At 61.4% G+C, this 230686-nt stretch carries 189 protein-coding genes, 2 tRNA genes and 1 riboswitch (2 of these 192 cut by a window edge); of the genes, 111 read left to right on the top strand and 80 right to left on the bottom strand.

Features of this window, described 5'->3' with window-relative positions; all coding sequences use genetic code 11:
• Positions 1-955, bottom strand: partial view of a methyl-accepting chemotaxis protein gene (locus tag KCG87_RS05355; RefSeq protein ID WP_210556792.1) — the 5' portion only. Its footprint begins 938 nt before the window's first position; the window shows 955 of its 1893 coding nt (coding positions 1-955); the start codon lies at positions 953-955; its stop codon lies off the left edge, out of view.
• 282 nt (positions 956-1237) lie between these two features.
• On the opposite strand from KCG87_RS05355, the gene KCG87_RS05350 reads away from it, so the two are divergent.
• Together KCG87_RS05350 and KCG87_RS05345 are read left to right on the top strand one after the other, a co-directional pair.
• Complete coding sequence (locus KCG87_RS05350) at positions 1238-1492, top strand: hypothetical protein (protein WP_003220802.1); 255 nt, start codon at positions 1238-1240, stop codon at positions 1490-1492.
• A 31-nt stretch (positions 1493-1523) separates the two neighbouring features.
• Positions 1524-2093, top strand: coding sequence for a lipocalin family protein (locus KCG87_RS05345; protein ID WP_096794672.1), 570 nt, complete (start codon positions 1524-1526; stop codon positions 2091-2093).
• A gap of 118 nt (positions 2094-2211) precedes the next feature.
• Here KCG87_RS05345 and KCG87_RS05340 read toward each other — a convergent pair whose 3' ends face one another.
• Positions 2212-3576 (bottom strand): formimidoylglutamate deiminase, encoded by a 1365-nt coding sequence (locus KCG87_RS05340; protein WP_210556790.1) that lies wholly within the window; start codon positions 3574-3576, stop codon positions 2212-2214.
• Positions 3577-3764: 188 nt separating this feature from the next.
• Between KCG87_RS05340 and hutC the strand changes: the two genes are divergently transcribed.
• From hutC to KCG87_RS05250, 18 genes are all read left to right on the top strand, one after another.
• Complete coding sequence (gene hutC, locus KCG87_RS05335) at positions 3765-4433, top strand: histidine utilization repressor (protein WP_230679353.1); 669 nt, start codon at positions 3765-3767, stop codon at positions 4431-4433.
• The gene (locus KCG87_RS05330) at positions 4430-4999 is read left to right on the top strand and encodes a HutD family protein (RefSeq protein ID WP_098966776.1); all 570 of its coding nucleotides are present in this window, start codon (positions 4430-4432) and stop codon (positions 4997-4999) included. Before hutC ends, KCG87_RS05330 begins: the two co-directional genes overlap by 4 nt.
• Before the next feature lie 458 nt (positions 5000-5457).
• Positions 5458-7155: a urocanate hydratase gene (gene hutU / locus KCG87_RS05325; RefSeq protein ID WP_098966777.1), complete on the top strand. Its 1698-nt coding sequence runs from the start codon at positions 5458-5460 to the stop codon at positions 7153-7155.
• A 174-nt stretch (positions 7156-7329) separates the two neighbouring features.
• Positions 7330-8802 carry a cytosine permease gene (locus tag KCG87_RS05320; protein WP_115988392.1) on the top strand — a complete coding sequence of 491 codons (1473 nt, stop codon included), beginning with the start codon at positions 7330-7332 and terminating at the stop codon, positions 8800-8802.
• Positions 8803-8871: 69 nt separating this feature from the next.
• The gene (locus KCG87_RS05315; RefSeq protein WP_134785230.1) at positions 8872-9840 is read left to right on the top strand and encodes an ABC transporter substrate-binding protein; all 969 of its coding nucleotides are present in this window, start codon (positions 8872-8874) and stop codon (positions 9838-9840) included.
• Positions 9841-9924: 84 nt separating this feature from the next.
• On the top strand, positions 9925-10776 hold the full coding sequence (locus KCG87_RS05310; RefSeq protein ID WP_007949591.1) for a proline/glycine betaine ABC transporter permease: 852 nt from the start codon (positions 9925-9927) through the stop codon (positions 10774-10776).
• Complete coding sequence (locus KCG87_RS05305; protein ID WP_047601084.1) at positions 10773-11603, top strand: glycine betaine/L-proline ABC transporter ATP-binding protein; 831 nt, start codon at positions 10773-10775, stop codon at positions 11601-11603. The genes KCG87_RS05310 and KCG87_RS05305 overlap by 4 nt, the downstream gene beginning before the upstream one ends.
• Before the next feature lie 181 nt (positions 11604-11784).
• Positions 11785-13308: a histidine ammonia-lyase gene (hutH, locus tag KCG87_RS05300; protein ID WP_210556788.1), complete on the top strand. Its 1524-nt coding sequence runs from the start codon at positions 11785-11787 to the stop codon at positions 13306-13308.
• 116 nt (positions 13309-13424) lie between these two features.
• Positions 13425-14957: a histidine ammonia-lyase gene (hutH, locus tag KCG87_RS05295; protein WP_210556786.1), complete on the top strand. Its 1533-nt coding sequence runs from the start codon at positions 13425-13427 to the stop codon at positions 14955-14957.
• Positions 14958-15202: 245 nt separating this feature from the next.
• Entirely contained in the window at positions 15203-16408 is a 1206-nt protein-coding gene (hutI, locus tag KCG87_RS05290; protein ID WP_210556785.1) for an imidazolonepropionase, read from the top strand.
• 10 nt (positions 16409-16418) lie between these two features.
• Positions 16419-17222 carry an N-formylglutamate deformylase gene (gene hutG / locus KCG87_RS05285; protein ID WP_210556784.1) on the top strand — a complete coding sequence of 268 codons (804 nt, stop codon included), beginning with the start codon at positions 16419-16421 and terminating at the stop codon, positions 17220-17222.
• A gap of 227 nt (positions 17223-17449) precedes the next feature.
• Positions 17450-18421 carry a prolyl aminopeptidase gene (pip, locus tag KCG87_RS05280; RefSeq protein ID WP_003220824.1) on the top strand — a complete coding sequence of 324 codons (972 nt, stop codon included), beginning with the start codon at positions 17450-17452 and terminating at the stop codon, positions 18419-18421.
• Positions 18418-18855 carry a D-aminoacyl-tRNA deacylase gene (dtd, locus tag KCG87_RS05275; RefSeq protein WP_134785234.1) on the top strand — a complete coding sequence of 146 codons (438 nt, stop codon included), beginning with the start codon at positions 18418-18420 and terminating at the stop codon, positions 18853-18855. The genes pip and dtd overlap by 4 nt, the downstream gene beginning before the upstream one ends.
• 352 nt (positions 18856-19207) lie before the next feature.
• Positions 19208-20992, top strand: a complete 1785-nt coding sequence (locus tag KCG87_RS05270; protein ID WP_167734086.1) for a glucan biosynthesis protein G — start codon at positions 19208-19210, stop codon at positions 20990-20992.
• Complete coding sequence (mdoH, locus tag KCG87_RS05265; protein ID WP_210556783.1) at positions 20985-23555, top strand: glucans biosynthesis glucosyltransferase MdoH; 2571 nt, start codon at positions 20985-20987, stop codon at positions 23553-23555. Before KCG87_RS05270 ends, mdoH begins: the two co-directional genes overlap by 8 nt.
• Before the next feature lie 364 nt (positions 23556-23919).
• Positions 23920-24717 carry a transporter substrate-binding domain-containing protein gene (locus KCG87_RS05260; RefSeq protein WP_003220833.1) on the top strand — a complete coding sequence of 266 codons (798 nt, stop codon included), beginning with the start codon at positions 23920-23922 and terminating at the stop codon, positions 24715-24717.
• Between the two features lie 132 nt (positions 24718-24849).
• Positions 24850-25809 carry an amino acid ABC transporter permease gene (locus KCG87_RS05255; protein WP_027611292.1) on the top strand — a complete coding sequence of 320 codons (960 nt, stop codon included), beginning with the start codon at positions 24850-24852 and terminating at the stop codon, positions 25807-25809.
• Complete coding sequence (locus KCG87_RS05250) at positions 25802-26536, top strand: amino acid ABC transporter ATP-binding protein (RefSeq protein WP_103520646.1); 735 nt, start codon at positions 25802-25804, stop codon at positions 26534-26536. Before KCG87_RS05255 ends, KCG87_RS05250 begins: the two co-directional genes overlap by 8 nt.
• A gap of 146 nt (positions 26537-26682) precedes the next feature.
• On the opposite strand, the gene KCG87_RS05245 is transcribed toward KCG87_RS05250, so the two are convergent.
• The 10 genes from KCG87_RS05245 to ubiE all read right to left on the bottom strand — a co-directional run bounded on the left by KCG87_RS05245 (position 26683) and on the right by ubiE (position 34870).
• Complete coding sequence (locus KCG87_RS05245; protein ID WP_098966795.1) at positions 26683-28599, bottom strand: methyl-accepting chemotaxis protein; 1917 nt, start codon at positions 28597-28599, stop codon at positions 26683-26685.
• A 205-nt stretch (positions 28600-28804) separates the two neighbouring features.
• Positions 28805-29512 carry a 16S rRNA (uracil(1498)-N(3))-methyltransferase gene (locus tag KCG87_RS05240; RefSeq protein WP_098966796.1) on the bottom strand — a complete coding sequence of 236 codons (708 nt, stop codon included), beginning with the start codon at positions 29510-29512 and terminating at the stop codon, positions 28805-28807.
• Positions 29509-30300: a twin-arginine translocase subunit TatC gene (tatC, locus tag KCG87_RS05235; protein WP_027611295.1), complete on the bottom strand. Its 792-nt coding sequence runs from the start codon at positions 30298-30300 to the stop codon at positions 29509-29511. Before tatC ends, KCG87_RS05240 begins: the two co-directional genes overlap by 4 nt.
• The gene (gene tatB / locus KCG87_RS05230) at positions 30297-30752 is read right to left on the bottom strand and encodes a Sec-independent protein translocase protein TatB (RefSeq protein ID WP_098966798.1); all 456 of its coding nucleotides are present in this window, start codon (positions 30750-30752) and stop codon (positions 30297-30299) included. The genes tatC and tatB overlap by 4 nt, the downstream gene beginning before the upstream one ends.
• Before the next feature lie 9 nt (positions 30753-30761).
• Entirely contained in the window at positions 30762-31043 is a 282-nt protein-coding gene (locus tag KCG87_RS05225; RefSeq protein WP_003220847.1) for a twin-arginine translocase TatA/TatE family subunit, read from the bottom strand.
• A gap of 25 nt (positions 31044-31068) precedes the next feature.
• Positions 31069-31401 carry a phosphoribosyl-ATP diphosphatase gene (locus KCG87_RS05220; protein WP_007909355.1) on the bottom strand — a complete coding sequence of 111 codons (333 nt, stop codon included), beginning with the start codon at positions 31399-31401 and terminating at the stop codon, positions 31069-31071.
• On the bottom strand, positions 31394-31795 hold the full coding sequence (gene hisI / locus KCG87_RS05215; RefSeq protein WP_003220851.1) for a phosphoribosyl-AMP cyclohydrolase: 402 nt from the start codon (positions 31793-31795) through the stop codon (positions 31394-31396). The genes KCG87_RS05220 and hisI overlap by 8 nt, the downstream gene beginning before the upstream one ends.
• Positions 31796-31875: 80 nt before the next feature.
• Complete coding sequence (gene ubiB, locus KCG87_RS05210; protein WP_027611297.1) at positions 31876-33480, bottom strand: ubiquinone biosynthesis regulatory protein kinase UbiB; 1605 nt, start codon at positions 33478-33480, stop codon at positions 31876-31878.
• The gene (locus KCG87_RS05205; RefSeq protein WP_085732555.1) at positions 33477-34100 is read right to left on the bottom strand and encodes an SCP2 domain-containing protein; all 624 of its coding nucleotides are present in this window, start codon (positions 34098-34100) and stop codon (positions 33477-33479) included. Before KCG87_RS05205 ends, ubiB begins: the two co-directional genes overlap by 4 nt.
• Positions 34100-34870 carry a bifunctional demethylmenaquinone methyltransferase/2-methoxy-6-polyprenyl-1,4-benzoquinol methylase UbiE gene (ubiE, locus tag KCG87_RS05200; protein WP_003220857.1) on the bottom strand — a complete coding sequence of 257 codons (771 nt, stop codon included), beginning with the start codon at positions 34868-34870 and terminating at the stop codon, positions 34100-34102. The genes KCG87_RS05205 and ubiE overlap by 1 nt, the downstream gene beginning before the upstream one ends.
• A 154-nt stretch (positions 34871-35024) precedes the next feature.
• Here ubiE and KCG87_RS05195 point away from each other — a divergent pair, with 154 nt between their 5' ends.
• From KCG87_RS05195 to KCG87_RS05185, 3 genes are all read left to right on the top strand, one after another.
• Positions 35025-35300 (top strand): polyhydroxyalkanoic acid system family protein, encoded by a 276-nt coding sequence (locus tag KCG87_RS05195; protein WP_003220859.1) that lies wholly within the window; start codon positions 35025-35027, stop codon positions 35298-35300.
• Positions 35301-35544: 244 nt separating this feature from the next.
• Positions 35545-35967, top strand: coding sequence for a phasin family protein (locus KCG87_RS05190; RefSeq protein WP_027611299.1), 423 nt, complete (start codon positions 35545-35547; stop codon positions 35965-35967).
• Positions 35968-35977: 10 nt separating this feature from the next.
• Positions 35978-36889 carry a phasin family protein gene (locus tag KCG87_RS05185; protein WP_096794687.1) on the top strand — a complete coding sequence of 304 codons (912 nt, stop codon included), beginning with the start codon at positions 35978-35980 and terminating at the stop codon, positions 36887-36889.
• A 257-nt stretch (positions 36890-37146) separates the two neighbouring features.
• On the opposite strand, the gene KCG87_RS05180 is transcribed toward KCG87_RS05185, so the two are convergent.
• The 10 genes from KCG87_RS05180 to KCG87_RS05135 form a co-directional block, all read right to left on the bottom strand.
• Positions 37147-37767 carry a TetR/AcrR family transcriptional regulator gene (locus KCG87_RS05180; protein ID WP_027611301.1) on the bottom strand — a complete coding sequence of 207 codons (621 nt, stop codon included), beginning with the start codon at positions 37765-37767 and terminating at the stop codon, positions 37147-37149.
• Between the two features lie 30 nt (positions 37768-37797).
• Positions 37798-39480, bottom strand: coding sequence for a class II poly(R)-hydroxyalkanoic acid synthase (gene phaC, locus KCG87_RS05175; protein ID WP_210556782.1), 1683 nt, complete (start codon positions 39478-39480; stop codon positions 37798-37800).
• A gap of 139 nt (positions 39481-39619) precedes the next feature.
• Positions 39620-40474 (bottom strand): poly(3-hydroxyalkanoate) depolymerase, encoded by an 855-nt coding sequence (gene phaZ / locus KCG87_RS05170; RefSeq protein ID WP_027611303.1) that lies wholly within the window; start codon positions 40472-40474, stop codon positions 39620-39622.
• 224 nt (positions 40475-40698) lie between these two features.
• Entirely contained in the window at positions 40699-42378 is a 1680-nt protein-coding gene (gene phaC, locus KCG87_RS05165; RefSeq protein WP_098966803.1) for a class II poly(R)-hydroxyalkanoic acid synthase, read from the bottom strand.
• Positions 42379-42635: 257 nt separating this feature from the next.
• Entirely contained in the window at positions 42636-43013 is a 378-nt protein-coding gene (locus KCG87_RS05160; RefSeq protein WP_098966804.1) for a DUF971 domain-containing protein, read from the bottom strand.
• Between the two features lie 153 nt (positions 43014-43166).
• A complete protein-coding gene (hslU, locus tag KCG87_RS05155) occupies positions 43167-44504 on the bottom strand; it encodes an ATP-dependent protease ATPase subunit HslU (protein ID WP_007968354.1) in 1338 nt (445 codons plus the stop codon).
• 55 nt (positions 44505-44559) lie between these two features.
• Entirely contained in the window at positions 44560-45090 is a 531-nt protein-coding gene (gene hslV / locus KCG87_RS05150) for an ATP-dependent protease subunit HslV (protein WP_007968352.1), read from the bottom strand.
• A 289-nt stretch (positions 45091-45379) separates the two neighbouring features.
• On the bottom strand, positions 45380-46087 hold the full coding sequence (locus KCG87_RS05145) for an SPOR domain-containing protein (RefSeq protein ID WP_041074932.1): 708 nt from the start codon (positions 46085-46087) through the stop codon (positions 45380-45382).
• Between the two features lies 1 nt (position 46088).
• Positions 46089-47825: an arginine--tRNA ligase gene (argS, locus tag KCG87_RS05140; RefSeq protein WP_098966806.1), complete on the bottom strand. Its 1737-nt coding sequence runs from the start codon at positions 47823-47825 to the stop codon at positions 46089-46091.
• A gap of 239 nt (positions 47826-48064) precedes the next feature.
• Entirely contained in the window at positions 48065-50284 is a 2220-nt protein-coding gene (locus tag KCG87_RS05135; protein ID WP_210556781.1) for a primosomal protein N', read from the bottom strand.
• A gap of 286 nt (positions 50285-50570) precedes the next feature.
• On the opposite strand from KCG87_RS05135, the gene rpmE reads away from it, so the two are divergent.
• The 3 genes from rpmE (at position 50571) to KCG87_RS05120 (ending at position 53062) form a co-directional block, all read left to right on the top strand.
• Positions 50571-50786 (top strand): 50S ribosomal protein L31, encoded by a 216-nt coding sequence (gene rpmE / locus KCG87_RS05130; RefSeq protein ID WP_007968345.1) that lies wholly within the window; start codon positions 50571-50573, stop codon positions 50784-50786.
• A 41-nt stretch (positions 50787-50827) separates the two neighbouring features.
• Positions 50828-51610, top strand: a complete 783-nt coding sequence (locus KCG87_RS05125) for a thermonuclease family protein (RefSeq protein WP_098968472.1) — start codon at positions 50828-50830, stop codon at positions 51608-51610.
• A gap of 183 nt (positions 51611-51793) precedes the next feature.
• Positions 51794-53062 (top strand): malic enzyme-like NAD(P)-binding protein, encoded by a 1269-nt coding sequence (locus KCG87_RS05120; protein WP_003220889.1) that lies wholly within the window; start codon positions 51794-51796, stop codon positions 53060-53062.
• A gap of 319 nt (positions 53063-53381) precedes the next feature.
• Here KCG87_RS05120 and KCG87_RS05115 read toward each other — a convergent pair whose 3' ends face one another.
• Complete coding sequence (locus tag KCG87_RS05115) at positions 53382-55829, bottom strand: penicillin-binding protein 1A (protein WP_210556780.1); 2448 nt, start codon at positions 55827-55829, stop codon at positions 53382-53384.
• A gap of 216 nt (positions 55830-56045) precedes the next feature.
• Here KCG87_RS05115 and KCG87_RS05110 point away from each other — a divergent pair, with 216 nt between their 5' ends.
• From KCG87_RS05110 to KCG87_RS05055, 12 genes are all read left to right on the top strand, one after another.
• Positions 56046-57110 carry a pilus assembly protein PilM gene (locus KCG87_RS05110; protein WP_096794691.1) on the top strand — a complete coding sequence of 355 codons (1065 nt, stop codon included), beginning with the start codon at positions 56046-56048 and terminating at the stop codon, positions 57108-57110.
• Positions 57110-57676: a PilN domain-containing protein gene (locus tag KCG87_RS05105; RefSeq protein ID WP_210556779.1), complete on the top strand. Its 567-nt coding sequence runs from the start codon at positions 57110-57112 to the stop codon at positions 57674-57676. Before KCG87_RS05110 ends, KCG87_RS05105 begins: the two co-directional genes overlap by 1 nt.
• A complete protein-coding gene (gene pilO, locus KCG87_RS05100) occupies positions 57673-58296 on the top strand; it encodes a type 4a pilus biogenesis protein PilO (RefSeq protein ID WP_098966813.1) in 624 nt (207 codons plus the stop codon). The genes KCG87_RS05105 and pilO overlap by 4 nt, the downstream gene beginning before the upstream one ends.
• Complete coding sequence (locus KCG87_RS05095; RefSeq protein ID WP_098966815.1) at positions 58293-58820, top strand: pilus assembly protein PilP; 528 nt, start codon at positions 58293-58295, stop codon at positions 58818-58820. The genes pilO and KCG87_RS05095 overlap by 4 nt, the downstream gene beginning before the upstream one ends.
• 13 nt (positions 58821-58833) lie before the next feature.
• Positions 58834-60912 (top strand): type IV pilus secretin PilQ, encoded by a 2079-nt coding sequence (pilQ, locus tag KCG87_RS05090; RefSeq protein WP_139053557.1) that lies wholly within the window; start codon positions 58834-58836, stop codon positions 60910-60912.
• 4 nt (positions 60913-60916) lie between these two features.
• On the top strand, positions 60917-61435 hold the full coding sequence (gene aroK, locus KCG87_RS05085) for a shikimate kinase AroK (RefSeq protein ID WP_027611316.1): 519 nt from the start codon (positions 60917-60919) through the stop codon (positions 61433-61435).
• A 151-nt stretch (positions 61436-61586) separates the two neighbouring features.
• Entirely contained in the window at positions 61587-62687 is a 1101-nt protein-coding gene (gene aroB, locus KCG87_RS05080) for a 3-dehydroquinate synthase (RefSeq protein ID WP_210556778.1), read from the top strand.
• Between the two features lie 10 nt (positions 62688-62697).
• On the top strand, positions 62698-64287 hold the full coding sequence (locus KCG87_RS05075) for an AAA family ATPase (protein WP_210556777.1): 1590 nt from the start codon (positions 62698-62700) through the stop codon (positions 64285-64287).
• Positions 64288-64637: 350 nt separating this feature from the next.
• Entirely contained in the window at positions 64638-69083 is a 4446-nt protein-coding gene (gltB, locus tag KCG87_RS05070) for a glutamate synthase large subunit (RefSeq protein WP_210556776.1), read from the top strand.
• A gap of 33 nt (positions 69084-69116) precedes the next feature.
• Positions 69117-70535, top strand: coding sequence for an FAD-dependent oxidoreductase (locus KCG87_RS05065; RefSeq protein ID WP_134785249.1), 1419 nt, complete (start codon positions 69117-69119; stop codon positions 70533-70535).
• Positions 70536-70777: 242 nt separating this feature from the next.
• Positions 70778-71845 carry a uroporphyrinogen decarboxylase gene (hemE, locus tag KCG87_RS05060; RefSeq protein WP_047290897.1) on the top strand — a complete coding sequence of 356 codons (1068 nt, stop codon included), beginning with the start codon at positions 70778-70780 and terminating at the stop codon, positions 71843-71845.
• A gap of 187 nt (positions 71846-72032) precedes the next feature.
• Positions 72033-72545, top strand: coding sequence for a cytochrome b/b6 domain-containing protein (locus tag KCG87_RS05055; RefSeq protein ID WP_210556775.1), 513 nt, complete (start codon positions 72033-72035; stop codon positions 72543-72545).
• A gap of 1 nt (position 72546) precedes the next feature.
• Here the strand turns inward: KCG87_RS05055 and KCG87_RS05050 are convergent, their stop codons facing one another.
• Entirely contained in the window at positions 72547-73824 is a 1278-nt protein-coding gene (locus tag KCG87_RS05050; protein WP_134785250.1) for an MFS transporter, read from the bottom strand.
• A 118-nt stretch (positions 73825-73942) separates the two neighbouring features.
• On the opposite strand from KCG87_RS05050, the gene KCG87_RS05045 reads away from it, so the two are divergent.
• Positions 73943-74845, top strand: a complete 903-nt coding sequence (locus tag KCG87_RS05045; protein WP_134785251.1) for a LysR family transcriptional regulator — start codon at positions 73943-73945, stop codon at positions 74843-74845.
• 104 nt (positions 74846-74949) lie between these two features.
• Here the strand turns inward: KCG87_RS05045 and KCG87_RS05040 are convergent, their stop codons facing one another.
• On the bottom strand, positions 74950-75387 hold the full coding sequence (locus KCG87_RS05040) for an excinuclease (RefSeq protein ID WP_210556773.1): 438 nt from the start codon (positions 75385-75387) through the stop codon (positions 74950-74952).
• A 208-nt stretch (positions 75388-75595) separates the two neighbouring features.
• On the opposite strand from KCG87_RS05040, the gene KCG87_RS05035 reads away from it, so the two are divergent.
• A complete protein-coding gene (locus KCG87_RS05035) occupies positions 75596-75979 on the top strand; it encodes a type II toxin-antitoxin system PemK/MazF family toxin (RefSeq protein ID WP_098966829.1) in 384 nt (127 codons plus the stop codon).
• A gap of 213 nt (positions 75980-76192) precedes the next feature.
• Here KCG87_RS05035 and KCG87_RS05030 read toward each other — a convergent pair whose 3' ends face one another.
• From KCG87_RS05030 to KCG87_RS04930, 21 genes are all read right to left on the bottom strand, one after another.
• Positions 76193-76996: a hypothetical protein gene (locus KCG87_RS05030; protein WP_027611326.1), complete on the bottom strand. Its 804-nt coding sequence runs from the start codon at positions 76994-76996 to the stop codon at positions 76193-76195.
• A 25-nt stretch (positions 76997-77021) separates the two neighbouring features.
• Positions 77022-78248: a beta-ketoacyl-ACP synthase gene (locus KCG87_RS05025; RefSeq protein WP_210556772.1), complete on the bottom strand. Its 1227-nt coding sequence runs from the start codon at positions 78246-78248 to the stop codon at positions 77022-77024.
• Complete coding sequence (gene fabG / locus KCG87_RS05020) at positions 78248-78976, bottom strand: 3-oxoacyl-ACP reductase FabG (protein WP_003220919.1); 729 nt, start codon at positions 78974-78976, stop codon at positions 78248-78250. Before fabG ends, KCG87_RS05025 begins: the two co-directional genes overlap by 1 nt.
• Positions 78969-79433, bottom strand: a complete 465-nt coding sequence (locus tag KCG87_RS05015; protein WP_098966833.1) for a hotdog family protein — start codon at positions 79431-79433, stop codon at positions 78969-78971. Before KCG87_RS05015 ends, fabG begins: the two co-directional genes overlap by 8 nt.
• A complete protein-coding gene (locus tag KCG87_RS05010) occupies positions 79430-80626 on the bottom strand; it encodes a beta-ketoacyl-[acyl-carrier-protein] synthase family protein (RefSeq protein ID WP_210556769.1) in 1197 nt (398 codons plus the stop codon). Before KCG87_RS05010 ends, KCG87_RS05015 begins: the two co-directional genes overlap by 4 nt.
• Positions 80623-81213 (bottom strand): hypothetical protein, encoded by a 591-nt coding sequence (locus tag KCG87_RS05005; RefSeq protein ID WP_210556766.1) that lies wholly within the window; start codon positions 81211-81213, stop codon positions 80623-80625. Before KCG87_RS05005 ends, KCG87_RS05010 begins: the two co-directional genes overlap by 4 nt.
• Entirely contained in the window at positions 81213-81938 is a 726-nt protein-coding gene (locus KCG87_RS05000; RefSeq protein ID WP_210556764.1) for a class I SAM-dependent methyltransferase, read from the bottom strand. The genes KCG87_RS05005 and KCG87_RS05000 overlap by 1 nt, the downstream gene beginning before the upstream one ends.
• Entirely contained in the window at positions 81935-83182 is a 1248-nt protein-coding gene (locus KCG87_RS04995; RefSeq protein WP_098966841.1) for an NAD(P)/FAD-dependent oxidoreductase, read from the bottom strand. Before KCG87_RS04995 ends, KCG87_RS05000 begins: the two co-directional genes overlap by 4 nt.
• Positions 83169-84332, bottom strand: a complete 1164-nt coding sequence (locus tag KCG87_RS04990; protein ID WP_210556762.1) for a sodium:proton antiporter — start codon at positions 84330-84332, stop codon at positions 83169-83171. Before KCG87_RS04990 ends, KCG87_RS04995 begins: the two co-directional genes overlap by 14 nt.
• The gene (locus tag KCG87_RS04985) at positions 84329-86668 is read right to left on the bottom strand and encodes an MMPL family transporter (protein WP_210556760.1); all 2340 of its coding nucleotides are present in this window, start codon (positions 86666-86668) and stop codon (positions 84329-84331) included. The genes KCG87_RS04990 and KCG87_RS04985 overlap by 4 nt, the downstream gene beginning before the upstream one ends.
• On the bottom strand, positions 86652-87254 hold the full coding sequence (locus KCG87_RS04980; RefSeq protein WP_096794707.1) for an outer membrane lipoprotein carrier protein LolA: 603 nt from the start codon (positions 87252-87254) through the stop codon (positions 86652-86654). The genes KCG87_RS04985 and KCG87_RS04980 overlap by 17 nt, the downstream gene beginning before the upstream one ends.
• On the bottom strand, positions 87251-87676 hold the full coding sequence (locus KCG87_RS04975) for an acyl-CoA thioesterase (protein ID WP_027611337.1): 426 nt from the start codon (positions 87674-87676) through the stop codon (positions 87251-87253). The genes KCG87_RS04980 and KCG87_RS04975 overlap by 4 nt, the downstream gene beginning before the upstream one ends.
• A complete protein-coding gene (locus KCG87_RS04970; protein ID WP_097087039.1) occupies positions 87669-89213 on the bottom strand; it encodes an aromatic amino acid ammonia-lyase in 1545 nt (514 codons plus the stop codon). Before KCG87_RS04970 ends, KCG87_RS04975 begins: the two co-directional genes overlap by 8 nt.
• Complete coding sequence (locus tag KCG87_RS04965) at positions 89194-90141, bottom strand: glycosyl transferase (protein ID WP_166495971.1); 948 nt, start codon at positions 90139-90141, stop codon at positions 89194-89196. The genes KCG87_RS04970 and KCG87_RS04965 overlap by 20 nt, the downstream gene beginning before the upstream one ends.
• The gene (locus tag KCG87_RS04960) at positions 90138-90872 is read right to left on the bottom strand and encodes a glycosyltransferase family 2 protein (protein WP_134785262.1); all 735 of its coding nucleotides are present in this window, start codon (positions 90870-90872) and stop codon (positions 90138-90140) included. The genes KCG87_RS04965 and KCG87_RS04960 overlap by 4 nt, the downstream gene beginning before the upstream one ends.
• A 128-nt stretch (positions 90873-91000) precedes the next feature.
• Complete coding sequence (locus KCG87_RS04955; RefSeq protein ID WP_135294799.1) at positions 91001-92680, bottom strand: acyl-CoA synthetase family protein; 1680 nt, start codon at positions 92678-92680, stop codon at positions 91001-91003.
• Complete coding sequence (locus KCG87_RS04950; protein WP_135294800.1) at positions 92677-93222, bottom strand: hypothetical protein; 546 nt, start codon at positions 93220-93222, stop codon at positions 92677-92679. Before KCG87_RS04950 ends, KCG87_RS04955 begins: the two co-directional genes overlap by 4 nt.
• Positions 93219-93473, bottom strand: a complete 255-nt coding sequence (locus KCG87_RS04945) for an acyl carrier protein (protein WP_003220947.1) — start codon at positions 93471-93473, stop codon at positions 93219-93221. The genes KCG87_RS04950 and KCG87_RS04945 overlap by 4 nt, the downstream gene beginning before the upstream one ends.
• A gap of 9 nt (positions 93474-93482) precedes the next feature.
• The gene (locus KCG87_RS04940) at positions 93483-93743 is read right to left on the bottom strand and encodes a phosphopantetheine-binding protein (RefSeq protein WP_007967290.1); all 261 of its coding nucleotides are present in this window, start codon (positions 93741-93743) and stop codon (positions 93483-93485) included.
• The gene (locus tag KCG87_RS04935; RefSeq protein ID WP_098966859.1) at positions 93724-94533 is read right to left on the bottom strand and encodes a lysophospholipid acyltransferase family protein; all 810 of its coding nucleotides are present in this window, start codon (positions 94531-94533) and stop codon (positions 93724-93726) included. The genes KCG87_RS04940 and KCG87_RS04935 overlap by 20 nt, the downstream gene beginning before the upstream one ends.
• A complete protein-coding gene (locus KCG87_RS04930; RefSeq protein WP_098966860.1) occupies positions 94509-95228 on the bottom strand; it encodes a beta-ketoacyl synthase chain length factor in 720 nt (239 codons plus the stop codon). Before KCG87_RS04930 ends, KCG87_RS04935 begins: the two co-directional genes overlap by 25 nt.
• Before the next feature lie 361 nt (positions 95229-95589).
• Here KCG87_RS04930 and KCG87_RS04925 point away from each other — a divergent pair, with 361 nt between their 5' ends.
• Entirely contained in the window at positions 95590-96360 is a 771-nt protein-coding gene (locus KCG87_RS04925) for a ParA family protein (protein ID WP_098966861.1), read from the top strand.
• 129 nt (positions 96361-96489) lie between these two features.
• Here KCG87_RS04925 and trxC read toward each other — a convergent pair whose 3' ends face one another.
• The 5 genes from trxC to KCG87_RS04900 all read right to left on the bottom strand — a co-directional run bounded on the left by trxC (position 96490) and on the right by KCG87_RS04900 (position 105595).
• Complete coding sequence (trxC, locus tag KCG87_RS04920; protein ID WP_098966862.1) at positions 96490-96924, bottom strand: thioredoxin TrxC; 435 nt, start codon at positions 96922-96924, stop codon at positions 96490-96492.
• An 80-nt stretch (positions 96925-97004) separates the two neighbouring features.
• The gene (gene selO, locus KCG87_RS04915) at positions 97005-98468 is read right to left on the bottom strand and encodes a protein adenylyltransferase SelO (RefSeq protein ID WP_210556758.1); all 1464 of its coding nucleotides are present in this window, start codon (positions 98466-98468) and stop codon (positions 97005-97007) included.
• A gap of 48 nt (positions 98469-98516) precedes the next feature.
• Positions 98517-101870 (bottom strand): mechanosensitive channel MscK, encoded by a 3354-nt coding sequence (gene mscK, locus KCG87_RS04910; RefSeq protein ID WP_097087044.1) that lies wholly within the window; start codon positions 101868-101870, stop codon positions 98517-98519.
• A gap of 34 nt (positions 101871-101904) precedes the next feature.
• Positions 101905-103647, bottom strand: a complete 1743-nt coding sequence (locus tag KCG87_RS04905) for a potassium/proton antiporter (RefSeq protein WP_096794715.1) — start codon at positions 103645-103647, stop codon at positions 101905-101907.
• Between the two features lie 322 nt (positions 103648-103969).
• Positions 103970-105595, bottom strand: coding sequence for a methyl-accepting chemotaxis protein (locus KCG87_RS04900; RefSeq protein ID WP_210556756.1), 1626 nt, complete (start codon positions 105593-105595; stop codon positions 103970-103972).
• Between the two features lie 278 nt (positions 105596-105873).
• Between KCG87_RS04900 and KCG87_RS04895 the strand changes: the two genes are divergently transcribed.
• The 3 genes from KCG87_RS04895 to KCG87_RS04885 all read left to right on the top strand — a co-directional run bounded on the left by KCG87_RS04895 (position 105874) and on the right by KCG87_RS04885 (position 108440).
• Positions 105874-106104, top strand: coding sequence for a hypothetical protein (locus tag KCG87_RS04895; protein ID WP_003220969.1), 231 nt, complete (start codon positions 105874-105876; stop codon positions 106102-106104).
• Entirely contained in the window at positions 106101-106403 is a 303-nt protein-coding gene (locus KCG87_RS04890; RefSeq protein WP_027611351.1) for a cell division protein ZapA, read from the top strand. The genes KCG87_RS04895 and KCG87_RS04890 overlap by 4 nt, the downstream gene beginning before the upstream one ends.
• Positions 106404-106502: 99 nt before the next feature.
• On the top strand, positions 106503-108440 hold the full coding sequence (locus tag KCG87_RS04885; protein WP_210556754.1) for a methyl-accepting chemotaxis protein: 1938 nt from the start codon (positions 106503-106505) through the stop codon (positions 108438-108440).
• 200 nt (positions 108441-108640) lie between these two features.
• Here the strand turns inward: KCG87_RS04885 and KCG87_RS04880 are convergent, their stop codons facing one another.
• Positions 108641-110443, bottom strand: coding sequence for an acyl-CoA dehydrogenase (locus KCG87_RS04880; RefSeq protein WP_210556753.1), 1803 nt, complete (start codon positions 110441-110443; stop codon positions 108641-108643).
• 260 nt (positions 110444-110703) lie between these two features.
• On the bottom strand, positions 110704-114657 hold the full coding sequence (gene putA, locus KCG87_RS04875; protein ID WP_210556751.1) for a trifunctional transcriptional regulator/proline dehydrogenase/L-glutamate gamma-semialdehyde dehydrogenase: 3954 nt from the start codon (positions 114655-114657) through the stop codon (positions 110704-110706).
• 457 nt (positions 114658-115114) lie between these two features.
• Here putA and putP point away from each other — a divergent pair, with 457 nt between their 5' ends.
• From putP to rlmJ, 5 genes are all read left to right on the top strand, one after another.
• Positions 115115-116599 carry a sodium/proline symporter PutP gene (putP, locus tag KCG87_RS04870; RefSeq protein ID WP_103368701.1) on the top strand — a complete coding sequence of 495 codons (1485 nt, stop codon included), beginning with the start codon at positions 115115-115117 and terminating at the stop codon, positions 116597-116599.
• Positions 116600-116952: 353 nt separating this feature from the next.
• On the top strand, positions 116953-118968 hold the full coding sequence (locus KCG87_RS04865; RefSeq protein ID WP_210556749.1) for a type VI secretion system tip protein VgrG: 2016 nt from the start codon (positions 116953-116955) through the stop codon (positions 118966-118968).
• Positions 118958-119662: a DUF4123 domain-containing protein gene (locus tag KCG87_RS04860; RefSeq protein ID WP_098966876.1), complete on the top strand. Its 705-nt coding sequence runs from the start codon at positions 118958-118960 to the stop codon at positions 119660-119662. Before KCG87_RS04865 ends, KCG87_RS04860 begins: the two co-directional genes overlap by 11 nt.
• Before the next feature lie 326 nt (positions 119663-119988).
• The gene (locus tag KCG87_RS04855; protein ID WP_097087106.1) at positions 119989-120309 is read left to right on the top strand and encodes a hypothetical protein; all 321 of its coding nucleotides are present in this window, start codon (positions 119989-119991) and stop codon (positions 120307-120309) included.
• Between the two features lie 316 nt (positions 120310-120625).
• Positions 120626-121465, top strand: coding sequence for a 23S rRNA (adenine(2030)-N(6))-methyltransferase RlmJ (gene rlmJ / locus KCG87_RS04850; RefSeq protein ID WP_003220988.1), 840 nt, complete (start codon positions 120626-120628; stop codon positions 121463-121465).
• Between the two features lie 124 nt (positions 121466-121589).
• Here the strand turns inward: rlmJ and msrA are convergent, their stop codons facing one another.
• From msrA to aceE, 5 genes are all read right to left on the bottom strand, one after another.
• Positions 121590-122255, bottom strand: coding sequence for a peptide-methionine (S)-S-oxide reductase MsrA (gene msrA / locus KCG87_RS04845; RefSeq protein WP_007967332.1), 666 nt, complete (start codon positions 122253-122255; stop codon positions 121590-121592).
• 205 nt (positions 122256-122460) lie between these two features.
• Positions 122461-125157 (bottom strand): GGDEF and EAL domain-containing protein, encoded by a 2697-nt coding sequence (locus tag KCG87_RS04840; protein WP_210556747.1) that lies wholly within the window; start codon positions 125155-125157, stop codon positions 122461-122463.
• 253 nt (positions 125158-125410) lie between these two features.
• Positions 125411-126808, bottom strand: coding sequence for an alkaline phosphatase D family protein (locus tag KCG87_RS04835; RefSeq protein WP_210556744.1), 1398 nt, complete (start codon positions 126806-126808; stop codon positions 125411-125413).
• A 279-nt stretch (positions 126809-127087) separates the two neighbouring features.
• Positions 127088-129052: a dihydrolipoyllysine-residue acetyltransferase gene (gene aceF, locus KCG87_RS04830; protein ID WP_210556742.1), complete on the bottom strand. Its 1965-nt coding sequence runs from the start codon at positions 129050-129052 to the stop codon at positions 127088-127090.
• 11 nt (positions 129053-129063) lie between these two features.
• The gene (gene aceE / locus KCG87_RS04825) at positions 129064-131709 is read right to left on the bottom strand and encodes a pyruvate dehydrogenase (acetyl-transferring), homodimeric type (protein ID WP_003220999.1); all 2646 of its coding nucleotides are present in this window, start codon (positions 131707-131709) and stop codon (positions 129064-129066) included.
• 262 nt (positions 131710-131971) lie between these two features.
• Here aceE and KCG87_RS27555 point away from each other — a divergent pair, with 262 nt between their 5' ends.
• From KCG87_RS27555 to KCG87_RS04745, 17 genes are all read left to right on the top strand, one after another.
• Positions 131972-132097, top strand: a complete 126-nt coding sequence (locus KCG87_RS27555) for a hypothetical protein (RefSeq protein WP_256198919.1) — start codon at positions 131972-131974, stop codon at positions 132095-132097.
• Positions 132094-135033 (top strand): bifunctional [glutamate--ammonia ligase]-adenylyl-L-tyrosine phosphorylase/[glutamate--ammonia-ligase] adenylyltransferase, encoded by a 2940-nt coding sequence (glnE, locus tag KCG87_RS04820; protein ID WP_210556740.1) that lies wholly within the window; start codon positions 132094-132096, stop codon positions 135031-135033. The genes KCG87_RS27555 and glnE overlap by 4 nt, the downstream gene beginning before the upstream one ends.
• Before the next feature lie 306 nt (positions 135034-135339).
• On the top strand, positions 135340-136374 hold the full coding sequence (waaF, locus tag KCG87_RS04815; protein ID WP_047290935.1) for a lipopolysaccharide heptosyltransferase II: 1035 nt from the start codon (positions 135340-135342) through the stop codon (positions 136372-136374).
• A gap of 1 nt (position 136375) precedes the next feature.
• A complete protein-coding gene (waaC, locus tag KCG87_RS04810; RefSeq protein WP_098966886.1) occupies positions 136376-137437 on the top strand; it encodes a lipopolysaccharide heptosyltransferase I in 1062 nt (353 codons plus the stop codon).
• Positions 137437-138558, top strand: coding sequence for a glycosyltransferase family 4 protein (locus KCG87_RS04805; protein WP_210556738.1), 1122 nt, complete (start codon positions 137437-137439; stop codon positions 138556-138558). Before waaC ends, KCG87_RS04805 begins: the two co-directional genes overlap by 1 nt.
• On the top strand, positions 138559-139365 hold the full coding sequence (gene rfaP / locus KCG87_RS04800) for a lipopolysaccharide core heptose(I) kinase RfaP (protein WP_135294813.1): 807 nt from the start codon (positions 138559-138561) through the stop codon (positions 139363-139365).
• The gene (locus KCG87_RS04795; RefSeq protein ID WP_097087069.1) at positions 139365-140099 is read left to right on the top strand and encodes a lipopolysaccharide kinase InaA family protein; all 735 of its coding nucleotides are present in this window, start codon (positions 139365-139367) and stop codon (positions 140097-140099) included. The genes rfaP and KCG87_RS04795 overlap by 1 nt, the downstream gene beginning before the upstream one ends.
• Complete coding sequence (locus KCG87_RS04790) at positions 140096-140848, top strand: lipopolysaccharide kinase InaA family protein (protein WP_115988352.1); 753 nt, start codon at positions 140096-140098, stop codon at positions 140846-140848. Before KCG87_RS04795 ends, KCG87_RS04790 begins: the two co-directional genes overlap by 4 nt.
• Positions 140848-142299: a lipopolysaccharide kinase InaA family protein gene (locus KCG87_RS04785; RefSeq protein ID WP_210556735.1), complete on the top strand. Its 1452-nt coding sequence runs from the start codon at positions 140848-140850 to the stop codon at positions 142297-142299. The genes KCG87_RS04790 and KCG87_RS04785 overlap by 1 nt, the downstream gene beginning before the upstream one ends.
• A 213-nt stretch (positions 142300-142512) precedes the next feature.
• Positions 142513-142848 (top strand): YceK/YidQ family lipoprotein, encoded by a 336-nt coding sequence (locus KCG87_RS04780; protein ID WP_134785280.1) that lies wholly within the window; start codon positions 142513-142515, stop codon positions 142846-142848.
• A 6-nt stretch (positions 142849-142854) separates the two neighbouring features.
• Entirely contained in the window at positions 142855-143709 is an 855-nt protein-coding gene (locus KCG87_RS04775) for a DUF3800 domain-containing protein (RefSeq protein ID WP_134785281.1), read from the top strand.
• Positions 143710-143934: 225 nt separating this feature from the next.
• Complete coding sequence (locus tag KCG87_RS04770) at positions 143935-145692, top strand: carbamoyltransferase (protein ID WP_007967355.1); 1758 nt, start codon at positions 143935-143937, stop codon at positions 145690-145692.
• Positions 145676-146806, top strand: coding sequence for a glycosyltransferase (locus tag KCG87_RS04765; protein WP_027611372.1), 1131 nt, complete (start codon positions 145676-145678; stop codon positions 146804-146806). Before KCG87_RS04770 ends, KCG87_RS04765 begins: the two co-directional genes overlap by 17 nt.
• The gene (locus KCG87_RS04760; RefSeq protein WP_210556733.1) at positions 146806-147702 is read left to right on the top strand and encodes an antimicrobial resistance protein Mig-14; all 897 of its coding nucleotides are present in this window, start codon (positions 146806-146808) and stop codon (positions 147700-147702) included. The genes KCG87_RS04765 and KCG87_RS04760 overlap by 1 nt, the downstream gene beginning before the upstream one ends.
• Before the next feature lie 8 nt (positions 147703-147710).
• Positions 147711-149147: a PIG-L family deacetylase gene (locus tag KCG87_RS04755; RefSeq protein WP_210556956.1), complete on the top strand. Its 1437-nt coding sequence runs from the start codon at positions 147711-147713 to the stop codon at positions 149145-149147.
• Positions 149144-150298 carry a glycosyltransferase family 4 protein gene (locus KCG87_RS04750; RefSeq protein ID WP_210556731.1) on the top strand — a complete coding sequence of 385 codons (1155 nt, stop codon included), beginning with the start codon at positions 149144-149146 and terminating at the stop codon, positions 150296-150298. The genes KCG87_RS04755 and KCG87_RS04750 overlap by 4 nt, the downstream gene beginning before the upstream one ends.
• A gap of 32 nt (positions 150299-150330) precedes the next feature.
• Entirely contained in the window at positions 150331-151215 is an 885-nt protein-coding gene (locus KCG87_RS04745; RefSeq protein ID WP_027611376.1) for a glycosyltransferase, read from the top strand.
• A gap of 18 nt (positions 151216-151233) precedes the next feature.
• Here KCG87_RS04745 and KCG87_RS04740 read toward each other — a convergent pair whose 3' ends face one another.
• Together KCG87_RS04740 and KCG87_RS04735 are read right to left on the bottom strand one after the other, a co-directional pair.
• Positions 151234-152451 (bottom strand): acyltransferase, encoded by a 1218-nt coding sequence (locus KCG87_RS04740; RefSeq protein ID WP_134785284.1) that lies wholly within the window; start codon positions 152449-152451, stop codon positions 151234-151236.
• The gene (locus KCG87_RS04735; protein WP_210556729.1) at positions 152451-154313 is read right to left on the bottom strand and encodes a bifunctional O-antigen ligase/aminoglycoside phosphotransferase family protein; all 1863 of its coding nucleotides are present in this window, start codon (positions 154311-154313) and stop codon (positions 152451-152453) included. Before KCG87_RS04735 ends, KCG87_RS04740 begins: the two co-directional genes overlap by 1 nt.
• A gap of 153 nt (positions 154314-154466) precedes the next feature.
• Here KCG87_RS04735 and msbA point away from each other — a divergent pair, with 153 nt between their 5' ends.
• From msbA to hldE, 4 genes are all read left to right on the top strand, one after another.
• Positions 154467-156269: a lipid A export permease/ATP-binding protein MsbA gene (gene msbA / locus KCG87_RS04730; RefSeq protein WP_027611379.1), complete on the top strand. Its 1803-nt coding sequence runs from the start codon at positions 154467-154469 to the stop codon at positions 156267-156269.
• A gap of 171 nt (positions 156270-156440) precedes the next feature.
• Complete coding sequence (locus KCG87_RS04725; protein WP_096794740.1) at positions 156441-157145, top strand: sulfotransferase family 2 domain-containing protein; 705 nt, start codon at positions 156441-156443, stop codon at positions 157143-157145.
• Positions 157138-157749: an adenylyl-sulfate kinase gene (gene cysC / locus KCG87_RS04720; protein WP_098966904.1), complete on the top strand. Its 612-nt coding sequence runs from the start codon at positions 157138-157140 to the stop codon at positions 157747-157749. The genes KCG87_RS04725 and cysC overlap by 8 nt, the downstream gene beginning before the upstream one ends.
• Before the next feature lie 102 nt (positions 157750-157851).
• On the top strand, positions 157852-159273 hold the full coding sequence (hldE, locus tag KCG87_RS04715) for a bifunctional D-glycero-beta-D-manno-heptose-7-phosphate kinase/D-glycero-beta-D-manno-heptose 1-phosphate adenylyltransferase HldE (protein ID WP_210556727.1): 1422 nt from the start codon (positions 157852-157854) through the stop codon (positions 159271-159273).
• A 90-nt stretch (positions 159274-159363) separates the two neighbouring features.
• Here hldE and KCG87_RS04710 read toward each other — a convergent pair whose 3' ends face one another.
• From KCG87_RS04710 to KCG87_RS04695, 4 genes are all read right to left on the bottom strand, one after another.
• A complete protein-coding gene (locus tag KCG87_RS04710) occupies positions 159364-160332 on the bottom strand; it encodes a hypothetical protein (RefSeq protein ID WP_027611383.1) in 969 nt (322 codons plus the stop codon).
• Positions 160333-160363: 31 nt separating this feature from the next.
• On the bottom strand, positions 160364-161176 hold the full coding sequence (locus KCG87_RS04705; RefSeq protein WP_134785287.1) for an aldo/keto reductase: 813 nt from the start codon (positions 161174-161176) through the stop codon (positions 160364-160366).
• Positions 161173-162348, bottom strand: a complete 1176-nt coding sequence (locus KCG87_RS04700) for an FAD-dependent oxidoreductase (RefSeq protein ID WP_210556725.1) — start codon at positions 162346-162348, stop codon at positions 161173-161175. The genes KCG87_RS04705 and KCG87_RS04700 overlap by 4 nt, the downstream gene beginning before the upstream one ends.
• Before the next feature lie 205 nt (positions 162349-162553).
• A complete protein-coding gene (locus KCG87_RS04695; RefSeq protein ID WP_003221050.1) occupies positions 162554-162886 on the bottom strand; it encodes a multidrug efflux SMR transporter in 333 nt (110 codons plus the stop codon).
• 102 nt (positions 162887-162988) lie between these two features.
• On the opposite strand from KCG87_RS04695, the gene KCG87_RS04690 reads away from it, so the two are divergent.
• Both KCG87_RS04690 and waaA read left to right on the top strand, forming a co-directional pair.
• A complete protein-coding gene (locus KCG87_RS04690) occupies positions 162989-163891 on the top strand; it encodes a LysR family transcriptional regulator (protein WP_095138092.1) in 903 nt (300 codons plus the stop codon).
• An 11-nt stretch (positions 163892-163902) separates the two neighbouring features.
• Positions 163903-165177, top strand: coding sequence for a lipid IV(A) 3-deoxy-D-manno-octulosonic acid transferase (gene waaA / locus KCG87_RS04685; protein ID WP_210556723.1), 1275 nt, complete (start codon positions 163903-163905; stop codon positions 165175-165177).
• 168 nt (positions 165178-165345) lie between these two features.
• Here the strand turns inward: waaA and KCG87_RS04680 are convergent, their stop codons facing one another.
• On the bottom strand, positions 165346-166779 hold the full coding sequence (locus KCG87_RS04680) for a TolC family outer membrane protein (protein WP_098966910.1): 1434 nt from the start codon (positions 166777-166779) through the stop codon (positions 165346-165348).
• A 205-nt stretch (positions 166780-166984) separates the two neighbouring features.
• A riboswitch (TPP riboswitch) is annotated at positions 166985-167090 on the top strand.
• A gap of 146 nt (positions 167091-167236) precedes the next feature.
• On the opposite strand from KCG87_RS04680, the gene thiC reads away from it, so the two are divergent.
• Positions 167237-169126, top strand: a complete 1890-nt coding sequence (thiC, locus tag KCG87_RS04675) for a phosphomethylpyrimidine synthase ThiC (protein ID WP_095138094.1) — start codon at positions 167237-167239, stop codon at positions 169124-169126.
• Between the two features lie 201 nt (positions 169127-169327).
• On the top strand, positions 169328-170620 hold the full coding sequence (cytX, locus tag KCG87_RS04670) for a putative hydroxymethylpyrimidine transporter CytX (protein ID WP_210556720.1): 1293 nt from the start codon (positions 169328-169330) through the stop codon (positions 170618-170620).
• Here cytX and KCG87_RS04665 read toward each other — a convergent pair.
• Positions 170589-171335, bottom strand: a complete 747-nt coding sequence (locus tag KCG87_RS04665) for an RsiV family protein (RefSeq protein ID WP_027611391.1) — start codon at positions 171333-171335, stop codon at positions 170589-170591. The two genes, cytX and KCG87_RS04665, sit on opposite strands and share 32 nt — an antisense overlap.
• 229 nt (positions 171336-171564) lie before the next feature.
• Between KCG87_RS04665 and KCG87_RS04660 the strand changes: the two genes are divergently transcribed.
• The 9 genes from KCG87_RS04660 to KCG87_RS04620 all read left to right on the top strand — a co-directional run bounded on the left by KCG87_RS04660 (position 171565) and on the right by KCG87_RS04620 (position 181018).
• Positions 171565-172182 carry an NUDIX domain-containing protein gene (locus KCG87_RS04660; protein ID WP_210556718.1) on the top strand — a complete coding sequence of 206 codons (618 nt, stop codon included), beginning with the start codon at positions 171565-171567 and terminating at the stop codon, positions 172180-172182.
• Positions 172173-172625 (top strand): DUF1249 domain-containing protein, encoded by a 453-nt coding sequence (locus tag KCG87_RS04655; RefSeq protein ID WP_007967395.1) that lies wholly within the window; start codon positions 172173-172175, stop codon positions 172623-172625. Before KCG87_RS04660 ends, KCG87_RS04655 begins: the two co-directional genes overlap by 10 nt.
• 99 nt (positions 172626-172724) lie before the next feature.
• The gene (gene cpdA / locus KCG87_RS04650) at positions 172725-173540 is read left to right on the top strand and encodes a 3',5'-cyclic-AMP phosphodiesterase (protein ID WP_098966917.1); all 816 of its coding nucleotides are present in this window, start codon (positions 172725-172727) and stop codon (positions 173538-173540) included.
• A 240-nt stretch (positions 173541-173780) separates the two neighbouring features.
• On the top strand, positions 173781-174389 hold the full coding sequence (locus tag KCG87_RS04645; protein ID WP_134785294.1) for a YqiA/YcfP family alpha/beta fold hydrolase: 609 nt from the start codon (positions 173781-173783) through the stop codon (positions 174387-174389).
• A gap of 42 nt (positions 174390-174431) precedes the next feature.
• Positions 174432-176339, top strand: a complete 1908-nt coding sequence (gene parE / locus KCG87_RS04640; protein WP_095138100.1) for a DNA topoisomerase IV subunit B — start codon at positions 174432-174434, stop codon at positions 176337-176339.
• Positions 176339-177328, top strand: coding sequence for an esterase-like activity of phytase family protein (locus tag KCG87_RS04635; protein ID WP_041065760.1), 990 nt, complete (start codon positions 176339-176341; stop codon positions 177326-177328). The genes parE and KCG87_RS04635 overlap by 1 nt, the downstream gene beginning before the upstream one ends.
• Entirely contained in the window at positions 177325-177849 is a 525-nt protein-coding gene (locus KCG87_RS04630; protein WP_027611396.1) for a TIGR02281 family clan AA aspartic protease, read from the top strand. The genes KCG87_RS04635 and KCG87_RS04630 overlap by 4 nt, the downstream gene beginning before the upstream one ends.
• 7 nt (positions 177850-177856) lie before the next feature.
• Complete coding sequence (gene parC / locus KCG87_RS04625) at positions 177857-180121, top strand: DNA topoisomerase IV subunit A (protein WP_210556710.1); 2265 nt, start codon at positions 177857-177859, stop codon at positions 180119-180121.
• Positions 180122-180307: 186 nt separating this feature from the next.
• On the top strand, positions 180308-181018 hold the full coding sequence (locus KCG87_RS04620) for an ABC-type transport auxiliary lipoprotein family protein (RefSeq protein WP_095138104.1): 711 nt from the start codon (positions 180308-180310) through the stop codon (positions 181016-181018).
• A 300-nt stretch (positions 181019-181318) separates the two neighbouring features.
• Here KCG87_RS04620 and KCG87_RS04615 read toward each other — a convergent pair whose 3' ends face one another.
• Positions 181319-182833, bottom strand: a complete 1515-nt coding sequence (locus KCG87_RS04615) for an AhpA/YtjB family protein (protein ID WP_096794755.1) — start codon at positions 182831-182833, stop codon at positions 181319-181321.
• A 134-nt stretch (positions 182834-182967) separates the two neighbouring features.
• On the opposite strand from KCG87_RS04615, the gene serB reads away from it, so the two are divergent.
• Entirely contained in the window at positions 182968-184182 is a 1215-nt protein-coding gene (gene serB / locus KCG87_RS04610) for a phosphoserine phosphatase SerB (RefSeq protein WP_139053506.1), read from the top strand.
• Positions 184183-184284: 102 nt separating this feature from the next.
• On the opposite strand, the gene KCG87_RS04605 is transcribed toward serB, so the two are convergent.
• Positions 184285-186039 carry a molecular chaperone gene (locus KCG87_RS04605; protein ID WP_134785297.1) on the bottom strand — a complete coding sequence of 585 codons (1755 nt, stop codon included), beginning with the start codon at positions 186037-186039 and terminating at the stop codon, positions 184285-184287.
• Positions 186040-186259: 220 nt separating this feature from the next.
• Between KCG87_RS04605 and KCG87_RS04600 the strand changes: the two genes are divergently transcribed.
• Positions 186260-186661: a hypothetical protein gene (locus KCG87_RS04600; RefSeq protein WP_027611401.1), complete on the top strand. Its 402-nt coding sequence runs from the start codon at positions 186260-186262 to the stop codon at positions 186659-186661.
• A gap of 60 nt (positions 186662-186721) precedes the next feature.
• Here KCG87_RS04600 and asd read toward each other — a convergent pair whose 3' ends face one another.
• Genes asd through KCG87_RS04585 form a run of 3 tightly spaced genes read right to left on the bottom strand, consistent with a single transcriptional unit; the run spans position 186722 to position 189996 of the window.
• Positions 186722-187582 carry an archaetidylserine decarboxylase gene (gene asd, locus KCG87_RS04595; RefSeq protein ID WP_027611402.1) on the bottom strand — a complete coding sequence of 287 codons (861 nt, stop codon included), beginning with the start codon at positions 187580-187582 and terminating at the stop codon, positions 186722-186724.
• Positions 187582-188415: a rhodanese-like domain-containing protein gene (rhdA, locus tag KCG87_RS04590; protein ID WP_210556708.1), complete on the bottom strand. Its 834-nt coding sequence runs from the start codon at positions 188413-188415 to the stop codon at positions 187582-187584. The genes asd and rhdA overlap by 1 nt, the downstream gene beginning before the upstream one ends.
• Positions 188416-188457: 42 nt before the next feature.
• Positions 188458-189996 carry an HDOD domain-containing protein gene (locus KCG87_RS04585; protein ID WP_098966923.1) on the bottom strand — a complete coding sequence of 513 codons (1539 nt, stop codon included), beginning with the start codon at positions 189994-189996 and terminating at the stop codon, positions 188458-188460.
• Between the two features lie 166 nt (positions 189997-190162).
• Here KCG87_RS04585 and motA point away from each other — a divergent pair, with 166 nt between their 5' ends.
• Together motA and motB are read left to right on the top strand one after the other, a co-directional pair.
• Complete coding sequence (motA, locus tag KCG87_RS04580; RefSeq protein WP_007952169.1) at positions 190163-191014, top strand: flagellar motor stator protein MotA; 852 nt, start codon at positions 190163-190165, stop codon at positions 191012-191014.
• Positions 191015-191017: 3 nt separating this feature from the next.
• Positions 191018-192094 (top strand): flagellar motor protein MotB, encoded by a 1077-nt coding sequence (gene motB, locus KCG87_RS04575; protein ID WP_098966924.1) that lies wholly within the window; start codon positions 191018-191020, stop codon positions 192092-192094.
• 52 nt (positions 192095-192146) lie between these two features.
• Here the strand turns inward: motB and KCG87_RS04570 are convergent, their stop codons facing one another.
• The 4 genes from KCG87_RS04570 to rsgA all read right to left on the bottom strand — a co-directional run bounded on the left by KCG87_RS04570 (position 192147) and on the right by rsgA (position 195245).
• Complete coding sequence (locus KCG87_RS04570; protein WP_134785300.1) at positions 192147-192632, bottom strand: toll/interleukin-1 receptor domain-containing protein; 486 nt, start codon at positions 192630-192632, stop codon at positions 192147-192149.
• Positions 192632-193591 (bottom strand): caspase family protein, encoded by a 960-nt coding sequence (locus KCG87_RS04565; RefSeq protein ID WP_098966926.1) that lies wholly within the window; start codon positions 193589-193591, stop codon positions 192632-192634. Before KCG87_RS04565 ends, KCG87_RS04570 begins: the two co-directional genes overlap by 1 nt.
• A gap of 2 nt (positions 193592-193593) precedes the next feature.
• The gene (locus KCG87_RS04560; RefSeq protein WP_027611408.1) at positions 193594-194001 is read right to left on the bottom strand and encodes a TIR domain-containing protein; all 408 of its coding nucleotides are present in this window, start codon (positions 193999-194001) and stop codon (positions 193594-193596) included.
• Between the two features lie 212 nt (positions 194002-194213).
• The gene (gene rsgA / locus KCG87_RS04555) at positions 194214-195245 is read right to left on the bottom strand and encodes a small ribosomal subunit biogenesis GTPase RsgA (protein WP_095138114.1); all 1032 of its coding nucleotides are present in this window, start codon (positions 195243-195245) and stop codon (positions 194214-194216) included.
• 107 nt (positions 195246-195352) lie between these two features.
• Here rsgA and orn point away from each other — a divergent pair, with 107 nt between their 5' ends.
• Positions 195353-195895, top strand: coding sequence for an oligoribonuclease (gene orn, locus KCG87_RS04550; RefSeq protein WP_003221098.1), 543 nt, complete (start codon positions 195353-195355; stop codon positions 195893-195895).
• A gap of 204 nt (positions 195896-196099) precedes the next feature.
• Positions 196100-196711 carry a trimeric intracellular cation channel family protein gene (locus tag KCG87_RS04545; RefSeq protein WP_047290974.1) on the top strand — a complete coding sequence of 204 codons (612 nt, stop codon included), beginning with the start codon at positions 196100-196102 and terminating at the stop codon, positions 196709-196711.
• Between the two features lie 91 nt (positions 196712-196802).
• Here KCG87_RS04545 and queG read toward each other — a convergent pair whose 3' ends face one another.
• The gene (gene queG, locus KCG87_RS04540; protein WP_098966929.1) at positions 196803-197867 is read right to left on the bottom strand and encodes a tRNA epoxyqueuosine(34) reductase QueG; all 1065 of its coding nucleotides are present in this window, start codon (positions 197865-197867) and stop codon (positions 196803-196805) included.
• A 63-nt stretch (positions 197868-197930) separates the two neighbouring features.
• On the opposite strand from queG, the gene KCG87_RS04535 reads away from it, so the two are divergent.
• From KCG87_RS04535 to KCG87_RS04480, 12 genes are all read left to right on the top strand, one after another.
• Positions 197931-199427 (top strand): NAD(P)H-hydrate dehydratase, encoded by a 1497-nt coding sequence (locus KCG87_RS04535; RefSeq protein WP_210556701.1) that lies wholly within the window; start codon positions 197931-197933, stop codon positions 199425-199427.
• Positions 199415-199885, top strand: a complete 471-nt coding sequence (gene tsaE, locus KCG87_RS04530; protein WP_098966932.1) for a tRNA (adenosine(37)-N6)-threonylcarbamoyltransferase complex ATPase subunit type 1 TsaE — start codon at positions 199415-199417, stop codon at positions 199883-199885. The genes KCG87_RS04535 and tsaE overlap by 13 nt, the downstream gene beginning before the upstream one ends.
• A gap of 3 nt (positions 199886-199888) precedes the next feature.
• Positions 199889-201316, top strand: coding sequence for an N-acetylmuramoyl-L-alanine amidase (locus tag KCG87_RS04525; RefSeq protein WP_202370087.1), 1428 nt, complete (start codon positions 199889-199891; stop codon positions 201314-201316).
• 5 nt (positions 201317-201321) lie between these two features.
• The gene (gene mutL / locus KCG87_RS04520) at positions 201322-203220 is read left to right on the top strand and encodes a DNA mismatch repair endonuclease MutL (protein WP_210556954.1); all 1899 of its coding nucleotides are present in this window, start codon (positions 201322-201324) and stop codon (positions 203218-203220) included.
• Positions 203220-204191 carry a tRNA (adenosine(37)-N6)-dimethylallyltransferase MiaA gene (miaA, locus tag KCG87_RS04515; RefSeq protein ID WP_096794765.1) on the top strand — a complete coding sequence of 324 codons (972 nt, stop codon included), beginning with the start codon at positions 203220-203222 and terminating at the stop codon, positions 204189-204191. Before mutL ends, miaA begins: the two co-directional genes overlap by 1 nt.
• 94 nt (positions 204192-204285) lie before the next feature.
• Positions 204286-204546 carry an RNA chaperone Hfq gene (gene hfq, locus KCG87_RS04510; protein ID WP_003221112.1) on the top strand — a complete coding sequence of 87 codons (261 nt, stop codon included), beginning with the start codon at positions 204286-204288 and terminating at the stop codon, positions 204544-204546.
• A gap of 12 nt (positions 204547-204558) precedes the next feature.
• Entirely contained in the window at positions 204559-205860 is a 1302-nt protein-coding gene (gene hflX, locus KCG87_RS04505; RefSeq protein ID WP_003221114.1) for a ribosome rescue GTPase HflX, read from the top strand.
• Positions 205861-205956: 96 nt separating this feature from the next.
• Entirely contained in the window at positions 205957-207132 is a 1176-nt protein-coding gene (hflK, locus tag KCG87_RS04500) for an FtsH protease activity modulator HflK (RefSeq protein ID WP_007967435.1), read from the top strand.
• A complete protein-coding gene (gene hflC, locus KCG87_RS04495; protein WP_027611416.1) occupies positions 207132-208001 on the top strand; it encodes a protease modulator HflC in 870 nt (289 codons plus the stop codon). The genes hflK and hflC overlap by 1 nt, the downstream gene beginning before the upstream one ends.
• A 313-nt stretch (positions 208002-208314) precedes the next feature.
• Positions 208315-209502, top strand: a complete 1188-nt coding sequence (locus KCG87_RS04490; protein ID WP_047600701.1) for an ATP phosphoribosyltransferase regulatory subunit — start codon at positions 208315-208317, stop codon at positions 209500-209502.
• Between the two features lie 54 nt (positions 209503-209556).
• Positions 209557-210846, top strand: a complete 1290-nt coding sequence (locus KCG87_RS04485) for an adenylosuccinate synthase (RefSeq protein WP_003221122.1) — start codon at positions 209557-209559, stop codon at positions 210844-210846.
• Positions 210847-210985: 139 nt separating this feature from the next.
• Entirely contained in the window at positions 210986-212920 is a 1935-nt protein-coding gene (locus tag KCG87_RS04480; RefSeq protein WP_098966935.1) for a methyl-accepting chemotaxis protein, read from the top strand.
• 100 nt (positions 212921-213020) lie between these two features.
• Here the strand turns inward: KCG87_RS04480 and KCG87_RS04475 are convergent, their stop codons facing one another.
• The 4 genes from KCG87_RS04475 to KCG87_RS04460 all read right to left on the bottom strand — a co-directional run bounded on the left by KCG87_RS04475 (position 213021) and on the right by KCG87_RS04460 (position 216165).
• Positions 213021-214586, bottom strand: coding sequence for an iron ABC transporter permease (locus KCG87_RS04475; protein WP_134785305.1), 1566 nt, complete (start codon positions 214584-214586; stop codon positions 213021-213023).
• Entirely contained in the window at positions 214586-215596 is a 1011-nt protein-coding gene (locus KCG87_RS04470; RefSeq protein WP_041065682.1) for an extracellular solute-binding protein, read from the bottom strand. The genes KCG87_RS04475 and KCG87_RS04470 overlap by 1 nt, the downstream gene beginning before the upstream one ends.
• 215 nt (positions 215597-215811) lie before the next feature.
• A tRNA-Leu gene (locus KCG87_RS04465) sits at positions 215812-215898 on the bottom strand.
• A 180-nt stretch (positions 215899-216078) separates the two neighbouring features.
• A tRNA-Leu gene (locus KCG87_RS04460) sits at positions 216079-216165 on the bottom strand.
• 225 nt (positions 216166-216390) lie between these two features.
• Here KCG87_RS04460 and rnr point away from each other — a divergent pair.
• The 10 genes from rnr to KCG87_RS04410 all read left to right on the top strand — a co-directional run.
• Complete coding sequence (rnr, locus tag KCG87_RS04455) at positions 216391-219021, top strand: ribonuclease R (protein WP_027611420.1); 2631 nt, start codon at positions 216391-216393, stop codon at positions 219019-219021.
• Entirely contained in the window at positions 219018-219782 is a 765-nt protein-coding gene (rlmB, locus tag KCG87_RS04450) for a 23S rRNA (guanosine(2251)-2'-O)-methyltransferase RlmB (RefSeq protein ID WP_135294838.1), read from the top strand. Before rnr ends, rlmB begins: the two co-directional genes overlap by 4 nt.
• A 309-nt stretch (positions 219783-220091) precedes the next feature.
• Entirely contained in the window at positions 220092-220514 is a 423-nt protein-coding gene (gene rpsF / locus KCG87_RS04445) for a 30S ribosomal protein S6 (protein ID WP_003221133.1), read from the top strand.
• Between the two features lie 28 nt (positions 220515-220542).
• Positions 220543-220773 (top strand): 30S ribosomal protein S18, encoded by a 231-nt coding sequence (gene rpsR / locus KCG87_RS04440; RefSeq protein ID WP_002551829.1) that lies wholly within the window; start codon positions 220543-220545, stop codon positions 220771-220773.
• A 36-nt stretch (positions 220774-220809) separates the two neighbouring features.
• The gene (locus KCG87_RS04435) at positions 220810-221703 is read left to right on the top strand and encodes a hypothetical protein (RefSeq protein ID WP_210556700.1); all 894 of its coding nucleotides are present in this window, start codon (positions 220810-220812) and stop codon (positions 221701-221703) included.
• Positions 221704-221722: 19 nt separating this feature from the next.
• Entirely contained in the window at positions 221723-222169 is a 447-nt protein-coding gene (gene rplI, locus KCG87_RS04430) for a 50S ribosomal protein L9 (protein WP_003221136.1), read from the top strand.
• Between the two features lie 120 nt (positions 222170-222289).
• Positions 222290-223687, top strand: a complete 1398-nt coding sequence (gene dnaB / locus KCG87_RS04425) for a replicative DNA helicase (RefSeq protein WP_003221138.1) — start codon at positions 222290-222292, stop codon at positions 223685-223687.
• Between the two features lie 192 nt (positions 223688-223879).
• Entirely contained in the window at positions 223880-226183 is a 2304-nt protein-coding gene (locus tag KCG87_RS04420) for a YgiQ family radical SAM protein (protein WP_007967456.1), read from the top strand.
• Positions 226184-226521: 338 nt separating this feature from the next.
• Positions 226522-229797, top strand: coding sequence for a transglutaminase family protein (locus KCG87_RS04415; protein WP_210556699.1), 3276 nt, complete (start codon positions 226522-226524; stop codon positions 229795-229797).
• An 88-nt stretch (positions 229798-229885) separates the two neighbouring features.
• Positions 229886-230686, top strand: partial view of a circularly permuted type 2 ATP-grasp protein gene (locus tag KCG87_RS04410; protein WP_134785308.1) — the 5' end (the start) only. Its footprint extends 1686 nt past the window's final position; the window shows 801 of its 2487 coding nt (coding positions 1-801); the start codon lies at positions 229886-229888; its stop codon lies beyond the right edge, outside the window.

Below are 230686 nucleotides of genomic sequence, written 5' to 3'. Positions count from 1 at the left end.
CACCTTCAGCGATGTCGTGCATGGCGCGGCCCATGGTCAGCAGCGGTTGCATCAGCACGCGGATCAGCATGCCGAGCAGGGCGATGATGATCACCACGGCGATCACCATGGCGATCAGCGCCGAGGTGCGGAATTCGCTGAGCATCGAGAATGCGGTGTCCTTGTCCAGCACCAGCGCCACGTACCAGTCGGCCGATGGCACGCCGTTGACGCGGGTGAAGGAGATCAGTTGTGTCTTACCGTTGAACTCGACTTCTTTCAGGCCCGGGCTGACTTTCGGTGCGCCGTTTGGATAAGCCTCGGCGAGGGTTTTGAGCACCAGTTTGCTGTCCGGGTGAATCAGAATCTTGCCATCGGCGCTGACGATGAACGCATGGCCGTGGCCACCAAAGTTGAGCGAGTTGATGATTGCGCTGACGCTGGTCAGATCGATGTCGGCGCCGGCCACACCGATCATCTGGCCCTGACGCTGCACCGGGGTGGCGACAGTGATCACCAGTTTGCCCGACGACGCGGCGATGTAGGGTTCGGTGACGATGGTCTGTTGGGCGCTGTTGGCTGCCTTGTACCAGCCACGGGCGCGCGGGTCGTAGTCCGGCGCGCGGTTGCCGGCGGGCACCGAGAACATCACGCCGTCAGCGCCGCCGAAGTAGCTGAGCTGGAAATTGCCGGTGTAGGCGGGCAGGTCGATGATGCGCTTGAGGCTGGCCGGGGCGCTGCCGTCGGCGGCGACCTGCTGCGACAGCGATTGCAGCAACTGGATGCGGCTTTCCAGCCAGGTCTGGATGTTGCTGGTAGTCAGGCTGCCCAGTTCCTGCATCGAGGCTTCGGTACTGCTGTTCAGGGCTTCGCGTTGTCGATAGTCGTTGAACAAAATGAAACAGGCGAACGCAACGGCCACCACGAGGGCGGCAGCCAACAAGATCTTGTGGCTGAATTTCATGTTTCTGGTCATCGAATGAACTACCGCGAAGGGGCTGGTCGAGAAAGGGCGGCAATTTGCCACACTCGGGGGCTTTGCGCTGCTCTTATTTCGACCGCCGCGCGCCAAAGATTAGGCGTCTTTGATGAAATGCGACGAAATGCTCAATAGCCGCACAAAGTGTCTGATTTACCGGTAAATGCCAGACGAGCGGAGCGATAAATAGCCATTTCTGAAGGGAACCAGATGAGGGTTTTCTCTTCTAAGCTTCTGGTTGGCACCATGCCATCCCCCTTCCGCTCCAGGAGTTACTTCATGTCGCTGCGATCTATCGCCCTTCTGACTTTTTGCGTGCTGTTGGCCGCGTGCAGCAAGGTCAATCAGGAAAACTATTCCAAGCTTTCGGCCGGCATGGCCAAGGCCGAGGTTGAGACGCTGCTCGGCAAACCCACCGACTGTTCGGGTGCGCTCGGCATGTCCAGTTGCACCTGGGGCGACAAAAACAGCTTTATCAGCGTGCAGTACGCCGGTGACAAAGTGCTGATGTTTTCCGGCCAAGGCCTGAAGTAAACCGGGGCTATGCGCCCACGGGAGAAAAATAATGAAGCGGTTATTGTTCGTCCTTTTTGCCGGCCTGGTACTGGCCGGCTGCGCCACCCACGGTGAAGATCCGCTGGCGCCCAAGACGGCTCACAGTGTCAATCTCAAGCGTTATCAGGGCACCTGGTATGAACTGGCGCGCCTGCCGATGTACTTTCAGCGCAACTGCGCGCAGTCCGAAGCCCACTACTCGCTCAGACCCGACGGCAATGTCGATGTGCTCAATCGCTGCCTGACCTCCGACTGGCAGTGGGAAGAAGCCAAAGGCAAGGCTTATCCACAGGTGCCGGGCAAGACCGACAAGTTGTGGGTCGAGTTCGATACCTGGTTCTCGCGCTTGATTCCGGGTGTGGCGAAAGGCGAATACTGGGTGTTGTATGTCAGCGACGACTATAAGACCGCCATCGTCGGCGACCCGAGTCGCAAGTACATGTGGTTGCTGTCGCGCACGCCGACCGTCAACGGTGTGGTGCGTGAGGAGTTGCTGAGCAAGGCGCGGCAGCAGGGTTACGACACCACGCGACTGATCTGGCGAGCGTCGGATCGGCAGATGGCGAAGACTTCGAACTAAGTCTTCGAAGATCAAATGTGGGAGCGGGCTTGCTCGCGAAGAGGGCGTGTCAGTCGATTGAAATATTGACTGATACACCGCTTTCGCGAGCAAGCCCGCTCCCACATTTTGTTTTGTGTCAGCCTAAAAGTTCGCGCAGAACCTGGGTGAAGGCACGTGCGCTTTCCTCTTCGCCCGCATGCCGGCCATCGCGCACCACCCACTGACCATTGACCAGCACATCGCGCACCTGGCGATCGCCGCCAGCGAACAGCCAGCGATTCAAGATCCCGTCGCCGCTGGCGGTGGCCAGATACGGATCATTGCCATCGAGCACGATCCAGTCGGCACGCTTGCCGACTTGCAGCGCACCAATCGGCTGTCCCAAAGCCTGGGCGCCGCCGTCCAGCGCCGCGTCATACAGCGTGCGCCCAACCATCGGCTGATCCGCGCCATACAACCGGTTACGCCGCTGATCGCGCAGACGCTGGCCGTATTCCAGCCAGCGCAATTCCTCGACCACGCTGAGCGACACATGGCTGTCGGAACCGATGCCCATGCGCCCACCCTGAGCGAGGAAATCCACCGCCGGGAAAATCCCGTCGCCCAGATTCGCTTCAGTGGTCAGGCACAGGCCGGCGATGGCGCGACTTTTGGCTATCAGCGTGACTTCTTCCGGGTTGGCGTGGGTCGCGTGAACCAGGCACCAGCGCTGATCGACCTCCGTATTTTCGTAGAGCCATTGCAGCGGACGGCGACCGCTCCAGCTCAGGCAGTCATCGACTTCCTTCTGCTGTTCGGCGATGTGAGTGTGCACCGGGCACTGCTTGTCGCTGGCGGCCAGCACTTCGCTGATCTGCTGCGGGGTGACCGCGCGCAGCGAGTGGAAGCACAGACCCAGTGATTGCGCTTTTTGCTGAGCCAGTAATGGCTGCAAGCGCGATTGCAGCTTCAGGTAATTTTCGGTGCTGTTGATAAAGCGGCGCTGCCCATCATTGGGCGTCTGGCCGCCGAATCCGGAATGGCTGTAGAGCACCGGCAGCAGGGTCAGACCGATGCCGCTTTCGCTCGCTGCCTGACTGATGCGCAGTGCCAGTTCGGCCGGATCGGCATACGGCTGACCGTTATTGTCGTGGTGCACGTAGTGGAATTCAGCAACCGAGGTGTAACCGGCCTTGAGCATTTCGATGTACAGCTGACGGGCGATAACGCCGAGTTGCTCGGGGCTGATTTTTCCGACGAGGCGATACATCAGGTCACGCCAGGTCCAGAAACTGTCGTTGGGATTGCCGGCTACTTCAGCCAGCCCGGCCATCGCGCGCTGGAAGGCGTGGGAGTGCAGATTGGGCATGCCCGGCAGCAGCGGACCGCTCAGCCGTTCGGCGCCGTCTGCAGTGGAATCGGCCTGAATCTGGGTCAGCACGCCATCGGCGCTGACCTCAAGACGTACATTGTTGGCCCATCCGTTAGGCAGCAGCGCGCGTTCGGCAAAGAAAGCGGACATGGTTCAGCACCCCATCGTGTGTTATTTGTATATACATATACAGACGTTTGCCTGCCCGGTAAACTCCGGCAAGCTAGCAACCTTCATCCAATGAACAGGGATCAACCGTGCCGACTCCGCCTCCAGTCTCTCCGTTGGCCGCGAACCTGGGCGACAGTCCGGCGCCCTTGTACGCCCGCGTCAAACAGATGATCACCCAGCAGATCGACAGCGGTAACTGGCCACCGCACTACCGCGTGCCATCGGAAAGCGAACTGGTCAGCCAGCTCGGTTTCAGCCGCATGACCATCAACCGCGCGCTGCGCGAAATGACCGCCGACGGCCTGCTCGTGCGCATGCAAGGTGTAGGCACGTTTGTCGCTGAACCGAAGAGCCAGTCTGCGTTGTTCGAAGTGCACAACATCGCTGATGAAATTGCCTCCCGTGGCCATCGCCACACCTGTCAGGTGATCACCCTCGAAGAAGAGGCCGCCGGCTCCGAGCGCGCGCTGGCGCTGGACATGCGCGAAGGGCAGAAGGTCTTCCACTCGCTGATCGTGCATTACGAAAACGACATTCCTGTGCAAATCGAAGACCGCTTCGTCAACGCGCTGGTCGCCCCGGAATACCTCAAGCAGGACTTCACCTTGCAGACGCCTTACGCCTATCTCAATCAGGTCGCGCCACTGACCGAAGGCGAGCACGTCGTCGAGGCGATCCTCGCCGAGCCGTCCGAGTGCAAGTTGCTGCAGATCGAAAAAGGCGAGCCTTGCCTGCTGATCCGTCGCCGCACGTGGTCGGGGCGTCAACCGGTGACCGCCGCGCGTTTGATTCACCCAGGTTCCCGTCATCGTCTGGAAGGACGCTTTCATAAATGAATGGTTTGAAGGTTTTACGCGCCGAGGGTTACCCGCGCATGCCGTGGAAAAACGGCGGCGGCAGCACCGAAGAGATTACCCGTGATGCGGGTGCCGGCCTCGATGGTTTCGGCTGGCGTCTGTCGATCGCCGACATTGCCGAGTCCGGTGGATTCTCGACTTTTGCTGGTTACCAGCGAGTGATTACGGTGCTGCAGGGCGATGGCATGACCCTGTGTGTCGACGGCGATGACACTCGCCCATTGTTACCGCTGGATCCGTTTGCGTTCAGCGGCGAAAGCCAGGTGTCCTGCACTTTGCTCGGTGGTGCGATCCGCGACTTCAACCTGATCTACGCGCCGCTGCGTTACAGCGCGCGGTTGCAGTGGCTGGAAGGCGAGCAGCGGTTTTTCAGCTCGGCGACGACGGTGCTGGTGTTCAGTGTCAGTGAGCTGCTGCAAGTGCAGGTTGCTGACAACACTGCGCAACTCGGCCGCCATGATTGCCTGCAACTGGACGGTAACACCGGGCTGGTTGAAGTGGCCGTCAATGCCGGGTGCTGCGTGATTGAGCTGACCGCGCGCTGATCCAACTCTGGTAACACTCCTGTGGTGAGGGGATTTATCCCCGATGGCGGCGCAGCAGACCTTTTGGGACCGCTACGCGCTCCATCGGGGATAAATCCCCTCACCACAATTGCATTTCAATTCCTGTTTCCCTCGGCGCACCAACTTGTTACCGAACGCCCCAGCGTGGCGCAAAACCACGGGTTCGTAACGATCCGCCGAATCCTCAATTCCTCCCCGCAAAAATTTTCATCCACGCCGTAACCCTTGTCTCAGGCGCTCTGCAGCCCTGTCCGCAATTTTTCTTGAGCGCCCCTCCAGCAAGTTGGCCGCTTGATTGCATATGCTTGTATGTACAAGTAAAGACGTATGCGTATAAGTCCGCAGCGTCCACTGATTCGCTTGTCGCGCATTGAGGCGCGCAGGCTGCTTGCCCACTGCCAGGGTTGGTTTGAATTGATCGCTGAGGAGTCTTTTTCGTGACTGACAATAAGCCTACAACTGCCGTTTATACAAAGAGACGTGACGTCGAGATCCGCGCTGCACGCGGCAACAAGCTGACCGCCAAGAGCTGGCTGACCGAAGCGCCGCTGCGCATGCTGATGAACAACCTCGATCCGGAAGTGGCCGAAAACCCGAAAGAGCTGGTGGTCTACGGTGGCATCGGTCGCGCTGCGCGCAACTGGGAGTGCTACGACAAAATCGTCGAGAGCCTGACCAATCTGAACGACGACGAGACCCTGCTGGTGCAATCCGGCAAACCGGTCGGCGTGTTCAAGACTCACAGCAACGCCCCCCGCGTACTGATCGCCAACTCCAACCTGGTGCCGCACTGGGCGAGCTGGGAACACTTCAACGAACTCGACGCCAAAGGCCTGGCCATGTACGGCCAGATGACCGCCGGCAGCTGGATCTACATCGGCAGCCAAGGCATCGTTCAGGGCACCTACGAAACCTTCGTCGAAGCTGGTCGCCAGCACTACAACGACAACCTCAAAGGCAAGTGGGTGCTGACCGCAGGTCTGGGTGGCATGGGCGGTGCTCAGCCACTGGCCGCTACCCTGGCCGGTGCCTGCTCGCTGAACATCGAATGCCAGCAGGTGAGCATCGATTTCCGCCTGAAAAGCCGTTATGTCGACGAGCAGGCCAAAGATCTCGATGACGCCCTGGCGCGCATCGCCAAATACACCGCCGAAGGCAAGGCGATCTCCATCGCCCTGCTGGGCAACGCGGCAGAAATTCTGCCGGAACTGGTCAAGCGTGGCGTGCGCCCGGACATGGTCACCGACCAGACCAGCGCCCACGACCCACTCAACGGCTACCTGCCGGCGGGCTGGACCTGGGACGAATACCGCGCCCGCGCCAAGACCGAGCCGGCCGCTGTGATCAAGGCCGCCAAGCAGTCGATGGCCGTCCACGTCAAAGCGATGCTGGACTTCCAGAAACAAGGCATTCCGACCTTCGACTACGGCAACAACATCCGTCAGATGGCGCAGGAAGAAGGCGTGGAGAACGCGTTCGACTTCCCAGGCTTTGTACCGGCCTACATCCGCCCACTGTTCTGCCGTGGCATCGGTCCGTTCCGCTGGGCGGCGCTGTCGGGTGATCCGCAGGACATCTACAAGACCGACGCCAAAGTCAAAGAGCTGATCCCGGACGACGCGCACCTGCACAACTGGCTGGACATGGCCCGTGAGCGCATCAGCTTCCAGGGTCTGCCGGCACGTATCTGCTGGGTCGGTCTGGGCCTGCGCGCCAAGCTCGGTCTGGCGTTCAACGAAATGGTGCGCAGCGGCGAGCTGTCGGCACCGATCGTGATCGGTCGCGACCACCTCGACTCCGGCTCCGTTGCCAGCCCGAACCGCGAAACCGAATCGATGCAGGACGGTTCCGACGCCGTGTCCGACTGGCCACTGCTCAACGCTCTGCTGAACACCGCGAGCGGCGCGACCTGGGTTTCCCTGCACCACGGCGGTGGCGTGGGCATGGGCTTCTCCCAGCACTCGGGCATGGTAATCGTCTGCGACGGTACCGACGAAGCGGCCGAGCGCATTGCCCGCGTCCTGCACAACGACCCGGCCACCGGTGTCATGCGTCACGCCGATGCCGGTTACCAGATCGCCATCGACTGCGCCAAGGAGCAGGGGCTGAACCTGCCGATGATTACCGGTAAATAAACGCAATTCTGTGGGAAATGCTTTTGGTGGGAGTGGGCTTGCTCACGAATGCGCTGGATCAATCAGCACATGTTTCGAATGTGCCGGCCCCTTCGCGAGCAAGCCCGCTCCCACCAAAAGCACCCCGCGCAAGACGCTCAGTGAACTCGAATAACAATCCACAGAGGTTGAATCATGGCTGTAACCCCCGATCGTGCAGGCAACAAACCGTTGATCGAAAGGCGTTCGATCGACTACATCCCGGAAGCGGAAAGACACGGTCGTCTGTTGAGCCAGTTCACCCTGTGGATGGGTGCGAATCTGCAAATCACTGCGATTGTCACCGGGGCCCTGGCCGTGGTGCTGGGCGGTGATGTGTTCTGGTCGTTGATCGGTCTGTTGATCGGTCAACTGCTGGGCGGTGGCGTGATGGCGCTGCATGCGGCGCAAGGGCCGAAACTGGGCCTGCCGCAGATGATTTCCAGCCGCGTGCAATTCGGCGTCTACGGCGCGGCGATCCCGATCGTGCTGGTGTGCCTGATGTACCTGGGCTTCACCGCCACCGGTACGGTGCTTTCCGGCCAGGCGCTGGGCCAGTTGTTTGGCGTCAGCGACACCGTCGGCATCCTGCTGTTCGCCAGTGTCATCGTAGTGGTCACGGTGCTCGGTTATCGGGTGATCCACTGGATCGGCCGGGTTGCCAGTGTCATCGGCGTGATTGCCTTCGTGTATCTGTTCAGCCGTCTGCTGAGTCAGGTGGACGTGGGCGCACTGTTGCAGATCCGTCACTTCAGCTGGAGCAGCTTCCTGCTGGCGGTGTCGCTCGCGGCCTCCTGGCAGATCGCGTTCGGCCCTTATGTGGCTGACTATTCGCGTTACCTGCCGAGCAAGGTTTCTTCGGTGAAAACCTTCTTTGCCGCTGGCGCAGGTTCGGTCATCGGCGCGCAGGTGGCGATGGTCCTCGGCGTGTTCGCGGCAGCTTCGGCCAACGGCCAGTTTGCCGGTCACGAAGTGGCCTACATCGTCGGTCTGGGCGGCACAGGTGCCACCGCCGCGCTGCTGTACTTCAGCATCGCCTTCGGCAAGGTGACCATTTCGACGCTGAACTCCTACGGCAGCTTCATGTGCATCGCCACCATCATCAGTGGTTTCAAAGGGCACCTGACCGTTACGCGTATGCAGCGTCTGGTGTTCGTGCTGGTGATCGTCGGCGCGGCAACCCTGATCGCCTTGCTCGGTCAGCACTCGTTCCTCGGTGCGTTCAAGTCGTTCATCCTGTTCCTGCTGGCGTTCTTCACGCCATGGAGCGCGATCAACCTGGTCGACTACTACTGCATCACCCGCGAGCGTTACGACGTGCCGGCGCTGGCCGATCCGAACGGTCGCTACGGGCGCTGGAACCTGCTTGGGATCAGCGTCTATGTGTTCGGCGTGCTGGTGCAACTGCCGTTCATCTCCACCAAGTTCTACACCGGCCCGCTGGTGGCTGCCCTCGGTGATGTGGATATCTCCTGGATCATCGGCCTGGTGCTGCCCGCTGCCCTCTATTACGTGTGCGCAAAAAAATGGCACGGCTCAGTGCCTGATCAACTGATTCTGCCGGTCGAGCAGAACAGCGTTGTACCACCTGAAAAAAGTGGGGCCGGGCGCGCTGCGGCGCAGGCCTGATTGGACGTGGACAGGGCTGGATGCCTCTTGACTGCCGTAAGCCAATTCATGATTAGGAGCGTCGCAACAATGAAATCGAACAAGACCCTGCTCACCACACTGTTGTCCATGGGCCTGCTGGCCAGTGCCGGTGCCACTCAGGCAGCTGGCTGGTGCGAATCCGGCAAACCGGTGAAATTCGCTGGCCTGAACTGGGAAAGCGGCATGCTGCTGACCGACGTGCTGCAAGTGGTGCTGGAGAAAGGTTACGACTGCAAGACCGACAGCCTGCCGGGCAACTCCATCACCATGGAGAACGCCCTGAGCAGCAACGACATTCAAGTGTTCGCCGAAGAATGGGTCGGCCGCAGCGAAGTCTGGAACAAGGCCGAGAAGGCCGGCAAGGTCGTCGGTGTCGGCGCCCCGATCGTCGGCGCTATCGAAGGCTGGTACGTGCCGCGCTACGTGATCGAAGGCGACGCCAAACGCAAGATCGAGGCAAAAGCCCCGGACCTGAAAAACATCGCCGACCTGGGCAAGTACGCGGCTGTTTTCAAAGACGCCGAAGAGCCGTCCAAGGGCCGTTTCTATAACTGCCCGGCGGGCTGGACCTGCGAGCTGGACAACAGCGAAATGCTCAAGAGCTATGGTCTGGAAAACAGCTACACCAACTTCCGCCCGGGCACAGGACCTGCGCTGGATGCGGCGGTGCTGTCGAGCTACAAGCGTGGCGAGCCGATCCTGTTCTATTACTGGTCGCCAACCCCGCTGATGGGCCAGATCGACGCGGTCAAACTCGAAGAAAAACCGGGCGTCGACAAGAGCGTGAGCATCAAGGTCGGCCTGTCGAAAACCTTCCACGAGCAGGCGCCGGAACTGGTGGCCGTGCTGGAAAAGGTCAACCTGCCGATAGACCTGCTGAACCAGAACCTGGGCCGCATGGCGAAGGAACGTATCGAGTCGCCAAAACTGGCGAAAATCTTCCTCAAGGAACATCCTGAGGTCTGGCACGCGTGGGTCAGTGACGACGCAGCCAAGAAAATCGACGCGGCGCTGTAGGTCGATACCTCCCGGTCAACCGTGAGGCTGGCCGGGAGATATGCCGTAAATCGCTTGATTGAGATTTCTGATTGAGAGCCGCTTATGTTTCCCGAAAGCTTTACCTTTTCCATCGCCGACTGGGTCAACGGTTGGGTCGATTCGCTGGTCACCAACTACGGTGATGTGTTCCGCCACATCTCGGACACCCTGCTGTGGGCCATCGTCAACCTCGAAGGCCTGCTGCGCGCGGCGCCGTGGTGGTTGATGCTGGCGATCGTCGGCGTCGTCGCCTGGCACGCCACGCGTAAAGTCGTGACCACCGCCGTCATCGTCGGTCTGCTGTTCCTCGTCGGTGCTGTCGGCCTGTGGGACAAGCTCATGCAGACCCTGGCGCTGATGATGGTCGCGACGATCATTTCGGTGCTGATCGGCATTCCGCTGGGGATCCTTTCGGCGCGCAGCAATCGCTTGCGTTCGGTGCTGATGCCGCTGCTCGACATCATGCAGACCATGCCCAGCTTCGTGTACCTGATTCCGGTGCTGATGCTGTTCGGCCTGGGCAAGGTCCCGGCGATTTTCGCCACGGTGATCTACGCCGCGCCGCCGCTAATTCGCCTGACCGATCTGGGCATCCGTCAGGTCGACGGTGAAGTGATGGAAGCGATCAACGCTTTCGGTGCCAACCGCTGGCAGCAACTGTTCGGCGTGCAACTGCCGCTGGCTTTGCCAAGCATCATGGCCGGGATCAACCAGACCACCATGATGGCCCTGTCGATGGTGGTGATCGCCTCGATGATCGGCGCCCGTGGCCTGGGTGAAGATGTGCTGGTGGGGATTCAGACCCTCAACGTCGGACGCGGCCTCGAAGCCGGTCTGGCGATCGTGATTCTCGCGGTGGTCATCGACCGCATTACTCAGGCGTACGGTCGGCCACGGCATGAGGTGAGCAAATGAACAACGCAACCGTGAGCAAGATCGAAGTCAAAAACGTCTTCAAGATTTTCGGCAACCGCGCCAAGGACGCACTGGCGATGGTCGGCCAGGGCAAGACCAAGGATCAGGTGCTGAACGAAACCGGTTGCGTGGTCGGGGTCAACGACCTGTCGCTGAGTATCGGCACCGGCGAGATCTTCGTGATCATGGGCCTGTCCGGTTCCGGCAAATCGACCCTGGTGCGCCACTTCAATCGCCTGATCGACCCCACCAGCGGTGCGATCCTGGTCGATGGCGTGGACATCCTGCAATACGACATGGAAGCGCTGCGCGAATTTCGCCGGCACAAGATCAGCATGGTGTTCCAGAGCTTCGGTCTGCTGCCGCACAAGACCGTGATCGAGAACGTCGCCTACGGCCTGAAAGTGCGCGGTGAAAGCAAGCAACTGTGCGCTGAACGCGCGCTGCACTGGATCAACACCGTGGGCCTCAAAGGTTACGAAAACAAATACCCGCACCAGCTCTCCGGCGGCATGCGTCAGCGCGTGGGCCTGGCCCGTGCATTGGCGGCGGACACTGACATCATTCTGATGGACGAAGCGTTCAGTGCGCTGGATCCGCTGATCCGCGCCGAGATGCAGGACCAGTTGCTGGAGCTGCAAAAGACCCTGCACAAGACCATCGTCTTCATCACTCACGACCTCGACGAGGCCGTGCGCATTGGCAACCGCATCGCGATTCTCAAGGACGGCCGCCTGATCCAGGTCGGCACGCCAAGAGAGATCCTGCATTCGCCGGCAGACGAGTATGTTGACCGGTTCGTGCAGCGGCGGGCGGCAGTAGTCTGAAATGGATTGCCTTTGTGGCGAGGGGATTTATCCCCGATGGGTGGCGAAGCCGCCCCCAAACATTGCATGCGATGCACCTGAAACATCCTGGCTGCAGGTTTTGGGGGCTGCTGCGCAGCCCATCGGGGATAAATCCCCTCACCACAGGTTTTGTATCAACAGAATTGGCATGAGGTTTTAGATGTCCCAGGCTGAAAAAATCATCATCACCGGCAGCCCCCTGCGTTGGCAGGACGTGGTCGCCGTCGCCCGTCACGGCGCGCAACTGGAGTTATCGAGCGAGACCTGGGCGCGCATCGAAAACGCTCAGGGCATCGTCCAGCGCATCGTCGAAAGCGGCGAGCGTGCCTATGGCGTCAACACCGGTCTGGGTGGTCTGTCCAACGTTTCGCTGAAGGACGAACAACTCAGCCAGCTCTCACGCAACACCTTGCTCAGCCACGCCTGCGGCGTCGGCCCGGTGCTGCCTGATGAGCAGACCCGCGCGATCATCTGCGCCGCAATCCACAACTACAGCCACGGCAAATCCGGCATTCACCGGCGGGTGGTCGAAGCGTTGCTGGCGCTGCTCAATCGCGGCATCACCCCGCAGGTTCCATCGCAAGGTTCGGTGGGTTACCTGACGCACATGGCGCACATCGGCATCGCGCTGCTGGGCGTGGGCAATGTCAGCTATCGCGGGCAGATCACTTCGGCGCAACAGGCGCTGGCCGAAGAAGGCCTGCAACCGGTGCAACTCGGCGCGAAGGACGGCTTGTGCCTGGTCAACGGTACGCCGTGCATGACCGGCCTCAGCTGCCTGGCGATTGCCGACGCGACGCGTCTGGTGCAATGGGCCGACGTGATCGGCGCCATGAGCTTCGAAGCGCAGCGTGGGCAGATCGCCGCGTTTGACGCCGAGATCATCGCGCTCAAGCCGCACCCCGGCATGCAGCAGGTCGGTAGCAACCTGCGCGCCTTGCTCGATGGCAGTGAAGTGATCGCGACGAGCAAAGGCGTTCGCACTCAGGATGCGCTGAGCATCCGTTCGATCCCGCAGGTGCACGGCGCGGCGCGTGATCAACTGGAACACGCGATCAAACAAGTCGAAGCCGAACTCAACGGTTGCACCGATAACCCGTTGCTGCTGGGCACGCCGGACAACTTCCGGGTGATGTCGCAGGCCAACCCGCACGGCCAGTCAGTGGCGATGGCAGCGGATCTGCTGGCGATTGCCATGGCTGAAATCGGCTCGATTGCCGAGCGCCGCCTCGATCGTCTGGTCAACCCGCACGTCAGCGGTCTGCCGGCATTTCTGGTGGCCAACCCGGGGGTGAACTCCGGGATGATGATCGTGCAATACGTCGCCGCTTCGCTATGTGCCGAGAACCGCCAGCTGGCGCAACCGGCAGTGCTCGACAACTACGTCACCTCGGGCCTGCAGGAAGACCACCTGAGCATGGGCACCAGCGCTGCACTGAAGCTGCACCGCGCCCTGGAAAACTGCACGCAGATTCTCGCCATCGAGTACCTGCTGGCGGCGCAGGCCTTTGAATTCCTCAAGGAGCAGCGCTTTGGCGCGGGCACTGATCGGGCGTGGCGGCTGCTGCGTGAAACCGTCCCGGCCTACGATCAGGATCGCTGGCTGGCGCCGGATATCGCCGCCGCCGCCAGCGTTCTGAAACACCCGAATGCGCTGCACAACGTATTACCGAATCTGCACTGACAACTACCCATACCAGCGTGCCAAGGCGCGGATCGTCCACAAGACGAGAAACGACGGATAACGGAATGCTCCGGAGCGACTGGTAGTTAATAACAATGTTCAAAAGGAGCATTTTAATGACTGCGCTGAACCTGATTCCCGGCCAACTGAGCCTGGCCCAATTGCGTGACGTCTATCAGCAACCGGTCAAGTTGACCCTCGACAACAGCGCTGCGGCGCAGATCGAGGCCAGCGTCGCTTGCGTCGAGCAGATCCTCGCCGAGAACCGCACTGCCTACGGCATCAACACCGGCTTCGGCCTGCTAGCGTCGACCCGCATCGCCAGCGAAGACCTGGAAAACCTGCAGCGTTCGCTGGTGCTGTCGCACGCCGCCGGTGTCGGCCAGCCGATCAGCGATGAGCTGGTGCGCCTGATCATGGTGCTCAAGGTCAACAGCCTAAGCCGTGGTTTCTCCGGCATCCGTCGCGTGGTGATCGACGCACTGATCGCGCTGATCAACGCCGAGGTTTATCCGCATATTCCGCTCAAGGGTTCGGTGGGTGCATCCGGTGACCTCGCGCCATTGGCGCACATGTCGCTGGTGCTGCTGGGCGAAGGCAAGGCGCGCTACAAGGGCGAGTGGATGGAAGCCACCGAAGCGCTGAAAGTCGCCGGTCTGACCCCGCTGACCCTGGCGGCGAAAGAGGGTCTGGCGCTGCTCAACGGCACTCAGGTGTCCACGGCGTTTGCGCTGCGCGGTCTGTTTGAAGGTGAAGACCTGTTTGCCGGTGCGCTGGCAATCGGCGGTCTGACGGTGGAAGCGGTACTCGGTTCGCGCTCGCCGTTCGATGCACGTATTCACGCCGCTCGCGGTCAGAAAGGTCAGATCGATGCTGCAGCCGCATATCGCGATCTGCTCGGCGGGCGCAGCGAAGTGTCCGATTCGCACCAGAACTGCGAAAAGGTTCAGGACCCGTACTCCTTGCGTTGCCAGCCACAAGTCATGGGCGCCTGCCTTACCCAGTTCCGTCAGGCCGCCGACGTGCTGGTGGTTGAAGCCAACGCTGTCTCCGACAACCCGTTGGTATTCGCCGCTGAAGGCGATGTGATTTCCGGTGGCAACTTCCACGCCGAGCCGGTGGCCATGGCCGCCGACAACATGGCCCTGGCCATCGCTGAAATCGGCTCGCTGAGCGAACGCCGTATCTCGTTGATGATGGACAAGCACATGTCGCAACTGCCGCCGTTCCTGGTGGCCAATGGCGGGGTCAACTCCGGCTTCATGATCGCTCAGGTCACCGCCGCAGCACTGGCCAGCGAGAACAAGGCGCTGTCCCATCCGCATTCGGTCGACAGCCTGCCGACCTCGGCCAACCAGGAAGACCACGTGTCGATGGCGCCGGCCGCTGGCAAGCGCCTGTGGGAAATGGCCGAGAACACCCGCGGCATTCTCGCGGTGGAATGGCTGGCGGCGGTGCAGGGGCTGGACCTGCGTAACGGTCTGAAGACTTCGGCCAAGCTGGAGCAGGCCCGGGCGATTCTGCGCCGCGAAGTACCGTTCTATGAGAAGGACCGCTTCTTTGCGCCGGACATCAATGCGGCGACCGAGTTGTTGGCTTCGCGCTGCTTGAGCGAATTGGTTCCGGCGAAATTGCTGCCTAGTTTGTAAGTGTTTTTCAGGGGGAGTTTTGTTGTTGCTGAAATCGATCCCCCTCACCCCAGCCCTCTCCCCCAAGGGGGAGAAGGGGAAGGGAGCCAATCTTCATTGTTTTCAGAGCCGGAGTTCGGCTCAAGATTCTCAGGTCGATGTATCTCGACAGAACAACCCGGTCAGTCCCCTCTCCCTCCGGGAGAGGGCTAGGGTGAGGGGCTTTTGAAGGCTCCCCACCAAACCAATTCCAACGGAGGCCAACAGTGAAAACCCTCTGGCAACACTGCCACGTCGCAACCATGGCGCAGGGCGTCTACTCGATCATCGAGGATGCGGCCATCGTGACGTCCGGTGCGCACATCGAGTGGATCGGTCCGCGCAATCTGCTGCCGTCCGGCGAATACCCGGCGGTCAACGACCTGCAAGGCGCGTGGGTCACCCCCGGCCTGATCGACTGCCACACCCACACGGTGTTCGGCGGCAACCGCAGCGGTGAATTCGAAAAGCGTCTGCAAGGCGTCAGCTATGCCGAGATCGCGGCGCAGGGCGGCGGCATTGCCAGCACCGTGCGCGCCACCCGTGAAGCAACTGAAGACCAGCTGTTCGCCAGCGCCGCCAAGCGTCTGAAAAGCCTGATGCGCGACGGCGTGACCACGGTCGAGATGAAGTCCGGCTACGGTCTGGACCTGGCCAGCGAACGCAAGATCCTGCGGGTGATTCGCCGGCTCGCCGCTGAACTGCCGATCAGTGTGCGCAGTACCTGTCTGGCCGCCCACGCGCTGCCGCCGGAATACAAGGATCGCGCTGACGACTACATCGAGCACATCTGCGCCGAGATGCTCCCGGCATTGGCCGCCGAAGGGCTGGTCGATGCGGTGGATGCGTTCTGCGAGTATCTGGCGTTCTCGCCGGAGCAGGTCGAGCGGGTGTTCATCACCGCACAGAAACTCGGTCTGCCGGTGAAGCTGCATGCCGAGCAATTGTCGTCGCTGCATGGCTCCAGTCTGGCGGCGCGGTATCACGCGTTGTCTGCCGATCATCTGGAGTTCATGGACGAAGACGACGCCATCGCCATGGCCAAATCCGACACCGTCGCCGTGCTGCTGCCGGGGGCGTTCTACTTCCTGCGCGAAACCCAGCTGCCGCCGATGGACGCCCTGCGCAAGCACAAGGTCAAGATCGCCATCGCCAGTGACCTCAACCCCGGCACCTCGCCGACGCTGTCGCTGCGCCTGATGCTGAACATGGCCTGCACCTGTTTCCGCATGACCCCGGAAGAAGCCCTGGCCGGCGCGACCATCCATGCCGCACAAGCGCTGGGCATGGCTGACACCCACGGTTCGCTGGAAGTCGGCAAGGTCGCGGATTTCGTCGCCTGGCACATCGATCGTCCGGCGGATCTGGCCTATTGGATCGGTGGTGATCTGGACAAACGCGTCGTGCGTAACGGCGTCGAATCAAGTCTGTAGGAGAGCGGTTGTGGATAAGGTTCTGAGTTTCAAACAAGGTCGCGTACCGCTGCTGATCAGCATGCCGCATGCCGGTGTGCGCCTGACGCCTGCGGTCGAAGCCGGGCTGATCGCGGACGCGAAAAGCCTGCCGGACACCGACTGGCACATTCCGCAGCTCTATGACTTTGCCGAGGAACTGGGCGCCAGCACGTTGGCCGCCGAATACTCGCGGTTCGTCATCGACCTTAACCGTCCGTCCGATGACAAACCGTTGTATGCCGGCGCCACCACCGGGCTGTACCCGGCGACGCTGTTCGATGGCATTCCGTTGTTCAAGGAAGGCCTGGAGCCTTCGAAAGAGGAGCGCGCGACTTATCTGGAGCAGATCTGGACGCCATACCACCGCACCTTGCAGGAAGAGCTTGCGCGGTTGAAGGCCGAGTTCGGCTACGCGTTGCTGTTCGACGCGCACTCGATCCGCTCGATCATTCCGCACCTGTTCGACGGCAAACTGCCGGATTTCAACCTTGGCACCTTCAATGGCGCCAGTTGCGATCCACAATTGGCGACGCAACTGGAAGCCATCTGCGCCCGTCACGATCATTACAGCCACGTGCTCAACGGCCGCTTCAAGGGCGGCCACATCACCCGCCATTACGGCAACCCGGCCGAGAACATCCATGCCGTGCAACTGGAGCTGTGCCAGAGCACCTACATGGAAGAGTTCGAACCGTTCCGCTACCGCGCCGATCTGGCGGAGCCGACGCGGGTGGTGCTCAAGGAGTTGCTGCAGGGCTATCTGGCCTGGGCAAAGTCGCATTACACCGCATAACCCACTGTGGGAGCGGGCTTGCTCGCGAAGGCGGCGCATCAGGCAACATATGCGTTGAATGACACAGCGCTTTCGCGAGCAAGCCCGCTCCCACAGGTTTTGTATGCAGCAGAAAAATTGTGACTGCGTACGGGCATGCTCATTGACGTAAATCGGGTTTATGATGCCGGACGGCAGAATAATAGAAGTCCCCCCAGGGATGACCTCGACCCCTTACGGAGCGCGCAATGCAGACATTGTTTCCGCAGATCAAACCCCACGCCCGGCACGATCTGGCTGTCGATGACACCCACACGCTGTACGTCGATGAAAGCGGCTCGCCGGAAGGCTTGCCGGTGGTGTTCATCCACGGCGGCCCGGGTGCCGGTTGCGACGCGCAGAGCCGTCGCTATTTCGATCCGAACCTGTATCGCATTGTCACCTTCGACCAGCGCGGCTGCGGACGCTCCACCCCGCATGCGAGCCTGGAAAACAACACCACCTGGGATCTGGTCGCTGACCTTGAGCGTATCCGCAAGCACTTGGGCATCGATAAATGGGTGCTGTTCGGCGGTTCGTGGGGTTCGACTCTGGCGCTGGCCTACGCGCAAACCCACCCGGAGCGCGTACACGGTCTGATCCTGCGTGGGATCTTTCTCTGCCGTCCGCAGGAAATCGAGTGGTTCTATCAGGCCGGTGCCAGCCGTCTGTTTCCCGATTACTGGCAGGATTACATCGCGCCGATCCCGCTGGACGAGCGCGACGATCTGCTCAGCGCCTTCCACAAGCGCCTGGTCGGTAACGATCAGATCGCTCAGATGCACGCGGCCAAGGCCTGGTCGACGTGGGAAGGACGCACCGCGACCCTGCGGCCGAACCCGCTGGTGGTCGACCGTTTCTCCGAACCGCAGCGCGCCCTGTCGATCGCGCGGATCGAGTGTCACTACTTCACCAATAATGCGTTCCTCGAGCCGAATCAACTGATCCGCGACATGGGCAAGATCGCCCATCTGCCGGGGGTGATCATTCACGGTCGTTACGACGTGATCTGTCCGCTGGACAACGCCTGGGAGCTGCATCAGGCCTGGCCGAACAGCGAACTGCAGGTGATTCGTGACGCCGGTCACGCCGCCTCCGAACCGGGCATCACCGATGCGCTGGTGCGTGCCGCGAGCAACATGGCCCGTCGCTTGCTCGACCTGCCGCCCGAAGAAGCATGAAGGGGCTTTTACAACGCGTGCGCGGTGCGCGGGTAGAGGTTGCGGGAGAGACAGTCGGCGCGGTGGATCAGGGTTTGCTGGTGCTGGTGGCGGTCGAACCCGACGACACGCGTACCAGTGCCGACAAACTTTTGCATAAGCTGCTTAACTATCGGGTATTCAGTGACGCCGAGGGCAAGATGAATCTGTCCCTGGCGGATGTGGGCGGCGGGTTGCTGCTGGTCTCTCAGTTCACCCTCGCTGCCGACACCAGGAGCGGGTTGCGCCCGAGTTTCTCGACCGCAGCCCCTCCGGCATTGGGCGAGGAATTGTTCGACTATCTATTCAGCAAAGCGAAACAGATGCATGGCACTGTGGCATCAGGTAGATTCGGCGCGGATATGCAGGTGCACCTGGTCAACGATGGCCCGGTAACCTTCCTGTTACAGACATGAAAGCCCTTGAAACACCTTTTCAAGGGCTTTTCGACTGAAAACAGGCGTTTTTCGCGATAAATACTTTGTTACCCCTGATGCGTTGTCACGCGGGCTACTAGATAATCGCGCGCTATGGGGATCAGCGTTCGCTGTTCCATTTTTGACTTAGGTAGAGACTTGTCTGGATCCGATTGGGGAATCATTTTGCCCCAGCGGAGTCGGAACAATGCTCGCCAACTTGGCAAGGGTGCGCTGGGAGGTCGGCTTTTCAAAGTCGAAAACCCCACAGGCACTTAATCTGGCCGTTGGTTTTTTGATCTGTTTTCGGCGAGGGTTGCTCGTGATTGTTAGTCCCTGTAATGCAGCAAAAATGTCTGCCAAACGCATGCGAAGTGCCCTGGTAGCCGGCTCGGCGCTCCTGTGCCTGCTCAGCGCCGGCCAGCTTTGGGCGTTCAATCTTGACGATGTATCAGCCAAGGCTAAAGAGCTGGCCGGGCAGAAGTTCGAAGCCCCGCGCAGCAACCTGCCGAACGAATTCCGTGACATGAAGTTCGCGGATTATCAGAAAATCCGCTTCCTCACCGAAAAGGCTGAGTGGGCCGATCAGAAGACACCGTTCAAGCTGTCCTTCTATCACCAGGGCATGCACTTCGATACGCCGGTGAAAATCAACGAAATCACGGCGAACACCGTCGAAGAGATCAAATACGATCCGACCCGCTTCGATTTCGGCGACCTCAAGTTCGATCCGAAAGCCACTGAGCAACTGGGCTACGCCGGTTTCCGTGTGCTGTACCCGATCAACAAGGCCGACAAGCAAGACGAAATCATGACCATGCTCGGCGCGAGCTACTTCCGCGTCGTCGGCAAGGGCCACACCTACGGCCTGTCGGCCCGTGGTCTGGCGATCGACACCGCGCTGCCGTCGGGCGAAGAGTTTCCGCGTTTCCGCGAGTTCTGGATTCAACAGCCGAAGCCGGGTGACAAGCATCTGGTGATCTTCGCCCTGCTGGATTCGCCGCGCGCCACCGGTGCCTATCGCCTGATCCTGCGTCCGGGCAGCGACACCATTGTCGACGTCAAGGCGCAGATGTTCCTGCGTGACAAGGTCGGCAAACTGGGCATCGCACCGTTGACCAGCATGTTCCTGTTCGGCGCCAACCAGCCGTCGAAAGTCCTCAACTACCGTCGTGAACTGCACGACTCCAGCGGTCTGTCGATCCATGCCGGCAACGGCGAGTGGATCTGGCGTCCGCTGAACAACCCGAAACACCTGGCCGTGAGCAACTTCAGCGTCGAGAACCCGCGTGGTTTCGGTCTGCTGCAGCGTGGTCGCGACTTCAGCCACTACGAAGACCTCGACGACCGCTATGACAAGCGCCCAAGCGCCTGGATCGAGCCGAAGGGCGAGTGGGGCAAGGGCACCGTTGATCTGGTAGAGATTCCGACTGCCGACGAAACCAACGACAACATCGTTGCGTTCTGGAGCCCGGAAACCATGCCGGAGCCAGGCAAGCCGCTGGACTTCGCCTACCGTCTGCACTGGACCATGGACGAAGCGGCGATTCACGCCCCTGACAGCGCCTGGGTCAAGCAGACCCTGCGTTCGACCGGTGACGTCAAGCAGTCGAACCTGATCCGTCAACCGGATGGCAGCGTTGCCTACCTGGTCGACTTCGAAGGTCCATCGCTGGCGGCTCTGGCCCCGGATGCCGACGTGCGCAGTCAGGTCAGCGTTGGCGATAACGCCGAACTGGTCGAGAACAGCGTGCGTTACAACCCGGAAACCAAGGGCTGGCGCCTGACCCTGCGGATGAAGATCAAGGACGCGAGCAAGTCCACCGAGATGCGGGCCGCCCTGGTACAGCCAGTGGTCACCGCTGATCTGGCCAAGTCTTCGGTACCGGCGTCGAATTCGTCGGTGGCCAAGGCGGACAAGGTCGCGGCCAAGCAACAAGAGAAAGACGAGAAGGAAGCCAAGGCAGCCGAGGCCAAACAGGCCGACGCCAAGCCAGCCGCAGATGCCAAGGACAAGGCCAACAAAGACGCCAAGCAGCCAGCGGCTGCGAACGCGGCCCCAGCCACACCGGAATCGGCACCGACTGAAGAAGTCCTGACCGAGACCTGGAGCTATCAGTTGCCTGCCGATGAGTAACTCTCAAGTACAGCCAGAGACTCTTTCCGAGTATCTGGCGCATCTGCCGATGACCGACGAGCAGCGCGCGGAACTCGCGGGCTGCCAGTCCTTCAGCGAACTGCACCAGCGCCTGTCGTCGCCGACGTTCGACGCGCCTGCCGAAGCCGCCCAGGCTTCGGTGGCCAAGCGCCTGACCCTGAGCACCGCCGAAGAGCTGGAAGAGGCGGAAATGCTGGTGCTCGACGCCAGCGGTCGGGTCAGCATGAAAGCGACGCCGCCGATCCGTCGGACCAAAGTCGTGCCGGAGCCATGGCGCACCAATATTCTGGTGCGTGGCTGGCGCCGCCTGACCGGGCGCACCAATCCGCCACAGCCGCCGAAGGACGAAAACGTCTTGCCGGCGGCGCGCTGGCGCACGGTAGGTTCGATCCGTCGCTACATTCTGTTGCTGCTGATGCTCGGTCAGACCATCGTTGCCGGCTGGTACATGAAAGGCATCATGCCGTACCAGGGCTGGTCGTTCGTCGATCTGGACGAAGTGCTGCACCAGCCGCTGCTGCAAACCGCCACGCAAGTGCTGCCGTATGCGCTGCAGACCAGCATCCTGATCCTGTTCGGGATTCTGTTCTGCTGGGTCTCGGCCGGTTTCTGGACGGCACTGATGGGCTTCCTCGAGTTGCTCACCGGTCACGATAAATACCGTATCTCCGGCAAAAGCGCCGGCAACGAGCCGATTCCGAAAGACGCCCGTACCGCGCTGGTGATGCCGATCTGCAACGAGGACGTGCCCCGGGTATTCGCCGGTCTGCGCGCCACCTTCGAATCGGTCGCCGCTACCGGTGATCTGGATCGCTTCGACTTCTTCGTCCTCAGCGACAGTAACGACACCGATATCTGCGTCGCCGAGCAACAGGCCTGGCTGGACGTCTGCCGTGAAGCCAAGGGCTTCGGCAAGATCTTCTATCGCCGCCGTCGCCGCCGTGTGAAACGCAAGAGCGGCAACCTCGACGACTTCTGCCGTCGCTGGGGCGGTGACTACAAGTACATGGTCGTGCTCGACGCCGACTCGGTGATGAGCGGCGAGTGCCTGACCAGTCTGGTACGCCTGATGGAAGCCACGCCGGACGCCGGGATCATCCAGACCGCGCCGCGTGCGTCGGGCATGGACACCCTGTATGCACGCATGCAGCAGTTCGCCACCCGCGTTTACGGCCCGCTGTTCACCGCCGGTCTGCACTTCTGGCAGTTGGGTGAATCCCACTACTGGGGTCACAACGCGATCATCCGCATGAAGCCGTTCATCGACCACTGCGCCCTGGCGCCGTTGCCGGGCAAAGGTGCGTTCTCCGGGGCGATCCTGTCTCACGACTTCGTTGAAGCCGCGCTGATGCGCCGTGCCGGTTGGGGCGTGTGGATTGCCTACGACCTGCCGGGCAGTTACGAAGAGTTGCCGCCGAACCTGCTCGACGAGCTCAAGCGTGACCGTCGCTGGTGCCACGGCAACCTGATGAACTTCCGCCTGTTCCTGGTCAAAGGCATGCACCCGGTGCACCGCGCGGTGTTCCTCACCGGCGTGATGTCTTACCTGTCGGCGCCGTTGTGGTTCTTCTTCCTGGTGCTGTCGACCGCGCTGCTGGCGGTGAACACGCTGATGGAGCCGCAGTACTTCCTGGAACCGCGTCAGCTCTATCCGCTGTGGCCACAATGGCACCCGGACAAGGCGATCGCGCTGTTCTCGACCACCATCGTGCTGCTGTTCCTGCCGAAACTGCTGAGCATTATCCTGATCTGGGCCAAGGGCGCGAAAGAGTTCGGCGGCAAGTTCAAGGTGACCCTGTCGATGCTGCTGGAGATGCTTTTCTCCATGCTGCTGGCGCCGGTGCGGATGATTTTCCACACCCGTTTCGTCCTCGCCGCGTTCCTCGGCTGGGCCGCGACCTGGAACTCGCCGCAGCGTGACGACGACTCCACGCCATGGAGCGAGGCGGTCAAGCGCCACGGTCCGCAGACCCTGCTGGGCTTCTGCTGGGCGCTGCTGGTGATCTGGCTGAACCCGAGCTTCCTGTGGTGGCTGGTGCCGATCGTCGGTTCGCTGATGCTGTCGATCCCGGTGTCGGTGATTTCCAGCCGTGTCGGTCTGGGCCTCAAGTCCCGTGACGAGAGCCTGTTCCTCATCCCAGAGGAATACAATCCGCCACAGGCGCTGCTGGCGACCGATCAGTACACCCACGAGAACCGTTGGCATGCACTGAACGACGGCTTCGTCCGCGCCGTGGTCGATCCGCAGCAGAACGCCCTGGCGTGCTCGCTGGCGACGGCCCGTCACGGTCAGGCCGAGCCGATCGAATGGCTGCGTCAGGAACGTGTACGTCACGCCCTGAAGGCTGGCCCGGCGGCACTGAGCAACCACGATCGCCTGCAACTGCTGAGCGATCCGGTGGCCCTGGCGCGTCTGCACGAGCTGGTCTGGTCCGAAGATCACAAGGAATGGCTGGATGCCTGGCGCGCTTCGGTGAAAGCCGATCCGCATGCGCCGCTGTTGCCGTTGCGACCGCTGAGCATGCACGCTCAACCGGCCTGATGAAGAAACCCCGCTAACTAGCGGGGTTTTTTTATGGCGCTGAAAAGCCCCCTCATCGGAACGCCGCCCGCCTAACCCTCTCCCGGAGGGAGAGGGGACTGACCGGATTGGATATTCGAGTTGCATCGACCTGAGAAATCGAGTCGAACTTAGCTTTCGAATATTTCCCCGATTGGCTCCCTCTCCCCTCTGGGGAGAGGGCTGGGGTGAGGGGTGGCCTTTGAATGTTAAACAAATCGTCCATAAAACCTTGTGCAAAAAATCGAGTGCGTTAGCATCCGTCCCCGAATTGGCGCGCCCGGACGATCTTGTCCATTTCAGTCGGTTTTCGCGCCGCAATTGCAATGGTTTTGGGGACTTGAAGATGAAGAAGTATCTGTCGATGCTGCTGGTCGGCGTCACGGCACTGGTTGCAGTCAATGCGGCGCACGCCGGTGCAATCGATGACGCGGTCAAGCGCGGCACGTTGAAAGTCGGTATGGATCCGACCTACATGCCGTTCGAAATGACCAACAAGCGCGGCGAGATCATCGGCTTCGAAGTCGACATCCTCAAAGCCATGTCCAAGGCCATGGGCGTCAAGCTCGAGCTTGTGTCCACCGGTTACGACGGGATCATCCCGGCCCTGATGACCGACAAGTTCGACATGATCGGCAGCGGCATGACCCTGACTCAGGAGCGCAACCTGCGCCTGAACTTCAGCGAACCGTTCATCGTGGTCGGCCAGACCCTACTGATCCGCAAGGAGCTGGAAGGCACCATCAAGTCCTATAAAGACCTGAACACCGCCGACTATCGCATCACCTCCAAGCTCGGCACCACCGGTGAGATGGTCGCCAAGAAGCTGATCGCCAAGGCCAAGTACCACGGCTACGACAACGAGCAGGAAGCCGTGCTCGACGTGGTCAACGGCAAGGCTGACGCGTTCATCTATGACGCGCCGTACAACGTGGTCGCGGTGAACAAGGTCGGCGCCGGCAAACTGGTGTTCCTCGACAAGCCGTTCACCTACGAGCCGCTGGCCTTCGGTCTGAAGAAGGGTGATTACGACAGCATCAACTTCATCAACAACTTCCTGCACCAGATCCACGAAGACGGCACCTACGATCGCATCCATGACAAGTGGTTCAAGAGCACCGAGTGGCTCAAGGACATGGAATAACACTGGGTCAGTCAGACCGAGTCGCCCCATTCGCGAGCAAGCCCGCTCCCACATTTGAAATGCAGTCCAAATGTGGGAGCGGGCTTGCTCGCGAAGAGGGCCTGCCAGGCAACACAAAATCCGGAACCTGCAATGAAACAGAAAAAAGCCCAATGGCCCTGGCACGTCCTGACCGTGCTGGTGCTGGTCGGCCTGGCGGGCGCGTTGTATTACGCCACGTCGCTGATGTCCTACGAATGGCGCTGGAACCGCGTGCCGCAGTACTTCGCCTATCAGGCCGAAGAATCCCAGCGTGCCACCGATATCTCCACCGTCACCGAGCTGGTGCGCAAGGGCGGTAGCGCGCAGGTCACCCTGCGCAACGACGCCGGTGACGAGCAGCACCTGACCGTCGACGAAAACAGCCTGCAATTCGCTCAGGGCGACGATGTGGCTGAAGGTGACGTCGTGGGCGTGACTCGGCATTGGGCGGCAGGGCCGCTGCTGTGGGGCCTTTGGACCACGCTGTGGCTGTCGGTGGTGTCTGGGGTACTCGGTCTGCTGATCGGTCTGGTCACCGGGCTGTGCCGCCTGTCGAGCAACCCGACCCTGCGTGATCTGTCGAGCATTTACGTCGAACTGGTGCGCGGTACGCCGCTGCTGGTGCAGATCTTCATTTTCTACTTCTTCATCGGCACGGTGATGAACCTGTCCCGCGAGTTCGCCGGGATCGCCGCGCTGTCGCTGTTTACCGGCGCCTACGTGGCCGAGATCATCCGTTCCGGGGTGCAGTCGATTGCCCGTGGCCAGAACGAAGCGGCGCGTTCGCTCGGTCTGAGCGCCGGCCAGTCGATGCGCCACGTGGTACTGCCGCAAGCATTCAAACGCGTACTGCCACCGCTGGCCGGGCAGTTCATCAGCCTGGTCAAGGACACCTCGCTGGTGTCGGTGATTGCGATTACCGAGCTGCTGAAAAGTGGCCGTGAAGTCATCACCACCTCGTTCTCGCCGTTCGAGATCCTGTTCTGCGTCGCCGGCCTGTACCTGTTGATCAACCTGCCGCTGTCGAAAATCGCCAGCCGTCTTGAGCGGAGGCTCGCGCAAAGTGATTGAAGTCCGCGATCTGGTAAAAGTCTTCGACACCCGTGGCCAGGTAGTCCGGGCTGTGGATAACGTCAGCACCACGGTGGCCAAGGGCGAAGTGCTGGTGGTGATCGGCCCGTCGGGTTCGGGCAAATCGACCTTCCTGCGCTGTCTCAATGGCCTGGAAGAATTCGACTCGGGTTCTGTGAGCATCGACGGCCTGCAACTGGCCGACCCGAAAACCGACGTCAACGCTTACCGCCGTGAAGTCGGCATGGTCTTTCAGCATTTCAACCTGTTCCCGCACATGACCGTGCTGGAAAACCTCTGTCTGGCGCAGAAAGTCGTGCGCAAGCGTGGGCAGAAGGAAAGTGAGGCCAAGGCCTTGGCGTTGCTGGAAAAGGTTGGTATTGCGCAGAAGGCTCGGGAATATCCATCACGCCTGTCCGGCGGCCAGCAACAGCGTGTGGCGATTGCCCGGGCGCTGGCGATGGACCCGAAAGTGATGCTGTTCGACGAACCGACTTCGGCCCTCGACCCGGAAATGGTCGGTGAAGTGCTGGATGTGATGAAGAACCTGGCCGTGGAAGGCATGACCATGGTCTGCGTCACCCACGAAATGGGTTTCGCCCGGGAAGTGGCGGATCGGGTGCTGTTCTTCGATCACGGCAAACTGCTGGAAGATGCTTCCCCGGCGGAGTTCTTCGATGCACCGAAGGATCCGCGCGCGCAAGCCTTTCTGCGTCAGGTCCTTTAATTTCAGCGTCTGAGCTACCGCTTTCGCGAGCAAGCCCGCTCCCACATTAGACCGCGTCCGCATGGACAACCAGGTCAACTGTGGGAGCGGGCTTGCTCGCGAATGCATCACCTCGGTTCAGAGCGAACCGAGGTTTTCGGATCACCTCAAACCTTGAACCGCCCCACCAGCATCTGCAGATGCGTCCCCAGCCGCGCCAGCTCAACACTCGACGCCGCGGTCTCTTCACTCGCCGCCGACGTCTGATCCGACACATCCCGCACATTCAGCACGCTACGGTTGATCTCCTCGGCCACGGCACTCTGCTGCTCGGCCGCCGCTGCAATCTGCTGGTTCATCGCCTGAATCGCCGAGACGGTGCGGGTGATGCTTTCCAGTGAGCCACCGGCACGGCGGGTCAATTCGACGCTGCTGTCGGTCAGGCTGCGGCTGTTGTCCATGATCGTCGCCACTTGCTGGGTGCCGTTCTGCAGGCCGACGATCAGTTCCTCGATCTCTTCGGTGGACTTCTGCGTGCGCTGGGCGAGGCTGCGCACTTCATCGGCAACCACCGCAAAACCACGCCCGGCCTCACCGGCACGCGCTGCTTCGATCGCGGCGTTGAGCGCCAGCAGGTTGGTTTGCTGGGCCACGGACTTGATCACGTCGAGCACGCTGCCGATCTTGTCGCTCTCGCGCTTGAGTTCGCCCATGGCTTCGGTGGAGTGGCCGACTTCAACTGCCAAGCGCTCGATCTGCGCAATGGCTTCACCGACCACCTTGTCGCCTTCGCGGGCTTGCTGGTCGGCGGCCACGGCGGCTTCGGAAGCCTCCTCGGCGTTGCGCGCGACTTCCTGCACAGTGGCGGTCATTTCGTTCATGGCGGTGGCGACCTGATCGGTCTCGATCTTCTGATTGTTGACCCCGGCGCTGGTCTGCTCGGTCACCGCTGACAATTCCTCGGCAGCGCTGGCGATTTGCGTAACGCCGTCGCTGATGCCACCGATCAACTCGCGCAGGCCTTGGGTCATGCTCTGCATCGAGCGCTGCAACTGGCCGAGTTCGTCGCGACGCTGTGACACCAGGTTGTGGGTCAAGTCGCCGGCAGCCACGCGCTCGGCGACCTTCAGGGTCTGATTCAGTGGAATGATGATCTGCCGGGTGATCGCCCACGCGGCCAGCAAACCGAAGGCCACGGCCAGCAGGGTGGCGATGATCAGCATGTTCTTGGCGTGCGCGGCATCGGTGTCGCGCACCACGGTTTGTGATTCGGTGAGCTTCTTGCTGACGTCGAGCAAGATGTCGCCCTGAGCCGTCATGGTTGCCCCGGCCTTGGCATTGTTCACCTGCGAGTCGCGGAACTGGGCGACCGCCGCGCGATAAGCCTTGATCGAGTCGGTGGCCTGTTGCAGGTTGGCGATGTGCTGTTCGGGCAGTTTCGCCGGCAGGCTGTCGAGGTTTTTCAGTGCATTGTCGATGGCGTCCAGCGCGGGCTGCTCCGCCTCGGCCTTGCCGCTGTAGGTATAGCCGCGCACCTGATAGCGCGCTTGCTGCAACAGTTTGCTCAGTTCGATCACGCTGTTGAATTGCGCGACGCTGTCCCCTTGCAGCATGGATTTCTCGACTTCCGAGACTTTGGCCACGGCATTGTCAGCACTGGCGCCGAGCTTGCTGCGCGCATCCTCACGCTGCACGGTGGCCTGTGTCATGTCGGCGAAGGCACGTTTGTACTCGGCGACAGCGGCCAGTTGCTGATCGACCATCGCCGCATCTGAGGGCTGCTCGATCAGGCCGCGCGCGGTTTGCAAGCCGCTGGCGAGTTTGGCCAGCAACTCGTTGACCGCGCCCGGGCCTTGTTCGCCGCGACGCGCTTCATAGTCCAGACGCGCCAGGCGCAGGTCCTTGGTCAGTTCATTGAGGCTGGAGATGAAGCCGAGCTTGTCGCCACGGCTGATAATGCCGCCCATGCCGGTCCAGCCGGTAAAGGTAATCAGCAGGGTGAGCAACAGCACCAGGCCGAAACCGATGCCCAGTTTGCGTTTGACGCTGACGTTCCCAAGATTCTCGGCTAACCAACGGTACATGCGACGACTCCCCTCGGACCACTAATTGGACTTATGGGGACTGTATCGGCGGGGTGATGGCAATCTGTAACCCGATTTGAATGCCAACCCCGGATTCCTGTAGGAGCTGACGAGTGCAACGAGGCTGCGATCTTTTGATCTTGCTGTTAAAAAACAAAATCAAAAGATCGCAGCCTGCGGCAGCTCCTACAGGGGGAGCGGTGTGTCAGAACAGGCGGGCGAGCAGGGCGGTGACGGCGGTTTCGACGCGCAGGATACGTTCGCCCAGTTGCACCGGTTGCAGGCCGGATTTGCCCAGCAGGTCGATTTCGTAGGGAATCCAGCCACCTTCGGGGCCGATCGCCAGCGTTACCGGTTCGCTCAACGCACGTGGGCACGGCGGGTAATTGCCGGGATGGCCGACCAGGCCGAGGGTGCCTTCGCTGATCGCTGGCAGACGATCTTCGACGAACGGTTTGAAGCGCTTCTCGATGATGACTTCCGGCAGCACGGTATCGCGGGCCTGTTCGAGGCCGAGGATCAGATTCTCGCGAATCGCTTCCGGCTCGAGAAACGGCGTCTGCCAGAAGCTCTTCTCGACGCGGTAGCTGTTGACCAGAATCACCTTCGACACACCCATGGTCGCCACGGTCTGGAACACCCGCCGCAGCATCTTCGGACGCGGCAGGGCCAGTACCAGGGTCAGCGGCAGCTTGGCCGGCGGTGACTGATCGAGGCTGACGCGCAATTCCGCTTCGCCGGCCTCAAGGCGCAGCAGTTCGGCTGAGCCCATCAAGCCATTGATCCGTCCCACGCGCAGGCTGTCACCGACTTCCGAGCGGTGAACTTCCTGCATGTGGGTCAGGCGCCGGTCACGCAGCACGACGCGGTCGGCCGCGATGAAGTCGGCCTCTTCGAGCAACAGCAGGTTCATGCCTGGGTCGCTGGCGGCTGGTCGTTGTGATCGTCGGCCGGTGTTTCGTCCGGGCGTTCGCGCTTGCTGATCAGGCCGCCGAACAGAATGCCGATTTCAAACAGCATCCACATCGGTACCGCCAGCAGGGTCTGCGAGAAGATGTCCGGCGGGGTGAGGATCATGCCGACCACGAAGCAGCCGATGATCACGTACGGGCGGATCTTCTTCAGGTATTTGACGTCGACCACGCCGATCCACACCAGCAGCACCACGGCCACCGGGATTTCGAACGCGACACCAAAGGCAAAGAACAGCGTCATCACGAAGTCGAGGTAACTGGTGATGTCGGTCATCATTTCCACGCCGGCCGGGGTGGCGGCGGCGAAGAACTTGAAGATCAGCGGGAACACGAAGTAATAGGCGAACGCCATACCGGTGTAGAACAGCAGGATGCTGGACACCAGCAGCGGCACGGCGATGCGCTTCTCATGCTTGTACAGGCCCGGCGCGATGAAGCCCCAGATCTGATGCAGGATCACCGGAATCGCGAGGAACAGCGAGACCATCATCGTCAGCTTCAGCGGCGTCAGGAACGGCGACGACACATCCGTGGCGATCATCGTCGCGCCGACCGGCAGGTACTGGCGCAGCGGCGTCGAGACGAAGGTGTAGATCTGCTGGGTGAAGGCGAACAACCCGGCGAAGATGATGAACACCGCCGCCACACAACGCAGCAGGCGGGTGCGCAACTCGGTGAGGTGCGATACCAGCGGCATGTGCTGGTCGTTTTCAGGGAGATCGCTCATGGGGCTCGCGGCGGCAGTGTTGGGTCGTGAGGCGCGGGTGTAATCGGCGCGGCGTTTGGCGCAACGTGTTCAACAGATGGTTCCACGGCGGCTGGCGCCGTTTCTGTCGGAGCTACAACGGCAGCAGGTGCTGGTGGCGCCGTCGCGGCAGCAGGGCTGTGAATCGTCTGCTCACCCACATGCTCAACCGGCGTCGGCTCCTGCTGAACCGGCGTGAAAATCTTCCGCGCCTCCTGCTCCAGCGACAGAATGTGCTCGTTGTGCAGTTGCCGACGGATCTCGTCGGCACCGATTTCACGTTCAACTTCCTGTTTGATCGCGTTGAAGCTGCGCTTCAGCCGGCCGACCCACAGGCCGGCGGTGCGCGCAGCGCCCGGCAGACGCTCGGGGCCCAGCACCAGCAGGGCGACGAGGCCGACGAGCAGCAGTTCAGAGAAGCTGATACCAAACATTTGTCAGTCTCACACGTCTTTGCGGATCGGCTCTTCGACTTTCTGCGCCTGCACGTCGATGGTGTGCGGCGGGTTGGCCTGAGCGGTGGCCTGCGGCTGCACCGGTGGAACGGGCTGCGCAGGCGTTACGGTCGGATCGGCGGCCGGTTTTTCGTCATCGTTCATGGCTTTACGGAAGCCCTTGATCGACTCGCCGACGTCGGTGCCGAGGTTTTTCAGTTTCTTGGTGCCGAACACCAGCACCACGACTACCAGAATGACGATCCAGTGTTTCCAGTCAAAAATGCCCATGTTGCTGTTCCTCTCTAAAAATTGTTCAGGCGGACGGACGCGAGGCTTTCTCGACGTGTCCGGATAGACCGAAGCGACGATCCAGTTCATCCAGTACGGCCTGCGGATGCTGCCCCAGTTGGGCGAGCATGACCATGCTGTGGAACCACAGGTCGGCAGTCTCGTAGATCACATCGCTGCAGTCACCGCTGATGGCGGCGTCCTTGGCGGCAATAATGGTTTCGACCGACTCTTCGCCGACTTTCTCCAGAATCTTGTTCAGGCCCTTGTGATACAGACTAGCTACATATGAGCTGTCGGCCGCTGCGCCTTTGCGCTCTTCAAGCACTTCGGCCAGGCGAGTCAGGGTGTCACTCATGTTTGTGTCCTGCGGAATAGATAGCGTGCGGGTCTTTCAGAACCGGGTCGACTGTCTTCCAGTCGCCGTTTTCGTAGACGCGGTAAAAGCAGCTTTGACGGCCGGTATGGCAAGCGATGTCGCCGATCTGTTCGACCATCAGGATGATCACGTCGGCATCACAGTCCAGGCGCATTTCATGCAGGGTCTGTACGTGGCCGGACTCTTCGCCCTTGCGCCACAGCTTGCCACGGGAACGTGACCAGTAGATTGCACGGTTTTCCGCAGCGGTCAGTTCCAGCGCTTCGCGGTTCATCCAGGCCATCATCAGCACGCGCCCGGTCTTGTGATCCTGGGCAATCGCCGGCACCAGGCCATCTGCGTCCCACTTGATCTCGTCCAGCCAGTTTTTCATCTTCGACTCCGACAGCGAACCCGCACTTCAATTGTCAGGTTCAGGCGTTGAAACAGTGTGCCAGCCGATCAGCGAACTGGCTATCGGCGAACGACCAGATACAAGCCGACTGCCACCATGATGCCCGCCGGCCAATGCCCCAGTTCGTGCAACGGGCCGCCGGCTGCGAGGATCGTCCCGCCCGCCAGATGCGCGCAACCGAGCAGGCGCAGGAACCAGTCGTCCTTGCGTTTGTGCCACGGTGGTGGCGGGTCGTAGGCGTGCGGTTGCGACATGCGCTCGAGCAGGTCACGGGCCATGTTGGCCAGGTGCGGCAGCTGTTCGAACTGGCTCTGCACGTTGCCGAGCAAGGCTTTGGGGCTGACGCGCTCGCGCATCCAGCGCTCGAGGAACGGCTGCGCGGTGTTCCACAGATCCAGATCCGGGTACAGCTGACGGCCAAGGCCCTCGATGTTCAACAGAGTCTTCTGCAGCAGAACCAGTTGCGGCTGCACTTCCATGTTGAAGCGCCGCGCAGTCTGGAACAGGCGCATCAGCACCTGGCCAAATGAAATATCTTTTAACGGTTTTTCGAAGATCGGTTCGCATACGGTGCGGATCGCCGCTTCGAATTCGTTGAGTTTGGTTTCCGCCGGCACCCAGCCCGAATCGATGTGCAACTGCGCCACGCGGCGGTAGTCACGCTTGAAGAAGGCGAACAGGTTGCGCGCCAGATAATCCTGGTCTTCCGGGGTCAGGCTGCCGACGATGCCGCAGTCGATCGCGATGTACTGCGGGCTCCACGGGTTGACGGTGCTGACGAAGATGTTGCCCGGGTGCATGTCGGCGTGGAAGAAACTGTCGCGGAACACCTGGGTGAAAAAGATCTCCACGCCGCGCTCGGCGAGCATTTTCATGTCGGTGCGCTGGTCGGCGAGGGTCGCCAGATCCGTCACCTGAATCCCGTAGATACGCTCCATCACCAGCACTTTCGGCCGGCACCAGTCCCAATAGACTTGCGGCACATAGAGCAGCGGCGAGCCTTCGAAGTTGCGCTTCAACTGGCTGGCGTTGGCCGCCTCGCGCAGCAGGTCGAGCTCGTCGTAGATGGTTTTTTCGTAGTCCTGCACCACGTCCACCGGGTGCAGCAGGCGAGCGTCGGCGGAGACCTTTTCGGCGGCGCGGGCGAGGATGAACAGCCATGCCAGATCCTGGGCGATCACCGGTTTCAGGCCCGGGCGGATCACCTTGACCACCACTTCTTCGCCGGTCTTCAGTTGCGCGGCGTGCACCTGCGCCACCGAGGCCGAGGCCAGCGGCTCGACGTCGAAACGGCTGAACACTTCGCTGATCTTCTTGCCCAGCTGTTCTTCGATCAGCTTGATCGACAGCTGCGAATCGAACGGCGGCACGCGGTCCTGCAGCAGCATCAACTCATCGGCGATGTCTTCCGGCAGCAGGTCGCGGCGGGTCGAAAGAATCTGCCCGAACTTGATGAAAATCGGCCCCAGATCCTGCAGCGCCAGGCGCAGACGCGCACCACGGCTCAGCTCCAGCGGCTTGCGCGGCAACCAGCGCCACGGCAGCACGTAGCGCAGCGCCAGGAGGAACCAGGGCAGCGGCAGCTCGAACAGCAGGTCATCGAGGCGGTAGCGGATCACGACGCGCTGGATGCGCAACAGACGGCGGACGGCAAGCAGCTTCATGCGTTATCGCTTGGGTCGAGGGATCGGGAAAGGCGCTCGAAGCGCGCCTCGAGACGTTCCAGATCAAGTTTGATCCGGTCCAGTTCGCTGAATCGCGCTTCGGCTTCGCGCTGCCCGACGAGGGTGCGCGATTCTTCGGCGAGGTATTCGGCGAGGTTCTGGTTGAGGCTGGCAAATCCTTGTTGATACCAGCGTGCGCGGCTGCGCAGGTGACCGCCAATCAGTTGCGTGGCGACCGGTCCGAGCCAGCGCGAGAGCTCGTACTCCCAGTCCAGCTCGAGGTCCTGCAGCACCCCGGCCAGTTCCAGCAGCACGCCGCTGTCACCGTCGAGCTCGACTTCCGGGGCGTGCAGCACCGCGGTCTTGTCTTTGCTCAGGGCCAGTTTCACCAGGCTCGAGGCCGGGGCGCGCAGCGTGCAGTCGACGCCGGTTTCCCAGTGCGAGGCGAGCATCAGGCCCTCATCGCTGGGCAGGATGAACAGTTGCAGCGCCGGGCTGCGGCAATCGACGGCAATCACTTTGCCGGTCAGATGCGCCAGCCGCGGCAGCGCCGTGCTGTCGAGACGCAGCACCCGGTTGAGGCCGAGTTCGACGCTGGCGAGCAGCCCGGTGAGCAACATCAGGGCTTGATGCCGCGGTGCAGGGCGACGATGCCTGCGGTCATGTTGTGATAGGTCACGCGGTCGAAACCGGCGTCGACCATCATCGACTTCAGGGTTTCCTGATTCGGGTGCATGCGGATCGATTCGGCCAGGTAGCGATAGCTTTCCGAATCGTTGGTGATCAGCTTGCCCATCAGTGGCATGAAGGCGAACGAGTAGGCGTCGTAGGCTTTCGACATCAGCGCGTTGGTCGGCTTGGAGAACTCCAGCACCAGCAGGCGGCCGCCGGGCTTGAGCACGCGAAGCATCGAGCGCAGGGCGTCTTCTTTGTGCGTCACGTTGCGCAGGCCGAAGGCGATGGTCACGCAGTCGAAATGGTTGTCCGGGAACGGCAGTTTTTCCGCGTCCGCCTGAACGAATTCGACGTTGCCCGACACACCCAGATCCAGCAGACGGTCACGGCCGACCTTGAGCATCGATTCGTTGATGTCGGCCAATACCACCTGACCGGTCGGGCCAACCAGGTGCGAGAATTTTTTGGTCAGGTCACCGGTGCCGCCGGCGATGTCGAGCACGCGGTTACCGCTGCGCACACCGGACAGTTCGATCGCGAAACGCTTCCACAGACGGTGCATGCCGCCCGACAGAAGGTCGTTCATCAGGTCGTACTTCGCGGCTACGGAGTGGAACACCTCAGCGACTTTTTCCGCTTTCTGGCTTTCCGGAACGTTTTTGAAACCGAAGTGAGTGGTGGGTTCGGCATCGCTGCCTTTGCGCTGATCAGTCATATCGCTGTCACCAAAAGAGAATGCGCGACATTCTAATCCCCAAGCCATGCTTTGTCTTGGAATGGCTAAAGGTAAGATGGGCGACCTTCGGGACGATTTGCCGCAGACGCGGTCAAGATTTACCGTCACCTATTCATCAAGCAGGAGTCATTCGATGGCCAAAATCAGTGTTGAGCGTGCCCACAGCCTGGGCAAGGAAGCCGCCCGCGAGAAGGCCGACAAGCTGGCGCAGAAACTCTCCGATCAATATGGCCTGGAGCCGCAGTGGTCGGGCGACACCCTGAACCTCAAGCGCTCGGGCGTGAAAGGCGCGGTGCATGTGGCCGACGACTCGATCCGTGTCGACGTGGAACTGGGCATCATGATGTCGGCCATGAGCGGCATGATCAAAGCCGAGATCGAGAAGGCGCTGGACAAAGCGCTGGTCTGATTTCTGCCGGAAATGAAATTCTCCTGTGGGAGCGGGCTTGCTCGCGAATGCGGTGCAACAGTCGACATTTCTCGTGACTGGTACACCGCATTCGCGAGCAAGCCCGCTCCCACATTTGTTTGGTGGTGCTCCCGCTGTTTATGTCAGTTGTTAGGGTGCCGTTTCTAATTTTTCTCCCTACTTTGTGCCTGAGCCCGACACATCTGCGGGCAGTTCCTCAAACCTTCTGCGCGTGAGGTGCACCATGGCCAAAGTCATTCTGAAGAAAAAAATCGACGCTTCGACTTCTGCTCTGAGCGACGTCAAATCCTATGCCCGCAAGATCTGGCTGGCAGGCCTGGGTGCCTACACCAAGGTCGGCCAAGAGGGCAGCGACTACTTTCAAGAGCTGATCAAGGCTGGTCAAACTGTTGAAAAGAAAGGCAAAAGAGTCGTCACCGAAAAACTCGAAGCCGCCAATGCCGAGATCGACGAAGCCAAGGATGAAGTCAGCTCGTTCAAAGGTCGCGTCGAAGTTCAGCTCGACAAGGTCGAGAAGGCGTTCGACTCCCGTGTAGCAAGCGCCTTGAATCGTATCGGCATTCCGTCTAAACATGACGTTGAGACACTCTCTGCTAAGCTCGATGAGCTGACGGCATTGCTCGAACGCGTCGCGCGTAAATCTTAAGGAGAACGGGATGGCTGGTAAAAAGAACACCGATAAAGAAGGCAGCTCGTGGATTGGGAAAGTCGAAGACTACTCCCGCAAAATCTGGCTGGCTGGTTTAGGCGTGTACTCGAAGATCGACACTGACGGCAGCAAGCTCTTCGAGTCACTGGTCAAAGACGGCGAGAAAGCCGAGAAGCTCACCAAGTCGGCAGTCGGCAAGAAAGTCGATGCCGCCAAGGATTCCGCTTCTTCGGCCAAGTCGCGCATCAGCGGCGTGAAAGATCGCGCACTGGGCAAGTGGGACGAGCTGGAAGGGGCTTTCGACAAGCGCCTGAACAGCGCGATTTCGCGCCTGGGTGTGCCTAGCCGCAATGAAGTCAAAGCGCTGCACAGCAAGGTCGAGACCCTGACCAAGCAGATCGAGAAACTCACTGGTCTGAAAACCCAACCGGTCGCGGCGAAAACCGCAGCGGCCAAACCGGCAGCCAAAACCGCCGCCAAGCCATTGGCTAAAGCGGCTGCGAAACCAGCTGCCAAAGCTGCGGCCAAGCCCGCGGCAAAAACCGCTGCCGCCAAGCCTGCTGCTAAAACGGCCGCTGCCAAACCAGCCGCCAAGGCTGCCGCGAAACCGGTTGCTGCCAAAGCGGCTGCGAAACCTGCGGCCAAGTCCGCGGCCAAACCAGCCGCCAAGCCAGCAGCGAAAACCGCTGCCGCGAAACCGGCTGCCAAACCTGCGGCCAAACCGGCTGCGGCGAAAAAACCGGCAGTGAAAAAACCGGCCGCGCCGAAGGCCGCTGCTCCGAAGCCAGCTGCACCCGCAGCAGCCAAGCCAGCCACCCCGGCAACCCCGGCCAGCGCGTCGAACTCCGCCGCTGCACCGACTCCGGTAGCCACCCCGACTGCTGCATCGACCCCGTCGACGCCAACCAGTCAGTCCTGATTTTTCAGGGCAAAACAAAACGCCCGGCCTGTGAAGGTCGGGCGTTTTTGTTTGTGCTTTTTAAAAGCTTACCCTCACCCCAGCCCTCTCCCCGAGGGAGAGGGGGCCGATTCGGGGATGCTTCAGCCTTACACCGACCTGAAAGTGTCGTATTGAATCCATAATCGACTGGATTCTTCAGGTCGCCGTATCGCGTAAGACAATAAGGTCAGTCCCCTCTCCCTCTGGGAGAGGGTTAGGGTGAGGGGCTCTTGATTTCATTCGTGATCTTCGAGGTATTGCAGGGCCATCCGCTCCGTCGCCACTTTCACCGGCGGCAGCAGATGCGGCGCCACCAGCATCATGATCTGGTACACCACCAGTTTGACCTCACCCTCGCGATCGAGAATCCGCTGATAGTCCAGCGAGAACAGCAGGGTCAGGGTGATCTGCTCCACCAGTTGCCCCAATGCCTGGGTATCACTGACCAGTTGCCCCGAAGCCTTCAACCGCGCCAGCAAGGACGCCAGCGTACGCTTGAGCGCGTTGAGCAGGTTGCGGATGCCCTTGGCCAGTTTCGGCAGGCGCCCGGCGAGGTTCGACAGGTCCTGGAACAGAAACCGGTACTGCGCCAGGCGCTCGACGATCAGGTGCAGAAACAGCCAGTAATCCTCTGGCGCCAGCTCGGCATCCGATGGCGGATCGAGCAGCGGCGCCAGTTCGTTCTGGAAGCGTTCGAACAGGCCGAGAATCAACGGCTCCTTGCCGTGAAAGTGGTAGTAGAGATTGCCGGGGCTGATCCCCATTTCGTTGGCAACTTCCATGGTGGAGACGTTGGGCTCACCCTTTTCGTTGAACAGTTGCAGAGCACATTCGAGAATCCGGTCGCGGGTTTTCATCCAGTCTTCTTAGAAAAGTTCGGTTAAGCGTCAGCGCACATGCACGTAGGTGCCGGGTGCTGCCTCCATCGGTGGATAGTTCGGGTTGCCGAGGGTAAACGTGGTTTCGTGCTGCGTGCCGGAGCGCTGCTGAATCCATTCCAGCCACTGCGGCCACCAACTGCCGTCAACGCGTTTGGCGTCGTAGTACCAGGCGCGCGGGTCGCTGCTCAGCTTGCCGTTCTCGACGTAATTGGCTTTCGGGTTGCTCGGCGGGTTGAGGATGCTCTGCACGTGCCCACTGTTGGACAGTACGAAACGTCGCTCGCCACCGAGCAGCAGGGTCGAGCGGTACACCGCGTCCCACGGCGTGATGTGGTCGTTCATGCCGGCCACGCTGAAGCTGTCGACGGTGACTTTCTGCAGGTCGATTGGCGTACCGCAGACTTCCAGCCCGCCCGGGTGGGTCAGCGGGTTGTGCTTGAAGAAGTCCAGCAGGTCGCCGTGGTACGCGGCGGGCAGGCGGGTGTTGTCGTTGTTCCAGTAGAGGATGTCGAAGGCTGGCGGCTCCTTGCCGAGCAGGTAGTTATTGACGAAGTAGCTCCAGATCAAATCGTTGGGCCGCATCCAGGCGAACACCTTGGCCATGTCGCGACCGTCGAGCACGCCTCTCTGGTAAGAGCGGCGTTTGGCCGCTTCGATGGTCTGTTCGTCGGCGAACAGGGTGGTCGGGGTCTCGATCTCACTGTCGAGCAGGCTGACCAGATAGGTCGCACTGGAGATCCGTCGCAGTTGCCGTTTCGCCTGCAGATGACCCTGCAGCGCGGCGATGGTCAGGCCACCGGCGCAGGCACCCATCAGATTCACCTCGCGCGCGCCGGTGATCGCCCGGCAGATGTTCATCGCTTCTTCCACCGCTTCGACGTAGGTCGACAGGCCCCATTCCCGGTGGCGTACGTCCGGGTTGCGCCAACTGATCATGAAGGTCTGCAGGCCGTTTTTCAGCGCGTACTGGACGAAGCTGTTCTGCGGGCTGAGGTCGAAAATGTAGTACTTGTTGATTTGCGGCGGCACCACCAGCAGCGGCTTGGCGTACTGCTTTTCGCTCATCGGCTTGTACTGGATCAGCTCGAGCATCTCGTTGCGAAACACCACGGCGCCGGTGGTGGTGGCGACGGTCTTGCCGACCTCGAACGCCTGCTTGGTAACCTGGCGTGGCAGGCCATCGTTGTGCAGCAGATCATCAAACAGATGGCTCAGGCCGCGCACCAGACTCTGGCCGCCGGAATTGAACAGCTCCTTGACCGCCAGCGGATTGAGCAAGGTATTGGAGGGCGCGACGGCATCGTTGAGCAAGGTGAACGCGAAGTGCGCGCGAGCGCGATCGTCCTCGCTCATGCTGCTTTCATCGATCCAGCTCTTGACCTGTTTCTGCCAGGCCAGATACGCCTGCAGGCTGCGCCGGTAGAACGGATTGAGGCTCCACGCCGGATCGGCGAACCGCGCGTCCTGCGGGTTGGTCGGGTGCAGGGTTTCACCGAGCAGCACGCGACCGAGCTGGCCGCCGAGTTTCAAGGCGTGTTTGGCACTGTGGAGCGGGTTGCGCAGACCGTGGGCGGCGACGCTGCGCAAGGTCGAGAGCAAGTCCCGCCCACGCAGGCCGGTCATTGCACTTTGTGCATTGATGAACACGGCGGGACTGGGCACTACGCCCGTCGCAGGTTTGTCGCGCATGACTCAACACTCCTTCGTCTTCAGGTCAAAAACAAACTCACCGAACCAGAACACCATAGTCGCTGTTACGGGTTGCTGCCTGCGCGGCGTCCTGCCGCGCACTTTGTTCAAAACCCTGCATAAAGCCTGCCGCCGTGATTTATCCGCCCAGTGGGGTCGGATGCGGGTGCATCACGGCGCGCTGCCGTTCCTCCTCAAGGAATTTCATGATGATCGGCGCCACGGCTTCGGCACGGGTGATCAGGAACAGATGACCGTCGTCGATGATGTGCAACTGGGCGTTGGGGATGCGCCAGGCGAGCATGCGCATGTTGATCAGCGGGATCAGCGGATCGTCGTCGCCGGCCAGCACCAGGGTCGGCTGATGGATCTTGTGCAGCCAGTGAATGCTGGTCCAGCCGAGGCCGGCGAACAGCTGCCAGTAGTAACCGAGCTTGCCCGCCGAACGCACTTTCGCCGCATGGCTGGCGGCCAGGGTCGGGTCGCGGCGGAACGAGCCGCCGTAAATCAACGGCGCAATGCGGATCACGTGGGACGGCTGGATGTAGCGCCGGGGGCTGGCCATCATCCACAGCACTTTCGGCTTGCCCGGCACCATGAAGGCGCCGGCCGCAGTCGCTGCCAGCACCAGTTTCTTGCAGCGTTCGGGGTAGTCGTGGGCGAATTGCTGCGCCAGCGCGCCGCCCCACGACACGCCGATCACGTTGACCTGACCGTAGTCGAGGTAGTCGAGCATCCGCGCCGTCAGCTTCGCCAGCCCGGGAAAGCGATAAGGCCGGTTGGGCGTCGACGAGCCGCCGACACCGGGTACGTCGAAGGCGATCACTTCCAGATCCGGGTCCAGCGCCGCGACGAACGGAAACACCAGCTCCAGGTTGGCACCGATGCCGTTGAAAATCAGCAAGGGCGTCAAATGAGGCTTGCCGGGGCGTACCGCGGTGCGGAGGGTCTGCCCATCCAGATCGACGGTACGGAAAATGAACGGTTGCGGCATGCTTCAGGCCCTGTGGGTCAATCTCAATATCACCTCCAATCCCCTGTGGGAGCGGGCATTGTGGCGAGGGGATTTATCCCCGATCGACTGCGAAGCAGTCGCACACCCTCAAACGCGGAGAATCATAGTTGCCGCGATTGCAGGTTTTGGGGCCGCTGCGCGACCCATCGGGGATGAATCCCCTCACCACAAGCCCGCTCCCACAGGGGGATGAGGTGTGTCAGTTACCGCTCATGAACGTAAGTGCCCGGCGATGCTTCACCTGGCGCGTACGCCTTGTTGCCGAGTTTGGTTGGTGCTTTTTTCAGATTACCCGAGCGTTCAGCCTGCCACGCCTGCCAGTACAGCCACCAGGAATCGGTGTGCTTGGTCGAGTTCTCTTGCCATTCGTCGGCATTGGCGGCCATGCCTTCGCTGGTCATATAGCGCGATTTCGGGTTGCCCGGCGGGTTCAGGATGCTCTGGATGTGCCCGCTGCTCGACAGCACGAACTCGACCTTGCCGCCAAACAGCTGCGCCGACTTGTAGCAGGACTTCCACGGGGTGATGTGGTCGTTGGTACCGGCCAGCGAGAAAATGTCGGCGGTGACCTGCTTGAGGTCGATCGGCGTGCCGCACACTTCCAGTGCATTGGGGCGGATCAGTGGGTTGTTTTTGAACATCTCGATCAGGTCGCCGTGGAACGCGGCCGGCAGTCGAGTCGTATCGTTGTTCCAGAACAGGATGTCGAACACCGGTGGCTCGTTGCCCAGCAGGTAGTTGTTGACCCAGTAGTTCCAGATCAGATCGTTCGGGCGCATCCACGCGAAGACCTTGGCCATGTCTTTGCCTTCGAGCACGCCGGCCTGATATGAGTGACGCTTGGCGGTCTCGAGGGTCTGCTCGTCGACGAACAGGGCGACGTCGCTGTCCAGGGTGGTGTCGAGGACGCTGACCAGCAGGGTCAGGGCGTTGACCTTCTTTTCGCCGAGGGCGGCGTAGTGGCCGAGCAGGGCAGTGCAGGTGATGCCGCCGGAGCAGGCGCCGAGCATGTTGATGTCTTTGCTGCCGGTGATTGCGGTGACCACGTCGACTGCTTCCTTGAGCGCATCGATGTAGGTCGACAGGCCCCACTCGCGCTGGGCCTTGGTCGGGTTACGCCAGCTGACGATGAAGGTCTGCACGTTATTGCGCAGGCAGAAGCGCGCCAGACTCTTGTCCGGGCTCAAATCAAAAACGTAGAACTTGTTGATCTGTGGCGGCACCACGAGCAGTGGCCGCTCGTGGACCTGTTCGGTGATCGGCTTGTACTGGATCAGCTCCAGCACGTCGTTGCGAAACACCACCGCGCCTTCGGTCACGCCAAGGCTCTTGCCGACCTCGAACGCGCCCATGTTGACCTGGCTCGGCATGCCGCCGTTGTGCACCAGATCCTTGGCCAGATGCGAGAGGCCATCGAGCAGGCTTTTGCCGCCGGTCTCGAAGAAGCGTTTGACCGCCGCCGGGTTGGCGGCGGTGTTGGTCGGGGCCATGGCTTCGGTCATCAGGTTGATCACGAAGTGGCCGCGCGCGATGTCTTTGGGTGACAGGCTGCTGTCGTCGATCCAGGAATGGAGCTCCTTGCGCCACGCCAGGTAAGTTTGCAGATAACGTTTGTAGAGCGGGTTCTGACTCCACGCCGGATCAGCGAAGCGACGATCATCGCTGGCCGGTTGCAGTTCGGATTTGCCGAACAGCACATTCTTCAGTTCAAGACCGAAATGGGTCACGTGCTTGACGCTATGGATCGGTTGTTTGATGGCCTGGGTCAGCACCATTCGAGCAGAGGCCAGCAGATCCTTTCCGCGCAGCCCAACGACGGGATTAAGCCCCAGGGTGTTTTCCGAGGCTTGGTACTTCAGGTCATCGTTATTCTTGTTACTCATCTACGACGCTCCATTGTCCTGAGACGAGTACCCGGTTTCTGCTGTGCAGTTCCACAGCTAATGCCAGGTACTACTGCTCGGGTGACCGTTAATTCTGCATAGCTGCTTTACAGTCGTAGAGCACTGCAGGGAACTTGCCAGCTCCATTGGTTACCCGAGTTTAATTTTTTTCGCAAGCAGGCCGATCCTCGGCCACACAGCAGAGCATTCAAACAGATGAATTTAGAAAATGCCCTCTAAAGAGCAAGAGTCTCGGACTAGAGCATCAGCTTGACGATTGACTCGTCCGGATCGCGGGTTTTCCCGGCCGCTTTGAGCTCGGCCAGATAATCGGCCCAGAGTGCGTCATGGCGTCGCCCCAGCTCGTAGAGATATTCCCAGGTGAACAAGCCGCTGTCGTGACCGTCGTCGAAGGTCAGTTTCAGTGCGTACTGACCGGCCGGTTCCAGGCCGCTGAGGCCGACATTGAGCTTGCCGAATTGCAGGATCGGTTTGCCGTGGCCCTGGACCTCGGCGGAAGGGGAATGCACGCGCAGGAATTCGGCGGGCAGGGTGTACTCCTCGCCGGACGCGTATTTGAGCGTCAGGGTTTTCGAGGCTTTGTGCAGTTTGATGTCGGTGGGGATTGAGGTCATGGTCTGGCGTCCGTTGTGTGGGCGACCCTGATTCAAATGTGGGAGCGGGCTTGCTCGCGAATGCGGTATGTCAGCCAACATTGCTGTCGACTGGCACGGCCTCTTCGCGAGCAAGCCCGCTCCCACAGGGTCCGCTACCGCTGTAAGTATGGCTTACAGGATATAACGGGACAGGTCTTCGTTCTGCGCCAATTCGCCCAGATGGCTGTTGACGTACGCAGCGTCGATCAGGATCGGCTTGTCGTCATGCGCGCTGGCCAGGTCGCCGGCACTGAACGACACCTCTTCCAGCAGACGCTCAAGCAGCGTGTGCAGACGACGGGCACCGATGTTCTCGGTTTTCTCGTTGACCTGCCAGGCGATCTCCGCCAGACGCTTGATGCCTTCCGGCTGGAACTGGATGTTCAGGCCTTCGGTTTTCAGCAGCGCGCAATATTGCTCGGTGAGCGATGCGTGCGGCTCGCTGAGGATGCGCTCGAAGTCTTCCGGGCTCAGCGCCTTGAGCTCGACACGGATCGGCAGACGGCCCTGCAGCTCCGGCACCAGATCGCTCGGCTTGCTCAGGTGGAACGCACCGGAGGCGATGAACAGGATGTGATCGGTCTTGACCATGCCCAGCTTGGTGTTGACGGTGCAGCCCTCGATCAGCGGCAGCAAATCGCGCTGTACGCCTTCACGGGACACATCGGCGCCGCCGACATTGCCGCGTTTGGCGACCTTGTCGATTTCGTCGATGAACACGATGCCGTGCTGCTCGACCGCTTCCAGCGCCTTGGCCTTCAACTCTTCTTCGTTGACCAGACGCCCGGCCTCTTCGTCGCGCACCAGTTTCAGCGCTTCTTTGACCTTGAGCTTGCGAGCTTTCTTCTTGCCCTTGCCCATGTTGGCGAACAGGTTCTGCAGCTGGCTGGTCATCTCTTCCATGCCAGGCGGCGTGGCGATTTCGATGCCGGCCACTTCGGCGACTTCGATCTCGATTTCCTTGTCGTCCAACTGGCCTTCGCGCAGGCGCTTGCGGAACAGCTGACGGGTGTTGGAATCGCTGCTCGGTGCTTCTTCATTGCTGAAGCCCATGCGCGCCGGTGGCAGCAGCGCGTCGAGGATGCGGTCCTCGGCAGCGTCTTCGGCACGGTGACGCACGCGGGTCATTTCCTGCTCGCGGAGCATCTTGATCGCGGCGTCGGCCAGATCACGGATGATCGATTCGACGTCACGGCCGACGTAGCCGACTTCGGTGAATTTGGTCGCTTCGACCTTGATGAACGGCGCGTTGGCCAGTTTCGCCAGACGACGGGCGATCTCGGTTTTACCGACACCGGTCGGGCCGATCATCAGAATGTTTTTCGGGGTCACTTCAACGCGCAGCTCTTCAGGCAGCTGCATGCGGCGCCAGCGGTTGCGCAGGGCAATCGCGACGGCGCGCTTGGCATCGTCCTGGCCGATGATATGGCGGTTGAGTTCGTGGACGATTTCGCGGGGAGTCATGGACATAGTAATTGACGGTCCTCAAGCAGAAACAAGCCGTGGCACTTTGGCCGCGTCAGGCTTATTCAGCGAGATCCTGCTCCTCAATGGTCTGGGTGTGGTTGGTGAATACACAGATGTCGCCGGCGATACCGAGGGCAGTTTCGACGATCTCCCGGGCCGACAGGTCGGTCTTTTTCAACAGCGCGCTGGCTGCGGCTTGCGCGTAGGCGCCGCCGGAACCCATGGCGATCAGGCCGTCTTCGGGTTCGACCACGTCACCGTTGCCGGTGATGATCAGCGAGGCGTCCTTGTTGGCGACCGCGAGCATGGCTTCGAGGCGGCTCAGGGAGCGGTCGGTGCGCCATTCTTTGGCGAGTTCGACAGCGGCGCGGATCAGGTGGCCCTGATGTTTCTCGAGCTGGCCTTCGAAACGTTCGAACAGGGTGAAGGCGTCGGCGGTGGCACCGGCGAAACCGGCGATGACCTGGCCGTGGTACAGGCGACGAACTTTCTTCGCGTTGCCTTTCATCACGGTGTTGCCGAGAGAAACCTGGCCGTCGCCGCCCATGACGACTTTGCCGTGGCGGCGGACTGAAACGATGGTGGTCAAGGGAAGAGTCTCCACGCAGCGGGGCGAAAATGCCTTATGCCCATTCATATGGGGGTGCTGGAGAGGATTTCAACCGGGGAGGGTAATGGGAGACGAATGGTGTTTGATGACTGTGGCGAGGGGATTTATCCCCGATGGGGCGCGAAGCGGCCCTGAGACCTGCGATTGCAGCCGGTCTGGCACACCGCGCATGCTGGATTTACGACTGCTGCGCAGCCGGTCGGGGATGAATCCCCTCACCACAGGGATTGTGGGCAGCCTCGGAATGAGGCTGCCCACGGGGGGGCAATCAGCGGCTCTGGCGTTGTTGTAACAGCAGATTGCTGAAGCCGCTGCCGGCCAATTGTTTCTGTGCGGTGGTCAGTTGCTCGCGATTGCTGAACGGGCCAACCAATACGCGGTACCAGGTTTCATCCTTCACCGTGCCCGACTCAACCGAAACAGCCTGGCCCAGCAGAATGATCTGCGCCCGCACCTTGTCCGCGTCCGCCTCTTTGCGGAACGAGCCGGCCTGGAGGAAGAACTTGGTCACCGGCGCCGCTTTCGCCACCGGTGGCGCTGGCGGCGGGGTAATACCTGACAGCGCAGCCTGCGCCCGCGCGGTGTCGATCTTCGCCGCTTCCGCCGGGGTGACCGGCGTGGTCGGCACTTGTGGCGTCGGCAGGGTTTTCTCCGGCACGGCATCCGGCGGCACGATCACTTCCGATTCCGGCAGCAAGGTGTAGAAGTCGTACTTCGGCTTCACCGGTTGCGTCGGGCTCGGCGGGGTCTTGTTGGCCTCGGCGATCTTCGACGCTTTCTGCTGTTGCGCCTGCTCGACTTTCTCGCGCTTGACCGTGTCGCTGCCCTTGCCTGGCTCCAGTTTCATCAGGAACACGATGAACGCACCGACCGTCAGGCCGATGGCCATCCACAGCCAGCCCGGGATCGGTTGCTTTGCAGGAGCTTGGTAACGGCTGGCGCCACGCTTGGGTGCAGGTTTTTTCTTGGCAGCCAACTTACATGCGCTCCAGAGTTTCCAGGCCCAACAGTTCCAGGCCTTGCTTGAGAGTACGACCGGTCAGCGCGGCCAGACGCAGACGGCTCTGCATCTGGACCGGCGTCTCGGCGGCGAGGATCGGGCAGTTCTCGTAGAAGCTGGAGAACAGACCGGCGACGTCATACAGATAGGTGCAGAGGATGTGCGGTGTGCCTTTTTCCGCGACGTTGTTCAGCACTTCGCCGAACTGCGCCAGCTTCGCCGCCAGCTCTTGCTCGTGCGCGGCTTCGAGGACGATCTGGCCATCGACTTCGCTGAAGTCCTTGCCCAGTTTGCGGAACACACCGGCCACACGGGTATAGGCGTACAACAGGTACGGCGCGGTGTTGCCTTCGAAATTCAGCATCAGGTCGAAGTTGAAGCTGTAGTCGCTGGTGCGGTGCTTGGACAGGTCGGCGTATTTCACCGCACCGATGCCGACAACCTTGGCGATGTTGCGCAGTTCGTCTTCGGCCAGTGTCGGGTTTTTCTCTTTGACCAGGTTGTAGGCACGTTCCTGCGCTTCGGTCAGCAAATCGATCAGCTTCACGGTGCCGCCATCACGGGTCTTGAACGGACGGCCGTCGGCGCCGTTCATGGTGCCGAAGCCCATGTGCTCCATCTCCATCGGATGGGTCACGAAACCGGCCTTGCGCGCCACGGCGAACACTTGCTGGAAATGCAGGGCCTGACGCTGGTCGACGAAGTACAGCGCGCGGTCGGCTTTCAGCTTGCCACTGCGGTAGCGCACGGCTGCCAGGTCAGTGGTGGCGTACAGGTAACCGCCGTCAGCCTTGACGATGATCACTGGCAGCGGATCGCCGTCGGCGTTCTTGAACTCGTCGAGGAACACGCACTGGGCGCCGTTGCTCTCGACCAGCATGCCGGCGGCTTTGAGGTCGTTGACCACGTTGATCAGGTCGTCGTTGTAGGCGCTTTCGCCCATCACGTCGGCCATGGTCAGTTTGACGTTGAGCAGTTCGTAGATCTTCTGGCAGTGCGACAGCGAGATGTCCTTGAACTTGGTCCACAGCGCCAGGCACTCGGCATCGCCGGCCTGCAGCTTGACCACCAGACCACGGGCGCGGTCGGCGAATTCTTCGGATTCGTCGAAACGCTGCTTGGCGGCGCGGTAGAAGTTTTCCAGATCGGACAGCTCGTCGCTGGTGATCGGGTTTTCCTGCAGATACGCCATCAGCATGCCGAACTGGGTGCCCCAGTCGCCCACGTGGTTCTGGCGGATCACTTCGTCGCCGAGGAACTCGAGAACACGGGCCACGCCGTCGCCGATGATCGTCGAGCGCAAGTGGCCGACGTGCATCTCTTTGGCCAGGTTCGGTGCCGACAGGTCGACCACGGTGCGCTGCGCCGGGCCGGCCTTGCGCACACCAACGTTAGCGTCGGCCAGAGCGGCGTCGAGGCGCGAGGCGAGGGCCTGGGTGTTCTGGAAGAAATTGATGAAGCCCGGACCGGCGATTTCGGCCTTGGTGACGTTCTCGTCGGCCGGCAGCGCAGCGATGATTTTCTCCGCCAGATCGCGCGGCTTCATGCCCGCAGGCTTGGCCAGCATCATGGCGATGTTGCTGGCGAAGTCGCCGTGGGTTTTGTCGCGGGCGTTCTCCACCTGAATCGCCGGCGACAGGCCTTCAGGCAACACACCTTCGTTGACGAGTTGGGTGAGGGCTTGTTGGATCAGCTGGCGAATGGTGTCTTTCATGGTCTTCTCTTTCGACCGCAAGCGCGGCGGCGCATCGATGCGCGGGTGGAAAAACTGGGCATTATCCGTTGCGAAGACGGGCTTGCCAACCTTAGCAGGCAGCTTATGGATATGTGGTGACAATTCGGGCCTATTCGCGAGCAAGCCCGCTCCCACAGGGGATCGGTGTCAGACACATAATCTGTGAACGCCGCAGATCCAATGTGGGAGCGGGCTTGCTCGCGAAGGCGATTTTCAGATCAATACAGATCCACGGGATCGACATCCAGCGACCAGCGCACCGCGCGCCCGCTCGGCATCTGCTCTAATTCCAGCAACCAGCTGGCGAGCAACCGATGCAGCGGCGTCCGCGCTGTCGCCTGCACCAACAACTGTGCACGATAGCGACCGGCTCGGCGCTCCATCGGCGCCGGCACCGGCCCGAGCAATTCGATGCCGCTCAGATTCTGCTCGACCAGCAAGCGTTCGGCCGCGCTGCATGCCTCATCGAGAAAACCTTCGGCCTGCCCCGGTTTGTGCGCTTCGGCACGCAACAGGGCCAAGTGTGAAAACGGTGGCAGTCCGGCAGCCCGGCGCTCGCTCAAGGCCTGCTCGGCGAAAGCGAAGTAACCCTGCTCGGTCAGTTGCACCAATAAAGGATGGTCGGCCAGGTGGGTCTGAATGATCACCTTGCCCGGCTCCTCAGCCCGCCCGGCGCGCCCGGCGACCTGCACGATCAATTGCGCCATGCGCTCGCTGGCACGGAAGTCGCCGGAGAACAGTCCGCCGTCGGCATCCAGAATCGACACCAGCGTAACCCGGGGGAAGTGGTGCCCCTTGGCCAACATCTGGGTGCCGACCAGAATGCATGGCTGACCCTTCTGAATGGTCGCGAACAGCTGATTCATCGCGTCCTTGCGCGAAGTGCTGTCGCGGTCGACGCGCAGCACCGGGTAGTCCGGGAACAGAATCGCCAGGCGTTCTTCGGCGCGTTCGGTGCCGGCGCCCACCGGCCGCAGATCGACTTTGTTGCACTTGGGGCATTGGCGCGGCGTGCGCTCGACGTTGCCACAGTGGTGGCAGCGCAGTTCGCCGTAGCGCTGGTGCACGGTCATTCGCGCATCGCAGCGTGAGCACTCGGACATCCAGCCGCAATCGTGGCACAGCAACGTCGGCGCAAAGCCGCGCCGGTTGAGAAACACCAGCACCTGCTGGCCGGCCGCGAGGGTCTGGCCAATGGCTTGTTGCATCGGCCCGGAAATGCCGCTGTCCAGCGGACGGCTTTTCACGTCCAGCCGCAGGAAACGTGGTTGCTTGGCGCCGCCGGCCCGCTCGTTGAGGCGCAGCAGGCCATAACGACCGGTGTAGGCGTTGTGCAGGCTTTCCAGTGAAGGCGTGGCGGACCCGAGGACGATCGGGATGTTTTCCTGTCGCGCGCGCACCAGTGCCAGATCCCGGGCGTGGTAGCGCAGGCCTTCCTGCTGTTTATAGGAGCCGTCGTGCTCTTCGTCGATGATGATCAGCCCCGGGTTCTTCATCGGGGTGAACAGCGCCGAGCGAGTGCCGATAATAATGTCGGCCTCGCCGTCGCGGGCAGCGAGCCAGGCGTCGAGGCGCTCACGGTCGTTGACCGCCGAATGCAGCAGGGCGATGCGCGCGTTGAAGCGCTGTTCGAAACGCGCCAGGGTCTGCGGGCCGAGGTTGATCTCCGGGATCAGCACCAGCGCCTGCTTGCCTGCTTCGAGGGTTTCGCGGATCAGTTGCAAATAGACTTCGGTCTTGCCGCTGCCCGTGACGCCGGCCAGCAGAAACGCGTGATAACTGTCGAACCCGGCACGGATCGCTTCGTAAGCGGCGCGTTGTTCGGTGTTCAGCGGCAACTCCGGTTGCGCCAACCAGTGTTCATGGCGCACCCCGGGGGCGTGGCGCCGGATCTCCACTTGCACCAGACCCTTGGCCAGCAGCAGGTCGAGGCTGTCCTTGCTCAGCATCAGCTTGCTCAACAACTGATGGGCCACGCCGTGCGGGTGCTGCGCCAGTGTTGCCAGTGCTTCCCGTTGCCGTGGCGCGCGGGCGACGCGCGGATCATCGAGGCTGGCGCCGGGGGCGACTGACCAGAAGCGCTCCTGTCGCGCCTCGGCCAGTTCGCCCTGACGCAGCAGCACCGGCAGCGCCCAGCTCAAGGTGTCGCCGAGGCTGTGCTGGTAATACTGCGACGTCCACAGGCACAGCTTGAACAGTGCGGGCGGCAGCGGCGGCTCTGCATCGAGCAGGGCCAACGCCGGTTTGAGTTTCTCCAGCGGCACGTCGCTGGTATCGGTGATCTCGACCAGAATCCCGATCATCTCCCGCCGCCCGAACGGCACCCGCAGGCGCATGCCCTGCTGCAACTGGGCGCGCAGCACCCCGGCCGGGGCCCGATAGTCGAACAGGCGGCGCAGGGGCGAAGGCAGGGCGAGGCGCAGAATGGCGTCGGGCACGCGGGGGGATCTCGATCAACACAAAAGGAGGCTTGGCGCAGATCAACTGTGGGAGCGAGCTTGCTCGCGAACGCGGTGTGTCAGGCACGAAGTCATCAACTGGCACAACGCATTCGCGAGCAAGCTCGCTCCCACAGGGGAGTGCGTTCAAGCCCGGGAGCCTAGCAGACGGTCGGTCTCAGGGACAGCTTGCGCGATTGACATTGTCTGGTAGAATCCGCGGCCTAATTACGTGCGGTATTCAACAATAGTGTTGGGTGGCGGCACGCTAGCTGAGGAAGACATCATGAAAGCTGATATCCACCCGAATTACCCAGAAGTTGCAGTAACCTGCAGCTGCGGCAACAAGTTCGAAACCCGTTCGACCTTCGGCAAAGCCCTGGCGATCGACGTTTGCAACGAGTGCCACCCGTTCTACACCGGTAAGCAGAAGACTCTGGACACCGGTGGCCGCGTTCAGAAGTTCGCCGACCGTTTCGGTGCCTTCGGCGCCAAGAAGTAAGATTGGTCATTCTGGAAAACTTCGACGGTTTCTCCAGGCTGATGAAAAAGGCGTCCCTTGTGGGCGCCTTTTTTGTGTCCGCGATTTGGCTGTCCGCTGCCCAGGCATTTTGCCCCACGCCTGCCGGCCTCAGCAGCGTCAGCGTCCAGCGCGTGGTCGATGGCGACACGCTACGCCTGAGCGATGGGCGCAGTGTGCGGATGATCGGTCTCAACACGCCGGAGCTGGGCAAGCAGGGCCGCAGTGACGAACCCTTCGCCGTGGCGGCGCGCAAACGCCTTGAAGTACTGGTGGCGGACAGCGGCGGTCGGGTCGGTCTGCTCCCCGGCAAGCAGGCCAAAGACCATTACGGTCGCACCCTCGCGCATGTCTACAGCACCAACGGCACCAATCTTGAAGCGCAAATGCTCGCCGACGGCCTCGGTTTTCAGGTGGCGGTGGCACCGAATGTCGATCTTGTGGCCTGTCAGCAGGCGGCCGAACGCAGCGCCCGGCAGGCCGGTCGGGGCCTGTGGCGCCAGTCACCTGTACTGAAAGCGGAGCAGATCCGCGCTTCGGGTTTCGCCGTGGTCAGTGGGCGTGTGAGCAAGGTTCAACGCAATCGCGGCGGAATCTGGATCGAGTTGCAGGACTCGGTTGTACTGCGCGTTGCACCCAATCTGGTCGGACAATTCGACAACGCCCGGTTGCAGGCGCTGCAGGGCAGACAGATCGAGGCTCGCGGCTGGGTCGTCGACCGTTCGCGGCGTGGCGGGTTGAAACCGGGCCAGCCACGTTGGCTGCTGCCGTTGACCGATCCGTCGATGCTGCAAAGCGCGCGCTGAAGAAAAATTGTAGACATTTTTTCTGTCGATTGTGAACAGTCCAGCCCTTGTGCGCCGTGGCTCTTGGCCCAAAGTCGTAGGACAGGGCGCTTGACAGGGGTGACCGCTCAGTCTTGTGGGGACTTTGCGAGGCGCGTATCCTCGCTGACCAGTCTGTCCAACAGTAAAAAGCGGAATGCCAAAATGTCTGATCTGAAAACTGCCGCTCTCGAATATCATGCCAATCCTCGTCCAGGGAAGCTGAGTGTCGAGCTCACCAAGGCCACTGCTACCGCCCGCGACCTGTCGCTGGCCTACAGCCCCGGCGTAGCTGAACCAGTGCGTGAGATCGCCCGCGATCCTGAACTGGCCTACAAATACACCGGCAAGGGCAACCTGGTTGCAGTCATTTCCGATGGCACCGCGATTCTGGGCCTGGGTAACCTCGGCCCACTGGCCTCCAAGCCAGTGATGGAAGGTAAAGGCGTACTGTTCAAGCGCTTCGCCGGTATCGACGTATTCGACATCGAAGTCGACTCCGAAAGCCCGCAAGCCTTCATCGACACCGTAAAACGCATCTCCATCACCTTCGGTGGCATCAACCTGGAAGACATCAAGGCGCCTGAGTGCTTTGAGATCGAACGTGCTCTGATCGAGCAGTGCGACATTCCGGTATTCCACGATGACCAGCACGGCACCGCGATCGTGACCGCTGCGGGCATGATCAACGCCCTGGAAATCGCCGGCAAAACCCTGCCGGAAGCCAAAATCGTCTGCCTCGGCGCCGGCGCTGCGGCCATCTCCTGCATGAAGTTGCTGGTGAGCATGGGCGCAAAAATCGAAAACATCTTCATGGTTGACCGTACCGGCGTGATCCACTCCGGCCGTGATGACCTGAACCAGTACAAAGCCGTGTTCGCTCACGCCACCGACAAGCGCAGCCTGGCTGATGCTCTGAAAGGCGCTGACGTGTTCGTCGGTCTGTCCGGCCCGAACCTGCTGAGCGCTGAAGGTCTGCTGTCGATGGCGGCCAACCCGATCGTCTTCGCCTGCTCGAACCCGGATCCGGAAATCTCCCCGGAACTGGCGCACGCCACTCGCAGCGACGTGATCATGGCCACCGGTCGTTCCGACTACCCGAACCAGGTCAACAACGTTCTGGGCTTCCCGTTCATCTTCCGTGGTGCCCTGGACGTTCGCGCCAAGCGCATCAACGAAGAAATGAAAGTGGCTGCGGCCAACGCCCTGCGCGAACTGGCCAAACTGCCAGTGCCACAGGACGTGTGCGACGCCTACGGTGGTGCGCCTCTGGAATTCGGTCGTGAGTACATCATTCCGAAGCCAATGGACAAGCGCCTGATCACCCTGATCTCCGACGCTGTGGCCAAGGCTGCGATCGAGACCGGTGTGGCCACCCTGCCGTATCCGAAGAACTACCCGCTGAAAAGCGTGGATGACGTGTTCAACGGCTAAGCCGTTGTAGCGCTTCAACGAAAGCCCCGGCTTGTGAGAGTCGGGGCTTTTTTGTGCCTGAAGATCAAGAGCCCCCTCACCCTAACCCTCTCCCAAAGGCAGAGGGGACTGACCGAGTTGTCTGGGTTCATACGCCGACCTATAAGGGTGGTGTCGATTATGGATTCGGCACAGCACGTTCAGGTCGGCGCAACGCCCGAGCATCCCCCAATCAGTCCCCTCTCCCTCCGGGAGAGGACTAGGGTGAGGGGCTCTTGATTTTCAGGCATAAAAAAGCCCCGCACTTCTTTCGAAGGCGGGGCTTTTTGGGGCGCATTGATCAGAACAGATCGATCGGTGCCTGCTCATCCGCCGGCAGCGGGCTGCCCGGTACGGTGCCGTTGCCCAGTTCGTTCACCGAAGGCGGCGTGTCTTCCGACTTGAACAGTTCGAAGTAGGCGCCCGGCGTGCTCGGCGTCGCCGCGCGACCGCTGACCGGATCCACCCGCAGGCTGAGGATGCCTTCCGGCTCAGGCTGTACGTGCGGCGGCTTGTCCTTGAGCGCGGCAGACATGTAGTTCATCCAGATCGGCAACGCCACGGTGCCGCCGAACTCGCGGCGACCGAGACTTTCCGGCTGGTCGAAACCGGTCCACACGGTGGTCACGTAATCGGCGTTGTAACCGGAGAACCACGCATCCTTCGATTCGTTGGTGGTACCGGTCTTGCCGGCGATGTCGCTGCGGCCCATGGCCAGTGCGCGGCGACCTGTGCCGAGCTTGATCACGTCCTGCAGCATGCTGTTGAGGATGTATGTGGTGCGGCCATCGACGATCCGCTCGGCCACGGCCGGCGCTTGTGGCGCAGTGGCAGCGCCCGGTGCTTCACCCGGAATCGGAGCGGCGTTGACGGTGATCGACTGAGGTGTCGGCGCCGCGATGCCATCGGTCGCCGAGCCACCCTGTGGCACGGTCGGCGGGTTGGCGACGAACAGCGTGTCGCCGTTGCGGCTTTCGATCTTGTCGATGATGTACGGGGTGATCTTGTAGCCGCCGTTGGCAAAGGTGCTCCAGCCGGTAGCGATTTCCATCGGGGTCAGGGTCGCGGTGCCCAGTGCCAGCGACAGGTTCGGCGGCAGGTCCTGCTTGTTGAAGCCGAAACGGGTGATGTAGTCGATGGTCTTGCCCACACCCATCGCCTGCAACAGGCGGATCGACACCAGGTTACGCGACTTGTACAGCGCCTCGCGCAGACGGATCGGGCCGAGGAAGGTGTTGGTGTCGTTCTTCGGCCGCCAGACCTTGTCCAGGTACTCGTCGACGAACACGATCGGCGCGTCGTTGACCAGGGTTGCGGCGGTGTAGCCGCTGTCCAGCGCAGCGCTGTAGACGAACGGCTTGAAGCTCGACCCCGGCTGACGCTTGGCCTGCAGGGCGCGGTTGTAGTTGCTCTGCTCGAAGGCGAAACCGCCGACCAGCGAGCGAATCGCGCCGTTCTGCGGATCCAGCGATACCAGCGCGCCTTGCGCCTGCGGGATCTGGCTGAATTTCAGCGAATTGTTCGGCTGACGCTGCACGCGAATCAGATCGCCGACCTGCGCCACATCCGACGGCTGACGCGGTGCGGCGCCCATGCTGTTGGTGTTGAGGAATGGTCGCGCCCATTTCATGGTGTCCCAAGCGACGTGTTCTTCGCCGGTACGGGTCAGCACCTGCAAGCCATTCTTGTCGACCTGGGTAACGATGGCCGGCTCCAGGCTGCTGATGGTGCGCTGCTTGGTCAGCTCGGTCGCCCAGGCTTCGTGAGTCTTGCCCGGCAGGCGCGACTCGGGTCCGCGGTAGCCATGGCGCTGATCGTAGGTCATCAAGCCTTCGTGCAGCGCGGTGTTGGCCATTTCCTGCAGGTTGCTCGGCACCGTGGTGGTGACGCGGAAACCTTCGGTGTAAGCGTCGCTGCCATAGCGACCGACCATTTCGGCACGGGCCATTTCGGCGATGTACGGTGCGTTCACTTCCGGGGTCGGCACGTGATAGCTGGCGTTCAGCGGCTCGTTGATCGCGGCGGTGTAGTCAGCCTCGGAAATCTTTCCGAGCTTGTACATGCGTCCGAGAATCCAGTCGCGGCGCTCCTTGCTGCGCGCCGGGTTGGCCAGCGGGTTGAAGCGCGACGGGGCTTTCGGCAGGCCGGCGATCATCGCCATCTGCGCCAGGCTGACATCACGGATCGACTTGCCGTAATACACCTGCGCCGCCGCCTCGATGCCGTAGGCGCGGTTACCCAGATAAATCTTGTTCACGTACAGCTCGAGGATCTCGTCCTTGGTCAACTGCCGTTCGATCTGCAGGGCCAGAAGAATCTCGGTGGTTTTGCGCGAGAAGCTGCGTTCGCTGGTCAGGAAGAAGTTCTTCGCCACCTGCATGGTGATGGTGCTGCCGCCGGACTGAATGTGCCCGCTTTTGACCAGTTGGGTCGCGGCGCGCATCAGGCTGCTCGGATCGACGCCATAGTGGTTGGCGAAATTGTCGTCTTCAGCACTTAGTAACGCATTAATGAAATTGGGTGGAATGTCGGCGAAACGGATCGGAGTACGGCGCATTTCGCCAAATTCTGCGATCAACTTGTTGTCGCTGCTGTAGACCCGGAGCGGAATCTGCAACTGAATGCTTCTCAGCGCCTCCACAGACGGCAAACCCGGACTAAGGTAAAGAAACGCGCCGCTGAGACCTAAAAGCAGTCCGCAGAAAACGGCGACGATGGACCAACCGAAAAATTTCAGCAGACGAATCAAGGCTTTTGAACATCCAGGGCAAAGAATGAATTGGGCGGCAGGGTTCCGGTAACACACAGAACAGCCTGGGCCGGCAGTAAAAAGCGGAAAAAAACGCTGGGCATTATAAGCACTTTTCTGCTGGGGGCGTCATTTGCGCTTCTGTCAAGACGGGGTGAAGGAACGCAATGCGTATTACAGAGTCCGTAACTCACGGAAAGTCATAGGGAATTGGTAGTGCTGGGACTCTTCAAGAAAAAGACCAATACGTTACTGGGGATCGACATCAGCTCCACTTCGGTGAAGCTGCTGGAGTTGAGCCGTCAGGGCGATCGCTACCGGGTCGAGGCCTACGCGGTAGAGCCGCTGCCGCCCAACGCCGTGGTCGAAAAGAACATCGCCGAGCTCGAAGGCGTGGGCCATGCCTTGTCCCGGGTGCTGGTCAAGGCACGCACCGGGCTCAAGAGCGTGGCGGTGGCGGTGGCCGGTTCTGCGGTGATCACCAAGATCATCGAGATGGACGCCGGACTGACCGATGATGAGCTGGAAAACCAGCTGAAGATCGAAGCCGACCAATACATTCCCTATCCACTGGACGAAGTCGCCATCGATTTCGAAGTCCAGGGCGTGTCGCCGCGCAACCCGGAGCGCGTCAGCGTGCTGCTGGCCGCCTGTCGCAAGGAAAACGTCGAAGTCCGCGAAGCGGCGCTGGCGCTGGCGGGGCTGACCGCGCGCGTGGTCGATGTCGAGGCCTATGCGCTGGAGCGCTCGTTCGGCCTGCTCGCTACTCAACTGGCAGCCTCGCAGGAACGCCTGACCGTGGCGGTGGTGGACATCGGCGCGACCATGACCACCCTCAGCGTCCTGCACAACGGCCGCATCATCTATACCCGTGAGCAGCTGTTCGGTGGCAGGCAGCTGACTGAGGAGATCCAGCGCCGCTACGGCCTGACCGTCGAGCAGGCCGGGCTGGCGAAAAAGCAGGGCGGTCTGCCGGACGACTATGTCAGCGAGGTATTGCAACCGTTCCGTGATGCTCTGGTGCAGCAGGTCTCGCGCTCGTTGCAGTTCTTCTTTGCCTCCGGGCAGTACAACGCGGTCGATCACATTCTGCTGGCCGGCGGCACCGCCTCGGTGCCGGGGCTGGATCGGCTGATCGAACAGCGTCTGGGCACCCCGACCCAGGTCGCCAACCCGTTTTCCGACATGGCCTTGAGCAGCAAGGTCAACGCCGGAGCCCTGGCCAGTGACGCGCCGGCCCTGATGATTGCTTGCGGGCTCGCGCTCAGGAGTTTCGACTGATGGCGCGGATCAACCTTCTCCCCTGGCGTGAGGAACGTCGCGAAGAGCGGCGCAAACGCTTTCTGCTGATCCTGATCGGGGTGTTCGTCGGTTCGGTGGGCGCAGTGTTCATCGCCGATCAGATCTTCAGTACCGCCATCGAGCGGCAGGCAGCACGCAATGACTACATTGGCAAACAGATCGCCGTGGTCGACGAACGGATCAAGCAGATCAGCGAACTCAAGGCACGGCGCCAGCAACTGGTCGAGCGCATGCGCATCATCCAGGACTTGCAGGGCAACCGGCAGATCAGCGGACGAATCTTCGATCAACTGGCGCGCACGCTGCCGGACGGAGTGTATTTCACCAGCGTGAAACTGGTCGGCAAAACGCTGTCGATCAGCGGCGCGGCGGAATCGAACAATCGCGTCTCGGAGCTGATGCGCAATCTGGACGCTTCCGACTGGTTCGATGCGCCCAGCTTGAACGAGGTGAAAGCGACGACCGCCGGTCAGGTGGATCAGGCCAACGTCTTTCAGCTGACTGTGCGTCAGACCCAGCCAGCCGTGACGGAGGGCGACAAATGAAGCCGTCCGAATGGCTGCAAAGTCTGCGCAATATCGACTTCAACGATCTGGACACCAGCAATATCGGCTCCTGGCCGGCCGCGGTGAAAACTATCGCGGGAGCATTGCTGGCGGTGCTGGTGTTGGCGCTTGGCTATAACTTTTTCATCAGCGACATGGAAAACCAGCTGGAAGCCAAGCGTCAGGAAGAGGACACCTTGAAGGAGCAGTTCGCCAGCAAGGCGCACATGGCTGCCAACCTGGAGCTCTACACCCAGCAGATGAAGGAGATGGAGACCTCCTTCGGCGTGCTCCTGCGGCAGTTGCCCAGCGACACCGAGGTCCCGGGATTGCTCGAGGACATTACCCGTACCGGGCTGGGCAGCGGTCTTGAATTCGAAGAGATCAAGCTGCTGCCGGAGGTGACCCAGCCGTTCTACATCGAGCTGCCGATCCAGATCACTGTCACCGGGGCTTACCACGACCTCGCGACCTTCGTCAGTGGCGTCGCCGGGTTGCCACGGATCGTCACCTTGCACGATTTCGAACTGGCACCGGCCAATCCCGACGGCGGGACGAAGCTGCGCATGAGCATCCTCGCCAAGACCTACCGCTATAACGACAAGGGGTTGGACAAATGACCCCGATCCGTTATTTCGCCCTGTCAGTGCTGGTGCTCGGCCTCAGTGGTTGCGGCAGCAGTGACGAATTCAGCGACCTCGACGCCTACATGAACGAAGTGCGTCTGCGCCCGGCCGGCAAGATCGAGCCGACGCCGACCTTTCATTCCTATCCCACCTTTACCTACAGCGCGGCCAACCTGCGCAGCCCGTTCTCGCGCCAGGTGCGCGTCGATCTGGCCGGGCAGCAGCGTGGCTCGCGCAACGTCAAACCCGACCCCAACCGGGTCAAGCAATACCTCGAAGGTTTCAACATCGAGCAGTTTGAAATGGTCGGCACGATCTCCAATGCCAGCGGCTCCTTTGCCTTGCTGCGCGGGGCGGGTGCAGTGCATCGGTTGAAAGTCGGCGACTACCTGGGGCGCAACGACGGGCGCATTGTCGCCATCAGCGCCACTCAGGTCGATGTGGTCGAGATCGTGCCCGACGGCGAAGGCGCCTGGCTGGAACGTCCGCGCACCATTCCTTTGAAAGAGCACTCATAGTGGAAGTCGAACAATGAACAGGATTTTCTCCACCCTCGGTTTTTCGCTATGGATAGCGCTGCTTTCACCGATGGTTCAGGCGGCCAGCCTCAAGACGCTGGATGTCGCGGCGTTACCGGGTGATCGCATCGAGTTGAAGCTGTCGTTCGACAGCCCGCCACCGCAACCCAAGGGCTACACTACCGAATCGCCGGCGCGAATCGCCCTGGATCTGCCGGGTGTCGCCAGCCAACTGACGAGCAAGACCCGCGATCTGGGCAGCGGTAACGCGCGAACCGCCACAGTGGTGGAAGCCAACGACCGCACGCGCCTGATCATCAGCCTGACGCAACTGACGTCCTACACCTCGCGGGTCGAGGGCAACAATCTGTTCGTAGTGGTCGGGCAGGGCGCCAAGCCTGCTGCGCCACGGCCAGCCGCTGTTGCGCCACGACCGGTCGCGGCTCCAGCGCCGGCGAAGGCTTATACCCCCGTCGCCAAAACCATTCGTGGTGTCGACTTCCAGCGCGGCACTGCGGGGGAGGGCAACGTGGTCATTGACCTTTCGGACCCGACCATCGCCCCGGACATCCAGGAGCATGACGGCAAGATCATCCTGAGCTTTGCTCGCACGCAGTTGCCCGACAGGCTGCGGGTGCGCCTCGACGTCAAGGACTTCGCCACGCCGGTGCAGTTCGTCAACGCTGCCGCCACCGGTGATCGTGCGGTCATCACCGTCGAACCCAGCGGCACGTTCGACTATTCCACCTACCAGACCGACAACAAACTGACCGTCAGCATTCGCCCGATGACGGTCGATGACCTGCAAAAGCGCAACGCTGACCGCAACAGCTACAGCGGCGAAAAGCTTTCGCTGAATTTCCAGGACATCGACGTGCGCTCGGTGCTGCAACTGATCGCCGATTTCACCAACCTCAATCTGGTGGCCAGCGATACCGTGCAGGGCGGGATCACCTTGCGTCTGCAAAACGTGCCGTGGGATCAGGCGCTGGACCTGGTGCTGAAAACCAAGGGGCTGGATAAACGCAAGATCGGCAACGTGTTGCTGGTGGCGCCGGCCGACGAAATCGCCGCCCGCGAACGCCAGGAACTGGAGTCACAGAAACAGATCGCCGAACTGGCGCCGCTGCGCCGCGAGCTGCTGCAAGTGAATTACGCCAAGGCCGCGGACATCGCCAAGCTGTTCCAGTCGGTGACCAGCGCCGAGGCGAAAATCGACGAGCGTGGCTCGATCACTGTCGATGAGCGCACCAACAACATCATTGCCTACCAGACCCAGGATCGCCTCGACGAACTGCGGCGGATCGTGGCGCAACTGGATATTCCGGTGCGTCAGGTGATGATCGAGGCGCGGATCGTCGAGGCCAACGTCGATTACGACAAGAGTCTGGGCGTGCGCTGGGGCGGTTCGATCCAGAACAAGGGCAACTGGAACACCTCGGGGGTCAGCAATGGCTCGTCGACCACCATCGGCACACCGGGCAGTACCAGTACCAACTCGCCGTTCGTCGACATGGGCACGGTGGGTAATACCTCGGGGATCGGCATCGCCTTCATCACCGACAATGTGCTGCTCGATCTTGAGCTGACCGCCATGGAGAAGACCGGCAACGGTGAGATCGTCTCGCAGCCCAAAGTGGTCACCTCCGACAAAGAGACGGCGAAGATCCTCAAGGGCACCGAGATTCCGTATCAGGAAGCCAGCTCCAGCGGCGCGACGTCGGTGTCTTTCAAGGAGGCTTCGCTGTCGCTGGAAGTGACGCCGCAGATCACCCCCGACAACCGCATCATCATGGAGGTCAAGGTCACCAAAGACGAACCGGACTACCTGAACAAAGTGCAGGATGTACCGCCGATCAAGAAGAACGAGGTCAACGCCAAGGTGCTGGTGAACGACGGCGAGACCATCGTGATTGGGGGCGTTTTCTCAAATACTCAAAGCAAGGTCGTAGATAAGGTGCCATTTCTTGGCGATGTGCCGTATCTTGGCCGCCTTTTCCGGCGTGATGTGGTTTCGGAGAAAAAATCCGAGCTGCTGGTATTTCTCACTCCGCGTATCATGAATAACCAGGCGATTGCTGTGAGTCGTTGATTCTGTGCGAAATTTGATTCTTGTAGGACCGATGGGCGCTGGAAAAAGCACCATCGGCCGGTTGCTGGCCAAAGAGCTGCGCCTGCCGTTCAAAGATTCCGACAAGGAAATTGAACTGCGCACGGGCGCCAATATCCCGTGGATCTTCGACAAGGAAGGCGAGCCCGGCTTTCGTGACCGTGAGCAGGCGATGATCGCCGAGCTGTGCGCGTTCGACGGCGTGGTGCTGGCGACCGGTGGCGGCGCGGTGATGCGTGATGCCAACCGCAAGGCCCTGCACGCGGGCGGACGGGTGGTATATCTGCACGCCTCCGTCGAGCAGCAGGTCGGGCGTACGTCGCGCGATCGCAATCGTCCTTTGCTGCGCACCGCCGATCCGGCGAAAACCCTGCGAGACCTGCTCGAGATCCGCGATCCGCTCTATCGAGAGATCGCCGATCTGGTGGTTGAAACCGACGAACGGCCACCGCGCATGGTGGTGCTCGACATTCTCGACCGTCTGGCGCAGCTGCCACCCCGTTAAAGCGCCGCCGGAAATGCGCTATCCTCGGCGTCCTGTCACAGCCGCCGAGGTTGTGGCGGATGGCGTGCGAGCGGCGTCAGATTCGCTATAGGCCGCAGACAACCAATAATTCAGGGCAGGACGCCTGCTTCCATCTTCACTGTGGGGACACATGCAGACACTCAAGGTCGATCTAGGCGAGCGCAGCTACCCGATTCATATTGGCGAAGGTTTGTTGGATCAGCCCGAGTTGCTGGCGCCGCATATCCATGGGCGGCAAGTGGCAATCATCTCCAACGAGACCGTTGCGCCGCTCTATCTCGAACGTCTGACCCGCAGCCTTGCGCAGTTCTCGGTGATCTCGGTGGTGCTGCCGGACGGCGAAGCCTTCAAGAACTGGGAAACCCTGCAACTGATCTTCGACGGCCTGCTGACTGCCCGTCACGACCGCCGCACCACGATCATCGCCCTCGGCGGCGGTGTCATTGGTGACATGGCCGGTTTTGCCGCCGCTTGCTACCAGCGCGGCGTCGACTTCATCCAGATTCCTACCACGCTGCTGTCCCAGGTCGATTCGTCGGTGGGCGGCAAGACCGGCATCAACCACCCGTTGGGCAAGAACATGGTCGGCGCGTTCTATCAGCCGAACGTGGTGCTGATCGATACCGCGTCCCTGAAAACCCTGCCAGAGCGTGAGCTGTCCGCCGGTCTGGCCGAAGTCATCAAGTACGGTCTGATCTGCGACGAGCCGTTCCTGGCCTGGCTCGAAGACAACGTCGACGCTCTGCGCGCGCTGGACCAGAAGGCTCTGACCTACGCCATCGAGCGTTCCTGCGCGGCCAAGGCGGCAGTGGTCGGTGCCGATGAGAAGGAAACCGGCGTGCGCGCCACGCTCAACCTCGGCCACACCTTCGGCCACGCCATCGAGACCCACATGGGCTATGGTGTCTGGTTGCATGGTGAGGCGGTGGCCGCTGGCACCGTGATGGCGCTGGAGATGTCCGCGCGTCTGGGCTGGATCAGCGAGCAGGAACGTGATCGCGGCATTCGTCTGTTCCAGCGTGCCGGTCTGCCGGTGATTCCGCCGGAAGAAATGACCGAAGCCGATTTTCTCGAACATATGGCAATTGATAAAAAAGTGATCGACGGTCGTCTGCGCCTGGTGCTGCTGCGCCGGATGGGCGAAGCGGTGGTGACCGCCGATTATCCGAAAGAGGTTCTACAGGCCACGCTGGGAGCGGATTACCGCGCTCTGGCTCAGCTTAAAGGTTAATAAGATTCCGATGACTAGTTTGCATGCCGACGAGGCGTTCCTCGGCCATTTCCAGTTAAGTCACGACCCTTTCGCGCCGCGGGTGCCGGGCTTCAAATTCTTCCCGGCCCAGCGCAAACCGGTGCTGGGGCAATTGCACCACCTGGCGCGTTATAGCCAGTTGCTGCTGGTGGTCACCGGGCCGCAGGGCAGCGGCAAGACCTTGCTGCGTCAGGCGCTGGTAGCCAGCACCAACAAGCAATCGGTGCAAAGCGTTGTCGTGTCGGCCCGTGGAGCTGGCGATGCCGCCGGCGTGCTGCGTCAGGTGGCTCAGGCACTGAACGTGGCTCAGGCCGAAGTTGGCGCGATTCTGGATCAGGTAGTGCAACTCGCGCTTACCGGCCAGGAGGTCTATCTGCTGGTGGATGACGCCGAGCAGCTCGACGAATCCGCCCTCGAAGCGCTGATGGCGCTGGGTGCCGGGGCACCGGAAGGTCGCCCGCATGTGTTCCTGTTCGGTGAGTCGTCGCTGATCGCGCAACTGGAGGCCTTGCACCTCGAGGAAGAGCGCTTCCACGTCATCGAACTGCAGCCTTATACCGAAGAAGAGACCCGCGAATATCTCGACCAACGGCTCGAAGGTGCGGGCCGGGGTGTCGAACTTTTCACCGCGGATCAGATCTCTGAGATTCACGAAAGCGCCGAGGGTTGGCCTGGCAACATCAACCAGGTCGCTCGCGATGCACTGATCGAAGTCATGATTGCCAGCCGCTCTGCGGTCAAGCGTCCAAGTATGGGGTTCAACATGCCGAAGAAACACGTATTGGCGATATCCGCCGTCGTTGTGGTCGCGGTCGCCGCCGCCTGGCTGATGCCGGGTCGCAACAAGGCGCCAACCACTGGCGCACCCGCCAACGAACAGGCACAACTGCCATTGGGTCAGGGCGCCAAGGGTGGCGCACCGAACGTCGAGTTCGCCGGCAATACTCAGCCGATGCCGCTGCCGCTGGTCGGCAACTCGCAGCCGGTGATGCGCGGCCCGTTGGCTGAAGCCGCAGGCGGCATCACTGAAGGTGACGACGGCGTACCGGTCGAAGGTTCCAGCGCGACGCCGCCGACCGTAACGACCTCCGCACCACCGGCAGGTGTCCCGGCCGGCCCGGCTCCGACGCCAGTACCTGTTCCGGCGGCCAAGCCGACCCCGGCACCGACTCAGGTCGCCACCGCCAAGCCTGCTCCGGCAGCGCCAGCGGCCAAACCGGCTCCGGCTCCGGCCAAGCCTGTTGCGGCTGCCAAACCGGCCGAGAAGCCGGTTACCGTGGCCAAGGCTGCCAGTGGCAGCTGGTACGCCGGTCAACCGACCAGCAACTACGTGGTGCAGATCCTCGGCACCAGCTCCGAAGCGACCGCGCAGAACTTCGTCAAGGAGCAGGGCGGCGAGTACCGTTATTTCAAGAAAGTCCTCAACGGCAAGCCTCTCTACGTGATCACCTACGGCAACTTCGCCAATCGTGAAGCAGCCGTTTCTGCCATCAAGGCCTTGCCAGCGAAGGTTCAGGCTGGTAAACCTTGGCCTCGCACTGTCGCCAGCGTCCAACAGGAACTGGCAACAACTCGCTGAAGATTCGGCGGCCTTACCCAGGCCGCCTCTCCAAGCACCTCAAAATTTCTACGAGTGCGCGCCGTCTCTACAGACCGCGTGCCTTGTGGTGTCTGCGTCACAGTAGTCTTTGAGTCGTTGCAGTCAGAATTAAAAAAGTTTTGACTAGCACAGCAGATCGCTTTAAACCTTTCACAAATGCGACATAGATTTGCGACATTTCGTCGTCAAATTTGTGAGCGTCTGTGTCGCTGTGTACAATGACCACCCTTTTGCTCCCGCAAAGCCGGCGTACGTTCGGCGCGGCAAGCAAGTGGTTGAATTGAAAAGAAATTTGCCTCGTAAAGAGGCAGCCTGGTGAGAAAGTGTCTATGAAAGCAGGTCTGTACCAACCAGATGAATTCAAGGATAACTGCGGTTTCGGCCTGATAGCCCATATGCAGGGCGAGCCCAGTCATACCCTTTTGCAAACGGCCATCGAGGCCCTGACCTGCATGACCCACCGCGGTGGGATTAATGCCGACGGCAAGACCGGTGACGGTTGCGGTCTGCTGATTCAAAAGCCTGACGCGTTCCTGCGGGCGATGGCCCAGGAAAACTTCAGCGTCGAACTGCCCAAGCAATATGCCGTGGGCATGGTTTTCTTCAACCAGGATCCGGCCAAGGCCGAAGCCGCTCGCGAGAACATGAACCGCGAGATCCTCGCTGAAGGCCTGCAACTGATCGGCTGGCGCAAAGTGCCGATCGACACCAGCGTCCTCGGCCGACTGGCCCTCGAGCGCCTGCCGCAGATCGAGCAGGTGTACATCGGCGGTGAAGGCCTGAGCGATCAGGACATGGCGGTCAAGCTGTTCAGCGCCCGTCGTCGCTCGTCGGTGGCCAACGCCGCCGACACCGACCACTACATCTGCAGCTTTTCGCACAAGACCATCATCTATAAAGGCCTGATGATGCCGGCCGACCTGGCCGCGTTCTATCCGGACCTGGGTGACCAGCGCCTGCAAACCGCGATCTGCGTGTTCCACCAGCGCTTCTCCACCAACACCTTGCCGAAATGGCCGCTGGCCCAGCCATTCCGCTTCCTCGCCCACAACGGTGAGATCAACACCATCACTGGTAACCGTAACTGGGCACAGGCCCGTCGGACCAAGTTCACCAACGATCTGATGGATCTGGAGGAGCTCGGCCCGCTGGTCAACCGTGTCGGTTCCGACTCCTCGAGCATGGACAACATGCTCGAACTGATGGTCACCGGTGGCATCGACCTGTTCCGTGGCGTGCGGATGATCATTCCGCCTGCGTGGCAGAACGTTGAAACCATGGACCCGGATCTGCGTGCGTTCTACGAGTACAACTCGATGCACATGGAACCGTGGGACGGCCCAGCCGGCGTGGTAATGACCGATGGTCGTTACGCGGTGTGCCTGCTCGACCGTAACGGTCTGCGCCCGGCGCGCTGGGTCACCACCACCAACGGTTTCATCACCGTTGCGTCAGAAATCGGCGTCTGGAACTACCAGCCGCAAGACGTGATCGCCAAGGGCCGTGTCGGCCCGGGCCAGATCCTCGCCGTGGACACCGAAACCGGGCAGATCCTCGACACCGACGCGATCGACAACCGTCTGAAGTCCCGTCATCCGTACAAGCAATGGTTGCGCAAGAATGCCCTGCGCATCCAGGCGACCATGGAAGACAACGACCACGGTTCGGCGTTCTACGACGTCGATCAGCTCAAGCAGTACATGAAGATGTATCAGGTCACGTTCGAAGAGCGCGACCAAGTGCTGCGTCCGCTTGGCGAACAGGGCTACGAAGCCGTTGGCTCGATGGGCGACGACACGCCGATGGCCGTGCTGTCGCAGCGCGTGCGCACGCCGTACGACTATTTCCGCCAGCAGTTCGCGCAGGTCACCAACCCGCCGATCGACCCGCTGCGTGAAGCGATCGTGATGTCGCTGGAAATCTGCCTCGGGGCCGAGCGCAACATCTTCCAGGAATCGCCGGAGCACGCCTCGCGCGTGATTCTCAGCTCGCCAATGATTTCGCCGGCCAAGTGGCGCTCGCTGATGAACCTCGACCGCCCGGGTTTCGAGCGGCAGATCATCGACCTCAATTACGACGAAAGCGTCGGCCTCGAAGCGGCGATCCGCAACGTTGCCGATCAGGCTGAAGAAGCCGTGCGCGCCGGGCGTACCCAGATCGTCCTGAGCGACCGCCATATCGCCCCGGGCAAACTGCCGATCCACGCTTCGCTGGCGACCGGCGCGGTGCACCACCGCCTGACCGAAAAAGGCCTGCGCTGCGATTCCAACATCCTCGTGGAAACCGCGACCGCACGCGATCCGCATCACTTCGCGGTGCTGATCGGTTTCGGCGCCTCGGCGGTCTATCCATTCCTGGCCTACGAAGTGCTGGGCGACCTGATCCGTACCGGTGAAGTGCTGGGCGACCTCTATGAGGTGTTCAAGAACTACCGTAAGGGCATCACCAAAGGCCTGCTGAAGATTCTGTCGAAGATGGGCATCTCGACCATCGCCTCGTACCGTGGTGCGCAGCTGTTCGAAGCCATCGGCCTGTCCGAAGAAGTGTGCGAGCTGAGCTTCCGTGGCGTGCCGAGCCGCATCAAGGGTGCGCGTTTCGTCGACATCGAAGCCGAGCAGAAAGCCCTCGCTACCGAAGCCTGGAGCCCGCGCAAACCGATCCAGCAGGGCGGTCTGCTGAAGTTCGTCCACGGCGGCGAATATCACGCTTACAACCCGGACGTGGTCAACACCCTGCAAGCCGCCGTGCAGCAGGGCGACTACGCCAAGTTCAAGGAATACACCTCGCTGGTGGACAACCGTCCGGTGTCGATGATTCGCGACCTGTTCAAGGTCAAGACCCTCGACAAGCCGCTGGACATCAGTGAAATCGAGCCGCTGGAATCGGTGCTCAAGCGCTTCGACTCCGCCGGTATCTCGCTGGGCGCACTGTCGCCGGAAGCGCACGAAGCCCTGGCCGAAGCCATGAACCGCCTCGGTGCGCGTTCCAACTCCGGCGAAGGCGGCGAAGACCCGGCGCGCTACGGCACGATCAAGAGCTCGAAAATCAAGCAGGTCGCGACGGGCCGTTTCGGTGTCACCCCGGAATACCTGGTCAACGCCGAAGTGCTGCAGATCAAGGTCGCTCAGGGCGCCAAACCGGGCGAGGGCGGGCAACTGCCGGGCGGCAAGGTCAACGGGCTGATCGCCAAGCTGCGTTACGCAGTGCCGGGCGTGACCCTGATTTCGCCACCGCCGCACCACGACATCTACTCGATCGAAGACTTGTCGCAACTGATCTTCGACCTGAAACAGGTCAACCCGAAGGCACTGGTTTCGGTGAAACTGGTCGCGGAAGCGGGCGTCGGCACCATCGCCGCCGGTGTGGCCAAGGCCTATGCGGACTTGATCACCATCTCCGGCTACGACGGTGGCACCGGTGCTTCGCCGCTGACCTCGATCAAATACGCCGGCGCTCCGTGGGAACTCGGCCTGGCTGAAACCCACCAGACCCTGCGCGGCAACGACCTGCGCGGCAAAGTCCGGGTGCAGACCGACGGCGGCCTGAAAACCGGCCTCGACGTGATCAAGGCCGCGATCCTCGGCGCCGAAAGCTTCGGCTTCGGTACAGCGCCAATGATTGCCCTGGGCTGCAAATACCTGCGCATCTGCCACCTGAACAACTGCGCCACCGGCGTTGCGACGCAGAACGAGAAGCTGCGCAAGGATCACTACATCGGTACCGTCGACATGGTGGTGAACTTCTTCACCTACGTCGCCGAAGAAACCCGTGAGTGGCTGGCCAAGCTTGGCGTGCGTTCCCTCGAAGAGCTGATCGGCCGCACCGATCTGCTGGAAATCCTCGAAGGCCAGACCGCCAAGCAACATCACCTGGATCTGACTCCGCTACTGGGCAGCGATCACATCCCGGCGGACAAACCGCAATTCTGCGGCGTTGAGCGCAACCCGCCGTTCGATCAGGGCCTGCTGGCCGAGAAAATGGTCGACATGGCGACGTCGGCGATCAACGACCTCAGCGGTGCCGAGTTCGAACTGGACATCTGCAACTGCGACCGTTCGATCGGCGCGCGGATCTCCGGCGAAATCGCGCGCAAGCACGGCAATCAGGGCATGTCCAACGCGCCGATCACCTTCCGCTTCAAAGGCACGGCCGGTCAGAGCTTCGGCGTGTGGAACGCTGGTGGTCTGCACATGTACCTGGAAGGCGACGCCAACGACTACGTCGGCAAAGGCATGACCGGCGGCAAGCTGGTCATCGTGCCGCCGAAGGGCAGCGTCTATCAGACTCAGAACAGCGCCATCATCGGCAACACCTGCCTGTACGGCGCCACCGGTGGCAAGCTGTTCGCCGCCGGCACCGCGGGCGAGCGTTTTGCCGTGCGTAACTCCGGTGCCCACACGGTCGTGGAAGGCACTGGCGATCACTGCTGCGAGTACATGACCGGTGGTTTCGTCTGCGTCCTGGGCAAGACCGGTTACAACTTCGGCTCTGGCATGACCGGCGGTTTCGCCTACGTGCTCGATCAGGACAACACCTTCGTTGACCGGGTCAACCACGAACTGGTGGAAATCCAGCGGATCAGCGGCGAGGCGATGGAAGCCTACCGCAGCCACCTGCAGAACGTGCTGAACGAGTACGTCAAGGAAACCGAGAGCGAGTGGGGTCGTGAACTCGCCGAAAACCTTGATGACTACCTGCGCCGTTTCTGGCTGGTCAAGCCTAAGGCTGCCAACCTGAAATCGTTGCTTTCCAGCACTCGTGCCAACCCGCAGTGATATGCGCCTGAAGAGTTTGATGAGGTTTTAACAATGGCTGAACGTCTGAATAACGACTTCCAGTTCATCGATGTCGGGCGCAAGGATCCGAAGAAGAAACTGTTGCGTCAACGCAAGAAAGAGTTCGTCGAGATCTACGAACCGTTCAAACCCCAGCAGTCGGCCGACCAGGCCCACCGCTGCCTGGGTTGCGGCAACCCGTATTGCGAATGGAAGTGCCCGGTGCACAACTTCATTCCCAACTGGCTGAAGCTGGTGGCCGAGGGCAACATCCTCCAGGCCGCCGAGCTGTCGCACCAGACCAACACCCTGCCGGAAGTCTGCGGCCGGGTGTGCCCGCAGGATCGGCTGTGCGAGGGTGCCTGCACCCTCAACGACGGTTTCGGCGCGGTGACCATCGGTTCGGTCGAGAAGTACATCACCGACACCGCATTCGCCATGGGCTGGCGCCCGGACATGTCCAAGGTCAAACCGACCGGCAAACGTGTCGCGATCATCGGTGCCGGCCCGGCGGGTCTGGGCTGTGCCGACGTGCTGGTGCGTGGCGGTGTGACCCCGGTGGTGTTCGACAAGAACCCGGAAATCGGCGGTCTGCTGACCTTCGGCATTCCCGAGTTCAAGCTTGAGAAGACCGTGCTGAGCAATCGTCGCGAAGTCTTCACCGGCATGGGCATTGAGTTCCGCCTCAACACTGAGGTCGGCAAGGACGTGACCATGGAGCAACTGCTCGCCGAATACGATGCGGTATTCATGGGCATGGGCACCTACACCTACATGAAGGGCGGTTTTGCCGGTGAGGACCTGCCGGGCGTCTACGACGCGCTGGACTTCCTGATTGCCAACGTCAACCGCAACCTGGGCTTTGAAAAGTCGCCGGAAGATTTCGTCGACATGAAAGGCAAGAAGGTCGTGGTACTCGGTGGTGGCGACACGGCGATGGACTGCAACCGCACCTCGATCCGTCAGGGCGCCAAGTCGGTGACCTGTGCTTATCGTCGTGACGAAGCGAACATGCCCGGCTCGCGCAAAGAGGTGAAGAACGCCAAGGAAGAAGGCGTGAAATTCCTCTACAACCGCCAGCCGATCGCCATCGTTGGCGAAGACAAGGTTGAAGGCGTAAAAGTGGTCGAGACCCGTCTCGGCGAACCGGACGCCCGTGGCCGCCGCAGCCCCGAGCCGATCCCGGGCTCCGAAGAGATCATCCCGGCCGACGCCGTGGTCATCGCGTTCGGTTTCCGCCCGAGCCCGGCACCGTGGTTCGAACAGTTCGAAATCCAGACCGACAGCCAGGGCCGCGTCGTCGCGCCTGAGCACGGTCAGTACAAGCACCAGACCAGCAACCCGAAAATCTTCGCCGGTGGCGACATGGTGCGCGGTTCCGACCTGGTGGTAACGGCAATCTTCGAAGGCCGCAATGCCGCCGAAGGGATCCTCGATTACTTGGGCGTCTGATTACATTTCAGCCTGAAATGCGATCAGAAATGTGGGAGCGGGCTTGCTCGCGAAGGCTTTGTATCAGTCACCCGATGTATTGACTGACGCACCGCTTTCGCGAGCAAGCCCGCTCCCACACTGGTTTCTGTGCGCTCAATACAGCGCAATAAATTGACCCGATAGACAAAAGGCTGACCTGCATCCGTGCCTTTTGCGTCGCGCTCTGAGAAAATGCCCGCACTTTTTTTCCGGATGCCGACATGACTGCCCTGAAGAACGACCGTTTCCTCCGCGCCCTGCTCAAGCAACCCGTTGACGTCACCCCGGTGTGGATGATGCGCCAGGCCGGCCGCTACCTGCCTGAATACCGCGCCAGCCGTGCCCAGGCCGGTGATTTCATGAGCCTGTGCATGAATCCGGAATTCGCTTGCGAAGTCACAATGCAACCGCTCGACCGCTACCCGCAACTGGACGCGGCGATCCTGTTTTCCGACATCCTCACCATTCCCGATGCCATGGGCCAGGGCCTGTACTTCGAGACCGGTGAAGGCCCGCGCTTCAAGAAAGTCGTCAGCACCCTGGCCGACATCGAAGCGTTGCCGATCCCTGATCCGCACAAAGACCTCGGCTACGTGATGGACGCGGTCAGCACCATCCGCCGCGAGCTGAACGGCCGTGTGCCGCTGATCGGCTTCTCCGGCAGCCCGTGGACCCTCGCCACTTACATGGTTGAAGGCGGCTCGTCGAAAGACTTCCGCAAAACCAAGGCGATGCTCTACGACAACCCGCAAGCCATGCACCTGCTGCTGGACAAGCTGGCGCAGTCGGTGACCTCGTACCTCAACGGCCAGATCCAGGCCGGCGCGCAAGCGGTGCAGATCTTCGATACCTGGGGCGGCAACCTGTCGGCGGCGGCGTACCAGGAGTTCTCCCTGGCGTACATGAAGAAAATCGTCAGCGGCCTGATCCGCGAGCACGACGGTCGCAAAGTGCCGGTGATCCTCTTCACCAAGAACGGCGGCCTGTGGCTGGAAAGCATCGCCGAGGCCGGCGCCGACGCACTGGGCCTGGACTGGACCTGCGACATCGGCAACGCTCGCGCCCGTGTCGGCGACAAGGTCGCGCTGCAAGGCAACATGGACCCGACCGTGCTCTACGCCAAACCTGAAGCGATCCGCACTGAAGTCGGTCGTATTCTGGCCAGCTATGGCAAAGGCAGTGGCCACGTGTTCAACCTGGGTCATGGCATCACTCCGGAAGTCGACCCAGAGCACGCCGGTGCGTTCCTGCGCGCGGTGCATGAACTGTCGGCGCAGTATCACGAGTAAGATTTTGACACGACCGCCCGAATGCAATGTTCGGGCGGTAATTGATTTTTTATGTTTAAGTTGAAAGTGCAATAAACCTTGTTCGTAAAGATTGTTTACTTTGTGCAGTTTCTGTTAATGGTTTTCTCGTTGACGTTGATAATTAAGAGCCTTGTAATGGCGCCACTTGTTTATCAGGATGGTTGCAATGAAAAGGGTTGGATATTCGCGTCTCCAGATTGCTTTGCACTGGATATCTGCGGCAGTAATTTTATGGGCTCTATTGTCTGGCTTCTATGTGTCAGTCATTAAAGTTGCAGCGGAAACAAAATCGATAGTCGGATTTATAAATGTTTCGGTGACGGCTTTATTTATTCCGGTATTTATACTGAGATTGTATATTTCTGTCAGAGGCTCTCATACCTCTCGCGAGGTGGCCAGGCCCTTTATGGAGTGTCTGGCGAGCTGGATGCATAAGTCTATTTATCTGATGACGGCGGTTGTCTTGCTCACAGGAATATTAATGATGGATCGACCGATCAATATATTTGATCTGGTTCTTATTCCGGCGCCGCTGAACGATCTACAGTGGATTGATCGGTTCTTCGTCATCCATGTTTGGGCGTGCGTGATGTTACTGGTTCAAGTAGCGCTACACATCGCAGCCGTTATCAAACACGAAATGTGTGGGCGCCGAATCCTGAAAAAAATGGTGTTCTGACTCAAGCGGGAGCGCTGCCACCGAGGGGCGGCAACTTCGCCAGTTTCAACGCCACCAACAGCGCGATCATCAACAGGGCGCCAATAAACAGGCCGATGCCATTCCACCCGCCGAGATGCCAGAACACCCCGCCAGCCGTGCCGGCAATACTCGACCCGGCGTAATAACTGAATAGGTACAACGACGACGCCTGGCCCTTGGCCTTGGTCGCACGCCGGCCGATCCAGCTGCTCGCCACCGAGTGCGCGCCGAAGAAGCCGAAGGTGAAGATCAGCATGCCGACGATCACCAGCAACAGCGGCGTGAACATAGTCAGTGCAAGGCCGGCGAACATCAGTGCGATGGTTGCCCACAGCACTTTGCGCCGCCCCAGTTTGTCCGCCAGCGAACCGATTTTCGCCGAACTGTAGATGCCCGACAGGTACACCACCGACAGCAAACCGACGAACACCTGATCGAGGTTGTACGGCGCGGCCAGCAGGCGATAACCGATGTAGTTGAACAGGGTGACGAAGGCGCCCATCAGCACGAACGCTTCAAGAAACAGCAGCGGCAGGCCGGCGTCGCGAAAGTGCATGGTGAAGCCATCAAGCAGGCTGCGTGGATGCAGTGAGCGTGAGCGGAAGTTGCGCGATTCGGGAAGGATCTTCCAGAACACCGCCGCTGCGACCAGCGCCAGACCGCCAATCACCAGCATCGCCGTGTGCCAGCTGACGAAGTCGATCAACACTCCGGTGATCAAGCGTCCGCTCATCCCGCCAATCGCGTTACCGCCGATGTACAGGCCCATCGCCAGACCGATGTGCTGCGGGTGGATTTCCTCACTCAGGTAAGTCATCGCCACGGCCGCCAGGCCGCTCAGTGACAGGCCGATCAGCGCACGCATGATCAGCACGCCGTGCCAGCTCGGCATCATCGAGCTGGCGATGGTGCACAACGCGGCGGCGAACAGTGCCGCGACCATCACCGGTTTGCGTCCGACCCGGTCGGAGATCGGCCCGGTGATCAGCAGACCGAAGGCCAGCATGCCGGTCGCCACCGACAGAATCAGGCTGCTCTGCGCGGCGTTGATCGAATATTCGTGGGACAGCAGCGGCATCATCGGCTGCACGCAGTACAGCAGGGCGAAGGTCGCGAAGCCGCCGCTGAACAGCGCCAGCACCGTGCGCATGAACATCGGTGTACCTTTTTCGATGTAGATCTCCTGCAGCTCGGCGATGACATCGTCCGTCGCGGCAGGCGGAACTTCATGGGCAAGAGGGGCGGCGGCGGTTTTCACATCAGACCTCGGAGGGCACGGCCAGGCAGGCAATGAAAAAATCATATAGCTGGCTAATGTTTCTATCCAATATATTGTTCGACCTGTTTGATAGCTATAACGACCTAATGGGGTTTCCATGGAATTGCGTCATCTGCGCTACTTCATCGCCGTCGCCGAAGAACTGCATTTCGGCCGCGCCGCACAGGTGCTGGGGATCTCTCAGCCACCACTGAGTCAGCAGATTCAGGCGTTGGAGCAAGAGGTCGGCGCGCGGTTGTTCGAGCGCACCAATCGTCGGGTCGAGCTGAGCGAGGCCGGCCGATTGTTTCTGCAGGAGGCGCGACTGGTGCTGGCGCAGGTCGACAAAGCGGCGGACGTTGCCCGGCGTGCGCAACTCGGCGAACTGGGCGAATTGAAGATTGGCTTCACCTCGTCGGCGCCGTTCAACTCGACCATTCCCCAGGCGATTTTTGCTTTTCGCCAGCGTTTCCCGGCAGTGCATCTGAACCTGCGGGAGATGAGCAGCACCATGGTCGCGGACGCGCTGGTGGATGAGTCGATCGAAGTCGGCATCATGCGTCCGCTGGGTCTACCGGATTCGCTGAGTGTGGTGGAGCTGATGCGTGAGCCGCTGGTGGCGGTGCTCGGCTCCAAACATCCGTTGGCGCAAGGCAGCGAGGAAGGGCTGTTCCTCTCGGCGCTGGCGCTGGAGCCGTTCGTGTTCTTTCCGCGCAGCTACGGCAGCGGGCTGTATGCGCAACTGCTCAGTCTGGCCCGCGATGCCGGATTCAGTCCGCACTTCGCCCAGGAGGCCGGTGAGGCGATGACCATCATCGGACTGGTCGCAGCGGGGCTGGGGGTTTCGGTGTTGCCGGCGTCGTATCAGCGGATGCGCATTGACGGTGTGGTCTATCGACCACTGCTCGATCCGGAGGCGGTGTCGGCGGTGTGGCTGGTGCAGCGCAAGGATCAGAAATCGCCGATGGCCAAGGCGTTCGTCGAGCTGCTGACGCGCAAGGTTGAGCCTTCAAGTGGGTGATGGCTACCGGCCTCTTCGCGAGCAAGCCCGCTCCCACAACTGGAATGCAGTCCCCTGTGGGAGCGGGCTTGCTCGCGAAGGCGCCCGCCCAAACACCACACCTCTCAGGGCAACCGCACCAGATCCCCCTTCAACGCCACCCGCGTCACAAACACCCCGGCCCGGCACTCATAAGTATTCAAATCCTTGCGCACATGCTGGTCGTAATAACTGACGATATTGACCACCGCATTCGCCCCGACCCGCTTGGCGTCGGCCTGTAACTTGATCAGGTTCGACTGCAGCACCCACTCGCAGGAATCGTGATCGCTCTTGTTGAAACCGTTGGTGCGCAAATCACTGATCACATCCCGGCGCAACAACTGCTGCGTGCCCTGCGGCCCGTTGCCGATCAGATAGAACTTCACACTGCCATCCAGCCGCCCGGCGCGAATCGCATCCGAGAGCACGGTTTCGAACGGCATGTACATCAGGTTGGTGGCGTGGCTGGCGCTAGGCAATAACCCGAGGAGCGTGGCGGCGATCAGGGCTTTCACTTGCATGGTCATCTCCTTGACGGTGAAAGAGAACCGCGAGTGCTCGAACAATGGGCTCGCCGTTCTGGCTGGCGATGGTTGAGACCCGCAGGACGAGTGTAGTTGTCGTTCAGGTGATGAGAGGAGTCAGCCCTTTACATTTCTGGTAACGGAACTGCTTTAGGGAAAGTTGCGGTAAATGCGCAAAATCAGTTCTTTTTAGTGAGTGCCATGGATGCCACTTCTCTATCAGCCCAAGGAGGGCAGTGTTCTGATCTGTGATTTCAGAGGTTTTGAAGTACCGGAGATGGTCAAAATCAGGCCCGTGGTGGTGATACGCAAGCACCGATCCAACAGTTTGTTGGTGACTGTGGTGCCATTGAGTACAACTGCGCCGGATTGTGTGCTGGAGCATCATCTGGAGCTCGCCAGCCATCTTCAAGGTGCCAGTTCAACCTGCTGGGCAAAATGCGACATGGTAGCGACGGTCAGTCTTGCGCGACTGGACAGGATCAGAAGTAAAAACCGTCACGGAAAGCGTGTTTACTTGATTTCACATCTTGCAACAGACGAGTTTTACGCCATCAAGACTGCGGTTAGAAAGGCCTTGGGCGTGTAGTAGCCGTTGAGAGGGTGCATCGAAGCCAATTGCCATCCATTGCTGGTAATGACATTTCAGGCAATACTGCCGGCGTTCCCGAAAGGGGCTTGTGAGACTCTGAGGATCCTGGGCAACCAGCCATCACAGAGCCAGACAGGTGGAAGGGCGATGACAAGCCAACCTGTTTGTGAAAGGGCGCCGCAAGGCGCCCTTTGTCGTTTCTACTGTCAATCAATCGACGTGGGCCAAATCCCCACGCAACGCCACGCTCGACACCACCAGGCCGGCGCGGCACTGGAATTTCTCGGTGTCTTTGTACAGGTCGCGCTGGTCGACGCTGGCGATGTTGATCACGGCGTTAGCGTCGGCTTTTTTCGCGGCGTTCTGCAGGGTGGCGAGGGCCGACTGCAGCGCCCAGAAGCAGGCGTCGGCGTCGGATTTGTTCGAGCCGTTGGTTTTGCGGCTGCTGCTGACGGTGTCGAGTTTGCGCACCTGTTTAGGCAGGGTTTCGCCGGCCAGGTAGAACTTCACACTGCCGTCGAGCAGGCCGGCGTCGGTGGCGCGTTTGACGCCCTCGCGAAAGCTCAGGTAGGTCGGTTCGTCGGCGCCTTGCTTGACGATGCCCAAGTCGTTGACGAACTCGATGTCCGGGTTGATCGACAGTTCCTTGAGCACGTTGTCGCGCAGGCGGTTGACCCAGCGGTTGTAGTTGCCGTGGATCTTGCCGTCCTTGGCGTCGAGGCCGTAGCTGCTGCGGTAGTCGATTTCAAACGAGGTCGGGCTGAACGGGATGTCGACTTCGGCGTGGTGACGGCCGCGTACGGTAATCGCCGCTTTGATCATGCCCGGACGCACCGACTGCACGACCCACTGGCGATCATTGAGCGCGGTGACGATGGCGCGGCTCATCTGTTGCTGGGTGAAGCCGAGGTTGGGCGAGAACTCTTCCTTGGCGTTGTAAACCGGTTTGCTGGTGCAACCGCCGAGCACAAAGGCCAGGGCCAGCAGGGCGGCGATGCGGTGAAACTGAGTCATTCCCTTCACTCCAAACGTGTTGCGGTCAGTGCCAGCGGCGGAAAATCAACGAGGTGTTGACGCCACCAAAAGCGAAATTGTTGTTCATCACGTACTCGTGATGCATCTGGCGGAATTCGCCGCGCAGGTAATCGAGCTTGCCGCAGTGCGGGTCGACCTCGTCGAGGTTGAGCGTGTGCACATACAGGTCGCGATTCATCATCTCGATGCTGAACCATGACTCCAGCGCCCCGCAGGCCCCCAGCGTGTGGCCGAGGAAACTCTTCTGCGAGCTGATCGGCATGTGTTCGCCGAACAGACTGCTGGTCGCCAGTGTTTCGGCAATGTCGCCCTGTTCTGTAGCGGTGCCGTGACCATTGACGTAACCGATGGCATCCGGCGACAGCCCGGCGTCTTCCAGCGCCAGTTCCATGGCGCGGCGCATGGTGATCTGCTCGGGGCGAGTGGTGTGCTGGCCGTCGGCGTTGCTGCCGAAACCGACGATCTCGGCGTGGATCCGCGCCCCGCGCGCCAGCGCATGCTCCAGCTCTTCAAGCACCAGCATGCCGCCACCTTCGCCGATCACCAGACCGTCGCGGCCCTTGTCGTACGGACGTGGGCTGGTCTGTGGCGCGTCGTTTTTCAGGCTGGTGGCGTACAGCGCGTCGAAGACCATGGCTTCGGTCGGGCACAGCTCTTCGGCACCGCCGGCGAGCATCAGTGGCAGCCGTCCGAACTTGATCGCTTCATACGCGTAGCCGATGCCCTGACTGCCGCTGGTGCAGGCGCTGGACGTCGGGATCAGGCGCCCGGTGAGGCCGAAGAAGATGCTGATGTTGGCCGCGGTGGTGTGCGGCATCATCCGCACGTAGGAGTTGGCGTTGAGGCCTTCGGCCACCGAGTTGAGCAGCATGTTGCCGAACGCCTTGATCTCGTCGGTGCTGCCGGTGGATGAGCCGCAGGCCACACCCATGCGTCCGTCCTTGATCGATTCGTCACCGAGCAGGCCGGCGTCAGCCAGCGCCTGTTCCGCCGCACCCACCGCCAGCCGTGACACCCGGCCCATGCTGCGCAGTTGCTTGCGGGTCCAGTGCGGCGGTACGACAAAATCATCGATCGGCCCGGCCAGGCGGGTGTTGAGTTCGCTGAAGCGGTCCCACTCGTCCATGCGGCGGATGCCGCTGCGGTTGGCCGCGAAGTTGCCGGCGATGGTCTGCCAGTCGCTGCCCAGCGAGGTGATGCCGGCCATGCCGGTGACGACAACGCGCTTCATCAGCACAAGCCTCCGTTGACCGCCAAGACCTGGCGGGTGATGTACGAGGCTTCCGCCGACATCAGGAAATTCACCGCAGCAGCGACCTCTTGCGGGGTGCCCATGCGTTGTGCGGGGATCATTTTCATCAGCTCTTCCACCGGCACGTTTTCGTCGAGCATCGCCGTGTCGATCAGGCCCGGCGCGACGCAGTTAACCGTGATTTTGCGCTTGCCCAGTTCAATCGCCAACGCTTTCGCCGCACCGATCACCCCGGCCTTGGAGGCGCTGTAGTTGACCTGGCCACGGTTGCCGATCAAACCCGACACCGAAGTGATGCAGACGATCCGACCGGCGGCGCGGCGGCGGATCATCGGCATCATCACCGGGTGCAGGACGTTGTAGAAACCGTCGAGATTGGTGCGCAGCACCACGTCCCAATCGTCATCGCTCAGCGCCGGAAACGCGCCATCGCGGGTCAGGCCGGCGTTGAGCACCACGCCGTAATAGGCACCGTGGGTTTCGACGTCGGCTTCGAGAATGGTTTTGCAGGTTTCGCGGTCGGCGACGTCGAATTGCAGGATGCGCGCGTTGCGGCCCAGCGCTTCGACTTCGGCCTTCACCGCTTGGGCTTCAGCCACGCCGCTGCGGCAATGCAGGACGATGTCGTGCCCGGCCTGCGCCAGACGCAAGGCAATGGCGCGGCCGATGCCACGGCTGGAGCCGGTGACCAGTACGGATTCAGTCATCGTTCGACTCTCTGTTTTGTTCAAGGTATTGGCTGGGCTGCGGCGGGCGGAACACGTTCAAGCGGGCGCTGGCCTCGATGCCGGGGGCGTTGATGTGGCATTCGAAAACACCCATGCCGTTGTCGTCTTCCAGCGAACGGATGCCGTGGATGGTCAGTTCGCTGCCGGCCGGAAACGCCTCGACGTTGCACTCGAATTTGCGCGTGCCGAGGAGGAAGCCCAGCTCCACCGGGTTGCCCTTCTGCCGTGCATGGCAACCGGCGAACGCGGCGACGCTCTGCGCCATCAACTCGATGCCGACCCACGCCGGCAGGCTGCCGTCGGGCAGGTTGAACAAGCCATCGGGCTTGACCGTGAGGCGGGTGCGGATCTGCTCCTCGTCGAAGCTGAGGATGCGGTCGAGCAGAATCATGTCGCCAGCGTGGGGCAGCAGTTCGGCGAGCGGCCAGTCGTTCATGGGGCGTCTCCGATAATCAGGCTGACGTTGTTGCCGCCGAAGGCAAACGAGTTGCTCATCAGGTAGCGGGGTGCAATGGACGACAGGCGTTCGCTCGCGGTCACCCACTTCAGCGCCGGCAAGTCGGGGTCGGGCTGGGCGTCCCAGACGTGTGGCGGCAGGGCGTGCTGCGGGTTGTCGGCGCTCAGGCTCAGCCAGCAGAACGCCGCTTCGAGGGCGCCGGCAGCGCCGAGGGTGTGGCCGGTCATCGGCTTGGTCGACGAGCAGGCCACGCCGTCGGGGAACAGCGTGGCGACCGCCAGACTTTCCATCGCATCGTTGTGCTGGGTCGCGGTGCCGTGCAGGTTCAGGTAGCTGATTTGCGCCGCTTTCAGCTGTGCGCGGCTCAAGGCTTTCTGCATCGCTTGCAGGGCGCCGCGGCCGCTCGGTTCCGGCGCGGAAATATGGTGCGCGTCGGAGCTGGCGCCGCTGCCGAGCAGGGCAATGGCCGGACCGTCGCTGCGCTGCTTGCTCATAAGGAACAGCACCGCCGCTTCGCCGATGTTGATGCCGTTGCGGTTGGCCGAGAACGGATTGCAGCGCTCGTCGGACACCGCTTCCAGCGCGCTGAAACCGTTGAGCGTGAGTTTGCACAGGCTGTCGACCCCGCCGCACAGCACCGCGTCGCACAGGCCCAGATCGAGCAAGCGCTGCGCGCTCATCAACGCCCGCGCACTGGACGTGCAGGCGGTGGAAATCACGTAGGTCGGGCCGCTGAGTTGCAGCCAGTCGGCGAGAAAATTCGCCGGGGCGCCGAGTTCCTGTTGCCGATAGTCGTACTCGGCCGGGAACTGCCGCTCACGAAGGTAGTGCGCCAACCCGCGACTGGCTTCGTCGATCCCCGAGGTGCTGGTGCCGAGCACCACGCCGATGCGCGCGCGACCATAGGTCTGGATCGCCCGGTCGATGTCCTCGCGAATCTGCAGCGCGGCTTCCAGCAGCAGTTGATTGTTGCGGCTGCTCTGATCGGCCAGTTCGGCCGGAATCGCCGCCAGCTCACCGTGCACCGCCGCCACCGGCAACTCACGCCCGGCCACCCAGCCGGACTCGCGGCGCATGCCCGAGCAGTCACCGGCAAACAGGTTGTGCGCGACCTGGTGCTTGTCGCGGCCCAACGCGCAGATCACGCCGAGGGCATTGAGGTAGGCAGTCATGGCGTCGGTTCACCGAGAGGAGAAACCCGATAGTGCGGGCCTTGGGGCAGATTCAATTGGAAACTCAACGGTTGTGCATAACGGATCGTCCAGCGCGGCGCCAGCGTGCGTTGCTCGCCCTGCTGCTGCGCGGCGGGATAATTGCGCGCCAGTTCGCCGGAGGGGGTCAGGGCGAACAGCAACGCGGCAAACAGCTCCCGGGCCTCCGGATTGGGCGGCAGCAGCCCGTCGGCCAGCCAGCGACCGTCGATCAGTTGCTGACGCGCCTGGGGGATGCCTAGCGGATCCATCATCGACCAGCGGATGCCGGAGCCTTCGCGCTGGATCACCAGCAGCCAGTCCTGACGTTGATTGGCCTGATTACGTTCGATGTGCAATTGCAGCGGTAACGGCAGCGTCGGGTTGCTCGCGGGCAGCGGCGCCTGGTTGGCGCATCCACTTAGCAGGGCCGTTAGCAACAATACCAGCCACACCACAACCCCTGTGGGAGCGGGCTTGCTCGCGAAGGCGTCGGCACATCCGACATCAATGCCAACTGACCCACCGCTTTCGCGAGCAAGCCCGCTCCCACAGGTTAAGTGTTGCATCAGCAAGCCCCTGCCAATGGTTTTCGGGCAACGACATTCACCAACGTTTCCTCACGCTCGCCAAACGGCTTCGGCCGGCGCAACCCGAACCGCTCCAGCAAGCCGAAATCCTTCGAACGACTCCACCACAAATACGGGTACGAGACATTGCGTTCGCCAAACTCGAAACCCTGCTGGCGAATCATCTCCAGGTACTGCGCCGCGCTCTTCTGCACATGCATCGGATGGCGGAACAGCCAGCGAATCACCCAGGTATCAATGTAAGCCTCGGTGGACTCGGCGAACAGCAGATAACCGCCCGGCTTCAGTACGCGGTAGAACTCGGCGAGGGCTTTTTCCTGTTCGACCAGATGATGAAAGGTCTGGTGGCAGAACAGCAGATCGACACTGGCGTCCGCCACGTTGAGCGTCGCGCAGTCACTGCCGATCAGCTCCACGTCGAAGCCCTGACGCGCCGCTTCTTCGGCGCTCAATTCAAGGCTGTGCGGATCGGCATCGACACCGATCAAGCGCTGCGGGGCGAAGGTCTGGCGCAAATGCCGGAACGACTTGCCCTGACCACAACCGGCATCCAGCAACACCGGACTGGCCGGCAGCGACTCGCTGAACAGCCCGCGCAAATCGTTGATCGCCACGCGCAACACGTGGTGCTGCCAGGTGTGACTGCGCAGGAACCAGAAACCGAAGCGGGTTTCCTCGACGTAGCTGTCGCTCAAGTAATTCATGGGGCGTCCTTTGCACAGAGTTCGGAAATCATCTTCAACCGGCGGCGCGCTTCGCTGACGAACGGGTTGCGTTCATCCCAGGCGTAGCCGGCGAGGATCGAGCAGATCATTCGGCGAATGTCCGCCTGACTGTCTTGATAAAAAATCACGTCCTGAAAGGTGCCGGCATACCAGCCTTCGACGTAGCAGCGGAAGGTGTCGACCCCACGTTTGAGCGGTTCGGCGAACTCGCGCTGCCAATCGACGGTTTCGCCCTGCAACTGCCGGTGCAGGACGGCGGCGGCCATGCTCGCCGAACGCATGGCGATGGTCACGCCGGAGGAGAACACCGGGTCGAGAAACTCCGCGGCGTTGCCGAGCAGGGCGAAGCCCGGGCCATGCAGGGTTTTCACATTCGCCGCATAACCACCGAGGGTGCGCGCCGGGGTGTCCCACACCGCGTTGTTCAGCACGCCGGCGAGGCTTGGGGTTTCGGCGATGAAGCCGCGCAGGCAGGCGTCCAGATCGCTGTCGCGACCCTTGAAGTGTTCGGCGGCAGCGACCACGCCCACCGAGCAGCGCCCGTTGCTGAACGGGATCGTCCAGAACCAGATGTCGCGGTGCTCGGGGTGGGTGGTGACGAGGATCTTCTCGCGGTCGAAGGCCGGGTTGTCGATGTGATCTTCAACGTGGGTGAACACCGCCTGGCGCACCGGGAAATTCGATGGCGCTTCCAGCTCGAGCAAACGCGACAGCACGCGCCCGTAGCCGCTGGCGTCGAGCACGAAATCCGCTTCGACGCGGTACTCGCTGCCGTCCTCGCGCAGCACGTCGAGCTGCGGTCTGGCGCGGTCGAAATCAACGCGGACGATGGCGTCACCGTAGCGGATTTCGGCACCCTGCAATTCAGCCTGATCGGCCAGCAGCTTGTCGAAGTCGGCGCGCTGCACCTGGAATGTGGTCGGCTTGCCTGCGCTGAAGGTGTCGCCGAAATCGAAGGCGCTGTAGCGCTCGCCCCAGGCGAACGCAGCACCGGTCTTGCGCTGGAACCCGGCGGCGTTGACGGCGTCGAGCATGCCGGCCTCTTCGACGAAGTCCAGGCAATGGCTGAGCAGGCTTTCACCAATGGAAAACCTCGGGAAGTGCTGGCGCTCGAGCACCAGCACATCGTGGCCCTTGCGCGTGAGCAGCGCGGCGGCGATGGCGCCGGACGGGCCGGCACCGATGATCACTACCTGACGACGTTGCATTTCAACGGTTGGCACGTGAACTCCCGGGCGCAGTGGCGGTGGTTTTCAGGGGCGCGCGGTGCAGGCCGATCAGGGCCGGCAACAGCGTCGCGATCAGGCCCATCAGCATCAGCGCGAAGTACAGCGCCGGGCTGATGAGCTGTTGTTGCAGCAGCAGGTTGAGAAAGACGATTTCACTCAGCCCGCGAATGTTCAGCAGCACGCTTTCACGCCAGCGGCTGGCGCCTTCGAACGACGCACCGGCCCAGCCCAGCCCGAGCCAGTTGCCGAGCAGTTTACTGGCGATCGGCAACAGCAGCAGCGCCGCCCATTGCGCCGCGCCGAGACTGGCGAGGGCGCTGTGCACGTCAATCTGCACGATACCGAAGGTGAGGATCAGCGGGATCGCGATCCATGTCTGCAAGCGGCTCATCCACCGCGCCGGCAATGGCAGCACCAGCGGCACTTTCAGCAAGGCCATGCACAGCAGATAACCGATGCCGAAAATCAGCGCGTTGAGTTTGTAGTGCTCGGCCAGCACCAGCAGCGCAAAGAAACCGAGGCTGTAGGTCAGCGGTCGACGCACGCGCAGCAGACTCAACAGCAGCGGCACGCAGGCCAGTCCCAGCGGCAACAACAGGCTGCTCAAATGCAGACTGCCCTGAGCGACACCGAACAGCGTCCAGCAGGTCAGGTCGATGAGGATGGCGGTCTGCACCAGACGCCGGGTGGCGGCGGGCGGGTAGTCGATGTGACGCAAATACAGATACAGCACCGGAATCGCCGTGATCGCGAACACCAGCCCAATGGCCAGCGAGTTCAGCCACGGTTGCGCTGGCAGCAACCAAGCGGCGGCCGCCAGACCGGAGGCAAATGGCACGGCAAAACTCGGCACGGCGATTTTCACGCTCTGGCGGTCCAGCCGCAGGTCGATCACATCACTGAGAATGTGCCCGAGCAACAGCGCGAAACTCAGGCTGTAGAGGTCTTTCAGCCACACCGGCGCAATCAGTTCGGCACCGCTGAGCTGCCAGCCCGGTTCGATCCAGAAATACATCAGCAGCGGCAACCCGAAGCTGGCCAGCAGCAACTGGCTGACGATCGGGATCAGGCCGAAATGCCGACCGATACGGGTCGCCACAGCGAACAGCGCCAAGGCCATCAGCCAGAAGCTGACGACCATCACGCTGCCGGCTCCACTACTGCGGCGCGGTGGACGTGACGTCCGGCCCACGGCGCCAGAATGAAGCTGAACGCCAGCCCCAGGCTCACCGCCAGGCCGAAATTGCTTACCGCCGGCGTGCTCGACACTGCCAGCAAACCGAACGACAGCCAGGTCGTCAGCGCCGCCAGCAAGGTGCCCAGCAAGCTGACAGCCGCACCGCCGACCTGCTCACGCATGAGGATCGCGTAATCGACGCTGATCGCCGTTACCAGCAGCAGGCCGAACAGGCTGAACAGGGTCAGCGGCTGACCGAGCCAACCGAGGCTGGCAAGGCTGCACAGCGCTGCCAGCAGCGGCAGGGCGACGATGCGCAAGGCGCCACCGAAACCGAACGGCACGATCAGCACCAGCACGATCAATACGCAGGAGGCGAGTTTCAGTTCGGCGGCGCTGATCTGGGTCGCGGCGAATACGTTGTTCAATTCGCCGAGACGATCCACCAGCATCACCCCCGGCAAGTCCAGCGCCTGCACCCGCAGCAGTGACGGATTGTTCAGGCCTTGCAGGCTGGTCATCGCCGCCACGCCGTCAGCGGTCGGGCCGAGCCACAGCGTACGGTAAGGCTCGCCTAACGGCCCGGCCAGTGCCGCGTCGATGTCTTCGGCAGGCAGGTTCTGCAACTGCTGCAACTCGGTTTGCAACGCCGCGAGCGGTACGCCGAGCTCGAGCAGTGGCTGCCAGTATTGCGGCAGTTTGCTCAGCGCTTCGCGAACCTGCTGTTGCTGGCTCGGCGGACTGAGCAGTTGATCGAGGGCCAGATAGCCTTGCAGTTTGTCGAGGTTGACCAGTTGCTGCAGACGCTCGCTCAACGCGGCCTGACGCTCCAGCAGTTGCTGCTGATTGGCGCCGCGCACGAGGAAGAACTGGCTGGTCGGCTGATAGCCGGTGATGCGTGCGATGGTCTGCGCCTCATCGGTCAGGCGTTGTGGCGCACCGACCCACTGGCGGATGTCATTCTTGCTTTGCAGCTGCACCAGACCGCCAGCGCAGAACGCGATCAGCAGCGCCAGCAGCACCGGGGTGCGAACGTGTTCGAGCAGGGTTTCGCGCAGCTGCACCAAGCGCTCGGCCAGACGCAGCGGCCATTGCGCCGGTTGCAGCTCAACGTTTTTCAGCAGGGCCGGCAGCAGGCACACCGCCGACAAATAAGCGCCGAGCAAGCCGGCGGCGGAGAACACCGCGATTTGTGTCAGCGCCGGGAAGGGCGTCCAGGCCAGCGCCAGATAACCGATGGCGCTGGTGATCAGGCTCAGCGTCAGTCCGGAGAGGGTCAGGCGCAGCGCCGGCCAGCTGCGCCACGGCTTGAGGCTCCAGCTTTTCGACAGATAGTGCAGCGGGTAATCCACCGCCACGCCGATCAGGCTGGAACCGAGCACCAGGGTCATCACATGCATGTGGCCGAACAGCGCCACGCAGGCCACCGCACCGAACAGCATGCCCACCAATACCGGCACGAACGCCAGCAGCACCCGCCAGCGGCGAAACGCCAACAGCAGCAACAACAGAATCCCGAGCGTGGCGCCGCCGCCGACCCAGGTCATTTCGCGGGTGGCTTGCTGCTGACCGTTGGCGGCGTACAGCAGACCGCTGGCAGCCAACAGTTGTACGTCGGATTTCGCCGCCTGCTCGCGACTGTGCTGCAGCAGATCGGCGACTTTCAGCGGCAGGTTCATGTCGAAGGCATTGCCGGTGGTGCGCGCGCGCAGCAGCACCCAGCGCTTGCCGTCGGCATCGGCGACCAGTGCGCCGCTGCCGATGTCCAGTTGCACCGCGCCGTGTTTCGGCTGGCTGTTCTGGATGCGTCCGGTCAGGCCCAGCCAGTCGTCCTGGCTCGGTACCAGGGTGAAACCGTTGAACGGGTCGAACAGCGCTTGCACCCGTTGCTGAATGAACGCATCGGGATGCTCGCTCAGCAGTTGCCGGTCATCCGCCGAGAGCATCGCCAGTCGCCCTTGCAGCAGTTGCGTGCGCAGCGCCGGCAGATCCGCCTGCAGGTTCCACTGGACCTTTTCGAACAGACCGCTGGCCTGCCATTGCTCGCCCAGAGTCTGAGCCATGGCCACCGCTTGCTGGCGATCGGCGTGGCCGACCAGCACCAGCATTTCCCGATTGAGCGGCTCCTGCATGCGCTGTTCGGCGCGCAGTTCGAGGGCGTCAGGGTTGGTCCCGGGCACCAGCTCCATGAGGTTGGCCGACAGCGGCGCACCGTCGCGCCACTGCCACCCGGCCAGCGCGACGACCGCCAGCAGCAGGATCAGGAACAGCCACGGCAGCCTGCTTTCACTCGGCAAAGTCATGTTGCTCCGCTTCGCTCAACGGTTGACCGGAGGTACTGTCCTGCATGCGCAACACGGTGCTGTCGCCCTGGGTTTCCAGCAGTTCGATGGTCTGCACCAGCTCACCGCCGTCGATATTGATCTGATTGAACACTTGCTTGAGCAGCACCGAGCGCGGGGTCAGGGTCAGTTTCCACTGCTGTGCGTCGCCGCTCAGGGCCAGTTCGAAATCCCGCTGCAAGCCGCTGCTGTCGCCTTGCAGCACGGCGAGGAACAAACGGTTCTGTTCGGCACCGGCGCTCTTGTTCGGCAGCAACTGCCAAGCGTTGCCGTCACGACGGGCGATGCCGTTGGCGGTGATGCGGTAATCCTGTTGCAGCGGGGTCTTGAGCAGCCAGAGCAGGCCGTGATTTTTCGCCAGGACGAAGTTGCCCTTGCTGATCAGCGGCTGAGGCAGCGCGCGCAGGTGTTTTTCCTGAATGAACTGGCCGTGGATCACTTCCGGTTTCGCCAGTTGTTCGCTGAGCTGTTGCAGGTCGAAGGCGTTGGCCAGCGTCGACACGGCGAGCAGCGCCATCGCGCCAAGGCATTTGCAGAACAGGTTCATCGCAGCATCCTTTCCACCGCATCGGTGAACACTTTGGGTGAGGCCAGTTGCATCTCGCGGCTGCTGATCTCGACCGCCACCTGCACCGAGCTGGCACGGGTCAGGCGCTCACCGGTCTGCAGGTCGGTGATCAGATAATTGATCTTCAAGCGGTTCTCCCACTCCACCAGACTGGCGCGCACGTTCAAGCGCTGGCCGAACACCGCGCCGCGCACATAACGCAGTTGCAGGTCGATGATCGGCCACGCGTAACCGGACTCGGACATCTGCGTGTAGTTGTGGCCGATCTGGTCGAGCAGCGCGCAGCGCGCCACTTCCAGGTATTTGACGTAATGCCCGTGCCAGACCACGTGCATGGTGTCGACGTCGAAAAACGGTACGAGGATTTCCGTGTCGGCGTGCAGCACTCCGGCGCTACGCATGCAGCCTCCAGTGTTGCTCGGCGATACGTTGCAGACACAGGCGCAATTCGCCTTCGAGTGCACGGTCTTCGATGACCGGCGGGAAGTCCTTGGCCAGCTCTTCGTGCATGGCGGCCAGCGAAGGTGGCAGCGCGCGTGCGTCTTCATCGCGACCACGCAGCCAGACGCCCTGATTGGCCGCGAGCAACGTGGCGGCGGCGACTTGTTCGGTCAGCTCCAGCACGCGAATCGCGTCACGGGCGGCGATGGTGCCCATGCTCACCTTGTCCTGGTTGTGACACTCGGTGGAGCGTGAGAACACGCTGGCCGGCATGGTGTTTTTCAGCGCTTCGGCGGTCCAGGCGCTGGTGCCGATCTGCACGGCCTTGAAGCCGTGATTGATCATGGCGCGATCCGCCGGGGCGCCGGACAGGTTGCTCGGCAAACCGTGGTTGTAGCGCTCGTCGACCAGCAGCGCGAGCTGCCGGTCGAGCAGGTCGGCGACGTTGGCCACCAGATTTTTCAGGCTGTCCATGGCGAACGCGATGTGCCCGCCGTAGAAGTGCCCGCCGTGCAGCACGCGTTCGGCTTCGGCGTCGATGATCGGGTTGTCGTTGGCGCTGTTGAGTTCGGTCTCGATGAACGCACGCAACCAGTTCAGGCTGTCGGCCAGCACCCCGAGCACGTGCGGGGCGCAGCGCAGCGAGTAGCGATCCTGCAGGCGATGCAGCGGCGCGGTCGGCGCGTCGATCGCCAGATCCTTGCGCAGCCACGCGGCGACTTGCATCTGCCCCGGATGCGGCTTGGCGGCGAACAGACGCTCGTCGAAGTGTTCCGGATTGCCTTGCAGCGCGACCACGTTGAGCGCGGTGATGCGCGTGGCCAGTTGCAGCAGATAGTCGGCGCGGGCGAAAGCCAGGCACGCAAGACCGGTCATCACCGCCGTGCCGTTCATCAAGGCCAGCGCTTCTTTCGGACGGAGCACCAATGGCGTCCAGCCCAGTTCGCGATGCACGTCGGCCGCTTGCCGGCGTTCGCCACGGAACAGCACTTCGCGCTCGCCGGACAGGGTGGCGGCAACATAGGACAGCGGCGTCAGATCGCCGCTGGCCCCGACCGAACCTTCCTCGGGGATCAGCGGCAGGATGTCGTGTTCGAGGAAGGCGTGCAGGCGCTCCAGCAGTTCGATGCGCACCCCGGATACGCCGTGACACAGCGACTGCAAACGCGCCGCCAGCACGGCGCGGGTGGCTTGCGCGTCGAGCAGTTTGCCGAGTCCGCAACCGTGGAAGGTGTAGAGATGACGCGGCAGTGCCTCGACGTGATGCAGCGGCACCGCGACCACGCAGGAATCGCCGTAACCGGTGGTCACGCCGTAGATCACGCCTTCCTTGTCCAGCAGCGAGTCGAGGAACCGTGCGCCTTTGGCGATGCGCTCGCGGTAAGCGGCGTCGCTCTGCAACTGCACGGGCGCCTGACGGTTGGCCAGGGCCAGCACGTCTTCGATGCGCAAAGGGCGTTCGCCGAAGGTTACCGGCTCATGGGTTGGCGTCGTCATCGGTCTTCCAGAAAGGGTAAAAGTTGAACCATTGGTGCGGGGCTTCGAGGCAATAGTGACTCAGGCGCTGCGCGTAGCGGGTGGCCCACTGATGAATGACCTGCTCGCGCTCGCGGCGCGTCCAGGTCACGCTGTCGGCGAACGGCTCGAGGGTCAGGCGATAATGGCCGTCCGGTTGTTTCAGGCACATCAGCAGATTGACCGGACACTTGAGCAAACCGGCCAGCAGCCACGGACCTTGCGGAAACGCTGCCGGGTGGCCGAGAAAATCCACGCTGACGCTGCGCCCGCCGTGCAACGGCACGCGGTCGCCAGCAATCGCCAGCCACTCGCCGCGCTCCAGGCGTTCGTGCAGTTGCAGCATGATTACCGGGTCCAGTTCGCTGACCTGAATCAGGCGCAGATTGGTCGCCCCGGCCTCGCCCAGCAAGCGATTGAACTGCTCGGCGTGCTTGGTGTGCACCAATACGTTCATGGTGACCTTTTCGCCAATCTCCGCCAGCGCCCGGCACACCTCGAGGTTGCCCAGGTGCGCGCCGACCAGCAGTTGCCCGCGACTGCCGCGCAACTGATTGCGCAGCAATGCCGGGTCGATGATTTCGATCTGCTCGATGCGCAGCTTGCCGTTCCACACGTCGAGCTTGTCGAGCAGTGAATCGGCGAACGCCATGAACTGGCGGAACACCCGCCAGTAACTCGGTCGCAATTCGGCACGCTGGCTCCAGTCGGCCAACCGTTGCTGGTATTGCCAGGCACTGTTGCGCGCGGTACGGCCGAACAGGAAGAAGTACAGGACGATGCCGTACAGCAGCGGACTGAGCAGACGCCGGCCAAGCACCTTGGCGGCGAACGCGGTGAATTTCATCAGCAGGAAGCTGCCGCGTTCTTCGCGGTCGGCCCAGTGCTTCTTGTCGGTCTCGACGCTCATGTGCGCCACCGGCGCCAGAGGATGACGGGCAGGCGCAGCAGCATGCCGAAGAACAACCGGGTATGCATGCTGGAAATCAGCGCGTTGTCATGGAACAGACGGAAGTGCGAGACGCCGTCCAGCGGGTAATGCACGCTGGTCTGCAGCCAGCGCATCGGCTGGTTGCGCCACGCCAGGCGCACGAGGATGTCGGAGTCGAAATCCATACGCTTGCCGACCCGCGCCGAGTCGATCACCGCCAGCGTCGGGGCCAGCGGATAGACGCGAAAGCCGCACATCGAATCGCGGATCTGCAACGACAGCGTGTTGATCCAGACCATCACGTGGGTCAGATAACGCGCATACAAACGGCCATTGGGCACGCTCTCGTCGAACAGCGGATAACCGCAGATCATCGCCTCCGGGTGGGCGCGGGATTCCTCGACGAAACGGGCGACGTCGTGCAGGTCGTGCTGGCCGTCGGCGTCAACTTGCAGGGCATGGGTGAAGCCCAGACGAGCAGCTTCGCGCAGGCCGGTCATCACCGCGCCGCCCTTGCCCTGATTGAGGGTCAGGCGCACCAGATGCACGCTTTCGCGTTCGGCCAGCGCATCCAGCACTCGCGCGCAGGACGGGGTGCTGGCGTCGTCCACCAGAATGCACGGCAGCCCTTGGGCGAGCAGCGCGTCGACCACGGTGCCGATCGCGGTTTCATGGTTGTAGACCGGAATCACGGCGCAAGGGTTATGCATTGACGACATCCCCACTGTGGCGAGGGAGCTTGCTCCCGCTCGAGTGCGCAGCACTCGCTCGCAGTTTTGCGTGAACCGAGTTTGGGGCCGCTTCGCAGCCCAGCGGGAGCAAGCTCCCTCGCCACAGGTTATGCATCGGCGGCTCCTAGCAGGATTCGTCCGCTGGAGCAGGTCGCGGTGTCGTTGCGGTAGGCGAAATACAGTTTGCCGCGCTCGGGATCGAAACGCAGGTGCAGCTGGATTTCATCGCCAGGGCGCACCAGTTGCTGGAATTTCAGCACTTCCATGCCGGCAAATTTGCCGGCCAGGTTCAGCAGTTGTCGGCCAAGGTTCAGCGCCCATTCGACCTGTACCACACCGGGCAGCACCGGGGCCTTGGGGAAGTGGCCGCTGAAGTAGGCCAGGTCCGGCGGAACACTCAATTGCAGGCTCCACTCGCCGTCGGTTTCGACCTGCTCCAGCACTTCCGGAGTTTTCGGCCGTGGCGCCAGCAGCAGGGCTTCGATGTCGGCCTGCGGCAGCTTGCCCTGGCTGTTCAGCGGCAGTTGCCGCACCAGACGCCAGCGCCGGGGCAAGGCCAGCGCCTCGCAATGCTGGCTCAGGTGTTTGCGCAGGGCTTCGGTCAGGCTGCGACGACCGTGTTCGCGCAAGGCAAACAGGCCGGCGTCGCTGAGCACCAGCAAGGCGCCAAGTACCGCGCGGTTTTCCTGAACCACGCCCAGCCGTGCTTCGGCGACCCACTCGTGGGCGACCAGTGCCTGTTCGAGCATCGGCAGGGAGATGCGCTTCTCTTCGAGTTTGACGATACGGTCCAGCCGCCCGAGCAGTTCGAAACGCCCGTCGGCAGCGATACGCGCGGCGTCGGCGGTGTGCTCGACATGCCCGGCCGGCAGGTAGGGCGAGGCGATCAGCAGGGCGCCGTCGCTGTCCTGGCTTAGCTCAACCCCGGCGAAGGGCTGCCACAGACTGGCGCCCTGACGCCAGGCGATACCGCCGGTTTCCGAGCTGCCGAGGATTTCGGTCGGCCACTGTTGCAGGCGTTGCTGCAGGCTCTGTGCCGCGTCTGCGGGTAAAGCGCCGCCGGAGGAAAACACCCGGCGCACGGCGCTCAGGGCCGGCCAGTCGAGGTTGTCGCCCATGCGTTTGAGCAGTGCCGGGCTGCCGACCCAGGCGAAGGCCGGGTGTTCGCGGCTGGCGCGCTGCAGGTCTTCCGGGAACGCCAGTTGCCTGCGCACGAACGGCCGTCCGGCGCACAGCGGCCACAGCACCCGGAACAACAAACCGTAGATGTGCTGGGTGGCGACGCTGCCGATGATCCAGGCTTCTCCCAGATCCGCGCCCCACAGTTGCTCCAGTGCTTCGACCTCGTTGGCCAGTTGGCGCAGAGTCTTGTCGATACGCTTGGGCTCGCCGCTGGAGCCGGAGGTGCACAGGCTCAGGCGGCACTGCTCGAGGTCGAGTTCAGCACCGGGCAGGGCCGGCTGCAGCAGATCGCTCAAGTGAGCATCATCGGGGTGATCGCTCAACCACAGATCGACCTCACTCGACCAGCGCTGGCGGGTCTGCGCTTGCAGGTCGGAGGGCAGCAGGACGGCGACGCCCGCGCGCCAGGCGCCGAGCAGGGCGATGGCGAGGTCGGCGGCATCTTCCAGATGCACCGCCATGCGCTGCACGCCGCGTGCCTGCAGGCCGGCGGCAACGCTCAGCGCCTGCTCGCGCAGTTGCGTGTGGTCGAGCGCCGGGGCGGCGCTGATTGCGCGCTCCGGCAGGGCCTTGAGCAACAGTTGCTCAAGTTTTATCCAGTTCATTTACGGCCTCTTACCCGTTGTCGTATCAGCCATTCAATGGCAAACATCAGGCCGATCAATCCGTAGGAGATCAGGCCGGTGTACAACATCCACCAATCCAGCGGCGCCCACAGGGTCAGGAGCGCGGCGCACAAACCGTTGCAGAAGAAAAACACGCTCCAGGCCACCGTGACCTGGCGGGTGTAACGGATCGCTTCGGGCGGCAATTGCGGCTCGCGCAATCGCGCCAGACGCTCGACCATCGGCGGCCCGTATTTCAGGCTCAGGCTGAACAGCACCAGCATGAAGCCGCTGATCAGCACCGGATACCAGCGCAGCAACAGCGGACTGTCGAACAGCGCCAGCAGCAGGCAGAACCCGATCGCCACGCAGGCCATCCAGCGGCTGCCGGGCTTGCGTTCGCCGGTCAGCGCGCGCGCCAGCCACAGCCCGCCCAGCAGCAGTCCGAACTGCCACGGGGCGAAGTGCTCCATGCCGAAATACACCGCAAAGGGGTACAGCAGCCCCGCCAGCAGCAGGCCGAGGCCGATCAATCGGCTCATGCGGCCGGTTGAACCAGACGGTAGACCGCCTCGACCACGTCACCGACGGTGCGCACCGATTTGAATTCTTCGGCGGCGATTTTCTTGCCGGTCTGGCGTTTGATGTGATCGATCAGGTCGACCGCGTCGATGCTGTCGATCTCCAGATCCTGATACAGGTTGGACTCCAGGCTGATCCGCGCCGGATCCAGTTCGAACAGCTCGACCAAGGCATCGCGCAGGGTGTTGAAAATGTCGTCACGAGTTTGCATGGTCCGGTCTCAAGCTGCCTGTTTTGCCGTGACGAACGCCGCAAGGCTCGCCACATTGGTGAAGTGGTTACGGGTGTCTTTGGCGTCGGCGTCGATCTTGATACCGTACTTTTTCTGGATCGCCAGACCCAGTTCCAGTGCGTCGACCGAATCCAGGCCCAGGCCTTCGCCGAACAGCGTCTGCTCGTCGCCGATGTCGTCGACGCTGATGTCTTCGAGGCCCAGGGCGTCGATGATCAGCAGTTTTATTTCACGGTGCAGATCGCTCATCTTCGGCGAGCTCCTTAATGTAGTAAGAGTGCAAATAATCATTGAGCTTGCGCGAGGCCTGCGGTGCCGGGCCTTGCGTGGCGAAAGTCTGTGGATCTATATCGGCCCCGACACGAAAACTGAAGTGCACGCGGCGGTGGGGGATGCGATACCAGGGTTCGGCCTTGGTCAGGGTGGTCGGATTGACCTTGATGACCACTGGCGTAAGGATTTTCGCACCGCGCAGGGCAATCGCTGCAGCCCCCCGATGAAAGGCTGGCGCCTGACCAGGTTGAGTGCGCGTGCCCTCGGGGAAAATGATCAGGGTCTGGCCGTTTTGCAGGGACTCGGCGGCACCGTCGAGCATGTCCATGCTGCCGTCGTTGCTGATGTATTCGGTACTGCGCAGCGGGCCGCGGGTGAAGGGGTTTTCCCACAGGCTTTTCTTCACCACGCAATTGGCCTGGCGCACCAGGCCGATCAGGAACACCACGTCGATCAGCGACGGGTGGTTGGCGATGATCATCTGCCCTGGACGCCCGAGGCGTTCGGCCCCTTGAATGTCATAAGTCAGCACACCGGTGCGGGCCATGAACCGCACGAAAAACCAGAACAGCCGACTGACGGTTTGCCGTGCGCGTTGACGATGCCTGAGCGCGTCACCCGGCAGACAGCCGAGCAGCGGAAATACCAGCAAGCGCAGGCACAACCCGCCGAGCCCGAACAGGGTGAAACTGGCGGCGGTGGCCAGCAAGCGCCAGTAATAGGCGTCGCGGTTCTTCTCGGTCACGGGTTGCGTTGCCAGGTCCATACACGATTTTTCCAGGCATGTTGGCAATGGGTTTGCTGACCGAGCAGGGCGCGCAACAGATTCAGCGCGTGTGGCCAGTGCGCTTTGGACACTGTTTCCTGGCCGCTGTTCAGGGTCAGCCGCCAGTCGGTACCGGGGGTGAGCAGCAGACCCAGCGCATAAGGGAACGGTACGTCGTCGACCCACTGCAAATAGGCCTCGGGCGGCTGTTCTTCGGTGATGATCAGCAGAACCGCGGGAGCGCCTTCAGCGAGCAGGGCGGAGGCTTCGATGATGCCGTGTTCCAGGCCATCGCCTGCGGCCGCCAGTGCAGTCATTTCGCTGTTTTCACCGCGCATGATCGACCACAGACCAATGATCGCGTTGTGCACCGACAGGCTGAACTGGGTCGGCGACAACGGCTCGTCCTTGGCCAGATCACTGAGGATCTCGAAGGTGCGCGGGGTTTCGCCGTGTCGTGAAACAAACACCAGCGGCAGGTTTTCCCGTCCATCGGCCAGCGGCCAGCCGACACTGAACGCCATCCGCGCCAGACGGCTGAGGCGTCGGCGCTGCATGGCTGGCAGAAACGACACATCGGGCGCGGCATCGCTGCTCGGGAGTACGACCGGTTGTCGGCTCCAGGCCTGCCACGCGTCCACGCTGTCGAGCCCCGGGGCCCACGCGCGCCATTGGGCGATGTTGAAGTTGATCACGGATGTTCATCCCGCCCCTGCGGGCTTTTATGACGCTTTGAGTCGCCAGGGCCGCGGCTGACCTGAGGTGGCGCATGGCGCCGGGTGGCGCGCATTATCCCGGTGCGACGAGTGTGTAGCAAATGTTGGTTACGTTTTACGCAACGAAATGTACCGAGTGGTTCGTGGAAAAAATGTCATTTGGCCATTATCCGGATCGTGCGGGATTTGTCTGTCGGGCATATCAGCGCACTCGGGAGGTTTTTACCCGCCGTGCCCGCTGATTTTTGCGCCTGACTCTGTAGTCCGCTTCGTTGAAGGTAGCGAAGCGCACGCACAGGCAACTACACTCGGTCATTCTTTGATACACGGAGGTTTTGTCATGCGGCGCGTGGTGTTCAATCAGAAAGGTGGCGTGGGCAAATCCAGCATTGCCTGCAATCTGGCAGCGGTGAGTGCCAGCGAGGGCTATCGCACGCTGTTGGTCGACCTCGATGCCCAGGCCAACTCCACTCAGTACCTGACGGGGCTCACCGGCGATGACATACCGATGGGCATTGCCGATTTCTTCAAGCAAACCTTGTCATCTGGGCCGTTCTCGAAGAAAAACCAGGCCGACATCTACGAAACCCCGTTCGACAACCTGCACATCATCACCGCTACCGCTGAGCTGGCCGACCTGCAGCCCAAGCTTGAGGCCAAACACAAGATCAACAAGCTGCGTAAGTTGCTGGACGAGTTGTCGGAAGATTACGACCGGATCTACCTCGACACGCCGCCGGCGCTGAATTTTTATGCAGTGTCGGCATTGATTGCCGCCGATCGTGTGCTGATTCCCTTCGATTGCGACAGCTTCTCGCGGCAGGCGCTGTACGGCCTGCTGGCGGAGATCGGAGAGTTGAAGGAGGACCACAACGAAGGTCTGGAAGTCGAAGGCATCGTGGTCAACCAGTTCCAGGCCCGGGCCAGCCTGCCGCAGCAGATGCTTGATGAGTTGATCGCTGAAGGTTTGCCGGTGCTGCCGGTGTACTTGAGCAGCTCGGTGCGCATGCGCGAGTCGCACCAGGCCAGCACCCCGCTGATCCACCTCGACCCGCGGCACAAGCTGACGCAGCAGTTCGTCGAACTGCACAACCTGCTCGAAGACCATTGATCCCTGAGCTACTCAGATCACCTGTAGGAGTGAGCCTGCTCGCGATGGCGTCCTGTCTGCGAGCATCTGAGTTGCCTGAAAAGACGCCATCGCGAGCAGGCTCACTCCTACAATTGAATTTGTGTTGGGTCAGATGCCCTGGCTACGCAGCCACGCCATCAACTGTGGCAACGGAAACGCCCCGCTCTGGCGCGCCACTTCCCGACCGTTCTTGAACAGAATCAAACTCGGAATCGAGCGAATCCCCAACTGCGCTGACAACTGCTGATTGGCCTCGCTGTCGAGCTTGGCCAAGCGGCACTTGCCCGCCAACTGCGCGGCCGCCTGCTCGAATACCGGCGCAAAGGACTTGCACGGCCCACACCAGTCCGCCCACACATCCACCAACAACGGCAGATCTCCTTTGATCTGGCTGGCGTAGTCGCCTTGCTCGAGTTCGAACGGCTTGCTCAACAGCACCGCGGACTTGCAGCGCCCGCATTTCGGCTGATCGCCCAGGCGTTCGGCGGGGATGCGGTTGAGGCCGTTGCAGGCGGGGCAGGGGATGAGGAGTGGAGTGGTCATGACGGGCTCGGTTTAAGTTGATATCTCGTACGACTGATCTGGAGTCGTACGAGGCGTTTATCAAGGTTGAATCCGGAGCCTCAAGACGAACAACTGATCTCCAGATGCTTGCCCCACTCCGGCGGCCGCTCGGCATAACCTTCCATCCCCGGCTGCTCGTCGAACGGCGTGCTCAGCACCGCATGCAGCCGGCGCACTTCTGAGTAGTCGCCTTGCTCGGCGGCATCGATAGCCTTCTGCGCCAAGTAGTTGCGCAGGATGTACAGCGGATTGACCGCGTGCATCCGCGCCCGGCGTTGCTGCTGATCGCTGTCGCCATCGCGGGCAACCCGGGCCACGTAACGCTCGCCCCAGGCATCGAAGCCTTTGATGTCGACGAAGTCATCGCGCAAGCGGGCGACAGCTTGCTCTGCGGACTCTTCGCCGAGATGGCGGAAGAACAGCGTGTAATCGACGGCGCTGTTCTGCATCAGTTGCAACAGGTCTTCGAGCAGTTTCTGGTCGTCATCCTCGGCGCTGGTGAAACCGAGGCGGCGGCGCATCAGGTCCAGGTAGTGCGCCTGGAACAACGGCAGGTACAAACCGAGGGTTTCGCGCAGGGCTTCGACGCTGATGAACGGCGTCAGGGCCTGGGCTAGAGCGCTGAGGTTCCACTGGCCGATCGGCACCTGGTTGCTGAACGAGTAGCGGCCCTGATCATCCGAGTGGTTGCAGATGAAGTTGGCGTCAAAGTCGTCGAGGAAGGCGAACGGGCCGAAGTCGAAGGTGATGCCGAGGATCGACATGTTGTCGGTGTTCATCACCCCGTGACAGAAGCCGTAGGCCTGCCACTTGGCGATCAGTTCGGCATTGCGCTCGACGATCTCGCGGAACATCGCCAGATACGGTTCCGGTTGCTCCAGGCACTCGGGATAGTGCATCGCCAATACGTGTTCGCCGAGCAACTTCTGCTGCTCGGGACGCTTGGTGTAGTAGAAGTATTCGAAGTGGCCGAAGCGCACATGGCTTGGCGCCAGACGCAGCACCATCGCCGCGCGTTCCTGCTTTTCGCGCCACACCGGAGTGTCGGAGCCAATCACGCAGGCGGCACGTGAAGACGGGATGTTCAGCGCGTGCAGCGCTTCGGAGGCTAGGAATTCGCGGATCGACGAACGCAACACCGCGCGGCCATCGCCTATGCGCGAAAACGGCGTCTGCCCGGCGCCCTTCAGATGCAGGTCCCAGTGTTCACCGGCGTTGTTGTAGACCTCGCCGAGCAACAACCCGCGACCATCGCCCAGTTGCGGCGTGTAGCCACCGAACTGGTGCCCGGAATAGACCATCGCCCGTGGTTCGGCATCGGCCCACAACTTGTGGCCGCCGAACAGTTCAGCGAATTCCTGAGTCTCAGCGGTTGCCGGATCAAGATCGAGCAAGGCCAGGGCCGCCGGGCTGGCGACGACCAGGCGCGGGTTGTCGATCGGCTCGGGCAACACGTGAGCGGAGAACGCATCGCCCAGGCGGGCGAAGCGATTGTCGAAGGTCAGTTCGTCGAGGGCTTTCAAGGGCCGGCTCCAGCAGAATGTCCGAGCATTCTGCTGGGATCAGACCGGTTAGTCGAGTTTGGCCGGCGGCGGCTCTTGCAGCGGCTTTTGCTCGGCGCCGATCGGAACGATGGTTTTGTTCTCGTCCTCGATGGGCACCAACTTGTATTCCTGACCGTGGAGGTTCTTCAGGTACACCTCCATCTGGCGGAACGAGATGTTGATGTGCTGCTTCTTGAACTCGCGGTTGATGAAGCGGTTCACTTCGTCGATCACCGGGTTACGGTCACCGAGGTCACGTACGTGCATGCGCAGTTCGTGGTCGAGGGTGCTTTCGCCGAAGTTGAGGAAGTACACGTGCGGCTCGGGCTCTTTGAGCACGCGCGGGTTTTCCCGGGCAGCCTTGAGCAGCAGTTCCTTGACCAGATCCAGGTCAGAGCCGTAATCCACGCCCAGCTTCAAGGTGACGCGGGTGATGGTATCGGTCAGCGACCAGTTGATCAGTTGCCCGGTGATGAACGTCTTGTTCGGGACAATGATGTCCTTGCGGTCGAAATCGGTGATGGTCGTGGCGCGGATGCGGATCTTGCTCACCGTGCCTGACAGGTTGCCGATGGTGATGGTGTCGCCGATCCGCACCGGACGCTCGAACAGGATCATGATGCCGGAGATGAAGTTGGCGAAGATCTCCTGCATACCGAAACCGAGGCCGACCGACAGCGCCGCCACCAGCCATTGCAACTTGTCCCAGCTGACGCCGAGGGTCGACAGGGTCGAGACAAAACCGACACCGGCGATCACGTAAGACAGCAGCGTCGTGGTCGCATAGGCGCTGCCCTGCGCCAGATTGAGTTTCGACAGCACGAACACTTCGAGCAGACCCGGCAGGTTACGCGCCAGGGCGAAGGTGATGCCGATGATGATCAGCGCGCCGAGCATGTCGCCGATGCTGATCGGCACCATGCTCATGTTGGCGCCAGTGCCGCTGGTGTATTCGTAGAGGGTGATGTTGTCGAGGTACGAGAACACCGAGATCAGGTCAGCCCAGACCCAGTACAGCGCGGCGATGAAGCCGCCGAGCAGTGCCAGACGGATCAGGCGCAGGGATTGTTCGTTGACTTTTTCGATGTCCAGGGTCGGCTCTTCGATCACCGCTTCGCCGTCGCCGGCCTCTTTCGCCGCCTGACGTTTGGCCAGGGCGCGCTGATAGGCCAGACGGCGTGCGGCGACCGCCAGACCGCGCACGAACGTGGCTTCGATCACCAGCCAGAACATCAGCAGGTACAGGGTGTTGATCAACCGGTCGCTGAGTTTCAGCGCGGTGTAGTAGTAGCCGAAGCACACCGCGACGAACAGGGCGATTGGCAGCAGGGTGAACATCACGCCCACGGCCCTGCGGAACAATGAGGTGTTTTCGTGGGCCGGACTGCTGATCAGCAGACGGCTGAGCAGCCACGCCATCAGGGCGTAGCAGGTCAATACCACCGGCATGCCGAGCACGTCGTCAGCCAGCGCTGCCGGTTGCAATTCGGCCACCGCCACCACGGTCACCAGCGCCATCACCACCAGCCCGAGGCGACGGATCCAGCCCTGAAGGAACTCGACCTGCGGTTTGTCCCAGCGGAAGTGCAACTCCGCCACGCCGCCCGGCGAGAGAATCCGGTAAGCGGTGTAGAACACCAGCCACGCCTGACCCATTTGCAGCAACGCCGCGCCCATGTTGGCATTCTGACCGCGGGCGTCGATCTGCAGGGCCAGACCGCACAGACCCAGACCCAGCGCCACCGGCATCGCCAGCAGAATGTTGATCAGAATCGCCTGGGGCGTATGCCACTGGCTGTCACGCTTGAAGTGCCCGATGTCCTGGTGAACCTTGTTCAGTCGCGCATACAGCGCCTTGCGCCGCCACAGCAGAGCGCCGATCAGCAAGGCCAGCGGCAGGAACAACAGCGGGCGCTGGGTCAGGCCGTCGGTCAGCTCGCTCAGGCTTGAGGCCAGCGGCAGGGTGTCGATCTGGCGCTTGAGCCGCTCTGGCACGCCGCGAATCCATTCCGCGTCCAGCGGCTTGTTGCTGGGGATCCAGAACATCTGCTCGTCGAGAGTCGCACGCAGGCTCTGCGCGGTGCTCAGCAGTTGTTTCTGGTTGAGTTGCAGGGTGATCGATTCGTTGAGCACCGCGCTCAGTTCGCGGTTCAGACGCTCCAGCAGGTCGGCGCGGGTGTTGGCCAGTTCCATCAGGCTCTTGCGCAATTGCGGGGTGACTTGTTCCGGCGGCTGGGTGGAAAGCAGGTTGTCGACGTAGGTCGCCGGATTGCTCAGCAGTTCGCGCTGCTGGCTGACTTCGAACTGATACAGGCGAATGTCGGCAATCTGGTCCGCCAGATCGCGGTCGACCTTGAGCCGGGGCAGCGCCTGTTTCTGCTTATAGAGAATCTTCGACAGCAGCAGACTGCCCTTGAGCACGTTGATCTGCTCGTCGAGAGCCGAGTCGCTCTGGGTCAGGCTGTCGAGTTGCTGTTTGGTCTGCAGGTTCTGTTGAGTGACTTCGTTGAGGCGGTCGGTGCTTTTGAGCAGGTAATCGGAGAGCTTGAGGTTGGCCGCACTTTCGGTGGCGAGCAGGCTGCTGCCGCCGGCCTTCTGCGCCTCGATCGACTGCTGGGTCACGGTTTCCTGAGATTGCGCCAGACGCTTCTGGTTGATCAGGGTCTGCAGTTCCTGGATCTCGCGATCGAGACGGTCGGATTTCTCCGAGAGCAGGTCGTGCTGACTGTTGCCCAGATCCTGCAGCTGGCTGTTGCCCGCCAGTTCCTGGCGGCGCAGCGGAATCAGTGAGTTCAACGCGGCGAGCTCGGCGTTCAACTGGTCGCGCTGCTCGGCGCTGACGGTCTTGCCCGCGTCCTTGCCGGACTTGAGGATGTTGTTGATCTGCTGGATGCGCGTCTGGCTGGCAGAGATTTCCGCCTGCGCCCGCTCGGGACGGGTCTGGGCAGTGATGATCAGGCTGTTGGCATCGGCCAGGGCTTTTTGCAGATCGCTCTGCTGGGTCGAGCGATCGGTGAGGATCTGCTCTAACTGCTGGATCGACTCTTTGGTGAAGCGCTGCGCCACCGGCACCACTGGCGTGGCCTTGAGGCGCGTCAGTTCGCGGGTGTTCTCGATGGTCTGCCGCGGGGCGGAGGCCAGTTGCTGCTTGAGGTCGATCAGCTTCTGGTCGTAATCACGCCGGCTGTTGAGTTGATTGAGCGTGGTTTGCAGGACCGTCTGCAGGCTCTTTTTGTCGGCATCCGGCAGTTTGCTGTCGGCCAGTTTGTCGAGGCTGGCCTGCACGGCTTCGCTGGACGGCGGTTCGGCGGCGTAGAGCGGGCCGACGGAAAGACTCAGGCCCAGCAGGGCCGCGAAAAAGAAAGAGCGCAGGGTAGGCATAGAGACCGGTCAAGCAAGTGAGAGTGGACGCAGTTTAGAGGAAGAGACCGGGACCCGGGCGACTTCCTTCGGGGAATCTGACGCCCACTTTGCCGATCTTGTTCCCGTCCATGACCGCGACCGTCCAGTGAGTGTTGTTCCACTCCACCTGGTCGCCAACGATCGGTGCCCCCCCGACCTTGTGGGCAATGAACGCACCCAGGGTCATGTCCGGATCTATGCCTTCGGCCGGTAGGCCATACAGCGCGGCAACCGCTTTAAGCTGGGCGTCTCCTTCGAGCACGAAGTCGCCGAAGAAGCGCAGATCCAGACCGCGTTGCGGCGCCTGGCTGAACAGTTTTCCGAGCGCTGGCAAGTTGTGTTCATGGCCGATAACACACAGCAAATCATCGACTTCCAGCACCGTACTACCCGACGGATGGAGCAGTTGCTGGCCACGAAACAGGGCGGCGATACGTGTGCCTTCGGGCATTTTCAGCTCGCGCAGGGGCGAACCGATGCACCATTTCTCGGCGCCGAGCTTGTAAACGAACAGCTCCCACTCGCTGGTGATGTGCACTTCCAGTGCCGAACGGGAAATCGGCGCCGGCTCCGGCGGGACCGTCACCTTCAACAGTTTGGCCACCCACGGCAGGCTCGTGCCCTGCACCAGCAGCGACACCAGCACAATGAAGAACGCGAGGTTGAAGTACAGCTGCGCATTCGGCAACCCGGCCATCAGCGGGAACACCGCGAGAATGATCGGTACCGCGCCGCGCAACCCGACCCAGGAAATAAACGCTTTCTCGCGGCCGTGGAACGCCTTGAACGGCAGCAGGCCGACCAGCACCGACAGCGGCCGGGCGAACAGAATCATCCATAGCGCCAGACCCAGCGCCGGCAAGGCGATCGGCAGCAGATCATGCGGAGTGACCAGCAGCCCCAGCACCAGGAACATGCCGATCTGTGCCAGCCACGCCATGCCGTCGAGCATGTGCAGAATGCCGTGACGGCTGCGCACCGGGCGGTTGCCGATCACCAGACCGCACAGGTACACCGCGAGGAAGCCGCTGCCGTGCAGGGCGTTGGTCAGGGCGAACACCACCAGGCCGCCGGCGATCACCAGAATCGGGTACAGGCCGGTAGCGAGGTTGATCCGGTTGACCAGTTGCAGCATCAGCCAGCCACCGCCGAGGCCGATCACGCCGCCGATGCCGAATTCGCGAATCAGGTGGGTCAACAGGCTCCAGTGCAGGCCGGTCTGGCCGCTGGCGAGCATGTCGATCAGGGTCACGGTGAGAAACACCGCCATCGGGTCGTTGCTGCCGGATTCGATTTCCAGGCTGGCGGTCACCCGTTCGTTGAGGCCCTTGCCGCCGAGCAGCGAGAACACTGCGGCGGCGTCCGTGGAGCCGACGATGGCGCCGATCAGCAGGCCCTGGATCAGGTTCAGGTCGAACAGCCATGCCGCGGCCATACCGGTCAGCCCGGTGGTGATCAACACCCCGACCGTCGCCAGCGACAGCGCCGGCCACAGGGCCACGCGGAAACTCGAGACCCGCGTGCGCAAGCCGCCGTCGAGGAGGATCACCGCCAGTGCGAGGTTGCCGACCAGATAGGCCGTCGGGTAGTTATCGAAAATGATCCCGCCGCCATCGACCCCGGCGGCCATGCCGACCGCAAGAATAATGACCAGAATCGGGATGCCGAGACGGGAGGAAAGTGAGCTGACAAGAATGCTCGCACCTACCAGCAACGCGCCGATCAAGAACAGGCTGTTGATGGTCGTCGCATTCAAAGGCAGTACTCCAGAAGCGTAAAGACGGGCACAAACTGACCATGCAGTCTGCGTGCCAGCGATTCTAACCTGTTGAAATGTGATGCTGTCAAAAAGCTTTTTACGCTATGGGATTTGAGGTATGGGTTCGGCTGGGGATCGCTACCCTCACCCTAGCCCTCTCCCGGAGGGAGAGGGGACCGACCGCGGGGTTTGTTCAAGTTACACCGACCTGCAATATCGAGCCGAACTCAAAATCTGCAAAGCTCCCAATGTGCTCCCTTTCCCCCTCTCCCTCTGGGAGAGGGCTGGGGTGAGGGGCTTTTGACCTTGATCTGAAAATTTACAGGCTGAACCGCCCGACCATGTTGTTCAGATCCAGCGCCAGGCGCGACAGCTCGTTGCTGGCCGCACTGGTCTGATTCGCGCCGGTAGCCGATTGCACCGACAGGTCGCGGATGTTCACCAGGTTGCGATCCACTTCGCGGGCCACTTGTGCCTGTTCTTCAGCGGCACTGGCGATCACCAGATTGCGCTCGTTGATCTCGACGATCGCGGTATTGATGATGTCCAGCGACATCCCGGCACCCCGCGCGATGTTCAGCGTCGATTCGGCGCGCTCGGTGCTGTTGCGCATCGAATCCACGGCGTGTTCGGTGCCGCTCTGGATGCTGCCGATCATGCGTTCGATTTCGCTGGTCGACTGCTGGGTGCGATGCGCCAGCGCACGCACTTCGTCGGCGACCACGGCAAAACCGCGACCGGCTTCACCGGCACGTGCCGCTTCAATTGCCGCGTTCAGGGCCAGCAGGTTGGTCTGATCCGCCAGACCACGAATCACGTCCAGCACCTTGCCGATGTCTCGGGATTCATTCGCCAGATCGCCGATCAGGGTCGCAGTGCTCTGCACATCGGCGCTCATGCGTTCGATGGCGCTGACGGTTTCCTGTACCAGGTCACGGCCGTCGCCGGCCGAAGTGGTGGCGTTCTTCGAGGCTTCCGAAGTGCTCACCGCATTGCGCGCGACTTCTTCCACGGCGCTGGTCATCTCGTTGACAGCGGTGGCGGCCTGCTCGATTTCGTTGTTCTGCTGGGTCAGGCCGCGGGCGCTTTCGTCGGTGACACTGTTCAGTTCTTCCGCTGCAGATGCAAGCTGGGTGGCCGAGCCGGAGATGCGCTGCAAGGTGTCGCGCAGCTTCGATTGCATCTTGGCCATGGCCGCCAGCAGACGCCCGGCTTCGTCGGTGCCGTCGACGTGGATCGGCTGGGTCAGGTTGCCTTCGGCGATGGTTTCCGCCGCGTCCAGCGCTTTGGAAATCGGCTTGGTGATGCTGATGGTCAGCAGCCAGGCGAACAGGAAGGTCAGGCCGGTCGCCACGACCAGCAGGGTGACCACCAGATTGAACGCCGAGGAATACTGGTCGACCGCCTCTTGATTGGTCTGGCTGATCTGCTCGCCGTTGATCTGCATCAGGCGGTTGAGCACGGTGTTCATCGCTTCGGAGTTGTTCAGCAACTCGGTGTTGAGCAGGTTGCGCAACTCGTCCACCTGATTGTTGCGCGACAGGCTCTTCATCCGGTCTTCGATCTGACGGTACTGGCCGAGCAACTGCACATATTGATCGTAGGCCGCGCGTTCCTGCGGGCCGCTGATCAACGGCTCATAGGCCGATTGGGCAGCGCGGATCTGCTGGTTGCGGGTGTCCAGCAGTTCCATGGTCTTCTGCTGTACGTCCGGCTCGCGATTGACCAGCAAGCGGTAGGACAGCACCCGCAGGCGCAAGGTCAGTTGGGTGAACTCGTCGAGGTTCTTGATGCTCGGCACGCTGCTGTTGGTGATGTCCTCGGCAGCGCCGCGGATTTTGCTCATCTGGTTCAGGGCGAACACGCCTAGAATCAGCATCAGGCCGCCGATCAGGGCGAAGCCGGTGAACGCCCGGGGGGCGATATTCATATTGCGAAGGGACATGGTGCGGATACCAAAAAGGGCCGCATCCATGCGGGCTGAGACTGCTGTATGGATGACTTATCGGTCATACGACTAAAGTCTTGAGGCACTGTGCGTATTTGTCGCATATGGGCCTGAGCGACGAAGTGCAGGAACCAGATCGGCAGATCACAGTCTTTTAAACTCGCGAGAACGGTCGGCCGCCAGGAAAATCAAGGCCTTGCGCCGGTATAACCCTGGCATCCGCAGTGACTTTTCTTTATCGTACGCGCCCTTTGAAAAACGCCTGGAAGATCAAAATGTTGGAAGCATCCCTCAGCCAATTGGAACAGCTCGTCAGCGACCTGGTGCAACAGAACCAGACCCTCACGCAAACCAACCAGACCCTGTCCACGGAACTGGCCCAGGCCAAGGATGAAAACGAAAGCCTGCAACTGAGCCTGATGGAACAGGAAGAGAAGCACGGCGCCACCGCAGCGCGCATCCAGGCTCTGGTTGATCGCGTCAACGCAGGCCCTGTCAGCGCATGAACCACGGCACCGCAGGGGTAAAAGTCATCTCCATTCTCGGGGAGGACTATTCGATCAAGGCACCGGCCGGGGAAGAACAGACCCTGCTGGACGCCGCACTGATGCTCAAGGCCGCCCTGGCCGACACCAAACGCAAATACCCGACGCTGATCGGTGACCGCTTGCTGGTGCTGGCAGCGATGAACCTGTGCTCGCAGCAGATCGAAATGAAGAAGCAGCATCAGGCAGAACTCGACCGTTACCAAGAGCAAGTCAGCGCCACGGTCGACACCATCGCCAAGACCATCAATCAGGGCTGATGGGGTTGCGCACAACCAAAGAATAAATTGTCGATCAGGTTGTATACAATCGGCACGGCTGTTGCATTGTTTCGGCCACTTATTCTTTGGGGGTGCTCCATGCAGTTGTGGCGACGCAGTATTCAATGGCAGCTGATTCTCAGCATGGGCACCGCCCTGCTGGTCAGCATCCTGATCGTGGTTGGCATTTATACCCTGGTGGTCAACCGCCTCGCCCAGAGCTATCTGGTCGAACAAGCGCTGCCGTCGAGCATCGAAGCGACGCGCAACGACATCGAACGCATCCTCGTCCAGCCGCTGACCGCCGCCAAAGACATCGCCAGCAACAGCATGGTGCGCGATTGGCTGGCCTCGGGTGAAGACAGCAGCAAAACGGCGGCCTTCGCGCAGTATCTGGAAGGCATCCGCGCCGAACATAAAGCTTTCACCGCGTTGATCATCGGCACCGACTCCAATCACTACATCACCGAAAAGGGCCTGGATCGCACCCTCAGTCGGACCAAACCGGCCGATGCCTGGTTTTATTCCTTCCTCGACAGCCATCAGCCGCGCACCCTGAACATCGACAACGATGGCGCCACCGGAGAATTGGCACTGTTCATCGACTTGAAGGTCGAGCAGGCCGGCAAAGTTGTCGGCGTCGCGGGACTCGGCCTAAGCATGAAAGAGCTGTCGGAGTTGATCCACAACTTCAGCTTTGGCGAGCGCGGCAAGGTCTATCTCGTGCGTTCCGACGGTTTGATCCAGGTCCATCCCGAAGCGCAGTTCAGTGGCAAGCGCACCCTCACGGAGCAGATCGGGGCGTCGGCGGCGCAAGCGGTCATGGGGCAAAAAGTCGCCACCAACAGTTCCTTCCAGCGCGATGGCGAAGACTTCCTCGCCTTCAGCCTGCCGCTGCGCGATCTGGGCTGGACGCTGGTGGCCGAAGTGCCGCAATCTCAGATCTACGCCGAAGCCCGCAAGGCGATGTGGATGAGTGGCGGCATCGGTCTGGCGGTGGCACTGGTGTGCCTGGCGCTGGTGGTGTGGCTGGCCCAAGGGCTGGTGCGACCGATTCGTCAGGTAACAGCCGCGCTGGTAGCGATCGGTAGCGGCGGTGGAGATTTGACCCATCGGTTAGATTCCAGCCGCGCCGATGAGCTGGGCGATCTCGCGCGCGGCTTCAACCGTTTTCTCGACAGCCAGCGCGGGCTGATCGGCGAAGTGCTGACCACCAGCGAGCGTCTGCGCACAGCAGTCGGCCAAGTGGCGAAAGTGGTGGAAAACACCGCCGAACGCTCCGGGCGCCAGCAGGAAATGACCGACATGGTTGCCACGGCGGTGCATGAGATGGGCCTGACCGTGCAGGAAATTGCGCAGAACGCCGGCAACGCCGCGCTGGCTTCACAAACTGCTCGCGATGAAGCGCTGCAGGCGCGGGAAGTGGTCGGTGGCTCGATCCGTCATATCGAAAGCATGTCCGATGAGATTGGTGTGGCGGCGGGCGCGGTGGGTGAGCTGGCGCATCAGGTGGCGTCGATCGATTCGGTACTGGCGGTGATTCGCGGCGTGTCCGAGCAGACCAACTTGCTGGCGCTCAACGCGGCGATTGAAGCGGCGCGCGCCGGAGATATGGGGCGCGGGTTTGCCGTGGTGGCGGATGAAGTGCGCACCTTGGCGCGCAGGACTCAGGCGTCTACCGACGAAATCCAGCAAATGATCGGCAGCCTCAAACAAGGCGCAGAGAATGCCGTGTCATCGATGCGCACCGGGCAGGCGGCGACCGGCACCGGGGTTGAATCGAGCCAGCGTACTGGCGCGTCGTTGACCGCGATTACCGGGCAGGTCGAGCGCATCAGTGACATGAACCATCAGGTGGCCACGGCCACGGAAGAGCAGTCTGCAGTGACCGAGGAGATCAACCGCAATGTGCAGGGGATTTCCGATCTGGCCCGGGCCACGGCGGGCGAGGTGCGGGCGTGTCGCGAGGATTGTCAGATGTTGCAGCGGTTGGCGGATGATCTGGCAAGGCAGATGGGTGGGTTCAAGTTGAGCTGAGTGCTGAGTCTGAAAGCCCCTCACCCTAGCCCTCTCCCGGAGGGAGAGGGGACTGACCGAGCCGTCTCTCGCTATACATCGACCTGAAAACGCCAGTCGATTATGGATTCGGTAGACCTCTTTCAGGTCGATGGAGTATTCAAGCATACCCTGTTCGGCCCCCTCTCCCTCCGGGAGAGGGCTGGGGTGAGGGTTGGCTCTCAGAACCACCCATCCTGCATCGCCAGGCACGTATCATCCCGCGCCTCCAGCAACGCCAGCTCATGGTGACAGCCCGGCACTTCCCACGTCAGGAAGTAGCGCGCCGCCTGCAGCTTGCCCTTATAGAAGTCAGCATCTGCCGCATTGCCTTTGGCCAGACCTTCCTCGGCGCGGATCGCCTGTTCCAGCCAGCGCCAGCCAATCACCGTGTGCCCGAATACCTTCAAGTACAGCGCCGAATTCGCCAGGCTGCTGTTGACCTTGCCCTGCGCCAGATCGGTCAGCAGGCCGATGGTGACTGTTTGCAGGCGAGCCACCAATTGCTCCAGTGGCTCACGCAGTGCGGTCAACGATTCGTACGCTGTCGCGCGCTCGGCGGTGTTGGCGATCAGACGGATCAGTTGCTTCAATCCGGCGCCGCCGTTCTGCGCCAGTTTGCGCCCGAGCAAGTCCAGCGACTGAATACCGTGGGTGCCTTCGTGGATCGGGTTCAGGCGGTTGTCGCGGTAGTACTGTTCCACCGGGTATTCGCGGGTGTAACCGTGACCGCCGAGAATCTGGATCGCCAGTTCGTTGGCCTTCAGGCAGAACTCCGACGGCCAGGATTTGACGATCGGCGTCAGCAAGTCCAGCAGCTCGTGGGCCTGTTTGCGCTCGCCTTCGGTTTCCAGCGTGGTGGTGTCATCGAACAGCCGCGCCGCGTACAGGCCGAGGTCAAACGCCCCTTCGACGTAGGATTTTTGCGTCAGCAGCATGCGTCTGACGTCCGCGTGCTGAATGATCGCCACTGGCGCAGTGCTCGGATCCTTGCTGTCCGGGACTCGGCCTTGCGGGCGTTCGCGGGCGTATTCCAGCGAGTACAGGTAACCGGCGTAGCCGAGCATCACCGCGCCCATGCCGACGCCAATCCGCGCCTCGTTCATCATCTGGAACATGTAGCTCAAACCATGGTGCGGCTTGCCCACCAGATAGCCGACGCATTCGCCGTTATCGCCGAAGTTCAGCGCGGTGGAAGTGGTGCCGCGCCAGCCCATCTTGTGGAACAGCCCGGCCAGCAGCACATCGTTGCGCTCGCCGAGGCTGCCGTCATCGTTGACCAGAAATTTCGGCACGATGAACAGCGAAATACCCTTCACCCCCGGCGGCGCGTCCGGCAGCTTGGCCAGGACCATGTGCACGATGTTTTCCGACAGCGGATGATCGCCGCCGGAAATGAAGATCTTGTTGCCCTTGAGTCGATAAGTGCCGTCGGACGCCGGCTCGGCGCGGGTACGAATATCCGACAGCGATGAGCCAGCGTGCGGTTCGGTCAGGGCCATGGTGCCGAAGAAGCGCCCGTCGATCATTGGTTGCAGGAAGCGCTGTTTCTGCTCGGCGCTGCCAAAGCTTTCGATCAGGTTGGCCGCGCCCATGGTCAGGAACGGGTAGGAGGTGGTCGCCGCGTTCGCCGCTTGAAAGTGCGCAAAGCAGGCTTGCGACAGCAGCGTCGGCAGTTGCATGCCGCCGGCTTCGAAGCTTCGCGCGGCATTGAGGAAGCCGGCCTCGAGGAACGCGTCCACCGCCGGTTTCACTTCCGGGATCAGAACCGCCTGACTATTTTCGTAGCGCGGCTCGTTCTCGTCGCCCTTGCGGTTGTGCGGCGCGAAGTATTTCTCGGCGATGCTGCGCGCGGTGCCGATGGCCGCGTCGAAGGTCTCGCGGTTGTGTTCGGCGAAGCGCTCACGCCGGGTCAGGCCCTCGGCATCGAGGACTTCGTACAGCTCGAAAGCCAGATTACGGGAACTGAGCAGCGTCTCGGACATGGCGGCCTACCTGAACATTGGGATTGGGCCGAGTCTAGGCTTGCTGATAAAGGCTGAATACGATGATTGATGGCGGTGATGTCAGGGCCGAGCACCGACTTAACAAACACCCCAAAACAACTGTGGGAGCGGGCTTGCTCGCGAATGCGGTGGATCAGTCACTGGAGATGTCGACTGACACAACGCCTTCGCGAGCAAGCCCGCTCCCACATTGGGATTTGATTGTCAGGCAACCATCGCGGTTGCCTGACTTATCGGGTTTAACCGATGGTCATCAAGCTCGCATTACCCCCCGCCGCCGCGGTGTTGACGCTCAACGCCCGCTCGATCACCAGACGCTCCAGCGCGATGTTGGTCTCGCCCTGGGACAAGCCCTGAACGCCAACGATCGCACCGGCACGCTTGGCAATCTGCTGGCAGACACCACGCAACTGGTCGGAATGGCCGTGATGCAGCACGGCATCAAACACCACTTCATCCTTGTGCCAGTCGGCAACCCGTTTGATCCGCGCCTGAACGTCCTTCGGCAGGCGTGCGAACAAGGCCTTGCTGATGTCGGATTCCGGCCATACCGCCGAACCGCCGACCGCCAAGACCGCCGCCAGTTGAGTCAGCAGATCGCCTTCGACGTCGGCCAGGCACAGCACGTGTTCACGCGGCAGGATCGCGTAGCTGTTCTTCTCGCCGGTCGGGCCGGCCAGCACGCGGGTGATGCCGCTTTGCGATTGCGCGGCGTACTGCACGCACAGGGTGCTCAGTTCGGCGTACTGGTTGCTCTCGGCCCAGGCCTTGAAGGCGTTCAGCGGTTTGCTCATGGCATCACGCAGACGCACGTCCGGGGCGACGGCTGCATCACCGCGAGCGAAGGATTGTTCGATCGCGTCAGTAGGACGGGTCGACAGCAGGCGGTACAGGTACAGCGGACCACCGGCTTTCGGGCCAGTACCCGACAGGCCTTCGCCGCCGAATGGCTGCACGCCGACCACGGCACCGACGATGTTGCGGTTGACGTAGACGTTACCGGCGTTGACGTTGTCGATCACCTTGGCGATGGTCTCGTCGATGCGGGTGTGTACGCCGAGGGTCAGGCCATAACCGGAGGCATTGATCTGGCCGATCAACTGGTCGATGTCCTTGCGCTTGTAGCGCACCACGTGCAGCACCGGGCCGAAGATCTCGCGTTGCAGTTCATCGAAGCTTTCCAATTCGATCAGGGTCGGCATGACGAAGGTGCCGCGTTTGACTTCTTCGCTGTCGGCGATAGCCACCTGGTACACGCTGCGACCTTTATCGCGCATGCCCTGGATGTGCTTGTCGATGCCGGCCTTGGCTTCGGCGTCGATCACCGGGCCAATGTCCACGGACAGACGCTCAGGGTTGCCGAGGCGGCTTTCAGCCATCGCGCCTTTGAGCATTTCGATGACACGGTCGGCGGAGTCTTCCTGCAGGCACAGCACGCGCAGGGCCGAGCAACGCTGACCGGCACTGTCGAAGGCCGAGGACACCACGTCGATCACCACTTGTTCGGTCAGCGCCGAGGAGTCAACGATCATCGCGTTCTGCCCGCCGGTTTCGGCGATCAGCGGAATCGGACGGCCCTGGCTGTCGAGACGACCTGCGATGTTGCGTTGCAGCAGGCGCGCCACTTCGGTGGAACCGGTGAACATCACGCCTTTGACGCGCTCATCACCGACCAGACCGGCGCCGACGGTTTCACCGCGACCCGGCAGCAGTTGCAGCACGCCTTCGGGAATCCCGGCTTCCAGCAGCAAGCGCACGGCTTGCGCGGCAACCAACGGAGTCTGCTCAGCCGGTTTGGCCAGTACCGGGTTACCGGCGGCCAGTGCGGCAGCGACCTGGCCACTGAAGATGGCCAGCGGGAAGTTCCACGGGCTGATGCACACCACCGGGCCCAGTGGGCGGTGGGCGTCATTGCTGAAATCGTTGCGCGCCTGCACCGCGTAGTAACGCAGGAAGTCGACCGCTTCGCGCACTTCGGCAATGGCGTTGGCGAAGGTCTTGCCGGCTTCACGGGCCAGCAGGCCCATCAGTGGCTGGATCTCGCCTTCCATCAGGTCGGCGGCACGCTCCAGAATCGCCGCGCGCTCGGCTGGCGGAGTAGCCTGCCAGATTGGCGCAGCATTCAGGGCGCACTGGATCGCGTTGTCGACGTCTTCGACGGTGGCTTCCTGCACGTGACCGACCACATCGCGGTGATCCGCCGGGTTCAGCACTGGCGCCGGGGCTTCGTTGCTGGAAGCGCAACCGAGCATCGGTGCGGCTTTCCAGTTGTTGTGCGCAGTGGCGAGCAGGGCGCAGGACAGCGAGGCCAGACGATGTTCGTTGGCCATGTCGATGCCGGCGGAGTTGGCGCGCTCGGAGCCATACAGGTCACGCGGCAGCGGAATGCGTGGGTGCGGCAGGCCGAAACCACCTTCCACGGTCGCCATCTGCTCGATCTGGGCCACCGGATCGGCCACCAGTTCCTGAATCGAAATCGACTGGTCGGCAATGCGGTTGACGAACGAAGTGTTGGCGCCGTTTTCCAGCAGACGACGCACGAGGTACGCCAGCAGGGTTTCGTGGGTACCGACCGGTGCGTACACGCGGCACGGACGGTTCAGCTTGCCTTCGGACACTTTGCCGACAACCTGCTCGTAAAGCGGTTCGCCCATGCCGTGCAGGCACTGGAATTCGTACTGGCCCGGGTAATAGTTCTGACCGGCAATGTGGTAAATGGCCGACAGGGTGTGGGCGTTGTGCGTGGCGAACTGCGGGTAGATGACTTCCGGCACCGACAGCAGTTTGCGGGCGCAGGCGATGTAGGACACGTCGGTGTACACCTTGCGGGTGTAGACCGGATAGCCTTCCAGGCCTTCGACCTGGGCGCGCTTGATTTCGCTGTCCCAGTACGCGCCTTTCACCAGGCGGATCATCAGGCGATGACGGCTGCGACGGGCCAGATCGATCACGTAGTCGATCACGTATGGGCAACGCTTCTGGTAAGCCTGAATCACGAAGCCGATGCCGTTCCAGCCGGTCAGTTGCGGTTCGAAGCACAGGCGCTCGAGCAGATCCAGCGACAGCTCCAGGCGGTCGGCTTCTTCGGCGTCGATGTTCAGGCCGATGTCGTATTGCTTGGCCAGCAGGGTCAGCGACAGCAGGCGCGGGTACAGCTCGTCCATCACCCGCTCGTACTGCGCACGGCTGTAACGCGGGTGCAGCGCCGAGAGCTTGATGGAAATGCCCGGGCCTTCATAAATCCCACGGCCGTGGGAGGCTTTGCCGATCGAGTGAATGGCTTGTTCGTACGACGCCAGGTACTTCTGCGCGTCGTGTTCGGTGAGTGCCGCTTCACCGAGCATGTCGTAGGAATAGCGGAAGCCCTTGGCTTCGAACTTGCTCGCGTTGGCCAGCGCTTCGGCGATGGTTTCGCCGGTGACGAACTGCTCGCCCATCAGACGCATGGCCATGTCGACGCCCTTGCGGATCATCGGCTCGCCGCTCTTGCCGATGATCCGGCTCAGCGACGAAGTCAGCCCGGCTTCGTTGTGGGTCGACACCAGTTTGCCTGTCAGCAGCAGACCCCAGGTGGCGGCGTTGACGAACAGCGACGGGCTGTTGCCCAGGTGCGGCTGCCAGTTGCCGGTGCTGATCTTGTCGCGGATCAGCGCATCGCGAGTGCCTTTGTCCGGGATACGCAGCAGTGCTTCGGCCAGGCACATCAGGGCCACGCCTTCCTGGGACGACAGGGAAAATTCCTGCAGCAGGCCCTGAACAATGCCTGCACGACCGCCGGCACTTTTCTGGTTACGCAGTTTTTCCGCGATGGTCGCAGCGAGTTTGTTGGTGGCGTCGGCCATCGGTGCCGGCAGGCGTGCCTGCTCGATCAGCATCGGCACCACTTCCGGCTCAGGGCGACGGTAAGCAGCGGTGATCGATGCGCGCAGTACCGATTGCGGCAGGATGCTTTCAGCGAATTCGAGGAAGCACTGGTGGGCGTGATCGGTCTGCACTTCGCCAGCGTCATCGCTGTCCTTGGCGGTCAAACCGTTCAGCTCGGTCAGGGTTGCACCACCCTCGAGTTTTTCCAGGTAATTGAAAATTGCCTGCTTGATCAGCCAGTGCGGTGTGCGATCAATCGAGGTCGCGGCAGCCTTCAGGCGCTCGCGGGTCGGGTCATCGAGTTTGACCCCAAGGGTGGTGGTAGCCATATTTTTATCCTCATGGTTGCCACAGTTGCGTGGCATCAGCTGGCGGCAAGATTAGCCGTGCGCCGGAAGAGGTGCAACCGGGTGCAACCCTTTTTTTGTCGGAAAAATAAACGCTTCGTCAGGAATTATTTTCTGGTACTGAAGTGCCGCTCCTGCTTGGTGCTTTTACTTCTAGCAGAGAGACTCGACTGCGCTAAAAGGGAGCAAAAACGGCGTATTTATCGGTATATCCGACTAGGTGCAACTTAATCGCCAGAAACTGGTTGCACCTTTTTTACTTTGTTGCATAGCATTCGCGCCCAAGGTGCAACCGGGATAACCCGGTGCATCGGCTGGTGGCTTTCCTGGGGAAACATCAGTCCTAAATGCGCGGGATCCCGTTTCGTCTGCCAAACGTGGTCGTTTGTGGACGATCAATCACCGCTGCAACATAAAAACAAAGCCAGGGCGTAACTTAATGAGCGTAAGCAATCCAACACTGATCACGTTCGTGATCTACATCGCAGCAATGGTGCTGATCGGCTTCATGGCCTATCGCTCCACCAATAACCTCTCTGACTACATTCTTGGCGGCCGCAGCCTGGGCAGCGTCGTGACGGCTCTGTCTGCCGGTGCTTCCGACATGAGCGGCTGGTTGTTGATGGGCCTGCCGGGCGCCATCTACATGTCCGGTCTGTCCGAAAGCTGGATCGCCATCGGCTTGATCGTCGGCGCCTACCTGAACTGGCTGTTCGTCGCCGGCCGTCTGCGTGTGCAGACCGAGCATAACGGTGATGCCCTGACCCTGCCGGACTACTTCTCCAGCCGTTTCGAAGACAAAAGCGGCCTGCTGCGCATCATCTCGGCGGTGGTGATTCTGGTGTTCTTCACCATTTACTGCGCTTCCGGCATCGTGGCTGGCGCCCGTCTGTTCGAAAGCACCTTCGGCATGTCCTACGAGACGGCGCTGTGGGCCGGTGCTGCGGCGACGATTGCCTACACCTTCGTCGGCGGTTTCCTCGCGGTGAGCTGGACTGACACCGTACAAGCCACGCTCATGATCTTCGCCCTGCTGCTGACGCCGATCATCGTGCTGCTGGCCACCGGTGGTGTCGATACCACGTTCCTCGCCATCGAAGCTCAGGACCCAAGCAACTTCGACATGCTCAAGGGCACCACCTTCATCGGCATCATCTCGCTGATGGGCTGGGGTCTGGGTTACTTCGGTCAGCCGCACATCCTCGCGCGTTTCATGGCCGCTGACTCGGTGAAGTCGATTGCCAACGCCCGTCGCATCTCCATGACCTGGATGATCCTGTGCCTGGGCGGCACCGTCGCCGTGGGTTTCTTCGGTATCGCCTACTTCTCGGCGCACCCGGAAGTGGCCGGTCCAGTCACCGAGAACCACGAGCGGGTGTTCATCGAGCTGGCAAAAATTCTTTTCAACCCGTGGGTTGCCGGTGTCCTGCTGTCGGCGATTCTCGCCGCTGTGATGAGCACCCTGAGCTGCCAGCTGCTGGTTTGCTCGAGCGCTCTGACCGAGGACTTCTACAAAACCTTCCTGCGCAAATCCGCTTCCCAGGTGGAACTGGTGTGGGTCGGTCGCGCGATGGTGTTGCTGGTGGCGCTGATCGCTATCGCCATGGCCGCCAACCCGGAAAACCGCGTACTGGGCCTGGTGTCCTACGCCTGGGCCGGTTTCGGTGCCGCGTTCGGTCCGGTGGTGCTGATCTCGGTGATCTGGAAGGACATGACCCGCAACGGCGCACTGGCCGGCATCCTGGTCGGCGCGATCACGGTAGTGGTCTGGAAGCATTTCGAACTGCTGGGTCTGTACGAAATCATCCCGGGCTTCATCTTCGCCAGTCTGGCCATCTACATCGTCAGCAAAATGGGTGAGCCAACCAAAGGCATGGTGCAGCGCTTTGAAGCGGCGGAAAAAGATTTCCACCTGAACAAGTGATGCATTGAGCTTCGGCTCACCAGAAAACGGCCCGCTTCCTACAGGAGGCGGGCCGTTTTTTTATGCCTGCAATATCCCTGAGTCAGCATAGATCCCCTGTGGGAGCGGGCTTGCTCGCGAAAGGGTCGTGCCAGTCGACATTGATTTCATTTGACCCACCGCATTCGCGAGCAAGCCCGCTCCCACAGGAGATCGGTGGTGAGTTTGAGAGGGTTGTCTGTAGTCGCATGCGCCGATTTGCGAAGGCTTTTTCGACAGGAAAAGTAGGGCAAATCTGATTTTCCCGTCACCCACCCAACACCCCTTGCCCCTCATGCAGAATCGCCCGCCCTCAATCTGCAGAGAGACATCGGATGTTCGCGCCTGCCAATCAACCGCGTTTCACGTTGACCCTCGAAGGCGCCCAAGTTGATCTCAAAGTCCTTGAGTTCACGGGCAAGGAAGCCATCAGCCAACCCTTTCGTTTCGAGCTGGAACTGGTCAGTGAGCGTCCGGATCTGGACCTCGAAAGCCTGCTGCACCGTCAGGCGTTTCTGAGCTTCGATGCGGAAGGTTCCGGTGTCCATGGTCAGATTTATCAGGTCGGGCAGGGCGATTCCGGGAAACGTCTGACGCGCTACCACCTGAGCCTGGTGTCGCGTCTGACCTACCTCGGTCACCGCATCAATCAGCGGATTTTTCAGCATCAGACGGTTCCGCAGATCGTCGCGCAGATCCTCAAGGATCACGCAATCCTGCGCGATGCCTTCGAGTTCCGCCTCGGCAGCGATTACCCGGTGCGGGAATATTGCGTGCAATACGCCGAGAGCGATCTGGCGTTCATCCAGCGCCTGTGTGCCGAGGTGGGTATTCATTACCACTTTCAGCACAGCCCGGAGGGGCATGTGCTGGTGTTCGGCGACGATCAAACGGTGTTTCCGCGCCTGGCCGAACCGACGCTGTATCTGCCGGGTAGCGGCATGGCGTCGACGGCGCCGGCCATCAAGCGCTTCAACGTCCGGGTGGAGACTCGCACCAGCGTGGTCACCCGGCGCGACTACAACTTCGAAAAGCCGCGACTGCAACTGCACAGCCGCAGCGACAGTGAGCAGCGCCCGGTGCTCGAGGACTATCACTTTCCCGGCCAATTCAACGATCGAGAAACCGGCAGGCAACTGGCGCAACGTACGCTGGAAAGGCATGTCGCCGACTACCGTCAGGCTGAGGGCATCAGCGACGTATCCGCACTGGTTTGCGGACATTTCCTGCAACTGAGCGAGCATCCGCGCCAGGACTGGAATGACCTGTGGCTGCTCACCGCCATCGAGCATCATGGCCGACAGCCGCAAGTGCTGGAGGAATCGGTGACCAGCGATGGGGAAACATTCCAGGGTTACCGTAATACCTTTCTTGCCACGCCGTGGGAGGTGTTCTTTCGTCCGGCGTTGGGGCCGGAAAAACCGCGCATGCCCGGTTATCAACCGGCCGTGGTCACCGGGCCGCAAGACACGGAAATCCATTGCGACGAGTACGGCCGGGTCAAGGTGCAACTGGCCTGGGATCGTGACGGCGAGCTCAACGAGCATTCCAGTTGCTGGCTGCGCGTTGCCACGGGTTGGGCGCATGATCATTACGGCAGCGTGCTGATCCCGCGGGTCGGCATGGAAGTGCTGGTCGGTTTCATCGACGCTGATGCCGACAAACCGTTGGTGATGGGTTGCCTGCCAAACGCCGCAACTCCGCTGCCGCTGGACCTGCCCGCCGACCAGACCCGCAGCATCTTCCGCAGCCAGAGCAGCCCCGGTGGTGGCGGTTACAACGAGCTGCGCATCGAGGACAAAAAGGGCGCCGAAGAAATCTACCTGCGCGCCCAGCGCAACTGGACGCAGCATGTCCTGCACGACCAGCAGGTGCAGGTCGACAACCAGCGCAGCATTGTCGTCACTGGCCTTGCCAGCCATGAACTCAAGGCTGACGAGCAGCGCATCACCCACGGCCAGCGCCAGACCGAAGTGAAACAGGACGATCACCTCACGGTTATTGGTGATCGGCATATTCGGGTGAGTAGTCAGGCAACCAGTGCGAGCGCACAAATTCACGTCAGTGCCGGGCAACAAGTGGTGATCGACGGTGGCGCGAGCGCGACGATTCAGGCCGGCGGGCAATGGATCAACATCGGCCCCGGCGGGATTTTCAGTAGCGTGCCGATTGTCGTGGGTGGGGCGCCAATGGCGGCGATGAGCGCGGCGCCGAGTGTGCCGGGGTTGCCGGTAAAACTCGCAGCAGCACCAGCGGCCATGCTCACTGCTGCGCAAATCATGAGCTTTAAAGGTGATGCACCATTCTGCGAAGAGTGCGAGCGTTGCAAGGACGGTGTCTGTGCAGCTTGAGTGCCTCACACCTGCAGAGTGGTTGGCGCGTGAACCGCTGAAACCTGCGGAGCAACTGTTCGCGATCTTCAGTAGCGCCAGCGACGCCAGGCCTCCGCTGGTTGCACCGAGCCCGATCTGGGCTGAGACGATCTACGCCGAGTGGGATGCGGTGATGCCCTTCGTGGGAATTGTCGCGGCGGACAGTGAGTTTCTCGACTGGGTGGCGAGTACCGAGTCTCGCGACTGGGGGTGGTTGGCGGTGTCCTCGGCGAGCCTGGAGGTGGTAGTTGAGCACTTTCGCAGCCTGACTCAAGTGCTGATGCCGGACGGCGCAGCGGTGTTTTTTCGCTTCTGGGATGGGCGGTTTTTGTTGCCGATCCTGCAGTCCGATGAAGTGCAATCTGCGCAGTTGATGCCGGTGATCTCGCGCGGCTTGATCAATGGACAGGCCGTGGATATCGGGGGCAGGGCGCAGGTTTCAGGGCGGGTGTTTCCCTGGTGGAAAGTGCCTGAGTCAGTGCTGGCTTCAGCAGGGAATTCAGTCCGGATCGGGAATGCGCTGCAGTGGCTGAGCGAGGAGCATCCGGCGCTGTACGAGGCGTTTCCGCAGGCTGTGTTGCGCTGCAAGGTTCAGCAGTTTTTTCAGGTTTCGGCGTCGGAAGAATCGTCGCAATCGGCGTTATTGGCATATTTGCAGGACGAAGCGGAGTGAAATTTCCGGGCGAAGGCTTCGGAAATTTCCCGCGAGTTGCGGCGGATTTCATGAACTGGTGGGCGGTGGGTTGCGGGGATAGTCTTTTCGTTGTCACCGCGAGAGTGGTGACAGGGTGTAGGAACCCGTTACCTATGGTGCATCAGCGCTGTTGATTTAATTGCGACATGTAACTTGTGCCAGCAATATCTTTAGCGGCGGCTGTGTGCGGGGCACGCTTTGGCGTGGCCGAATTCCATGGGTCGGTTCCTACTCCCGTGCACAGCTGCCACCCGATCCCGTAGGAAGGAGCGAGGCAGTTCATTTTCACATCCATGGTAGAAAACATGACGATGCTTAAACCCGACCCACCCTACGAAAAAATCATCCCCCATCCCGATAATCGCTTCATGGCCCTGACCGGCAATTGCAGCGACATGCCCACTCTGTTCATCGACACCCAAGTCCCCCTCGACATCCTCATGGACGCCGCCAACCACCGCATCCGCGCCGTGATTCAAGTGCTGGAAAACATGTGCATGCGCGGCTCGGTCGAATGCGACTCGATCATCCTCAGCGACTTCGCCATGCTCTGCGCCATTCCGCTGCGTGACGGCTGTGATGTGCTGGATGTGATTGGCAAACGCCTCGGCAACCTGTCCCTTTAAGCCTGAGAGCGTTTTTGTGGCGAGGGAGCTTGCTCCCGCTCGGCTGCGTAGCAGCCGCAACCCGGTTGTCGCGGTGTCAGACGAAATGGGGGATTGAGGTCTTGGGGCCGCTGCGCAGCCCATCGGGGATGAATCCCCTCGCCACAAAGGCAAGGGCAAAAGATCGCAGCCTTCGGCAGCTCCTACAGGGGGGAACGCCAATCCCGTGTAGGAGCTGCCGAAGGCTGCGATCTTTGCTGTTGAGGTCCGCTCGGCCGCCAACCCCTGACTTGCCGGCCGGTAAAAGGTAAACTTCACGGCCCTCGCAGGAGCAGCCATGAATTATCGTCACGCCTTCCATGCCGGCAATCACGCCGATGTGTTCAAACACCTGACCTTGACCCGCCTCATCGCCCTGATGTCGCGCAAGGAGCAGCCGTTTGCCTATCTCGACACCCACGCCGGTATCGGTCTGTATGACCTGCAGGGCGATCAGGCCAACCGCACCGGCGAGTATCTGGAAGGCATCGCGCGCTTGTGGGATCAGCCGGATCTGCCGGCGCTGACCGCCGACTACATGAAGGTGCTGCACGAGATGAACCCGGATGGCCAGTTGCGCTACTACCCGGGTTCGCCGGAGCTGGCGCGGCGTCTGACCCGGCCGCAGGATCGGGTGATGCTCAACGAGAAACACCCGGAAGACGGCGTGCAGCTCAAAGAGAACATGGCCGGTGACCGTCGGGTGAAAGTGCATCTGGGCGAGGGCTGGCATGTGGCGCGGGCGATGCTGCCGGTGCAGGAGAAGCGTGCGGTGATGTTGATCGATCCGCCGTTCGAGCAGCTCGACGAGATGCAAAAGTGTGCGGCGTCGCTGAAAGAAGCGATTGGCCGGATGCGCCAAACCGTGGCGGCGATCTGGTACCCGGTAAAGGACCAGCGTGCGCTGCGACGTTTCTATCAGGATCTGGCTGGTACCGGTGCGCCGAAGTTGCTGCGCGTGGAACTGCTGGTGCATCCGCTGGATACGCCGAACAGCCTCAACGGCTCGGGGATGGCGATTGCCAATCCGCCGTGGGGGCTGGAGGAAGAATTGCGTGAGCTGCTGCCGTGGTTGTCGAAGAAGCTTGGGCAGACTCAGGGTGGGTGGCAGATGGATTGGTTGATTGCTGAAAGCTGATCAACTGTTTTAGCGGTGTCTGAACGGACGCCTTCGCGGGCAAGCCCGCTCCCACAAAGTACTGCGCCATTTTGAAGTCGGCGCTAAACCTGTGGGAGCGGGCTTGCCCGCGATGCTTTGGGGTTTAGTTACCCGCCAGGCTCGGTGGCATGCACACGCCGGTGCCGCCAATCCCGCAATAGCCCTCAGGGTTCTTCGCCAGATATTGCTGGTGATACGCCTCGGCGAAGTACACGGTCGGCGCCTGCTCGATCTCGGTGCTGATGTCGCCCAGACCCGCCTTCGACAGTTCAGCCTGATACACCGCTTTGCTCTTCAGCGCAGCGTCCAGTTGCTCTGGCGAGGTGGCGTAGATCACCGAACGGTACTGGGTGCCGATGTCGTTGCCCTGTCGCATGCCCTGCGTCGGGTTGTGCAGCTCCCAGAACATCGCCAGCAGCTCTTCGTAGCTGACCTTGGCTTTGTCATACACCACCAGCACTACTTCGGCGTGGCCGGTCAGGCCCGAGCAGACTTCTTCGTAGGTCGGGTTCGGCGTGTAGCCGCCGGCGTAGCCAACCACGGTGCTGACCACGCCTTCGCGCTGCCAGAAGCGGCGCTCCGCCCCCCAGAAGCAACCCAGACCGAAGATCGCAAAGTCGACGTCCTGGAAAAACGGGCCGAGCAGCGGAGTTTCTTCGAAGACGAAATGCTTTTCAGGCAGGGTCATCGCGGTTTCGCGGCCGGGCAGAGCTTGATCTTTGGTCGGTAGCACGTTTTTGTTCACCAGAATTTCCGAGCGCAGAACCATGATCGTTCCTCTCAGTCAGGATGGGATGTAAAAAGTCAGACCGTCAGTGTGCCGAATGATGCCGGATTTCGCACTATTCAAATGTGGGAGCGGGCTTGCTCGCGAATGCGGTGTGTCAGTCGACATCAACATTGCCTGACAAACCGCATTCGCGAGCAAGCCCGCTCCCACAAGGGGAGTTCATCGACAGGGACATCGGTGGGGGCTAGAGGCAGAGCGGGCCGCGCGGGTAGCGCTTGAGCGCCTGGATCAGCTCGGCGCCGGGGATCGGCCGGTCGAACAGGTAGCCCTGGCCGACGTCGCAGCGGTGGCGACGCAGGAACGCCAGTTGCTCGGCGGTCTCGATGCCTTCGGCCACGACTTTGAGTTTCAGGTTGTGCGCCATGGCGATTACCGCGGAGGTGATTTCCATGTCGTCCTGGTTGTCGGGGATTTCGTGGATGAAGCTGCGATCGATCTTGATGATGTCGATCGGGAATTTCTTCAGGTAGCTGAGCGACGAGTAACCGGTGCCGAAATCGTCCATGGCCAGGGTCAAGCCCAGGCGCTTGAGCTGGTCGAGTTGCAAGTGGGTGTCTTCGGTGGCTTCCAGCAGCAGGCCTTCGGTCAGCTCCAGTTCGAGCAGATTGGCCGGCAGGGCTTCTTCCTTGAGGATATTGGCGATTGAGGCAACCAGATCCGGGTCGGAGAACTGCTTCGGCGAAAGGTTGATCGCCACTTGCAGGTTACCCAGGCCGGCGCCGGTCAGCGCCTTGCTCATGCGGCAGGCCTGACGCGCGATCCACTTGCCGATCGGAATGATCAGGCCGGTCTCTTCGGCAACGCTGATGAACTGGTCCGGGCGGATCATGCCGCGCTCCGGGTGGTTCCAGCGCAACAGCGCTTCCATGCCCAGCAGGCGCCCGCTGCGCAGGCACAGCTTGGGCTGGTAGAACACGTCCAGCTCGTTCTGGGTCAGGGCGCGGCGCAGGTTGTTCTCGACGAACAGCTTGTAACTGGCCTCGGCATTCAACGCTTCGGTGAACACCTGGACCTGATGTTTGCCGTTGGCCTTGGCCTTGTGCAGCGCGAGGCCGGCGTTGCGCATCAGGGTTTGCGGGTCGCGGCCGTGCAGAGGCGCGCAGGCCAGGCCCACGGAGCCGGTGACGCTGATCAGCTGGTTGTCGACGAACATCGGTTTGTCGAGGGTCGCCAGCAACTGGTTGGCGATCTGCTGGCCGGTGGCGAGGTCGGTGTCGTCGAGCAGCACCGCAAATTCGTTACTGGCGAAGCGCGCGAGGCTGCCACTCGGGCTCAGGCTGTTGCGCAGGCGCCGGGCGAGGCTGATCAGCAGTTTGTCACCGGTCTGGTGACCGAGGCTGTCGTTGATCCGCTTGAAGTTGTCGATGTCCACCAGCAGCAGGCTGATCGGTGTGTCGCTATCGCGGGCGAAGCGTTCGTCCAGATTGCGGATAAACGCCGGGCGGTTGCCAAGGTTGGTCAAGTTGTCGGTGTAGGCCAGACGCTCGATGCGCTGCTGCGCCAGTTTGGTCTGGGTGATGTCTTCGTAGATGCCGATGTAGTGCGTCAGCTCACGGTTGTCGCCGTACACCTTGGAGATCGACAACTGGCCCCAGTACGGTTCGAGGTTTTTGCGCCGGCTCTTGAATTCGCCCTGCCAGCTGTTGCTCTTGGCCAGCGCCGAGGGCGCGTCGAACAGCAATTCGCTGAGGTTCTCCAGAGCCGGCAGTTCCGACAGGCGCTGGCCGTGGACTTCCTCGGTGGAGTACTGGGTGATCGCGGTGAAGCTCGGGTTGACGTACTCGACCACGCCGTCGCAATTGACCAGCAGAAAGGCGTTGGCACTTTGCTCGACCGCACGCTGGAACAGGTGCAGGGCGCTGGTGGCGGTGCGGCGGTTGTGGTTGTTGATGACCTGGGCGAACTGGTCGGCCAGCTCACCGGCAAAGGCGATTTCGTCGGACTGCCAAGCGCGGGTGACGCCGGTCTGCTCCAGGCAGAGCACGCCGACCACCTGGCCGTCGACCCGGATGCTGGCGTCGAGCATGGCGTTGACGTCACGCGGGCGCAGGGCTTCGGCCATCTCACGGGTGCGCGGGTCGCGCATCGCATTATGCGCGTCGATGGCGCGGCTGCCGTGCAGCGCTTCCATGTAGTCGGGGAAACCGCTGATGTCGATCACCTCCGGCAGGATGTATTCCTGCGTCGCGCGGTGATACGCCGAAATCGGCACCAGCAGATTGCCTTCGAGGTTCCACAGGCTGGCGCAGTCGATTTCATAGATATCGCAGGCGCAGCGGGTGATCAGTTCGGCGGCTTCCTGCAGCGAGTTGTGGCTGCTGTAGCGCTGGCGGGCGAGCAGCAGAATCAGATCCTGCTGGGCGCGCACCCGATCAAGGTGCTGCAGTTGCTCCTGCTGGGCACGTTGGTTGAGTTCGAGGGCGATCTGCAGGCGCGAGTTCTGGGTTTCGAGGTCAACGGACGGCAGCGTTGGCGCTTCGTCGAACACGTCATCGACTGCCAGCAGGTAGCCACGCAACAGATGCCGGTTGTGCTGTTTATAGGCTTCGCCCAGTTCGAGAATGCTCAGCACGCCCGCAGCGGTGTGCAGGGTGTAGCGCACCAGATAATGCGGGCTGTCGCGCAGTTGCTGCTGGATCGCATCGTGCAACTGATAGCGCGCTTCAGGCTCCATCAGGCTGGCATACGGTGAACCGACCAGTGCACAGAGCTCGACGGCCGGCTGGCCGAACTGGCGTTCGCAATTGGGATCGAGAAACAGCATCGCCCAACTGGCTTCATTCAAGCGCTCGAAACGCAGCATGCCGAGCCGCGAGGGCACAGGCAACTGCGTCACTACCTCGGCCGCCATACGGCTGGCGGCATCGGGTTGGCTCTTCATGAAGGAACTCGCTTGGAAATATGCTGAACGCGCCGGGCTCGCGCCCTCTTTACTGTTGCCTGCGGCAAGGTTGCATCATTGCGGCACCGACTGACAAGAGAGATGAAGGCCAAGTGCTATAAGAATGTGTCGGCCGCTCGGGGCATTTCTCCAGTGGGTGGTTGAAAAGAGCAAAAGATCGCAGCTTGCGGCAACTCCTACAGGAAATACGAAGTCCTGCAGGAGCTGCCGCAGGCTGCGATCTTTTCAGAATTCAACGCAATTTAATGCTGATCGATTGCAGCTTCTTGCCATCCCGATCATGGTAATTGATCAAAATCTGATCAGCCTCGACCACCACATGGGCGAAGTTGTCCTCACTGACCACCGCGCTGGTCAATTCATGCCGATAATCGCCCGCCGCCGTGCGCGCCAGCGGTTGATCGAGGATGAACGTCGACGCCTTGGCATAGGGCAACAGCTTGCTGTTGCACAGCGGCGAGGAAACGATGGTGTGGACTTCGAAATTCGGGTCTTCGCTGTGGGTCAGGCGCGAGGTCAGCGAGCCGTGCACGTCGCCCGAGACGAATACGACATTCCTGATCTGTCGGGTGCGGATGGTTTCCAGCAGGCGCAGGCGCTGCTCCGGGAAGGCTTTCCAGGCATCGTCGCCGTGCAGTTTGCGATCCGGATAGAACATCACGCTGGTGACCACGAATTTGACCCGTGCCTTGCTGTTGCTCAGCCAGGCGACCAGGGCCTGTTCCTGCTCGCTGTCCAGGATGCGTCGATCATCAGCAGCCAGGTTGCGCCGAGTGCGGCTATCAGTGACAAACCATTCAATATCGCCATCGCTGAACTGATACCAGTAATGCGCCAGTTTTGAATGATCAATCTCGCCATCAACTGTTAGTTCATGCGCCGGACTATGACTGGCTTGATACAACTCATACGCCGCCATTGCATTGCGATATAACTCATGATCGGACTTGCTGGCGTTCGCCGGCCAGTTGTCTTCAATTTCGTGATCGTCGAGGATCATGTAAGTCGAAGTGCCGGACATCAGCCGCTGAATATTCGGTTGCGAGAACGCCGCGCGATATTTATCGAGGATGTCCTTGTATTCGCGATCCGGGGCAATCAGGTTGAGGTCGTCGACATAGATCTGGTCTCCGGTCATCAGGGTGGCGCTGATCGGCGGCTCGGCGCCTTCGATCAACTGATTGATCGAGGCGAATATACGGTCGCCAATTTGGGGCAGGGAAGCAATGCCGGCGGTCATGCGCAAGTAGCGACAGGAGCCGATGATATAAGCGCGTGGCTGCGCGGCGTCGCTGGCACGGGTGCTAAAGCGGTAGATCTCGCGCGGCCATTGCAAAGGCAATTCGGCGATGCTTTCGACGGTATGCACCGGGCTCATGGGGCTGAACCAGCCCGTCTGGTATTCGTATTCGCAATGGCTCTCCAGGTCATTCAATGAAAAGACCTGGCAAAAATCGCGCAAAGCACTTAAACGGGAAAAAAGGCTATTTGACCATTGATTGCTGTCGCGCTTTCGATAACGCAGGCCGGCAAATGTGGTGGCGTTGTTTTGCAAGTCGCCGCGCATGAAGATGCGTGCGTGATTAGTTGTTGTATGGCCAATAATCGGGCCGACAGTTGGTTTTAACATGTTCGAATCCGTTCGAATTGATACTTGAATAACGGTCAGTGTTTAGCAAGTTATTCGTTTAACTTGTGCCGCCAAGGTTAGTTGTCGGCGGATAAAAAATATCGGCGCGAAGTGGACTGGACTCGTGGCTTAAGTAGACCGAAGTTGTAGGAATAAAAGCGTTGTGACTTTTCTTCGGGCAAAAAAAGCCCCGTCAAACTGACGGGGTTGAGGTACGAGCGTGTGGCGCTCGAAAACGTGGGACGCAATCGGCCCTCCGTTGCCGGAGGGCCGAACGCTTTACAGCAGGATGGTGCGGATGTCGCCCAGCAGGCTGCCCAGACGCTGGGTGAAGCGTGCAGCGGCGGCGCCGTTGATCACACGGTGATCGTAGGACAGCGACAGTGGCAGCATCAGTTTCGGCTGGAAGGCTTTGCCGTCCCAGACTGGCTGGATGGTTGCCTTGGAAACACCGAGGATCGCCACTTCCGGCGCGTTGACGATCGGCGTGAAGCCGGTGCCGCCAATGTGGCCGAGGCTGGAAATGGTGAAGCAGGCGCCTTGCATCTCGTCCGAAGAGAGCTTCTTGGTGCGGGCTTTTTCAGCCAGCGAAGCAGCTTCTGCAGCCAGTTGCAGCAGGCTCTTCTGGTCGACGTTCTTGATGACCGGTACCAGCAGGCCATCTGGAGTGTCGACCGCGAAACCGATGTTGACGTACTTCTTGCGAATGATCGCCTTGCCGCTTGGCGCCAGCGAACTGTTGAAGTCCGGCAGCTCCTTGAGCAGGTGCGCGCAGGTCTTGAGCAGCAGCGGCAGGATGGTCAGCTTGACGCCGGCCTTCTCGGCGACGGCTTTTTGCGCAACGCGGAAGGCTTCCAGCTCGGTGATATCCGCCGAGTCGAATTGCGTCACGTGCGGCACGTTCAGCCAGCTGCGGTGCAGGTTGGCAGCGCCGACCTGCATCAGGCGGGTCATCGGCACTTCTTCGATTTCACCGAAGCGGCTGAAGTCCACGACCGGGATCGGCGGGATGCCCGCGCCACCGGTTGCGCCGCCAGCAGCGGCCGGTGCTTCCTTGGCCTTCTGCATCATCGCCTTGACGTAAACCTGCACGTCTTCCTTGAGGATGCGACCGTGCGGACCGCTGGCGCCAACGGCGCTCAGCTCGACGCCGAACTCGCGGGCCAGTTGACGCACGGCCGGGCCGGCGTGAACTTTGGCACCAGGCTTGGCCGGAGCAGCAACCGGAGCGGCAGCAGCAGGTGCAGCGGCAGCCGGAGCAGCAGCGGCCGGTGCCGGAGCGCTTGGCGCAGCGGCGGCAGCTGGAGCCGGGGCAGCAGCAGGGGCTGCGCCTTTGACTTTCAGCTTGAGGATCAGGTCGCCGGTGCCGACTTCGTCGTCCAGCTTGATGGAAATGCTTTCCACCACGCCAGCGGCAGGCGATGGGATTTCCATGCTTGCCTTGTCGGATTCGAGGGTGATCAGCGACTGGTCGGCTTCAACGCTGTCACCAGCCTTGACCAGGACTTCGATGATCTTGGCCTTGCCGGCCGAACCAATGTCCGGAACGTGGATGTCCTGAACGCTGTCGGCAACCGGAGCAGCCGGGGCGGCAGCCGGAGCAGGCGCAGCAGCAGCGGCTGGCGCAGCGGCCTGAGCCGGAGCGGCCGCAGCAGGGGCCGCAGCACCCGCCACTTCCAGATCCAGAATCAGGTCGCCCGTGCCGACTTCGTCGTTGAGTTTGACGCTGATGGCCTTGACCACGCCCGCGGCAGGCGACGGGATTTCCATGCTGGCCTTGTCGGATTCCAGGGTGATCAAAGATTGATCAGCCTCGACGGTGTCGCCGACCTTGACCTGGATCTCGATGATCTGGGCCTTGCCCGACGAACCGATGTCCGGCACGTGCACTTGCTGCACTGAAGCGGCAGCAGGGGCAGCGGCTGGCGCGGCTGCAGCAGGAGCGGCAGCCGGTTTGGCTTCAGCTTTTGCAGCCGGTGCAGCAGCAGGTGCAGGGGCCGCTTCAGCGGCGCCCTCGACCTCCAGCTCAAGCAGTTCGTCGCCTTCTTTCAGACGGTCGCCCAGCTTCACTTTCAGGCTTTTGATGACGCCGGCTTTCGGGGCCGGCACTTCCATGCTGGCCTTGTCCGATTCCAGGGTCAGGATGCTCTGGTCGGCTTCGATACGGTCGCCGACCTTCACAAACAGTTCAATTACTTCACCTTCACCGCTGCCGATGTCAGGTACGCGAATGAGTTCGCTCACAAAATGTCTCCTCAGCAGTCCAGTGGGTTGCGTTTTTCCGGGTCGATGCCGAACTTGACGATGGCCTCGGCCACCACTTTAGGTTCGATATCACCACGGTCAGCCAGTGCTTCCAGGGCTGCCAACACCACGAAATGACGGTCGACTTCGAAGAAATGACGCAGTTTCTTGCGGCTGTCGCTGCGGCCGAAACCGTCGGTGCCCAGGACTTTGAATTCCTTGGACGGTACCCACTGACGGATCTGCTCGGCGAACAGCTTCATGTAGTCGGTAGAAGCGATGACCGGACCTTTACGGCCGCTCAGGCACTCTTCAACGTAGCTCTGCTTAGGCTTCTGGCCAGGCTTCAGACGGTTGCTGCGCTCTACGGCCAGGCCGTCGCGACGCAGTTCGTTGAAGCTGGTAACGCTCCATACGTCAGCGCCGATGTTGAACTCTTCACGCAGAATCTTCGCCGCTTCACGTACTTCACGCAGGATGGTGCCGGAGCCCATCAGTTGTACGTGATGCGCCGCATCGCGGGTGTCTTCTTCGAGCAGGTACATGCCTTTCTTGATGCCTTCTTCGGCACCGGCCGGCATGGCTGGCTGCTGGTACGACTCGTTCATCACGGTGATGTAGTAGAAGATGTCCTGTTGTTCTTCGGTCATCTTCTTCATGCCGTCCTGAATGATCACCGCCAGCTCGTAGCCGTAGGTCGGATCGTAGGTGCGGCAGTTCGGGATGGTCGCGGCCAGCAGGTGGCTGTGACCGTCTTCGTGCTGCAGACCTTCACCGTTCAGGGTGGTACGGCCGGCGGTGCCGCCGATCAGGAAGCCACGGGTACGGCTGTCGCCGGCGGCCCAGGCCAGGTCACCGATACGCTGGAAGCCGAACATCGAGTAGAAGATGTAGAACGGCAGCATCGGCTGGTTGTGGCTGGAGTACGAAGTACCGGCAGCGATGAAGGAGCTCATGGCGCCTGCTTCGTTGATGCCTTCTTCAAGGATCTGACCTTTCTGGTCTTCCTTGTAGAACATCACCTGGTCTTTATCGACTGGCTCGTACAGCTGGCCGACGGAGGAGTAGATGCCCAGTTGGCGGAACATGCCTTCCATACCGAAGGTACGGGCTTCGTCCGGGATGATCGGCACGATGCGCGGGCCGATTTCCTTGTCCTTGACCAGTTGCGCGAGGATCCGCACGAAGGCCATGGTGGTGGAGATTTCACGGTCGCCCGAACCATCGAGGATGGCTTTCAGGGTGTCCAGGTCCGGGGTCGGTACGCTGAAGCTCTGCGCGCGGCGCTGCGGTACGAAACCGCCCAGTGCGGCACGGCGCTCGCTCAGGTAGCGGGCTTCGGCGCTGTTTGGCTCTGGCTTGAAGAACGGCAGGTTCTCCAGCTCTTCGTCCTTGACCGGGATGTCGAAGCGATCGCGGAACAACTTCAGGCTGTCGACGTCGACTTTCTTGGTGTTGTGCGCAGTGTTTTTCGCTTCGCCGGCACCGGTGCCATAACCCTTGATGGTCTTGGCGAGGATGACGGTTGGTTGTTCTTTGTGGTTGACCGCTTCGTGGTACGCCGCATAGACCTTGTACGGGTCGTGGCCGCCACGGTTGAGTTTCCAGATCTCGTCGTCGGACAGATCGGCAACCATCGCCTTGAGTTCAGGCGTGTTGAAGAAGTGCTCGCGAACGAACGCGCCGTCTTTGGCTTTGTAGTTCTGGTACTCGCCGTCGATGACTTCGTCCATGCGACGTTGCAGGATGCCGTCGACGTCCTTGGCCAGCAGTGGGTCCCAGAAACGGCCCCAGATGACTTTGGTCACGTTCCACTGAGCACCGCGGAACACGCCTTCGAGTTCCTGGATGATCTTGCCGTTGCCGCGAACCGGGCCGTCGAGGCGCTGCAGGTTGCAGTTGATGACGAAGATCAGGTTGTCCAGCTTCTCGCGGCCGGCCAGGGAGATCGCACCGAGGGATTCCGGCTCGTCGCACTCGCCGTCGCCCAGGAAGCACCAGACTTTCTGTTTGCCCGGCTGGATGAAGCCGCGGTGTTCCAGGTACTTCATGAAGCGTGCCTGGTAGATCGCCTGGATCGGACCCAGACCCATGGATACGGTCGGGAACTGCCAGAAGTCAGGCATCAGCCAAGGGTGCGGGTAGGACGACAGGCCCTGACCGTCGACTTCCTGGCGGAAGTTGTTCATCTGGTCTTCGGTGATGCGACCTTCCATGAACGCACGGGCGTAAACGCCTGGCGAGGTGTGGCCCTGGAAGTAGATCAGGTCGCCGCCGTGTTCGTCGGTCGGGGCCTGGAAGAAATAGTTGAAGCCGATGTCATACAGGGTCGCACTGGAAGCGAAGCTGGAGATGTGACCACCCAGGTCAGAATCTTTCAGGTTCGTACGCATTACCATGGCCATTGCGTTCCAGCGCACCAGCGAGCGAATGCGGCGTTCCATGAACAGGTCGCCAGGCATGCGTGCTTCGTGGGTTACCGGGATGGTGTTGCGGTAAGGCGTGGTGATGGCGTAAGGGAGCTGCGAACCGCTGCGGGTCGCCAGTTCACCCATACGGGTCATCAGATAGTGAGCACGGTCTTCGCCTTCTTTGTCGAGAACCGATTCCAGGGCGTCCAGCCATTCCTGGGTTTCGACGGGATCGAGGTCTTGCATGGCTTGCTCCAGGGCGGAAAGGCTTCCAGAATCGGTTGCCTGAGTTTGCGACTGGCCTTGTGGGCAGACGATTTAAAATTCTTGGATTGCCGACAGGTTGTTCCGGCGGCGTGTAGTTTTACTACAAATCTTTGAGCATTTCAGCCTTTCGCCTGTATAGACGAGTAGTAAAACTACAGAGGAAAGGCTTGTGGCCTCCGACTGCGTTGTGAGAATAATCGTTAAGGTTGGTCGATTACCATCCGAAAAAGGTGAAAGTTTGATGCTGGATGCCAAAGAAGAAGAAATTTCAGCTATTTCTAACTTTTGTTCGACAGTCCTTCGCGTAGCGGGTTTTCATCAAACACTACAAGCGGCCATTTACACGCCGATCAAGGATAGACCATGACCCTGCCCGTGCTCGCTGAACTCCCCGCCATTCTCCTGCCGTTGGTCACTCGATCCGAGCAGTCGTTCCGTACGGCCGTCGCCGCCCTGGAAGACGATCACGGCTTCTCCAACTGGACCCCGGAGCGCTGGGCGCAATTCGCCCGCGTCAGTGCCGCCAGCGATTTCGTTATTGAACAGAGCGTTCGTGACCCTTTGATGTTGTTGTCACTGGTGCAGTCCGGTGAACTCGACCGGCCGTTCGCGCCGGGTGAACTCTGCGCGCAGATTGCCGCAGCGGTGGCTGCCGCGCAAAGCGAAGACGAACTCGGTCGCGTCCTGCGTCGCCAGCGTGCCCGCCATCAAGTGCGGATCATCTGGCGTGACCTGAACCGCCAGGCTGATCTGGTACAGACCTGTCGCGACCTGTCGGACATGGCCGACGCCACCATCGACCAAGCCTACCAATGGCTGTACAGCCGCCATTGCCAGCAGTTCGGTACGCCGACCGGCCGGCGCAGCGGCTTGCCGCAGCAGATGGTCATCCTCGGCATGGGCAAGCTCGGCGCGGTCGAGCTGAACCTGTCGTCGGACATCGACCTGATCTTCGCCTACCCCGAGGGCGGCGAAACCGTCGGCGTGAAACGCGCGCTGGATAATCAGGAATTCTTCATTCGTCTCGGTCAGCGCCTGATCAAGGCCCTCGATCCGATGACCGTCGACGGCTTCGTGTTCCGCGTCGACATGCGCCTGCGTCCGTACGGTTCATCCGGCGCGCTGGTGCTGAGCTTCAATGCGCTGGAACAGTATTACCAGGATCAGGGCCGCGACTGGGAACGCTACGCGATGATCAAGGCGCGGGTGGTGGCTGGCGATCAAGCGGCTGGCGCGCAGTTGCTCGATATGCTGCGGCCGTTCGTCTACCGGCGTTATCTGGATTTCTCGGCGATCGAAGCGCTGCGCACCATGAAGCAGCTGATCCAGCAGGAAGTGCGGCGCAAGGGCATGGCCGACAACATCAAGCTCGGCTCTGGCGGGATCCGCGAGGTCGAGTTCATCGCCCAGGCCTTCCAGTTGATCCACGGCGGGCGCGACCTCAGCCTGCAACAGCGTCCTCTATTAAAGGTGCTGAGCACGCTGGAAGGGCAGGGCTACCTGCCACCGGCGGTGATCAGCGAGCTGCGCGAAGGCTATGAATTCCTGCGCTACACCGAGCACGCGATCCAGGCGATTGCCGACCGCCAGACCCAGATGTTGCCGGACGGCGCTCAGGATCAGGCGCGTATCGCGTTCATGCTCGGTTTTGCCGATTGGGCAGCTTTCCACGAAAAACTGATGTTCTGGCGCGGTCGCGTGGCCTGGCACTTCGCGCAGGTGATCGCCGATCCCGATGAAGAAGAGGGCGCCGACTGCGAAGTGGTGGTCGGCGGTGAGTGGTTGCCGCTGTGGGAAGAGGCGCAGGATGAAGAGGCCGCTTGCCGGCAGCTCGAAGAGGGCGGCTTCGCCGATGCGACCAAGGCCCTGAAAGCGCTGGCGAGCCTGCGTGGCAGTCCGCAATTGCGCGCGATGCAGCGGCTGGGTCGCGAGCGTCTTGATGCGTTTATCCCGCGTCTGCTGGCCCAGGCGGTGGAGCATGACAACCCGGATCTGGTGCTGGAGCGGGTGCTGCCACTGGTCGAAGCCGTGGCGCGACGTTCGGCTTATTTAGTGTTGCTGACGGAAAACCCCGGCGCCCTGCGGCGTTTGCTGACGCTGTGTGCGGCCAGTCCGTGGATCGCCGAGCAGATCACCCGTTTCCCGCTGCTGCTCGATGAATTGCTCAACGAAGGCCGGCTGTTCAAGCCGCCACTGGCGCCGGAACTGGCCGCCGAATTGCGCGAGCGCCTGACGCGGATCCCCGAAGACGACCTCGAACAGCAGATGGAAGCGCTGCGCCACTTCAAACTGGCTCACCGTTTGCGCGTCGCTGCCTCGGAAATCGCCGGCAGCCTGCCGCTGATGAAAGTCAGTGATTACCTGACCTGGCTCGCCGAAGCGATTCTCGAGCAAGTGCTGGCGCTGGCCTGGCGTCAGACGGTGGCCAAATACGGCACGCCGCTGCGCACTGACGGCAGTTTGTGCGATCCCGGCTTCATCATTGTCGGTTATGGCAAAGTCGGCGGGCTGGAACTGGGGCATGGTTCGGACCTGGACTTGGTGTTCATCCATGACGGCGATCCGCAGGCGGAAACCGACGGGCCGAAGCCCATCGATGGCGCGCAGTTCTTCACCCGGCTGGGGCAGCGGATCATTCACTTGCTGACGGCGCAGACCAACTCCGGCCAGCTGTATGAAGTGGACATGCGTTTGCGCCCGTCCGGCGCGTCGGGGCTGTTGGTCAGCTCGCTCGGGGCGTTTGAGCGCTATCAGGAAAATGAAGCCTGGACCTGGGAGCATCAGGCCCTGGTGCGGGCGCGGGTGCTGGTCGGCAGTCAGGATGTCGGCCAGGCCTTCGAGAAAGTCCGCGCGCAGGTTTTGGGCAAGGCGCGGGATCTGGCGAAGCTGCAACAGGAAGTCAGCGAGATGCGCGCCAAGATGCGCGATAACCTCGGCAGCAAGAGCACGGCGGCCGGTACCGCGGCAAATGCCTTCGAGGCCACGGCGCCGTTCGACCTCAAGCAGGACGCCGGAGGTATCGTCGATATTGAATTTATGGTGCAATACGCGGCCCTGGCGTGGTCGCAAAGCCACCCGCCATTGCTGCGCTGGACCGATAACATCCGCATTCTGGAAGAGCTGGAACACGAAGGGCTGATGCCTGCCGAAGATGCCAGCCTGTTGCGCGAGGCCTATAAAGCCTACCGCTCCGCCGCCCACCGACAGGCCTTGCAGAAGGACGCCGGGGTGATTGCAGGCGACCAGTTTGTCGAGGAGCGCCGGCAGGTATTGCGGATCTGGAAAGAGTTGGGGCTAAGCTGAAACCGGATATTTGAAGCACCGATTACCTTGTGGGAGCGAGCTTGCTCGCGAAGACGGAGTGTCAGATGACACCGATGTCGGATGTGATGGCCCCTTCGCGAGCAAGCTCGCTCCCACAGTGGATTTACAGTGTTTGTAGATCCGAAGTAAGGCGAACAAACCATGTGGGAGCGAGCCTGCTCGCGATAGCGGAGTGACAGTCGACAGTCATGTTGAAGGTAATGACCCATCGCAAGCAGCGCCGCTCCCTCAGTGATTCTCGAGGCGGGGAGGCATTGGCCTCCCCGGTTCGTTTATGGAAACCACATGAATATTCTGATCGTTGGGCCCAGTTGGGTCGGTGACATGGTGATGGCGCAGACACTGTTTCAGTGTCTCAAGCAGCGCCACCCGCAATGCGAAATCGACGTGCTGGCCCCCGAGTGGAGCCGGCCGATCCTTGAACGCATGCCCGAAGTGCGCAAGGCCTTGAGCTTCCCGCTCGGCCATGGCGCGCTGGAATTGGCCACTCGCCGGCGAATCGGCAAGTCCCTGGCCGGCCAGTACGATCAGGCGATCCTGCTGCCGAATTCGCTGAAGTCGGCGCTGGTGCCATTCTTCGCCGGCATCAAGCAACGCACCGGCTGGCGTGGCGAATTCCGCTACGGCCTGCTCAATGACGTGCGCACGCTGGATAAAGAACGTTATCCGCTGATGATCGAGCGCTTCATGGCGCTGGCTTACGAGCCGAACGCCGAGCTGCCAAAGCCTTATCCGCGTCCGAGCCTGCAAATCGATCCGGTGACCCGCGAAGCGGCGCTGGCCAAGTTCGGCCTGACTCTGGACCGTCCGGTGTTGGCCCTGTGTCCCGGCGCCGAGTTCGGCGAATCCAAGCGCTGGCCGTCCGAGCACTACGCCAAGGTCGCCGAAGCGCGGATTCGCGAAGGCTGGCAGGTGTGGCTGTTCGGCTCGAAAAACGACCACGCGGTAGGCGAAGACATTCGCGCACGGCTGATTCCCGGCCTGCGTGAGGAATCAGTCAACCTCAGCGGCGGTACCTCGCTGGCCGAGGCCATCGACCTGCTGTCCTGTGCCGACTCGGTGGTGTCCAACGATTCCGGCCTGATGCATGTCGCTGCGGCGCTGAACCGCCCGTTGGTGGCGGTCTACGGCTCGACGTCGCCGGGCTTCACCCCGCCGCTGGCCGAGCACGTCGAAATTGTTCGGTTGGGTCTCGATTGCAGTCCGTGCTTTGACCGTACCTGCCGGTTCGGCCATTACAACTGCCTGCGCCAGCTGATGCCGGACGCGGTCAACGATGCCTTGCAGAAACTGCAGGGCTCCGTGGTCGAGGTTCATTAAGTTGCGGGTATTGCTGATCAAGACTTCATCGCTGGGCGACGTGATTCACGCGTTGCCGGCGCTGACCGACGCGGCCCGGGCCATCCCCGGGATCAAGTTCGACTGGGTGGTGGAAGAAGGCTTCGCCGAGATCCCGACCTGGCACCCGGCCGTCGGCAAGGTGATTCCCGTGGCGATCCGCCGCTGGCGCAAGAACCTCTGGCAGACCATCAAGAGCGGCGATTGGAAGCGCTTCAAGCAAAGCGTGCGCGCCAGCCAATACGATCTGGTGATCGACGCTCAGGGCCTGCTGAAAAGCGCCTGGCTGACGCGCTACGTCAAAGCCCCGGTGGCCGGCCTCGACAAAGGCTCGGCGCGCGAGCCGATCGCTGCACGTTTCTATGACCGCAAACTGGCGGTGGCCCGTGGGCAGCATGCGGTCGAACGGGTGCGTCAGCTGTTCGCCATCGCCCTCGGTTATGACCTGCCCAAAGGGTTGGGCGACTACGGCCTCAACGTCGAGCGTCTGGTGGAATTGCCGCGCAAGAGCGCGTTCGTGGTGTTCCTGCACGGCACCACATGGGACACCAAGCACTGGCCGGAAGCCTACTGGCGCGAGCTGACCGAACGCGTCGGCTATCTGGGCGTCGGGGTCAAACTGCCGTGGGGCAACCCGCTGGAGAAGGCCCGTGCCGAACGGATTGCCGCCGGTTTTAAACACGCCGAAGTGTTGCCGAAGCTGAATCTGGCCGGGGTCGGCAAAGTGCTGGCCGGCGCCCAGGCTTGCGTCGCGGTGGACACCGGTCTCGGTCACCTCGCAGCCGCGCTGGACGTGCCGACGATTTCCCTGTTCGGCCCGACCAACCCGGGCCTGACTGGCGCCTACGGCAAGGTGCAGATTCACATGGCCAGTGATTTCCCCTGCGCCCCTTGCCTGCAAAAGAAATGCACTTACCAACCGACCGTGCAGGATGCCCGTCAGTTTGACCTGAAACGCGAGCAGCCGCTGTGCTTCACGCGTCTGAATCCCGAGCGTGTCGCCAGCCGACTGAGCACGTTGTTAATGGCTGAGGAGCTGCGCTGATGCAATTGGCTTTTGTTCTGTACAAATATTTCCCGTTCGGTGGCTTGCAGCGCGACTTCATGCGCATCGCCCTCGAATGCCAGAAGCGCGGCCATCAGATCCGTGTTTATACGCTGATCTGGGAAGGCGACGTGCCGCCCGGTTTCGAAGTGCTGGTGGCGCCGGTCAAGGCGTTCTTCAATCATCGGCGCAACGAGAAACTCACGGCGTGGATGGAAGCGGATCTGGCCAAGCGTCCGGTGGACCGCTTGATCGGCTTCAACAAGATGCCGGGGCTGGACGTCTACTACGCCGCCGACGGCTGCTTCGAAGACAAGGCGCAGAACCTGCGCCATTCGTTGTACCGCCGCTGGGGCCGCTACCGCCACTTCGCCGAGTACGAGCGCGCGGTGTTCGCCAAAGACGCGAAAACCGAAGTGCTGATGATTTCCGAAGTGCAGCAGCCGCTGTTCATCAAGCACTACGACACGCCGCTGGAGCGCTTCCACCTGCTGCCGCCGGGTATCGCCCAGGACCGTCGCCGGCCGGCGGATGCCGACGAGATTCGCGCCGGTTTCCGCGCCGAATTCAACCTCAAGGACGACGAACTGCTGCTGGTGCAGATCGGTTCCGGGTTCAAGACCAAGGGCGTCGATCGCAGCCTCAAGGCGCTGGCTGCACTGCCCGCCGAGCTGAAGAAGCGCACCCGGCTGTTTGTAATCGGCCAGGATGACCCCAAATTGTTCCAGATGCAGAGTACGACTTTGGGCCTTGGCGACAACGTGACCTTCCTCAAGGGTCGCAGCGATATCCCGCGCTTCCTGCTTGGCGCCGACCTGTTGATCCACCCGGCGTACAACGAAAACACCGGCACCGTATTGCTCGAAGCGCTGGTCGCCGGGTTGCCGGTGCTGGTCAGCGCGGTCTGCGGTTACGCCCATTACATCGCCGAGGCGGACGCCGGGCGAGTGCTGGACGAGCCGTTCGATCAGGCGCAACTGACGCAGTACCTGACTGACATGTTGAATGACGACGCTGCACGCGCGGCCTGGAGCCGCAATGGTCTGGCCTTTGCCGAGACGGCCGACCTCTACAGCATGCCGCAGCACGCGGCCGATGTGATTCTGGCGGAGCACGCTTAAATGAAGTTGATGCTGGCTGAACCGTTCAAGAGCCTTTGGGCCGGGCGCGACCCGTTCGCCGAAGTCGAAGGCTTGCAGGGCGAGGTCTACCGCGAGCTGGAAGCTCGACGGACTCTGCGCACGGAAGTCGACGGCAACGGATTTTTCGTCAAGATCCACCGGGGCATCGGCTGGGGCGAGATTTTCAAGAACCTGCTGACCGCCAAGCTGCCGGTGCTCGGCGCGGGTCAGGAGTGGATGGCGATCCAGCGTCTGCAGGAAGTCGGCGTGCCGACCATGACCGCCGTGGCTTACGGCGAGAAGGGCAGCAACCCGGCGGATCAGCATTCGTTCATCGTCACCGAAGAGCTGGCACCGACCATCAGCCTCGAAGACTTCAGCATCGATTGGGTCAAGAACCCGCCGCAGCCGAAACTCAAGCGCGCGCTGATTGCTGAAGTGGCGCGCATGACCGGCATGATGCACCGCGCCGGGGTCAACCATCGCGACTGCTACATCTGCCACTTTCTGTTGCACACCGACAAACCGATCACTCCCGAAGATTTCAAACTCTCGGTGATCGACCTGCACCGCGCCCAAACCCGCCCAAGAATTACTCAACGCTGGCGCAACAAGGATCTGGCCGCGCTGTATTTCTCGGCACTGGACATCGGCCTGACCCGACGCGACAAGCTGCGTTTCCTCAAAGGCTACTTTCAGCAGCCGCTACGGCAGATCCTCGCCGAAGAAGCGCCGTTGCTGAGCTGGCTCGAAGGCAAGGCCAACAAGCTTTATGCGCGCAAACAGCGTTACGGGGATGCGCTCTGATGGCGGGTTGGACGCTTGAACCGCAATACAGCGAACTGGCCGAAGATTTCGGCAGCCTCGAAGCGGTGTTTGCCCTGCAGGGCGAACGTCTGACCCGTGATCCGCTGTCCGAAGTCATTCGCGTGCAGCGCAACGGCGTGAATTACTACGTCAAACGCTACGTCGGCGCCGGTAAAGGCTTGCGCCGTTACCTGGGTAAGCCCCGGGTGAAGATGGAGTGGCAGAACCTCAAACGCTTCGCCAAATGGGGCATTCCCACCGCCGAAGTGGTGGCCTGGGGTCTGGAGCGACGTGGCGCGGCCTATGCCCGTGGCGCGATGATCACTCGCGAGCTGCCGCGCACCGAAGACCTGTCGGCCCTGGCCGAGCGCAATGATCCGAAACTCAAGGATCGCCTGTGGGTCGATGGCATCAGCCGGCAGTTGGCCGGCTACACCCGAACCATGCACGACCACCGCTTTACCCATAACGATCTGAAGTGGCGCAACCTGCTGATCGACGATCAGGCGCAGCTGTTTCTGATCGACTGCCCGAACGGCGATTTCTGGCGCGGCTTCTGGCTCAAATACCGGATCACCAAGGATCTGGCCTGTCTCGACAAGGTGGCCAAGTATCACCTGTCGAACACCCAGCGCCTGCGCTTCTACCTGCAATACCGCGGACGTGATCGGCTGAATGCCGCCGACAAGAAACGGATTCGCCACGTGGTGAGATTTTTCGAGGGACGCGAATGACTGATTTCCTGGCCGCTGAAGACCGGGCGCTGCTTGAGCGTCATGGCCTCGGCACTTTCGACGCGCTCTGGGCCAAACAGCTCGAAGCTGTGGACGAACCGAACACCGATGGCGGTGGCTGGAGCAGCGTGTTTCGCCTGGAGCTGGAAGGGCAGGCCTACTACCTCAAGCGCCAGAGCAACTACCTGACCCGCACCCTGCATGCGCCGTTCGGCGAGCCGAGTTTCGCCCGCGAGTTTCGCAATATCAGCCGCTATAACAAGCTGGGAATCCCGGCGCTGCAAGCGGCGTTCTTCGGTGAGCGCAAGGTCAAGGGCGATGTGCAGGCGATCCTGCTGACCCGTGCCCTCGACGGCTGGGATGATCTCGACTCGTTGCTGCAACGCTGGTCCGAGCTGAGCACCGCGCAGCAATCGGCCATTCTCAAGGCCTGTGGACAGCTGGCGCGCCGGCTGCACGGCGTGCGTCAGGTGCACGGCTGCTTTTATCCGAAGCACATCTTTTTGCAGGCTGATGGCGACGCGTATAAGGCACAGTTGATCGATCTGGAAAAGACCCGGCCCCTGCTGTTCGGCATGCGCGACCGGGTCAAGGATCTGGAGCCGCTGCTGCGTCGTGCCCCGGAATGGAGCGAGGCGCAATTACGCGAATTGCTCGCGGCCTATCTCGATCAGCCAGTCGACAGTTCGCTGGTCGACAGCTGGGTGACGCGCCTGACTGCGCGGCGCAGTCGCAAGGAGACCCGTTGATGCGCTTGTCCGAACTGAAAAACGCCGGACGTGCGCCGAGTCTGCCGCTGACGATTTCGCTTGCCGATGCGGCAGGCCCAGCGGATCTGCAATTGCTGAGTCTGCTGCGGGTGCTGCCGGGGCAGCGCTATGTCGGTGCCGGGGTCTGGCGCGGGCGGCCGGTGCTGGCCAAATTACTGGTGGGCAGCAAGGCTGCGCGGCATTTTCAGCGCGAACTGGCGGGCGTCAAGTTGCTCGCCGAACAAGGTCTGACCACGCCGCTGTTGTTGGCTGATGGCCTGAAGGATGGCGAGGGCGGCTGGCTGCTGTTCGAGTTCCTCGAAGGTGCTGAAAGCCTCGGTGATGCCTGGCAGAAAGTCGAATCACTGCCGGTGCTGGCGGACGAGCAATCGGCGGTACTCGCCGAGGCGCTGGGCGCGATTGGCCAACTGCATGGCAAAGGACTGTGGCAGGAAGATCTGCACCTCGACAACCTGCTGCGCCAGGGCGGTCAGTTGTACCTGATCGATGGCGCCGGGATCTGCGCCGAGACCGCTGGCCAGCCGTTGTCGCGGCAGAAAGTGCTGGAAAACCTCGGGGTGTTTTTCGCCCAGTTGCCCAAGTCGCTGGAGCCGTTCACCGAAGAATTGCTGGTGTATTACCTGCTGAGCAACAGCGAACACGCGTTGCCGCTGGAAGCCTTGCAGAAGCAGATCGCCAAGGTGCGCGCCTGGCGCCTGAAGGATTACCTGATCAAGGTGGGCCGCGAGTGCACGTTGTTCAGTGTGCAGCGCGGTGCGTTCGGTCTGCGGGCGATCCGTCGCGAGGAAGAAGCGGCGATGCTGCCGGTGCTGGATCAGGCCGATGCATTGCTCGATCAGGGCCATCTGTACAAGACCGGCGGCGCGGCGAGCGTCGGCAAGGTCGAAGTGGCCGGGCGTACGCTGGTGATCAAGCGCTACAACATCAAAGGCTTTGCGCACTGGCTCAAGCGCTTCTGGCGCCCGAGCCGCGCGTGGCATTCGTGGCGTGAAGGCAATCGCCTGGCGTTCCTCGGCATCGCCACGCCGAAACCGCTGGCGGTGCTGGAAAAGCGTTTTTTATGGTTGCGCAGCCGTGCTTATCTGGTGACCGAGTTCCTGCCGGGGCCGGACATCATCGAGCGCTTTGCGCCGTATGTGGAAAGCGGTGCGGCGCCGGAATCCGAGTTGCAGGCGCTGGATCGACTGTTCGCACGGTTGATTGCCGAGCGCATCAGCCATGGCGACTTCAAGGGTCATAACCTGTTCTGGCAGGAAGATCGCTGGGCACTGATCGATCTGGATTCGATGTGTCAGCACAGTTCTGTCGGAAGTTTCGCGCCGGCCTACGCGCGAGATCGGGCACGGTTCATGCGCAACTGGCCCGAGAGCAGCGCGCTGTATCAGGTGATCGATCAGCGATTGCCCAAGGACATCTCCAGCGCGGCCTGAGCCGCCTTCGCCAGCAAGCTCACTCCCACATGGGATAGCATTCCCCTGTAGGAGTGAGCCTGCTCGCAACAGGGCTTTAAAGCCCCAGAAAACTCCCGTTGAGCAATAGCGGACAAACACCACTGACTTGTCCTACAGCTTCTCCAGAAGCCATGAACTGTGCCCGCTCCAGCCCCGATGCTAGCTTGCCCTGACCACTTCGGAGGGCAAGACTTGACCATCAAAAACGCTTTAACACTCAGCACCTGCGCATGGCTTTTATCCGGCTGCGGCACCGCCGCCTCGGTCCTGCAAATGGACGCTGACGTCGCCCGTGACATGCGCAAACAGAAAACCTACTGCCAATCGATTCCACGGATCTACAGCGGGCTGGCGTTCGATTTCTGCGTACTGAATGCCCCGCCTGACCCTACCGGTGTGCTGCTGCCATTTGTGCTGCTGGACCTGCCGTTGTCCGGGGTGCTGGATACGGTGGTGTTGCCGTATACGATTTATCAACAGGTCGTGGATGGCAATATCGGCATCTATTGGCGAACAGATCGCGGGTAACTTTTTTTGCAATTTTCTCTGTTTGAAAACCAGAGCGAGTCGCAAGCAATTGTTGAAGCGGCAGCGCTCTTGTATCCGTCCGGGAGATACAGCGACTACATCGTCTATGTTGATGAAAGCGGTGATCAAGGGATGCAGAAGCTGGATCCCTATTACCCGATATTCGTGCTTGCTTTTTGCGTCTTTCACAAAAGGCATTACTGCGAAAAGGTCATTCCGACTGTCCAGAAATTCAAGTTCAACCATATGGGGCACGATCTGATCGTGCTGCATGAGCTGGAGATTCGAAAAGAAAAAGGAGCGTTCTCCAGCCTGTTCACTTCGAGAGTGCACAAGCATGCCTTTCTCGACGAATTGACCGGCATTATCGAGGCCATCAATTTTGTCCTGATCAGTTGCGTTATCGACAAGGCCTTGCTGCGCGCAAAGCAGGCATCTGCGGACAACCCCTACCACTTGGCTCTCGGCTTCTGTCTGGAAACGCTGCATGAGTTTTTGCAGGAAAAGCTTCAACATAAGGCGTTGACACATGTGATTTTCGAGCGGCGAGGCAAGCGGGAGGATAACGAGCTTGAGCTGGAGTTTCGCAGGGTTTGTGGCGGGTCTAACCGATTGGGGGTTCAACTGCCGTTTGACATCGTCTTCGCCACAAAACAAGTCAATTCCACCGGATTGCAGCTGGCTGATCTTGTTGCAAGGCCCATCGGCATGAGTGTTTTGAGGGTGGGTCAGGAAAATCGCGCGTTTGATGTGCTCAGGCGCAAGTTCTATTGCAGCGGTGGGCGGAATAAAGTTGGGAAAGGTTTCGAGAATTGGGGGTTGAAGGTTTTCCCTCCCCCAGAAAGCGAAAAGCCCCGGTGATCTCACCGAGGCATTAGCGCCGACCGGGATCCCCCAGCCCATTTGCACGGAAGTCTATGTTGAGAGGCTCGGGAGTGTCAACGCAAAGGCCGGCCAGTTCCGCTAGAGGCTTGTCGGCGCTTTTACGCTATAATCCCGCCCTTTAGCTGTCTCTCGCCCGGTGCGAGGGCACATCAATTTTCAAGGCGCATCGCGCCTGAATGCAGACTAAAGAGGCTAGACCCTGTGGCATTGACGATTCTTGGCCTGTCCGGCGCCCTTAGCCATGACCCTTCAGCCGCCTTGTACATCGACGGCAAGCTGGTGGCGGCGGCTGAAGAAGAGCGCTTCGTCCGCGATAAGCATGCAAAGAACCGCATGCCCTACGAATCGGCGAAGTTCTGCCTGGAACAGGCCGGTATCAAGCCGTCCGACGTTGACGTGGTGGCGATTCCGTTCGCCCCGATCAGCCTGTTCGGCAAGGCCCGCTGGCACTATGCCAAGCGTTACTGGTACGCACCGGATCGCGCCCTCGATGCGATCCTGATGGGCAACCGTCGCTACAAGCGCTATCGCAACAAGATCGTCTGGTGCCTGGAGCAGCTGGGTTTTGATCCGAAGAAGATCAAGATCGAGCCGGTCGAGCACCACCTCGCTCACGCCTCCAGCGCCTACCACTGCTCGGGTTTCAAAGAGAAAACCGCGATCCTCGGCATCGACGGCAAGGGCGAGTACGCCACGACCTTCTTCGGTTATGGCGAAAACGGCAAGATCCACAAGATCAAGGAATTCTTCGATCCGGACTCCCTCGGCGGCCTGTACGGCGCGATCACCGAGTTCCTCGGTTTCGAGATGCTCGACGGTGAGTTCAAGGTCATGGGCATGGCGCCGTACGGCGACGCCAGCAAATATGACTTCTCGCGTCTGGCCTCGTTCGAGAACGGCGAACTGGTGATCAACACCGACTACGCCAACGTGATCGGCCTGCGTCGCTACAAAGAGAAGGGTAAAGGCTTCTACTTCTCGCCGAAGCTGATCGAGTGGCTGGGTCCGAAGCGTGAGGGCGACATCGCCGACGAGCCGTACATCCACTACGCCGCGAGCATGCAAGCGCTGTTCGAGAAACTGGCGTTGCAGATGATCGACTACTACCTGGGCGACGTGCTCAAGGAAACCGGCAAGCTGGCCTTCGCCGGTGGCTGTGCGTTGAACGTCAAGCTGAACCAGAAAATCATCGCCCGCGATGACATCAAGGAACTGTTCGTGCAACCGGCGTCCGGCGATGCCGGCACCGCGGTGGGCGCAGCGGCCTATGTGTCTCACGCCCGTGGCGTGCCGGTCGAGAAGATGGAACACGTCTACCTCGGCCCGTCGTACAGCAACGAAGACGTGATCGCCGCGTGCGCCCGTCACGAGAACAAGCCGACCTGGCGCAAGCTCGACAACATGCCGGAGCAGATCGCCAAAATCATGGTCGATGGTAACCCGGTGGCCTGGTTCCAGGGCCGCATGGAATTCGGTCCGCGTGCGCTCGGTGGTCGTTCGATCATCGGTTGCCCGAGCGTGGCCGGTGTGGCTGACCGGATCAACCACCAGATCAAGTTCCGCGAGCGCTGGAGGCCTTTCTGCCCGTCGATGCTCGACACCGTTGCACCGCAGATGATCAAGATCGATCACCCGGCGCCGTTCATGACCTTCACTTTCGAAGTGGCGGAAGAGTGGAAGACCCGCGTGCCGGAAGTCGTCCACGAAGACGGCACTTCCCGTGCCCAGGTCCTCAAGCGCGAATACAACCCGCGCTACTACGACATGATGAAGGCGCTGGAAAACCTCACCGGCAACGGCGTGTCGCTGAACACTTCGCTGAACCGTCGTGGTGAACCGATGATCTGCTCGCCGACCGACGCCCTGAACATGTTCTTCGGCTCCGATCTGCAGTACCTGATCATGGAAGACATTCTGGTGGTCAAAGAGGGCGCAAACGCTTATGACTCGCTCGGCTGAACGCCATGTGCTGCAGTTCTGTCACGGCTATGACGGGCCGTTCCTCGACTGCGCACGGCAGTACGCCAGCCTGTTCGCGGGCACCGGTTATCGGGTGACCACGGTCTTTCTGACCGGGGCCGCCGATAGCGAGGTGGCTGCAGCGTGTGCTTCCGATGAAGTGTTGTTCATGGAATACAGCTCCAAGGCCATTCGTGGCCTGAAGCTGGGCGCCATCGGTGATCTGCGCAAGATCGCCGCTTCACGCAATTTCAGTTTCTGCATCGCCCATCGCTTCAAGCCGATCTACATCGCCTTGCTCGGCACGTCGCTGCCGGTGATTGGCGTGCACCACGCGTTTGACGATTACAAACGTGGCACGCGCAAGCTGTTCGCGCACATTTTCCGCAAGCGTCTGAGTCTGCTCGGCGTCTCCGATGCCGTGCGCGACGACATGCGGCGCTGCCTGCCGAAATGGCCGTCCACTCGCATCCAGACCTTGTACAACCGCATCGATGTGCCGGCCTTGCAGGCCAGTCAGGTGTCAGCCCGCGAAGCGCGCGAGACCCTGGGGCTGGCGGCGGATGCGTTCATTGTCGGCAACGTCGGTCGGCTGCACCCGGACAAGGATCAGGCGACGTTGCTGCACGGTTTTGCCGCGGCATTGCCCGGTCTGCCGGGCAACAGTCAGCTGGTGATTCTCGGCAAGGGCCGTCTGGAACAGGACCTCAAGGAGCTGGCGCGCGAACTGGGCATCGGTGACCGGGTGCTGTTTCTCGGCCAGGTGCCGGACGCGCGCAATTACTTCCGCGCCTTCGATGTGTTTGCCCTGAGCTCCGATCACGAACCGTTCGGCATGGTGCTGCTCGAAGCCATGGCCGCTGGCGTGCCGTTGCTCGCCACGGCCTGTGGCGGGGCCAAGGAAGTGGTCGAAGGCGTGGGGATTCTGTTCCCGCTGGGCGATGCCGAACACCTTGCACAAGGCCTGCAACATTTGGCCGGTATGGATGATCAGCAACGCCGGCAGTGCGCCGAGCTGATGCTTGATCGTTTGCGTGAGCGTTTCTCCGACCGTGCGGTGCGCGACACCTTCTGGCGTCTGCCGCAAGTTACCGATCTGGCACCGAGGGGCTGATGCTCAACCGATTTCAAGGCTGGCGCGAACGTGGCTGGTCGCCCGTTGACGCCTCCACCTATGCCAGCGCCTGGCAACGTTTTGGCGGCAGCGTCGCGACGCATCCTTTGGTAGTCGAACGTCTGGCGGATCTGGCCGGCATCCCGGTGCGTTATCTGGCCTGGGAACAGGACGGCGAAGTCAAAGCGGCGATCCCGACCTGGGGCCGCGATCTGGCATTGTCCAAAGACGTGCTCAAGCGCAATGGCAAGAAAGGCCTGTTCGACCTCGGCAATGCCGAGCTGATCCTGCCGGCCGCCGCCGATGTCCAGGCACCCCTGCGCCATCGCGCACGCTATCTGTCGGCGCTCAACGAAAACCGCTTCAGCGGCCTCAAGTTGCAGACCGAACAATTGGCCATGGCCCGCACCCCTGAAGAGCTGTCGAAGAAGTTTCGTTACAACCAGCGCCGCGAATTGCGTTTACTGGAAGAGGCGGGTGGCGTGGTGCGTCCGGTTGCCGAGTTCTCCAGTGCCGAACTGGCGGCGATCTACTGTGATCTGTTCCAGCGCCGCTGGGGCTTCCCGGCCACCGGCGCGGCGCGCATGGCCGAAGTCATCGAGCTGCTGCGCGAACTGCTGATTGGCTCGGTGATTTTCCTCAACGACGCGCCAATCGCCATTCAACTGGTGTACCGCGTTGAGGCCCCAGAGTGGATCAGCGTCGAGTACATCAACGGCGGCGTCGATCCCGAAACCCGCGAATTCAGCCCCGGCAGCGTGTTGAGCTTCCTCAATACGCAAAGCGCCTGGGAACACGCGCGCGCCCTGAACAAGCCGCTGCGGTTTTCCTTCGGTCGCGCCGACCGTGAATACAAGGATCGCTGGTGCAATCCTGTGCCGGTGTTCACCGTATGAGTCAGCCCATGAGCCGCAAACAGCAACTGCTCAAGCGTCATCGTCGCAATAAACGCATTACCTTGCTGATCGCCCTGAGCGTGTTGATCGCGCTCGGTGTGCTGGTCGCGTGGTGGTTGCCGCTGGTGCTCGCGGTGGTTGGCTGGGTCGCCCATGAAGCGTGGTTTGCCGATCACCTGTTCTATTCGCCGAAAGACGATTACCAGTACAGCTTTCCGCCGTTTACACCGCAGCCGAAGGTGCATTTGAGCGGCGAGCAATTGCGCCTGGACGAGGGTGTGATGCTGGTCGACGAAGCGACGTTGATCCTCGCGGTAAAGGTCAAAAGCACTTGGCTGGGACGTTTTCTCGATCCGCGCGTGGAACTGCTCGGCGGGACGCATCCTGATGCACAAACCTTCGAGCGCGGGGTCAATGGCCTGCGTTACCTGAACCTCAGCGGTCAGGCGCAAGCCTTGGCGCAAGGTCAGTTGCGCTTGCGCGGGCGCTTTTGCCGGGTCTTTGGCGAGCCGGTGCTGTGGGCGCTGGAGCAACCAGACTACCGCCGTCAGCGGGTGATGGTGATCGCCCCGCACGCCGACGATGCCGAACTGGCGGCGTATGGCTTGTACAGTCAGGCCGATGACGCCTGGATCGTCACCCTGACCGCTGGCGAGATCGAACCCGAACACTATCAACAGATGGGCATGAGCAAGGTCGAGGCGGCACGGCTCAAGGGCCGGTTGCGCGCCTGGGACAGCCTCGCCGTGCCGCGTTGGGCCGGTGTGCCGCAGGAACACTGCGTGCAACTCGGTTACTTTTGCCTGCAACTGGCGGCGATGCAGGCCGCGCCGAATCAGGCGGTGGGCTCGCGCGAAGCCGACCTGAACGACACGCGACTGTTTCGCCAGTTGAATCCGTTCACTCTGCCGGGCGATGCCGATGGTGCGCCGAGCTGGAACAACCTGCTGGCCGACCTGCGTGAAGTGCTGCTGCGCGCCCGTCCAGAGGTGATCGTGCTGCCGCACCCGACCCTCGATCCGCACCCTGACCATATCTGCGCCCAGCAAGCGGTTTTGCAGGCGCTCCAAGGCCTCGACTGGCAGCCGACGCTGCTCGGTTACGCCAACCACTTGCACGACAACGACCGCTGGCCGATGGGCAACACCGGGCAGGGCATTGCCTTGCCGCCGGCCTTCGATGCGGCGGTGCCGATGCAGCCGCTGTGCCTGCCGTTGTCCATCGAGCTGCAACGGGACAAGGCCATGGCGCTGGGCATGATGCATGACCTGCAGCCGCCGGCACCGTTCAAGCGTCGCCTGCGCCGGGTTATCCAGCGTGTGCTCGCCGGGCGGGCTGGGTCGGTGTACGGCGAAAACGAATTTTTTCGAAAAGCAGTCAGGCGCCAGGAGTTGTTCTGGCTACTGAAGCACGGTGAGACAGGCGTCCAGCGGGGAGAGTCATGAGTCAACGGTTCAAGGTGTTGCAGCTGCAACCCGACTACAACGTCAAAGCCCATGACTTTGCCGACCTCGCCGAGCAGATCGTCAAGGCATTGCCGAGCGAGCGCTATGAGATCACCGCCGCTTTCCTGCGCGGCAAACCGGGGCCGGGCGAGCCGGTGAGCCGCGCCGACCATTCGGTGTACTTCGAGTTTTCCGACAAGTCGCTCAAGGGCATGCGCCTGCGGGCGATGTGGCAGTTGTACAAGTTCTGCCGCCGGGAAAAGTTCGACGTGGTGATCTGCAACCGCTTCAAACCGGTGAACATGATGCTCGCGCTCAACCGCTGGTTGAAGGTGCCGCTGTGCATTGGCATCTCCCATGGTTTCGGTGAGTACGATCGCTTTTACCGACGACGCCAGACCCAGCGTCTGATCGATCGGCACTGGCGCTTCGTCGGCGTGTCGCCGGCGGTCAAACAGTACCTGCTCGATTGCGATTGCGGCTTTACCGACCAGAACACCTACGCCATTACCAATGCCATCGACATCGAGCAGGCCGAGGGCTTGCAGCACAGCCGCGAAAAAGCTCGCGAGTTGTTGGGCCTCGATCCGAATGTGCGTTTGATCGGTGCGTTGGGGCGGCTGGTGTCGGTCAAGGGCCACACCTATCTGCTGCAAGCCTTTGCCGCATTGAAGGACAAATACCCGAACACCCAGTTGGCGATCATCGGTGCCGGGCGCCTGCAAGCGCCGCTGGCGGCCGAGATCGAGCAACTGGGCCTGAGCGGTCGCGCGCACCTGCTGGGCTTCAAGGAAAACGCTCTGCAATACGTGCGTGCGTTCGACATCTGGACCATGCCGTCGCTGGCCGAAGGCCTGGGCCTGGCCTTGCTCGAAGGCATGAGCGGCCATTTGCCGGTGATCGCTTCGAACGTGCCGGCGATGTTGCCGCTGATCGAAGGTGCCGGTGGTCTGGCGATCACGCCCAAGGACGTGCCGAGTCTGGTCGCCGCGCTGGATCACTATCTGGCGCTGTCGGACGACGAGCTCAAGGCCAAGGGCGAGCAGGCTTACCGCTATCTGCAAGAACAGCACGACATCGAGGTGTTCCGTCAGGAATATCTGGACCTGATCGACTCCGGCCTGGAGCAGGCCCGCAAGGAACAGCCGTGAGCGAAGAGAAAACCGTGAGCGAAGAAAGAGTCATGAGCGAAGCCAACGCCCTCGTCACCGTGATCATCGCCTCGTACAACCACGGCCCGTACATCGAGGAGAGCATCCTCAGTGTCCTCAACCAGAGCTACAAGAACATCGAGTTGCTGGTGGTCGACGACGGTTCGAAGGACGACAGCGTCGAGCGCATCAGCGCGTTGCAGGCGCAGTACGGCTTCGATTTCCGTGTGCAGCAGAATCAGGGCCTGACCAATACCCTCAACGGCGCGATCGCCCGCTCGAAGGGCAGCCTGATTGTGCCGTTCGGCTCCGATGACATCATGTACCCCGAACGTATTGCCACCCAGGTGGCGTACATGGACGGCAAGCCTGAAGTCGGGATCTGTGCCGGCAATATCGAGCTGATGCACGCCGACGGCAGCCTGTATCCAGAGAAGCGTCAGCGCCGCGACGTGCCGTTTCGCCGCCTCGATTTCGACGACATGTTTCTTGAACGCAAGCCGTATCCGCCAGCACCGACGTTGATGATCCGTCGTGAGGCGCTGGAAAAGGTGGGAGGGTTCGATCCGACGATTCGTCTTGAAGACCTGTACATCGAGCTCAAGGTGACCCGTGCTGGCTACTTCATCGACGGTTTGAACGTGGTGATGGCGCGCTACCGCAAGCACGCCACCAACTCGTACAAGAATCATCGCTTCATGATCGAGAACATCCTGCGCACCTATGCGCTGTTCAGCGATCATCCGCTGTACGACGAAGTGCGCTTCAAGGCGCTGAACTCGATGTTCCTCAAGACCGCCAACCGCAATCGCAAACTGGCAAGGGAGCTGCTGGCGCAGATCCCGTTCAAGGCCTGGAACAAGAAGACCTGGCGCGGACTGGGGCGTTTACTCTTTTCCCCGCTGGAAAAGGACTGAGGCAGCGGTCGCTCGCGCTCAGCGGGCGACCTTCTCCGGCAGGCGCTTTTCGCCCTTCTGACGCTGGCGCAGCCAATGCACAACCTTCTTGCCGGCAGCCATGCCCGGCTGCTCGATATAGAGGAACGTCGCGCTGCTGATCAGAATCAGCAAGCAGGTGCAGACGGCCACCAGGGGCAGGTACACCGCCGTTTCCCGCGCATCGATATTCAGCAATAGCGGCAGCCGTTGCACCATCAGCCACAGCACGAACCCGTGCAGCAGATAGGTGCTGTAGCTAATTTCGCCGAGCCAGCGAATGCTGCGTGGTTTCAGCGCGCCGAACAGATTATTGCCGGACGCCACGATCACGAAAAACAACCCCAGCAAAAACAGCGGTGCAGTCTTGAACGCCCGACTGAACGCGGTGAACGCGATCAACAGCGCGAGCACGGCGATGATGCTCGCCAGACGCGACTGGCTCCACGCCACGAGCGCCGGCCGGCGAATCCAGTAGGCGGCGGCGATGCCACCGAGGAAGCTCGCCAGAAAGTGTTTCTTCAGCGAATGTTCCCAGCCGATGACCTGGTACAGCGTGTAGATGCCGATCAGGCACAGCACCACCTGCAACCAGCTGCCGCGGTAGATGAACACCAGCCCGGCCAATGGCAGCGCCATGTAGAAAAACACCTCATAGGCCAGCGTCCAGGTGACGTTGGATATCAGCATGCCGGAGTGGCGGTACTGGTTGATGTCCGGGCGGTCGAACGTCAGCCAGGCGAGGATCTGTTTGAACAGCTCCAGGCCAGGCTCCTTCATTTGCCAGCCCTGCAAGTGGAAGATCGAGACGAACACCAGCAGCATCAGTGGCAGATAAAGCGGATACAGGCGAAATACCCGTGACACGCCGAACGCCAGCCAGTCATGGTTGCGTCCCTGCGCGAGCAGGCGGCTCCAGAACAGAAAACCGGTGATCATGAAGAACAGCGCGACGCTGCCCTGACCGAGCATCGAATAGAAGTTGCTCGGCGGAAAGTCGATCACCCCGGTGCGCAAGAAGATCCAGGTAATGACCGAGTGGTGCACGAACACACCAAACGCCAGATAGCCGCGCAGGCCGTCGATGCTGGCATATCGACTTTCGCCGGAATGCTGCAGGTGCCGAGCGATTTTCGGCACCGCACGCAACAGCAGGGCGGAAGTGACGATGGCCAGCAGATAGGCTGCCAGCGCGATAAGCGGATTGGTTTCGATCATCAATGAACCCGGACCGGGGTGTTGCCGGCCAGCACTTGCCTTTGCAGATTTTCAACCGCGGATTTGGACGCCGTCACGGCGTACCCCTGGAGCAACGCATCGAGGTGATCCTCGAACAGCCAGCGTTTGTCGACAGTGTAACGTTGCATATGACGCAAATTGCGTTGCCGCAGGGAAAGACTGAGCGGAGTAGGGTAGATACGCAGGTCGGCCAGATCGATCAAGCCGAACTCGCCGTCTTCCAGTACCAGTACGTTGCCCAGGTGCAGCGAGCGGAAATAAACGCCTTTCTCGTGCAGTTGCGCCATGAATTTGCCAAAGCGCTCCACCAGCGCCTGGCGCACCGCAGGAGCGGTAATGCTCTGCAGCACCTGACGCAGCGTGTGCCCCGGCAACGGCGCGTAATGCACAGCGCTGCTGCCATCGTCGAGACGGTACAGATTCAATATTTGCGGGGTCGGGATGCCCATCTTACGCAGTTGTTCGCTGTTGACCGCGAAACGTTCGGAGTAGGGATTGAAACTGCCGGAGGTGTACCAGCGGCGACGGCGGAACAGCTTGAGGAAACTGCCGTCGGTCAGGCGCAGGACTTTCGGGCCGAGGCCATCTTCTTCAATGATCTGGGCCGTGCTGCTCATGTGCTCCAGGTCAGCGGTCGCAAGCTTTTGCACCGGCTGGGTCAACAGGCGCCGCGCGCGTTGATTGATGCTCAACGCTGCGATCAGTGCCAGCGGGATCCACAACAGGAACCAGTGCTCCTTGGGCCGCGAGATTATTCCGCCGCCTTCGGTCAGCCCGGCGCCGATACCGAATACCAGCCAGGTCGAGGCAATGATCAGCAGTGGCTGCACACGCTGGCGCCAACTGCTCAGCAGGCCCCACAGCAGGAAGAACAACCAGGGCAGCAAGCCGATGATGCCGACGTAATACAGCACACCCAGGATAAAGCTGTGCGGCTCCTGAAAGCTGATGCCGTTACCGGGGTCTACGGCAAGGCTGGCGCTGTAGCCATGACCGATCCATGGATGATCGGCAATCATGTGCAGTACCTTCTGCCAGATTTCCAGACGATAGGAGTCGCCACGTTCGGTGATCATCTGCGAAAACTGCGTAATGACTGCTACGCCGCTCAGGACCAGCGCGATCAGTAACCCCACCGAGCGCTTGTTCCAGCAGATGAAACACAGCCACAGCGCCGCCATGGTCAGTGCCACCAACGGCGTCCGGGAACCGGTGCCGATCACGGCCATGAACATGATTGCCATCGCCGGCAAGCTGAGCCACATCATCTGGCGACGTTTGCAGGTCATGGTCACGCTCAGCCAGTAGGCACTGAAGAAGCCGAACAGGTGCGAGCTGAGCAACGGGTTATCGAAGGCACCACCGCCGATCAGGCGCATGCCCGGCTCATAAACCCGGGCGAACATGAACAGGAAAATGGTCGTGGCAATCAGCGCGACCAACGCGGCGCCGAACAGCAAGGGTTGCAGGATGTCGCTGCGGTAGCGCACCAGCAGGTAGCAGCCGGCAAACAGCAGCAAGGTATGCAGTGGCGGCTTGAACATTCCGCCGAGCGGCTCCCCGCCCGGCCCCCAGGCGAGGCTGAGCAATGCCCAGGCGGCGAACAGCAGAACCGCGGTGAAAATCGGCTCGCGCAGCAGCTCCTTGAGTTCGCGCGGGCGCAGGCACAGCGCGATCAGTGTCGGAATGCTGAACAGGCCATAGAACAACTTGTGATGCAGACTTCGACCCGGCAAGAAGAACAGCGCGCACAGGAGCAGGAAAAAACCGGTGGGAAGAATCCACAGGCTAATGAAATCGAAAATCCGATTGGACGTACTGCTGAAGCCGCGAAGTTGCATGCTGTGAGATTCATTCCTGAGGTTGATCGACCATTCGAGTGATGGCTATTTGATACAGAAGAGGTGCATAACAATAACAGCCTTTCGCCGATTGCCAGAACCCTGAAGAAGCTGTGCTAAAGTCAGCGTCCTTTTTATCGACTTTCGCGTGATATGACCGATTCCAGTCCCGCCGCAAGCCCATCGAGCTTGAAAATCTACTTCCGCCTGCTCGGCTATGTCCGGCCGTACATCAGTCTGTTCCTGATCAGCATCGTCGGCTTTCTGATTTTCGCCTCGACGCAACCGATGCTTGGCTACATCCTCAAGTACTTTGTCGATGGCCTGTCCAACCCTGAAGCGGTGCTGTTTCCCTCCGTGCCCTATCTGCGTGACCTGCAGCTGCTGCAGGCCGTGCCGCTGTTGATCATCCTGATCGCCGCGTGGCAGGGACTGGGCTCCTATCTGGGCAACTATTTCCTGGCCAAGGTTTCTCTCGGGCTGGTGCATGACTTGCGTGTGCAGTTGTTCAACAACCTGTTGGTGCTGCCTAACCGCTATTTCGACAAGCATAACTCCGGTCATCTGATTTCGCGTATCACCTTCAACGTGACGATGGTCACGGGGGCGGCAACAGATGCGATCAAGGTCGTAATCCGTGAAGGCATGACGGTGATCTTCCTGTTTGCCTCGCTGTTGTTCATGAACTGGAAGCTGACCCTGGTGATGGTGGCGATCCTGCCGCTGATCGCCGTAATGGTGCGCACCGCCAGCAAAAAATTCCGCAAGCAGAGCAAGAAGATCCAGCTGGCGATGGGCGATGTCACGCATGTGGCCTCGGAAACCATCCAGGGTTATCGCGTGGTTCGCAGCTTCGGCGGCGAGGCCTATGAAGAAAAGCGCTTCCTCGATGCCAGCCAGGGCAACACCGACAAGCAACTGCGCATGACTCGCACGGGTGCGATCTATACGCCGATGCTGCAACTGGTGATCTACACCGCCATGGCCGTGCTGATGTTCCTGGTGCTGTACCTGCGCGGTGACGCCTCGGCCGGTGACATGGTCGCCTACATCACGCTGGCGGGCCTGCTGCCCAAGCCGATCCGTCAATTGTCCGAAGTCAGCTCGACCATTCAGAAAGGCGTGGCCGGTGCCGAGAGCATTTTCGAGCAGCTGGATGTCGAGCCGGAAGTCGATACCGGCACCGTCGAGCGCGATGCGGTGAGTGGCCGTCTGGACGTGCGCAACCTCAGCTTCACCTACCCTGGCACCGAACGCCAGGTGCTGGACGACATCAGTTTCTCGGTCCAGCCAGGGCAGATGGTCGCACTGGTCGGGCGTTCGGGCAGCGGCAAGTCGACGCTGGCCAACCTGATTCCGCGTTTCTATCACCACGACAAGGGCGAAATCCTCATCGACGATGTGGAAGTCGAACAGTACAAACTGCTCAACCTGCGTCGTCACATCGCTCAGGTGACTCAGCACGTCACTTTGTTCAGTGACACCGTGGCCAACAACATCGCTTATGGCGATCTGGCCGGTGCGCCGCGTGAAGACATTGAAAAAGCCGCGCGTGATGCCTACGCGATGGACTTCATTTCGCAGTTGCCGCAAGGCCTGGACACTCAGGTCGGCGAGAACGGCGTCTTGCTTTCCGGTGGCCAGCGCCAGCGTCTGGCGATTGCCCGTGCGTTGCTGAAGAATGCACCGCTGCTGATTCTCGACGAGGCCACCTCGGCACTCGACACCGAGTCCGAACGGCACATTCAGGCGGCACTGGATCAGGTGATGAAGGGGCGTACCACGCTGGTGATCGCTCACCGTCTGTCGACCATCGAGAAGGCCGACCTGATTCTGGTCATGGATCAGGGGCGCATCGTCGAGCGCGGCACCCACGACCAGTTGCTGGCGCAAAATGGTTACTACGCGCGCCTCAACGCCATGGGCCTCGATGCCCCGGCCGAAGATATCGCCTGACTCCAGGCCCTGCCCTGTGGGAGCGAGCCTGCTCGCTCCCACAGTCGTTTGTATCCAGACCTTTACCCTTCTTGACCAAACCGGAATAAAACCGGGCACCGCGCTTGTTAAGGTTCCTCAACGAACTCTGACTTCCATCGAGGGGGCCATCCCCGTCGCGCGGGTGCTTTCATGCTGCAACGCTATCTCTGGAAACTGCTGCCCAAGCCACAGCGGGCTTTTCTGCTCGGGCGCCTGTCGGTGGTCGATCGGCAGGTGGTGAACAAGTCGATGTCGGCCAACCTGACGTTTCCTCAGGCCTTCCAGCAGCGCTCCTGCCTGTTTATCCATGTTCCGAAATGCGCCGGCAGCAGCGTTTGCACGGCGCTGTTCGACGGCTGGCGACCCGGGCACTTGCCGCTGTATTGGTATGAAGAGCAGTTTCCCGAGCAGTTCGCCAACGCCTTCAAGTTCGCTTTTGTTCGCGACCCGCTGGAACGTGCCTATTCGGCCTACGCCTTTTTGCGTGGCAACGAGTTGAGCGCGCGTGACCATATGGCGCAACGGCTGGTGCGGCAGTACCGGGATTTCGACGATTTTGTCGCGCGCTGGCTGCATCCGGAAACGATTGCCCGGCAATTGCACTTTGCCGCGCAGACCGACTTTCTGACGGACTCGCTGGGGCATCTGGCGCTGGACTTCATCGGTTATCAGGAACACCTGACGCGGGATTTTCGTCTGGTTTGCGAACAGTTGGGGCTGACTGGCGAGTTGCCTCACGTCAACGGCTCGCGGGAACGGCAATCGATGCCGGCGCGCGAGTTCTGTTCGGTGCGCACCCGGCGTCTGGTACGTCGGGTTTATCAGCGTGATTACGAGTTGCTCGGGTATGAATGAGTCCCTGTCACTGCCGCTACAGAAGCTCGCCATTCGGCCTTACGGTCTGGCGCTCTCGCACCAGGCCCGGGCAGCGCTCAAGGCACAACACCCACGCTGCCTGTGGTTGACCGGATTTTCCGGCGCCGGCAAGTCAACCCTGGCCAATGCCCTCGAACTGCACCTGCATGCGTCGGGTCTGCACACGTTTTTGCTCGATGGCGACAATGTGCGCAATGGCCTGTGCCGCGACCTGGGCATGAGCGATCTCTGCCGCCGGGAAAACATCCGGCGTATGGCCGAGGTGGCGCGGTTGATGGTCGACGCCGGGCTGATTGTGATCGTTGCGGCCATTTCGCCGTTCCGCGCCGAACGCGACGCCGCGCGCAGGCTGTTTGCCCAGGATGAATTCATTGAAGTGCACGTCAGCACTTCGCTGGAAGTCTGCGCCCGGCGCGATCCGAAAGGTCTGTATCAGGCCGTACGGGAAGGCCGGATCACGCACTTTACGGGCGTGGACAGTCCTTACGAAGCGCCATTGGCAGCCGAGTGGCAAATCGACACCGAGGCGCTGGAATTGTCCGAAGCCTGTGGACAACTGGCGGCACTGGTGCTCAAAAAATGAGCAAAGTAACGGACTGTTTCATCCTGTTGCAGGCTGCACGCAAGCCTGCGCCAACCCTGTGTTAATATCGCGCCCCTGTTCATTTTGTATGTGGGTTGCTCCATGAAGTTGTCCATGCCGCGATTCGATCAAGCCCCAGTCTTGGTGGTCGGCGATGTCATGCTCGACCGTTACTGGCATGGTGGAACCTCACGGATTTCCCCTGAGGCACCGGTACCGGTCGTAAAAGTCGAGCAAATCGAAGACCGCCCGGGCGGTGCTGCCAACGTTGCCTTGAACATTGCCGCGCTGGGCGCGCCGGCGTCACTGGTCGGTGTGACCGGCGACGATGAAGCCGCCGACAGCCTGAGCAACAGTCTCAAGGGCGCGGGCGTGCGTGCCCTGTTCCAGCGCATCGCGCACCAGCCGACCATCGTCAAACTGCGGGTCATGAGCCGGCACCAGCAGTTGCTGCGTATCGACTTTGAAGAACCGTTTGCCACCGATGCGCTGGCCCTGGCCTCGCAGGTCGATGATCTGCTCGAAGGCATCAAGGTGCTGGTGCTGTCGGACTACGGCAAAGGCGCGCTGAAGAACCATCAGACCCTGATTCAGGCGGCCCGTGCCAAAGGCATTCCGGTGCTGGCCGATCCCAAGGGCAAGGATTTTTCGATCTACCGTGGCGCCAGTCTGATCACGCCGAACCTCAGCGAATTCGAAGCCATCGTCGGCGGTTGCGCCGATGAGCACGAACTGGTGAGCAAGGGCGCGACCCTGATGCACGATCTCGAGCTCGGCGCGCTGCTGGTCACCCGTGGTGAACACGGCATGACCCTGCTGCGTCCGGAGCATCCGGCGCTGCACTTGCCGGCCCGTGCCCGCGAAGTGTTCGACGTGACCGGTGCCGGCGACACGGTGATTTCCACCCTGGCGGCGGCGATCGCTGCCGGTGAAGAACTGCCGCACGCGGTGGCGCTGGCCAATCTGGCGGCGGGCATCGTGGTCGGCAAACTCGGTACTGCGGCGATCAGCGCCCCGGAACTGCGCCGCGCGATTCAGCGTGAAGAAGGTTCGGAGCGTGGGGTGCTAGGTCTGGAACAGCTGGTGCTGGCAGTGGCCGATGCCCGTGCGCATAACGAGCGCATCGTCTTCACCAACGGCTGCTTCGACATTCTGCATGCCGGGCACGTGACCTACCTCGAGCAGGCGCGCGCGCAGGGCGACCGGCTGATCGTGGCGATCAATGATGACGCCTCCGTCAGCCGTCTGAAGGGGCCGGGACGTCCGATCAACAGTGTCGACCGACGCATGGCGGTACTCGCCGGCCTCGGTGCGGTGGACTGGGTGATCAGCTTCCCCGAAGGCACCCCGGAAAACCTGCTGCGCGAGGTCAAGCCGGATGTGCTGGTCAAGGGCGGTGATTACGGTATCGACCAGGTTGTTGGTGCCGATATCGTCAAGGCTTACGGCGGCACGGTGAAAGTGCTGGGTCTGGTGGAAAACAGCTCGACCACGGCGATCGTGGAAAAAATCCGCGGTAACTGATTCAAGCTAAAAAGATCGCCGCCTGCGACAGCTCCTACATTGGAATGCGTTTCCCTGTAGGAGCTGCCGCAGGCGGCGATCTTTTGCGTTTCAGGAACTGACTTTCTTGCGCGGTACGATCTTCTTCAGCAATTGCCTGGCCTTGCCGCGCAACCGCGCCAGTCCCGTGGGTTTCTCCGGCGGGGTCAGGCCTTGTTGGCGTAACCAGTCCTTCCAGCGAATCCGCTCGTCACGCACCAGCCAGCCATCCTGTCTGGCAAAGCTTTCGGCCAGATACAGACCGCGCGTGCCCGCCGGAGACAGCTGACCTTTCTTCAAGGTATACAGCTCGGCCAGCGGTTCGCCGTCCTGCAACGGCATCAGGTACAAATCCGGGCGCTTGCGGTCCAGTCGCGCCACCAGTTGATCACCTTCCAGGCGTTCATCGACGTGAAACAGACTCAGGGATTTGGCTTCCTTTGGCACGTCCAGGCGCAAGTCGTAGATCAGTTGCAGCGATGCTGTCGGCAGATGCACGTAGGCCCGTGGTCGTTCGAGCAATTGCAGATTGGCGCAGCGCACCGGTCGCGCCGAACCGGACTGCGGCGTCAGGCGAAACGGCAGGGCCTCGCGATAATGCAGGGCGGAGGCGTAGGGCGCCGGTAGCCAGGTGTCGTTGAAGCGCCCGCCGAGCCAGCCTTCCGGGGTTTCCAGCAGGCACTCTTCGGCAATTTCCTGAATCGCCGTGTGCAGCGGGATGTTCAGTTCTTGAGCAGGCACGTAACCGGAAATCAGCTTGAGCACGACGTCGCCGCGATCCTGCCGACGCTGGCGCACCAGCACCCAGTAATCGCGATTCTGCCAGTGCAGGGTCAGGCGCACCGAGACCCCGAGGTTGGCCAGTTCCACCGCAAAGCGCTCGGCATCCGCCACGCTCACCGGTTTGCGCCGCTGCAGGGTCTGGGCGAAATTCAGCGGCATGCCGACGCTCTGATACGTCAGGCCTTCGGGCGTGGCCTCGACGAACAGCGGCAGCGTCTTGAAGTTGCTCGGGTTCTTTCTGATGAGCGTGCGCGGCATGTCGGCTCCTGCTTAAGGCCGCGGGGCGGCGTCAGTGACCACGGAGGACCTGGGCAACGGTCGCAACGTTATGGGCGAGGTGCAGCGGATTGATCGTCCCGACAATAGCACTGGCCACGCCGGGCTGCTGGAACAACAACTCGAAGCTGGCGCGCACCGGATCCACGCCCGGACTCAGGCATACATGGCCGCTGGCCAGGGCTTTTTTCACCAGAATGGCTTTGCCGTGGGCAGCAGCATAGTCAATGACTGCCTTCTCGTTCTGTTCGTTCAGATTGTAGGTGACCATCGCGCAGTCCCCTTGCTCCAGCGCCTTGAGTCCGCCCTCGACCGTTTTGCCGGAGAAGCCGAAACCGCGAATCTTGCCCTCGGCCTTGAGTGCAGCGAGGGTAGCGTAGACCTCTTCGTGTTCGAGGATGGCCATGTCGTTGCCGTCGGAGTGCACCAGCACCAGGTCGATAAAATCGGTTTCAAGACGTTGCAGGCTGCGCTCCACCGACATCCGCGTATGCGCCGCACTGAAGTCATGGCGCGACAGGCCGTCGGCAAACTCTTCACCGACCTTGCTGACGATTACCCAATCCTGCCGCTGGCCGCGCAACAACGGGCCGAGGCGTTCTTCGCTGCGACCGTAGGCCGGGGCGGTGTCGATCAGGTTGATGCCCAACCCTTTGGCCTGCTTGAGCAGCATGCGTGCCGCGTCATCGTCGGGGATCTGGAAACCGTTGGGGTATTTCACGCCTTGGTCGCGGCCAAGTTTGACCGTGCCCAGGCCCAGCGGTGAAACCATCAGGCCGGTGCTGCCCAAGGGGCGATGCAGTTCGTGCAGGGTCGCTACGCTCATGGCAACAGTTGCTCCCAGGCTGGAACGCCCATCGGTGGTTTTGGCAGTGCCGGTAATGGCTCGGCCGGTTGCGGCTGGATGCCGTCGCGGTCCAGCGCAGCGATGACCCGGTCGGCGAAGTCCGGCGCCAGTGCGAGTTTGGTCGGCCAGCCCACCAGCAGGCGACCCTCCTCGGCGAGGAAGGCGTTGTCCGGGCGGGTCAGGCCGGTTTGCAGGGGCTCGGCGCGATCGACGCGCAAGGTCGCCCATTGCACCTGGCTCAGATCGATCCATGGCAGCAACTGGCCGAGCTCTTTCTGCGCGGTGGCGATCTGCTCGGCAGGTTCGCGGGCCACGCCATCGCTTTCGGCAATGTCGCCGCCCAGGTACCAGACCCAGTTGCCGTCAGCGGCCGGGTGGGTGGTGACGGTGATGCGCGGCTTGGTGCCGCCGCCCAGGCAGTGAGCGTACAGCGGCTTCAGGCTTGGGCCTTTGGCGATGATCATGTGCAGCGGTCGGCGTTGCATCTGTGGATGGGTCAGGCCCAGGTCTTCCAGCAATCGGGCAGTGCCGGCGCCGGCACTGAGGACGATGCGCTGGGCGTGGATTTCACGACCGTCGACCTTCAGGCCGACCAGCACACCGGCTTCCAGCAGCGGCTCGATGGTTTGCCCGGCGAGCAGGCCGTCACCGGCCAGATCGGCCAGGCGCTGGATCAGGCTCGGCACGTCAACCACCAGTTCGGCGAGGCGATAGACCTTGCCCTTGAAGCGCTTGTCTTGCAGGGCCGGCGGCAGTTGATCGCCCTTGACCTGATCGACCCGGCCACGCACGGCTTTGCTGGCGAAGAAACTGGTGAGGTTGCCGGCGAGGGTGCCGGGCGACCACAGGTAATGCGCTTCGGACAACAGGCGCACGCCGGACAGGTCCAGCTCGCCGTTGCCGGCCAGCGCTTCACGCCAGCGGCGCGGCATGTCGGCGATGGCTTCCGAGGCGCCGGTCAGCGCACCGTGCAACGCATATTTGGCGCCGCCGTGAATGATGCCCTGGGACTTCACGCTCTGCCCGCCGCCGAGACTGGCGCTCTCCACCAGCACGGTCGAAAAACCCTGACGGCGCAGACGCGCGTTCAGCCAGAGGCCGGCGACACCAGCGCCGACAATCAGAACGTCGGTGGAAATAACGGATGGCATGCAACGACCTCAGTGTTCAAGACGAGGGCGCAGTATACAGACTCGGGAAAGAGCGGGATTTGTCGATGATCAACAGGGCAGATGCAAAACCAAATGTGGGAGCGGGCTTGCTCGCGAATGCGCTGTGTCAGTTAACGGAAATGTTGTCTGATACACCGCCTTCGCGAGCAAGCCCGCTTCCACAGGGGATTTGCGTTACTGCAAATCAGTGCCCGGCAGTCTTGGAGAACAGCTGGATGACCACCACGCCGAGCACGATCAGCGCCATCCCGAGCATCGCCGGCACGTCCAGCTTCTGCCCATAAATGAACAGCGCTGCGACGCTGACCATGACGATGCCCATGCCCGCCCACACGGCGTAGGCGACCCCCACCGGCACAGTGCGCACCACCAGCGTCAGCATCCAGAAAGCAATCCCGTAGCCGACGATCACCAGAATCAACGGCAGCGGGGTGCTCAAGCCTTTGACCGCTTTCATCGAAACGGTGGCGATCACTTCGGCGCAGATGGCGATAGCCAGGAAGGCGTAGGCGTTCATGTGTAGATCCTCATGTAAAACGTTGCTTGCTGAGGCGGCATTCTAGTCGCTCTTCAGATGGGGTAAAGTCATTACCTATCTGTTTTGAAGATGGGTTGCAGCATGAATACCCTGTGGAATCTGGAACAACTGCGCGCCTTCGTCAGCGTCGCCGAACAGCGCTCGTTTTCTGCCGTGGCGCGCCAGCAGCGCAAGGCGCAGTCGGCGATCAGCAGTGCGATTGCCATGCTGGAGGACGATTTGGGCGTCAGCCTGTTCGAGCGTAGCAGTGGTCGCTCACCCAGGCTCACCGAAGCGGGCGAAGCCCTGCTCGAAGAAGCCCGGGAAGTGTTGCGCCAATGTGCGCGGCTGAACGGTCGGGCGATGGCAATGATGCGCGGTCAGGAAGCGCAGCTTCGGGTGGCTCAGGATGAAGCCATGCCGTATCAGGCACTGGTGGAAAGCTTCGATGCGCTGGCCGAGCAATTCCCCAGCCTCGAAGTGCAACTGACCAGCGCCGCTCAAGGTGAAGTCGCACGCAAACTGGTCGAGCGTCGCGCTGATCTGGGCCTGCTGTTCTATCACGACGAAATTCCCGAAGCGCTGGAGCGTCGGGTATTGGGCCGGGTGGAAATGGTCACCGTCTGCGGCATCAATCATCCGCTGGCGACGCAGTCCTATGTCACCTGCCAGCAACTGGCACAGCATCGGCAATTACTGATGTCGACGCAAACCAGCGTCTACCCCGGCAACGAACCGGCCAGCCCGCAAGTCTGGCGCGCTGACAGTTTCTACGTGATGGCCGAATGGTTGGTGCGGGATCTGGGCTGGGCCTGGCTGCCCCGGCATGTGGTGCAGTATTCGGCTTATCAGGGCCTGATGGTTGAACTGGACAGCGAATGGACCCCGCCGGCGTTGGTGGTGGAGCTGGTCTGGCGCCGGGATGAACCCCTCGGCCCGGCTGCGCGCTGGCTGGCTGAACGTTTTGCCGTGCACTTGCGGGCGATTGGCGACAAAAGTCGATAAACTCCGCCGCCATGAATAGAACTCTCTACACCGCGCTGTTTTACCTGGGGCTGCCATTGGTGGCGATTCGGCTGTGGCTGCGCTCGCGCAAGGCCCCGGCGTATGCCAAGCGGATTGGCGAGCGCTTCTCTTACGGGATGCCACCACTGCAACCCGGCGGGATCTGGGTGCACGCGGTGTCGGTGGGCGAAAGCATTGCCGCCGCGCCGATGATTCGCGCCTTGCTGCAGCGTTATCCACAGCTGCCGATCACCGTGACTTGCATGACCCCGACCGGATCAGAACGGATTCAGGCGCTGTTCGCCAACGAACCGCGCATCCAGCATTGTTATCTGCCCTACGACTTGCCGTGCGCAGCGGCGCGTTTTCTTGATCACGCCAAACCGAAACTGGCGGTGATCATGGAAACCGAACTGTGGCCCAACCACATTCACCAGTGCGCCAAGCGCGGGATCCCGGTGGCGCTGGCCAACGGCCGGTTGTCCGAACGATCGGCCCGGGGCTATGGCCGTTTCACTAAGCTGACCGCGCCGATGCTCGCTGAAATGAGTTTTTTTGCGGTGCAGACCGAAGCCGAAGCCCAACGGTTCCGCGATCTCGGCGCGCGTCCGCAGACGGTCGAGGTCACTGGCTCGATCAAGTTCGACCTGACCATCGACCCGCAACTGCTGCAGCGCGCCCATGAGTTGCGCGGCCAATGGCAGGCGCTGGAGCGCCCGGTGTGGATCGCTGCGAGTACCCACGAAGGCGAAGACGAAGTGGTGCTCGACGCCCATCGCCGGCTGTTGGCGAACTACCCGAATGCATTGCTGATCCTGGTGCCGCGCCATCCCGAGCGCTTCAACTCGGTGTTCGAATTGTGCCAGCGTGAAGGCTTTGCCACGGTGCGCCGTTCCACCGGTGCCAACGTCGAAGCGGACACTTCAGTGCTGCTTGGCGACACCATGGGCGAACTGCTGTTTCTCTATGCGCTGGCTGACAGTGCTTTCGTCGGCGGCAGCCTGGTGCCCAACGGCGGGCATAACCTGCTGGAGCCGGCGGCACTGGCAAAACCGGTGCTCAGCGGCCCGCATCTGTTCAACTTCCTCGACATCGCCGCGCAGTTGCGCGAGGCCGGTGCGCTGGCCGAAGTGGATGATGCCGAAGGGCTGGCGGTGGAAGTGCAGCGCTTGTTCGAATTGCCGCGCGATGCGCAACGCATGGCCGAGGCCGGGCTGGCGGTGATGCGGCGTAATCAGGGGGCGCTGCAGCGGTTGCTGGATGGGCTGGGCCGGTTGATCAAATAGTCGCCCGGAACATTTATTGTGGTGAGGGGATTTATCCCCGATCGGCTGCGCAGCAGTCGTTAACCCTGCTTGCCATATCAGACTGAATCACCGCGGTGAATGGTTTTGGGGCTGCTACGCACCCCATCGGGGATAAATCCCCTCGCCACAGGGGATTTTCCAGATTGTTTAGGGGCGCGCCTTGAGCTGTGCTTCCGCTGCCTTGGCCAGATCCGGCGGGAGGAAGTCCTTGTCCGGGTTGTAGTCGGCCTTCAGATAGCGCGCCAGGTCTTGCAAGTCACCCGGATTCAACGTTCCCGCCGCCTGCTTCAAGCGCAGGTTGTCGAGGATGTAGTCGTAGCGGGTGTTGTTGTAGTTGCGCACCGAGGTGTACAGCTGACGCTGGGCGTCGAGCACGTCGACGATGTTGCGCGTACCCACCTGATAACCGATTTCCGTGGCTTCCACCGCGCTCTGGTTGGAGATGATCGACTGGCGGCGCGCCTGCACCTGCTCGACATCGGTGTTCACCGCGCGGTGCAGATTGCGGGTGTTTTCCACCACCTGCCGGCGCAGGGATTCGCGCTGTTGCTCGCTCTGATCCAGTTGCGCATAGGACTGGCGCACTTGCGAACTGGTCAGCCCGCCGCTGTAGATCGGAATGTTCAGTTGCAGGCCCAGGGTGCTTTGCTCGACGTTGCCACTGTACGGCGTACCGAAGGCGTTCGGGTTGGCGAAACCGAGGGCGTCGTTGTCACCCTTTTCGTATTTGGCCACGGCATCGAGGGTCGGCAGGTGACCGGCCTTGCGCTGTTTGAGGGTCTGTTCGGCGGAGCTGACCGCAAAGTTGCTCGCCAGCAGATTGAGGTTCTGTTTGCCCGCCGTGTCGACCCAGGCCTTGGCGTCGTTTGGCGCCGGCGGCAGGATCGGCAGCGTGTGGACGATGCCCTGAATCGAGTTGTACTGACGGTTGGTCAGGGTGATCAGCGCTTCGAACGCATCGTCAACCTGACGCTGCGCAACGATACGGTTGGCGCGCGCGGTGTCGTAACTGGCCTGCGATTGCAGGACATCGGTCTTGTCCGACAGGCCGACATCGAAACGCTCGTTGGACTGGTCGAGCTGACGCTTGAACGCGGCTTCTTCAGCCTTGGTCGAGGCCAGGTTGTCCTGACTGCGCAGCACGTTGAAGTAGCTTTCAGCCGATTGCAGAATCAGGTTCTGTTCGGTGGCCGAGAGTTGCAGGGCGGCTTGTTCGTTGACGTCTTTCGCCGCTTGGTACTGGAACCAGCGATCGGCGCGGAACAAGGGTTGTGCCAGGGTCGCCTGATAGGAATGCGCGCTGCGATTGGCAATGGCTGAAGGCTGGTCGATCGAGGTGCGCACATTCGCCACTTCGGCGCCGCCAGACAAGTTCGGCAGCAAGCCGGCACGGGCCTGTGGCACCACTTCTTTCTGGGCGCCGTACTGGGCGCGGGCGGCGGCCAGATCGGCGTTGTTGTCGACGGCTTCCTGATAGACGCTGACCAGATCGGTCTTGGTCGACAAGGGCGCTTCTGCTGCCCAGGCCATTGCGTTGGACGCACAAGACACGGCAAGAGCCAGTGAAAGTTTGCGCAGCATGAGGCGATCCCTAGCAAAAATATTACGGAAATAATGTGCGCGCCAAGGCTACGGCGCGGCCCCGGCAGCGTCAAGGCGCGCAGGGCAAAGCGAGTGTAGTTGCGCAATCGTGCGGCAACAATCCTGCAAGTCCCGGTAATTGCGCCATTCATCATGGTGTTTGCCGCGGTGTTGGCGTTCTTTGCTGGTTGTGTCTAGACTGGCCGGGTTCTTGTCGGGGTGCCTTGCTATGAGGCTGAGATCGAATAATTTCGGATCCCGTTGAACCTGATCAGGTTAGCGCCTGCGTAGGGAACAAGATTTCTCGTCACCCGGCGAGTCCTCTTGTGCTTCGTCCGGGATATTGTTCGACAATCGAACGCTCGACGACGATGCACAGCACCAGTCCTGGTGCGTCCGTGCCTTTCAGGTTCTGCTCCGACAATCCATTGCCTGGATGCTGTCTGGAGAGCCCGTGATGACTACAAAAGCAAAAAACGCGATCAACCTGAGTGATTCGGCCAAGGTCGATGAGCAGTCGGTTCAGCCGTTCACCCGTTCGCAAAAAGTCTACGTTCAGGGCTCGCGCCCGGACATCCGCGTGCCGATGCGCGAAATCACCCTCGATGTGACGCCGACCGATTTCGGTGGCGAAATCAACGCGCCGGTCACCGTCTACGACACCTCCGGCCCGTACACCGATCCGAACGTGGTGATCGACGTGCGCAAAGGTCTGGGCGACGTGCGTTCGGCGTGGATCGACGACCGTGGCGACACCGAGCGTTTGCCAGGCCTGAGTTCCAACTTCGGTCAGGAGCGCCTCGCCGACCCTGAACTGACCAAACTGCGTTTCGCTCACGTCAACAACCCGCGCCGGGCCAAGGCCGGGGCCAACGTCAGCCAGATGCACTACGCGCGCAAAGGCATCATCACCGCCGAGATGGAATACGTCGCCATCCGCGAAAACATGAAGCTGCAAGAGGCCCGCGCCGCCGGCCTGCTGAACCAGCAACACGCCGGCCACAGCTTCGGCGCGAGCATTCCGAAAGAAATCACCGCTGAATTCGTCCGCGAAGAAATCGCCCGTGGTCGCGCGATCATTCCGGCCAACATCAACCACGTCGAACTGGAACCGATGATCATCGGCCGTAACTTCCTGGTGAAGATCAACGGCAACATCGGCAACAGCGCCCTGGGTTCGTCCATCGAAGAAGAAGTGGCGAAACTGACGTGGGGCATTCGCTGGGGTTCGGACACGGTGATGGACCTGTCCACCGGCAAACACATTCACGAAACCCGCGAGTGGATCATCCGCAACTCGCCGGTGCCGATCGGTACCGTGCCGATCTATCAGGCGCTGGAGAAGGTCAACGGCGTCGCTGAAGACCTGACCTGGGAGCTGTTCCGCGACACGCTGATCGAACAGGCCGAGCAGGGCGTCGACTACTTCACCATCCACGCCGGCGTGCTGTTGCGCTACGTGCCGCTGACCGCCAAACGCGTGACCGGCATCGTTTCCCGTGGCGGTTCGATCATGGCCAAGTGGTGCCTGGCGCACCACAAAGAGAACTTCCTCTACACCCACTTCGACGAAATCTGCGAAATCATGAAGGCCTACGACGTCAGCTTCTCGCTGGGCGATGGCCTGCGTCCGGGCTCGATTGCCGACGCCAACGACGAAGCGCAATTCGGCGAACTGGAAACCCTCGGCGAGCTGACCAAGATTGCCTGGAAACACGACGTGCAGTGCATGATCGAAGGCCCGGGCCACGTGCCGATGCAGTTGATCAAAGAGAACATGGACAAGCAGCTGGAGTGCTGCGACGAGGCGCCGTTCTACACCCTCGGCCCGCTGACCACCGACATCGCTCCGGGTTACGACCACATCACCTCGGGTATCGGTGCGGCGATGATCGGCTGGTTCGGTTGCGCCATGCTCTGCTACGTGACGCCGAAGGAACACCTCGGCTTGCCGAACAAGGATGACGTGAAGACCGGGATCATCACCTACAAGATTGCCGCCCACGCAGCGGACCTGGCCAAAGGGCATCCGGGCGCGCAGATTCGCGACAACGCCTTGAGCAAGGCGCGTTTCGAATTCCGTTGGGAAGACCAGTTCAACCTCGGTCTCGACCCGGACACTGCACGTTCGTATCACGATGAAACCCTGCCGAAGGACTCGGCCAAGGTCGCGCACTTCTGCTCGATGTGCGGGCCGAAATTCTGCTCGATGAAGATCACTCAGGAAGTCCGTGAATACGCGGCCAACCAGCGGATCGACGCGGTCGACGTGGACGTCGCCCAAGGCCTGGCGGAACAGGCTGAGCGGTTCAAGAAGGAAGGCAGTCAGCTCTATAAAAAAGTCTGATCCCTGACTGATCTTTTGTGGTGAGGGGATTTATCCCCGATCGACTGCGCAGCAGTCGCAATTTTGAGAACCGGGTCCTTCAGATGTACCGCATTCTCAGGTTTTGGGGCTGCTTCGCAGCCCATCGGGGATGAATCCCCTCGCCACAAGTGGGCCAGCTTGATCACACACAACAACAAATGTCCCTCTGAGATAACACCCTTGAGCATTCAACCCGGCACTTATTCCCCTGACCTCGCCGTACCCGCCGACAAGCGGGTGTTCGGCGGTCGCGATCTGTTTTCCCTGTGGTTTTCCCTCGGCATCGGCTTGATGGTATTGCAGACCGGCGCCTTGCTCGCGCCGGGTCTGGGCCTCTCCGGTTCGCTGCTGGCGATTTTCCTCGGCACGCTGGTTGGCGTGCTGCTGCTGGCCGCGGTCGGCGTGATCGGCAGCGACACCGGTCTGTCGTCGATGGCCGCACTGAAACTGAGCCTCGGCAGCAAAGGCGCGAGCCTGCCGGCGCTGCTCAACCTGCTGCAACTGATCGGTTGGGGCTCGTTCGAAATCATCGTCATGCGTGACGCCGCCAGCCTGCTCGGCACTCGCGCGTTCAGCGAGGGTTCGCTGTGGGCCAGTCCGATGCTCTGGACCTTGTGCTTCGGTGCACTGGCGACTTTGCTCGCAGTCAGCGGGCCGCTGACGTTCGTGCGCAAGATCCTGCGTAAATGGGGTATCTGGCTGATCCTCGCCGCGTGCATCTGGCTGACCTGGAATCTGTTCGCCAAGGCTGATCTGGCGGCACTCTGGGCGCGTGCCGGGGACGGTTCGATGCCGTTCGCCGTGGGCTTCGATATTGCCATCGCCATGCCGTTGTCGTGGCTGCCGCTGATCGCCGATTACTCGCGTTTCGGCAAGCGTGCGAAGCACGTGTTCGGCGGCACCGCCATCGGTTTCTTCATCGGCAATTTCTGGTTGATGAGCCTCGGCGTGGCCTACACCCTGGCGTTTGCGCCGAGCGGAGAAGTCAATGCGTTGCTGCTGGCACTGGCCGGGGCCGGTCTGGGCATTCCACTGTTGCTGATTCTATTGGATGAGTCGGAAAACGCTTTCGCCGACATTCATTCGGCCGCGGTGTCGAGCGGGATTCTGTTGCGCTTGAAAGTCGAGCATCTGGCCTTGGCCATCGGCGTGATCTGCACCCTGATTGCACTGCTGGCGCCGTTGGCGCAGTACCAGAACTTCCTGTTGCTGATCGGCTCGGTGTTTGCGCCGCTGTTCGGCGTGGTGCTGGTGGATCACTTCATCCTGCGCAAGCGCAGCGCTCAGGTGGCGTCAGCCGCATTGCGCTGGCCGGCGCTGTTGGCGTGGCTGGGCGGGATCAGCACCTACCACTTGCTGGCGAATCTGTATCCGGATGTCGGCGCGACCCTGCCGGCACTGGTGCTGGCAGGGCTGTTGCAACTGGTGCTCGGTCGGGCGTTCAGTTACGGCCGGGAAACAGCTCGGGTTTGAGAATGCCGTTCAGACGCGGGTAAGGGATCTTCAGTTCGACGTGGCCCAGCGCGTAAGGCGCGATGGTGCTCACGTCGTACTTGAGGATCACGCCACCGTAGGTCAGCGCCACGTTCGGGGTTTTGACGAACGGCCAGCTCTTCACGAAATCCGCTTCCTGATCGAGCTTGGTGCTGATCAGCCAGCTGTTATGCGCCACTTGCGCCGCTTTCCAGAACGCCTCTTCCTGACCCGGCAGCAACATGTCCGACAGGTTCAGCACTTTATGCTGCTGACGCGAATAGTTGATGAAACCGCGGCCCGGCGTGCCATGGGCGCCGCCGGTGTCGAGGTAGCTCGACAGTTCGATGATCACCAAGCCGTCATGCTGCTCGCGTACCTTGGCCTGCAAATAGCTGCTGTTGCGCGGGCCGGCGTTGCGCAGGAATTGATCACGATAGGCGGCCAGGGTTGGCGCTACCGCTGCGTTTTGCTCGGTGCGGGTCATTTGCAGCAGGCGTTTTTCGATAATGCCGTCCAGCGCAGGCTCGGCCGCGAAGTGCACGGTATCGATATTCACCAGCGGGCAGTCCGGGTTGGAACAGCCGGGTTTCAGGGTTTCCGACGCATCGCGGGTGGTTTCCAGCGGCGTGCGGTAGTTGGGCTGGAACAGGTTGGCGCAGGCGCCCAGGGTCAGGGCGATGGCGGCCACGGAGGCAATTTTGAAAAGCGACATGGGCGTCCTTTCTGAAACAGGGGAAGGCAAAAAGTTATCCGCTTCGACTCTCGCCGAAGCAGTCAGTTCGCCACTAAGCTAATTAGAGTGGGTTTCGCCTCCACCGTCCATCCCGCTGACGGTAAAGGGGCTGCATCAATCATCGCGGGCGCGTTAGGATGGCGCGAAGTCGAGGCCGCCAGTAACCAAAAGCAGCCTCGTATTGGATTTGCAGCAAGAGAGGATGCTCATGACAGATTTTGCCAACGCCACTCCGGCCACCGTCGATGTTGTAAAGCGCGAGCGCTGCTACGAGGGCTTCTACAAGCTCGACCGTTTGCACCTGCGCCATGAGCTGTTCGCCGGGGGCATGAGCCGCGAGATCAACCGCGAAGTCTTCGTGCGTCACGATGCCGTGTGCCTGCTGCCCTACGATCCGCAGCGCGATGAAGTGGTGCTGCTCGAGCAGTTTCGCGTCGGTGCCATGGGCAAGACCGACAACCCGTGGCTGGTTGAACTGGTCGCCGGTCTGATCGACAAGGCCGAAGTGCCGGAAGAAGTTGCTCACCGCGAGGCGCAGGAGGAAGCTGGGCTGGACATCAAGGCCCTGTGGCCGATGACCCAATATTTCCCGTCGCCGGGTGGCAGCAACGAATACGTGCATTTGTTTCTGGGGCGTTGCAGTACAGAAGGCGTAGGCGGCCTGCATGGGCTGGAGGAAGAAGCAGAAGACATCCGTGTCACGGTCTGGGCCTTTGAAGATGCCTTGCAGGCCGTCCGTGACGGACGCATTGCCAACGCGGCGAGCATCATCGCCTTGCAATGGCTGGCGCTGAACCGCGCCGAAGTGAGGGGGTTATGGTCGTAAACAAGCTGCGCGATCGCTATCGAGTCGACCTCGCCGGGCTGCAAGCCGCCTGCGAGGCCAACTACGCGCGCCTGATGCGACTGGTGCCGGACATGCGCAACGACCCCGAGGCGCGGCGGATCGCCGTGACCCAGGGCGAGCAGATGCTCGGCGTGCTGGCCCTCGAAGTGCTGCAGACTTGCCCCTACACCACCACTTTGCAGGTGCGTCAGGAACACAGTTTGCCGTGGCTGCCGGTGCCGCAACTGGAAGTGCAGGTCTATCACGACGCGCGCATGGCCGAGGTGATCAGCGCCGAACATGCACGACGCTTTCGCGGCATCTATCCTTACCCGAACGCCGCGATGCATCAGCCGGATGAAAAGGCCCAGCTCAATCTGTTCCTCGGGGAATGGCTGAGCCATTGTCTGGCCCTGGGGCACGAGTACGAAGTCGTACGCTAGTTGTGAACTGCGTCCGGTTCGCCGGTTTCCTCTTTGCGTCATCCCCCAGCATAATTGCGGCACTCAACCGATTCCGTGCTTTTGCCCTGGGAGAACGCCTTGCCGAGCGTATCCACATTGACCACCGCCGATCCGGCGTTGCTGGTGCAGTTATCCGACAGTCATCTGTTCGCCGAGGCGGACGGCACACTGCTGGGCATGAACACCCGCGAGAGCCTGCAAAAGGTCATCGAACTGGTGCTCAGGCAGCAACCTCGGATCGACTTGATTCTGGCCACGGGGGACCTTTCCCAAGATGGCACTCTGGAGTCGTATCAACAGTTTCGTGAGATGACGGCGCAGATCGATGCGCCGGCGCGCTGGATTCCCGGCAATCACGATGAGCCGCAAATCATGGCTCAGGCCGCAGTGCAAAGTGCATTGCTGGAGTCAGTGGTCGATGTCGGCAACTGGCGCGTGACCTTGCTCGACTCGGCGGTGCCGGGCTCTGTGCCGGGGTATCTGCAGGATGATCAGTTGCAACTGCTGGCGCGCTCGCTGAGCGAAGCGCCGGAGCGCCATCATCTGGTGTGTTTCCACCATCATCCGGTGCCGGTGGGTTGTGCCTGGGCGGAGCCGATCGGTTTGCGCAATCCCGAAGCATTCTTCGACGTGCTCGATCGTTTTCCTCAGGCTCGCGCGGTGCTGTGGGGGCATGTGCATCAGGAGATCGACCGCGAACGCAACGGCGTACGGCTGATGGCCTCGCCATCGACCTGCATTCAGTTCGAGCCCGGCAGTCACGACTTCAAGGTCGGCGAACAGGCGCCGGGCTATCGCTGGTTGCGGCTGTTGCCGGACGGGCGGCTGGAAACCGGTGTCGAGCGCGTTACCGACTTCCAATTCACCGTCGATTACGGCTCCGAAGGCTACTGATTTCGATCAAGAGCCCCTCACCCCAGCCCTCTCCCGGAGGGAGAGGGAGCTGACCGAGGTGTCTGGCGTTATCCATCGACCTGAAAGAATGTGTCGATTATGGATTCGCTGAAACTCGCTCAAGTCGGTGTAGCTCTTGAATATCCCCCATTCAGTCCCTTTCCCTCCGGGAGAGGGCTAGGGTGAGGGGCTTTCTCCCTGTAAACTCCGCTATCTTTCGCCGACACCCAGGGAGCTCAAATGTCCGGTTCGATCCTCTATATCCACGGTTTCAACAGCGCGCCGGCCTCGAAAAAGGCCTGTCAGCTGGTCGAGGTGATGGAACGGCTGGGTTTGAGCGACCAATTGCGTGTCCCGGCGCTGCATCACCACCCGCGTGAAGCCATCGGTCAGTTGCAGCGGGCGATTGCCGAGCTGGGCCGGCCGTTGCTGGTGGGAAGCTCACTCGGCGGCTACTATGCGACTCACCTGGCTGAGCGCCACGGCTTGAAAGCCCTGCTGGTCAACCCGGCGGTCAGCCCGCACCGGATGTTCGACGGCTACCTGGGCACACAGAAAAACCTGTATACCGATGAGACCTGGGAATTGACCCACGACCATGTGACGGCCCTGGCCGAGCTGGAAGTGCCGGCACCCGTGGATGCACAGCGTTATCAGGTGTGGTTGCAGACCGGCGATGAAACACTGGATTATCGCCTCGCCCAGCAGCATTACCGGGCCTGCGCCTTGCGCATTCAGGCCGGCGGCGACCATGGTTACCAGGGTTTTGCCGAACAATTACCGGCGTTGTTGAGTTTTGCCGGCATTGGCGCCGATTTGTATCAGGCAATCGATTTCACCGCACTGTGAAGTCTTGCCCCTTTTTCATTGAATCACTGACGACGAGACCCTATGGCCACTCCCAGCGCTAGCTCTTATAACGCCGACGCCATCGAAGTCCTCTCGGGCCTCGACCCGGTGCGCAAACGCCCCGGCATGTACACCGACACCAGTCGGCCGAACCACCTCGCCCAGGAAGTCATCGACAACAGTGTCGACGAAGCCCTGGCCGGCCACGCCAAATCGGTGCAGGTCATTCTGCACGCCGATCACTCGCTGGAAGTCAGCGACGACGGTCGCGGCATGCCGGTCGACATTCACCCGGAAGAGGGCGTATCGGGTGTCGAGCTGATCCTCACCAAGCTGCATGCGGGCGGCAAGTTTTCCAACAAGAACTACCAGTTCTCCGGCGGTCTGCACGGGGTGGGTATTTCCGTGGTCAACGCCTTGTCGACCGAAGTCCGGGTGCGCGTGAAGCGTGACGGCAACGAATACCAGATGACCTTCAAGGATGGCTTCAAGGCCACCGAGCTGGAAATCGTCGGCACCGTTGGCAAGCGCAACACCGGCACCAGCGTGTACTTCGCGCCGGATCCGAAATATTTTGATTCACCGAAATTCTCCATCAGCCGCCTCAAGCACGTGCTCAAGGCCAAGGCTGTGCTGTGCCCGGGGCTGCTGGTCAGCTTCGAAGACAAGGGCACCGGCGAGAAAGTCGAATGGCATTACGAAGACGGCCTGCGCTCCTATCTGGTGGACGCGGTCAGCGAATTCGAACGCCTGCCGGACGAGCCATTCTGCGGCAGCCTCGCCGGTAATAAAGAAGCGGTGGACTGGGCGCTGCTGTGGCTGCCGGAAGGTGGCGACGCGGTGCAGGAAAGCTACGTCAACCTGATCCCGACGGCGCAGGGCGGGACCCACGTCAACGGTCTGCGTCAGGGCCTGCTCGACGCGATGCGCGAGTTCTGCGAATTCCGCAGCCTGCTGCCGCGCGGGGTGAAGCTGGCGCCGGAAGACGTCTGGGAGCGCATCGCTTTCGTGCTGTCGATGAAGATGCAGGAGCCGCAATTCTCCGGCCAGACCAAAGAGCGTCTGTCGTCCCGTGAAGCGGCGGCATTCGTTTCCGGCGTCGTGAAAGATGCATTCAGCCTGTGGCTCAATGCCAACCCGGAAACCGGTCTGGCGCTGGCCGAACTGGCGATCAACAACGCCGGTCGCCGCCTCAAGGCAAGCAAAAAGGTCGAGCGCAAGCGCGTCACCCAAGGCCCTGCGTTGCCGGGCAAACTGGCTGACTGCGCCGGACAGGATCCGATGCGTTCCGAGCTGTTCCTGGTCGAAGGTGATTCCGCCGGTGGTTCCGCCAAGCAAGCGCGGGACAAGGAATTCCAGGCGATCCTGCCGTTGCGCGGCAAGATCCTCAACACCTGGGAAGTCGATGGCAGCGAAGTGCTGGCCAGCCAGGAAGTGCACAACATCGCCGTGGCCATCGGGGTCGATCCGGGCGCTGCAGACATGAGCCAGCTGCGCTACGGCAAAATCTGCATCCTCGCCGACGCCGACTCCGACGGTCTGCACATCGCGACGCTGCTGTGCGCGTTGTTCGTCCAGCATTTCCGCCCACTGGTGGACGCCGGTCACGTCTACGTGGCGATGCCGCCGCTGTACCGCATCGATCTCGGCAAAGAGATCTACTACGCCCTCGACGAAGCCGAGCGCGACGGGATTCTCGATCGTCTGGTTGCCGAGAAGAAACGCGGCAAACCGCAGGTCACCCGATTCAAAGGTCTGGGTGAAATGAACCCGCCGCAACTGCGTGAAACCACCATGGACCCGAACACCCGGCGCCTGGTGCAACTGACGCTGGGCGAGGATTTCGCCGAAACCTCGGAAATGATGGACATGCTGCTGGCGAAGAAACGCGCCGGTGACCGCAAGACCTGGCTCGAATCCAAGGGCAACCTGGCCGAGGTGCTGGCCTGATGCGGTTTGGCTGGGCCTTGGCGGGTGCGTTGCTGCTGAGTGCGATGAGCGTGTCGGCGGAGCCGCTGCAGGAATTGCGCGTGCTCTCGGAACATCCGGTCGAAGGCATGCGTGGTGGCAACCTGTCGGGACTGGCCATGTGTGGCAGCGAGTTGTGGACGGTGTCGGACCGCGATGACGATCAGATCTATCGGCTCAATACCGCCGATCAGGTCTGGCAGGCCGAAGCCTTGCACATCGACGTGCCGCTGGTGCCGGAGACCGGTTTGCCGTGGGGATTGCGCTCGCGCAATTGGGCCGCGTCGTTCGTGCGCGGTGGCGACCTCGATTTCGAAGGCATCAGCTGCGACAGCGCCGGCAATCGCTACATTGTCAGCGAGGGCCACGCGGCGGTCTTGCAGGTGCCCGTCAGCGGCCCGGTCAACTGGCTGAAGATTTCGCCGATGATGGTTCGCGAAGCGCGGGCCAGTGGCATGCTCCTGCATTTCAATGCGATCTTCGAAGGTCTGGCGATCAACCCGGCGGGCGATCAGATGTGGCTGGCCGGCGAACGGCAAAACCGCGGCTTGCTGCTGATCAAGCGTCAGCAGACGGTGTGGGATTGCGACGGTCGTTGCGTGCTGCTCAGCGAGGGCGGCAAGGAGATGCAGCCGCCGCAGTTCCCGCACGCCAAAGCGGTCGACCGCGACTTTTCCGACCTTTCGTTGTTCAACGGCAAATTGTTTACCCTTGAACGCAACGCCTTCCAGATTTGTCGGCGCGATGCGCAGACTGCCAAGGTCGAGCGCTGCTGGTCGTACGCCGCTGAACTGTTGCAGGCCAACCGCCGTTACTCGCAAAACTTCGGGTTGGAAGAGGCATTGATCGTTGACGCTGAGGGTGCGTGGGTCGGCGTCGACAATAATTTCGGCCCCCGCGCCGACGGAGAGGTTCGACCGATCGTCTGGCGCTTCGCCGCGCCTGAAGGTGGCTGGAGCGCCAAGCCGTGAGTCAGCAACCGCCGGGCAAACGCGCCGGCCGGGTGTTGATGATTCTGGCCTGGTGCGCGGGGCTGTTTCTGGCCACGCGGTTTTTCGGCCAGTGGGAAGAACGTCAGCAGAATCCGAACGTGGTGGTCACGTCCGAGCAGCACGGTGGCGTGATCGAAGTGAAGCTGGCCGGCAACGCCCAAGGGCATTTTGTCGCCAGCGGCCAGATCAACGGTGAGCCGGTGGAGTTCATGCTCGACACCGGCGCGACCGATGTGGCGATCCCGGCGGATCTGGCCAAACGGTTAAAGCTGGAAGAAGGTTTCGGCGTGACCCTGAGCACGGCCAACGGCCTGAGCCAAGGCTACCGGACAAAGATCGACCGCCTGCAACTGGGCGACATCGTGCTGCGGGACGTCCGCGCGCTGGTGGCGCCAGGTCTGCATGGCGATCAGGTGCTGCTCGGCATGAGCGCCCTGAACAAACTTGAATTTACCCAGCGCGGCGGCACCATGCTGCTGCGCCAGACAACGAACCGATGAGGCCCGCATGAGCGACATCCTTGCAGACAGCTTAGACGGCGTAGAACGCCGATCGCTGGCTGACTTCACCGAAAATGCCTACCTCAACTACTCCATGTACGTGATCATGGACCGTGCTCTGCCGCATATCGGCGACGGCCTGAAACCGGTACAGCGGCGCATCATTTATGCGATGAGCGAGCTGGGGCTGGACGCCGATTCCAAGCACAAGAAATCGGCGCGTACCGTCGGTGACGTGCTCGGCAAGTTCCATCCGCACGGCGATTCGGCGTGTTACGAAGCGATGGTGTTGATGGCCCAGCCGTTCAGCTATCGCTACACGCTGGTCGACGGCCAGGGCAACTGGGGTGCGCCGGACGATCCGAAGTCCTTCGCCGCCATGCGTTACACCGAAGCACGCCTGTCGCGCTATTCCGAAGTGCTGCTCAGCGAACTGGGCCAGGGCACCGCTGACTGGGGCCCGAATTTCGACGGCACCCTGCAGGAACCGCTGGTGTTGCCGGCACGTTTGCCGAACATCCTGCTCAACGGCACCACCGGCATCGCTGTCGGTATGGCCACCGACGTGCCGCCGCACAACCTGCGCGAAGTCGCCACCGCTTGTGTGCGCCTGATCGATGAGCCGAAAGCCACGGTCGAACAGCTCTGCGAACACATTCAAGGCCCGGACTATCCGACCGAAGCGGAAATCATCACGCCGCGCGCCGACCTGCTGAAAATGTACGAAACCGGCAAGGGCTCGGTACGCATGCGCGCCGTGTACCACGTCGAGGACGGCGACATCATCGTCACCGCGCTGCCGCACCAGGTCTCCGGGGCCAAAGTGCTGGAGCAGATCGCCGCGCTGATGCAGGCCAAGCCGTCGAAAGCACCGCAGATCGCTGACCTGCGTGATGAATCCGACCACGAAAACCCGTGCCGCATCGTGATCATTCCGGTCAACAGCCGCGTCGATCACGAAGCGCTGATGCAGCACCTGTTCGCCAGCACCGAGCTGGAATCGACCTACCGGGTCAACGTCAACATCATCGGTCTGGATGGCAAGCCGCAGCTGAAGAACCTGCGTGCATTGCTGGTCGAATGGCTGGAGTTCCGCGTGCTGACCGTGCGGCGCCGCCTGCAATTCCGCCTCGACAAGGTCGAGCGTCGCCTGCACCTGTTGGACGGTTTGCTGATCGCCTACCTCAACCTGGATGAAGTGATCCACATCATCCGCACCGAGGAGCACCCGAAAGCCAAGCTGATCGAGCGATTTGCCCTCAGCGAGATCCAGGCCGACTACATCCTCGACACCCGCCTGCGGCAGTTGGCGCGTCTGGAAGAGATGAAGCTGCGCGACGAGCAAGACGAACTGCTCAAGGAACAGGCCAAGCTGCAAGCCCTGCTGGGCAGCGAAGCCAAGCTGAAGAAGCTGGTGCGCACCGAGCTGCTCAAAGACGCTGAAACCTATGGCGATGACCGTCGTTCGCCGATCGTCGAACGTGCTGAAGCGAAAGCGCTGACCGAACACGATCTGCTGCCGAACGAGAAAGTTACCGTCGTGCTGTCGGAAAAAGGCTGGATCCGTTCGGCCAAAGGCCATGACATCGATGCCACCGGCCTGTCGTACAAGGCGGGTGACGGCTTCAAGACCTCGGCGTCGGGACGTTCCAACCAGTCTGCCGTGGTAATTGACTCCACTGGCCGCAGCTATTCGGTCGCCGCCCACACCTTGCCGTCGGCGCGTGGCCAGGGCGAACCGTTGACCGGCCGTCTGACCCCGCCACCGGGTGCGACCTTCGAGTGCGTGCTGATGCCGGAAGACGATGCGCTGTACGTGATCGCCTCCGACGCCGGTTACGGTTTCGTGGTCAAGGGCGAAGACCTGCAAGCCAAGAACAAGGCCGGTAAAGCCCTGTTGAGCTTGCCGAACAACGCCAAGGTGATCGCGCCGCGTCCGGTGACTGATCGCGAGAATGACTTGCTTGCCGCCGTGACAAGCGAGGGGCGGATGCTGGTCTTCAATATCAGCGATTTGCCGCAGCTGGCGAAGGGCAAGGGCAACAAGATCATCGGTGTACCGGGTGACCGTGTCGCCAGCCGTGAAGAGTTTGTCACGGACATTGCTGTGATTCCCGCGGGTGCAACGTTGATCCTGCAAGCAGGCAAACGTCCGTATAAACTGAAAGCTGAAGACCTCGAACACTACAAAGGTGAGCGTGGACGGCGTGGCAACAAGCTTCCACGTGGCTTCCAGCGGGTCGATGCACTGCTCGTCGAAAACCTCAATTAGGCGAAAACGCCCATCTAGAGGCGTCGATCTACGATTTAACGCGTAGATCGACGCTTTGGCGCTGGAGTCGGAACGCATATTCACGGATGATATGGCCTTTCCAAGCGCCGGCGTGGCCGAGCGTTCTTCATATTTATTGAGTATTTTCACTGTGGTCAGCCTTGTGGCGGCCACCTGGACGGGATGATGACTGCTCTGCGCCCCCTTATTTTCCTGCTCGCCGGCGTTTTGGGCCTGGCGGGTTGCAGCGTTCACCAGCCGGTGTCGCTGTATCAGCTGGACAGCGGAAGTCCGGCTCAGCCTGCGCAAAGCACAGGCATGGCGGTTTTGTTGGGTCCGGTAGTCATTGCTGATTACCTGCAACGTGAAACTTTGCTGCAACGTCAACCGGACGGCAGCCTGCAAGCCTCGACCGACGGTCGCTGGGCGGGCAGCCTTTCGTCGGATATCGATCAATTGCTGATGCGTCAGGTGGCCGGTCATCTGGACAGCCAGCGTGTGGTACTGGCACCGGCCACACTGGGATTTGCCCCGGATGTGCAGGTATTGCTGACCATCACGCGTCTGGACTCCGGTGAGAAGCAACCGGCGATCCTCGATGCACAATGGCGTCTGATCGACCGTCGTGGTCAGGTGCGCGATAACCGCATCGTTCATCTGCAGGAGCTGCATGCCGGTACCACGGCTTCGCAGGTGCAGGCGCAGGGGATTCTGCTGCAGCGTCTGGCCGAGCAGTTGTCGGTGGCGCTCAAGCCATTGGCCAACCAGCCTCCGGTGGCCGAAGCACCGCGTAAGGCAGCGCCTAAACCGGCAGCGCCGGCGGCGGATGCAGAGAAGCAGCCGAAGATTCCGATGGCTTCGCCGATTCGCACGGATATGGAAGTGTTCCGCTTCTAAGTCTGAATCAGCGTCAAACCAGAGCCCGCCTTTTGCGGGCTTTGTTGTATCTCCCTCACCCTAGCCCTCTCCCGGAGGGAGAGGGGACTGACCGAGGTGTTATGCGTCATACGTCCACCTGGAAGATGTTGGCGATTGTGGATTCGGTAGAGCAGGGGCAGGTCGGTGTAACTCTGGAATATCCCCCAATGAGTCCCCTCTCCCTCCGGGAGAGGGCTAGGGTGAGGGGCTTTTCAATCGCCCACAAAAAAGCCCGCAGACAATCACTTGTCTGCGGGCTTCTGTGCATCTGGCTAAGGCTTACGCCCGGCGCTCATGCATCCGCGCCAGTTGTCGCTCGAGCATCGAGGGATAAGGCTCCATCAACCGCTCGACACAGCAGGCCCCCTCAGGGCTGGCGATCGGGCGGATCCGCGCACGCTGACGAATCAGCGCATCGTCACCGATCTTGCGCTCGACCAGCAGCAGGTTGCGACTGTGTTGCGACAGGGCCAGGGCATCCTGAGCCGAATCGGTCAGCAGCAGGTCGATCTGGCTCAGGCCGAACAGCTCGTCGCCCAGGGTCAGGCCCAGTTGCAATTGCAGGGTGATGCCGCTGTCGGCGACTTCGATCTGCAACTGATGGCCCAGCGCCCGCAGCAACTCGCCGCAGCAGATGGCGTTGGTCAGGTAGTCGTCACCGCTGTCTTCGGTGTGGAACAGCATCAGTGTGCTGCCATCGTTCAGGGTTTCGATTTCGCCCTGATACAGCGAAGCGGCCTGATCGAGACAATCGCGGTAGCGCTCCAGCAACTCTTCCAGACGGGCACGCGGCAGGCGCCGCAGTTGCTCTTGCGAACCCAGCTGGATCGCCAGCACCGCGCTGTGCTGCGGCACGCTTGGTGTCGCTTTACGCGGCGCCGGAACAGCTTCGGTCAGCGACTCGTCGCGCAGATCGGCAAACGGGTCTTCGTCGTCATCATCGTCTTCAACGGTGCTGACCACGTGGCGCGGCGCCGGTTTTTGCGCGGCCATCGGGCGGGTTTCGTCAAAGCTCGGATCGCGCAGGTTGCGCACTTCGAACTCTGGTTCATCCTCTTCCTCGAACTCGGGTTCCGGCTCTGGCTCAGGTTCAGGCGCAGGCTCCGGAGCGTAGTTGGCGTGCAGCTGACGCGCCAGATCGCCGATTTCGTCCTGACGATCTATGCCCGGCGTGTGTTCGTCGATGCGCCGCAGCCAGACGCGCAATTGCAGCAACGGCGTCGATAGATAGCGCCCCATGCGCAGGCTCAGGGCCAGCGACAAGGCCAGCAGGATCGCACTGAGAATGCCCATGCTCTGCAGGCTGATGGTCATCGGCTGCTGGAACTGATCCATGTCCAGGCTGATGCGCAGTTGCCCGGCAGTCACGTCCTGGAAGGTGATCTTGCTCTCGTACATGCCCTCGGCTTCGCCCAGCAGGCTGTGCTTGGGGCGCTGACCGGATTCGGCGAGGATGCGGTTGTCCACGCTATAGATAGCCGCGTGGGCCACCAGCTTGTTCTTGGTCAGGTTGTTGAGCAGCACGTTGAGGCTGAGGATGTCGTTGGACACCAACAGTTCAGTGGCAGAGGTGGCGGTCTGCGTGGTCAGGCTTTCGCCCAGCGCATCGGCCTGCTCGTGCATGGCCTGCTTGAACTGCAGGCCCATCACCCCGGCATAGATCACCAGGGCCAGAGCGACCAGGATCACGTTATGGCTGGCAATGCGCAATGCAATCGGCACACGGCGGTGGCGCAGTGCACGGAAGATCAGCAGGAAGAAGTTATCGGTTTTAACTGGCGTGGGCCGGTTCACTGAGCTCGGCTCTTTTGTCCGTGAAGTTGACGCGCAGTATAGCGACAGGCCCTAGACCGGCAAAGCGCTCGCGGTGCCCGATGGTCACTGAAAGTGGGTAGAATGCGGTTTTTTTCCAGTTGCGGGGGTGCGCGTTGCGCGAAATCGTCCTGATTAACATCACGGGAGTCGACCGTCCGGGTCTGACTGCGGCCATTACCGGCGTTCTGGCCCAGGGTGGTGTGAACATTCTCGACATTGGTCAGGCGGTGATCCACGACACCCTGTCGTTCGGCATCCTGGTCGAGATTCCCGACTCCGAGCAAGGCAAAGCCGTGCTCAAGGACATTCTGTTCAAGGGCTACGAGCTCGACCAGCAGGTGCGCTTCACCCCGGTGTCCGAAGAGGATTACCAGCAATGGGTGGGCAATCAGGGCAAGAAACGCCACATCGTCACCCTGTTGACCCGCAAAGTGACGGCCGGCCAATTGCAGGCAGTCAGCGCGATCACCGCCAAATATGGCCTGAACATCGACCATATCGACCGTCTGTCGGGTCGCATGCCGCTGGACACTCCGGCGGACAAGGGCAAGGGCTGCATCGAGTTCTCCGTGCGTGGCGAAGCGGCTGATCCGCAGGCGCTGCGCGCCGAATTCCTCAGCGTCGCGCAAGAGCTGAACGTCGACATCGCCTTCCAGGAAGATTCGCTGTTCCGGCGCAACCGGCGTCTGGCGGTGTTCGACATGGACTCGACCCTGATCGAAGCCGAAGTCATCGATGAACTGGCCAAGGCCGCCGGGGTGGGCGAGCAAGTTTCGGCCATCACCGAGCGCGCGATGGCCGGCGAACTGGACTTCCGCGCCAGCTTCAAGGAGCGCCTGGCGTTGCTCAAAGGTCTGGATGTCAGCGTGCTGGACTCGATCGGCGCTTCGCTGCGCCTGACCGAAGGCGCCGAAACCCTGTTCGCCGAACTCAAGCGCCTGGGCTACAAGACCGCGATCCTGTCCGGCGGCTTCACTTACTTCGCCAAGCAGTTGCAGGCCAAACTCGGCATCGACTACGTGTTCGCCAACGAACTGGAAGTGGTCGACGGCAAGTGCACCGGCGTGGCCATCGAGCCGATCGTCGATGCGCAGCGTAAAGCGGATCTGCTGAAGGAACTGGCGCACAAGGAAGGCTTGCGTCTGGAGCAGACCATCGCTGTGGGCGACGGCGCGAATGACCTGCCAATGCTGGCGATTGCCGGGCTGGGTGTGGCGTTCCGCGCCAAGCCGCTGGTCAAACAGTCGGCGAAGCAGGCGATTTCTACCCTTGGGCTGGATGGCGTGCTGTATCTGCTGGGCTTTCGCGATCGCGACGGGCAGCTCTGATATCTCTGTAGTCTGAGCGGGCCCTTTCGCGAGCAAGCCCGCTCCCACATTGAACTCGGTCTCCTGTGGGAGCGGGCTTGCTCGCGAAGGGCTCAACCCGATCTAAAGCGACTTCCACAACGAATCGAAATCCTCCTCGCCCCCGCCATTCTGCGCGGCCTCCAGCGAGCGATAGGCAAACTGATTGAAACTGTGCGTACTCGCCACCCGTCGATCCAGCCCGGCGCGGTGTTCTTCGCCGTGGGTGTTGATCAGCACTTTATTGCCTTCCTGAAACGGCAGGCGCGGGGCGAGCAAGGTCGCGGGCAAGTCGATGGCGCTGATCTCCGGTAGCAGCAGACCGCGCAAATACTGACTGTGATCATCTCGCGAGCGCACCAGTTGCAAACCGCAAGGTTCGGCGTGTGGCGCCACCAGTTCTATGCCCATTTGCGGCCCGCTGCCGCGCACCTGACGAATCCAGCGCACCACCGCAATGCTCCAGCCCTGATTCGCACTGTCCTGAATTCCGAGCATTTCCCCGGCCTGCAATTCGGCGGGTACTTCGCTCGGCCACGCCAGACAATAGCCGCCGGGACTGTGGTTGATCACCGGCAAACTGTAGGTCGGATAGTGTGGAGGGCTGTCGGTGTTGCTCTCGTCTTCGCCCAGATGGTCGTACTGGATTTCTTCGTACGGCAGCAACTCTTCAGTCTCGCCCTGCGGTGCGGCGTCGAAGGCCTGGCTCCAGCTGTCCTTTTCGCCCTGGACCACGACGCGACTGAAGTTGGCCGCGCGAGCACCGGGATGTTTCAGCAGTTCGCTGAAGCTGCGTTCGCCGCCCAGGTAAAAGTGCAGGGCGCTCATGCCGACGCACACGGTCAGGCTGCCTTGACCGGCGGTGCGCTGAAAACTGCGCTCGGCGGCCTGGCCCCAACTGGCGTGCAAATGTTGCAGGGTATCGAGGCTCAGTCCTGCCGGGACCGGTAGCGGCGTCGACGTCTCCTGCTGCAGTAAATGCGCTTCGATCATGTTCACCAGCGGTTGCGGATCGAAGCCCAGCAATGCGCCCTGTTGTTCTTTGCGAAACATGCTGCGGTAGCGCGGGCCAGCGTCCAGTTCAGCGCTGATGGCGAACAGTCCATCCTGCGGGCTGCCGGGATGCAGCTTGAGCAGGGCACTCCACGGCTCCAGCACTTCGGCCAGCCGGGCGATCTGGTTCTGGCGCAATTGATTGCAACGGGCGCTGCCCAGCAGCAGGGCGGCAATGTAGGTCTGTTCCAGGCTCAGTTCGCTGCTCAGGCTCGCCAGATCGTCATGCACCCGACGCTGTTGCAACTGCAAGGCGCAAGCGCAGCGATACAACTGATGCAGCTCGAACCACAGATGTTCCGGCGGCGGGCTGTACAGCTGCGTCGCCCGCAGCAGTTGCCCCTTGAGCGCATGCGCGGCCCGTTGCAGGGCCTGACTGACCAGCGCCGCACGATCCTTGTGGTACTTGGGGACAATGCGCAGAACGATCTGCTTGTAGCCGATAGCCAGATGACTTTGCAGCGCCTGACACAGGTTGCTGATCTTGCGCGAACGGTCATCGAGCATGATCGCCTGATGCAGGAAATGCCGCTCCAGATGCTGGCAGACGAAGTAAACCTCAGGGCGCAGCAGTTCGAGGAGTTGCAGGCGATTGTCACTGGGGGTGAGCAATTGGTTGAGTTCGCCCAGGCCTTGATACAACTGGCGGGCGGTTTCGCCGATGTTGGCCTTGGGCAGGCCGGCGATCCAGCGCTTGAGGTCGCGCGGGGTGGCTTCGCAGAACGACAGGCGCGTTTGCGTCGGGATCGAGGCGCGCAGGGAGGGTTGGGGGCGTGACTCACTCATGCCGTGACTGGCTCCAGCGGCGAAATTGGCAACACCAAGAACTCTAGCAGCTGTGGTCTGTTTCGCCGGATGGCATCAGGCTTTTTGACCGCTGGTCTGCTGGCCGGATGCCATTCAACAAGCCCTACTAGTCTCTCAGACGTGCGATCGGAAACGCACGGTTGCACGGCCTGCCGTCAACCTCGGGCAGGTCTCCCGAAACTTCAAGGAGATGAGGTTCATGTCTAAATATGCAGTGGCAAATCAATGGGGCGGTAGTTCGGCACCGTGGCATCCGGGTGGAACCTGGGTGCTGGGCGGGCGGGACAACCAGCAAGTCGTCGCCATCGAGATCAAGTCGGGCGATGGCGGCAAAAGCTTCACCGGCACCATGACTTACGCCGGCGAAGGCCCGATTGGCTTCAAGGCGCAGCGCACCGGTCAAAATCAATACAACGTCGAGAACCAGTGGGGTGGCAATGATGCCCCATGGCATCCGGGCGGCAAGTGGGTGATCGGTGGCCGGGACAATCAGAACGTTGTCGCGTTGAGCGTCACTTCCAGCGATGGAGGGAAAAACCTCAGTGGCACCAATACCTACGCCAACGAAGGGCCGATCGGCTTCCGTGGGCAGATAGAGTAACGGCGCCTCCCAGGTCGTGTCCGCCCCTTCACAGACGTGTGAAAGGGCGGATCAGCCGGCTCAGGCCGTCGGCAGGGCCAGGGCCTGGCCCATTTGCACTGGCGAACCCGCCACTAGTTCTTCAGCCCATTTCACTTGATCCGGGCCAAACAGCACGATCGCCGTCGAACCCAGTTTGAAGCGCCCCAGTTCCGCACCTTTTTCCAGATGAATCGGCGCACGGGCGGCTTCGTCGTAGCGGAAGGTTTTCAGTTCGCGCTTCGGTGGGGTGACCAGACCGGCCCACACGGTTTCGATCGAAGCGACGATCATCGCGCCGACCAGCACCACGGCCATCGGCCCGCGTTCGGTGTCGAAAATGCATGCTACACGCTCGTTGCGGGCGAACAGCTCCGGAACGTTTTCCGCAGTGGTCTGGTTGACCGAGAAGATCCGGCCCGGGATGTAGACCATCTCGCGCAGGGTGCCGGCCAGCGGCATGTGCACGCGGTGATAATCCTTCGGCGACAGGTAAATGGTGGCGAAGTCGCCGCCCATGAACGGCGCGGCATTCGCCGTGTCACCGCCCAGCAGTTCCAGCACGCTGAAGCTGTGGCCCTTGGCCTGGAACACCCGACCGTGTTCGATCGGGCCGAGCTGGCTGACCGCACCGTCGGCCGGGCTGAGGATCGCGCCCGGAGTCTGGTCCAGTGGCCGCGCGCCGTCTTTCAGGGCTCGGGTGAAGAAGGCGTTGAAGTGCTCGTAGGCGGTCAGGTCTTCGACCAGTGCTTGCGACATGTCCACCTGATAACGCTTGGCGAACCACTGGGTGAAGGCATTCTTGAACCAGCGCACGCGGCACTCGGCGACGCAGCCGGCCAGGCGCGACAGCAGGTGATGAGGCAGCAGGTACTGGCTGAGGATAAACAGACGCTCTTTCATTAGTTGTCCTTAGAACCTTGAATCTCGACAGGCGTATCAGGGTGGTTGCCCCATTCGCCCCAGGAACCGGCGTAGCCCTTGACCCGCGGATAACCGAGGGACTTGGCCACCAGATAAGTGAAGCCCGACCGGTGATGGGTCTGGCAGTGGGTAATGATTTCTTTGTCCTTGGTGATCCCGAGGTCTTCGAGGATCTGCGGCATGTCCGTGCGAATCCGCAGCTGACGCGCCTTGTCCATGCCGGCGGTCCACTCGAAGTTCACCGCGCCGGGGATGTGTCCACCCTTGGCGGCCAGCACTTTCTCACCGGAATATTCCAGCGGCCCGCGTGCGTCCCAGATCGCCAGATCGGCGGCGCCGAGACGGCTTTGCAGGTATTCGCGGGTTGCCGTCGGCTCGTCATGCAGGGTCAGCGCCACCGGCCCACCCACCGCAGGCGGAACCTGGATCGACATCGGCATGCCCGCTTCCAGCCACGCCGGCAGACCGCCGTCGAGGTAGTGGTATTTGTCGTGACCGATCACGTCGAGCAGCCAGATGAAACGCCCGGCCCAGCCACCGCCCTCGTCGTCATAGGCCACGTAGACCGCGTCTGGACGATGGCCCAACTCACCGAACAACGCTTCCAGATCCGCTTTGGCCGGCAGCAGCCCCGGCGCCGGCGGCTGGCCGAGCTGGGAGCGCTTGGGGTCGACAAAACGTGCGCCGGGCAGATGGCCCTCGGTATAGCGGGCGGCACTGGTCAGGTCCACCAGAATCAGTTCGCTGGCATCCAGCCGAGGGAGCAGGTCGCTCGGTTCGATGACGAGCGGCAAGCCAGAGAAGTCAGACATGTGAGGTCTCCAGAGCACAAAGGGGGGGATTGTAGCGCAGCCTCATCGGCCACGGCTGCTAAAGCTGTGCAGGGCCTTTTCGATGCACTGCGCGGTTTTGCCGAAAGCCTGCACGCTGATGTCGGCGAACGGCCCACCGCCCTGGTCGGCGACGACGATCATGATCACCCGGCCGTTATTGACCAGCGAACGCAGGAACAGATGCTCGCCACGGAACAGCGCACGCAGGCCCGGCGGCAACAATGCGGAAAATTGTGCGTTGTTCTCGGGGTTGATCCGCACCTGTGCCTGTTGTGCGAGCAGGCGCTGCAAGACTTTGCTCTGACTGACGACAAAATTCAGCGCGGCGGCTTCCTTCGGCAAACCGAAGGTCTGGTTCACCCGCAGATTCGATTGCGTGCGGTCGGCCATCAGAATCATCACCCGGCGCATGCCGCTGGCGACCAGCGCATCACGGGCGGCGACGGTCAGGCTCATGGCATTGGTGAAGCGACTTGGCTCGGCCAGCAGTTCGGCGCATTGCCGGCGCCATTGAGTCAGATCCTCGGCATTCGGCGCCGCCGCCGGCAGCATCCCGGCCGGCAAGCGATGGGTGCCCCATGGCCATAATAATGAAACGGCCGGGTGCCACAGATCGGGCATGGCATGCTGGCGCGCACTGTTGGCGGCTTGCTGGTGCAACTGCTGCTGCACTTCGTCCATCGAGATTTGCAGATAAAGGCTGGTCAGGTACTGCCAGCGCTCGCTGTGCGGACTGTCCCAGGCCTGTTGCGCCGACAGCGCCAGGCCGTTGGCCAGCAACACGGTGTTGGCCGGTTGATTGAGCCAGCGGCGCAGGGTCGGATCGTCGTCGAGGCGATTCTGCTGGCGCAGCGGATGCTCGCTGTCGCGGGCGATGCGCAGGACTTTCACCAGTTCGCGCTGTTCGCTGAGCAGCAGTTTATAGCCTTGCTGCACCCAGATCGGCAGGTGCCAGACTTGTACCAGCGCTTCGGCGATCTTCAGCAGGCGCACGCCAAACAGTTGCTTCTCGACCGTGCGCGCCGATTCGCCCTTGTGGATAACCCGCAGCTCCCACTCTTCGAGCAATTCGGGAAACGTCAGCGCCAGCGGCCATAACGGCGAAAGAAACAACAGGCTGCCCCAGTGGATGTCCTGCCACAGGCGCGCCAGGCGACTGGCAAAAAAACCGTTGGCCTGTTGTGTCGCGTGCTGGCTGATCATCTGCAGTTGGCGCAAGGCCTTGGGGATCTGCATCTGCGGTTCGACGGGCAGACGTGCGAGCAATTCTTCGGTACGCGCCAGGCCCAGACGGTTGATCGCCACCTCGAGATTTTCCGCCGGAGCGGCCATGGTGCCGTGGGTGTGACGATTTGCCTCACGGATGATGCTCAAGGCCAGCGCCGGACTGTCCTGCATCAGGTCGGCGATATCGCGCAACGAGCTGCGGTTGTCGCGGATCGCCCGGCAAACCTTGTCGTGCGCCTCTTGCGGCACGGGCAGGCGCACGCCATCGAGCAGTTTGACCCAGCCCTCGAGCGTGGTCGGTTTTGCGTGTGGGACGTTCGTTTCATTAGCCATGTCTGGACGAGATCTTCACTGACTGTAGACGCGCCCGGCATGGGCTAAATTGGCTTTTCGCCTGAACTGGCTATAGTCTGGCGCAGTTTTGCCGATAAGTAGAAGAAGAGATTTTTTAACTTCCGAATATGACCTTGAACCCGACTTAAATAAGTACTTTCTACCTATGGCTAAAATTATCGGCATCATCGTCGTATTCGCGAGCGTGCTCGGCGGATACGTGCTCTCCCACGGCAAAATTGCCGCCCTGATCCAGCCCTTCGAGGTGATGATCATCGGTGGTGCGGCCCTCGGTGCATTCCTCCAGGCCAACCCCGGTTACATGACGATGCACGTGCTCAAGAAATCCCTGAGCATGTTCAGTTCGCGCTTCAGCCACACGTTCTATCTGGAAGTGCTCGGCCTGATTTACGAGATCCTCAACAAGAGCCGCCGCGAAGGCATGATGGCCATCGAAGGCGACATCGAAGACGCTGCCGCGAGCCCGATCTTCGCCAAGTACCCGGCCGTGCTCAAAGACGAACGCATGACCGCGTTCATCTGCGACTACCTGCGCATCATGTCCTCCGGCAACATGGCTCCGCATGAGCTGGAAGGCCTGTTCGACATGGAACTCTACAGCCTCAAGGAAGACCTCGAGCACCCGTCCCATGCGGTGAACGGCATCGCCGACGCCATGCCCGGTTTCGGTATCGTCGCGGCGGTACTGGGTATCGTGGTGACCATGGCGTCGCTGGGTGAAGGCGATCAGAAATCCATCGGTCTGCACGTGGGTGCGGCACTGGTCGGTACCTTCTTCGGTATTCTCGCGGCCTACGGCTTCTTCGGGCCGTTGGCGCATTCCCTGGCGCACGATGCCAAGGAAGAACTGAACGTCTACGAAGCCATCAAGGCCTCGCTGGTGGCGTCGGCTTCCGGCATGCCGCCATCGCTGGCCGTGGAGTTCGGGCGCAAGGTTCTGTACCCGGCGCACCGTCCAAGCTTTGCCGAGCTGGAACAAGCCGTTCGCGGTCGCTAAGCCATGGAAAATAATCAGCCGATAATCATCAAGCGCGTCAAGCGCATAGCCGGTGGGCACCACGGCGGGGCGTGGAAAATCGCCTTCGCCGACTTCGCCACGGCGATGATGGCGTTCTTCCTGGTGTTGTGGCTGCTGTCCACCGCAACGCCTGAGCAAAAGATCGCCATCGCCGGTTACTTCAAGGACCCGGTCGGCTTCTCCGAAAGTGGCACGCCGTACATCATTGATCTGGGCGGCACGCCGACCCTGGCGCCGGAAAACACCCTCAACCCTGAGGTGAAGTCGCAGCCGCAACCGGACAAGGTCACGGTCGACACCGAGCAGGTCGAAGGCATGGCCGAGCAGGTCGAGAAAGAACGCCTGGAGCTGTTGCTGCAAGAACTGCAGAACAAGGTCGACGAGAACCCGCAGCTGCAGAAGTTCAAGGATCAGATCCTGTTCGAGATCACCCCGAACGGCTTGCGCATTCAGATCATGGACGCGGAAAACCGGCCGATGTTCGACTCGGGCTCCGCGCGTCTGAAGCCGTACTTCGAAGACATCCTGCTGGCCATGGCCGACACCATCAAAGCGGTGCCGAACAAGATCAGCATCAGCGGCCACACCGACGCCAAGCCGTACATCGGCACCGGCGATTTCGGCAACTGGGAGCTCTCGGCCAACCGTGCCAACGCTGCACGGCGTGCGCTGGTGGCCGGGAGCTATCCGGATTCGCAGGTGGCGCGGGTTGTCGGTTATGCCTCGTCGGCGCTGTTCGACAAGGAAAACCCGTTCAATCCGGTCAACCGCCGCATCGACATCGTGGTCCTGACCAAAAAGGCCCAGGCCGCCATCGAAGGTTCGCAAGGTGCCGACGCGGCCAAGCCAGCCGCCGAAGGTCAGAACGGCGCCGCTCCGGCGACGCCGGTCGATCCGAACGCGCTGCCGGCGGATCAGCAACCGGTGCCGGCGCACGAGTTGCGCGAACGCTTGAACCTGTTCGACGACGCCGCACCGAAACCGGCAGTGCCGGGGACTGCGGCGCCAGCGCCAACAGCTCCGCCAGCCGCTGCACCGGCCCCTGCGCCGAAGCAGTGAGCGACAAAAAAGCCGACAGTGATGTCGGCTTTTTTGTGGCTGTCGATTGGCCTCAGAAACCGCGCCGAATCCGGTTCTTCAGTTGTTCATGGAAAAGATCGGCGTTGCGCTTATAGGTGCCGCTGAAGGATTCGTTGCTCGAATCCAGCGTCATCGAGCGCTTGCTCGATACTTCTTCACGATAGGCATCGATGAAGAAATTCAGATCACTGGCCGTGCTCAGCTTCGGCCACTTGTCCAGATACTCCGGCAGCTTTGCCGGCCCGGTGCGGAACGAGCAGATCCGGCGGTTGCTGATCGTCGCTTCGCCGATTTCGAACGGCACCCACCACGACAACGCGGTTTTCTCCGAAACCACTGCCAGCAGGTGCGTGCATTCGGTGATGTTGCGGGTGATCACCCCGGTGATGTCGTCGGTGGTCTGCGACTCCGGGTCGAGTACGTCGAGGTAAGTCTTGATGTTGGCCTGCATCAATTGCGCATTGATCGCCATGGCTTGCGGACGATCGATGTGGCGGTAGCTGATGAATACGGGCATCAGAAGTGTCCTTTGAGGGCGAGTTCACGGTAATAGGCGCCGAGCGCCGTGAGGCGGCAGCCAGTGGAGTGAATGGCGGCGTAGTACATGTGTTCGGCGTCGACCGGTTCGATCAGGCTGTGGCGATTGCACATTTGCAGTTGCTTGAAAATGTCGCCGTGCTCGGGGTCGAACAGCGCTTCGGTGGGCTCGTAGCTGGGATCGAGTCTGAAAACGAAGCTCGGCTCCGGGAACCAGTCCTTGAGTTTGCGCAGGGTTTCCTCGGCAATCAGCGGCGCGACCTCGCGCAGCGGTACGAACTGCGAGACATTGGTCTTGAATACCGGACGCTGTTCCCAGGCGCCCAGCGCATTGTCGACAAATGAGTAAACGCTACCGGGGGTGACCTTGCCGAGTACGTTGGCAGCGCCACCGTGCAGCGCTTGCAGCAACAGATCCGTGAATACGCCATGACCGCGACTTTCCAGGGCGTACTGTTCTTTTTTGCAGGCCGTGAGAATGGTCACGCCTTCGCCGATCACACTGCTGCCGCCACGCAGATTGCGCATGGCGCCTGCTGCGCCGGCCTGGCAGCAATCGAGAATGATGATTTTGTTCTTGATGTGCGGGGCCTTGTCCGCCCATTCCAGAATGTCGCTGATGCGGATCCCGTCTCCGCCAGGCTGATAGTCCTGGGGAATCAGGAGTCCTTCGTCGATGCTGGTGTCAAACTGACCATGGCCGGCGAAGTACAGCAGTGCCACGTCACAATCGCCTGAGAACAGGCTCTGGATCTGCTGTTTCATGTGGCTGAGCGTGAGTTTTTCTTCGGCTGAAGTCAGCACTTTGCTGCTGAAGTTCGGTCGCCCGTTGGCATGACGCTCCAGCACCGACGCCATGGCCATGGCGTCGTTGTTACAGCCGCTCAAGGGCGAGACGTGGTCGTAGTGGTTGATGCCGATAAACAGTCCCTTGCGCATGGTTACACCGCCGTGTGCTGACGGATCGCACCAATGATGCTGTTGGTGTTCCACGCGCACTCGGCGTGCGCCGCCTCACGCACGACGCTGGAAATACGCTCGGCGCCGAACGGCTTGATCGCGATGATCACTTTGCCCATGCGCTTGGCGATCTCGATTTCCTTGTTGATCCACTTGCTGTAAGTCGAATACATCCCGGCCATGATCAGCACCGCCGAGCACGGGCGAATCTTGTTCTCGATGGCTTCTTCGAGTTGCTTGTCGGTCTGCGCGCCCATGATCGGGTTGTGCGGCGGCACGGAAAAATTCTTGAAACTGAAATCCGGTCTGGCGCCGAGCAGGCGTACCAGATTGTCGTGAGCGTGGGCGTAGTTCCACGAATGGCTGATGAACAGGTGATAGGTTTGCATGGGGTTCCTCGAAGGTCGCGAAGGTGCGAAGGAGGACCCCAATCTAGGCATCTGACGCGAGCCTACAAGGGCTGGGCGGTGAAAGAGAAATGTCCTGCAAACAGGTGCGAACGAGTCTGTCAGAAGAGTCTGACGTTTAACGGAATCGAGGATTTGTCAGGCGCGGTCCCACATCCGGCAGCCCTCGGACGAGGGGCTGCCGGTGCAGCTGTTTAGTAGCCGTTTTCCGGCAGGCTGGCGATGATCGAGCGGTAGCTGTTCATCCGCTGCTGCTGCACGCGGCCGTCTTCCAGGGCCTTGAGCAGTGCGCAACCCGGTTCGCGATCGTGCTTGCAGTCGCGGAAGCGGCAAGTGCCGAGCAGGTCGTTGAACTCGATGAAACCGGCTTCGACGTCGGCGCGGCTGACGTGGCCCAGACCGAACTCACGGATACCCGGGGAGTCGATCAACTCGCCGCCGCCCGGGAAGTGGAACAGGCGTGCGGTGGTCGTGGTGTGCGTGCCCTGACCGGACAGCTCCGACAACGGGCCGACGCGGGTTTCGACTTCCGGCAGCAGGCTGTTGACCAGCGACGACTTGCCGACGCCGGACTGGCCGACGAACACGCTGATGCGCCCGTCGAGCTGCTTCTGCAACTGTTCCATGCCATTGCCGTGATGCGCCGAGACTTCCAGCACCGGATAACCCAGCGTGCGGTACACCGCCAGCAGGGCGTTGAGTGCCGGGGCGTTCTGCTCGTCGATCAGGTCGAACTTGTTCAGCAACAGCAACGGGCGGATGCCGGCGTGTTCGGCGGCGACCAGGTAGCGGTCGATCAGGTTGGCATGCGGCTCGGGCAGCGGTGCGAAGACGATGACGATCATGTCGACGTTGGCGGCGACCGGCTTGAGCTGGCCACGGCTGTCCGGGCGGCAGAGCTCGGTGTTGCGCGGCAGTTGCGCGACGATCACCCCTATGCCCTGGTTGCCGGCGCGCCAGACCACCCGATCACCGGTTACCAGCGCCGGCAGGTTGGCGCGCAGGTGGCAACGGAAAACCTGGCCGGCCTGTTCACCGTCCACGGCCTCGACCTCGACCTGCACACCGAAGTGGGCGATCACCAGGCCGTGTTGCTCTGGGCCGAGGTCGCCGCCCTCGAGGGCTTCGACCGCCGAGGACTCGCGTTTGGCGGCGCGGGCGGCGCGCTCGCCCTGAATCTTTTCGATGCGCCAGTTTTGACGACGATTGAGTTGGCGTTTGGCCATGGGTGTTCCGTCTGAAGAATGCAGCGATTAGGTAAAACGGCCGCGAGTTTAGCACGCCCGGGCACCGGCCTAGGCTAAACTGCGCAGCATTGCCTAGGAGCCCGAATATGCAAAACCCGCAGAACCTGATCTGGATCGACCTGGAAATGACCGGTCTGGATCCGGAAAACGACGTCATCATCGAAATGGCCACCATCGTCACCGACAGTGACCTGAACACCCTGGCCGAAGGCCCGGTGATCGCCATTCACCACAGTGACGAAGTGCTCGCCCGCATGGACGAGTGGAACACCCGCACCCACGGCAACTCGGGCCTGACCCAGCGCGTGCGTGACAGCCGTATCAGCATGGCCGAGGCCGAGGCCGAAACCATCGCTTTCCTCGAGAAATGGGTACCGAAGGGCAAGTCGCCGATCTGCGGCAACAGCATCTGCCAGGATCGTCGCTTCCTTTATACCCACATGAAGGCACTGGAAAGCTACTTTCACTACCGCAACCTCGACGTGTCGACACTCAAAGAGCTGGCCGCACGCTGGGCACCGGACGTGCGCGACAGCTTCAAGAAGGGCAGCACTCACCTGGCGCTGGACGACATCCGCGAGTCGATCGCCGAGCTGCAGCACTACCGCAAGCATTTCATCAAGTTCTGATTGAGGGGTGTCTGCCCTGACGTCTTCGCGAGCAAGCCCGCTCCCACAATTTGGAATGCGTCCCCCCTGTGGGAGCGGGCTTGCTCGCGAAGAGGGCGTCAGAGTCCCGTAAGATTCAAGTCAGAAATGCATCCCGGAGCGCGCCCCCTTCTGGTGCGGCGCTGAAATGGCTAGACTGCGCGCCTTCCTGCCAGGACCGCCGCCATGTTGCTGATGCTCTATCTGATCGCCATTACCGCTGAAGCCATGACCGGCGCGCTGTCTGCCGGGCGGCGCGGCATGGACTGGTTCGGGGTGGTGTTGATCGCCTGCGTCACGGCATTGGGCGGCGGTTCGGTGCGCGATGTGTTGCTTGGGCATTATCCGCTGACGTGGGTCAAACACCCGGAATACCTGGTGCTGACCTCAGCCGCCGCGATGCTCACCGTGTTCACCGCGCGCTGGATGCGCCACCTGCGTTCGCTGTTTCTGGTGCTCGATGCGGTTGGCCTGGTGGCGTTCACCCTGATCGGCTGCATGACCGCTCTGGAAATGGGCCACGGCATGCTGGTGGCCTCGGTCAGCGGTGTGATCACCGGCGTCTTCGGCGGCATCCTGCGCGACATCTTCTGCAACGACATCCCGCTGATCTTCCGCCGCGAACTGTACGCCAGCGTCTCGTTCGCCGCCGCGTGGTGCTACATGCTCTGCCTGTACCTGAATGTGCCGAGCGAACAGGCGATTCTGATCACCTTGTTCGGCGGCTTTCTGCTGCGGTTGCTGGCCATCCGTTTCCACTGGGAAATGCCCAAGTTCGTCTACAACGACGAGCATTAATACATTTCTCTGTAGGAGCTGCCGCAGGCTGCGATCCTTTGATCTTGTCTTTTAAAAATCAAAGTCAAAAGATCGCAGCCTGCGGCAGCTCCTACAATTGACCGTGCTGTTTCAGCGCCCACTCGACGTGTTCACGTACCAGCTCTGACGGGTAGTCGCGGCGCGCCTTCAAGGCTTCCAGCACCGGAATGCTCGACGGCGCGTTGCCCAAGCCGACCGCCAGATTGCGCAGCCAGCGCTCGTAACCGGCGCGGCGCAGCGGCGAGCCTTCGGTGCTGCTGAGAAATTTATCCTCGTCCCACATGAACAGTTCCGCCAGTTCGGCGTTGTCCAGGTTGTGCCGGGGCTTGAAATCGCTTTCCCCGGATGGCTTGGCGAAGCGGTTCCACGGGCAGACGATCTGGCAGTCGTCGCAGCCGAACACGCGGTTGCCGATCAGCGGGCGCAGGTCTTCGGGGATGGCGTTTTTCAGTTCGATGGTCAGGTAGGAGATGCAGCGCCGGGCGTCCAGCACATAGGGGCCGACGAAGGCGTTGGTCGGGCAGATGTCCAGGCACGCGGTGCAGCGCCCGCAATGTTCGCTGCTGTGCGGTTCGTCCACCGGCAGCGGCAGATCGACAAACAGTTCGCTCAAGAAGAAATAACTGCCGGCCTTTCGGTTCAGTACCAAAGTGTTTTTGCCGATCCAGCCCAGCCCGGCCTGCTCGGCGATGGCTTTTTCCAGCACCGGGGCGCTGTCGACGAAGGCGCGAAAACCGAACGGGCCGATCTCCGACTGAATCCTGTCAGCCAATTGCTGCACACGTTTACGGATCAATTTGTGGTAATCGCGGCCCAAGGCATAACGCGAAACGTAGGCTTTCTCCGGTTGCGCGAGCATTTGCGCCATTTGCGTGTCGCCGGGCAGGTAGTCCATGCGCAGCGAAACCACGCGTAACGTACCCGGAACCAGTTGCTCCGGATGCGAGCGTTTACTGCCGTGGGCGCCCATGTAATCCATTTCGCCGTGGTAGCCGGCGGCGAGCCAGCGCTCCAGGTGCTGCTCATGCTCGGCCAGGTCCAGACCGCTGATGCCGACTTGCTGGAAGCCCAGCTCGCGGCCCCAATCCTTGATCGATTGGGCGAGGGCGGGCAGATCTGTGGTGATGGCGGACATGAGGCGAGAGAAACCGGAGCTGAGGTGCGTATAATTCTGCCAGACATCGGAGCCCGAAGACGCATGCCGCACACGAAAGATGAATTACCCGACGCGCTGTATGGCGCTGCACAGGTGCGAGCACTCGATGCGCGGCTGATCGCTGCGGGCACGCCGGGCTTCGAATTGATGCAGCGCGCCGCGCACGCGACCTGGCGTGCATTGGTGCGGCAATGGCCGTCGGCGAGCGAAATGACTGTGCTTGCCGGGCATGGCAACAACGCCGGTGATGGTTTTCTGATCGCCGCGCTGGCGCACCGGGCCGGGTGGGCGGTGCGGGTGCTGGCCGTCGGTGATCCGCAACGTTTGCAGGGCGATGCAGCACAGGCTTATGCGCAGGCCATCAACGATGGCGTCGCCGTGCAGGGTTGGACCGCGCAAAGCGAGCTGCGCGGGGTGATTGTCGATGCCTTGCTCGGCACTGGGCTGGCCGGCGATGTCCGTGAACCGTATGCCGCTGCAATCAAGGCGATCAATGCCAGTGGCCTGCCGGTGGTGGCGGTGGATATTCCTTCCGGACTGTGTGCCGATACCGGACATGTCCTCGGCATTGCGGTTCACGCTGACCTTACCGTGACTTTCATCGGCTTGAAGCTCGGCCTGTTCACCGGGGATGCGGCGGATCAGGTCGGGGCGTTGGTGTTTAACGATCTGCAAGCCGCCGCCGACATCTACCGTGACATTCCTGTCAGCGCTCTGCGTCTCTCGGCGGCTAATCTTCCACGATTGGCCCCGCGTGCGCCCGCTGCACACAAAGGGCGCTTCGGGCATTTGCTGCTGATCGGTGGCGATCAGGGTTTTGGCGGGGCGATTCTGCTCAGTAGCGAAACGGCCTTGCGCAGCGGCGCGGGCATGGTGTCGCTGGCGACCCGTCCGGAGCATGTCCCGGCAGCGCTGACGCGAATCCCGGAAGTCATGGCCCTCGGCACGTCGTCGGCCAATCAGTTGATGGGGCTGCTGGAAAAGGTTTCGGTGGTGGTTGGTCCGGGACTCGGACAGGCGAGTTGGGGGCGGGCACTGTTGTCCGCTGCCGCCAATGCGCCGCTGCCACAGGTTTGGGACGCCGACGCATTGAATCTGCTGGCGAGCGGATTTGTCAGTCTGCCCAAGGAATGCGTGATCACCCCGCATCCGGGCGAGGCGGCGCGCCTGTTAGGGATCAGCACTGCCGAGGTGCAGGCAGATCGTCCGGCCGCCGCGCGGGCGTTGAGCAAAAAATACTCGGCCGTCGTCGTGCTCAAAGGCGCCGGCAGCCTGATCGCCCACCCCGATGGGCGTCTGGCGCTGTGTCATCAAGGCCATCCGGCCATGGCCACCGCCGGCCTGGGCGACGTACTCGCCGGCTTGACTGGCGCGTTGTTGGCCCAAGGCATGGATGGCTTCGATGCCGCGTGCCTGGCCGTCTGGCTGCACGCCAATGCCGGCGCGCAACAAGGTAAATTCGGCCGTGGACTGGCGGCCAGTGATCTGATTCCAGTCATTCGTCAGTTGTTGGAGGAGCATGCACCGTGTCTGAAGTAACCCTGTACCTGGCCGATGAACAGGCCATGAGCGACTTTGGCGCACGGATCGCCCGCATTACCCAGGGCCACGGCCTGATTTTCCTGGAAGGCAATCTGGGCATGGGTAAAACCACCCTGTCGCGGGGCATCATTCGTGGGTTGGGGCATGTCGGCGCGGTAAAAAGTCCGACCTTCACCTTGGTCGAACCCTACGAGATCGGCGACGTGCGTGCCTTCCACTTCGACCTGTATCGCCTGGTCGATCCGGAGGAGCTGGAGTTTCTCGGCATCCGCGACTATTTCGAAGACGACGCACTGTGCCTGATCGAGTGGCCCGATAAAGGTGCAGGCTTTTTGCCAAAGCCTGACCTGACCATTACCATTAGCCCGCAAGACAGCGGGCGTTCGCTGAAAATTTTATCCCAGGGCTCGCGTGGCGAGGCCTGGTGTGCCGCTTTGGCATTGGAATCCAATTAAATGATGGGGTTAGGTATGCGCTTTCGCGCGTTGGTGGCTGCCGTTGGACTGATGTTGATGGCAGTAACCGTCAACGCTGTGGCCGAGACAAAGGTCAACAGCGTGCGCCTGTGGCGGGCGCCGGACAACACGCGACTGGTCTTCGACCTGAGTGGCCCGGTGCAGCACAGCGTCTTCACCCTGACCGCACCGGATCGGCTGGTGATCGACATCAATGGCGCCACCCTGGGGGCGCCGTTAAAGGTCTCGACTGCTAACACGCCGATCACCGCGATGCGCTCGGCCCAGCGCACGCCGACCGATCTGCGAGTGGTCATCGACCTGAAAAAAGCCGTCACCCCGAAAAGTTTCTCGCTGGCGCCGAACGCGCAATATGGCAACCGTCTGGTGGTCGACCTGTTCGACAACCCGGCCGATGCCGCGCCGCCGCCTGCGCCAACGCCATCGGTCGCCACCGTGCCGGCAGTGCCGGTGACACCGTCTGAACCGGCGATCAAGTTGCCACCGGCCCCGGCTGGCAAGCGCGACATCATTGTGGTGATCGACGCCGGTCACGGCGGCGAAGACCCGGGTGCGTCCGGCTCGCGCGGCCAGCGTGAGAAAGACGTGGTGCTGCAGATCGCCCGCGAGCTGCAGCGTCAGGTCAACGGCATGAAAGGTTTCCGCGCCGAACTGACCCGTACCGGCGACTACTTCATCCCGTTGCGCGGCCGCACCGAAATTGCCCGCAAGAAGGGCGCCGACCTGTTCGTTTCGATCCACGCCGACGCTGCGCCGTCTGCGGCAGCCTTCGGTGCCTCGGTGTTTGCCCTGTCTGATCGCGGCGCGACATCGGAAACCGCCCGTTGGCTGGCCGACAGCGAAAACCGTTCCGACCTGATCGGTGGTGCCGGCAACGTCAGCCTCGACGACAAGGACCGCATGCTCGCCGGCGTACTGCTTGACCTGTCGATGACCGCATCGCTGACTTCCAGCCTCAACGTCGGCCAGAAAGTCCTGACCAACATCGGTCGCGTGACTCCGTTGCACAAGCAGCGCGTGGAGCAGGCCGGGTTCATGGTGTTGAAGTCGCCGGACATCCCGTCGATCCTCGTCGAAACCGGATTCATCTCCAACGCCAACGAAGCGAACAAGCTCTCGGCTTCAAGCCACCAGCAGGCGCTGGCGCGTTCGATCAGCAGCGGCGTGCGCCAGTTCTTCCAGCAGAATCCGCCACCGGGCACCTACATTGCCTGGCTGCGTGACTCCGGCAAGATCGCCCAAGGCCCGCGCGATCACCGCGTGAGCCCGGGCGAGACGCTGGCGATGATCGCCGTGCGTTATCAGGTGTCCCCCGCGACGCTGCGCAGTGCCAACAATCTAAGTAGCGATGAGCTGAAGATCGGCCAGCACCTGACCATTCCCGGCACCGAACTGGCGTCCAAAGAATGAATCAGGTGTTGAACGCCGCACGCATCGAACTGCTCAGCCCGCGGCTGGCGAACCAGATCGCCGCCGGCGAGGTGGTCGAGCGCCCGGCTTCGGTGATCAAGGAGTTGCTGGAAAACAGTCTCGACTCCGGTGCCAAGCGCATCGATGTCGATGTCGAGCAGGGCGGCGTCAAGCTGCTGCGGGTGCGTGACGATGGCAGCGGCATTTCCGCCGACGACCTGCCGCTGGCGCTGGCCCGTCACGCCACCAGCAAGATTCGCAATCTCGAAGATCTGGAGCAGGTGATGAGCCTGGGCTTCCGTGGTGAGGCACTGGCGTCGATCAGCTCCGTGGCGCGCCTGACCCTGACCTCGCGCACCCGCGATGCTGATCAGGCCTGGCAGGTCGAAACCGAAGGTCGCGACATGGCGCCTCGGGTGCAGCCGGCGGCGCATCCGGTCGGTACCTCGGTGGAAGTGCGCGACCTGTTTTTCAATACGCCGGCGCGGCGCAAGTTTCTCAAGACCGAAAAAACCGAATTCGATCACCTGCAAGAAGTGATCAAGCGTCTGGCGCTGGCGCGTTTCGACGTGGCCTTCCATCTGCGCCACAACGGCAAGACCATCCTCAGCCTGCACGAGGCCCACGATGATGCAGCCCGCGCCCGGCGTGTGGCGGCGATCTGTGGTTCGGGGTTCCTCGAGCAGGCGCTGCCGATCGAGATCGAGCGCAATGGCCTGCATCTGTGGGGCTGGGTCGGGTTGCCGACCTTCAACCGCAGCCAGGCGGACTTGCAGTATTTCTTCGTAAACGGTCGTGCGGTGCGCGACAAGCTGGTGGCCCACGCGGTGCGTCAGGCTTATCGCGATGTGCTGTTCAACGGTCGTCATCCGACCTTCGCGCTGTTTTTCGAAGTCGATCCGGCGGCGGTGGACGTCAACGTGCACCCGACCAAGCACGAAGTGCGCTTCCGTGACGGGCGCATGGTGCATGACTTCCTTTATGGCACGTTGCACCGCGCCTTGGGTGATGTGCGTCCGGAAGATCAGCTAGCCGGCTCTGTCACCACCGCTGTGGTGCGTCCAAGCGGCATCGAGGCCGGCGAGTTCGGCCCGCAGGGCGAAATGCGTCTGGCGGCCAACGCGCTGCTGGAACAGCCGCAGGCGCAACCGGCGTTCAATACTTCGTCGGGCGCCAGCGCTGGTGGCGCTTATCAGTATCAGTACACGCCGCGTCCGCAGTCGGCTGTGCCGGCCGCCGAGGCACAAGCTGCTTACCGCGAGTTCTTCGCACCGTTACCGGAAGCGAATGCCAACGCGCTGCCAGCCGGCCAGGAAGACATTCCGCCGCTCGGTTACGCGCTGGCGCAGCTCAAGGGCATCTACATTCTCTCCGAGAATGCTCAGGGTTTGGTGCTGGTGGACATGCATGCCGCGCACGAGCGGATCATGTACGAACGCCTGAAAATCGCCATGGCCAGCGAAGGCCTCAGCGGCCAGCCGCTGCTGGTGCCGGAGTCGCTGGCGGTCAGTCAGCGTGAAGCCGATTGCGCCGAAGAACACGCCGCATGGTTCCAGCGTCTGGGTTTCGAGCTGCAGCGTCTGGGCCCGGAAACATTGGCGATCCGCCAGATTCCGGCGCTGCTCAAGCAGGCGGAGGCCAATCGGCTGGTGGGTGACGTGCTGTCGGACCTGATGGAATACGGCACCAGCGACCGGATTCAGGCACACCTGAACGAACTGCTCGGGACCATGGCCTGCCACGGCGCGATCCGCGCCAACCGGCGCTTGGCCCTGCCGGAAATGAACGGCCTGCTGCGCGACATGGAAAACACCGAGCGCAGTGGACAATGCAACCATGGCCGACCGACCTGGACCCAGCTGGGCCTGGACGATCTGGACAAACTGTTCCTGCGCGGTCGTTGATGAGCCAGCTTCCTCCAGCGATTTTCCTGATGGGCCCGACCGCTGCGGGCAAGACCGACCTGGCCATCGAGCTGACCAAGGTGCTGCCGTGCGAGCTGATCAGCGTCGACTCGGCGCTGGTCTATCGCGGCATGGACATCGGCACCGCCAAGCCATCGAAAGAACTGCTGGCCGAGTTTCCGCACCGGTTGATCGACATTCTTGATCCGGCCGAGGCCTATTCGGCTGCGGATTTCCGCCGCGATGCCCTGCAAGCCATGGCTGAAATCACCGCACGCGGGAAAATTCCGCTGCTGGTCGGCGGCACCATGCTCTATTACAAGGCGTTGGTTGATGGCTTGGCGGACATGCCGGCGGCGGATCCCGAAGTCCGTGCGCAGATCGAGGAAGAGGCTGCACGCCTTGGCTGGCAAGCCTTGCATGATCAACTGGCGAGCATCGATCCGGTATCGGCGGCACGCATTCATCCGAACGATCCGCAGCGCCTGAGTCGGGCGCTGGAGGTTTATCGGGTCAGCGGTCAGAGCATGACTGCCCTGCGTCAGCAACAATCTGCGCAAAGTACTGAAGCAGCCGCTTCGGGACGGCAACAATTGCCCTATACTGTCGCGAACTTGGCCATTGCTCCGGCAAATCGCCAGGTACTGCATGAGCGCATTAAACAAAGATTCACAAATATGCTGGAACAGGGGTTCATCGACGAGGTCGTAGCCCTGCGTAAAAGAAGTGACCTGCATTCCGGGTTGCCGTCTATACGTGCGGTAGGCTACCGCCAAGTCTGGGACTACCTGGATGGCAAGCTGTCGTTAGCTGAAATGCAGGAACGCGGCATCATTGCCACGCGTCAATTGGCCAAGCGCCAGTTCACCTGGCTGCGCAGCTGGGAAGAACTGCACTGGCTGGACAGTCTTGATTGCGACAATCTGCCACGCGCCTTGAAATACCTTGGGACCATCTCCATATTGAGCTGAGTCCTTGCAATTGCCGTCTATCCTTGGGGGTGTGGCGGCCAAAGCCATCTGAATTACCTATTTTTATTATTGAATCCTTAAAGGAGTGCGGCACATGTCAAAAGGGCATTCGCTACAAGACCCTTACTTGAATACTTTACGTAAAGAGAAAGTTGGGGTTTCCATCTACCTGGTCAACGGTATCAAACTGCAAGGCACGATCGAGTCGTTCGACCAGTTCGTTATCCTGCTGAAAAACACCGTCAGCCAGATGGTTTACAAACACGCTATCTCGACAGTCGTGCCAGTACGTCCAATTCGTCTGCCTAGCGCAACCGAATCCGATGCGGGTGACGCTGAGCCAGGTAACGCCTGATAGGAGTCTCCTTTGTTCTTTGAGCGCCACGGTGGTGGTGAGCGAGTCATCCTCGTTCACTTGGAAGGTCAGGACCCTGAGGCGCGCGAAGATCCGCAGGAGTTTCAGGAATTGGCTAATTCGGCGGGCGCCGAGACCGTTGCGTTTTTTAACGTACCGCGTCATCGGCCAACCGCCAAATTCCTGATTGGCAGCGGCAAGGTCGAGGAATTACGCGACCTGGTCCATGCCGAAAAGGCCGATCTGGTGATTTTCAATCACATTCTCACGCCCAGTCAGGAACGTAACCTCGAACGTGTTTTCGAGTGTCGCGTGATCGACCGTACCGGCCTGATTCTCGATATCTTCGCTCAGCGCGCCCGTACCCATGAAGGCAAGCTCCAGGTAGAACTGGCCCAGCTTGATCACATGAGCACCCGCCTGGTTCGCGGCTGGACTCACCTTGAGCGTCAGGGTGGCGGTATCGGCATGCGTGGCCCGGGTGAAACCCAGCTCGAAACCGACCGGCGTCTGCTGCGGGTTCGTCTGCGTCAGATCAAGGGTCGTCTGGAAAAAGTGCGCAGCCAGCGCGAGCAATCGCGTCGCGGCCGTTCCCGTGCGGATATCCCTACCGTGTCTCTGGTGGGCTATACCAACGCCGGCAAATCCACGCTGTTCAATAACGTGACCAAATCCGAGGTGTACGCGGCCGACCAGTTGTTCGCCACCCTCGACCCGACCCTGCGCCGTCTGGAACTGGACGACCTGGGGCCGATCGTTCTGGCTGACACGGTAGGGTTCATTCGGCACTTGCCGCACAAGCTGGTCGAGGCATTTCGGTCTACGCTCGAAGAGTCGAGCAATTCCGACCTGCTGTTGCACGTGATCGATGCGGCCGAACCGGATCGCATGTTGCAGATCGAGCAGGTGATGGTGGTACTGGGCGAGATCGGAGCCCAGGACTTGCCGATCCTCGAGGTATACAACAAACTCGATTTGCTTGAAGGCGTTGAGCCACAGATCCAGCGCGATGCCGATGGCAAACCGCAGCGGGTCTGGCTGTCGGCGCGCGATGGCACGGGGCTGGAATTGCTTGAGCAAGCCATTGCCGAGTTGCTGGGCAGTGATTTGTTTGTGGGGACATTGCGCTTGCCGCAACGGTTCGCTCGACTGCGTGCGCAGTTCTTCGAACTCGGTGCGGTACAGAAAGAAGAGCATGACGAAGAAGGCATCTGCCTGCTGGCCGTTCGTTTGCCCCGGGTCGAGTTGAATCGACTGGTAAGCCGCGAAGGATTGCAGCCGATGGAATTCATCGAGCAACACACTTTGCAATAAAAGCCTGGCAAAGCGGTTGTGCCGCAACGGCAGGCATTCTGTAGCATTGGTCGGCGCGCCGTGGGTGCGTCTTTGCTTTATCAGATGGAGAGCGCTATGGCTTGGAATGAGCCGGGTGGCAACTCGAATAATCAGGATCCTTGGGGTGGCAAGCGCCGCAATAACGGCGACCGCAAGGGGCCACCGGATCTCGACGAGGCCTTCCGAAAGCTGCAGGAAAGCCTGAACGGGTTGTTCGGTGGTGGTAAGAAACGCGGTGGTGATGACGGCGGTGGTTCGGGCAGGAGTGGTGGCGGCTTCGGCGGTCTGCTCGGCATCGGCCTCGTGGTGCTGGCGGCTGTCTGGCTGTACAGCGCGGTCTATGTGGTCGACGAGCAGGAGCAAGCCGTGGTGCTGCGCTTCGGCAAGTACTACGAGACCGTCGGCCCCGGCCTGAACATCTACTTCCCGCCGATCGACAAGAAGTACATGGAAAACGTCACGCGTGAGCGTGCCTACACCAAGCAGGGCCAGATGCTGACTGAAGACGAGAACATCGTCGAAGTGCCGCTGACCGTGCAGTACAAGATCAGCAACCTGCAGGACTTCGTGCTGAACGTCGATCAGCCGGAAATCAGTCTGCAGCATGCGACCGACAGCGCCCTGCGCCACGTGGTGGGTTCGACCGCCATGGATCAGGTGCTGACCGAAGGTCGTGAATTGATGGCCAGCGAAATCAAGGAGCGTCTGCAACGTTTCCTCGATACCTATCGCACCGGTATCACCGTCACCCAGGTCAACGTACAGAGCGCAGCGGCACCGCGTGAAGTGCAGGAAGCCTTCGACGACGTGATCCGCGCCCGTGAAGACGAGCAGCGTTCGCGCAACCAGGCGGAAACCTACGCCAACGGCGTCGTGCCGGAAGCCCGTGGTCAGGCCCAGCGTATCCTCGAGGATGCCAACGGTTACCGCGACGAAACGGTTTCGCGCGCCAAGGGTGAGGCGGATCGCTTTACCAAACTGGTCGCCGAGTATCGCAAGGCCCCTGAAGTCACCCGCCAGCGTCTGTACCTGGACACCATGCAGGAAGTCTTCAGCAATACCAGCAAGGTACTCGTGACCGGCAACAAGAACGGCCAGAGCAACCTGCTTTACCTGCCGTTGGACAAAATGATCCAGAACAGTTCGGGCAGCAATGCACCGGTTACCGGTTCGGCTGCCGCCAGCAACAACACGGACGTCGCGCCGCATGTCACTGACCTGCCGCAGACACGTACAAGGGAGACCCGCTGATGAGCAATAAATCGCTGATCGCCCTGATCGTTGGCGTTGTCGTGGTGCTGGTGGGCTGGAACTGCTTCTATATCGTGGCTCAGACCGAGCGCGCGGTGCTGCTGCAATTCGGTCGTGTGGTTCAGGCCGATGTCCAGCCGGGCCTGCATGTGAAAGTGCCTTACGTTAACCAGGTGCGTAAATTCGACGCACGTCTGATGACGCTGGATGCACCGACACAGCGCTTCCTGACCCTGGAAAAGAAAGCCGTGATGGTCGATGCCTACGCCAAGTGGCGCGTGAAAGATGCCGAGCGCTTCTACACCGCGACTTCCGGCCTCAAGCAGATCGCCGACGAGCGTCTGTCCCGTCGTCTGGAATCCGGTCTGCGTGACCAGTTCGGCAAGCGCACCCTGCACGAAGTGGTGTCGGGTGAGCGTGATGCGCTGATGGCTGACATAACCGCGTCGCTGAACAAGATGGCGGAAAAAGAGCTGGGTATCGAAGTCGTCGATGTCCGGGTCAAGGCCATCGATCTGCCGAAAGAAGTGAACCGCAGCGTGTTCGAACGTATGAGCACCGAGCGTGAGCGTGAAGCTCGCGAGCACCGCGCCAAGGGTAACGAGCTGGCCGAAGGCATCCGTGCCGACGCCGATCGTCAACGCCGCGTGCTGCTGGCTGAAGCCTATCGTGAGTCCGAAGAGATTCGCGGTGATGGCGATGCCCAGGCCGCTGCGATCTACTCCAAGGCCTACGGCCAGGATCAGGAGTTCTACGGTTTCTACCGTAGCCTGCGTGCCTACCGTGAAAGCTTCGCGAACAAATCCGACGTCATGGTTCTCGACCCAAGCAGCGACTTCTTCCGTTACCTGGAAAAGTCCAAGCCTTGATACGACGTTGACCTGAATCATTCCGCCCGGCGGCTAAAACCTCGGGCGGGGTGATCCTTTGGGAAAACGTGTGTATGATGCGGCAGCCGGGAAATTCCCGGCTTTTTTGCGTCTGCACGTTTGATTGCTGTTTTTTGTTGCAGGCATCGGGTTGAATGGCCCGAGCGTTTTTCGAGGAAAGTGATGGGCGAAGCCGGTAACAGGCCTTTCGCCGCGTCGTTCATGCGCGTGCGTTTTGAACGGATCGGTCATTTTCTGCTTCACTCAAGGCTCGCCCGCAGGCTGGCCGCCCGGATCAAAGGGGAATGGCGTAATGGCAACGGTAGACCGCTGGCTGCTGCCAGATGGCATCGAAGAAGTACTGCCACCGGAAGCGGCGCGCATTGAAGTCGCGCGTCGTCAGGTGTTGGATCTGTTCCAGAGCTGGGGTTACGAGTTTGTCGTGACTCCCCATATCGAGTACCTGGAATCCCTGCTGACCGGTGCGGGCCAGGACCTGGATCTGCGTACCTTCAAGGTCATCGACCCGCAGTCGGGTCGGCAGATGGGGTTCCGTGCCGACATCACGCCGCAAGTGGCGCGCATCGATGCGCACACCCTGCGTCGCGAAGGCCCGAGCCGTCTGTGCTACGCCGGCAGCGTGCTGCATGCCCAGCCGCGTGCACTGTCGTCCTCGCGCAGCCCGATCCAGTTGGGTGCCGAGCTCTACGGCGATGCCAGCCCGAGCAGCGACGTTGAAGTGATCAGCCTGATGCTGGCCATGCTGCAACTGGCCGATGTGCCGGATGTACACATGGACCTTGGCCATGTCGGCATCTACCGTGGTCTGGCGCGTGCCGCCGGTCTGTCCGGTGAAGTCGAGCAGCAGTTGTTCGATGCGTTGCAACGCAAGGCCATCGACGAGGTCATTACCTTGACCGAAGGCCTGCCGGCCGATCTGTCCGGCATGCTGCGGGCGCTGGTCGATCTGTGTGGCGGCCGTGAAGTACTGAGTGCGGCCCGTGAGCGTCTGGCCAATGCACCGGCGCCGGTTCTGGCGGCGCTGGAAGATTTGCTGGAGATCGCCGATCGTCTGGCGACGCGTTTCCCGGAGTTGCCGCTGTACTTCGACCTGGGCGAGCTGCGCGGCTACCACTACCACACGGGTGTGGTGTTCGCGGTGTTTGTCCCGGGCGTGGGCCAGTCCATCGCTCAGGGCGGTCGTTACGACGACATCGGCGCCGACTTCGGTCGTGCCCGTCCGGCGACCGGCTTCTCTACCGATTTGAAAACCCTGGTGACCCTGGGGCGTGCTGAGATCGAGCTACCGTCTGGCGGTATCTGGATGCCTGACAGTACGGATGCGGCACTCTGGCAGCAGGTTTGCCAGTTGCGCAGTGAGGGTCAGCGTGTCGTTCAGGCATTGCCTGGACAACCTTTGGCCGCCGCCCGTGATGCGGACTGCGACCGGCAATTGATTCAGCAGAACGGGCTTTGGCAAGTATCGCCACTGGCTTCTTGAGTTTTCCTGCCGGCCATCGCCGGCACCAAGTTTGCGCGAATGAGGACAAGTGTTATGGGTAAGAATGTCGTAGTCCTGGGCACCCAATGGGGTGATGAGGGCAAAGGCAAGATCGTTGATCTGCTGACCGAACATGCTGCCGCCGTAGTGCGCTACCAAGGTGGCCACAACGCTGGCCACACCCTGGTGATCGACGGCGAGAAAACCGTCTTGCACCTGATCCCGTCGGGCGTGCTGCGCGAAGGCGTGCAGTGCCTGATCGGCAACGGCGTGGTGGTTGCACCTGACGCCCTGCTGCGTGAGATCACCAAGCTGGAAGAGAAAGGCGTACCGGTGCGCGAGCGCCTGCGTATCAGCCCGTCCTGCCCGCTGATTCTGTCCTTCCACGTGGCGCTGGACCAGGCCCGTGAAAAAGCCCGCGGCGAGCTGAAGATCGGTACCACCGGTCGCGGCATCGGCCCGGCTTACGAAGACAAGGTTGCCCGTCGTGGTCTGCGCGTGGGCGATCTGCTGAACATGCCGCGTTTCGAAGACAAGCTGCGTGAGCTGGTGGATTACCACAACTTCATGCTGGTCGGTTACTACAAGGAGCCGGCCATCGAGTTCGAAAAGACCTTGGCCGAGTGCAAGGAATACGCCGAGCTGCTCAAGCCGCTGATGCTCGACGTGACTGCCGAGCTGCACGACCTGCGTCGCGCCGGCAAAGACATCATGTTCGAAGGCGCTCAGGGTTCGTTGCTCGACATCGACCACGGTACCTACCCGTACGTGACCAGTTCCAACACCACCGCAGGTGGCGTGGCGACCGGTTCGGGCGTTGGCCCGATGTTCCTCGACTACATCCTGGGCATCACCAAGGCTTACACCACTCGCGTCGGCTCGGGTCCATTCCCGACTGAGCTGTTCGACGACGTGGGTGCGCATCTGGCCAAGCAAGGTCACGAGTTCGGCGCTACCACCGGTCGTGCCCGTCGTTGCGGCTGGTTCGACGCCGTCATCCTGCGTCGCGCTATCGATGTGAACAGCATCTCGGGCATCTGCCTGACCAAGCTGGATGTACTCGATGGTCTGGAAACCATCAACATCTGCACCGGCTACAAGGACGCGCAAGGCAATGCCGTGGCGCCGACCGACGCTGACAGCTACGTGGGCCTGCAGCCTGTGTACGAAGAAGTGCCGGGCTGGACCGAATCGACCGTGGGTGCCAAAACCCTGGAAGAGCTGCCAGCTAATGCTCGTGCCTACATTAAACGCGTTGAAGAGTTGATCGGCGCGCCGATCGACATTATTTCGACGGGCCCGGACCGCAACGAAACCATCGTTTTGCGTCATCCGTTCGCTTGATAAGTCGTTGATGTAAAAAACAAAGGCCCCTTAATCGGGGCCTTTGTCGTTTATGCCTGTTGGACGGCATGACCTTTGCTGTAAATCTTCCTACAAGAGTGCCATCAAATTAATGGCGTCAGAAGTAGAGGGATTCACAGTGTCGGCCGTTCTCTCACTGTTACAAAGCCGTTTGTTGCGGCCCGTGTTCGTTACCCTTGGTATCGCCCTTTTGGTGCAAGTGCTGGTGGCAGTCGCCCTGACACGAAGCACGGTCACGGCGCTGGAAGCCGATCTCGGCACTCGTCTGGGCGCTGACAGCCAAAAGCTCTCCGGCGAGCTAGAGCAGGCCGGGCGTGAAGTCACCTCAAGCCTCGATAACCTTTCCTCAAGTACCCGGCAGCGTCTGACCGCCGGCCTGTCTTCCCGTCTGAAGGAGGAGCAGGCGCAACTGCGTACGACACTGGAAAAAGATCTCAAGGACTCGGCCAATGACATGGCTCAGTTGCTCGCCTCGGTGGCGCCGCGCGCCATGTGGGACAGCGACGTGCCGACCCTGTCCGAATTTGCTCGTCGCGCCCAGCGCAATCCCAACGTGTTGTTCGTGGTTTACGACGATGCCACCGGTCAACACCTGACGCGTTACCTCAACCGCGAAAATCCGATCAACAAGGCTTTGCTGGAAAAAGGCCAGGGCGAGCGCGCGCTGGACAAGGTGCTGGACGCGGCGAAAAACGATCCGTCGGTCTACTACCTCGAAGCCTCGATCAACCCTAACGGCGTGGAAATCGGCAAAGTGCTGATGGGCGTCTCGACCGCGTCGGTGGAAACCGATCTGGCGGCGCTCGACCAGCGCTTCTCGGCGCTGATCGCCAGCAGTGATCAACTGGTGGGCGACAGCCTCAAGGGCGCCGCCGCCGACAGCGCGACGGCAATGCAGGCGCGCCTGCAGTCGGCGCAATCCACCGCTGCCGAAATGAAAGCCAATACCACCAGCACGGTACAGGACGCCGCTGCGACCTTGCGCTGGCGCATCGGCATGGGTCTGGCGCTGGTCGGCTGTGGCGTGCTGCTGTTGCTGGCGGTGGTGCTGGGGCACCGGGTGGTCAATCGCTTGAAGATGCTCAATGCGGCGATGGACGATCTGGCGGCAGGCGAGGGCGACCTGACTAAGCGCGTGCAGATCAACAGCAAGGACGAAATCGGCGACATGGCCTCGGCGGTCAATCGCTTTGTGGATAAGTTGCAGCCGATCGTGCGCGAGGCGGGCGACGTGGCCCAGCGTACCGGTGTGGAAATCGGCGCCATGACCCTGCGCAATGCCGGTGCCGACGCAGCGGCCGGGATGCAGCGTGACGAAGTGGCGGAAAGCCTGCGCGCGCTGTCGCAAATGGCTGACGAGGCGCAATCGGAAAGCCATGCCATGCAGGCGGCGTTGAAGCAGGTGGTGGATATTCGCCAGGCCACCGATGAAAACACTCGTACCTCGGCGAAAGTCGGCAGCCTGATCGAGGCGCTGGCAGGGCAGGTTGATACCGGGGCGAAAGTCATCGAGCGACTGGCGCAGCAGAGCGAACAGATCGAAGTGGTGCTGACGGTGATTCACGGCATCGCCGAGCAGACCAACCTGTTGGCCCTGAATGCGGCGATCGAAGCGGCGCGGGCCGGTGAGACCGGCCGCGGTTTTGCCGTGGTCGCGGACGAGGTGCGCGCGCTGGCGAGCAAGACGCAAAGCTCGACCGGTGACATTCAGGCGCACATCGTCGCGTTGCAGCAGGGCGCGCGTGAGGCGGTCGAAGCGATCGGCCAGGCGGGGCGTCAGGCCAGCGAAGGTTTGCTGGTGTTACGCGACAGCGCGCGGTTGCAGCAATCGGTGCAGGCTTCGGTTGAGCAGGTGCATGCGGCGATTGGTCTAGCGACCCAGGCTGCGGCGCATCAGGCGCAGGGCGCGCAGGCGGTGCGTGGGCGGGTCGAAACGATTCATGCCCAGGCCGAGAAAGCGGCGCAGGCGGTGGTGGAAACCACGGCCAGTGGAAAGGTACTGGATGGGCTGGCGGCGCAGTTGAAAGCCAGCCTGGGGCAGTTCAGGGCCTGATGTTTCCCCCTTCGCGAGCAGGCTCGCTCCCGCATTCGATCGCATTCCTCTGGTGGGACTCGGTCAAACTGTGGGAGCGGGCTTGCTCGCGAAGGCGATTTCAGCGGCTCAGATACATCCGCGTCGTCAGCAGATACACCGGCAACCCCGACACCACAATCAACAACGCCGCATAAGGCGCCGCCGCCGCGAACTCGACATTCGCGGTGTGCGCCCACACTTCCGTCGCCAGTGTATTAAGTCCCGTTGGGCTCAGCAGCAGCGTCGCCGTCAATTCCTTCATCGCATCCAGAAACACCAGCGCAAACGCCGCACCCAGTGCCGGGAAAATGATCGGCAGGGTCACCCGGCAAAACGCGGTGAATGACGATGCCCCCAACGTGCGTGCCGCTTCCTCCAGCTGCGGCGCAGCCTTGTTCAGTGCCGTGCGGATCGGCGCCTGTGCCAATGGCAGGAACAGCAGCGCATAAGCGATCAGCAGCAATGCCGAGGTCTGGTACAGCGCCGGCACGTAGTGCAGGGCGAAATACACCAGCGTCAGCGCGATTACCAGGCCCGGCAAGGCGTGGAGCAGATACGGCAAGCGTTCGGCCCAGATCGCCAGTTGGCCCTTGTAACGCACCACCAGCAGCCCGACCGGCACCGCCAGCAGCAGGCACAGCGCTGCGCCACCCAGCGACAAGGCCAGCGAAGACAGCAGGGCTTCGGTGATCGCCGCGACCGGGAACGCTGCCGATGAGCCCACCGCCAGCCAATACGCGAGCATGCCCAGCGGAATCCCGCTGCCGACGATCGCCAGCAACAGGCAATACAGCTGACCGACAACCGCCCACCGCCCCAGGCGTACTTGTTCAGCCTGCCGCGCTGCACCCTGGCCGGTGCGCACATGGCGCCCTTTACCGCGCACCCGCAGCTCCAGCCACAGCAGCATCAGACACAGCGCGAGCAGCACCGCCGAAAGCATCGCTGCATTGGCGTTGCTGAATTCCAGTTCGAATTGCTGGTAGATGGCGGTGGTGAAGGTTTGCAGGCCGATGATCGACAGCGCGCCGAACTCGACCAGCATGTGCAGGGCAATCAGCAGCGAACCGGCCAGCAGCGACGGCCAGAGCAGCGGCAGGGTGACGCGGAAAAACACGCCCCAGCGGTTCTGTCCCAAGGTGCGGGCGGATTCTTCAAGGGACGGATCGAGGTTGCGCAGGGTCGCCGCGACCGGCAGAAAGATCAGCGGATACTTCGACAGGCTCATCACCAGAATCGCCCCGCCGAGGCCTTCGAACTGCGCGCTCAACGACACCCAGGTGAAGCTGCTGACGAACGCCGGCACCGCGAACGGCAAGCACAGAACCACCCCCCACAGGCGACGTCCCGGTAGATTGCTGCGCTCCAGCAGCCACGCCAGTGACAGGCCGATCACGCCGCAAGTCAGCGTTACGCCGACCATCAACGCCAGGGTGTTGCGCAGCAGACCGAATACGTAAGGGCGCCATAACAGGTGCAGCGCTTCGGCCCAGCCGGCCTGCCAGGCTTTCAGGCCGACATAGGCCAGAGGCAACAGGCTCATGATCACCAGCAATAAGACCGGCAGCACCAGCCAGATCGACGGGCGCTTGCGTCGTGGTACGTAACCCCCGCGCGCGGCGGGGGTGGATAACGATGCGGCCATCAGTTCAGGCCAACTTCACGTTCCAGCTCCAGCGCTTCTTCGGCGTTGCCCAGGTCGGCCGGGGTCACGTTTGGCGCTTGCAGTTCGCTGAACGGCTTGAGCCCGCGATCCGATTCCATACCTTTGTGCAGCGGGTATTCGGCGGTGGTCTGAGTGATCACGCGCTGGCCTTCCTCACTGGCCATGTAGGCAAGGAATTGCTGGGCTTCTTTTGGATGTTTGCTGGATTTCAGCACGGCAGCACTGGATACGGTGATCAGTCCGCCGACGTCGCCGCCGGTGAAGTAATGCAGTTTCGAGTCGAGTTTGCCTTTCTCGCGCTGCAGGGCGAACCAGTAATAGTTGTTCACCAGTACGGTGGCGACTTCGCCGTTTTCCACAGCTTTGAGGGCGACCATGTTGTTGCTGTAGGTCTTGCCGAAAGCGCGCAGGCCGGTCAGCCATTCCTCAGCGGCGTCGCGACCGTGCATCTTGATGATCGCCACGGCCTGTTCCTGGAAGGCGCCGCTGGTTGGTACGAAACCGACTTTGCCTTGCCATTTCGGATCGGAGAATTCCATCACCGACTTCGGCAGGTCTTTCTCATCGACCAGTTTCGGATTGTAGGCAACCACGCGAACCCGCGCGGTGACACCGATCCAGGTGCCGTTGCCGGCGACGTATTGCTTGGGCAGCACGGCCAACGTGGCGTCGTCAGTCTTGGCCAGCAGGCCTTGCTCGCCGAGGTTGTTCAGCGGAGGAGATTCTTCGGTGTAGATCACGTCGGCGGGGGAACGGTCGCCTTCTTCGATGACCTGGCTGGCGAGCTGGTTGCTGCTGCCCTTGCGTACGTTGACGTGAATGCCGGTCTTGGCCTCGAAAGCCTTGGCGATCGCATCGCCGACTTCCTTGTGTTGACCGTTGTAGAGCGTCAGGGAAACCGCATCGGCTGCCTGGGTGAGGGGAGTGGCGAGTGCCAGGCCGAGCAGGGTGAAGGTCAAGCCGCGGCGCAGGGTATTTCGAAACATCATTCGCAGGGTTCCTCACTGTCGCATTGCAAAAACTTGCAACAATGATAAACGATATTGTTTCTCAAGTGCGCCTTGCGACGAGGGCGGAGGTTTGCTAGAGCATGATCTGGTGATCATGTGTGGCGAGGGAGCTGCAGGTTTTCAAACGCCAGAAACGCAAAAACCCGCTTTCGCGGGTTTTTGGGAAACTCAACGTCGTAACCTTGAGTTTGAATTGGTGCCCAGAAGAAGACTCGAACTTCCACGACCGTAAGGTCACCAGCACCTGAAGCTGGCGTGTCTACCAATTTCACCATCTGGGCATTCATCGCGAGCGTTGCCGCTGTTGATGTGGCGCACTATACGGAGCGCTTTTTGATCTGTAAACCCCTGATTTAATTTTAATTAATCAGTTTTAACAAACCCGTTCCTTAGAATGCAAAAAACCCGCTTTCGCGGGTTTTGTGTGAGTCTTGAAGCTGATCTAGTCTCAAACTCGAAATTGGTGCCCAGGAGAAGACTCGAACTTCCACGACCGTAAGGTCACCAGCACCTGAAGCTGGCGTGTCTACCAATTTCACCACCTGGGCATCTCGTCAACGTATGTACGTCGTCGATGGCGCGCACTATACGGAGCGCCTTTTTAACTGTAAACCCCTGTCAGCAAAAAAAATGAATTTTTTTACCAGCGGTGTTCAAAAGGGCTTTCAGGCGTCGATACAAGGCTCCAGAAGGGCCTTATATAGTCGGAAATTTCCCGTTTGATGGCGCCTATGCCAAACTAACCCGCATATAGACAAGGTGAAAACTCTCTAATGGCCGATTGGCAGTCCCTCGATCCCGAGGCCGCTCGTGAAGCGGAAAAATATGAAAACCCTATTCCCAGCCGCGAACTGATCCTGGCGCATCTCGCCGATCGGGGTTCGCCTGCTGCCCGCGAGCAACTGGTCGAAGAGTTTGGTCTGACCACAGAAGACCAGATCGAAGCCCTGCGCCGCCGCCTGCGCGCCATGGAGCGCGACGCTCAATTGATCTACACCCGCCGTGGCACCTATGCGCCGGTGGACAAGCTCGACCTGATCCTCGGCCGCATCAGCGGCCACCGTGACGGTTTCGGCTTCCTGGTGCCGGACGACGGCAGCGATGACCTGTTCATGAGCCCGGCGCAGATGCGTCTGGTGTTCGATGGCGATCGTGCGCTGGCCCGTGTTTCCGGTCTCGACCGTCGTGGCCGCCGTGAAGGCGTGATCGTCGAAGTGGTGTCCCGTGCCCACGAAACGATCGTCGGTCGCTACTTCGAAGAGGGCGGTATCGGTTTTGTCGTTGCCGACAATCCGAAGATCCAGCAGGAAGTGCTGGTTACGCCAGGCCGCAACGCCAACGCGCAGATCGGTCAGTTCGTCGAGGTGAAAATCACCCACTGGCCGACGCCGCGCTTCCAGCCGCAAGGCGATGTGGTCGAAGTGGTCGGCAACTACATGGCGCCGGGCATGGAAATCGATGTCGCGCTGCGTACCTACGACATTCCGCATGTCTGGCCTGAAGCGGTACTCAAAGAAGCCGCCAAGCTCAAGCCGGAAGTCGAAGAAAAAGACAAAGAGAAGCGTGTCGACCTGCGCCATCTGCCGTTCGTCACCATCGACGGCGAAGATGCCCGCGACTTCGACGACGCGGTCTACTGCGAAGCCAAACCGGGCAAGTTGCGCCTGTTCTCCGGCGGCTGGAAGTTGTACGTGGCGATTGCCGACGTTTCCAGCTACGTGAAGATCGGTTCGGCGCTGGACAACGAAGCCCAGGTACGCGGCAACTCGGTGTATTTCCCCGAGCGCGTGGTGCCGATGCTGCCTGAACAGCTGTCCAACGGCCTGTGCTCGCTGAACCCGCACGTCGATCGTCTGGCCATGGTTTGCGAGATGACCATCTCCAAGTCCGGTGAAATGACCGACTACTGCTTCTATGAAGCGGTGATCCATTCCCACGCCCGTCTGACCTACAACAAGGTCAGCGCGATGCTGGAAACCCCGAAAGCCACCGAAGCGCGCAAGCTTCGCGGCGAATACACCGACGTGGTGCCGCACCTCAAGCAGCTCTATGCGCTGTACAAAGTGTTGCTGGCTGCCCGTCACGTGCGTGGCGCGATCGATTTCGAAACCCAGGAAACCCGGATCATCTTCGGTTCCGAGCGCAAAATTGCCGAAATCCGTCCTACCACCCGCAACGATGCGCACAAGCTGATCGAGGAATGCATGCTGGCGGCCAACGTGGCCACCGCCGAATTCCTCAAGAAGCACGAAATCCCCGCGCTGTACCGTGTCCACGACGGCCCGCCACCGGAGCGTCTGGAAAAACTGCGCGCGTTCCTCGGCGAGCTCGGCCTGTCCCTGCACAAAGGCAAGGATGGCCCGTCGCCAAAGGACTATCAGGCCCTGTTGGCGAGCATCAAGGACCGTCCGGATTTCCATCTGATCCAGACCGTGATGCTGCGCTCCCTGAGCCAGGCGGTGTACAGCGCCCAGAACGAAGGCCACTTCGGCCTGAATTACGAAGCCTATACCCACTTCACCTCGCCGATCCGTCGTTACCCGGACCTGCTCACGCACCGCGCCATCCGCAGCGTGATCCATTCGAAACAGGACACTCCGCACGTTCGTCGTGCCGGGGCGATGACCATTCCGAAGGCGCGCATCTATCCGTACGACGAAGCGGCGCTGGAGCAACTCGGCGAGCAGTGCTCGATGAGCGAGCGCCGTGCCGACGAAGCCACCCGCGATGTGGTGAACTGGCTCAAGTGCGAGTTCATGAAAGATCGCGTGGGCGAATCGTTCCCGGGGGTGATCACCGCCGTGACCGGTTTTGGTCTGTTCGTCGAGCTGACCGATATCTACGTCGAAGGCTTGGTGCACGTCACCGCGCTGCCAGGCGATTACTACCACTTCGACCCTGTGCATCACCGCCTGGCGGGCGAGCGCACCGGTCGCAGCTTCCGTCTCGGCGATACCGTTGAAGTGCGCGTGATGCGCGTCGATCTCGACGAGCGCAAGATCGACTTCGAGATGGCCGAAAAAACCATCAGCGCACCGATTGGTCGCAAGAAACGTGGCGCCGATACCGCAGCGCCTGCGAGCAAGGCTGTGGAAGACAAGGCTCCGGCCAAAACCGCTAGCCGTCGTCCGGCCAAGGAAAAAGCTGTCGAGGCCTATCGCCCGAGCGATGCCGTGGCGAAAAATGCCGAGCTGCGCAAAAGCCGTGAATTGAAGAAGGCCTTGCTGGCCGAAGCCAAAAGCGGTGGTAAAGCGGCGTCTGGGGGAAAGACCGGACGGTCGGCGCCTGAGAAGGCCGTCGGCGGCAAGCCAGCCAAACCGAGCAAACACCGTAAAGGCCCGCCAAAAGCGGGTTCGGCTCCAGCCAAAAGTGGCGGGTCGCGTAAACCGAAGGCGAAGTCATGAGTCAGTTGGAAAAAATCTACGGCGTTCACGCGGTAGAAGCGTTGTTGCGTCACCACCCGAAACGCGTCAAGCAGATCTGGCTGGCCGAAAGCCGCAACGATCCGCGCGTGCAGACCCTGATCGAACTGGCCAACGAAAATCGTGTGCAGATCGGTCAGGCCGAGCGCCGCGAAATGGACGCCTGGGTTGAAGGCGTGCACCAGGGCGTGGTGGCGGACGTCAGTCCGAGCCAGGTCTGGGGCGAGGCGATGCTCGATGAGCTGCTCGACCGTACCGAAGGCGCACCGCTGTTGCTGGTGCTCGACGGCGTGACCGACCCGCACAACCTCGGCGCCTGCCTGCGTTCGGCGGATGCTGCCGGCGCGCTGGCGGTGATCGTGCCCAAGGACAAGTCGGCAACCCTGACGCCGGTGGTGCGTAAAGTGGCCTGCGGCGCGGCGGAAGTGATTCCGCTGGTGGCGGTGACCAACCTCGCGCGCACTCTGGAAAAGCTTCAGCAGCGCGGTCTGTGGGTGGTCGGCACGGCGGGTGAGGCCGAGGTCAGCATTTATGACCAGGACCTGACCGGCCCGACCATCCTGATCATGGGCGCCGAAGGCAAAGGCATGCGTCGCCTGACTCGCGAGCACTGCGACTATCTGGTGAACCTGCCGATGGCCGGCAGCGTCAGCAGCCTCAACGTGTCCGTGGCCACCGGTGTGTGTCTGTTCGAAGCACAGCGTCAACGCGGCGCCAAGGCCAAGGCTGCAGCCAAGAATTAAGGCTGTACGCAAACAAACTGTGGGAGCGGGCTTGCTCGCGAAAGCGGTGTGTCAGACAACAATAATGTTGCCTGATGAAACGCATTCGCGAGCAAGCCCGCTCCCACAGTGTTTTGTGCGAAGGCAAAGAAATGGTGATTGTTCAAATAATCACCAATTGCCTTGCACCTCCGCAGTCCCTTCTCTACAATTGCGCCCCTTGCTGTGACGGCAGGCACGCATGTGCCCCGCGCCAGCAAGTCCATAAGTGTCATTCACTCCTTGTCTGACCGTTTTTGAGCGGCAGGCTACAACCCGTAAGGAGCATTCATGCGTCATTACGAAATCATCTTTCTGGTCCACCCTGACCAGAGCGAGCAAGTCGGCGGCATGGTTGAGCGTTACACCAAGCTGATCGAAGAAGACGGCGGCAAAATCCACCGTCTGGAAGACTGGGGCCGTCGTCAACTGGCCTACGCAATCAACAATGTTCACAAGGCTCACTACGTGATGCTGAACGTTGAGTGCACTGGCAAGGCCCTGGCCGAGCTGGAAGACAACTTCCGCTACAACGATGCTGTGATCCGTAACCTGGTCATCCGTCGCGACGAAGCCGTTACCGGCCAGTCCGAGATGCTCAAGGCTGAAGAAAACCGCAGTGAGCGCCGTGAGCGTCGCGACCGTCCTGAGCACTCCGACGCTGATGGCGTTGAGGGTGATGACAGCGACAACAGCGATAACGCTGACGAGTAATCCACGGACCTTTTAAGGAGCCTATCAAATGGCACGTTTCTTCCGTCGTCGTAAATTCTGCCGCTTCACCGCTGAAGACGTGAAAGAGATCGATTACAAAGATCTCAACACTCTGAAAGCCTACGTATCCGAGACCGGCAAAATCGTTCCAAGCCGCATCACCGGTACCAAAGCTCGTTATCAGCGTCAGCTGGCCACCGCTATCAAGCGCGCCCGCTTCCTGGCCCTGCTGGCCTACACCGACAGCCACGGCCGCTGAGACCGGGCAGTCGACAAGTAGCAAAGGATTGAATGCATGCGTGCCTTAGCTGAGTTCATCATGCGAGGCCGTATGCAGGCCACTCTCGTGGTGGCCGGATGTGCAACATTGCCGTTGTTGTATTGGTTGGGTGCTGCCGCCGGGAGCCTGGTGCTTCTGCGGCGCGGACTGACGGACGCCATTGGCGTTCTGTCCCTGGGGCTGCTGCCGGCTTTGGTCTGGTGGCTGTATGCCGATGATCCACGGGCACTTCTGGTGCTGCTGGGGTCTTCGGGGCTTGCGTTGGTGTTGCGCGCAAGCGAGTCCTGGGTTCGCACGCTGCTGGTCAGCGTAGTGATTGGAGTGGTGTTTTCAGTGGTGCTCGGGGCAGCGTTTGCGGCCCAGATCGAGATGCTCGCGCAGGCCTTGATAAAGGTCATGCCGGCGCTTCTTGGTGAAACCTACAAGCAATTGTCGGTCGATGAGCAAGCGCGCTTCGCGTCCCTGATTGCACCAGTCCTGACCGGACTGATTGCGGCTCTGTTGCAGATCGTCAGCGTGCTGAGCCTGATTGTCGGGCGGCATTGGCAAGCGTTGTTGTACAACCCGGGTGGTTTTGGTCGCGAGTTTCGCGCCATCCGGATCCCGCTGGGGCCGGCGATGTTGCTGCTGGCGTTGATGCTTCTGGGCCCGAATCTCGGTGCACAGATGGCCATGTTGACGCCGTTGTGCAGTGTACCGCTGGTGTTCGCCGGACTCGCCCTGATTCACGGGCTGGTCGGGCAGAAGCGACTGGCCGGTTTCTGGCTGGTGGGGTTGTACGTCACGCTGCTGTTGTTCATGCAGCTGCTCTATCCGTTGCTCGTGGTTCTGGCCATTGTCGACAGCCTGATTGATTTTCGCGGTCGTCACGTGTCGAAAGACACCGATAACGCGAACGGTGAAGGTTAAAAGTTAAGAGGATTTCCACATGCAACTGATCCTTCTGGAAAAAATCGCCAACCTGGGCAACCTGGGCGACAAAGTAAACGTTAAGGCCGGTTACGGCCGTAACTACCTGCTGCCTTTCGGCAAGGCTACCGCTGCGACCGCTGCCAACCTGGCTGCGTTCGAAGAGCGTCGTGCCGAGCTGGAAAAAGCCGCCGCAGACCGTAAAGCATCGGCTGAAAGCCGTGCTGCCCAACTGGCCGAGCTGGAAGTGACCATCACTGCCACCGCTGGCGACGAAGGCAAGCTGTTCGGTTCGATCGGTACTCACGACATCGCTGACGCACTGACCGCTTCCGGCGTTGAAGTGCAGAAGAGCGAAGTTCGTCTGCCGAACGGCACCATCCGCAACGTGGGTGAATTCGACGTGGCTGTGCACCTGCACGCCGAAGTTGAAGCCACCGTACGCGTTGTCGTGGTAGCAGCTTAAGCAATACTTGTCGGCTGGCACCCTCGGGTGCTTGCCGGTAACATCGGGCACGATCCTGTTTACAGGTCGTGCCCTTTGTCTTTCTGGTACTCCCGTTTTCAAACCTGACTCCAAGTGGCCATGAACGAAATCACCGCTCCCGAGCAATACGATCTGCAAACCGCTGCCCTGAAGGTGCCGCCGCATTCCATCGAGGCCGAACAGGCCGTACTCGGTGGTCTGATGCTGGACAACAACGCCTGGGAACGCGTGCTCGATCAAGTCTCCGACGGCGATTTCTACCGACATGACCACCGTCTGATCTTCCGTGCGATCGCCAAATTGGCCGATCAGAACATGCCGATCGACGTCGTGACCCTTGCCGAGCAACTGGACAAGGAAGGTCAGACGTCCCAGGTCGGCGGCCTCGGTTACCTCGGCGAGCTGGCGAAAAACACGCCGTCCGTCGCCAACATCAAAGCCTATGCGCAGATCGTTCGCCAGCGCGCGACGTTGCGCCAGCTGATCGGTATCAGCACCGAAATTGCCGACGCCGCCTTCAACCCTGAAGGCCGTACAGCCGAAGAGATCCTCGACGAAGCCGAACGGCAGATCTTCCAGATCGCCGAGGCGCGGCCGAAGACCGGCGGCCCGGTGGGGGTCAACGAACTGTTGACCAAGGCCATCGATCGCATCGACACCCTGTTCAACACTGCCGACGCGATTACCGGTCTTTCCACCGGATATACCGACCTCGACGAGAAGACCAGTGGCCTGCAGCCGTCCGACCTGATCATCGTCGCCGGCCGTCCGTCGATGGGTAAGACCACCTTCGCCATGAACCTGGTGGAAAACGCCGTACTGCGCAGCGACAAGGCGGTGCTGGTGTACTCCCTCGAGATGCCAGGCGAATCGCTGATCATGCGTATGCTCTCGTCCCTCGGTCGTATCGATCAGACCAAGGTGCGTTCCGGCCAGCTCGAAGACGACGACTGGCCGCGCCTGACCTCGGCGGTCAACCTACTCAACGATCGCAAGCTGTTCATCGACGATACCGCCGGCATCAGCCCGTCGGAAATGCGTGCGCGGACCCGGCGTCTGGTGCGCGAGCACGGCGACATCGGCCTGATCATGATCGACTACCTGCAGCTGATGCAGATTCCCGGCTCCAGCGGTGACAACCGGACCAACGAGATTTCCGAGATCTCCCGATCCCTCAAAGCCCTGGCCAAGGAATTCAACTGCCCGGTGGTGGCGCTGTCGCAGCTCAACCGTTCCCTGGAACAACGTCCCAACAAGCGCCCGGTGAACTCCGACTTGCGGGAATCCGGAGCGATCGAGCAGGACGCCGACGTCATCATGTTCGTGTACCGGGACGAGGTGTATCACCCGGAAACCGAACACAAGGGCATCGCCGAAATCATCATCGGCAAGCAGCGGAACGGCCCGATCGGCTTTATCCGCCTGGCCTTTATCGGTAAGTACACCCGCTTCGAAAACCTCGCGCCGGGCAGTTACAACTTCGACGACGATGAGTAAATTCTTCATCGTTTGAGCTGACGCTTTCGCGAGCAAGCCCGCTCCCACACCTGGAATGCATTCAAATGTGGGAGCGGGCTTGCTCGCGAATGGGCGTGGCGCAATTTCCGACCACAGCCGTCGGAATTGGTCAAAATTTGTGCTATATTCCGCGCCCGCGAAATTCAATGAAAGCCAACACCGGTTATCGACATGCAAGCAGCCAAGCCGTTATTTGACTATCCGAAGTACTGGGCCGAATGTTTCGGGCCAGCGCCATTCCTGCCGATGAGCAGGGAGGAGATGGATCAGCTCGGCTGGGATTCCTGCGACATCATCATCGTCACCGGTGATGCCTACGTCGATCACCCGTCGTTCGGCATGGCGATCATCGGCCGGCTGCTGGAGTCCCAGGGCTTCCGCGTCGGGATCATTGCCCAGCCGAACTGGCAATCCAAAGACGACTTCATGAAGCTCGGCGAGCCGAACCTGTTCTTCGGCGTCGCGGCCGGCAACATGGACTCGATGATCAACCGCTACACCGCGGACAAGAAAATCCGTTCCGACGACGCCTACACCCCGGGTGGCATGGCGGGCAAACGTCCGGATCGCGCGAGCCTGGTTTACAGCCAGCGCTGCAAGGAAGCCTACAAGCATGTGCCGATCGTCCTCGGCGGCATCGAAGCTTCCCTGCGTCGCATCGCCCACTACGACTACTGGCAGGATCGCGTGCGCAACTCGATCCTGATCGACGCCAGCGCCGACATTCTGCTGTACGGCAACGCCGAGCGCGCCATCGTCGAAGTGGCCCAGCGTCTGTCCTACGGGCACAAGATCGAAGACATCACCGACGTGCGCGGCACCGCGTTCATCCGTCGTGACACGCCGCAGGGCTGGTACGAAGTCGACTCCACGCGTATCGACCGTCCGGGCAAGGTCGACAAGATCATCAACCCGTACGTCAACACCCAGGACACCCAGGCTTGCGCCATCGAGCAAGAGAAGGGCCCGGTGGATGATCCCGAGGAAGCCAAGGTCGTACAGATCCTGGCCAGCCCGCGCATGACTCGCGACAAGACCGTGATCCGCCTGCCGTCGATGGAAAAGGTGCGTAACGACCCGGTTCTGTACGCCCACGCCAACCGCGTGCTGCACCTGGAAACTAACCCGGGCAACGCCCGCGCGCTGGTGCAGAAACATGGCGAGATCGACGTCTGGTTCAACCCGCCGCCGATTCCGATGACCACTGAAGAAATGGACTACGTTTTCGGCATGCCTTACGCACGGGTTCCGCACCCGGCGTACGGCAAGGAGAAGATCCCGGCCTACGACATGATCCGTTTCTCGGTGAACATCATGCGTGGCTGCTTCGGCGGTTGTACCTTCTGCTCGATCACCGAGCACGAAGGCCGGATCATCCAGAACCGTTCCGAAGAGTCGATCATTCGCGAAATCGAAGAGATCCGCGACAAGGTTCCGGGCTTCACCGGTGTCATCTCCGACCTCGGCGGCCCGACCGCGAACATGTACCGCATCGCCTGCAAGAGCCCGGAAATCGAATCCGCGTGCCGCAAGCCGTCCTGCGTATTCCCAGGCATCTGCCCGAACCTGAACACCGACCACTCGTCGCTGATTCAGCTGTACCGCAGCGCCCGTGCCTTGCCGGGTGTGAAGAAGATCCTGATCGCCTCCGGCCTGCGTTACGACCTCGCGGTCGAGTCGCCGGAGTACGTCAAAGAACTGGTGACCCACCACGTCGGTGGCTACCTGAAGATCGCCCCGGAGCACACCGAGGAAGGTCCGCTCAACCAGATGATGAAACCGGGCATTGGCAGCTATGACAAGTTCAAGCGCATGTTCGAGAAGTACACCAAGGAAGCAGGCAAAGAGCAGTACCTGATCCCGTACTTCATCGCCGCGCACCCGGGCACCACCGACGAAGACATGATGAACCTGGCGCTGTGGCTCAAGGGCAACGGCTTCCGTGCCGACCAGGTGCAGGCGTTCTATCCGTCGCCGATGGCCACCGCAACCGCGATGTACCACTCGGGCAAGAACCCGCTGCGCAAGGTCACCTACAAGAGCGACGGCGTGACCATCGTCAAGAGCGAAGAGCAGCGCCGCCTGCACAAGGCGTTCTTGCGTTATCACGACCCGAAAGGCTGGCCGATGCTGCGCGAAGCGTTGATTCGCATGGGCCGTGGTGATCTGATCGGTCCGGGCAAGGATCAGTTGATTCCGCTGCATCAACCGGCTACCGACAGCTACCAGAGCGCCCGTCGCAAGAACTCGACGCCGGCCGGCAGCCACAAGGTCGCGAAAGAGAAGACCACCAAGATTCTCACCCAGCACAACGGCCTGCCGCCGCGTGCCAGCGACGGTGGCAATCCTTGGGACAAGCGTGAACAGGCCAAGGCTGCGGCATTCGCCCGCAACCAGCAGGCGGCCAAGGAGCGCAAGGAAGCGGCCAAGGGCAAGGGGCCGAAACCGGCTCGCAAGCCCGTCGTACCGCGCTAAATCGCTTTTTGTTTCAACAGAACGCCAACCTTCGGGTTGGCGTTTTGCATTTCAGGTTTCAGGAAATGCGCTGAATCGACTGGCCCCTTCGCGAGCAAGCCCGCTCCCACAGTTGGAATGCGGTCTCCTGTGGGAGCGGGCTTGCTCGCGAAGGCGTCATCTTAGGCGCCGCATCTACCACTGCCGCCACATTTAGGCGCAACTTCCTCAATCCATTTCCCCGCATCGCCCGATTTTGGTGCTGTACTGCCCTGAGCATTCCGGGAAAGCGCCCAAGCCTCTGCATGGCATAAGTCTTGCGCGCTTTCGAATACGCTTAGGCTCGCAGGAGGCACGCCGTGTCGATTCATGTCGCATTGCATCACGTCACGCATTACCGCTACGACCGCGCTGTCGAACTCGGCCCGCAGATCGTACGCCTGCGTCCGGCCGCCCACAGCCGCACGCGGATTCTTTCGTATGCGCTGAAGGTCTCGCCCGAGCAGCATTTCATCAACTGGCAGCAAGACCCGCAGGGTAACTACCTCGCGCGTCTGGTATTCCCCGAGAAAACCGACGAGTTGCGCATCGAAGTCGATCTGCTGGCCGAGATGGCGGTGTTCAATCCGTTCGACTTCTTCCTCGAACCCTACGCCGAGAAAATCCCCTTCACTTACGCGGCCGATGAGCGCAAAGAGCTGGCGCCGTACCTCGAAACCCTGCCGCTGACCCCGGCATTCAAAGCCTATCTGGACGGGATCGACCGTACGCCGCTGCCCGCTGTGGATTTCCTGGTGATGCTCAACCAGCGCCTCAGCGAAGACATCCGCTACCTGATCCGCATGGAACCGGGCGTGCAAACCCCGGAACACACCCTCGAACATGCCTCCGGCTCCTGCCGCGACTCGGCGTGGCTGCTGGTGCAACTGCTGCGCAACCTCGGGCTGGCCGCGCGGTTCGTTTCCGGTTACCTGATTCAACTGACCGCCGACGTGAAGAGCCTCGACGGCCCGTCCGGCACCGAAGTGGACTTCACTGATCTGCACGCGTGGTGCGAGGTGTACTTGCCAGGCGCTGGCTGGATCGGTCTGGATGCTACGTCCGGGTTGTTCGCCGGCGAAGGGCATATCCCGCTGGCCTGCAGCCCCGATCCATCCTCAGCCGCGCCGATCAGTGGTCTGGTCGAGCCGTGCGAATGCCAGTTCAGCCACGAAATGTCGGTGGAGCGGATCTGGGAAGCGCCACGGGTCACCAAACCCTATACCGATGAGCAGTGGCTGGCGATTCAGGCGCTGGGCCGGCAGATCGATGCCGACATGCTGGAAGGCGATGTGCGCCTGACCATGGGCGGCGAGCCGACCTTCGTCTCCATCGACGACCCGGACGGCGCCGAGTGGAACACCGCCGCGCTAGGCCCGGACAAGCGCCGACTGTCCGCTGAACTGTTCCAGCGCATGCGCCAGCACTATGCGCCGAAAGGTCTGGTGCATTTCGGTCAGGGCAAGTGGTACCCGGGCGAGCAATTGCCGCGCTGGTCGCTCAACTGCTACTGGCGCCGCGATGGCGTGCCGATCTGGCAAAACAGCGCGCTGATCGCCGATGAGCAGCAGGACTACGGCGCCGATGGCGAACTGGCGGGACGCTTTCTTGCGAGTGTTGCCGAACGCCTGAAACTGCCTGCTCGTTTCGTGTTTCCAGCCTACGAAGACAATTTTTATTACCTCTGGCGTGAGGGCGCATTGCCGAGCAACGTCAGCGCTGAAGACTCGCGTCTTGAAGAACCGCTGGAGCGTGCGCGTCTGCGCAAGGTTTTCGCGCAGGGCCTGGATAAAGTGATCGGCCAGGTGCTGCCGCTGGCCCGCACCGGCAAGGGTGATCAATGGCAGAGCGGGCGCTGGTATCTGCGCGACGAGCATTGCCGACTGGTACCGGGGGATTCGCCGCTGGGTTATCGCTTGCCACTCGGCTCGCAGCCGTGGGTGAAGGCCGCCGAGTATCCGTTCATTCATCCCAACGATCCGAATCAGGACTTCCCCGAGCTGCCGAACACCGCGCAGCTCAACAGTCATGCCGAACCCGCCACGGCCGCCGAACGCGCGCCGAAAATTGACGAGTCCGCCGACTGGCTGACCCGCACCGCCTTCTGTGCCGAAGCGCGCGAAGGGCGTCTGTATCTGTTCATGCCGCCGCTGGAGCGGGTCGAGGACTATCTGGAACTGGTGGCGGCCATCGAAGCCACCGCCGAAGAGCTGCATTGCCCGGTGCTGCTGGAAGGTTACGAGCCGCCGAGCGATCCGCGCCTGAGCAACTTCCGCATCACCCCGGATCCGGGCGTGATCGAGGTCAACGTGCAGCCGTCCGCGACTTGGGACGAACTGGTCGAACGCACCGAGTTTCTCTATGAACAGGCGCGGCAAACCCGCCTGACCACCGAAAAATTCATGATCGACGGGCGCCATACCGGCACCGGCGGCGGCAACCATTTCGTCCTCGGTGGCGCGACCCCGGCAGACTCACCGTTCCTGCGTCGCCCGGATCTGCTACGCAGCCTGATCAGCTACTGGCACAACCATCCGTCACTGTCCTACCTGTTTTCCGGCTTGTTCATCGGCCCGACCTCGCAGGCGCCGCGGGTCGATGAAGCGCGCAACGACGCCCTGTACGAACTGGAAATCGCCTTCGCGCAGATGCCTGAACCGGGCGAAGCGTGCGCGCCGTGGCTGGTGGATCGACTGCTGCGCAATTTGCTGATCGACGTCACCGGCAACACTCACCGCGCCGAGTTCTGCATCGACAAACTGTATTCGCCGGATGGCGCTACCGGGCGCCTTGGCCTGCTGGAGCTGCGCGCCTTCGAAATGCCGCCGCATGCGCGGATGAGCCTGGCTCAGCAGTTGTTGCTGCGTGCGCTGGTTGCGCGATTCTGGCGCGAGCCCTACGCGCCGCCGAAACTGGCGCGCTGGGGCACCGAGCTGCACGACCGCTTCATGCTGCCGCACTTTATCGAGCAGGATTTCGCCGACGTCATCGTCGAACTGAACAACGCCGGTTATCCATTGCGCGCCGAGTGGTTCGCTGCGCATCTGGAGTTCCGTTTTCCCAAGGTCGGCGATTACGCGGTCAGCGGCATCGAGATGGAGCTGCGCCAGGCGCTGGAACCTTGGCATGTGCTGGGCGAGGAGGGTACGGCCGGCGGCACGGTGCGTTATGTCGATTCGTCGCTGGAGCGTTTGCAGATCAAGCTCAGCGGCCTGCCGCCGCAGCGCTATCTGCTGACCTGCAACGGCATTCCGCTGCCGCTGCAACCGACCGGGCGCATCGGTGAGTTCGTCGCCGGCGTGCGCTTTCGGGCCTGGCAACCGGCCAACTGCCTGCAACCGACCATCCCGGTGCACGCGCCGCTGGTGTTCGACCTGCTCGACACCTGGATGCAGCGTTCACTGGGCGGTTGCCAGTACCACGTGGCGCACCCGGGCGGGCGCAATTACGAGACGTTACCGGTCAATGCCAACGAAGCGGAGAGCCGGCGCATGGCGCGGTTTTTCCGCATCGGACACACGCCGGGGAAACTTCCGATACCGAACCTGACAATCTCCGACGAGTTGCCGATGACGCTCGATTTGCGACGTTTCTAAGTCCTGCACGACATGCGGATTTTTCGTATATCCGCACGTCATGTGCCTGCGTTAGTCTGACCGTTCCCTGCTGTCTGCCGAGCTTTCCATGCCTGACCTGCTAGACCGCTACCCGCTGACCGCGGGCACTTATCACGAACTGCTGAATGACAGCGGGGAAGTGCGCCCGCATTGGCGGCGGCTGTTCGATCAATTGCAGCGCAGCACCCCGGGGCAACTGGTGCAGCGGCAGGCGTTGCTGGCCCGGCAGATTCAGGAAAACGGCGTGACCTACAACGTCTATGCCGATCCCAAGGGCGCTGACCGCCCGTGGGAGCTGGACCTGCTGCCGCACGTGATCGCTGCTGATGAGTGGCAGCAACTGTCGGCGGGGATTGCCCAGCGAGCACGCTTGCTCAATGCGGTACTGGCCGATCTGTATGGGCCACAGCGGCTGATCAGCGAAGGGTTGTTACCGGCGGAGCTGGTGTTCGGCCACAACAATTTTCTCTGGCCCTGTCAGGGCATCGCGCCACCGGAAGATGCCTTTCTGCATCTGTACGCCGTGGACCTGGCGCGCACGCCGGACGGGCGCTGGTGGGTCACGGCGGATCGTACTCAGGCGCCGTCGGGCGCGGGGTATGCGCTGGAAAATCGCACCATCGTTTCGCGGGCGTTTCCCGAGTTGTACCGCGATCTGAAAGTGCAGCACCTGGCCGGCTTCTTCCGCACCCTGCAGGAAACCCTCGCGCGTCAGGCGCCGTGTGCCGATGACGCGCCGCTGGTGGTGTTGCTCACGCCAGGGCGCTTCAACGAAAGTTACTTCGAACACCTTTATCTGGCACGCCAGCTCGGTTATCCGCTGGTGGAGGGCGGCGACCTCACCGTGCGCGATGCCACGGTGTACCTG

The sequence above is a fragment of the Pseudomonas sp. MWU347 genome (assembly GCF_017947305.1).
GTDB classification, from domain to species: Bacteria; Pseudomonadota; Gammaproteobacteria; order Pseudomonadales; family Pseudomonadaceae; genus Aquipseudomonas; species Aquipseudomonas putida_A.
This window is presented reverse-complemented; position numbering and strand designations above follow the sequence as displayed.

Excerpts from the sequence above, each read along its gene's own strand:
- msbA (WP_027611379.1), top strand. The coding sequence starts at position 154,467 with ATGACCGATTCCAGTCCCGCCGCAAGCCCATCGAGCTTGAAAATCTAC.
- KCG87_RS05330 (WP_098966776.1), top strand. The coding sequence starts at position 4,430 with ATGAATGGTTTGAAGGTTTTACGCGCCGAGGGTTACCCGCGCATGCCG.
- KCG87_RS05255 (WP_027611292.1), top strand. The coding sequence starts at position 24,850 with ATGAAACAGAAAAAAGCCCAATGGCCCTGGCACGTCCTGACCGTGCTG.
- KCG87_RS05245 (WP_098966795.1), bottom strand. The coding sequence starts at position 28,599 with ATGTACCGTTGGTTAGCCGAGAATCTTGGGAACGTCAGCGTCAAACGC.
- KCG87_RS04980 (WP_096794707.1), bottom strand. The coding sequence starts at position 87,254 with ATGAACCTGTTCTGCAAATGCCTTGGCGCGATGGCGCTGCTCGCCGTG.
- motA (WP_007952169.1), top strand. The coding sequence starts at position 190,163 with ATGGCTAAAATTATCGGCATCATCGTCGTATTCGCGAGCGTGCTCGGC.
- KCG87_RS04965 (WP_166495971.1), bottom strand. The coding sequence starts at position 90,141 with ATGAGCGTCGAGACCGACAAGAAGCACTGGGCCGACCGCGAAGAACGC.
- KCG87_RS05010 (WP_210556769.1), bottom strand. The coding sequence starts at position 80,626 with ATGACTGCCTACCTCAATGCCCTCGGCGTGATCTGCGCGTTGGGCCGC.
- KCG87_RS05220 (WP_007909355.1), bottom strand. The coding sequence starts at position 31,401 with ATGAGTGACACCCTGACTCGCCTGGCCGAAGTGCTTGAAGAGCGCAAA.
- rhdA (WP_210556708.1), bottom strand. The coding sequence starts at position 188,415 with ATGTCTGACTTCTCTGGCTTGCCGCTCGTCATCGAACCGAGCGACCTG.
- KCG87_RS05340 (WP_210556790.1), bottom strand. The coding sequence starts at position 3,576 with ATGTCCGCTTTCTTTGCCGAACGCGCGCTGCTGCCTAACGGATGGGCC.
- parC (WP_210556710.1), top strand. The coding sequence starts at position 177,857 with ATGAGCGACATCCTTGCAGACAGCTTAGACGGCGTAGAACGCCGATCG.
- KCG87_RS04725 (WP_096794740.1), top strand. The coding sequence starts at position 156,441 with ATGCTGCAACGCTATCTCTGGAAACTGCTGCCCAAGCCACAGCGGGCT.
- KCG87_RS05065 (WP_134785249.1), top strand. The coding sequence starts at position 69,117 with ATGGCTGAACGTCTGAATAACGACTTCCAGTTCATCGATGTCGGGCGC.
- hfq (WP_003221112.1), top strand. The coding sequence starts at position 204,286 with ATGTCAAAAGGGCATTCGCTACAAGACCCTTACTTGAATACTTTACGT.
- KCG87_RS04690 (WP_095138092.1), top strand. The coding sequence starts at position 162,989 with ATGAATACCCTGTGGAATCTGGAACAACTGCGCGCCTTCGTCAGCGTC.
- KCG87_RS04645 (WP_134785294.1), top strand. The coding sequence starts at position 173,781 with ATGTCCGGTTCGATCCTCTATATCCACGGTTTCAACAGCGCGCCGGCC.
- KCG87_RS05030 (WP_027611326.1), bottom strand. The coding sequence starts at position 76,996 with ATGACTCAGTTTCACCGCATCGCCGCCCTGCTGGCCCTGGCCTTTGTG.
- hutH (WP_210556786.1), top strand. The coding sequence starts at position 13,425 with ATGACTGCGCTGAACCTGATTCCCGGCCAACTGAGCCTGGCCCAATTG.
- KCG87_RS04695 (WP_003221050.1), bottom strand. The coding sequence starts at position 162,886 with ATGAACGCCTACGCCTTCCTGGCTATCGCCATCTGCGCCGAAGTGATC.
- KCG87_RS05310 (WP_007949591.1), top strand. The coding sequence starts at position 9,925 with ATGTTTCCCGAAAGCTTTACCTTTTCCATCGCCGACTGGGTCAACGGT.
- KCG87_RS04880 (WP_210556753.1), bottom strand. The coding sequence starts at position 110,443 with ATGTCCGAGACGCTGCTCAGTTCCCGTAATCTGGCTTTCGAGCTGTAC.
- KCG87_RS04805 (WP_210556738.1), top strand. The coding sequence starts at position 137,437 with ATGCAATTGGCTTTTGTTCTGTACAAATATTTCCCGTTCGGTGGCTTG.
- KCG87_RS05305 (WP_047601084.1), top strand. The coding sequence starts at position 10,773 with ATGAACAACGCAACCGTGAGCAAGATCGAAGTCAAAAACGTCTTCAAG.
- ubiB (WP_027611297.1), bottom strand. The coding sequence starts at position 33,480 with ATGAAGCTGCTTGCCGTCCGCCGTCTGTTGCGCATCCAGCGCGTCGTG.
- hutC (WP_230679353.1), top strand. The coding sequence starts at position 3,765 with ATGATCACCCAGCAGATCGACAGCGGTAACTGGCCACCGCACTACCGC.
- KCG87_RS04970 (WP_097087039.1), bottom strand. The coding sequence starts at position 89,213 with ATGACGACGCCAACCCATGAGCCGGTAACCTTCGGCGAACGCCCTTTG.
- KCG87_RS04525 (WP_202370087.1), top strand. The coding sequence starts at position 199,889 with ATGGGGTTAGGTATGCGCTTTCGCGCGTTGGTGGCTGCCGTTGGACTG.
- KCG87_RS05270 (WP_167734086.1), top strand. The coding sequence starts at position 19,208 with ATGTCTGCCAAACGCATGCGAAGTGCCCTGGTAGCCGGCTCGGCGCTC.
- KCG87_RS04665 (WP_027611391.1), bottom strand. The coding sequence starts at position 171,335 with ATGTCGCTTTTCAAAATTGCCTCCGTGGCCGCCATCGCCCTGACCCTG.
- KCG87_RS04735 (WP_210556729.1), bottom strand. The coding sequence starts at position 154,313 with ATGCAACTTCGCGGCTTCAGCAGTACGTCCAATCGGATTTTCGATTTC.
- trxC (WP_098966862.1), bottom strand. The coding sequence starts at position 96,924 with ATGACCACTCCACTCCTCATCCCCTGCCCCGCCTGCAACGGCCTCAAC.
- KCG87_RS05160 (WP_098966804.1), bottom strand. The coding sequence starts at position 43,013 with ATGACCTCAATCCCCACCGACATCAAACTGCACAAAGCCTCGAAAACC.
- KCG87_RS04765 (WP_027611372.1), top strand. The coding sequence starts at position 145,676 with ATGACTCGCTCGGCTGAACGCCATGTGCTGCAGTTCTGTCACGGCTAT.
- ubiE (WP_003220857.1), bottom strand. The coding sequence starts at position 34,870 with ATGACTGATCAGCGCAAAGGCAGCGATGCCGAACCCACCACTCACTTC.
- hslU (WP_007968354.1), bottom strand. The coding sequence starts at position 44,504 with ATGTCCATGACTCCCCGCGAAATCGTCCACGAACTCAACCGCCATATC.
- fabG (WP_003220919.1), bottom strand. The coding sequence starts at position 78,976 with ATGACTGAATCCGTACTGGTCACCGGCTCCAGCCGTGGCATCGGCCGC.
- tatC (WP_027611295.1), bottom strand. The coding sequence starts at position 30,300 with ATGAGCGATCTCCCTGAAAACGACCAGCACATGCCGCTGGTATCGCAC.
- KCG87_RS04745 (WP_027611376.1), top strand. The coding sequence starts at position 150,331 with ATGAGCGAAGCCAACGCCCTCGTCACCGTGATCATCGCCTCGTACAAC.
- KCG87_RS05005 (WP_210556766.1), bottom strand. The coding sequence starts at position 81,213 with ATGCAACACTTAACCTGTGGGAGCGGGCTTGCTCGCGAAAGCGGTGGG.
- KCG87_RS05185 (WP_096794687.1), top strand. The coding sequence starts at position 35,978 with ATGGCTGGTAAAAAGAACACCGATAAAGAAGGCAGCTCGTGGATTGGG.
- KCG87_RS27555 (WP_256198919.1), top strand. The coding sequence starts at position 131,972 with ATGCTGGATGCCAAAGAAGAAGAAATTTCAGCTATTTCTAACTTTTGT.
- KCG87_RS05350 (WP_003220802.1), top strand. The coding sequence starts at position 1,238 with ATGTCGCTGCGATCTATCGCCCTTCTGACTTTTTGCGTGCTGTTGGCC.
- KCG87_RS04655 (WP_007967395.1), top strand. The coding sequence starts at position 172,173 with ATGGTCGTAAACAAGCTGCGCGATCGCTATCGAGTCGACCTCGCCGGG.
- KCG87_RS04895 (WP_003220969.1), top strand. The coding sequence starts at position 105,874 with ATGTTGGAAGCATCCCTCAGCCAATTGGAACAGCTCGTCAGCGACCTG.
- mscK (WP_097087044.1), bottom strand. The coding sequence starts at position 101,870 with ATGCCTACCCTGCGCTCTTTCTTTTTCGCGGCCCTGCTGGGCCTGAGT.
- KCG87_RS04545 (WP_047290974.1), top strand. The coding sequence starts at position 196,100 with ATGTTGCTGATGCTCTATCTGATCGCCATTACCGCTGAAGCCATGACC.
- KCG87_RS05015 (WP_098966833.1), bottom strand. The coding sequence starts at position 79,433 with ATGAACGACTGGCCGCTCGCCGAACTGCTGCCCCACGCTGGCGACATG.
- dnaB (WP_003221138.1), top strand. The coding sequence starts at position 222,290 with ATGAACGAAATCACCGCTCCCGAGCAATACGATCTGCAAACCGCTGCC.
- KCG87_RS04700 (WP_210556725.1), bottom strand. The coding sequence starts at position 162,348 with ATGCCATCCGTTATTTCCACCGACGTTCTGATTGTCGGCGCTGGTGTC.
- KCG87_RS04835 (WP_210556744.1), bottom strand. The coding sequence starts at position 126,808 with ATGTTAAAACCAACTGTCGGCCCGATTATTGGCCATACAACAACTAAT.
- asd (WP_027611402.1), bottom strand. The coding sequence starts at position 187,582 with ATGAAAGAGCGTCTGTTTATCCTCAGCCAGTACCTGCTGCCTCATCAC.
- KCG87_RS04885 (WP_210556754.1), top strand. The coding sequence starts at position 106,503 with ATGCAGTTGTGGCGACGCAGTATTCAATGGCAGCTGATTCTCAGCATG.
- pilO (WP_098966813.1), top strand. The coding sequence starts at position 57,673 with ATGAAGCCGTCCGAATGGCTGCAAAGTCTGCGCAATATCGACTTCAAC.
- phaZ (WP_027611303.1), bottom strand. The coding sequence starts at position 40,474 with ATGCCGCAACCGTTCATTTTCCGTACCGTCGATCTGGATGGGCAGACC.
- KCG87_RS04560 (WP_027611408.1), bottom strand. The coding sequence starts at position 194,001 with ATGCAAACCTATCACCTGTTCATCAGCCATTCGTGGAACTACGCCCAC.
- KCG87_RS05315 (WP_134785230.1), top strand. The coding sequence starts at position 8,872 with ATGAAATCGAACAAGACCCTGCTCACCACACTGTTGTCCATGGGCCTG.
- KCG87_RS04785 (WP_210556735.1), top strand. The coding sequence starts at position 140,848 with ATGCGCTTGTCCGAACTGAAAAACGCCGGACGTGCGCCGAGTCTGCCG.
- rpsF (WP_003221133.1), top strand. The coding sequence starts at position 220,092 with ATGCGTCATTACGAAATCATCTTTCTGGTCCACCCTGACCAGAGCGAG.
- KCG87_RS05180 (WP_027611301.1), bottom strand. The coding sequence starts at position 37,767 with ATGAAAACCCGCGACCGGATTCTCGAATGTGCTCTGCAACTGTTCAAC.
- rlmJ (WP_003220988.1), top strand. The coding sequence starts at position 120,626 with ATGAATTATCGTCACGCCTTCCATGCCGGCAATCACGCCGATGTGTTC.
- orn (WP_003221098.1), top strand. The coding sequence starts at position 195,353 with ATGCAAAACCCGCAGAACCTGATCTGGATCGACCTGGAAATGACCGGT.
- KCG87_RS04790 (WP_115988352.1), top strand. The coding sequence starts at position 140,096 with ATGACTGATTTCCTGGCCGCTGAAGACCGGGCGCTGCTTGAGCGTCAT.
- KCG87_RS04485 (WP_003221122.1), top strand. The coding sequence starts at position 209,557 with ATGGGTAAGAATGTCGTAGTCCTGGGCACCCAATGGGGTGATGAGGGC.
- KCG87_RS04710 (WP_027611383.1), bottom strand. The coding sequence starts at position 160,332 with ATGCCGCGCACGCTCATCAGAAAGAACCCGAGCAACTTCAAGACGCTG.
- KCG87_RS05075 (WP_210556777.1), top strand. The coding sequence starts at position 62,698 with ATGACTAGTTTGCATGCCGACGAGGCGTTCCTCGGCCATTTCCAGTTA.
- KCG87_RS04940 (WP_007967290.1), bottom strand. The coding sequence starts at position 93,743 with ATGAGCGATCTGCACCGTGAAATAAAACTGCTGATCATCGACGCCCTG.
- KCG87_RS05095 (WP_098966815.1), top strand. The coding sequence starts at position 58,293 with ATGACCCCGATCCGTTATTTCGCCCTGTCAGTGCTGGTGCTCGGCCTC.
- argS (WP_098966806.1), bottom strand. The coding sequence starts at position 47,825 with ATGAAAGACACCATTCGCCAGCTGATCCAACAAGCCCTCACCCAACTC.
- rpsR (WP_002551829.1), top strand. The coding sequence starts at position 220,543 with ATGGCACGTTTCTTCCGTCGTCGTAAATTCTGCCGCTTCACCGCTGAA.
- KCG87_RS04855 (WP_097087106.1), top strand. The coding sequence starts at position 119,989 with ATGACGATGCTTAAACCCGACCCACCCTACGAAAAAATCATCCCCCAT.
- pip (WP_003220824.1), top strand. The coding sequence starts at position 17,450 with ATGCAGACATTGTTTCCGCAGATCAAACCCCACGCCCGGCACGATCTG.
- putA (WP_210556751.1), bottom strand. The coding sequence starts at position 114,657 with ATGGCTACCACCACCCTTGGGGTCAAACTCGATGACCCGACCCGCGAG.
- KCG87_RS04955 (WP_135294799.1), bottom strand. The coding sequence starts at position 92,680 with ATGAACTGGATAAAACTTGAGCAACTGTTGCTCAAGGCCCTGCCGGAG.
- KCG87_RS05225 (WP_003220847.1), bottom strand. The coding sequence starts at position 31,043 with ATGGGCATTTTTGACTGGAAACACTGGATCGTCATTCTGGTAGTCGTG.
- parE (WP_095138100.1), top strand. The coding sequence starts at position 174,432 with ATGGCCACTCCCAGCGCTAGCTCTTATAACGCCGACGCCATCGAAGTC.
- KCG87_RS04925 (WP_098966861.1), top strand. The coding sequence starts at position 95,590 with ATGCGGCGCGTGGTGTTCAATCAGAAAGGTGGCGTGGGCAAATCCAGC.
- miaA (WP_096794765.1), top strand. The coding sequence starts at position 203,220 with ATGAGCCAGCTTCCTCCAGCGATTTTCCTGATGGGCCCGACCGCTGCG.
- KCG87_RS04605 (WP_134785297.1), bottom strand. The coding sequence starts at position 186,039 with ATGAGTGAGTCACGCCCCCAACCCTCCCTGCGCGCCTCGATCCCGACG.
- KCG87_RS04475 (WP_134785305.1), bottom strand. The coding sequence starts at position 214,586 with ATGGCCGCATCGTTATCCACCCCCGCCGCGCGCGGGGGTTACGTACCA.
- KCG87_RS04435 (WP_210556700.1), top strand. The coding sequence starts at position 220,810 with ATGCGTGCCTTAGCTGAGTTCATCATGCGAGGCCGTATGCAGGCCACT.
- KCG87_RS05055 (WP_210556775.1), top strand. The coding sequence starts at position 72,033 with ATGAAAAGGGTTGGATATTCGCGTCTCCAGATTGCTTTGCACTGGATA.
- msrA (WP_007967332.1), bottom strand. The coding sequence starts at position 122,255 with ATGGTTCTGCGCTCGGAAATTCTGGTGAACAAAAACGTGCTACCGACC.
- rlmB (WP_135294838.1), top strand. The coding sequence starts at position 219,018 with ATGAGTCAGTTGGAAAAAATCTACGGCGTTCACGCGGTAGAAGCGTTG.
- KCG87_RS04755 (WP_210556956.1), top strand. The coding sequence starts at position 147,711 with ATGAGCCGCAAACAGCAACTGCTCAAGCGTCATCGTCGCAATAAACGC.
- thiC (WP_095138094.1), top strand. The coding sequence starts at position 167,237 with ATGACTACAAAAGCAAAAAACGCGATCAACCTGAGTGATTCGGCCAAG.
- KCG87_RS05190 (WP_027611299.1), top strand. The coding sequence starts at position 35,545 with ATGGCCAAAGTCATTCTGAAGAAAAAAATCGACGCTTCGACTTCTGCT.
- rnr (WP_027611420.1), top strand. The coding sequence starts at position 216,391 with ATGGCCGATTGGCAGTCCCTCGATCCCGAGGCCGCTCGTGAAGCGGAA.
- rplI (WP_003221136.1), top strand. The coding sequence starts at position 221,723 with ATGCAACTGATCCTTCTGGAAAAAATCGCCAACCTGGGCAACCTGGGC.
- KCG87_RS04760 (WP_210556733.1), top strand. The coding sequence starts at position 146,806 with ATGCTCAACCGATTTCAAGGCTGGCGCGAACGTGGCTGGTCGCCCGTT.
- KCG87_RS04890 (WP_027611351.1), top strand. The coding sequence starts at position 106,101 with ATGAACCACGGCACCGCAGGGGTAAAAGTCATCTCCATTCTCGGGGAG.
- gltB (WP_210556776.1), top strand. The coding sequence starts at position 64,638 with ATGAAAGCAGGTCTGTACCAACCAGATGAATTCAAGGATAACTGCGGT.
- aceE (WP_003220999.1), bottom strand. The coding sequence starts at position 131,709 with ATGCAAGACCTCGATCCCGTCGAAACCCAGGAATGGCTGGACGCCCTG.
- KCG87_RS04950 (WP_135294800.1), bottom strand. The coding sequence starts at position 93,222 with ATGAGCCGATTGATCGGCCTCGGCCTGCTGCTGGCGGGGCTGCTGTAC.
- tatB (WP_098966798.1), bottom strand. The coding sequence starts at position 30,752 with ATGTTTGGTATCAGCTTCTCTGAACTGCTGCTCGTCGGCCTCGTCGCC.
- KCG87_RS05125 (WP_098968472.1), top strand. The coding sequence starts at position 50,828 with ATGAAAAAGGCGTCCCTTGTGGGCGCCTTTTTTGTGTCCGCGATTTGG.
- KCG87_RS04865 (WP_210556749.1), top strand. The coding sequence starts at position 116,953 with ATGTTCGCGCCTGCCAATCAACCGCGTTTCACGTTGACCCTCGAAGGC.
- rsgA (WP_095138114.1), bottom strand. The coding sequence starts at position 195,245 with ATGGCCAAACGCCAACTCAATCGTCGTCAAAACTGGCGCATCGAAAAG.
- aroB (WP_210556778.1), top strand. The coding sequence starts at position 61,587 with ATGCAGACACTCAAGGTCGATCTAGGCGAGCGCAGCTACCCGATTCAT.
- hemE (WP_047290897.1), top strand. The coding sequence starts at position 70,778 with ATGACTGCCCTGAAGAACGACCGTTTCCTCCGCGCCCTGCTCAAGCAA.
- KCG87_RS05000 (WP_210556764.1), bottom strand. The coding sequence starts at position 81,938 with ATGAATTACTTGAGCGACAGCTACGTCGAGGAAACCCGCTTCGGTTTC.
- KCG87_RS04945 (WP_003220947.1), bottom strand. The coding sequence starts at position 93,473 with ATGCAAACTCGTGACGACATTTTCAACACCCTGCGCGATGCCTTGGTC.
- KCG87_RS04985 (WP_210556760.1), bottom strand. The coding sequence starts at position 86,668 with ATGACTTTGCCGAGTGAAAGCAGGCTGCCGTGGCTGTTCCTGATCCTG.
- waaF (WP_047290935.1), top strand. The coding sequence starts at position 135,340 with ATGAATATTCTGATCGTTGGGCCCAGTTGGGTCGGTGACATGGTGATG.
- KCG87_RS04585 (WP_098966923.1), bottom strand. The coding sequence starts at position 189,996 with ATGGCTAATGAAACGAACGTCCCACACGCAAAACCGACCACGCTCGAG.
- hisI (WP_003220851.1), bottom strand. The coding sequence starts at position 31,795 with ATGAAAAACTGGCTGGACGAGATCAAGTGGGACGCAGATGGCCTGGTG.
- phaC (WP_210556782.1), bottom strand. The coding sequence starts at position 39,480 with ATGCGCGACAAACCTGCGACGGGCGTAGTGCCCAGTCCCGCCGTGTTC.
- KCG87_RS04570 (WP_134785300.1), bottom strand. The coding sequence starts at position 192,632 with ATGCCCGTATTCATCAGCTACCGCCACATCGATCGTCCGCAAGCCATG.
- KCG87_RS04840 (WP_210556747.1), bottom strand. The coding sequence starts at position 125,157 with ATGAAGAGCCAACCCGATGCCGCCAGCCGTATGGCGGCCGAGGTAGTG.
- KCG87_RS04935 (WP_098966859.1), bottom strand. The coding sequence starts at position 94,533 with ATGGACCTGGCAACGCAACCCGTGACCGAGAAGAACCGCGACGCCTAT.
- KCG87_RS04705 (WP_134785287.1), bottom strand. The coding sequence starts at position 161,176 with ATGAGCGTAGCGACCCTGCACGAACTGCATCGCCCCTTGGGCAGCACC.
- KCG87_RS04975 (WP_027611337.1), bottom strand. The coding sequence starts at position 87,676 with ATGCGTAGCGCCGGAGTGCTGCACGCCGACACGGAAATCCTCGTACCG.
- hflK (WP_007967435.1), top strand. The coding sequence starts at position 205,957 with ATGGCTTGGAATGAGCCGGGTGGCAACTCGAATAATCAGGATCCTTGG.
- KCG87_RS04600 (WP_027611401.1), top strand. The coding sequence starts at position 186,260 with ATGTCTAAATATGCAGTGGCAAATCAATGGGGCGGTAGTTCGGCACCG.
- KCG87_RS04960 (WP_134785262.1), bottom strand. The coding sequence starts at position 90,872 with ATGCATAACCCTTGCGCCGTGATTCCGGTCTACAACCATGAAACCGCG.
- phaC (WP_098966803.1), bottom strand. The coding sequence starts at position 42,378 with ATGAGTAACAAGAATAACGATGACCTGAAGTACCAAGCCTCGGAAAAC.
- waaA (WP_210556723.1), top strand. The coding sequence starts at position 163,903 with ATGAATAGAACTCTCTACACCGCGCTGTTTTACCTGGGGCTGCCATTG.
- KCG87_RS04660 (WP_210556718.1), top strand. The coding sequence starts at position 171,565 with ATGACAGATTTTGCCAACGCCACTCCGGCCACCGTCGATGTTGTAAAG.
- KCG87_RS04565 (WP_098966926.1), bottom strand. The coding sequence starts at position 193,591 with ATGCGCAAGGGACTGTTTATCGGCATCAACCACTACGACCACGTCTCG.
- rpmE (WP_007968345.1), top strand. The coding sequence starts at position 50,571 with ATGAAAGCTGATATCCACCCGAATTACCCAGAAGTTGCAGTAACCTGC.
- KCG87_RS04535 (WP_210556701.1), top strand. The coding sequence starts at position 197,931 with ATGCCGCACACGAAAGATGAATTACCCGACGCGCTGTATGGCGCTGCA.
- KCG87_RS05045 (WP_134785251.1), top strand. The coding sequence starts at position 73,943 with ATGGAATTGCGTCATCTGCGCTACTTCATCGCCGTCGCCGAAGAACTG.
- KCG87_RS05120 (WP_003220889.1), top strand. The coding sequence starts at position 51,794 with ATGTCTGATCTGAAAACTGCCGCTCTCGAATATCATGCCAATCCTCGT.
- KCG87_RS04750 (WP_210556731.1), top strand. The coding sequence starts at position 149,144 with ATGAGTCAACGGTTCAAGGTGTTGCAGCTGCAACCCGACTACAACGTC.
- KCG87_RS05035 (WP_098966829.1), top strand. The coding sequence starts at position 75,596 with ATGCCACTTCTCTATCAGCCCAAGGAGGGCAGTGTTCTGATCTGTGAT.
- mdoH (WP_210556783.1), top strand. The coding sequence starts at position 20,985 with ATGAGTAACTCTCAAGTACAGCCAGAGACTCTTTCCGAGTATCTGGCG.
- KCG87_RS04620 (WP_095138104.1), top strand. The coding sequence starts at position 180,308 with ATGACTGCTCTGCGCCCCCTTATTTTCCTGCTCGCCGGCGTTTTGGGC.
- hflC (WP_027611416.1), top strand. The coding sequence starts at position 207,132 with ATGAGCAATAAATCGCTGATCGCCCTGATCGTTGGCGTTGTCGTGGTG.
- glnE (WP_210556740.1), top strand. The coding sequence starts at position 132,094 with ATGACCCTGCCCGTGCTCGCTGAACTCCCCGCCATTCTCCTGCCGTTG.
- rfaP (WP_135294813.1), top strand. The coding sequence starts at position 138,559 with ATGAAGTTGATGCTGGCTGAACCGTTCAAGAGCCTTTGGGCCGGGCGC.
- KCG87_RS04420 (WP_007967456.1), top strand. The coding sequence starts at position 223,880 with ATGCAAGCAGCCAAGCCGTTATTTGACTATCCGAAGTACTGGGCCGAA.
- dtd (WP_134785234.1), top strand. The coding sequence starts at position 18,418 with ATGAAGGGGCTTTTACAACGCGTGCGCGGTGCGCGGGTAGAGGTTGCG.
- putP (WP_103368701.1), top strand. The coding sequence starts at position 115,115 with ATGAGCGTAAGCAATCCAACACTGATCACGTTCGTGATCTACATCGCA.
- hutH (WP_210556788.1), top strand. The coding sequence starts at position 11,785 with ATGTCCCAGGCTGAAAAAATCATCATCACCGGCAGCCCCCTGCGTTGG.
- KCG87_RS05105 (WP_210556779.1), top strand. The coding sequence starts at position 57,110 with ATGGCGCGGATCAACCTTCTCCCCTGGCGTGAGGAACGTCGCGAAGAG.
- KCG87_RS05240 (WP_098966796.1), bottom strand. The coding sequence starts at position 29,512 with ATGAACCTGCTGTTGCTCGAAGAGGCCGACTTCATCGCGGCCGACCGC.
- KCG87_RS05040 (WP_210556773.1), bottom strand. The coding sequence starts at position 75,387 with ATGCAAGTGAAAGCCCTGATCGCCGCCACGCTCCTCGGGTTATTGCCT.
- hldE (WP_210556727.1), top strand. The coding sequence starts at position 157,852 with ATGAAGTTGTCCATGCCGCGATTCGATCAAGCCCCAGTCTTGGTGGTC.
- KCG87_RS04740 (WP_134785284.1), bottom strand. The coding sequence starts at position 152,451 with ATGATCGAAACCAATCCGCTTATCGCGCTGGCAGCCTATCTGCTGGCC.
- KCG87_RS05345 (WP_096794672.1), top strand. The coding sequence starts at position 1,524 with ATGAAGCGGTTATTGTTCGTCCTTTTTGCCGGCCTGGTACTGGCCGGC.
- KCG87_RS05195 (WP_003220859.1), top strand. The coding sequence starts at position 35,025 with ATGGCCAAAATCAGTGTTGAGCGTGCCCACAGCCTGGGCAAGGAAGCC.
- queG (WP_098966929.1), bottom strand. The coding sequence starts at position 197,867 with ATGTCCGCCATCACCACAGATCTGCCCGCCCTCGCCCAATCGATCAAG.
- motB (WP_098966924.1), top strand. The coding sequence starts at position 191,018 with ATGGAAAATAATCAGCCGATAATCATCAAGCGCGTCAAGCGCATAGCC.
- KCG87_RS04635 (WP_041065760.1), top strand. The coding sequence starts at position 176,339 with ATGCGGTTTGGCTGGGCCTTGGCGGGTGCGTTGCTGCTGAGTGCGATG.
- KCG87_RS04470 (WP_041065682.1), bottom strand. The coding sequence starts at position 215,596 with ATGATGTTTCGAAATACCCTGCGCCGCGGCTTGACCTTCACCCTGCTC.
- KCG87_RS04795 (WP_097087069.1), top strand. The coding sequence starts at position 139,365 with ATGGCGGGTTGGACGCTTGAACCGCAATACAGCGAACTGGCCGAAGAT.
- KCG87_RS05025 (WP_210556772.1), bottom strand. The coding sequence starts at position 78,248 with ATGAAGCGCGTTGTCGTCACCGGCATGGCCGGCATCACCTCGCTGGGC.
- KCG87_RS04900 (WP_210556756.1), bottom strand. The coding sequence starts at position 105,595 with ATGTCCCTTCGCAATATGAATATCGCCCCCCGGGCGTTCACCGGCTTC.
- cysC (WP_098966904.1), top strand. The coding sequence starts at position 157,138 with ATGAATGAGTCCCTGTCACTGCCGCTACAGAAGCTCGCCATTCGGCCT.
- KCG87_RS05320 (WP_115988392.1), top strand. The coding sequence starts at position 7,330 with ATGGCTGTAACCCCCGATCGTGCAGGCAACAAACCGTTGATCGAAAGG.
- pilQ (WP_139053557.1), top strand. The coding sequence starts at position 58,834 with ATGAACAGGATTTTCTCCACCCTCGGTTTTTCGCTATGGATAGCGCTG.
- KCG87_RS04680 (WP_098966910.1), bottom strand. The coding sequence starts at position 166,779 with ATGCTGCGCAAACTTTCACTGGCTCTTGCCGTGTCTTGTGCGTCCAAC.
- KCG87_RS05205 (WP_085732555.1), bottom strand. The coding sequence starts at position 34,100 with ATGTTGCTCACCGGGCTGCTCGCCAGCGTCGAACTCGGCCTCAACCGG.
- KCG87_RS05260 (WP_003220833.1), top strand. The coding sequence starts at position 23,920 with ATGAAGAAGTATCTGTCGATGCTGCTGGTCGGCGTCACGGCACTGGTT.
- KCG87_RS04490 (WP_047600701.1), top strand. The coding sequence starts at position 208,315 with ATGGCAACGGTAGACCGCTGGCTGCTGCCAGATGGCATCGAAGAAGTA.